The following is a 229,158-nucleotide window of genomic DNA, read 5'->3' as shown; positions in this document are numbered from 1 at the left end:
GGGTTCTGATGACCGAAGAGGAGTTCGGCCGCACAATCGGTCGCGTCGGCGGCTTTTTTGAGACAGACGCTGGCTTGGGGCGGCTTCAGACCGAAGCGTTCCAGATCCTTTTCCGCCACCCCGTAGCGTTTTTCGCTGCTCCGGCTGGGTAGGCTGAGCAGTTGCTCCATGTGGTAGGCGTCCGATGGCGCGTCCAACGGTCGGGTCATACGCCAATCGGCCTCTCCTTGGCGGGAGAATTCCAGGCGCTCGCCGGGGTGCTCCACGAGAATGTACCGGATCGCATCAGGGTCGATTTGCGCCAAGGGTGAGGAAGGTTGGGGCGCAAGGGGCCGCCCGAGCCAGTAAACCCAGCCCCCCAAAACGATGACCAGTGCCAGCAATATTCCGATCGACCACCAACGTTTGGACATGGTTCAAGCGCGTCTGCGTCGCCACCAAATGAACATTCCCCCGCCGAACAAAATCAGCGGCAGCACGATCATGAATCCGAACCCGATCAGCGCCAAGGCGGTGGAGGAAAGGGTCAGCCGGGTATCGGGCGCGGTCTTGGGGGGGATGTCGATGAAGCGATCGTTGTGGGTCAACCATTGGACGATGTTGAGCCCCAAGTCCAGATTGCCGCCGTTTCCGAGGTAGGTATTGGAGAGAAAATCCCCGTCTCCAATCACCACGATACGCTGATTCGTCGATTGCCGGGAATCGGAATCGCCGTCTTCCCCGTCGCCGGGCATGGGGCGGGTCAAAGTCACACCGAGAGGCAGCGGTCCTTCCTGTTCCCCCTGGTCGGGATCAAAGGTGATTTCGCCTTCCAAGGGGCCGGTTTCGTTCCAAGTTCGGGGTAGGGTCTGAAGGAAAACGCCGGCGCTGAATTGCCCCGAATCTTTCGTTTCCAAGGCCCTTGCTCTAGGAAACAGCGTGAGATTTTGGAAATTGCGGGTAATGGGTGTCAGCGGGTATTCGGCCACCAGGGCGAAGGTGGGGTCTTGAATGCCGAGGGCCCGGCCGCTCGGGTCCACTACGACCCCCGGCAGAAAAGTCACACCGAGGGTTTCCGCCAGTGACTCCAGTCCTTTCAGGTTGCCGGGTTCGGCAAACCAGAGAAGATTGCCGCCGTCGTCGACGAAACGCCGGATGGTTTCCACTTCCCCCGGAAGGTAAGGCACCTGCGGGCTGGCGATGATCAGCACCGAGGTGTTGGCCGGCAGATCCGGCTGTTTGGCCAGATTCCAGCCATGGACCTGGAAACCTTGGTTCTCCAAGGTGTGGCCGAATTGGCCCAAGTCGAAATTGGCATCCCTCAGCGGCGAACGCTCCCCATGCCCTTCCAGGAACAAAATGGCGAGTTCTTGGGATTTGGCCAAACGGGCGAGGGCGTTGGTCAAGGCCTGTTCGCTCAGATCGTGAACCTTTTCGGTGCGTTGGCCGTATTCGAGGGTCAATTCTCCGTCCATGGTAATCCCCAGTTCCCGTACTCGGTCCGGATGGAGATCGGGATTGACGAAGGTCAGCTCCAGATCGGCCTTATGGCGTTGATAAGGAATCACCAGTTCCTTGATCCGGCCGCGCAATTCGTTGTCCTCGTGCGCATAAGCGGTAATCGTCAGCGGGTCCTCCATGAGGACCAACACTTTTTGGCTGGATTCCGAAAGACTGTGGCGGCCTTCCGCGGTCCAATCCCAGCCGGTGGAGTAGCGCTCTGACAACCACGCCAATAGGCCCACCAAGACGAGGAACAGGAGGGTGAACAGAAAATTCTGCAGGCGAATCTGTTGGTGCAGCTTACGGTTTATCTTCATTATTTCTGAAGCCGGTCGTTGTCGAGACGTCGGATGCTGAGGACGACAAAGGCCAGCGCGGCCAGGAAAAAGTAAGCCAAGTCGGTGGTGTTGATTTGGCCTTTCAGTAAATTTTCATAGTGACGCAGCATGGACAAATAGCCGAGCACCGTGCCGCGGCTGGTGCCGATCGTGCCGCTCCAATCGATGATCCACAACAGGAGCAAGGCGCCGAAGCCGCCCACCGCCGCCACGATGGGATGATTGGCGAGCGCGGATAGATACAGGCCGATGGCGGTGAATGTGGCCAAGAGCAGACCCAGGGCGAGAACGCAGGCGGCCAGATTGCCCCAGTCGAGGGACGTGCCGGCGGCCAGCGAACACGGCATCAAGGTCATCATCAGTATCAAAAGGCCCATGAAACCGAGTATGCCCAAATACTTGCCCAGAATGATCTCGGTGATGGATACCGGTGCGCTGAACAGCAAGCTCAAAGTCCGGTTGCGCCGCTCCTCGCTGATCAGGCGCATGGTCATCAGCGGGGTAACCAGCAGCAGAATGATGCCGGCGTTGCCGTACAGAGGAACCACCACCATTTCGGTCAGGCCGGGGCCGCCTTCCATGGCCGCCAGCCGCGGTTGCACCATCTGGAAGTACTCCAACTGGGCCAGGAAAAGATAGCCCAACAGAAGCTGGACCACCGCCAGGACCGACCAGGCCAAGGGGGATAGGAACAGGCTGCGCAGTTCTCGGGCGGCAATGACCAGGATAATATTCATGATGGATGCGCCTCCTTCCCGGGATGCGTACGTTCGGAGCTCGGTTCGGGCGCCCATTCCGGCTTTCCTGCCGGTGCGCTCGGTTCCTGTTTGGCGATATCCATGAAGATTTGCTCGATGGAGCGTCGCACCGGGGACAACTCCAAAAGTCCCCACCCCTTTTTCACCACCAGCTCGGCGATCGCCTCGGCGGGGTTGGTCTCGTGGGCGGAGAAAACCTTATAGCGGTTATGTCGATCGGGTTCTTGAATCACGGATTGGACGGACTCCAAGGTCATCAGCAGGTCGATGTCGATGGGGGTTCGGGTTTCCAGAACCAGGCTGGAGGCGTACATATGGTGCTCCAGTTCCTCGGCGGTCGCGTTCAGGGCCAAGCGACCCTGGCGGATGATCAATACCCGGCTGCATACCGCTTGTACTTCGGGCAGGATATGGGTGGACAGCAAAACCGCGTGCTCCCGAGCCAGTTCCCGAATCAACTCGCGGATTTCCTGAATTTGGATGGGGTCCAGGCCGACGGTGGGTTCGTCCAGCACCACCACCGGCGGGGAATGAAGGATCGCCTGGGCGATGCCCACCCGTTGTTGAAATCCCTTGGAGAGATTGCCGATCAGGCGTCGACCCGATTCGGCCAGGCCGCATCTGGCTTTGGCTTCCTCCACGGCACGCCGCACCGCCTCGCCCTTGAGAGTGTGCAGGCGGGCGCAGTAGCTCAAGTATTCGTCTACGGTCAGTTCCCGGTACAGGGGCGGGATTTCCGGCAGATAGCCCAAATGGCGCTTGGCTTCCTTCGGTTGGTCCAACAGGTCGATCCCGTGGATGCGAACCTGTCCCGAGCTGGGCGCCAAATTCCCGCACAGCATCTGCATGGTGGTGGTCTTGCCGGCGCCGTTGGGGCCCAGAAAGCCCAGAATTTCCCCTTTTTGCAAGGTGAGGGACAAGTCGGCCACGGCACAGGTTTCACCGTAAAAGCGATACAAGTTCTCCGCTTCGATCAGCATAGGGTCAGTCGATTTGATCTATCAAGGCTTGAGTTTCCTGCTGCAGCCGGCGACGGTTGAGAAGGAATTTCCACCGTGCGCCGCCGCATTGACGCCACAGCACCGCAGAGCGGATGCCGGCGAGAAGCAGGGCACGAATCTTGTGCGCGTTGTCCGGATCGGTCAGGAACATGCGTTCCCCGGAAATAATAATCCGAGGGCCCAGCGGACTGATGTTTTGGTGATAGGTGTCGGCCAGGATTTCCAGCACCGATTCGTCCGTGATCGAGGGGGCCGTTTCGGCCTGCACGGCCGCCTTTTCCAGCCCGGCGCGAAGTTGCTTTTGGACATCGGGGCGCTTTTCCAGTTTGTTTTCCAGAAAAACCAACAAGGCGCTGTAGCGGGCGTGTTCCGGGTCGATGTGTTCGCGGCCGCCCATTTGCTGCTTCAGCTTGAGCAGTCCGTCCCGCAATCCGGTGATCCCTCCGTAAACGTCCTCCACCGTGTCGGCGTCGATTTTCAAGGTGCTGGCGATGCTGATTTCCATCGCTTCCCGGTCCGTCTGGCCGCGTTTGGCGATTTGCTGGACCAAATGCACGGCCTGGGCGAGACCGGCTAAGGCGATGGCTTGATTGCGGGTGGTTCGTAACATGGGCAATAAGATACCGGTTGCCGGCACGTCCGGCAAGTTGGAGAATGCTTCTGGGGCGCTACTTGAGTCGGTTTGTCATCACATACCTCGGCGTTTCGTGTTTGGGGGGGGGGCGTGGTTGTTTGCAAAGCCACTCAAAGTAGTGCGGGGTCCGGCGGCTTGACCGAAGGGCGTTCGCGACCCGGACGGTCGCGATTCGAGTCCCCAGGGACGGGTTCACGACGTCCCGGAGGGCGAGCCGCCGGACCCCGCTTCGGTCGGGGCCACTTTGTAAACAGTCTCTCTGAAGGGCTTATAAATGGCTATAAACTTCTTGCTCCCAGGCGATGCTTTCCAAATACGCCCGATTGATCGCGGTCAGGGTAAATCGGTTGGAGTGAATGTCTTGCAATTGCCACCTTTCGTAACGCAGCACGCACTGCAGTATTTCCCCCAAGCGTCCTTGTTGGCAAAGCCCGTCTTTCACTTCTTCGGACAGAGGCAAGGTGTTGACGATTTCCGTCAAAGGCGTGGCGAGCAAGGCGTCCAAGGTGGAAAAAAGGCCGACTAGAAAAGCCTGCTCGGCATCCTGGAGATCGGAGTCGATCGCCAAGAGCTCGCACATCCGGGCCCGAAGGAGAGCGGTCCGGAATAGCTCGCTGGGGCGCTTCTGCACGGCGTTGCCGAGACTGATCAGGGTGGTCCAGCGTCTGATTTGATTGACTCCGATCAAGATGACCGCTTGCTCGATGGAATCGATATGCCGAGGTAAAGCGAACCAGGCGGAATTGATGAAATTCAACAACTTGTAGCTTAAAGCCGAATCGCGACGAATGAGTTCGGCGATCCGATGGAGGTCGATATCGGGTTTGTGCAGTTCACCGACCAGTTGAAGAATCGTTTGCCGGGCCGCATCGAGCCGCTTTCTGGCGATCGTGTGAGGGCGATGCAAAAAGTAGCCTTGAAAATAATCCCCTCCTAGTCGGCGATAGCGTTCGAATTCCTGTTCGGTTTCGATCTTTTCCAGCAGGATTTTGGCCGGGTAGGGCTTGAGCCGATCCATCAATCGGATGTTCTCCGCCTCCGATCCCGCCCGGACATCGAGTTTGATGAAGTGCGCGATACGGACCAAGGGTTCCCACTCGGGGTCGAATACGAAATCGTCCAGGGCGATCAAATAGCCGGCGGCTGCCAAGCGATCCACCATGCTGACCAATTGCGGGGTGATCTTCGTGTGTTCCAGGATTTCGATCACCACCCTTTCCTTGGGAAGCCACTCGGCGGTTCCCGCCAGAAGATTGTCGGCGGTAAAGTTGATAAATGCGCGAGTCCCTCCGGTGAGCTTTTTCAGGCCGATCTCAAGAACGGCGTCGAGAATCAATTGCTGGGTGATGGCCGCTCCGTTGTCCAGGGAGGCTTGCGTATTATCCTCAGAACGAAAGAGTAATTCGTAGCCGTAGATATTCAGGTTTCGGTCGAATATTTGTTGGCGACCGATCAAGAAATTCGTCACTTCGAGAACTGTCCTTGCTTTGTCAAGTGGGCGGTGGATAAAGCCATTCTCAGGAAAGTATAGGTCGTTTCTGGCAGAATCGGCCGCCGAATCCCGAGTTGACCACAAATCGAGCAAGGGATGGGGGGAGGCGGGCCATTGCCGATCGAGCTGATGTTCGGAATCGTCCGCCTGTCAATCGTGACGTAAAGATGCCGGTCGAGTAAAATAGTCGGCTTATGTCGATCTGGAAGCCTTCCTGCCTGAATTTTTCATGACCAAATATATTTTTATCACCGGTGGCGTCGTATCTTCCTTGGGGAAGGGAATTGCCGCCTCTTCGTTGGCCGCGATTCTGGAAGCGCGAGGTCTCAAGGTGACGTTGACCAAGCTGGATCCCTATATCAATGTGGACCCGGGCACCATGAGCCCGTATCAGCATGGCGAGGTGTTCGTCACCGAGGACGGGGCTGAGACCGACCTCGATCTGGGGCACTACGAGCGTTTCGTGCGTACCACCATGACGCGCAAGAACAATTGGACCACCGGTCAGATCTACGAGACCGTGATCGGCAAGGAGCGGCGCGGCGATTATCTGGGCGCGACGGTGCAGGTGATTCCCCACATCACCGACGAAATCAAGCGGGTGATCCTCGAAAGCGCCGAAGGATACGACGTGGCGCTGATCGAAATCGGCGGTACCGTGGGGGATATCGAATCCTTGCCCTTTCTGGAGGCGATCCGCCAACTGGATGTGGAGTTGGGCCCGGAACGGGCCATCTTCATGCATCTGACTTTGGTGCCCTACATTTCCTCCGCCGGAGAGCTCAAAACCAAGCCGACCCAGCATTCGGTCAAGGAACTCCGAGCCATCGGGATTCAGCCGGACGTGCTCCTGTGCCGCTCGGAAAAAGGGCTGCCTCAATCGGAGCGGCGCAAGATCGCGCTGTTTACCAATGTGCCCGAAGCGGCGGTGATTTCGGCGGTGGACGCCGACTCCATCTATCGGATTCCGCTGTTGTTTCACGAACAAGGGCTGGATCGGATCGTGCTGGATAAGTTGCGCCTCGAGGCGCCGCCGGCCGATCTCTCCGAGTGGCAAAACGTCATCGACGCCCTGGAACATTCGGAGAATCGGACCACCGTCACCATCGTCGGCAAATACGTGGAGCATACCGATGCCTACAAGTCGCTTCACGAGGCGTTGGTTCATGCCGGTATCCATACCCGCACCAAGGTGGTGATCCGCTACGTGGATTCGGAGGATGTGGAGGCTCGCGGCACCACGTGTCTGGAGGGAACCGATGCCATTTTGGTGCCCGGCGGGTTCGGCCAACGGGGGATCGAAGGCAAGATCGCCACTGCCCGCTTCGCCCGGGAGCGCGGCATCCCCTATTTGGGAATATGCCTGGGCATGCAGGTGGCGGTGATCGATTTCGCCCGCCACGTGGCCGATCTCGAAGGCGCGCATAGCACCGAGTTCCAGGCGGAAAGTCCCCATCCGGTCATCGGCCTGATCACCGAGTGGCAAGATGTCACCGGTTCGATCGAACGCCGCACCGCCGCCGCCGATCTCGGCGGGACCATGCGTTTGGGCGCTCAGCCGTGCCGCTTGAAGCGGGATAGCTTGGCCTTCCAATCGTACGGCGAGGAGATCATCAACGAGCGGCATCGCCATCGTTACGAGTTCAACAATCATTACCGAGCCGTGCTGGAGCAAAACGGCCTTCGGATTTCGGGGTGGTCCATCGACGATCAGTTGGTGGAAATCGTCGAAATTCCGGAGCATCCCTGGTTTCTGGGGTGTCAGTTCCATCCCGAGTTTACTTCCACGCCGCGCCAGGGTCACCCCTTGTTCATCGGCTTTATCCGCGCGGCCCTGACGCACTAAAAGGCGTAGCAACATGACTAGCATTTCTTTGTGTGGTGTCGAGGCGGGTTTGCACCATCCGCTGTTTCTGATCGCAGGTCCCTGTGTCATCGAAAGCGAGCAATTGGCCCTGGACACCGCCGGGAGATTGAAGGAAATCACCGCCACGCTGGGGATACCTTTCATCTATAAATCTTCCTTCGACAAGGCCAACCGCTCTTCGGTGGAAAGTTTTCGCGGTCTGGGGCTGGAGCAAGGGCTCAAGATTCTGGCCAAGGTCAAGGAAACCGTCGGCGTGCCGGTGTTGACCGACGTCCACGAGTACACCCCCTTGGCGGAAGTGGCCTCCGTGGTGGATGTGCTGCAGACCCCGGCTTTCCTGTGCCGCCAGACCGATTTCATCCAGAACGTGGCGCGTCAGGGCCTGCCGGTCAATATCAAGAAAGGTCAGTTTCTGGCGCCCTGGGATATGCGTCATGTGGTGACCAAGGCCAAGGCGGCAGGCAATGACCGGATAATGGTCTGCGAGCGCGGCGTCAGCTTCGGCTACAACAACCTGGTGGTGGACATGCGCTCCTTGGCGGTGATGCGCGAGTCCGGCTGTCCGGTGGTGTTCGACGCCACCCATTCGGTTCAGTTGCCGGGAGGAAAAGGCCATGCTTCCGGCGGTCAACGCGAATTCGTTCCGGTGCTGGCCCGGGCGGCGGTCGCGGCGGGCATCGCCGGGGTGTTCATGGAGACCCATCCGGACCCGGACAAGGCGCTCAGCGACGGGCCCAACGCCTGGCCGCTGGCTCGAATCCAACCCTTGTTGGAGACCCTGATGGCGCTGGATCAGAGCGTGAAGGCGGGTCAATTCTTAGAGGATACCGTTTGAAGCGGTAAGCCTAGGTTTCGATGAGTTTTGTATCAATATTTATATTTGGGAGGAATTATGGCCAAAATCGTAGACATTCATGCGCGTGAAGTCCTGGATTCGCGCGGCAATCCTACCGTGGAAGCCGAAGTCAAACTGGCGTCCGGCATCGTCGGCCTCGCCAAGGTGCCCTCGGGTGCTTCCACCGGCGCGCGGGAGGCGGTGGAACTGCGCGACGGCGATTCCAAACGCTATCTCGGCAAGGGCGTGCTGAAGGCGGTCAACAACGTCAATACCGAAATCCGCGAGGCGTTGGTGGGCATGGACGCGGCCGACCAGCAAGCGCTGGACAATCGCATGATCGAACTGGACGGTACCGACAACAAGGGTCGCCTGGGCGCCAACGCGATCTTGGCAGTTTCCCTGGCCGCCGCCCATGCCGCCGCCCAGGAAGGAGGGGTGCCGCTTTACAGTTATTTCAAGGATTGCGACGCCTGGCGCCTGCCGGTACCGATGATGAACATCATCAACGGCGGCGCCCATGCCGATAACAACGTGGATTTCCAGGAATTCATGATCCTGCCGGTGGGCGCGCCCAACTTCAGCGAGGCGCTGCGCTACGGGGCCGAAGTGTTCCATCATTTGAAGACGGTGCTGAAAAACCGGGGCATGAACACCGCGGTGGGCGACGAAGGCGGATTCGCGCCGAATCTGTCCTCCAACGAAGAAGCCCTCAAGGTGATTCTGGAAGCCATCGAAAAAGCCGGCTACAAACCGGGGGAAGACATCGCGCTGGGATTGGATGTGGCCAGTTCCGAATTCTATCAAGACGGCAAGTATGTGCTGGCTTCCGAAAACCAAAGCTACGATTCTGAAGGTTTCGCCGCTTATTTGGCCGGCTGGGTGGACCGCTATCCGATCATCACCATCGAGGACGGCATGGCCGAAGATGATTGGCAAGGCTGGAAGATTTTGACCGACAAACTGGGCGGCCGCATCCAATTGGTGGGCGACGATCTGTTCGTCACCAATCCCGAGATCCTGAAGGAAGGGATCGACAAGGGAATCGCCAATTCCATTTTGATCAAGGTGAACCAGATCGGCACCTTGAGCGAGACCTTGGCGGCGGTGCGGATGGCGCACGATGCCGGCTATACCGCGGTGATTTCCCACCGCAGCGGCGAGACCGAGGATGTCACCATCGCCGATCTGGTGGTGGCCTGGGGAACCGGGCAGATTAAGACCGGTTCTTTGAGTCGCTCCGATCGAATCGCCAAATACAACCGCCTGCTTCAAATCGAGGAGCAGTTGGGCGATCAGGCGAGCTATCCCGGACGCGGTGCCTTTGCGCATTTGCAGTGAGATTTGTCATCGCCTTGCTGGGGCTTCTGCTTTTCGTCCTGCAATATCGTCTCTGGTTCGGCGACGGCGGGTTCATGGAACGTCGTCGCCTGCAGACCCAGGTGGCCGAGCTCAAACAGGAAGTGGCCGAGCGCCGGGAGCGGAATCAAGCCTTGGAGGCGGAGGTCAGGGATTTGAAGCATAATCTGGCGGCGGTGGAAGAACGGGCGCGTCGGGATTTGGGCATGATCGAACAAGGGGAAACCTTTGTCATGATGGTGACTCGAAGCGCGCCGGAGGAGAGTCGTCCATGACAAATCGTCTGCGATTTTGGGCGGTGGTGCCCGCGGCGGGTGTCGGCAAGCGCATGCGGGTCGGCGTGCCCAAACAGTATCTTTCCCTGGCGGGGAGATCGGTGCTCGAGCATACCCTGGCCAGTCTACTGGCGGTGGCGCGACTCGACCGGATTATGGTGGCATTGGCCCCGACCGATCCCTATTGGCCCGAGCTGGCGGTGGCGAGCGATTCCCGGATCGCTACCACGGCGGGAGGAAAGGAGCGCGCCGATTCGGTGTTGGCGGGCTTGCGGGCGTTGGCGGAGGTGGCCCACGATGAAGATTGGGTGCTGGTTCACGATGCCGCCCGTCCCTGTCTCAAACCCGAGGATGCGGAGCGATTGATCGAATCCTTGTGCGACGACCCGGTCGGCGGCATTCTGGCTTTGCCTTCGGTGGATACCCTCAAGGAGGTGGCGGACGGCCGGATCGGCGCCACCTTGGACCGGAGTCGGGTGTGGCGGGCGCTGACGCCGCAAATGTTTCGCTATCGGGTATTGCGCGACGCCTTGGAGAAAGCCCTGGCGGCCGAAGAGGCGGTGACCGACGAGTCCGCCGCGGTGGAATGGGCCGGACTTCGCCCTCGAATCGTGGAGGGCAGTCCGGACAATATCAAGATCACTCGGCCGGAGGATTTGCCTTTGGCGGAATTTTATTTGGAGCGAAGATGAGCGCGTTTCGCATCGGTCAAGGCTATGACGCCCACCGGTTCAAGCCCGGCGATCATGTGGTTTTAGGCGGCGTGAAGATCCCCTTCGAGCAAGGGATGGCGGCCCATTCCGACGGCGACGTGGCCCTCCATGCCTTGTGCGACGCATTGTTGGGGGCCGCTGGGCAGGGCGATATCGGGCGCCATTTTCCCGATTCCGATCCCGCCTTCAAGGGGATCGATAGCCGGGTGCTGCTGCGCCGGGTACGTTCGCTTTTGGATGAGTTGAATTGGGCGCCGGTCAATGTGGATCTCACCCTCGTCTGTCAGGCCCCTCGATTGGCCGCGCACATTCCCGCCATGCGGGACCATATCGCCGCCGATCTGGAGATTTCGCCGGACCAGGTCAACGTGAAAGCCACCACCACCGAAAAAATGGGCTTCGAGGGCCGGGGCGAAGGGATTTCCGCCTACGCGGTAGCTTTGCTCGAGCGGCCAAGGTGACTTGGCCGATTCCGGATTGGCCGCGCGTTTACGGCGGGCCGTATGGAAAAGGGATGTTGAAGCGCCAGCCGGAGGATTTCCAGGTGGAAGAAGTGCTCGGCTTCGAGCCTTCCGGTGATGGCGAACACGTATTTTTGTGGGTCGAAAAGCGCGAGCTCAATACGGAGCAGGCGGCCGGGATGTTGGCCCGCTTTGCGGATGTATCCCGTGGCCGCATCGGTTATGCCGGTCTCAAGGATCGCCACGGGTTGACGTGGCAATGGTTCAGCGTTCACCTGCCGGGCCGGCCGGATTTGCCGTGGCACGCATTGAACGGAGACACGATCCGGATACGCCAATGCACGCGCAATCGACGCAAACTCAAACGAGGCGCGCTTCGAGGAAATCGTTTCAGGCTCTGTCTGCGCGCTTTGAACGGGGATCGAGAGCGCATAGATTCGGTTCTGGCGAGGATCAAGGCCCAAGGCATGCCCAATTATTTCGGTCCCCAACGCTTCGGCCGCGAAGGGGGCAATCTGAGCCGGGCGGAAAATCTATTGACCGGTCAAAGCGTTGTTCGCAATCGTCATTTGCGCAGCTTGTATCTTTCCGTAGCCCGCTCTTTCTTGTTCAATCAAGTGCTTGCCGCCCGGATCGAGCAAAACAATTGGCATACGCCGCTGCCCGGAGACTGGCTGATGTTCGACGGCGGCGGTGCGGGTTTTTTGGCTGAATCGCCGGATGCCGACATTCGCTCACGGGTGGCCGCGTTGCAGCTGCACCCCACCGGTCCCTTGTGGGGGCGGGAAGGAGAGCGGGCGACCCTGGATGCCGGCGCGATTGAAAGTCGAGTCATCGAGGCGTGTCCGAAGCTGGCTCGAGGTTTGGAAAATGCGGGCGTCAAGGGAATGCGTCGACCGTTCCGGGTTCGCGTGGGAGAGTTGGATTGGACGTGGCGCGATTCGGATCTGGCGCTTGTTTTCGAACTTCCCTCCGGAGCCTATGCCACGAGTCTGGTGCGCGAGTTGATCGAAACCGAAAATTCAGGAGGTTGAGTTGGCGTGCGAGCATGCTTTTTGGTTGGCCCTGATCCAGGGTCTGACCGAGTTTCTTCCCATCTCCAGTTCGGCCCATCTGATTCTGGTGCCGGTGTTTTTGGATTGGGCGGACCAGGGCTTGGCGTTCGACGTGGCGGTTCACGTGGGGACTCTGCTGGCGGTGGTGACTTATTTTCGCCACGACTTGGGACGCATCCTGAAGGATTGGTTCAAATCCTTGTTTTTCGCTTCGGACACGCTTGAAGCGGCGGAACAACGCATGAACCCCAACGCGGTTTTGGGTTGGGGTGTCTTGATCGGCACCGTGCCGGTGGGGGTGGCGGGCCTTTTGGCCAAGGATTGGGTAGAGACCTTTCTCCGTTCCCCCTTGGTGATCGCTACGGCCACCGTTGTTTTCGGTCTCCTGCTGTGGTTGGCCCAGGCGCTGGCGCCCGAGCGCCGAGGACTCGATCGATTGACTTGGCGAGACGCCGTGGTGATCGGCCTGTTTCAGGCGGCGGCGCTGATTCCGGGCACTTCCCGCTCGGGCATCACCCTGACCGGCGGCTTGCTGCTGGGATTGGATCGCGTGGCGGCGGCACGCTTCTCCTTCCTGCTGTCCATTCCGGTGATTTTCCTGGCGGGCGGTTTGAAAACCCTCGATTTGATCCAGGGAGCCGAAGCCGTGGATTGGTACGTGCTGGGCTTGGGCGTGGCCGTGTCGGGATTGAGCGCTTATGGCTGCATCGGCTGGTTTTTGGGCTTATTGGAACGCGTCGGGATGCTTCCCTTCGTGTTATATCGCTTGGTACTCGGAGGTGTCTTGTTTTATTTCTTTTGGTTTTGAGCAAATAGCACGTACAGGGCGCCGGTGCCGCCGTGGCTGGGCTTGGCCGAACAGAAGGCGATCACCTGGGGGAATCCAGGCAGTGACTGGTTGAGGAAATTTTTTAAAACGGGTTGGAAATTGTCCGAACGCCAACCCTTGCCGTGAATGATCAGGGCGCAGCGGACCCGCCGCCAACGGCACTCGATCAGGAAATCCTCCAATAAAGCTCGGGCATGGGTGCGGGTTTGACCGTGCAGATCCAGCTCCGCTTGGGGCGGGAAATTGCCTTGGCGCAGTTTTTTGAGCAGACGCTGATCGTGACCCTGACGCAAGTAGCTGATCGTTTCGCCGAAGCCGACTTCTCCCACCTCGACCGTTTCCTCGGCGAGCCTTTGGACGGATCGGGCGATTCTTCGGCGCCGAGGAGCGGACGCTCGGCCCTGATCGGAGGATAGGGGCCGGATTCCGGCGACGGCGCGGCGGAACAAGTCCTTGTCTTTGTCGTCGATACTCATGATCCGATAATTTTGATGCCGAAACGCCCCAGAAGGTCTATAAGCTGAATCAAAGGCAATCCGATCAGCGCGTTGGGATCGTCGCCTTCAATCCGCCGGAATAGGCTGATGCCCAGTCCTTCGGCCTTGAATGCGCCGACGCAGTCGTAAGGCTGTTCGCGGCGGATATAGTCTTCGATCGCCTCCTTGGACAAGCTTCGAAAATGCACTTTGCACACGTCCGCGGCGCTCAGTTGGCGGCCGGTGCGGGCGTTCAGGAGGCTGACGCCGCTATAGAAACACATGCTCCGACCGGAGGCTGCCTCCAGTTGCGCTACCGCGGCTTCGTAACCGCCGGGCTTGGTCAATTTTCGCCCGCCCAGCAGCGCCACCTGATCCGAGCCGATGATCAGATGTTGCGGGAATGCTTCCGCCACCGCCTTTGCCTTGGCCGCCGCCAGGCGCATCGCCAGATGGTCCGGGGATTCGTTGAAAAAAGGGGTTTCGTCGATCTCCGGCGCCGCGGTGACGAACGGCAATTGCAGCTTTTCCAGCAAGCCGCGCCGGTAAGGGGAACCGGAGGCGAGAACGAGTGGGGGTGTCTCCATAGCCGCGATTACGAGTTGATGGTAAAAGAAAATCTCACATTATTTTGACAGGTTTTGCCAATAACCGATATTATTTCTCAATTATGCCGACGCATCTACCTGATTTGATCGATCCCCTCGTCTGCGCGGACCAGGGGTGGCGGTGCCGGGGAAAGTTGCCGTTGAGGTGCTTGAGCCGGCTGAGGGACATGATCTTGAATCTGGATGACGCGGTGGATGTGGATTTGAGTTTTGCCCGGGAAGGGCGCACGGCGGTCATCACCGGTCGGGTGTCCGCCGATCTGGAAGTGATTTGCCAGCGTTGTCTGGAACCTTTGTGGATCGAAGTTCGCAGCTCGGTCAATTTGGGGGTGGTGACTTCCATAGACGAAGGCGATCTGCTTCCGGAGCCTTACGAACCGTTGCTGTTGACGGAGGCCCGAATTCCGTTCGGGGACATCGTCGAGGACGAATTGATTCTGGCGATCCCTCCCATACCGCGGCATGCCGATTGTGAACCGGCCGCGTTTAAGACCGGTGACGCGACGGAAAAGGCATCCGAGCGTCGCAACCCGTTTGCGGAATTGGAAAAGTTGAAGACGGACAATTCTTGAGACATTAAGGAGCTATTCATCATGGCGGTACAACAAAACCGAAGAACTCGTGCTACGCGCGGTAAGCGTCGCGCCCACGATGCATTGAAGAAACCGACCCTTTCCCAGGATCCCTTGACCGGCGAAACCCACCGGCGTCACCATGTGAGCCCGGACGGTTACTACCGTGGTCAGCACGTAATCGAAGTCAAACAGGAAGAAGAATTCGAGGAAGAGTAAGTTTCTTTTCCGAGCTTAATTTCTTTCCAGACCAGAAAAACCCCATGTTTAACATAAGTGCAGGCTTGAATCATGCCTAGTCGGACACCCGTAGTCGCATTGGATGCGATGGGTGGTGATTACGGTCCGGAAGTCACGGTTCCAGCAGCATTGGACTGCCTCCAAGAATTTCCCGGTTTGCGGTTGATCTTGGTGGGACAGCAAGATGCGATCACGGAGGAGTTGCAACGCCACGATCACGCCGCCCGGGAGCGATTGGTGATTCGCCACGCCTCCCAGGTGGTCAGCATGGACGATTTGCCATCCAAGGCATTGCGCAACAAGCGCGATTCTTCCATGCGGGTCACCTTGAATCTGGTGCGCGACGGCGAGGCCGATGCGTGTGTCAGCGCCGGCAACACCGGCGCCCTAATGGCCACGGCGCGCTTCGTCCTCAAGACCATCCCGGGGATCGACCGGCCGGCGATCATCGTGTCTTTGCCTGCCCTACACGGTCATACCCATATCTTGGACATGGGGGCGAACGTGGGTTGCAGCGCCGAGCATCTATACCAATTTGCGGTGATGGGCCACGAATTGGTGCGCGCGCTGGAAAATGTGGAAGCCCCCAAGGTAGGGGTGCTCAACATCGGCGAGGAAGAAATCAAAGGCAACGAGCAGGTCAAACAGGCGGCCAAGCTGTTGAGCGATTCCTATCTGAATTTCATCGGCTATATCGAAGGCGACGATATCTTCATGGGAGATGTGGACATCGTGGTCACCGACGGATTCGTGGGGAATGTGGCGCTGAAAACGGTCGAGGGATTGGCGCGGCTTTTGGGCCAAACGCTCAAGGATGGATTCCGCAGCAATCTTTACACCAAAATAGTGGGGTTGATGGCCTTGCCGGTACTCAAATCCTTCAAGCGGCGCTTCGACCCGCGCCGTTATAATGGGGCGTCCTTGCTGGGGCTTCAAGGGATCGTGATCAAAAGCCACGGCAACGCCGATCGTTATGCTTTTGCCAATGCCATACGCATGGCGCTCCTGGAGATCGATAAAGCGGTGCCCCAGCGGATCGGGGAGCGGGTTTCCACTATTTTCGCGAATCACGGGGACGAATCCGCCGCCTCCAAATCGCCCTCGGTCCGGATAAGTAACGCATGAGCCGATATTATTCCCACATTGCCGGAACCGGCGGCTATTTGCCCGAATCGGTGCGCACCAATGACGATATCGCCCAAATAGTGGATACCTCCAACGCTTGGATTCTGGAGCGCACCGGGATTCGGGAACGGCGTATCGCGGCGCCGGAAGAGACCGCTTCGAGCATGGGGGAAATCGCGGCTCGTCAAGCGATCGAAGCGGCCGGCTGGGATCCGGAGGAAGTGGATTTGATCATCATGGCGACCAGTACGCCGGATCGAATTTTCCCCAGCGCCGCTTGCATGTTGCAGCAGCGGCTCGGCATTCGGAGCCAGTGTGGCGCATTCGACATCCAGGCGGCTTGTTCGGGGTTCGTCTATTCCCTCAGCATCGCCGACCAGTTTATCCGCGCCGGCACCTCCAGGCGGGTGCTGGTGGTGGGAAGCGAGATCAATTCCCGCTTGGTGGATTGGAGCGATCGCGCCACCTGTATTTTATTCGGCGACGGCGCCGGCGCCATCGCTTTGGAGCCTTCCAGCGAGCCGGGCATCCTCTCCACGCATATCCACGGCGACGGTCGCTATCAGGATCTGCTTTATTTGCCCAATCCGGATGCGGGCATCCACGGCGAGTTTCCTTACGTGAAAATGCAGGGTAACGAAGTCTTCAAGATCGCCGTCAATACCTTGGGGCGGATCGTCGACGAAACCCTGATGGCCAACGGCCTGGACAAGTCCCAGGTGGATTGGCTGGTTCCCCACCAGGCCAACATTCGCATCATTGCGGCGACGGCTCGCAAACTGGGGATGTCCATGGAGCGGGTGGTGGTCACCATCGAGAAGCAAGGCAATACTTCTTCCGCTTCCGTTCCGTTGGCGCTGCACGAAGCGATCCAGGACGGTCGCATTCGCCGCGGTCAAGTGCTTTTGATGGAAGCATTCGGGGGCGGCTTTACCTGGGGATCGGCATTGATACGGTATTAATCGATGGTTGAAGGTGATATGCATTCGAATCTGGTGTTCGTATTTCCCGGGCAGGGGTCGCAGTCCCTCGGGATGTTGGCGGAATTGGCGCAAACGTTCCCGCAGGTGGAGGCAACTTTCGCCGAAGCCTCCCGGGCGCTCGGCTGGGATTTGTGGCAATTGGTGCAGGAGGGGCCGGAGGATCGGCTCAACCAGACCGCCAATACCCAGCCGGCTCTGTTGGCGGCGGGGGTGGCCGTTTGGCGGGTTTGGTCCGAGCGCACATCGGTGCGGCCGGCATGGATGGCCGGGCACAGCTTGGGAGAATACACGGCTTTGGTTTGTGCCGGCGCCTTGGATTTCGCCGACGCGGTTCGTCTGGTGGCCGAACGCGGTCGTTTGATGCAAAGTGCGGTGCCGGAAGGAAAGGGCGCCATGGCGGCGGTTCTGGGGCTGGAGGATCACATCGTGGTGCGCTTATGCCGGGAACATGCCTCTGCGGGGGTGGTGTCGGCGGCCAACTTCAACGCCCCGGGGCAGGTGGTGATCGCCGGCGAAGCGGAGGCCGTGGCCGAGGTATGCGAGGCGGCTAAACAGGCCGGTGCCAAACGGGCGTTGAAGTTGGCGGTGAGTGTGCCTTCCCATTCTGACCTAATGCGCCCGGCCGCCGCCGAATTCTCGCGCTTATTGGAGCAGACGTCGGTGCAAATGCCCGAGGTGACCGTCGTCCACAACGTTGACGTGGGCACCCACGCCGCCCCCGAGGTGATTCGGGCGCTGCTCGCGGAACAATTGTATTCCCCCGTGCGCTGGAGCGACACGATCCGTTTTCTGCGCGATCAAGGGGTGCAGGAGTTCGTCGAATGCGGCCCGGGCAAGATATTGACCGGGCTCAATAAGCGCATTGTTCCGGAGTGCATCGCACTACCGGTTCACGATCCGAAAACATTGGCGAACGCATTGGAGGCATTGGAATGAAAGCGGAGAAAGTCGCCCTGGTCACCGGCGCCAGTCGGGGAATCGGCCGGGCCATCGCGATGCAGTTGGCTCACGAGGGGTGGACGGTCGTCGGGACCGCCACTTCGCAAAGCGGCGCCGACAACATCACTGCAGCCCTTGCGGAAAGCGGCGCTTCGGGCAGGGGAATGGTATTGGACGTAACCGACGCCGATCAAGTCCAGGCGGTGGTGGAGGCGACCGGCGAAGCATTCGGTCCGCCGGTGGCATTGGTCAATAACGCCGGCATTACCCGCGATAATTTGGTCATGCGGATGAAGGAGGAGGAGTGGCTGTCCATCCTCGATACCAACCTGACTGCTGTCTATCGGCTGTCCAAGGCTTGCCTGCGCGGCATGATGAAGGCGCGCTGGGGGCGGATCGTCAACATCGGTTCGGTGGTCGGAGCGACCGGCAATCCCGGCCAGGCCAATTATGCCGCCGCCAAGGCGGGCATGGCCGGATTCACCAAATCCCTGGCCAAGGAGGTCGGTTCCCGGGGCATTACGGCCAATCTGGTCGCGCCGGGGTTCATCGATACCGATATGACCCGAGAGCTGCCGGAAAAGCAGCGTGAGGCCCTGTTGCAAGCAATCGCCGTGGGGCGATTGGGAGATGCCGAGGAAATCGCCCACGCGGTGGTTTTCCTCTGCTCGGACAAAGCGGCTTATATTACGGGAGAAACCCTGCATGTGAACGGCGGCATGTATATGCCGTAAAAAGTTTGTGTTTGGGGAGGGCGGCCATTAAAATGCCCGCCCTGGTATAAAACATAACTTTACCGAGGTAATAAGAAAATCATGAGTGACGTGGCAGAACGCGTAAAGAAAATTGTGGCTGAGCAATTGGGCGTCAAGGAGGAGGTATCCAACGACGCTTCGTTCGTTGATGATTTGGGCGCCGATTCGCTGGATACCGTGGAATTGGTGATGGCCCTGGAGGAGGAATTCGACTGCGAAATCCCCGACGAAGAAGCCGAGAAAATCACCACCGTTCAGGAAGCGGTCGATTACATCGAAAGCAACCTGAACAAATGATTCCATCCCGCAGGGTCATCCATGCCTTGCGGGCTTTTGTTTTTTTGTATTTGGTCAGGTAAGCGAGTTGAACGAAAGACGGGTTGTCATCACCGGGTTGGGTATTGTCTGCCCTGTGGGAAACACGATTGCCGACGCATGGCGGAATATTCTCGCCGGTAACAACTGCGGAATCGGTCCGATCGAATACTTCGACGTGAGCGGGTTTTCCACCCGTTTCGGCGGGACGGTAAAGGACTTCGACATAACGGATTACATGACGGCCAAGGAGGCCAAAAAAATGGATCCTTTCATCCATTACGGCATCGCCGCCGCGTGTCAGGCGTTCGACGATGGGAACTTGGAAATCACCGAGGAAAGCGCCGAATGGATGGGCGTGGCGATCGGCGCCGGAATCGGCGGCATCACCGGCATCGAAAACGGTCACTCCGCATTTTTGCAGGGGGGGCCGCGGCGGATTTCCCCGTTCTTCGTCCCCGCCAATATCATCAACATGATTTCCGGCAATTTCTCCGTGATGAAGGGGCTTAAAGGGCCCAACTTCGCCGTCGTTTCCGCTTGCGCCACCTCCAACCATAACATCGGCGAGGCGGCCCGTATCATCCGCACCGGCGACGCCGATGTCATGATTGCGGGGGGAGCCGAATATCCCATTTCGCCCACGGGGCTCGGCGGTTTCGCCGCCGCCCGCGCGCTGTCGAGGCGCAACGACGATCCCCGGCGGGCGAGCCGTCCCTGGGACAAGGATCGGGATGGGTTCGTGCTGTCCGAGGGCGCCGGGGTGGTGGTGTTGGAATCCCTGGAGCATGCCCAAAAACGGGGGGCGCCCATTTACGCCGAATTGATCGGGTACGCGGCCAGCGCGGACGCCTATCACATGACCCAACCTCCGGAACAGGGGGACGGGGCGGCATTGTGCATGCGTCGTGCCTTGCGCTCGGCGAAGATCGATCCGCAGCAGGTGGATTACATCAACGCCCACGGGACCTCCACGCCGGCCGGGGATTTGGCCGAGACGCGGGCGGTCAAAAAGGTCTTCGGAGAAGCCGCCCATCGGATTCCGGTCAGTTCCACCAAGTCCATGACCGGCCATTTGCTGGGCGCCGCAGGCGGGATCGAAGCGATTTTCACCGCGCTGGCCATTCGCGATCGGGTGGTTCCTCCGACCATCAATCTGGACGAGCCGGATCCGGAATGCGATTTGGATTACGTTCCCCATACGGCTCGGGAAATGGATATCGATATCGCCATTTCCAACTCCTTCGGCTTCGGCGGCACCAATTCCACTTTGATCTTCAAACGGTTTAGCGACTGACCTCGCGCCGCATTGTGGGGCGCCGGCTATCTATGACCTCGTCTGTATGGATCAACGGTCGACCGCATCGTTGGGTGGATGCGGCCGATCGAGGATTTCAGTACGGAGACGGTCTGTTTGAGACCTTCCGAATTCACCGGGGCGTGCCCTTGTTCTGGCAGCGCCACATGGATCGTCTCCGCCGCGGATGCGAACGTTTGGACCTGCCTTTTCCCTCTTCCGAGTTGCTTCGCCGCGAAGCCGATACAGCTTGCATGGGGTTGCCCGAGGGCGTGTTAAAGTTTCAGTTGACCCGCGGCTCCGGCGGGCGCGGATATACGCCGCCGCAGGAAACGCAGCCGACTCGAGTATGGCGCCTCCACCCCCTGCCCGACGGGCTGGAAGAACTCCGGAAGCGGGGGGCCAGAGTGCGTTTGTGCCATACCCGCCTCGGCATCAATCCGGCGTTGGCCGGAATCAAACACTGCAATCGTCTGGAACAAGTCTTGGCGCGGAAGGAATGGAACGATCCTTCCGTCTACGAGGGATTGATGTGCGACGGCGAAGGTTTTCTGGTCGAAGGGACGCTAAGCAATGTTTTTTGGCGCCGCTCGGGCGTTCTCATTACCCCGCGGGTGGATCGTTGCGGGGTGGCCGGGGTGGTTCGGGCATGGGTGCTGGATCGAGCCCGGCAATGGAATGCGGCGGTGAAAGAAGTGCGGGCGCGGCCCGAGGTCTTGGCGGAGGCGGAGGAAGTCTTTTTGACTAACAGCGTCATCGGTGTCATTCCGGTGGTGGCGGGTGTAGATCGGCCGGTTCGGGGCAGTTGGCCGGTGGGATCGTTCACCGCTCGTCTGATGTCGGATTGGAAGCGGTGTCTGGTGCAAGAGGAAATCGTATGAAAACGCTTCTGGTGGGATTGATCGTGATCGTGGTGGCGGTGCTCGGCGCCGCCGGCTGGGGCGTGTCTGAATATCGCAGCGCTTTGAAAAAGCCGCTGGCCAATACCGAGACGGTCGTGTTCGAAATCCATAAAGGCGAATCGCTCAAATCGGTGGCGCAACGTTTCGAGGCCCAAGGGTTGCTGGAGGAAAAGTTGTGGTTATACCTCCTGGCTCTCCAGCAAGGGGTGTCGGGCGACATCAAAGCCGGAGAATACGAGATCCAACCGGGCACCACCCTCAAGGGATTGCTGGATCTGTTGGTTTCGGGCAAAGTCAAGCAGCACAAGCTCACCCTCATCGAAGGATGGACGGTCAAGGAAATGCTGACCGCTATGCGTTCCACGCCGGCGCTCCAAACGACTCTCGAGGGAATCGGCGAGGAAAATCTGCTGGCTGAATTGGGTTTGCCTCCGGGTCATCCGGAAGGACGTTTTTTTCCCGACACTTATTTTTTCGTTCGCGGGACCACCGATCGCAAGATATTGCGCCGGGCTTATCGGCGCATGGAGCAAGTGCTGGACGAAGAATGGGAGCGGCGGGCGCCCGAACTGCCCTTGAAAACCCCCACCGAAGCTTTGATCCTGGCCTCCATCGTGGAGAAAGAAACCGCGCTCCGCGACGAGCAGGCTAAAATTGCAGGCGTATTCATTCGCCGCCTGCAAAAAGCCATGTTGCTGCAATCCGACCCGACCATCATTTACGGCATGGGAGATGCTTTCGATGGAGATATCCGTTACCGGGACTTGCGCGCCGATACGCCCTACAATACTTATGTCCGGTCGGGTTTGCCGCCCACGCCCATTGCGCTGCCGGGACGCGATTCCATTCACGCCGTCCTCCACCCGGAAGACGGCGACGAACTCTATTTCGTGGCCAAAGGAGACGGCAGTCACGTGTTTTCCGCCACCTTGAAGGCCCATAACCGGGCGGTGGCCCGTTATCAAAAGCACCCATGAAACGGCGAGGCCGTTTCATCACTCTGGAAGGCGGGGAAGGCGTCGGCAAGACCACCAACCTGGACTCTATTCGTTCCTTTCTCGAAGGCGTCGGGATCGAGGTGGTGACGACCCGGGAACCGGGCGGGGTGCCCATCGGCGAGCGCTTGCGGGAACTGATTGTCACCGAAAAGAGTTTGCTTCCGGAAGCGGAGCTACTGCTTTTGTTCGCCGGCCGGGTGCATCACGTCCACGAGCTGATCTTGCCGGCCCTGGCCCAGGGCAAATGGGTGGTGAGCGATCGTTTCGTCGATGCCAGTTTCGCCTATCAGGGCGGGGGCCGGGGAATGCCCTGGCAGCGCATCGAGTACCTGGAGGAATGGCTGCTAAAAGAGTGCAAACCGGATTTGACCTTGCTTTTGGATGCGCCGGTGGAGGTGGGTCTCGAGCGTGCCCGGGCGCGGGGGGAAGTGAATCGATTCGAGGATGAGGCCCTGGCATTCATGCAGCGCGTGCGGCGCACCTATTTGTCCTTGGGCCAGCGATATCCGGATAGGATCAAGCGCATCGACGTTACCCAATCCCTTCCCCGGGTCCAACGGGAAATCATGCATTATCTGCAACCCTTGGTGGACGCGTGGCGGGAATAGATTCGATCAGTTCTCAAAATACCGAGCTTCCTTGGCAGACGGGGTGGTGGCGGGAGTTGGAATCCTATCGCGGCCAAGGCCGCTTGCCTCACGCTCTGTTGGTGAGCGGACCGGCTGGTGTGGGCAAGTATCATCTAGTGCGCCGCTTCGCCCGTCACCTTCTGTGTGAGCATCAATCCGCCTGCGGCGCTTGTGCCGCGTGTCGAAGGGTGGCGGCCGAGACCCACCCCGATTGGCTGGAAGTGGCGCCGGAGGCGGGCAAGGAACTCACCATCGACAAAATCCGCGATCTGATCGCCGCCTTGGCGCTGAAACCCCATTATCGTCCGGGCCGGACGGTGATTATCCAATTCAGCGACCGGATGAACGCGGCGGCCGCCAACGCTTTTCTCAAGACCCTCGAGGAACCGCCGCCGGACACGGTGATTTTTTTGCTCAGCGAATTTCCCTCGCGTCTGCCGGCGACGATCCGCAGTCGTTGTCAACAGTTGAAATTGGCGGCTCCGCCTTCGGCCTTATCCCGACCGTGGCTGGCATCGCAAGGGTTCGGCGAGGAAGCGGCCGAGTTGGCGTTGGCGCTCAACGGCGGTGCCCCGCTGGCGGCACTCGAGTGGCTGCAAGGCGAAGGGCCGGCCAAACGGCGCGAATTCCTGAAAACCTGGGTCCGCTTGCTCGAGAAGCAGGGGGATCCCGTGGTGCTGGCTCAGAAGTGGGGGGATGAATCGCTGGAACAGGTGGTGACCTGGTTGTTGGCGATCATCGCGGATTTGGTGCGGCTTTCCATGGCGTTGGGAGGGCGGTTGTCGAATCCCGATCAGCGGGATTTGTTGCAGGATCAGGCGAAGGGACTAAACTTAAAGCGACTGTTCAAATTCTGGCGCTATTTGTTGGAGGTGCGGGAAGCGCTCAATACCCACCTCAACAAGCAATTGCAGTTGGAAACGTTGTTTCTGGAAATCCCGGCACTCAAGGCATGACTCAATCGAAAGGCTCCGGAGAAGAGAACAAGGCGAAACAGGGGATTTTGTCCTTGACCATCAAGGATAAAAACGCGCTGTATGCCGCCTATATGCCGTTCGTCCGCAATGGCGGCTTGTTTATTCCCACCACCCGGAATTACGAGATCGGCGACGAGGTATTTATGCTCCTCAGTTTGCTGGACGAGCCTGAACGGATTCCGGTGGCGGGTCGGATCGTCTGGGTGACGCCGAAAGGCGCGGAAGGCTATCGCGCGGCGGGCGTGGGGGTGCAATTCAGCGTGGAGGATCAGGGAAAAACCCGGGACAAGATCGAAACCCATCTGGCCGGCATGTTGCAAACCGAGCGGCCGACGCATACCATGTGACGATTCTTGACTCCTGAAAAATTCTCTCATGTTGATCGATTCGCACTGTCATTTGGATCGGCTCGATTTGAAGCCGTACGATAAGGATTTCGACCGATTTATGGATCATGCCCGGGAGGAGAGGATCGCCCACATGCTGTGTCCGGGCATCAATCTGGAAACCTATCCCCGGGTACGGGCCTTGGCCGAGTCCTATCCGGACGAGATTTCCGCCGCCGTCGGCGTCCATCCCAACGACTGCAAGGGAATGGAAATTTCCACCGAACAGCTCTTGGCATACGGCCGGGAAGAACGGGTGGTGGCCATCGGCGAAACCGGCTTGGATTATTTCCGCAGCGAGGGCGAACTGGATTGGCAGCGGGCCCGTTTCCGGCAGCACATTCAGGTGGCCAAGGCCTTGGGTAAACCGCTGATCGTTCATAGCCGGGCGGCCAAGGAGGACACCTTAAAAATCTGGGCCGAGGAGGGGGCGGCGGAAATCGGCGGCGTGCTGCACTGCTTTGCCGAGGATTGGGACATGGCCCAGCGTGCTCTGGAGATGAATCTGTACATTTCCTTCTCCGGCATCGTGACCTTCAAAAATGCCCCCGAGATTCAAGAAGTGGCGGCCAAGGTTCCCGAGGACCGATTTCTGATCGAAACCGACTCGCCTTATCTGGCGCCGGTGCCTTTTCGCGGTAAACCCAATTATCCCATCTACGTTCGCCATGTGGCGGAGAAGGTGGCGGAACTGCGCGGCGTTTCTTTCGAACGGGTGGCGGAGGTCAGCGCCCGTAATTTCTACGATTTGTTCACCCTGGCGGCGGTCCCTGCTTAACCGTTGCCAGCGCTCGATCCAGTTCTTCGAGAGTATTGTAGAAATGGGGCGAGAAACGGATTCCTCCGCCCCTCATGGCGCAGACGATGCCTTCCTGGCGAAGGTGTCGAAAGAGAGATTCCAGATCCCCGCTCGGGGGTCGGAAAGTAATGATGCCGGCGTGGCGATCCGGCGGGGTCAGCAGCATCAACTCGTCATCCCCCTGGATCCGCTCGATGAGATATTCCGCACCCGCCAACACTTGCTGCTCCACCGATTCCATGCCGATTTCCAGCAAAAGCGAAAGGCTCGCCTCCAGGGCGTGAATGCCCAATTGGTTGGGGCTGCCGCATTCGAAACGGCGGGCGCTGCGGGCGATTTCCCAATCGGGCCGGTCGTAGTCGCCGGCGTGTTCCACCATGTGCCAGCCGTATTGGGTCAGATGCAAGCGGTCGCGCGCTGTCGGCGTGGTATAGAAAACCCCGATGCCCTCCGGACCCAGCAGCCACTTATGCCCGTCGGCCATAACGAAATCCGCCTGCCACGCCTGAACGTCGGCGCGTAATGCTCCCAGGCTTTGGATGGCGTCCACGCAGAACAGGGTGCCGTTTTGGCGGCAAAATTCGCCGATTCGCTTCAAATCCATGCGCCTGCCGCTGGCGTATTGCACCGAACTGACGGTGAGCAGACGGGTGCGACGGTCCACCAGGGAAAACAGCGCTTCCTCCGGGTTCGAGGCCCGGCTCAAATCCGCCTGGCGCAGAGTCACCTCCCGAGCGCGGAGCGATTCCCAGGGAATTCGATTAGAGGGGAATTCCTCGTTGCTGGTGACGACGTTGTCGCCGGCTTGCCAGTCCAGGCCGTAGGCGACGAAAGAAAGCGCCTCGGAGGTGTTTTTGACCAGGGCGATGTCGTCGGGGGAAGGGGCGTTCAACAGGGCCTGGAAATGCCGGCGCAGACGCCGTTCGGTTTCCTGCCATTGGGGGTAATGGGCGGCGCCGAAGCGGGCGTTTTCCTCGGCGAAACGCATTACGGCATCTTGGGTCCGGCGGGGCCAGGGCGCCACCGCGGCGTGGTTGAGGTAAATCAGGTCCGAACTCAGCGAAAATTCGGGATGGCTCATGTTTTCGCACCTCGGCCGGGACGGCGGTGGTTTTTGGTGCGCCAGGGGCGGGTGGCGAGGAAGAACGCCAGCACCAGGGTGAACAGCAGCCAATCGCGTCCGATCAAAATCAAGGCGGTCCAATCGTAATCCCCGTAAGGAACGCGTAAATCCTGATACAAATCGCCGATCAAAATGACCATCAGCACCAAGGGGACGAAGCCTTTGATCAAAATATCCCAGATCCCCCCCAATTGAACGCTGGAGATGCGGTTGATGTGGTCGCGCAGCATGGGCAGGTCGAACAGCCAGCCGATCACCAGGCATTCCAAGATGCCGACGGTGACCAAGCCGTAATGGGTGATGAAATGATCGACGATGTCCAGCCACAACATGCCGGCGCGGGTGGTGAACATCATCGAGCCGACAAAACCCAGGACGCAAACCCCCGTCACCAGGGGTTGGCGCCGGACTCCGAATTTGTCCACGATCGCCGATACGAAGGCTTCGGTGATCGACACCGAGGACGACAGGCCCGCCACCACCAGGCACAGGAAAAACACCGCCCCGAACAGATTGCCCCCCGGCATCATGCTGATCGCCTTGGGATAAGCCACGAACGCCAGGCCGATACTTTGGCTGATCACATCGGCCAGGGGTTTGTTTTCGGCGGTGGCCATGAAACCCAGGACCGAAAAGACGGCGATCCCGGCGAACAAGGAGAAGCCGCAGTTGATGCACGCGGTCAACAGGGCGCTGCCGGTGATATTGGCCTTATCCGGCAGGTAGCTGGCATAGGTGATCATGACCCCGAAGGCCAGACTGAGGGTGAAAAAGATCTGGCTGTAGGCGTCGATCCAGACTTTGGGGTTGGTGAGCTTGGAAAAATCCGGGGTGACATAGGCCTTGAGGCCGGTCCAGGCCCCTTCCAGGCTGAGGGACCAGAAAACCAGGACGGCGATTAAAACCATCAGAGTGGGCATCAAGATCTTGTTGGCCAATTCGATGCCTCGCTGCACTCCGCCGTAGACCACCCCCCAGTTGATGAACCAAATCACCGCCAAGCCCATTAGAACGGGGGTACGGATTTCCCCCAAATCGGCGGGGGAATCGGAGACGGCCAAAAATTTCTGAAAGAAGAATTGGTCGGGATCGGCGCCCCATTCCAGCCCGAAGGAGTAGAAGAAATAAGCCAGGCACCAGGCGATGATCACCGTGTAATAGAGTACGATTCCGAACATCACGAAACACACCGGCCACCAGCCGACCCATTCCCAGCGCCGGCTGATTTTGGCGTAGGCCAGGGGCGCCGAGCCGATGCGCTCGTGACCAATGGCGTATTCCAGGATGAGGAGAGGGATGCCGGCGGTCAGGAGGGCGGTCAAATAGGGGATCATGAACGCGCCGCCGCCGTGTTCGTAGGCAAGGTAGCTGAAACGCCAAATGTTTCCCAAGCCGATGGCGGAACCCACCGCGGCCATCAGAAACCCCACTTCACTTTTCCACTGTTCACGGGCCATATTGTTTTCCGTTATAAGCGCCGATGAAGGGAACTCTACGTGAAAATCCCGCGTCGGATCAAGCGCATGTTGTCCCCCCTTTCATTGACTTGATGAATGGGTGAGCGTAATTTTGAATTGTCCCAATCCGAATAGGTGACGACCATGTCCGAGTTTTTCGAGGCTTTCAACGCCTATGCCATGACCCATGCCGAAGTCATCAACCTCATGCATACCCTTTTCTGGGTCAAGTGGTGGATTTTACTCCTGATCGTCTTTTGGTTCTGCTACAAAATGCAGCAGCCGGTGGCGGAGAAAAAGCGGGAGGAGCGAAAAGAGGCGCGCAAACGGCGTTTCATCGCTTGAAATTCCCTTTATTCGTCCCTATGTATATAGACGGCCGGGGCCACGCCAGTGGCCCCTCGTCGTTTATCGGATGAACAGATTAGGGAACGGAAAAGCATGAACGAGACAGTCCAGTCCAAACAGACCGTCGGTTTTCAGACGGAAATCACTCAGCTGTTGAAGCTGATGATTCACTCCTTATACAGCAATAAGGAGATTTTTTTGCGCGAACTGATTTCCAACGCCGCCGATGCGGCCGAAAAGCTGCGCTTCCAAGCCTTGTCGGATGAGTCCTTGTTGGAAGGCGACTCCGAATTGAAAATTCGGGTCGATTACGATCCCGAAGCCCGCACGGTGACGGTGCGCGATAACGGGGTCGGGATGACCCGTCAGGAAGTGATGGAAAACATCGGCACCATCGCCCGCTCCGGAACCCGCCGTTTCTTCGAATCCCTGACCGGGGACGAAGCCAAGGACAGCCAATTGATCGGCCAATTCGGGGTGGGTTTTTATTCCAGCTTCATCGTCGCCGACCGGGTGACTTTGGAGACCCGCAAGGCGGGCGTGCCGGCGGAAGAGGGGGTGCGCTGGGAATCGGCGGGAGAAGGGGACTATACCATCGAATCCGTCACCCAACCCGAACGGGGGACGGCGGTGACCCTGCATCTGCGTCCGGACGAAGACGAGTTTCTCCAAGGGTTTAGATTGCAGGAGATCGTCAAGAAATTCTCCGATCACATCCCCCTGCCCATCGTGATGCGAAAAGAAGGACCGGAAGGCTCCAAGGAGGAAGCGGAAGAAGTGGTCAATCGGGCTTCGGCCTTGTGGACCCGATCCCGGGAAGACATTTCCGCCGAGGATTACGAGGCGTTCTACAAACACGTCGCCCACGACTTCGAAGCGCCATTGGCTTATCTGCATAGTCGGGTGGAGGGAACCACCGAATACACCTTGTTGTTGTATCTTCCCCGCCGAGCACCCTTCGATCTGTGGGATCGCGAGCCGCGCCACGGCGTGAAGCTGTATGTGCGCCGGGTATTCATCATGGAAGATCCCAAATTACTGCCCCGGTATCTGCGTTTCGTGCGCGGGGTGATCGATTCCGACAGCTTGCCTCTCAACGTATCCCGGGAAATCCTGCAGGAAAACCGCACCTTGGACCGGATTCGCGCCGGGGCGGTGAAGAAGGTCCTGGGGCAGTTGGAGGATCTGGCCAAGAACGATGCGGAAAAATACCAAACCTTCTGGGCGGCGTTCGGACCGGTGCTCAAGGAGGGGGTGATCGAAGATTCGAAGAACCGCGATCGGGTCGCCAAGCTGCTGCGTTTTGCTTCCACCGGGGACGATTCCGAGGGCCAGAATGTTTCCCTTCAGGATTATGTGGCGCGGATGCAGGAAGGCCAGGAGAAAATCTATTATCTGGTAGCCGATAGTTATCAAGCCGCCAAGAACAGCCCCCATTTGGAGATTCTCAAGCAGAAGGGCATCGAAGTGCTGCTGCTTTGGGACCCGGTGGACGAATGGCTGGTGGGACATTTGTCGGAGTTCGAGGGCACGCCGCTTCAGTCGGTGGCGCAAGGGGATTTGGACCTGGGCAAGCTGGCCGACGAGGGCGAAGACAAGGCTCACGAACTGGTGGAACAGGGGTTCGCCGACACCCTCGCCAAGATCAAGCAAGTCTTCGGCGACAAGGTGGCGGATGTGAAACTCAGCCGCCGATTGACCGATTCTCCCGCCTGCCTGGTGTTGGAGGACAACGCCCTCAGCCGGCGCATGGAAAGCATCCTCAAGGCGTCGGGACAGCCGGTTTTCTCCGCCAGCAAGCCGGTGTTCGAGCTCAACCCCAAACATCCCCTGGTCAAGCGATTGCAGGATGCGCCCGAGCAACAGCGTTTCGAGGATTTGGCTTGGCTCCTCTACGATCAGGCGGTGCTGGCCGAAGGCGGGCAGCTGGAGGACCCCGCTTCCTTCGTCGGCCGCTTCAACCGGTTGTTGCAAGATACCTTGACCGCCGCTAAGTGATTGCCGCGGGGGATCAAACCGAGCGATAATTCGAGCCGGGTCGTCAAGGCCCGGCCATTATAATTTGAACTCCATCGAGGAGGTGACTACGATGTTGAAACTGCAACCCAATGTGGGAAGCAAGGATCGTATGATCCGGATTATCGCCGGGGTAGCCATCGTTGCCGTAGGCCTGTACTTTAAAAGTTGGTGGGGGGCGATCGGGCTCCTTCCCATCGCCACGGCGGTGTTGCGTTGGTGTCCCGGCTATGCGCCGTTGCACATCAACACTTGTGAAGCCGAAGAATCCCAAGGCCCGGAAAAGTAGGCGACTGACGAAAAAGCGCTTTAGTATGTTTGTTGGAGGCCAAGGAGGGCCTGCCACTCAATGACTCAATGCATTTTACCTCTCATGGGATTGGCCTGGGTGGGGTACGATTAACTAAGAGCCACATAGGAACCCGAGATGCCAGACGATCTATCCAAACAAAAAAACGATGTGAGCGCTTCTCCCTTGCGTAAACTCTTGTGGATCCTCGCCATATTGATTCTATTGGCAGTCGCGGGCGTCATTTTGTGGCGTTCCTACCAGGCGCAACAGGCTTCCATCATGAGTGAGGAGGAAGCCCCTCAAACGTCCCCGGCGGAAACGACCGGGCCGATTCAACCCGGCGTTTCCGAACCCGTCTCTCCCTCCGAAGAAGCGGCTCGGGAGGGGCCTTCGGAAGAGTTCGTGCCCAGGGAAGACACCACGGTCGAATTGCCGCCTGCGCCGGAGTCCCAGGCCGAAAGCGACCCCTGGTTGCGGGAGCAGTTGCCGCTTGCCAACCCCTATCCCCTTTTCATGGACTGGCTGAATGAAACCTCCGATCTATTGCGCAAATGGGTGGTTTTGGTCAGCGAGGTCGCCCAAGGTCGGGTGCCGCGTAAACTCTTTCCGTTTTGGGCCCCGCAGACGCCGTTTGCGGTGCAAGAAACCGAGGAAGGCTACGTGATCGATCCGGCCGGTTACCACCGTTACGACGAACTCGCCCAAGCAGTGGACGGTTGGGACATCGATTTGGCCTGGCGCATGTACCAGCATCTCAAACCCCTGATCGATCAGGTCTATGCCCAGATCGGCCGGCCCGACACGAAATTCGACGATGTGCTGCTGTCGGCGATCGAGCATCTACTGCAGACGCCGCAACCGCGGGGAGAGATAGGCCTGGTCAAACCGGCGGTGATGTACAAATACGCCGATCCGAAGCTGGAGGCCTTGAGCGACGCCCAAAAACAATTGCTGCGGATGGGGCCGGTCAACGCCACCATGATCAAGCATAAGCTGGGGCTGGTGCGGGGAAAACTTCTGAAGAACGAGTGAGAAAATAATCCTCTGAGGAGACTCAATATGCTAGGCGGGCTTCTTGCGATTTTGGTGGCGATCTGGTTTTACCGCTCGGCGGATCGGGTCGGTCATCCGGAACCCTTTAAATGGGGCGCCATCGGAGCGGCCGTCTACTATGTGGCGATGTTCCTTTGGCGCTGGTTTGCCAATACCGGATTCATGGAGACGCTTCACCACAGCAGCGTGACGATGGGGATGCTCGTCCATTATGCCGGGGTCGCGATCGGTTTGCTGGCAGCTTGGTGGCTACGCAAGTACCATCTGCTGCGTCTTTGGAGCGAGGAAAAAACCGATTGATGCATTCCGCCCTTGACTATAAGCGTTGGTTTTTTACACTTGAGGTCGGTTAGACGTTGCCTCAATGCGGGAGGATTCTCGAGCAAGTCATACTGCGCCGAGACTGAACGCCGCAGGAATGCTTTATTTGTCCCGGGCGCAATGTTAAAGTAGCTATTTCCGAGTACGGTGCAGGGTAATTACTTCCTGTGAATAATAACCAAAGGAGATATCTAATGAAACACGAACTGCCGGCATTGCCCTATGCGATGGATGCCTTGGAACCTTACATTTCCAAGGAAACTTTGGAATACCATTACGGCAAGCACCACAACACCTATGTCACCAACCTGAATAATCTGGTTCCGGGGACGGAATTCGAAAACCTGTCCTTGGAAGACATCATCCGCAAGGCTTCCGGACCGATTTTCAATAACGCCGCTCAGGTTTGGAACCACACCTTCTATTGGAACGGCCTTTCGCCCAACGGCGGCGGAGCGCCTCAGGGGGCGATCGCCGATGCGATCAATCGGGATTTCGGTTCCTTCGACGCCTTCAAGGAAGCCTTTTCCAAAGCCGCGGCGACTCTGTTCGGTTCCGGTTGGGCGTGGCTGGTGAAAAACGCCGACGGCAAGCTGGAAATCGTCCAGGCCAGCAACGCCGGCAATCCCATGACCGACGGTAAAACTCCGCTTCTGACCTGCGACGTCTGGGAACACGCCTATTACATCGATTATCGCAACGCCCGGCCCAAATACGTGGAGAATTTCTGGAATTTGGTGAACTGGGAGTTTGCCAACCAGAATTTGGCCAGCTGATCCGTCCTACGGAATTTGGGTCAAACGAGACGCCTTCAAGGGAAACCTTGGAGGCGTTTTTATTCGATATAGGAGGAAAAACATATGCCCACAGTCTTGGTGACCGGCGCCAATCGCGGCATCGGATTGGAGTTCGTCCGCCAATATCTCCAAGCGGGCTGGCGGGTGCTGGCTTGCTGTCGACGGCCCCGGGAAGCCCGCGATCTGCAAGCCTTGACGAACCGCTTCGATGCGCTGTATATCCATCCACTGGATATAAGCGATTTCGAGCGGATCGATCAATTGGCGGCGGATTTGCGCGCCGAACCGATCGATCTTCTGATCAATAACGCCGGCATCTACGGCGATGAGCGCGGGCGGGGATTCGGCAAGCTGGATCATCGAAAATGGCAGGAAGTCTTTCGAGTCAACGTGCAAGGGACGGTGAAAATGTGCGAGGCCTTCTTGCCGCACGTGGTGGCAAGCGATCGAAAGTTGATGGTTGCATTGAGCAGCAAGATGGGAAGTATCGCCGACAATTCCAGCGGCGGATCGATTCTCTATCGTTCCAGCAAGGCGGCCCTGAATATGGCGATGAAAAGCATCAGCATCGATCTGCGTCCCCAAGGCGTCGGGGTGCTGATCTTCCATCCCGGCTGGGTGGAAACCGACATGGGCGGTCCCAATGCCCTGATCTCACCGGAAGAGAGCGTTCGAGGCATGAATCGGCAAATCGAGGGCTTCACCCTGGAAGATTCCGGCCGTTTTGTGGACTACAGCGGCAAAAACGTGCCTTGGTGAGTTGCAATCCGGTCGGAATTTTCTATGGTTAAAGGAGTAATTTGAAACGAAAGAGCGGCTTTGCCGTAGGAAATCACGATCGGGAGAGACAACCTATGAATTGGTTCCGGGGTGTTTTATTGAGCGTGGTGGTGGGGATCGGCGTCGGAAGCGCGATGGCGGAGGAAAACTACGGCGCCAAGGCGGGCCGTAAGCTGGGGATGGGCGCGGCCAATATCGTCACCTCTTGGTTGGAAGTCCCCAAGACGATGATCAATACCTACAACCAAACCAACTTTATATTCGGTATCACCGGCGGCTTTGCCAAAGGTTTGGTGAATACCGGCGGGCGGGCGATTACCGGCACCATCGATGTGTTGACGTTTTACGTTCCCACCAAGCCGGTGCCACAGCCTCCGATGGTTTGGGACAACTTCGACGCCGATACCAGCTACGGACCGGCATTCCGCCTCGATACCGACGACAAGGCGGAATAGCTTTGCCTGAAACGCAGGCGAGTGGCCAGATCCAGATCCAGCTGTAAGCGGCGCTGGATGGTCTTGGCCTTCGTCTTGTTCCCGTAAGGGCCAATCATGGCTCGTTCCCCCGCTTCGGTACGGATCAACCGGGCGGGAAGGGGCGGTCCTTGGTGTTTGAGCATGGCGACCAGCCGCCGGGCGTTCGACTCCGAAAATACCCCATCGACCACCAGATACCAACCCGGGTCCGCGGCGGGAGGTTGGTAATCGCCCCGCCAAGAGGACGGATGGGAAAGCCGCGGCGTCCGTTCCAGATAGGCTTGCCAAGCAAGGGATCGCCCGCCCACGGGCAGGGGAATCCCGTGGCTACCGGCGATGGCTCGATCGACTTTTTCCCAATCGACGGACACTTCGGAGGCCCGTTCGATCTCGCGCAGATCGCGGATCACTGCCTGTTTCAGGGCGTGCAAGCGTTTGCTGTCGCTTTGCAAGGGCGGGTAGACCTGGAGATAAATTTCGTCCCCCAGCCGGTCGATCAAGTAGGGTTGGTCCACGATGGCGACCGGGGTTCCCACCGGCACCTGCGGAAACAGGGCGGCGATATCCTCCGGGTAGAGGCGGATGCAGCCGTGGCTGACGCGCAACCCCACCCCATAAGGCTTGTTGGTTCCATGGATCAGGTAGCCGGGCATGCCCAGGCGCAGGGCATGACTGCCCAAGGGATTGTCGGGACCGGGCGGAACCACTCGGGGGAGGGGATCGCCTTTGCGGGCGTGCTCGCGGCGGATGGAGGCCGGCACGAACCAGCTCGGATCGGCTTTTTTCTGGACGATTCGCGTCTTGCCGCGCGGGGTTTCCCAGTCCTCGCGGCCGATTCCCACCGGATAGGACCAGACCGCCCCCCGAATCGTCGGGCGGAAAATAAAACAAGCGCATCGCCGGGAGATTCAGGACCATCCCTTCTCGCGGGGCGTCGGGCAGGATGAACGCCAAAGGCAATAGGATTTCTTCGCCGGCCGGCGGAAGCCACGGATCGATGCCCGGATTGGCATCGCGGATGGCCTGGAGTCCGATGCCGAAATGGCGGGCGATATCCGCCAGGGTGTCGCCTTCCCGGACCGAGATGTGGGCGATTCGGCCGATCGATCGGTCGTGTTGGGAAACATGGAAATGCTCGGTTTCCAGCGATTCCGGCGAAATTTCCCCGAATCGAGGCAGGAGGGACTGGCAGCCGCTCAGGCTCAACAGGAGCGCCAGCCAGACAAGAAAATATCGATTCATCGCGTGTCGAATCATAAATTATCCGTCAGCTTAACAAATCGACGGATCGGCTGGCGAGCCATGCGGAAATCGCATCCGCCTCTTCTTCCTCTAGGGTCCCGTTCAGTCAGCGAGACGTGCATGATAGCGTCTCAGATCGATGGAGGCGGGCAAGGGGACCTCGCTGAGCAGATATTCGGTCAAACAGCGGGTCGCCCAGGGCGCCAGGAGACTGCCCTTGGAACCGAATCCGTTGCACAGCAGCAAGCGGGAGTGGCGGGGATGGCGGCCGACGAAGGGTTGGTGATCCAAAGTATTGGGACGAATGCCGGCCCTCTGTACGATGACCTGCGCTTGAAGCGGCTTTCGAAACAAAGCGTTCAGACCGGCCAACAAACGTCTGCGCGCGCTTTCCGAAACGTCTTCGGTCAAGGGCTGCCAGCGGTAGGTGGCGCCGACGCGAAAACGTCCTTTGCCCAAAGGAAGCGTCCAGCAGCCGGCGTTAACCGGAAAAGGCGGCAAGGGCGTCCGGCTTTCCAGGGTGAGAATTTCCCCCTGGGAAGGCTGCCAGGGCAATGCGCCGAACCAGGGATTGTCAACGCCCCGCCAGCCCTCGCAGAAAATCACCCGATCCGCGTGCAGATCGTTCCATCGGATGCCGCTTTGGCTCATGGCGAGGGCGGCGTAGTCCATTCGTCGGCCCAGATAAGCGCCGCGTGCTTGCAGCCAATCCCGGAGTCGATCCAAAAGCACTTCCGTATCCAGATGAGCGGCTTCTTTGAGCCAGCAGCCGCCGTAATCGTCGGCCAGGTTCCAGCCGGCGGTTCCGGGGGGGATTTCCTCTCCCAAATAGGGTAGGTAGTCGGCTTCCCGGCGGCGCTTTCGGGCCTGGTCGCGTTCGGATTGGTTCCGATACAGACGGAGGATAGGGTGTTCATGCCAAACCCGACACGTCAGGTCTTGGGCCAAGTCCTTGTAACCGCCGCGCGCTTCGGGCAAGGCGGTATCGACGCCGACCGTTTTGACCCAACGCTTTCCGGTCACCGGCGTCACCAATCCCGCCGCCGTCCGGGAGGCGTTATTCCCGCCGCCGTCCACCACCAATACGGTCAATCCGGCGCGGATCAACCGCCAAGCCAGGAGGCTGCCGACCAAACCTTGGCCCAGGATCAAGACATCGTAAGTCACGGGCCGATTTCCATTCGCTCGAAAGCGATTGCGCTATTTCGATTCATCGTGCTGAATTCTGGTGCATGGATGGGGCGTAAAAAGGCCGGCCACCGGACCGGAAACCCGTCGAACGGTCGCTCGGGCCGATGGCACGGATATTGTTTTAAATTATTCACAAGCATAATGGTTTTCCGGGAGGAGATGAGCAGTGCCTTCGGGCTTTGTTATTCGACCAAAGGGGAAAGCTATGTTCGCGTTCATTCACAATCTGATCGTTCGGCAATTCAATCAGCTCGTTTTGAGCAGCTACCGCTGGCAACGCAGAAGATGTCTTTATCTGGGGGAAAAGGTGGTGCAGTGGCAAGATCCGTTGTCATTGCTCTGGTATTCCGAGAATACCGCTCTGCAGTTGGTCAAAGCGCGTGCGTTGGACGAATTTCCGAATAAATAGTTACCAACATCCGAATATCGCCAAGGCGATTGCCTCCTCGTGGCTTCCATCCAGCCCCTACTGAGAATGCTCCGGTCAATTATTGGATCGGAGCTTTTTTTTGCCCGGAGCACGGCGGCGACAAAGCCTAAAATATTCGAAACCTACGCCCGAAACGTTTGTCCCTGGTTTAAACTCTTTCAAGATTCGTGTGAGGGTCGGGGTGATCGCAAATGTCATTGTTTTTCTCTCCAGTTGGTAACGGTGTCGCAAAAGCGCCCTCTCCCTCTAGCGGAAGAAGGAAAGTTACTTGAGCCGCTTCCGGCCATTTTATCGACGAGACCCTCATGCACATCAGCATTTTCGACCTGTTTAAAATCGGCATCGGTCCTTCCAGTTCCCATACCGTGGGACCCATGCGGGCGGCATATCAGTTTGCCGGCTCGCTGTCGGAGGCCGGTCTAACCGGCCGCTTGGCTTCACTCACTATCGATTTGTACGGTTCCTTGGCCGATACCGGTCGGGGCCACGGGACCGACAAGGCGGTACTGCTGGGCCTGGAAGGGGAGATGCCCGAATCGGTGGATCCGGAAACCATCGACGGCCGGATCGCCGTCATTCGGAAAAAACGCCTGCTTCGGCTGCGCGGGGCGAAAGAAATTCCTTTCGACGATTCCAAGCAGCTGATTTTCCACCGCGGCAAACAATTGCCTTTTCATCCCAACGGCATGCGTTGTACGGCGTGGGATGCGGATGGCAGGGAAATTCGCGCCGAGGAATTTTATTCGGTCGGCGGCGGTTTCGTGGTGAACGAAAAAATGCTCGCCGAAGGGTTTCCGGACCGGGCAGGCGACCAGGCACCCTGTGCGTTCCGCAGCGCAAGAGATCTGCTGGAACTCTGCCGCACCCGTAACTGCGCTGTCAGCGATATCCTGTTGGCCCATGAAAAAACCTGGCGCAGTCAGGCGGAAATCGAAAACGGATTGCGCCATATCTGGTATACGATGCAGGAATGCGTCGAGAAAGGCTGCCGGCGGGACGGCATCTTGCCCGGCGGCATGAAGATCAAACGCCGGGCCCCGGCCATATACCGGCAACTGCAAAGCAGCGACGCCCAACTTGCTTCGGCCGCTCCCTTGGGAACGCTCGATTGGGTCAATTTGTTCGCCCTGGCGGTGAGCGAGGAAAACGCCGCCGGGGGGCGCGTGGTGACCGCGCCCACCAACGGCGCCGCCGGCATCATCCCGGCGGTGCTGCATTATTACACGCGTTTCTGCAGCGGGGCGAACGAGGCCGGGGTCATTCGCTTCCTCCTCACCGCGGCCGCCATCGCCATGCTGTATAAAATGAACGCCTCGATTTCCGGCGCCGAAGTCGGCTGCCAGGGCGAGGTGGGGGTGGCCAGTTCCATGGCCGCCGGGGCGCTGACCGAAGTGCTGGGCGGGTCGCCGGCGCAGGTGGAAAACGCGGCGGAAATCGGCATGGAGCACAACCTGGGATTGACCTGCGACCCCATCGGCGGCTTGGTTCAGGTGCCTTGCATCGAACGCAACGCCATGGGGGCGGTGAAAGCCATCAACGCCTCGCGCATCGCTTTGCGGGGAGATGGAAGCCATTTCGTCTCGCTCGACAAGGTGATCAAAACCATGCGTCAGACCGGCGCCGACATGAAATCCAAATACAAGGAAACCGCACGAGGCGGACTCGCGGTCAATGTAATCGAGTGTTGATGGAGGGCATTATTCCCCCTTCCGGACCGTTATCTTTGATATTTTCCACCTCGCAGGTTTTATCTGTGTTGAGTACAAATTTTGTTTGGTATATATGCATAAATTGCGCATTCCAAAATGAAGGGTGCGTGGGGTCGTCTTGCAAGTGATTGTATTTATTGAGAGCGGCAAGAAGGAATGTCTTGGCGTGTTTTTTGAAGACTCAACTGTGAGTGCAAGTTTTAACCCGTTGAGTCTTCAATATGAATACAAAAATGCCAAACAAACAGGCTTTGCTCATCTATCTGGTCATTGTGTTTCTGAATGCATTTGTGGATCTCGGCCACAAAATTCTGATTCAGAACACGATTTTCAAGGTTTACGAGGGGCAAACGCAGATCGTTCTGACGGCAGCCGTCAACGCTTTGATCCTGGTGCCGTTCGTGGCGTTGTTTTCGCCGTCGGGGTACTTGTCGGACAAATACCCCAAAAACCGCGTCTTACGCCAGAGCGCGTTGGTTGCGATCGGTCTTGTCGGCTTGATTACCGTGTTCTATTACCTCGGCTGGTTTTGGCCGGCATTCTCCATGACCTTCCTGCTGGCGGTCCAAAGCGCCGTTTACTCTCCGGCCAAATACGGTTACATCAAGGAACTGGTCGGCAAGCAGCACCTGGCCTCCGTGAACGGGTACGTTCAAGCGGTCACCATCACGGCCATTTTGACCGGCGTGTTGGTGTACTCGATTCCGTTCGAAAATCTTTTGGAAGGGGTCGAATCCTTCACTCGAACCAATGTCCTGAAACACATCGCCCCCCTGGGATGGAGCTTACTCGCCATTGCCGTCGTCGAGGCGCTTCTCGCTTACCGGCTACCCCAAAAACAACCCGTCGACGCAGCGCTTGCTTTCAATTTCCGGGACTATCTTTGTGGCCGCTACCTGCGTGGCAACCTGAAAACCTTGTTCGATCGCGAACAGGTCTTCCTGCCCGTTTTGGGCCTGGCGGTTTTTTGGGGGATCTCCCAGGTCGTTTTGGCCGCTTTTCCCGCCTTTGCCAAGGATGCACTGGCTATCACGAATGCCGCCGTCGTCCAGGGTTTGATGGCGTGCGCCGGCATCGGCATCATCATCGGTTCGGTCATTGCCGGGAAAAGTTCTCAAAGACACATCGAGACCGGTTTGATTCCCGTCGGCGCCCTCGGGGTGGTGGTGACGCTCTCACTGCTTCCCGTGCTGCATGATCCCCTGTGGCAGGCTTTGAATTTCGCCGTCTGGGGTATTTTCGGCGGTCTTTTGGTCATTCCGCTCAATGCGCTGATTCAATTCCATGCGCACTCCCATGATTCCGGCCGCATCCTGGCCGGCAACAATTTCATCCAAAACGTGGCGATGCTGGGGTTTCTCACCGCCTCGGCGATGTTGGTGACGGTCGGCGCCGGCAGCACCGGCCTGTTTGCCTCGCTGACGATCATTGCCTCGATCAGCGCGCTCTACACCCTTTGGAAGCTTCCGCAATCCTTGATTCGTATCGCGGTGACTTGCCTGATCCAACGGCGTTACCGGGTGGACGTGCTCGGGTTCGAGCATCTCCCGGAATCCGGCGGCGTGTTGATGCTCGGCAATCACATCAGTTGGATCGATTGGGCGCTCCTCCAAATCGTCAGTCCGCGCCCGATTCGATTCGTGATGATTCGAAGCATTTACGAAAAGTGGTATCTGAAATGGCTGTTCGACCGGTTCGGGGTGATTCCCATTTCCGATCGGGGTGCCAAATCCGCGCTTTCCCAAGTCACCGAACGGCTCAATCGAGGCGAAGTGGTCTGCCTGTTTCCGGAAGGCACCATCAGCCGGACCGGGCATCTCAATGCCTTTCAGCGCGGATTCGAAAAGGCCCTCGAAGGGACCGACGCCGTGGTCCTGCCTTTTTATTTGCATGGACTTTGGGGGAGCCGGTTTTCCCGGTCGAGCGATAAATTGAAACGGCAGCGGAGGGTCAATGGAAAATACGATGTGACGGTCGTGTTCGGTGAACCGTTACCGAAGACAGTTCGGGCCGAAGTCGTCAAGCAACGCATTCTGGCATTGTCCACCGATGCCTGGGAGATCTACACGGAAAAGCTGCCGCTCCTGCACGTCGCCTGGATGGAGACGGCCAAACGGGCCCTTTCGGAGATCGGCGTCGTCGATTCGACCGGAAAGCGTCTGACATCCAGCCGGCTTCTGATCTCCGTGCTGTGTGTTTCGAGACGGCTTAGAAAAACGCTTTCCGGCCGAATGATCGGCTTGTTGCTGCCGACCGGCGCGGCCGGAATTATTGCTAACCTTGCGGCGCTGATGGCCGGGAAAACCCCCGTCAACTTGAATTACACCGCCGGCAAAAAAGCGTTGAAGGAAGCCCTCGAACAGGCCGGCATCGAACGGGTGATCACCGCGAGATCGTTTTTGAAGCGCCTCGACAGGAAGGGATTCTCGTCGGAAGAACTCTTTCAAGACCTCGAAATATCCTATCTCGAGGACATCTTCGCCCGGATCGGAACCTTCCAATGGTTGACCACCTTCCTTCAGGTGCGGGCATTTCCGGCATGGGTGCTCAAATGGCTGCATGCGGCGCCGGTTTCGATCGATTCACCGGCGACGGTCCTGTTTTCCAGTGGCAGCGAGGGCAAACCCAAAGGTATCGTTTTGAGTCATCGCAATCTGATGGCGAATTTGAAGCAAACTTCCGATGTATTGAATACGGAGCACGGAGATGTCGTGATGAACGCCTTGCCGCTGTTTCACGCTTTCGGACTCACCGTGACGACGTTTATGCCGCTGGTCGAAGGCATGCCGGTGGTGTGCCACCCCGATCCCTCCGATACCGCTAAGATCGCCAAGCTGATCGCCGAACACCGGGCCACGATTTTTTGCACCACCCCCACCTTTTTGGGGCTTTTTGCCCGAAATCCCCGCATCCATCCCTTGATGCTCGAATCCTTGCGAATTGTGGTGAGCGGCGCCGAAAAATTGAATCCCGACACCGAGCAAGCCTTCCGGTTGAAATTCAACCGACCCGTTTTTGAAGGCTATGGCGCCACGGAAACCTCGCCGGTTGCCGCGGTCAATATTCCCGATCGCCTGGACGCCGCTTCCTGGAAAGCGCAAAAAGGCGCCAAATCCGGAACCGTCGGTTTGCCGCTTCCGGGAACGAGCCTCCAAATCGTGGACCCTGTGACCTTGAAAGCGTGTTCGATCGGGGAGGGCGGTCTGGTTTTGATTGCCGGCCCTCAAGTGATGCAAGGTTATCTGAACCAATCCGAAAAAACGCATGAAGCCTTGATCGAAATCGATGGGCGCCGTTGGTACCGAACCGGCGACAAAGGCCATTTGGATGAGGACGGATTTCTGACCATCGAAGATCGATACGCACGGTTCGCCAAAATCGGCGGGGAAATGGTCAGTCTCGGGGCGGTGGAACAAGCGGTTCGATCCGTACTGCACGATCCGGAAACGGATCTCGTGGCGGTGAACCGCCCGGATCCCAAAAAAGGCGAACGGGTGGTTTTGGCGGTCACCCGACCAATCTCGTTCGATGCGTTGAGAACCGGTTTGCTTGAATCGAAATGCAATCCATTGATGATCCCGTCGGAAGTGATCACGCTGGCAGCCATTCCCAAACTCGGAAGCGGCAAAACGGATTTCGGTGTCGTTAAACAATGGGTGGCGTCGTCCTGCCGTGACCACGCGCATTTTTCGTGCAATTTCGATGAACTCGACGTGCTCGGCCTTCCCCCCAAGATGTCATATCCCTCGTCGTAGCTTTGACACAGCTCGCTCTCACAGGCCGTGTCGCGAGAGTTTGTCGCAAGTTATCCACCGCCAAACTGCGCCAGTCGCTGGCGTCCCTTGTCGGTCAGTCGGTATTTCTGTTTGCTGCTGCACGGCTTGTCGGGGATGGTCATTTCAATCAGTCCGGAATCCAAAGCGGGGAGCAGATAGGCCTTGCGGAAATGCTCATCGTCTTTCAGCCCAAGCGCCTCTTTGAGCTATTGCCGCGTCATCATCGGTGAGCACGGTCAGCCGCCCGATGGCCTCGCTGATCGCGGCGACCCGGTTCAGGATCTCGGGGGTGATGGTGTAGGGCGGCTGGTAGACGCTCATAAGCTCACCATTCAATGAGCGTTGTCATTCGCACCCGGCGCATCCTCACCCTTCACGACCGGCTTGCCATCCTGCCATGTCACGGAGTACTGGCCCAACCGGCGCTTTTTCTCCAGCGTCTTGCCGACGGCCTGACGCAGCGTTTCCAACTGCCGCAGCCCTTCCGGAGATGGCGTGGTTTTTCGTTTGGTAGTCATTGTTTGGCCTCCTCAAGCAGAAGCTGATAGAAGTCGTCATGCAAGATATCGCGTTCACTGTCGCGCTGTTCGAAAACCAGCACCGGGCTTTCCCCGTTGTTCATGAAGCAGGTGCAGCTATCGACGCGATGGCTGAAATCGTTCAAAAGATGGCGCAGGCTGCGGGGAAAGCGCCGTTCGACATCCGCCACCGGGATGTTGTGCCCGCCGTGGGCGACCCGTTCGGCGACACGCAGTTTGGACATCTCGACGCTGGGCAGGGCTAGATAGATCAGTTCCACCCGCCAGCCATCGGCACGCAACCGCTCGACCAGCCGCAGATAGGTACGCCCGGCCAGGGTGGTTTCAAAGGCGAAATTCTCGTGGGCTGTAATGCGTTCCTCGATCTCGCGCAGAAAGAGACGGCTAGCGGCCAGCAACTCCCGCTCCGGGGCCAGCGGCGAGAGCCCGGCAGCGATCAGGTCGGCGTTGATGAAATGGGTGCAACCCGCAGCCTTCGGCAGGTACTCCAAGGCGAAGGTGGTTTTTCCCGCGCCGTTGGGCCCGGCGATGATCCAGCAGGTGGGGTTGGTATTGTCGTTTCGTTGCGCGCTCATGTCACCCCTCACAGATACTTTTTCATCACCGCCTCTTTGCGGGCGGGGGCGGTGTCGATGATGGCCTGTGCCTCGGTGATCTGTTTTTCCAGATCCTCGACCTTGGCGACGAATTTTTTCTGTTCGGCCAGGGAGGGAACCGGCACCTTGATGTTTTTCATCACGGTGGCGTTAATGTTGGACTGGTTGATCGACTTTGAAGCCTTGCCCTTGGCCTCAGCTTGATAGGCCGGAGAATTCATCATTTTGACGAGGAACAACGGCAGTATCTTGCTGGTGTCGGGCACCACGCGAACCAGGTAGGAGGCAAAACAGTAGTCGCCGTCCAGATCGAAGAGGCCGGTCTTGCCGACATGCTCGATGCTGTTGGTGCGGTTGAAAAGTAAATCGCCCTTGTTAAGCCGGTACTTGGCGAACTCCTCGGCGCTGATGTCGGCGCACTTCATCGCGCCGTTGTCCACCATCCGCCCCTGAATGATCTCGTTCATGCGGAAAATCTTGTAGCCGATACCGGCCTCGTTCATCTTCTCGTTCAGGCCGTATTGGATGTTGGTGCTCAGCTTGGCGATTTCGATGCGGGGGGCGGTGGAGGCGTAGATGGACTCAACAAGTAGTTCGATAGATTGTTGCGTGCTGGCGATCTTGGTTCTTGCAGATTGAACAGCTTTGTCAACCTTTGTGAAGTCGTCACAAATTTGCGATTGAACCTTGAGGGGCGGTACCGGGATTCTCAGGTCGGCATAGAACGATTCAGGGACTCGTCGGTGGCCGCTTGAACCAGTCATGTTTTTCTCGGCAACTTTCCTGACCTCCGCTCTATTCAAGTAGCCGAAAACATAGTCAGGAAGAACCTTTCCTTTATCCGCACGAATGACGTGAAACTCAGAGCTTCCCATCCCGATCTTATTGCTTAATCCTCTTGCAAGTGCGCATTTGCCGTTTTCCATGCAAGGGGTAATCTTTGCAATGATGATGTCGTCCTCGGCAAAGTAGGTGTAGCTGCCCTTCAATACTTCTCCAAGTTTTCTAGGGACCGCACCGGTGATAAAACCATCCTCGCTCACAGAGGCCATTTCAACGAAAGATATTTCTGTTGAGGCAGAAACACCTTTCAACTCACTCTTTCGCGGATTCAACACCGCAACCTGTCGGATTGGCATTTGCGGCCACTTTGTGACGGACGTGAGGCTGGCACGGACTACAAGCGAGAACTGTTTTTCGAATACTGTTTGGGAAAAATCCAGCATATCCACCAACCGTGCCGGGTTGGCCACCTCGCTCAATTCAGCCGGAATCGTCCCAAGTGTCCCATCGAAATTCGCGGCAATGTGGCCGCTGAGCTTGGCCGGGTTGGCGCGGGTAAAGCGCATCGGGTTGGCGTGGTCCGGGCCGTCGTACAGGGCGGTGATGTGGCGGCCAGCGGCGTCCTCGATGAGCTTGATGCCTTCATCCCCCTTGGCGCTGCTCCACTCGTAACCGAGAAACTGCTTGATCTCCTTGGTTCCGGACGGACTGCGAATGATCAGCACCGGGTTGCTCTGATCCGAGGCGAGGCAGAAGTGATAGAGCTTGTCGCGCTCGATGGACTGCACATAGGCCAGGTAGCGCTTGGCGATCTCCGCCGTCTGTTCGGCTTTGCTTAGGGCCTTGAATTTCTTCTGCTTGCGCAGGTTGACCAGCTCGGTGCTCCTGTCGAACTTGTCGTGATAGGGCTGGAAATGCTCCTGCGGCTTCCAGCTTCCCTCCGTCTCACCGCGCAGCAGGCTTTGGTAATCGGCCAGGGGCACATTGATATGGGCGCAATACTGCTCGATCAGGTGGCCGTCCTTGTAGATCGCCTGCTTGCGCTTGCTGGCGGCGCAGCCCTTGAACCATTCCTCCACCCGTTCGCGGTAGTGCTCGGCGGTGTCGGGCTGGGTCGGCTTGCGGCGCAGGAACAGGGTGACGGTGTTGGTGCCGGTCTTGCCGAAAGTGCCACTGCCGAATTCGGCGATGGCGACGATATCGAAATACTGCAACAGGATTTCGCGGGCGCGGATGTAGGTGGAGCCGCCGTTGGAGAGGATCGACGAGGGCAGGATGATGGCGGCCACGCCGTCGCTCTTCAGTAACTGCTTGGCCCGCTCGACAAAGAAGGTCTCGATGCTGTTGGCCGTCTCGGCGTCGTTGATGGTGTCGGTGAGCGAATAGGCCTTGCGCTCCTCCTCGGGCAGGGTTTCGAGAAAGCCGCGCACGCTGTAGGGCGGATTGGCGACGAGCAGGTCGAAATGGCCGTCGCGGATGTCGGGAAAGGCCTCGTGGCTGTTCACCAGGCCATCGCCGTAGCAGACCTGGATGCCCTGCTGGCCGTACATGAAGGCGGATACCTTGGCGACCTTGGAGAGCCGGTACTCCTTTTCGATGCCGACCATCGATTTGTGGTATTCGGCCGGGTTGGCCTGGGGCTTGTGCTGTTTGAGCAGGGGTTGAAGCTGCAAGGCCAGTTCGGTGAGGAAATGGCCCGCGCCGCAGGCGTAATCGATGGCCATGGGCGGCGTGGGGTTGTCGCGCACCAGGCTTTCCAGTGGCAGGCTCATCAGGACAAAGCGGCAGATGGGCATGGGGGTAAAAAATTGCCCCTCACTCTGCTTGATGCCTTGGTCGAGGAAGCCCTCGAACATGTCGCCGAGAAACTGGTTGTGGCCGTTGGGGTTGGTCAGGCGGATGTCCTGCCACATTTGCAGGAGTTTTAGCAGCACGTCGGCGTTCTGGTAAAAAAGCCGTTCGTTGTGGACGTCGATAAAGGAAAAGTCGTTGTTGGTGAAAAACTTCTGCTGAATGAACAGATTCCACACCGCCCGCTGGGTGGCGTCCGGATTCTGGCGGATGAAGCGCAGGGCGTTATTGACATCGTTCTGATTGATGTAGGTGATGTCCTCGCCGAGGAACTTGTCCATGCCCGACTGGTAGAGCTGCTGCAGGCGATCCATCAGATCGAAATGGCTGTCGTAGGCGACACCCTTCCAGTAAAACTTGAGGTCGTCGGGGTTCTCGATCTCGTCCACCAGCTTGCAGAGAAACAGGTTCACCAGCTTGTCGAAGGCGTTTTCCCGGCCCGATACGTTGTGCTGACGCAAAATGGTCGCGAACTCATGATATTTCTTCTGCTGATCCGAGGCGGAAATGGCGTGCAGATCAGCCAAGGAATACTTGTCCTTGCCGATCTGGTAGGGCTGGATGTTGTCCTCGAAGATCCCCTTGGTGGTGAAGTCGAGTTTGTAGGTATCGCGCCAGACCGCGAATCTCTCCTTGACGTCGGTGACGCTGCGGAAGGGTTTGAAGTGCGGATTGGCGACCAGATACTGGTCGTTGTCGCGGTGGGCGATGATATGGCTCTGGTAGCTCAGTTCGGCGTTTTCAAAATCCGAGGTGTAGAGGCAAAGAAACTGGGTCTCGCTGATCTGTTGTGCGTAACTGAAAAGCTGGTCGCCGTCCTGCAGGGTCTTGTTCCAGGCTTTTTTGAACTCGGCCCCGGCAGTTTTGCACTCGATGATGAGCAGCGGCTTGCCGAAATTGTCCTTGACCAGAATATCGGCGCGGCCGCCGCTGGCGCCGCGGCCCAGCTTCCATTTTGGCTCCAGCTCGATGTGTTCCGGTTTGTAGCCTTTGTCCAGCAGACGATGAACACACTCGAACACCACAAAGTTCTCATTCGCCGTAAAGTTGCAGGTCTGGCGTTCGTTCACGACCAGCCCGTCAGACTCCGGGTAATGGATGGTCTGCTTGGTGACATCGACACTTAAAGAGGTTGCGCCAATCGTCTTGCTGTAAATGGATTTATTCTTGGCAAAGCCGAGGAAGTCCAGCAGCGCGATGAAATTGTCCTGACTGATCATTCCTTGATTCCCCCTTTGCCGGTCCCGTGCGCCTTCATCCACTGATCGATCTCCTCCCGGTCGAAACGCCACTGGTTGCCGATCTTGGAAGCGGGAACCTCGCCGCGCTGGGCCATGCCGTAGAGCTTGGTCCTGCTCATCTTGATGTAGCCCGCCAGTTCATCAATGGTCAGCCATTTGTCGTATGTATCCATGACCTCACCGTTCGGAAGAGATTCGTAGTAAAAAATTGATAAAGAAAAATAACCCTGGCCATCTATAAAGACAAGAAGAAAACAGGAAATTTGACCAGTTGCGGGATTTTTCCGACACATCCCAACGCCACCCGGTAAGTAAGCCCTCAGAAAGCCAGCATAAAAAAATCAGCTGACGCCCGACACTGTGATTCGCGCCATCCATGGCGCTCACCCTGCGGGCGTCCTCAGGGACGTCCAAATCCGCTCTCCTGCGGACTTGTCTCCGTCTCTCCGGTAAGTAAGCGGGGAAGCAATCAAAATTCACAACGAGGAGCGACCGACCATAAGCATCAACGACCTGTTTGACGGAATCATGAAGAGTATCAACCACTTTCCGCCAACCCGACCAGAGAAACAATTTTCTCCCCCCTTCGAGTCGTCATGCCTCACACCTGTTTTGCCACATAAACGCCGTAGCTGTAGTAGTCACGGTATTTTTCATAAAGGGCAATTTCGTGCTGTTCCGCTTCGACGACAGCCTTGGCCTGATCGCTTCGGCCATGCCGCTGAAGGAACGCATCAAATCGGCTCTGTAGGGGGCGATAGTAATTCTCAAGCCAGCAATGCACCGGCAGGGCAAAGTAACCTTGTGGGCTATAGCCATGCCGCTCAAGGATTCCGATCTTTGCCGAAGCGAGATCGATTTCCGGGTACTCAATTTCCCAATGGGACTGGAGCTCCGCCGGTCTCGTGGCGCTGAGCCAGGTGATCTCGGAAACGATGAGTTTACCTCTAGGCTTCAGGAATCGGCTCCAGACGGATACCCCGGCCTCAAAACCCATGTTGTAGACGGCCCCTTCGGACCAGATCACGTCGAAATCACCTTCCTCAAATGGCAGGGCATCCATGGAGCAGTTCAGCGTGGTGATCCTGTCCGCCACGCCATGGTCGTTGGCTCTGGATTGAAGCTCGTCGAGGAATTCCGGCAAGAAGTCCACGGCGGTGATGTCGGCATCCAGCTCCTTGGCAAGGGTAATGGTCGATGCGCCGGTGCGCAGCCAATATCCGCGATCTTCAATGGGCGCGATCGGTCGAGTCCGGCCAGCTCCAGCGCCCGTTTTGTTTCAGCTTTTCCGCCGGGTCCTTGCCGTTCGGCAGGTCGGTGGAGGTCTATGAGTAGTTGGAAATCATCCATACCAGTTTTCTTTCTTGATCAATGCTTCTGTGCCATGGCAGGGGCAATAACGCCATCTCCACAAATTTCCACCGCATGCCCGCGATGGTACTTGTTCGAGATTTTTCATGCAGCATTCAAGACTTGCAACTCGACATGCAATCCCGCGGATGCCGCCATGTTCACTAGGGCATCAAGGCCAAAAAGCTGAATTTTTCCACGCATGAGATCCGAAACACGTGGTTGCGTGATCCCGAGTCGCCGGGCCGCTTCCGCCTGGGTCCAACCTTTTTGCTTTATGTGCTGCTTGAGCACGATCATCAGGCTCGACCGGAGCTTCATGCTTTCCGCTTCCGCCACCGTGTCTTCAAGAGCATCCCACACACTTTCAAACGTCTCGTTACTCACCGTCTCACCTCATTGATCAACTCTCGGTATCGCCTTTTCGCAAGATCGAGGTCTGCTTTACTGGTCTTCTGGGTTTTTTTCTGGAAGCAATGCAGAACATAGATGGCCTCCTCGAACTTGGCAATATAGATCACACGAAACGCACCCTCGGCATCCTGAATCCGAATTTCCCGAACACCCGGGCCTATCGTATTCATCGACTTCCAGTGGTCCGGATCAAGTCCTCGTTGCACTTGGTCGAGCTGGTGACCGGCTTCTTGTTTAGGCGCCGCTGGAAAACTTCGAAGATCTGAAAGGGCGCTTCCAAGAAAACTAAGTGGTTTGCGTTTCGGCATGCGGTTAATTATACAAAATTTTGTATATTTTTCGATAGGCGAAAATATGGCTGTCCAGTTTGTCCCCGTAGATCGCGACACCCCTTATTTGCTTCCACCGAGCATCCAGGACTATCTGCCGGAAGATCATCTGGCCCGATTTGTGATGGAGATGGTGGATCAAGTGGATCTGATCAAGTAGTGCCGATCTGGCGTTCTGCTGGCGATGGGCTCACGAACATAAAATAGCAGCTCGTCTTATTTTAGGTTCGTGCCGTTTCCTAAAACTACGGTCTCCATCGGTTTGATCTCGTATCCCATGGCCCTATAGCCGCGCTGGCGTTTGTCCCACATGCGGGCAAGCCGGGGTTGATCAGTCTCGGCATAGTCGTAGATGCGCACATCCTGCTTGTCGACGTGTTCCCGGTGTAGGCGTCCGGCGTATTGCTGCAAGGTTCCCTTCCAGGAGATCGGCATGGCCAGCACCAGCGTGTCGAGCGGCGGATGGTCGAAGCCTTCACCGATCAGGCGGCCGGTGGAGAACTGCCAATCGCTTGATGCCTCGATGGCGGAGACGCGGTCGACAATCTTGACGCTGCCGGGTTTCATGACTGCGCCTCGTTTTTCAGTGCCTTGAGCAGCGGCAGCAGTTCAGGCACGTCATCTTGGATGATGCTCCACAGGGTGTCGTCGTCGATGCCCAAGTAGCCGTGAATAAGGCGGTTGCGGGTGGCGATGATCATCCGCCAGGGGATTTCAGGATGGGCGGCGCGGACTTAGTCCGGGATATGGGTGGCGGCTTCACCGATCAGTTCCAGGTTGCGCAGGGCAGCGTCGTAGGTCAGGCCGCTGGCCACGAAACCGGCCTGATCGATGCCGTCAGTGTAGGCGAGTACCTTTCCGGCGAAGTCGATCATGTCGTCGAGGTAGAAGCGCCATTCGCGCTGGCTGGCATCAGACATTGACCCGCTCCTGTTCAATATAGGGGCGCAGTTCTGGCCGCAGGGCCTTTTCGGTGACCAGGTCGACCGGGCAACCGAGTAGGTCCTCCAGATAGAACTGCACTCCGAAATAACGCTTGGATGTGGCCGGACCGTCGAAGGCCACCAGCACATCGACATCGCTGCCGCTGGTCGCCGTGTCACGGGCGGTGGAGCCGAACAGGGCCAGCCGGGTCACGCCGAAACGGACCTGCAGCTCCGGCTTGCTGTGGCTCAACAGCTCAAGGGCTCGCTGTCTGTTCATCGTTCAACCTCCAAACGGTCCTATTCATTTTTTGAGCCTTTGCCCACCGGAAAGCGTGGGGCGCACAAGAGCCATTCAAAACTGTTCGGTAATATTACATCCGCTATGCGGCATGCAACTCAGGGTTCGAGGTATCTCCGACAGATTCAAAATCGTTCCGGTATGTGAATCCCATGGAAGCCAGCACGAAAAATTTAACCACTGCCGAGTCGTCATGCCTCACACCTTTTTTGCCACATAAACGCCGTAGCTGTAGTAGTCACGGTATTTTTCATAAAGGGCAATTTCGTGCTGTTCCGCTTCGACGACAGCCTTGGCCTGATCGCTTCGGCCATGCCGCTGAAGGAACGCATCAAATCGGCTCTGTAGGGGGCGATAGTAATTCTCAAGCCAGCAATGCACCGGCAGGGCAAAGTAACCTTGCGGGCTATAGCCATGCCGCTCAAGGATTCCGATCTTTGCCGAAGCGAGATCGATCTCCGGGTACTCAATTTCCCAATGGGACTGGAGCTCCGCCGGTCTCGTGGCGCGGAGCCAGGTGATCTCGGAAACGATGAGCTTTCCCCCGGGCTTCAGGAATCGGCTCCAGACGGATACCCCGGCCTCAAAACCCATGTTGTAGACGGCCCCTTCGGACCAGATCACGTCGAACTCACCTTCCTCAAATGGCAGGGCATCCATGGAGCAGTTCAGCGTGGTGATCCTGTCCGCCACGCCATGGTCGTTGGCTCTGGATTGAAGCTCGTCGAGGAATTCCGGCAAGAAGTCCACGGCGGTGATGTCGGCATCCAGCTCCTTGGCAAGGGTAATGGTCGATGCGCCGGTGCCGCAGCCAATATCCGCGATCTTCAATGGGCGCGATCGGTCGAGTCCGGCCAGTTCCAGCGCCTGTTTTGTTTCAGCTTTTCCGCCGGGTCCTTGCCGTTCGGCAGGTCGGTGGAGGTCTATGAGTAGTTGGAAATCATCCATACCAGTTTTCTTTCTTGATCAATGCTTCTGTGCCATGGCAGGGGCAATAACGCCATCTTCACAAATTTCCACCGCATGCCCGCGATGGTACTTGTTCGATTTTCATAGGCCCCGTTATTTGCTCTTGATGGCCTGAAAGGCCGAATCGTCAGCCAAATGCATATAGATGCGGCCTTTCAACTCGCCATTTTCAATGACCGCCCAACCTCGGCCGCAGACCGGATCGTTTTCATCCTGTCCAGACCAGGAGAACTCAAAACGTGAAGCATTGCCGTATTGCTCCACCCGGCCGTCGATATCTCCGGATACCAGCCCGAACTGAAACTGTCCGGTCCCTTCCGAGTCGATTCGGATGTAACCCGGCACCTCCATATCCACATAATCCTGGTCCCACACCTCCATCTCGGCGATGCGCCACTTTCCGGTAAACGGTTTCATCTGTTTCATATGATGTCTTTCAATGACCATTGTCATTCGCGCTCGGCGCATCCTCGCCCTTAACGACGGATTTGCCGTCTTGCCAGGTGACGGCGTATTGGCCGAGTCGCCGTCCCGGCGGCTTGTCCGGCCCGCTGCCGTCTTTCTTCACGAAGCTTTTGAATGCTCGTCCGAGACCAACGCCTGCCATTCGGTAATGGCCAAGACTCGACTGAAGAAATCGCTCGGGGTTACGATAATGAACAAGCCTTTCTCGTCGTAGAGCTTATACAGCTTGTCTCCCGGCTTGGCGTTTTTGATCTTGGCGTCTGATAGTTTGGCCATGTGGGGTAACTCCGATTCAATGGGGCATGTTGCCACGCGAAAATACCACAGAAGCGTGGTTGCTTTCACCGGATTTCGTCGGAATTGGTAGGAATGAAAAAGCCCGCAACGCGGCGGGATGTAAGGCTTTATCGGGTGTATTCGGAAGTGCTAATGGTGGAGGCGGGGGGAATTGAACCCCCGTCCGCGAATCCTCCGCCTCAGGCTCTACATGCTTGTCCGTTCTATTCATTTAACCGTTTGCTACCCGAACGGCGGGGAAAACAAACGGCGAGTCCGGTATAGGTTTTAACGGATCCGCGCCGGACGCGATTCACCGCGATCTTGTGAGATATGACACCTGAAATCCGGACGCACAAGCACGGCTCCGGTCAGATGGCACCCTACTGGGTTTTAAGCAGCGAGTGCGTAGTTGTCGTCGTTGGCAACTATAGAGTTTGCAGATGGTTTTACGAGGTATTCTGCACCTCGGCATGCACCTGTAGGTTTCGCGACCCGCGTCGAAGCCAGATCGCCCCCTCTGGTACGTTTATATAGACTTGCGTCTATCGGAAAAGTTCCAAGGTTTTCAGCCTTGAAGCGGTTTTTCATCCCTCCCGAAATTGACAGTTCATCATAGCAAATGATCGGATTTCGAATCAATTGATATAAGTGGCCCGAGCGTCTCGGGAACTGAATAAATCAGACAGTATCAGCCGGTCAGGGTTCCGTTTCGGTAATCGGCCAAAGCCTGTTCGGTTTCTTCGCGGGTATTCATCACGAATGGTCCGGATTGGACAACGGGTTCGCCCAAGGGCTTTCCCGCGAGCAGCAGGAAGCAAGCGCCGTTCGGTCCGGCCCGGACGTGAATTTCGTCGCCGTCGCTCAGGAGCCCCGCGGAATGCTCCGGTAACGATTGCTCGTCGTCGCCAATGGTGGTCTGTCCGTCGTAGAGATAAATGAAAGCGTTATAGCCGGGATTCACCGGGACTTCTAAGCCGGCCTCCGCCGGCAGGTGGACGTCGAGAAACAGGGGATCCGTGGTCAAGCCTTGAATGGGGCCGGAGACGCCTTGTTCACCGGGAATGAACGTGCCGGCGATCACCCGGACTTCGCCGCCGGATTCCAGCGCCACAGTGGGGATCTCGTGGGATGGAATATCGCGATAGCTCGCCGGTTTCATTTTTTCCGCGGCGGGTAGGTTGATCCAGAGCTGGAAACCGCGCATCCGGCCTTGTTTCTGCTGCGGCATTTCCGAGTGGACGATGCCGCGTCCGGCGGTCATCCATTGGACGTCGCCGGGACCCAAGTCGCCGCGATTGCCGACGCTGTCTTCATGGCGCATGTGGCCGTCGAGCATGTAGGTGACGGTTTCGAAACCGCGGTGGGGGTGGGGCGGGAAGCCGCGGATGTAGTCCTGCGGGTCGTCGGAGAAGAACTCGTCCAGCAATAGAAAAGGGTCGTGCCGCAGTTGGGAGCTGCCCAGGCTGCGTCGCAGTTTGACCCCGGCACCGTCGGAAGTGGCCCGGGAGGGAATTACCTTGGAAAGTCTGCGTGTACCCATAAGTCGACCCCCGTCAAGCGCGGTTCCGGTAAGCGTCCAGGCTCCAAGAGCCGGGGCCGTGGAGGGCCAGAATCAGGAATCCGCCCGCGATGGCGATATTCTTTTGAAACTGGATCATCTGCATCTTTTCTCCGAAATCGGCGTGGAACAGCAGCGCCGATAGCACGCTGAAGCCCGCCAAAACCAGGGCCGCGATACGGGTTTGCCAGCCGACGATGAGGGCGAGGGCGCCGCCCGCCTCGATCAGGATCACCAGCGGCAGAAACATGCCGGGCACCCCGACGGATTCCATGTAGGCTTGGGTGGCGGCGTAGCCGCCGATTTTGCCCAGGCCGGCGGTCAGGAAGATGACCGCCATGAAAATGCGGCCGATAAGATCGGTGGATTTATGGAGGGTTTCGTTCATGACGTGCTCCTTTGAAATTGTGCGGCGAGAGCGGTGATGAGTGCCGCTCCGCCAAGGATACCGAATGCAATGGCAAGATTGTCGAGTCGTTCCGGTGCCGTCAACAGCAACAGGCCCAGTCCAAGCATCATCAGTCCGGAAAAGAGCTTCAGCAGACGACCTTCCCGTTCGGAGAGCTTCCGAGTTCCCATGGTATGAACGAAGACCAGAACGATCAACAGTAGGGGAAGAATATAAATCAGGTTGTAGAAGACGAGCCAGAAAAAATGTTCGACACCGTTTTTCACTTGCAAGGTAAGCAGCCGGGTATAGACCATGGGAAAGCCCGCCGTGCACAGAAGCTCGTAGAAATTGGCGGCGACGGCCAGAATGACAGTGGCCCCTAACATGGCGGGTAGGTTGCCGGCGGAAAGGACTTCTCGGCCTCGGCGAAAGATGTCCGCCTTGCGCGATTCGGGAATGGATAAGGACAGTCCCTGCTGGAAGGCGAAAAAGTCCTTCACGTTGACGCTGCCGATGAAGACCGCTAGTACGCCTGCGGCCGCGGTGACCCAGGGCAACCCACCCATGATTCGGAACAGGGTCAGCCAGGCGGCCATGAAAGCGAAATACATGACTCCCGAGATCAGCACGAAGAGCCCGCCGATCAGGAGCATTCGGCGTCGGTCCCGAAGATGCACCAGCAGGGACAGCAGAAACAAGAGCACGAAGAACGCGCACGGATTGAACGCATCCAGGCCGGCGATTACCAGGGTGAGGACGGGCAGGGAGAGGGTGCCTGCATCCACCTCACCGATCCAAGGTAAATCCAAGCGGTTCTCCGCCTCCGTCGTGGCTGCATCCGGCCGTCCGGCGAGGGTGCGCTGTCGGCATTGGGTAAGCCGCTCGAGGAGCATGGCGCCGGTGGTTTCCGGTCTTCCCCACCCCGCGTGCATTTCTCCGCAGAAGATGAAAGCGGGGACGGACTGGGCCTTTCGGTTCAGGGCGGCGGCCATGGCCATATAACGCCGCATATACTCGGGGTGACCGGTGAGATTCATGTCGTGGAGGATCAGCCAGGAATTTTCCTTGGCCATTTTCACCACGTGAGGGCGTGCTTCCAGGCAGTGGGGGCAGTGGGAGGACCAAAAGAACCACAACTGCACCCGGGGATTGCCGTGGGCATCCGGAACGGTCCAAGGATAGGAGGGCTGGGCGACAGCAGGCGGAATCCAGAAGGAAAGCCAAGTGAGCAAGCCAATGAGCAGGGCGCGGGAGCATGGGTATATCCTGCCTGCTCGAAGTGTTTGCTCGGTCTGTTTATTTAACGCCGAAAGTGGTTCAATCACGATTGTGTGCCGAGGATGTGTGGATGTATGGGTATGGCTAATCGATTTTCCTTGAAGTTCAAAATACCGTCCTGGGTTTGAGCGTGTCTACTCCTGTCGATTCCGACCTGCTTGCCAGCTTGCGGCGCTCTCCGCTGCTGGCCGGATTGGCCACGGAAATCCTCCATCAGCTCGGCAGCCGCGCGCACCGCCGCCTACTGCAAGCCGGTGAAGTGCTGTTTCGCATCGGCGAGCACGGGGAAGAATTTTACCTGATCGTAAATGGGAAAATCCGCCTGCTTGGACCGAGGGAGCAGGGCGAACCGGTGGTCAACGAACTGGGAGCGGGGGATTGGTTCGGCGAGATGGCTTTGCTCACCGGAGAACCCCGTTCGGCCACCGCGGCGGCCGCCACGGAGGTTAATCTCCTAACCATTGCGCGATCCGATTTTTATCGGCTATTGCAGCAAGCCCCCACCGTCGCGCTGGGGATCAGCTATTATCTGAGCCACCGCCTCCGCATGCAGACGCTGTTTCAGCCTCGGCGAGCCCATCCCGGCGTGATTGCGGCGGTGAGCGGACATCCCAACCTCCAAGAGGCGCGGCTGGTCTTGAATCTGGCCGCCGCGCTGGCAAGCGTGGGCGCGATTCGGGTGGCCATCGTCGATGGGGCGGCGCTTCCGACCCTCCCATCTGTCCTACCCGCCGGCGGGTGTGAGGGGATATCGATTCTCGCCGATGATGACTTTGCCGATCTCGATGCGCTTCGAGCCAGCTACTCGCTGGTGATTCTCCGTCTTTCGGCCATCGACCCCCGGGCGGGAGATTGGCTCCGAAAGGCCGAGACGGTTTGGTCGCTGGACAGGGAGGGGGAAAAGTGGCTGGAAAAGATGAAAGCGAAAAAATGCTGGACCGCCATTTCATGCGATCCATCCATGGGGGGCGCCTCTCCGGGGCGAAGGTCGCATCTCGCAGATCGCATGACCGATACCGTGGTTCTGGAATCGGCGCTGCTGGATTCCGTGCCGATTCTCCAACTGGCTCCCCGAAGCCCCGCCGCCCGCACGCTCCGCCGTTTCGCCCGCCAAATCCTGGGGTGCCGGCTGGGTTTGGCCTTGAGCGCGGGCGGGGCCAAGGCCCTGGCCCATCTCGGCGCCTTGCGGTGTTTCGAGCGCGCCGGATTGGAATTCGATCTCATCGCCGGTACCAGCATGGGGGCCATTGTCGGTGGCCTGTATGCCCAGGGTCACGGAAACGACAAGCTCTTGACCGATTTTCGGCACCTGGCGCGGCATTCGCGGCGGCTTTTGCTCGATTACGGCATTCCGGCGACCGCTTTGCTGCGCGGCACGAAAAAGCGGGCGCTGATTCGCCAATATATCGGCGATGCGAATATCGAGCATTTGCCGATTCCGTTTTGGGCGGTGACCGCCGATTTGATGTCCGGGCGGGAGGTGGCGTTCGGAAGCGGGCGCCTCTGGCAGATACTGGATGCCACCAGCGCCGTCCCGGCGGTGTTTCCGCCGGTGAGAGTGGACGATCATTTGCTGGTGGACGGTTGGATCGTCAACCCGCTTCCCACCGATATTCTGCGGCGCGAGGGGGCGGACATCGTCGTGGCGGTGGCTACCTCCGCCAAGGTGGAGGCGATGCCGGATTTTTCACCCGTCGATCGGATGGGAGGATGGGCCGGCCAGTTCGAGCATCTGCGCCGACATTTGACGCCGTCGATCATCCGGATCGTCTTGCGTTCTCTGGATGTGGGGGCGCGCGAACGGACCCTCACCAACTTGGCTCTGGCGGACGCCAGCGTGCAGCCGCCGGTGGGCTCGTTCTCGGCCGCCGATTTCGGGCGGATGGACGAACTGGTGGAGCGGGGGGAGCGGGCCGCCGAGGAAGTCTTGCCGGCGATTCAGCAGATTCTTCGCGAACGTGGACAACCGTGAACGACCGCATGGGGGAGGAAAAAAATTGACGGAAGCGCATTCTAAATGGCCGCGAGCCGGGGACGGTTACGAGCCCTTGGGAACGGCGGAAATTCTGGGGCGAAATGGCGCTACCCTGCGCCTGAAAGTCGGCGCCACCACGGTGGAAATCGCGGCCCTGGCCGAGGATCTGTTTCGGGTGGGGGCATTCCCGCATGGCAAGTCCGTCGAATACGATTCGGAGGCGGTGGCCAAAACGGCGTGGGACCCTATCGAAGTATCCGTGGCCGAACAAGCCGGAAATCTCAGCCTATCGACTTCGAAGGCGACGGCCCGCATCTCCCTGAATCCGCTGCGGATTCGCTTCAGCGATCCGTCAGGACGGGTTTTCGCCGCCGACGACGAGAGGCTGGGGATGGGGTTTGCCGGGCGCGATGAGCCGGCCATCGGCTTATGCGCGCCGGAAGCTGTCGTTCGAGTGTACAAGCGGCGCGGGCGGGGCGAACGCTATTTCGGTTGCGGGGAGCGCACCGGAGGGCTGGAGAAGACCGGCTCGCGCCCGCTTTTCTGGAATATCGACCCGCCGGCCGGACACGCGCCTTCCTTCAATAATCTTTACGTGTCCATTCCCTTTGTGTTCTCCCTCCAAGAGGGGGCGGCCCACGGTCTGCTGTTCGATAATACCCACCGGGCGGTATTCGACTTGGCCAGGACGAATGCCGATCTCTCCTGCTTCGAGGCGACGGGCGGAAACCTGATCTATTACGTCTTTTGCGGCCCCACCCCTCGGGCGGTTCTGGCGCGCTATACCGAGCTCACCGGCCGCATCCCCATGCCGCCCTTGTGGGCGTTGGGCAACCAGCAATCTCGCTGGAGTTACCGCGACGAACCCCATGTACGCCGGGTGGCGCGGGAGTTCCGAGACCGGGATATTCCGTGCGACGTCATTCATCTGGACATCGACTACATGGACGGTTATCGGGTGTTCACCTGGGACCGGGACCGTTTTCCAAATCCCAAGACCCTGATTTCCGAGCTCCGCAAGGACGGTTTTCGAGTGGTCGCCATCGTCGATCCCGGGGTGAAGGTGGACGAGGACTATCCGGTTTATACGGAAGGTCGGGACAAGGATTTCTATTGCCAGACCTTCGAGGGCGAGGAATACCGCAACACGGTCTGGCCGGGTCTGTGCGCGTTTCCCGACTTTACCGGCCGGCGGGTCCGGGAATGGTGGGGCCGGCATCACGCGGCGCTCCTGGATGCGGGCGTTGCCGGCATCTGGTGTGACATGAACGAGCCGGCGTTGGGCATTCCGGAGCGGGCAACCATGCCGCCCGATGTGGTCCATCCCGGCGACGGCAAGCCACGCCTGCACCGTCAGGTCCACAACCTCTACGGCACCCTGATGGCCCGCGCCGCCCACGAGGGAATCCGGCGGCTGCGCCCCCAATCCCGTCCCTTCGTGCTCACCCGCTCGGGATATGCCGGGGTTCAGCGTCACGCTTTATTGTGGACCGGGGACAACTCTTCCTGGTGGGAACATTTGGCCATGGCCCTACCGCAGCTGCAAAACCTCGGTCTTTCCGGGGCGGCCTGGGCGGGAGTGGATATCGGCGGTTTCTACGACGACTGCAACGGCGAGCTACTGGCGCGTTTCACCGAATTCGGCGTGTTTCAGCCCTTTTGCCGCAATCATTCCGCCAAGGGAACGATTCCCCAGGAACCTTGGGCATTCGGGGAACCCTGCCAGTCGGTTTGCCGCAAGATGATCCAGCTCCGAATGCGGTTGATCCCCTATCTTTATACCCTTTTTGAGGAATGTCACCGGACCGGCGCCCCGATCCTGCGCCCCTTGCTCTTCGAATATCCGGACGACCCGACGAGCGATGCCATGGACGACCAATTCCTCCTCGGCAGCGCCTTGCTCGTCGCCCCCGTCACCCGCCCCGGGGTGGAATACCGCTACGTCTATCTGCCTGCGGGCACCTGGTTTCACTACTGGACCGGCGAACGCTTCGACGGTCCGGCCCATATACTCGCCCATGCCCCCCTGGGGCAGCCGGCGCTTTATGTCAAGGCCAACACACCGCTGCCCCTGGGGCCGTCGATGAGCCATACCGGTGAGCGGCCCATCGATCCGCTCACTTTGCTGATCTATCCGGCGGAAGGACGAGGCGAGTTCGCTCTTTATGAGGATGCGGGGGACGGTTTCGGTTACCGGAAGGGAGCGTATGCCCGTCGCTCGATCTCCTGCGAGACCGGCGACGGGGTAACCATTCGCCTGGGAGCGCGCGAAGGGACTTTCGTGCCCGAAAGACGTGAGATTCGCTTGGAACTGCCGGGAATGCCAAGCATCGGCGGTGTCAAAATAAACGGCGAGACGTTCGACCGCTACCGAAGTGATGGCGATCGACTCGTTCTCCGGTTATCCGAACAAGCAGGTGCCGCCACCGTCGAAGTGTGCTTCGGATCTGCTGGATGAGGAGCGCGGCATGGTTCGAATCGTTCGGCACGGTCCAGAGTTCGTGTCCCGAGTCTTACGATAATCCTTCTTGCTGTCGATCTGCCCCGTTTATCAATTCGCGCATGTGCTGAGTCAGGGCATCGACGATCCTTTCCGCGGCGTTATCCCCGCGGCCTTGTTGGGCGAGTCGGCGTGGATCGAGTACTTCGCCGAAGTGTATCGTCAGGGGGTGCAGGCGCGGGAGGTTTCGATCCGGCGGCCACGCTTCGTGGCTGCCGCGAATAGAGGCGACCATCACCGGGACGGGATAGCGTTCCAGCAGCATACCGATGCCCGGGCGGAACGGCTGCAGCTGACCACTCGGCGAGCGCTGGCCTTCGGGAAACAAGATCAGGCCGCGGTCGCGCGCGAGTACGGCGGCGGCGAGCGCCAGGCTGGCGCGTACGCCCTGTTTCGGATCGATGGGAATGATTTGCGCGACACGACTGCCGAAACGGGTCAAAGGATTGGTAAACGCCACCCCTGTCCAGCCGCCCCAATACAAAGCGTGTAAACGGGACCACGGCAATGCCGCCGCCACGGCGAAAGGATCCAGATAGCTGGCGTGGTTGCAGATCAGCACCAGCGGTCCTGATTCGGGCAGTCGTTGTCGATCGAACACCTGCAGCCGGAAGAGACCGTGCATGAGCCATCGGATGAGTGCATGCAAACCGATGGCCAGAGGGCGCAAGAGAAGGCCGCGTGGACGGAGCCAGCGACGGTGTGCCGCGTCGAGGGCTCGTTCAGGGGCTGCGAGCGGGTCGACCAACTGCTCGCGCCGGCCGGCGGCGTTCAACACTTCCCGCAGGAGATCGCGTACCGTCTCGATGCGGCCGATGGCTTCGTCATCCAGTTCGATCCCGGTGCGTTGGCCGATTTCCATGGTCAAGTTGAGCCATTCCAGCGAATCCACCCCCAACTCCAGCTGCAGGCGGGTATCGGGGGTGAGCCCCTGTTTGGGATAGCGTTCCGCCAACCATTGCCAGGTAGCGCGCGCAGCGGGCAGTTCGAGCAGATTGCGATCCTCGGCGGCCATTTCCTCGAGGGCGAGGGGGGCGGTTTCTGGCGGTTCGACGCCCGCCGCGCGCGCCTCTTGGAAGCGCTGCACGAGTTCGTCCCGCTTGATCTTTCCGAGTCGGGTGCGAGGCAGCGGTTTCCGCGTCAGCACGATATCGACGAGTCGCTGATAGGAGGGCCGTTTGGCGGCGATTTCGCCGATCGCCTCCCGAACTCGATGCTCCGGTTCGTCGGCGTTCGCCTTGGCGGGTAGCACGAGCGCCGCCAAACGGCCCTCGTGCTGGAGGATACCGATCTCCTCGACGGCTGGATGGGCCGCGTAGCGGGCTTCCAGATCGTCGGGCTGAATGTTCTCGCCCCCTTCGGTGACGATCAGCGTCGACAGTCGGCCGGTGATGTGCAGATAGCCGTCCTCGTCCAGCCAGCCCAGATCGCCGGTGCGAAACCAGCCGTCGGGGCTGAACGCTTCGCGGGTTTCCTCCGGCCGATTGCGATAGCCCGTGAATACATTCGGTCCGCGGACCTGGATTTCGCCTTCGTTGCCGGTGATCGCCTTGGCCGCGGCGGCCTTCCGATCGATGCGCAGCTCTATTCCCGGCACGGGTTGGCCGACGGCGCCGGGCCGAGTCCGGTTCGGCGGGGCGATGGTGAGTATTGGCGCGGTCTCGGTCAAACCGTAGCCGACCGCCACCTGCCATCCCAGGGATTCCAGGTTCCAGGCCAAATCCGGGTCGAGCGCGGCGCCGCCGGAAGCCAATACTCGCAGTTGGGTTCCCATTTGGCGGTGAAGGGGATACAGCAATTTTTTTCCGAGCCGCAGGCCGAAGTTTCGCCGAATGGTTCGGCTGAGCCGCAACAGTCCCTGAAAAGTCGCGCTGGCGATCCGGCCGGTGCCCGCGGCGCGGGCGGCGATGCCTTCGAACATGGCGGCATAGAGCCGCGGTACGCCGATGACGACGGTGACTTCGCCCTCGCGTATCGCGCGGACCAGCTGGGGACCGGTCAGCGCATAAGGCAGAATCAGGGTCAGGTTCAGCGAAATAGGCGTCAGCAAACCCACCACAAAGGGGTAGACATGATGCAGGGGCAGGGGCAGCAACACGCGGTCGTTCGCCAGCGCTATTCCGGCTTGGGCCAAAACGTCCAATTGGAATTCCAGATTGCGATGGCTGAGCGGCACCCCTTTGGGGAGACCGGTGGTGCCTGAGGTATAGAACAGCGCCGCCGGGTCGTCGGCGTGGTTTTCGGGCAGAGCGACTGCACCGCCGGCGAGCGCGCGCCAACTATTTCGATCCTCTGCGCCGGCATCCAGCAATACGATCCGGGCCTCCGGCGCGGCCGCGCCCACGCGTTCCCGATGCTCGGCGGTCGTGAATACCCAGCGCGCGCCGCTGTCCTTCAGCAGGTACCTCAGCGTATCGTCGGCGAGTTGGGTGTCCAGAGGCGTGACCACGCCGCCGGCGCGCAAGACGGCGAATGCGGCGACGATCCACTCCGGGCGGGTGGTGCCGAGCAACGCCACGGCTTCGCCCGGTTCGATACGTTCACGCAATCCGCGGGCGAGTGCCTGTATTTGCTCACCAACACGGCGATACGACCATTTTTCCGTCTCTGCCGCGGTGAATACCTGAACCAGCGCTTGATCGCCTCGCCTCTCAAGCGTATCGATCAGTGTATCGAACTTGGCGCGTGTCATATCCGACGGCTCCCCACATCACACCTTGGACGATCGGCGGGGGTGAAGGGAAAGAAAAAACTGTCCGGCGGTTGTCGCTTTTCCATTGATCGCCATATTAGCGACTATACCGCAAGGGACAATGAAATTTCGCAATTCAATCCAATCGATGCTTTCCGGTGGCATGGGTTTCCCACAGCAAACCGCTCCACTTCAGGGGTTGCACGAGTATGAGGGGGAGCACTGAAAAAGACAGACTCAACAACCATCCCTCCCTGCCCGGGGCATGCACCGACAGGATCTTGGCGAGGACGGGAACATAGGTGGCGGCGAGCAGTAGACCGATTCCGACCGCGATGGAAACCCACACAAAGCGGTTGCAAGTCACTTCGTTGAGAAAGGTGGGGGAGTCGGGACTGCGCATATTGAAGATATGCCATAACCGAGCGAAGCCGAAACAGAGAAAGCCGATGGTGACCGCCTGGCCTGCTTCGTAATGCAACATTTCAAGGGCGACGGCGAAGGCGCCCAGCACCGCAACCGCGATGAATGCCCCATAGCCGATAATGGCGACCCAATGACGGCGCAGCAATATGGGTTCGCCGGGGTCGCGCGGCGGTTTTCGCATGACGTCGATTTCGCCGGGACTCAGGCCTAGGGCGAGGGCCGGCAGAACGTCGCAGACGAAATTGATGTAGAGAATCTGCAGCGGCAGCATGGGAAGCGGCGCGGCGGCAAGCCCCGCGGCGGAGATGGCCATCACTTCTCCAAGGTTGCCCGACAGTAAATAGACGATGAAGCGGCGAATGTTCTGGAAAATGGTGCGACCGTGCTCGATGGCCGCGACGATGGTGGCGAAGGCGTCGTCTTTCAGCACCATGTCGGCGGCTTCGCGTGCCACTTCGGTGCCGCGCTTGCCCATGGCGATGCCGATATCCGCTTTCTTGAGTCCGGGAGCGTCGTTGACCCCGTCGCCGGTCATGGCCACCACCCAGCCGGTGTCCTGATAAAGACGGATGAGATCCAGTTTTTGCTCCGGACTGATGCGGGCGAATACCGAGCGTTTCAGGAGGGCATCGCGTTCGTCATCCACGAGCGAATCCAGGTTCTTGAGCTGAGCGGCTTCCACGGGCGCGTTTTTATCGCCGGCCAAACCGATTTCCGTGGCGATGGCGCGGGCGGTGGCGGCATGGTCCCCCGTGCCCATCACGACGCGGACACCCGCGGCCTGGCATTGGGAGATGGTGCTTTGGATTCCGGCGCGAGGCGGGTCGTAGAGACCGGCCAAGCCCAGTAGAGTGAGATCTTGGTAAGGCTCCGTCTGTTCGTCATCGACCGATTTTTGCGCCAGGGTTAAGATGCGCAGTCCTTCCGAAGCCAGCGTGTCACTGCGTTCATGCCAGCGCTCGCGGGCGCTGTCGTCGAGTTCCATTTCTCCCTCCGGCGTCAGTACCCGGGAACAGAGATCGATGACCGCCTCCGGCGCGCCTTTCACGGCCACTCGGTAGCCGCCGTCTTGGTGATGAAAGGTCGCCATCATCTTGATATCGGGATCGAAGCTTACCTCGCGCGCTTCGGGGGACTTCTCGAGCAGGTCTTCCCGGGTAATGTTTGCCTTGGCCGCCGCTTCCAGCAGGGCGACTTCGGTGGGGTCGCCCACCGGGGGATCTTCTTCCACGCTGGCGTTGTTGCACAAAGCCCCGATTTCCAATGCCGCTTGCAGTTCGGGCGTATGGGCGGGAGTAAGCCGCTTGCCGTCGAGGACGAATCCGGTGCCGTGGTTGTCCTCGACAGTCAACGTTCCGCGTGCCAATGCGAGATGGGCGACGGTCATATGGTTTTCGGTCAGGGTGCCGGTCTTGTCGGTAAAAATGAGATTCGCCGCGCCCAGGGTCTCCACGGCGGAGAGCCGCTTTACCACGGCATTGCGCCGCGCCATCCGTCGCATTCCCTGAGCCAAAGCCAGGGTGGCTACCACTGGCAGTCCTTCGGGCACGGCGGCGATGGCCAGGGCGAGGGCCGTTTCCAACATAACCAGCGGATTTTTATGCGCGATAAAACCGACGCCCATCACCGCCATCGCGATGACCAGGGTCAGCCAGATGAGTCCCCGACCCAGCGTATCCAGCCGCTTTTCCAGCGGGGTGACCGCCTGCTCGGCTTCCTCCACCAAGCGGGAGATATGCCCCAATTCCGTTTCCATGCCCGTGGCCACCGCCACGCCGCTCCCGGAACCCTGGGTTACGGCGGTGCCTTTGTAGGCCATATTGTTTCTTTCGCCCAGAGGAATCTCTCGTTCAGGCAGTGGGTCCATCTGCTTGTCGGTGGCGACGGATTCGCCGGTCAAGGCGGCTTCGTCGCATTGCAGCTCATTGGCCTCGAGTAGGCGCAGATCGGCGGCGACCATGTCTCCCGCTTCCAACAGCACGATATCGCCGGGTACCAGGGCGTCGGCCTCGATTTCCTGGATTCTCCCGCCGCGCCGTACCCGGGCCGTCATTTTGCCCATGCGCTGCAGGGCTTCCATGGCCCGGGTGGCTCGGAGCTCCATGCCGAATCCGATCAGCGTGTTGATGAGCACCGTCACCCCGATGGCTACCGCCTCGACGTTGTGACCGAAAACAGCCGCTGCGGCCGAAGCGCTTAAAAGCAACAGGACGACGATGCTCTTGAGCTGGTCGATAAGAATGCGCCAGGTCGGACGCACGGCGGTCTTGCGAAGACGGTTTGGACCGTAATGGCGGCGTCGACGGCGAGTTTCGGCAGGGGACAGCCCGGAATCTGCAGAGGTTTTCTGCTGTTCAAGGACTTCCTCGACTGACTGTTGATAGGGTTCAGTCATGTATCTGCGATAGCCTCGCGGTGATTTCGATTCACGCTATTCTGGTTTGCTGGAAGGAAGGCTATATTGACGCCGGTTTGTTTGAATGTCCACTCGGTTCCCATTGTTGACAATACCAGCGGTAACTCGATATTTTTCATGACTCACAAAAAACCCGCTATGAAAAAGCGGGTTGTATGTCTCTATTAAAGAGATCTGCGCCCTGATTTTATGGCATGTATAAATTGCTAGAATCTACGCGTATATTTAGACAAACGAAGTTTTAACCTCCCATTCGTTTGCGAAGTTCATCAATTTTCTTATGATGTTGTTCCCGAAAAGCGTCGCGCTCTTCCCTGGTTTTCATGCCGTCCAACTTTAACAAGTATTCGCAGCGCTCCTGCTCAGTCATAAATTGAGCGCCATAAATATGGGAATAGACGGGGATATAATCTTCGTCTTTCTTTTCCCCTTTAGTCAGTTCTTCAACCGGTTGAGAAAACACCTCCTCTTGCTGCATTGCTTCGGTTTTCATCTCCTGGGCGACTAGCGTGGAAGGTGAAACCAATACGAGAAAGACTGCTGTCAGAAAACTATATAATGTAGCTTTTAGCATAACGTCTCTCCTGTGTGGATGTATTTTTAGAATGACATCGTTACCCGCTGAATGCAAGATGATTTTTTTATTGCAAGATTTTTCTTATGAAGTGAATATTTAAAATTGAAAAATATCAATTTATTTCTTCCATATTTTTGAATTAAGTTGCTTGAAATTGATAAATAACAAAGCGTTTTATTGAGGGTTGAAGGAGGTTTTTCAGACCCAATTTTTTGTTTTTTGCAAAGAGTATTGATGTTTTTCATATCTTCGCCGCTTGGGACAGGCGGGCGGGTTTTTGCTTTGGTTTCGATTTACTATGTCCTGCCAGTGATTTATTGAGTCTCTTCTTTGGAGATTTGGTCGAGATCTCGGCCTGTTTTGACCGAAGCGGGCTCGGTGCTTGTAGGACGCCGCCTCGCATCGGCGTGTTCATCGTTCATCTTGATAATAAGCCAACGGGGTTTCTTTCCACCTTCGAGAAGCTTCAGCGCGTATCCGCCCTGAAGCTTCTCGCCTTCCAGCCAGACCTCGATCAGCCCGTTGTCTAAGGCTTTTTCCATGCTCTGATCGTGTGGGTCCCGGTTGGCTTTCAGGTTGCGATAGCTTCCGGTATTCCAGACCAGCACCGTGCCTGCGCCGTACTCGCCATCGGGAATAACCCCTTCGAAATCGATGTATTCCAGCGGATGATCTTCGGTTTGGATGGCGAGACGCTTTTCCCGAGGATCGGTGGAAAGACCCTTGGGGATCGCCCAAGAAACCAGGAGGCCGCCGAATTCTAAGCGGAAATCGTAGTGTAAACTGGAAGCGTCGTGCTTCTGGATGACGAAGCGGCGTTTCCCCTCCTGCGGTTGAATCATGCGTCCCGCCGGTTCCTTGGTTTTGCGGAAATCGCGCTTGCTTCGATACGTTTGGAGCTTGTCTTTCATGGCAGCGGTTGGGTGGAAGGTATGCCTGAAGGAGCGATCGCCTGAAAAAATTTAAAACCTGTTGGAAAAGGAGATCATTGATATTTTTCAATTCTTAGGTAAAGTACGAACAATGCAAGGGATCGAGGAAGCTGACGCATGGTTGGTAGCAGATGCCGTAAGCTGTGCCCGGTTGGTCTCTGAGACACGGCTTTCCCGGCTTCTCCTCACCTGAATGCGACGCGATGAGAAAAGAGGGATAGACCAGTGACGACATGCGCGCCACAACCCATCATCACGCCGAAAGGCAATGACCCCGTCGCCCACCAATCGGTCGGCTCTCCCGGTTTTAAAGGCCGAGAACGACCCTTAGCAGAGAGTCAAAAATAAGCCCATGGCTCAAAAGGAAAGAAAGCGTCGTTCGCTTGCTTCTGAATCTTCCCCATATGATGACGTCGACAAGAGGGATCTGGCGATGCTGCTGATGGATAAGTTGCTCGACTGTCAACCGGCGCCGGTAGTGGTCTTCGATCGGGAGGGGCACATTGTCCGGTTCAACAAGGCTTGTGAATCGGCAACGGGTTACGATTTTGGCGAGATGCGGGGTAGCCGAGTTTGGCTCGAGCTGATCCCACTCGAGGAACGGGAAGAGGTAACGGCGGTATTCGATGCCTTGCTAGCGGGAAAAGCGCCGCTCCGGCATGAAAATCATTGGCTTCACAAGGACGGCTCGAAGCGTCTGTTTAGCTGGAACAATACGGTGCTCAAGGATGCCTCGGGCGAGGTGAAATATATCATCGGCAGCGGCGTCGACATCACGGAACAGCGGAAAGCCGAACTGGATGCCCGCCGCCATCTGGAAGAGGCCTCGAGATTGCAGCGCCTGCAAACGGTCAGCGAACTGGCCAACCTATTCGCCCATGAAATCAATCAACCCTTGGGCACCATTGCCATGTTCGCCGAGGCTAGCCGTAAACTGCTCGACCATCGAGATTTAGATAAAGACAGGTTGGATGAAAATCTGCGCCAGATTGCCCAGCAAACCATGCGCGCGGGTGAGATCATCCGTCGCATGCGCAGGTTCGTGAACGGCAAAAAGATCGAAGCGGCGCCGTTGGCATTGAATCCGTTGCTGGAAAGCACTTGTTCCTTGATCAGACCGAAAGCGATGAGCTTGGGCATCCGTTTGAGCTTGGACCTTGACGATGAATTGCCAGAGGTCCTGGGGGTGGATATCTATCTCGAGCAGATCGCGCTCAATTTGCTGCGCAACGCCATCGAAGCCATCTATGAGGCGGGCATGGAGAACGGTCGTATCCGCATCCAAACGCGGCGCTGTGGGAATATGGCCCGGATCACGTTTTATGACAGTGGCCCGGGTGTCGGCACCGAGGTCGCCGAGCATTTATTCGAGCCCTTCTACAGCACCAAAAGTGAGGGCTTGGGCGTGGGCTTGAGCATTAGCCGCAGTTTGATCGAAGCCTCCGGCGGCAGCTTGTGGGCGGAATTCGGCTCTGACAAGGGGATTTTCCATTTAGAGGTACCGTTCGCGTCATGAGACCCATCGTATACATTGTCGACGACGATGCCGACTTGCGCAGCGCCCTCCGTCAATTGCTGGAATCGGTCGGCTTTCAGGTGAAAACCTATCCGGACGGTTCTTCCTTCCTAAAGGCATGCGGAGAAGGCTGTGCCGGATGCGTGGTGCTGGATATGGCCATGCCCGATATGAATGGCTACGAAGTGCAAGCGGCGCTCCAGAAACACGGCATGCGACTGCCGATTATCTTTCTGACCGGTTTCGGCGATATTCCCATGGCGGTCAAGTCCATCCAGGCCGGGGCGGTGGATTTCCTCGAGAAACCGGTGGATACCGCCGAGTTGCTTGAGCGGGTGCGGCAGGCCTTGGCGATCGACGAGGAGCGTCGCCAGACCGAAGCCCGCGCTTGCGATATCCGTCAGCGTTATGCCCGATTAAGCCCCAGAGAATGCGAAGTCATGGATCTGGTGCTCTCCGGCTTGTCGAACAAGGAAATCGCCCGTAAACTGGATCTCAGTCCCCGCACCGTGGAGGTCCACCGCACCCACGTGATGCATAAAATGGGCGCCGCCAATCTGGCCGAATTGGTGAGCATGGCCGCCCACTGCACCTCCTAATGCGCATGGTCTCGTGTAGGTGTATTCCTACGTGATTATGCTTAGTGTCCGCCCTAATTTTCTTTTTGATTCAAAATATTAGACTTGGTCTTCAGGATAGGTCGAATCCCGATCAATAACCCAAAGGAGGCCAAGATGCAACACCGCTGCTTTACTCGACTCAAGAACGCCTTGCCGGTGGAACTTTATCACGGCGATACGCATCTTGGGCGTTTCGCTACCCGCGATATTAGCCTCGATGGCATGTTTGTAGAAACGGGCGATCTGGATTTCTTCAAGAACGATGTCATCCAGGTAGACCTGATGTTATTTGGCGAGCGTTACCTCATGCGAGGCTTGGTGGTTCGCCGAGAGACCCACGGCATCGGCCTCGTATTGATAGACGTGAATCCCCGATACTATAAGGCGGTCACCCATATTCTCTCCGAAGATGGTCCGGGCGGAAGGGTTGAAGCCGGGCCCCCCGCCTGCGATCAAAAGTATGCTATGGGAAGAGCGGGGTGAATCTGCTCAACGGCTAATAAGGCCATCTATATAACCAACAGCGCAAGAGGAGGGGGGATGCCGAAACCACTGACTGAGAATCACCGCGACCTTGGGCATCCGGCTTATGGGCTTCCGGAAAGAGAGAAGAGCGACGACTTACGGTCGGCTTTTAGGTCTCCCATGGCGCCGAATGAAGGCAAGCGGAAAAGCTTTTCGGCCAAGGATGTCATTTATCACGAAAGCGAGCAGATAGATAGGGTTTACCTGATTCGTAGCGGCCTGGTCAAGCAGCTCAATTATCTTCCCAACGGCCGTGCTCGGATCGTGCGATTGCATCCCTCGGGGCACTGGCTGGGACTGGAGGGGTTGCTGGGGCAATCCTATCGGCATACCACCATTGCCGTCGACAAGGTGGAAGCCGAGTATTTTTCGATCCTTAGCCTGCGCCGACTTTTCCGTGACGATCCCGATACATTCAGTCAGCTGCTTTGCCAATGGCACCAGGATTTGGCTCAAGCCGATCGTTGGATCGCGGGGTTTTCCACCGGTGGCATCAAGGCCCGGCTAGCGCGCCTACTGGAATATCTCGCCGAGCTTGAATACGGTCAAAGCGCAGATAAGGTCTCACTGCTTTCGGTGCACGATATGGCCGAAATACTCGGAGTGACGTCGGAAAGCGTCAGCCGGATACTGGCGGGATTCAAGCGTTGCGACTTGCTGCAAAAGCAAGTCAGTCCCATTTATCAGCTTGATATCCAAATGCTGCATCAAGAGGCGCGAAAATAGCGTCCCCTTGTGCCGCGTCTCGATCCGGGATCGTGAAAAGGAGCGCTATGGTGTCCCTAATCGCGATCCGGATCAATGCTTGGGCCACAGGTCCCGAACTTCTGCGGGCAGCGCATGGCGCACGTCCGCTATTTCACCTTCACTGATGCGGTGATCGAGCATCATAAAGACGCTTCGTACGGCTTCCTCGGCGCTCAACTCGCCTTTCAGTCTGGGCATGGGTTGCAAGCCTTCGAGAAAAGCATCGAGGGACCGCTGTTTTTTGGGCGTTGCGCTCGGTTTCCACCCTTCGTAATAAAAACCGCGGATAAGCATGGGCAATTCGGCACCGAGTTGGACCGCTTCATCGGCGGGCAAGCGATCGCGCAATGCGTGGAGCACAACGCGTAGCACGGCATAAGCTTGGGATTCATTTTCCAGGGAGGCGACAAGCTTCAGCTCCTGGAGCCAACGGTGGGTGGTCTGGAGGGTTGAATCAAATGTCCGGATATGGGTGTCTGGCGTCGTCATGGGAATTATCCTCGTCGCTGTTTAGAGGGACTTAAATATGCGTTATCTGCTTTGATTCTCAACCTAAAAGGCGGAGAGGGTGTCAGGAGGTATTTTCAGAAAAACTGTTTACAAACCAATCGCGGGCGAGTCTCGCCACTTCCTCCAGTTTGCCCGGTTCCTCGAAAAGATGGGTCGCTCCGGGGACAATATCCAACTCGTGGGGGGCGATGAGACGGTTGGCGGCTTGTTTATTCATTTCAATGACCGCCGGGTCATTGCCTCCGACGATCAGCAAGGTCGGGCATCGGACCAAGGGAAGGGCCTCGGGGGCCAGATCGGGACGTCCCCCCCTCGATACCACGGCTTTTACTTTTTCCGGCCGGGCGGCCGCCGTATTCAGCGCCGCCGCCGCGCCGGTACTGGCACCGAACAGTCCCACCGGGAGATCCCCTAGGACCGGCTGTTTCAATAACCAATCGACGGCGTCGACCATTCGTTGACTCAGCAAGCCGATATCGAAGCGAAGCGCCCGGGTGCGTTGATCGATGACCTCTTCAGCGTCGGTCAAAAGGTCAAATAAGAGGGTTGCCAATCCCGCTTCGTTGAGTACACTGGCAACATAACGGTTACGCGCGCTGAAACGGCTGCTGCCACTGCCGTGGGCGAAAGCCACCACGCCCTTCGCGTGTTCGGGAACGGCCAGATTCCCTGCCAATTCGGTCTCGCCGGCCTGAACATATAATTCATGGGATTCGATAGTATTGGGGTGGGTCATGGTGCCCTCCTATTCCGAAGCTTTCGGGGTTCGGCTCTCCACACGGGAGAATGTCAACGGCATTTCAAAGCTGAAATTCACGCACATCGCCCGGGTTGAGCCGATGAATTTTGGTCCGGATGCCGATCTTGATCGGATGCTCGGAAGAGGGTTCGGTACTGATCCGAATACAGACCGGTGTCACGTATAACTTCAATACGTGCTGCCGATAGCGGATATTCAGGGTGAGGCTTTGCAGTCCCTCCGGCAGGCAGGGGTTCAACCACAACCTATCGCCGCGGGTTTCGATGCCGGTGAAGCAGCGCTGAATCAGATCCACCGTGCCCGCCATGGCCCCGGTATGAATGCCTTCGGCGGTGGTGCCGCCCTGGATGTCCGAGACATCGCTTTTTAGCGCCTCCAAAAACAGCGGCCAGCCGCCCGGGCGGTTGGAACGGGCCAGCACCCAGGAATGGACCACTCGGCTCAGGGTGGAACCGTGGGAAGTGCGTTGGATGTAATAGTCGATGTTGCGAGGAATGATCTCGGGTTCGAACGGATAGTCGAGATGGGCGAACAATTCGCCGAGTTCCTCGGAAGAAAACAAATAGAACAACATCAATACATCGGCCTGTTTGGAGACCTTGTACCGGTTGGGCGAGTCGCCCTCCGCCTCGAGAATCCGGTCCAGACGCTGGATATCGTCGTATTTCTCACGATAACCTTCCCAATCGAATTCCTCCAGTTTCTCGTAGCCTTCGAATTGGCTGATGATGTCATCGTCGTGGAAGGGGATATGCATCCTGCGGCTGACCTCCTCCCAATGGGAAAACTCTTCCGGGGACAATTCCAGCTGCCGGCACAGTTCAATGAAGCGCTGGCTCGGCAGCACATCGCGCAGTTCGAGGGCGCGCAATATCACCCAGACCGCCATGAGATTGGTATAGGCGTTGTTATTCAGACCCGGTTGTTCGGCATCCGGGTAGGCGTCGTGGTATTCGTCCGGCCCCATCACCCGAAGAATCTCATAGCGTTCTAGCGCATTGTTATAGGTCGCGATGCTGGCCCAAAAACGGGCGATCTCCAGGATCATTTCTGCGCCGTAAAAGGAGAGAAATTCCAGATCGCGAGTGACCTGATAATACTGCCAGACGTTGTAGGCGACGGCGGCGTTGATATGGCGTTGCAGGTGGGAATTGTCCGGTATCCAGTTGCCCGATTGCGGGTTCAAGTGCAGGCGTTGGCTTTCCTCGCGTCCGTTGCTGCCGCTTTGCCAGGGATACATGGCGCCGCGATGACCGGCGTCGCGCGCCGCCCGGCGGGCTTCGTTCAGACGGCGATAGCGGTAGCGCAGAAGGGCGCGGGTAATCTCCGGCATGCGCAGATTGAAGAGGGGAAAGACGAACAGTTCGTCCCAAAAAATGTGGCCTCGGTAGGCTTCGCCGTGGAGGCCTCGTGCCGGCACCCCCACGTCGAGGTCCATGATATGGGGAGAGGTGGTCTGAATGAGATGCAGGATATGTAGCCGGAGGATGCGTTCGGTGTGTTTTTCCTCCGCCGGGTCGTCGTGCTCGATATCCAGATCGAAGCGTCGCCACAATTGTTTCCAGAGCAGAATATGGCGGGCGGCCAGCGCGGCAAAGCGCGGCGCCTCGGCGACGGCTTTGCGTGCCTCGAGCCCCGCTTCGCTGATGGCGCGATCGCGGGAGGTGTAAAGGGAGACGGTTTTTTCGATTTGCAGAGTCTGTTGGGAATCGACTTCGACGGCATAGCGATGGGCGATGTAACATTCCGCCTGTTCCGTCTTGAGGGCGGGCTCGATGGGGTTGTCGCCCAGCCAAAAACGGGTGGTGGCCGCCTGGGCGATGCGGATATGGGACTGGTGGGTCTCCATTTCCAACGCCATGGTTGTGTCGGAAAGAGTTTCCGCGGCGAGGAAGGAGAGGTGGTGATTGTTGAGATCCTGGTAGCGCGCCACGCCGCCGTTCTCGACGCAGCCGTCCAGTGCGCTGCACACCTCGATCGTCCCACTCCAATCCTCGGCGTGGATCGTCGTTTCCAACGCGGCCAGGTGGCGATATTCAATGGAAATCAAGCGCCTCTGCTCAATGCGTGTATGCCGTCCTTCGGGGTCGCGGAAACGAATCGTCCGCTTCAAAATCGCTTGTTTCAGATCCAACTCCTGATAATAGGAGAGGATATCGACCGAATCGATATCGAACCAGTCGCCGTCTTCGATCCGGAAGGTGAGGGGTAGCCAATTGGGGGCATTGACCAGGCTTTCGTTTTCCACCGTTTCGCCTGCGATTTCGGTGCGCAGCCGATTGTAACAGCCCGCGATATAGGTGCCCGGGTAATGGAAATTGCTTGCCGCCGACTCCGGTGCCGCGCCGCGGGTGGCGAAGTAGCCGTTGCCGACCGTGCACAGCGCCTCGCGGATGCCCTCTTGGGCGGGCTCGAAGGATTCGTAGACGAGTTTCCAGCCGCTCATTATTTTCGCCTTTCGAGTTTGTCGCTCATTCGATTGAGAAATCGTTCCACCGCTTCGGGATTGTCGAGGCGATAGGCCGCTCGGGTGGACTGGTCTCGTTCCGCCACCAGAATTCCGACGCCTTCCGCTTCGATTTCGCGGAAGGCGTCCTCGTCGGTGACGTCGTCGCCGATATAGACGGGCATGAATTTTTTCGAATCCAAGTTCAGGGTTTGCATCAACCAGCGCAGCGCTTTTCCCTTGTTCCAATCGATATCCGGTTGCAGTTCCCGGATTTTCTTTCCCGTCGACAGGCGTAAATCGGGATGTTCGGCGTGGATTTGCTCGACCAGGCGCATGACGCTGGGGACGTCGTCCTTCCCTACCTGGCGATAATGGATGGCGATGGAGAATCGCTTGCGCTCCACGAGACAACCGGGAACGGACGCCAACGCCTTCTTAAGGGATTTCTCCGCCGCATCGAGGGAAGGCAGAAATTCGCCGCCCTGCTGATGGGAAGTGCGCCGGCCTCCAGGACCGGCAATGTCGAAGCCGTGGCTGCCCGCATACCAGAGGGATTCAATGCCGACCCGTTCCCTGACATCGCTGAGATCCCGCCCGCTGATGACGGCGACTTGGCATCGTTCGGCGAGTCGCTTGAGGGTGGCTCGCATGGAATCGTTGAGGACGGCGTCATCGGGGTGGGGGACGATCGGGGTCAACGTGCCGTCGTAATCGAGAAAAAACATCGGCGCCCGATCGTCACGGAGGATCTCCTCCATGCAATCGAACGCCGATGGCAGGCTGCTAACAGCGATCTTTTCCTCGGAAGCTTTTGGCGCATTGGATGCGACCTGCAGTTCGGCCAGATCATCGACCATCACATCCGCGCCGTGGTCGTACAAAGCCTTGCTCCGATCGCCCCGGTTCACGCCGACGACGCATCCGAAACCGGCGGCGTATCCCGCTTGCACGCCCGCTTCGGCGTCTTCTATTGCGACCGTGCGTTGGGGATCGGTGCCTAGCCTGCGGCAGGCTTCCCGGAACATATCCGGCGCGGGTTTGCCCGAAAGGCCCATCCGCTCAAGATCGGTGCCGTCGACCCGGGCGTCGAAGAGATCGGCGATCCCGGCGGCTTCCAGCACCGCCCGGCAGTTTCGGCTCGAAGACACCACCGCCGTTTTCATTCCGGCGCGGCGCACGGCGCGGATGAACGCAAGGCTCGATTCGTAGACTTCGACGCCGTCGGTGCGAAGCATTTCCCGAAACAGCCGATTCTTGCGGTTGCCCAGTCCGCAGATGGTTTCCTGGTCGGAGCTATCCTCGGGGTCTCCGTAAGGTATGTCGATACCGCGAGATTCGAGGAAGCTGCGAACCCCCTCGTAACGGGGCTTGCCGTCCACGTAGGGGCGGTAGTCGGTTTCGATATCGAAGGGTTTGAACGATGGAGTTCGGCTTGCCAGATAGTCATCGAACATAGTCTTCCACGCCTTGGCGTGAACCTTGGCGGTCCGGGTGACGACGCCGTCGAGATCGAATACGACGGCGTCGAAGCAGTCCGGTGAAAACGACTTGTCGATGAATTCGCGCATGCCGGAAAGTTTTGGACGTATTTATCCCTTGACCACATGCTCGAACATACTCGTCAAACGAGCCGATGACATTGAGAAAAATCAAACAATAAGACGAGAACGATCACCCGCTATATTTTATTTTTACTTGAAGTGCGCAACATACATGGCCGCTGAAAAGTTTTCCTGACTCTGGAGTCATGTCGGTGCGTTTGACAAATTTTAATTTCCAACGGCCGACCTTATGGTAATTGTGTTCAATGGATTTAGGGGCGGTTTCCGGTCCGAAGCGCATTGACGCTTATTTTTCTATCGTCGAAGAGGTGCGATTATGAATATTAGTATCAACTTAACTCACGTGGAACCCATTCTGGCTTTGGTCGCAGGGATTTTGATTTTGGTTATGCCGCGTGCGCTCAATTTTATCGTGGCTATTTATCTGATTCTTATCGGAATATTGGGATTGGTTTCTTAAATTGAAGGCTGTCGGTGTAATAGGGAGAGAAACATGAAAAATCTACTTTTAATGATGTTGGCCTGTATCGGGATGATAATGGGTTGTGCAAGTGCTGCGAAAGAAAAAGAAATATATTCCGATACCTGGATAAAATCCAAGATTGTGACTTCTTATGCCTTGAACGAGCATTTGAATCCATTTCCGATACAGGTGGAGGTAAACGATCGGACCGTTACTTTAACCGGTACGGTGGAGAACGATGTCGAGCGGGAGCTGGCGGAATTGATCGCCGAGGGGGTTGAAGGGGTCAAAGAAGTGAATAATCAATTGAAAATCGATCGAGAATTCCAACCCGCGGAGGAAGAGGGATCATTCAAACGCTATGTGGAGGACGCGACCATTACCGCCAAGGTAAAATCCAGGCTGCTCATGAATAAGCACACCCAGGGTCTGGCCATCAATGTGACCACTAAAAATGGCGTCGTCATCCTTGAAGGACAAGTGGGTGCTGAAATAGAAGCCGAAATGGCCCGTCAAATCGCCCTGAATACCAAGGGTGTGGTGGAGGTGGAAAACCATCTCAAGGTCGTCGAAGAAACGATGTCCTATTAGCGATTGCGTTCAGCGGCAGGAAGCATCAGGACGATTCCTCCTGATGCTTGCCGGCAAACTGACGACGCTTTTCGGCCCATTCGATCAATCGGTGCGTAATTTTTTGATTGAGCGAATTTTCGGGGAAGTTTCCCGCCTCGTCGCGTATGCCCGCTTCGAGTCCGGTGAGTATTTCCATACAGTCGTCGATATGGTTCACGGAATAAATTTGGAACTGGCCGTCGGCGACGGCGTCGATGACCGGTTGGCGCAGCATGAGATGTTTGACGTTGGCGGAAGGAATGATTACCCCCTCGCCGCCGGTCAATCCGCGTGCCCGGCAGAGTTCGAAAAAGCCCTCGATTTTCTGATTGACGCCGCCGATGGCCTGAATGCGTCCATGTTGGTTCACCGAACCGGTAATCGCCATCGACTGCTTGATCGGTAGCCGGGCGAGGCCCGAGAGAAGCACGCAGAGTTCGGCGGCCGATGCGCTGTCCCCTTCGATGGGACCGTAGGATTGCTCGAACACCAGACTGGCCGACAGCGACAGTGGGCGATCCGTGACGTAATGGGAGGCCAGAAAATTCGACAGAATGAGCACGCCCTTGGAGTGGATGGGCCCGCCCAATTCTACTTCACGTTCGATATCGATGACTTTGCCCGATCCGATGGACAGGCGAGCGGTAATGCGGGTGGGGCGGCCGAAGAGATGGTCGCCCAATTGAATCGCCGCCAGACCGTTGATTTGACCGATCACCCCGCTTTCGGTGTCGATCAAGAGGGTGCCCCTCAGGGTTTCCCGCAGAATTTGATCGTTAATCCGATTCATCCGGCGTTGTTGGCCCTCGATGGCGCTATGCACCGCTTCGGCGTCGATGATCTCATGCCCGTTGCGGCCCGCCCAATAGTGGGCTTCGCGGACGATGTCGGCCATCCGTCGCACTTGGGCGGAGAGTCTTTCGGCATCGCCTGCGTGACGCGAACTTTCCTCGATGATACGGGCCACGGCATCCCTATCCAAGGGCTTGAGTTTTTCCCGGCGCGCGATGGTGGCGATTAGCCGGGCAAGATCCTGAACATTGTCCTCGCTGCGTTCCATATCGTCCTCGAAATCCGCCGCCACCTTGAAAAGCTCCGGAAATTCGGGGTCGAGTTGCTGCAACAGGTAATAGAGCAGACGGTCTCCGATAATGACGACTTTGACGTTCAAGGGAATCGGCTCGGGCTCGAGGGACACCGTGCTTACCAGGCTGTATTCCTGGGCCAGGGATTTGACATCGATTTCTCGTGACTTGAGAGCCCGTTTCAGGGCGTCCCAGGCGAACGGCTGGAGCAGGATTTTGCGCGCATCGATGACCAGATAACCGCCGTTGGCGCGATGCAGGGCGCCGGCGCGGATCAGGGTGAAATCCGTGGTCAAGGTTCCCATCTGGGCGATGTGCTCGATTTGTCCGATCAGATAAGGGTAGGTGGGATGGTCTTCGAAGATGACCGGTGCGCCTTCGGCGTTATCGCGGTCGACCAGAAGATTGACCGCATAGCGTTGAGTGATGGCGGATTCCCGATCTCCCCTCTGTCCCATGGCGGACAACGCCGCCAGAGATTTTTTCTTTTCGGAAGCAGCGGGGGTGAATAGTTCCACATGCTCGGCGATATCGTGCTGGAGTGCTTTGAGAAATTCGACCACCTTGAGAAATTCGGCATATTTCTCCAGCAGCTCCTCAATCAATCCGCCCACGGCGAACCGCGCCACTTCGCGATCGAGCCTGCGAATCTTTTCCCGGACCTTGCGTACCCGGCGGGGGATGGACTGGAGCATCTTGCGCAGCTCTTGGCTGAGCTTGTCGGTGTCCTGCTGCAGCTTCGCCTGTTCTTCTTCGGAAAGCTTTCTATATTCTTCCGGGGTGATGGGTTTGCCTTCTCGTTTGGGGACGAATTGAAAGCCGGTGGCGGTTTGTATGATTTCGAGGCCGACTTCATGCGCGTGTTTCTGGACTTCCTGGAACGCGTTTTCTTGTTCCTTGGTCGCTTGATGTTCTATCGCCTGCCGTCGGTTTTGGTAGTCCTCCCTTTCGAAGGCAGTGGGGATCGTTGACCGGGCTTCCTCGATGAGTTGCCGCATGTCTTCCTGAAGCTGGCGTCCCATGCCCGCTGGCAATTCGATCGCCTTGGGTTTGCGGGGTTCGTCGAAGTTGTTGACATAGCACCAATCCGAGGGTATCGGTCGTCTGCCGGCTTTTTCCTGGAGGCATTGGCGGATGAAACTGTGGCGGCCGGTGCCCGGCGGGCCGAGAACGAACAAGTTGAATCCTTGCAGCTCCAAGTCGGTGCCGAGCTCGATGGCTTCGACCGCGCGGGCCTGTCCGAGCATACGGTTCAGATCTTCCAGTTCGGCGGTCGTTTCAAAGGCGAATGCTTTGATAACGCAGCGCCGGTACAGTTTGTCCGCAGACAGGGGCGGGTTGGATTGCGTCATGATCTCCCTCTCAGAAGCTTGGTCGACGGGCATAGTTCGATACTGTAGTGGTGCGTCGAGGGCAGAGCATTGAGATATTTCAATAACACCCTCGGATCAGCGGTTTTGACAACGGGGACAAAACCAAGCGGTCCGTCCCGCGGCCTTCATTTTGCGGACAAGGGTATTGCCTTAGTACAGGACAAAATCTGTAACCTACTGATAGTATGGGGATCATTTGATGATTTTCACCCTATCCTTGATATGAATGATTCCGTTTCTGCGCTTCGGGCCGTATTGGCTGAGCATCTCCCCTGGCATGGTGCCCGCTTGAACTTTCTGGCTCAGTTTCTGTTGGCCTTGTTCCAGGTACGCAGCGTCAATCTGGCCGAATTGGCCACGGCTTTCCGTGGCAAGGCGCAAGTGGCTTCGCACTATAAGCGTTTGCAGCGGTTCTTTCGGGGCTTTACGATCAACTATGACGTGCTGGCGCGGCTGCTGGTGCATTTGTTTGCGGTGGGTGAAGGGCCGTGGTATCTGACCTTGGATCGTACCAATTGGAAATTGGGTAAGATCGAAATCAATTTTCTGGTGTTGGGCATTGCCCAGAAGGGGATGGCCTTGCCGGTGCTGTGGACGGTGTTGGGCAAAGCGGGCAATTCTCATACCGACCAGCGCATCGAATTGATGCAACGCTTTCTGGCGAACTTTGGTAAAACCCGCATCCGGGCGCTGTTGGCCGATCGAGAGTTTGTCGGTCAAAAATGGTTTACCTGGCTTCAGACCCAGGGCATTCCCTTTCATATTCGGATCAAGGAAAACACCCGAATTCCCAACACCTGGAATCGCGCCACCCCAGCCTGGCTGTTCTTTAGATCGCTTAGGCCCGGACAGATGCGTCACTTGGAAGGGCGTCGACCGGTCTGGGACTGCTTTATTCATATATCGGCTTTGCGGCTGGCCGATAACGAACTTTTGATCGTGGCAACTCACGGTGCGCCCCAGAGCGAGGCGTTCACCGCCTATGGGCAGCGTTGGGAAATCGAAACCCTGTTCGGCGCCTTGAAGTCCCGCGGCTTCAATTTGGAGGACACCCATCTGACTCATCCCGACCGCCTCAGCAAACTGCTGGCGCTTTTGGCGCTCGCCTTTGCTTGGAGTTGGCGTACCGGTGAGGTACTGACTGAACAAAAGCCCATTGAGGTAAAAAAACGCTCCAGCGACCGGTCAAGTCCGTCTTCCGACATGGCCTCGATTTCATCCGCAATCTCCTCTTCAACCTCTTCGATCGATGGACGGATTTTCTATGGCTATTGAAGTTTTTTGTCCCGTACTGAGGGGTATTGCAATGGGGGCAGCGGCCGTCGGGTCGGCGTTGGGGCAGAAGAAAATCGGAGGGCATCTGATTCGGGTCGGCGCCCGCCTCGATGGCGGAATTCAGCACCCGCCGCAGCCTTTGGTAAAGTTGTTGCAGCTTGTCCTCATCCAGATCCCGGACGGCGGTTTTCGGATGGATGCCCGCCTGAAAAAGAATCTCATCGGAGTAGATGTTGCCGATTCCCGCGATACTCTGTTGATCCATGAGCCAGGATTTGACGCCACCCCGACGTTTCGCCGCCCGTTCGAGAAATGTGTTTTCGGTGACGGTTAGCGCATCCGGTCCCAGGGACTGATTTTCAATCAGCGTTTGGGGAGAATCCACGTATCCGATCATACCCAGCTTGCGCGGGGCGATATAAGCCAGGCGAAAGCCATTGTCAAAGACGATCAAGAACCGAGTGTACTCGGGCGTGTCTTCCGGGGGTTGGAAATACTTGAGCTTTCCGGTCATGCCGAAGTGCAGGACCAGCCAGCCGCCTGGGTCCAGGTCGACGAACAAATATTTGCCATGGCGTCGGGTGGATTCGAAGGTTTTGCCCTTGAGGGCCCGCCCCAGACCTTGAGGGGAAGTGTCCCGCAGCAGCTCGGGGCTGTCCACGTGGATATGGTCGATGCGTTGGTGCAGCGCGGTGGCATCGAGATAGCGCTTATAAACCTCGACGTCGGGCAGCTCGGGCATTTCAGGTTCTGGACAACAGCTTTGTCAGCTGTTTGAGGGGGAGGGTGTTGATGACATCCTTCGCCTCCAGCCATCCCCGTCGGGCCTGATCCACGCCGAACCGCATGAATTCCAGATTGGCCGTGCTGTGCGCATCCGAGGAGATCACCACCCGGAGATGCATTTCCTTGGCCATCTTGCAGGCGTCGTCGGTCAAATCCAAACGCTGAGGTTGGGCGTTGACCTCGAGAAAGCAGCCGCGCTCCCGGGCTCCCTCCATGATTTTCTCCAGGTCGATGGGATAGGGTTCACGCTCGTTGATGAGGCGTCCTGTGGGATGGGCGAAAATATTGAAGTAGGGATTGTCCATGGCGCGCAGAATGCGCTCGGTCTGCTTTTGGCGCGACAGATTGAATTGGTAATGGACGGAACAGACGGTGAAATCCAATTCCTTGAGGACGGCGTCGGGCAGATCCAAGGAGCCGTCCTCGAGTATGTCGCACTCGATCGACTTGAGCACGATCAAACCATCGAACTTTTCGTTCAATCGATCGATGGCTTCGATCTGTTCCCGCAGGCGTTTTTCGTTCAGGCCGTGGGCCATGGTGACGCGTTGGGAGTGATCGGTGATGGAAAGGTAATCGTAACCGAGTTCTACGGCGGCCTGGACCATCTGTTCCAGGGTATTGTGGCCGTCGGTGGCCTGGGTGTGGCAATGCAGGTCTCCGCGGATATCATCCAGCGCGATCAAATCGGGCAGTTCGTCTTTTTCCGCGGCCGCCACTTCCCCCCGGTCTTCCCTGAGTTCCGGCGGGATATAGGGCAGTCCGACCTTTTCATAGACGGCTTCTTCGGTTTTGCCGGCGATGCGCTTGTCGTCCTCGAAGACACCGTATTCATTGATTTTGTAGCCTCTTTCCACGCCCCGCTTGCGTACCGCGATGTTGTGCGCCTTGGAACCGGTGAAATAGTGCAGAGCCGCGCCGTAACTCACCTTGGGCACGACCCGAAGATCCACGGAAATGCCGGAGTGCAGGCGGACCGTGGAGCGGGTCTCCCCCTTGGAGAGCACTTCATCGACTTGGTCGTAAGCGGCGAAATCGTCCATGACTTTCGTTCCCCGCTTGGCGGTGACCAAGATATCCAGGTCGCCGACGGTTTCCTTGCGTCTGCGGTAACTGCCCGCCACGACGACAGCCTCGATTCCTTTGCTTTGCTTTAGGTATTTCACCAACGGTTCGACGATTTGCTCGGCGTCTTTCAACAGGGTCCGGTGCTGCGCGCCGGTATATCGTTTTACCCGCTCCCGAATCATCTCCTCGGTCTTTTGGCCGAATCCCTTGATTTCCCGAATCTTGCCGTTTTGGGCGGCGCGCTTGAGATCCTCGAGGTCGCTGATCCGGAGTTCCTCGTACAAAGTCTTGACCCGCTTCGGCCCCAATCCTTGGATTTTCATCAGGTCGCTGAGGGTGGCAGGGGTGCGCGCTTCGACCGTTTCCAGCAAGGGCAGCTTGCCGGTATCCACCAGGGTCTTGATCTTCTTGGCCAGGTCTTCGCCGATTTCGGGGAGTTGGGTCAGGTCTTCGCCCCGCTCGATCAGGTCGGCCATGGATTTGCCGTATCCGCGCACGACGCGGGCGGCGTTGCGGTACGCCCGTACCCGGAAAGGGTTCGCGCCTTCTACCTCCAGGAGGTCGGCGAGCCGGTCGAAGGTATCGGCGATTTCGGCATTAGGGATGGGCATGGGGAAACCGAGCGCTTCATAGCACCGGATTGTCCTCGCAGCGCATGGTCTGGGTATAGGAGGCGGGTACTTCCAGCTGGCTTGCGGCATCGCGGACGGCGGTGCGCAGTCCTTCCTCCAGCACCGGATGGTAGTAAGGCATATTCAATAGATCGGTCACCGTCATCTTCATGGCGATCGCCCAGGCGAGGAGATGGGCGAAATGCTCGCCACCGGGGGAGAACATTTCGGCACCCAGGACCCGGCCGTCGTGATGGGCGGCATAAACCTTGAGCAGACCGTGGGCGGCATTCATGAGGCGTGCGCGCCCCTGATGCTCGAAACTGACTTTCCCGGTCACAAAATCGGTCCCTTGTTCCTTCAGCTCGCGGAAAGTAGCGCCGACCAGGGCGATGGTCGGCGAGGTGAAAGTGATCGCCATCGGGGCACGTCGGTGGAAACAGTCGGGGCTGTCCTGGAGCGCGTTATAGCCGGCGATGCGGCCTTCGTCCGAAGCCTCGTGCAGCACGGGCCGCCTGCCGTTGACATCGCCCGCCAGGAAAATGGGTAAATTGGAGATTTGCAGCGTTTCAGGATTGAATTGGGGAAGGCCGCGATCGTCGAGAGGAATCTCCAGATTTTCCAGGCCGAGATCGGAGACGGTCGGTTGTCTGCCCATGGCCGCCAATACCCGATTGACCTTCACCTCTCGGTCGCCGGCTTGAACGACTATTCTATCCCCTTCCGCCTCTTTGAGGTTTGCGGTTCCGATCCAGAGATTCATGGCGTTGGAAAAATACTCGATCGCATAATCTTGTATTTCCGGATCGGTGAGGCCACCGAGATTTCGGTGCGCATCGACGGCGGTGATTTCCACGCCCAGTCGTTGCATGGCCTGGGCCAGCTCGATACCGACCGGGCCCAAACCGATGACGGCAAGCCTGGGCGGCAGGTCCGGAAGGTCGAAGAAACGGTCGGTGTCCAAGAGGTAGGCGTCGAACCGCCGCCAGGACTCGGGAATGAACGGTTTCGATCCGGTGGCGATGACGATCCGATCGGCCGTCAAGCGATCGCCTTCCAAATCCAGGGTATGCGGGTCGAGAAAGCGCGCGCGTTTGGTGATGAGGTGGCTATCCCGCCAGTCCTCCATGCCCTGAATGACGCTGGCGGTGTAAAAATCCCGCAGTTCGCGGACATGGCTCATCACCTCGGGCAGATCGATCGGGGCGACAGGACCGACGTTCAGCCCTCGAGGCGCCCGGCTCACCTGGTGATAGACGTTCGCCGCGTGGATAAAGCTCTTGGAAGGCATGCATCCCACCCGGGCGCAAGTGGTTCCCAGGGGACCGGGATCGATGACCACATAACGATCGGTGTGCCGGGCCACTTCGCGCCGGGCGGTAAGACCGGCGGTTCCGGCGCCTAAGATGGCGACGTCAACTTTTTGTACATGTGTCATGGGGGAGGTTTTTACCTAATACAGCTTGAATTATCGGCAACGGTAGTCGAAGCAGCAGGGTTAACGCAACCGGATTTCCTATTGCCGGCGAAATTCGCCCACCGTCTAATCGAGCTCGAACGAGATCTTTGCGTTGATCCGATATTGAGTGATTCGGTTATTTTCCACTTTAGCTTCCATTTCCTTGATATAGATGGATTTGACGTTATGCAGCGTCTCAGCGGCTTTAGCCAGAGCAACTTGAGCCGCGTCTTCCCAGCTTTTCTCGGATTGGGCGAGGACTTCGATAACTTTTAAAGTGGCCATGGCTTTTCTCCTCTATAAAATTGTGCAATCTCAGTTTTCTGATCGCCATTTCGGAATATAAAAATACCCCTTTTGGCGGTATTTGAATCTATATCATTGAATAGTAAATGGAGTAGGTCATTGACAAATTTCAATAAACCATCATCAAGGCATTGGCGTTCCGTCATCTTGCGCAAACCTTGCACGGTTTCTTGAACTGAGATGCCGTCGGCGGGTGAATTTTGCTCCCAACTTTCTCGCACTCGCAACACCGGTCACAAGAATTTTTTATTTATTGACAAATGTCAATGTTTAAATAAAAAATCCGCCCCATAGTAATTTTATAAAGCAATCGTAAAATCGAAACAATAACCGAAGTGGGGAACAATTATGGATATTGAAGTTGGTGGCCTGCTCGGCCTTGTTCTATTGATTCTAGATGTTTGGGCTATCATCAAAGTTATTCAAAGCTCGGCAGATATAGGCATCAAAGTTTTATGGGTGGTTGTTATCCTGGTGCTGCCCGTGATTGGTTTAGTGCTTTGGTTCTTTCTGGGACCGAAAGGATAATCAAAACATTTGCCTATTATGGTCGAAATCATGGATGAAAAAGCACCAACAAATGCATGTTTAGAACAAAACATAGGAGATAGATATGAACTGGGAACAAATTAAAGGCAACTGGAATCAGTTTAAAGGTGAAGCCAAAAAAAACTGGGCTGATTTGACTGATGATGACTTGGATAGAATTGAGGGTGAGCGGGACAAGTTTATCGGAGTGCTCCAAGAACGTTATGGAATAGCAAAGGATGAAGCGGAAAAGCAAGTAGATAGCTTTTTCAGTAAATTATGAATCTGATCAAGGTGGGGAGTGCGCGCCACATTCATCCAACATGCTTAGAAATTCATCCTCGTCGATAAGCGTAATCCCCAGCTTTTTCGCCTCTTCGAGCTTGCCGCCCGGATTCTTGCCCACGACGAGGAAATCGGTTTCTCCGCTGACGCTGGAAGTGGCGCGGGCGCCCAAGGCCTCGACCTGTTCTTGAGCCTCGTCGCGGGTGAAGTGCTTCAGCGATCCGGTAAATACGAAGGTCCTTCCTTTCAGAGGTTGTCGTCTACGGGGCATGGGGCGTACTTCGACTCCGGCCTCGCGCATTCGCTCGATGACGTCGAGATTGCGGCGGTCGCCGAAGAATTCCGCCGTCGCCTCGGCGATTTCCTCACCGATTCCCTCAATCCGTTCGATTTTCCGCTGTCCGGCCTCGGTCAATGTAGCCAGGCTGCGGAATCGCTCCGCGAGCAACCGGGCCATGCGTTGGCCCACATGCGGAATACCGAGTCCGTACAAAAAGCGGTCGAGCCGGGGTTGCTTCGCGTTTTGGATGGCTTCGTAAAGTTGTCGGGCCGAGCGCTCGGCAAATCCTTCCAAGGATTCGATGTCGTCCACGGTGAGGGCATAGAGGTCGGCGAGATCGTGGACGAATTCTCGCTTGACCAATTGTGCCGCCGTCTTTTCTCCCAGATGTTCGATGTCCATCGCGTCGCGGGTGGCGTAATGTTGAATGCGGGCGGCCAACTGCGCCGGACAGCTCAGTCCGCCCGTACACAGATAGTAGGCGCCTTCGCGCACGATTTGCGAGTCGCATACCGGACAACGTTTGGGCATGGTGAACGGGGACGAGCGTTTTTTGCCGGGCTGCTTGATGCGTTCATTGACCTCGGGGATGACGTCACCGGCCCGAATGATGCGAACGCGATCGCCCACCCGGATATCCTTACGCCGGATTTCATCCGCGTTATGCAGGGTCGCTCGACTCACCGTCACGCCGCTCACATCTACCGGCTGAAGCAGGGCGACCGGGGTGAGAATGCCGGTGCGCCCGACCTGGACCACGATGTCTTCGACGGTGGTGACCTCTTCGCGCGGTTCGAATTTCCAGGCGATCGCCCAACGGGGATTACGCTCGCGAGTACCCAGCGCTTCGCGCAGCCGGTGATCGTCGATTTTGATCACGATACCGTCGATTTCATAGTCGAGTTCGTCGCGTTGCGCGGCGAGTTTTTGGTGATACTCTTGAATTTCTTTGAGTGAAGAGGCGGTCGTGTTCAGGGGCGCTGTCTTGAGGTCCCAGTCGGACAAGCGCTGCAGGGTTTCCCGGTGGGTTGGCGGCAAGTCGCCGTCGGTGGTCAGGATCTCGTAGAAAAAGATAGCCAGCGGCTTGTCCGCGACCTGGCGCGATTCGAATTGCCGCATCAGGCCGGCGGCCGCGTTGCGGGGATTGGCGAACGGTTCTTCGCCGTGTTCCACGCGTTGGCGGTTCAAGGCCACGAACCCGGGCTTGGGCATGAATACTTCCCCCCGCACGGCAAGCGATCCGGGGGCGTGTTTCCTGTCTTGCAACGCCAGGGGCAAAGTATGAATGGTCTTCAGGTTATGAGAGATATCTTCGCCTACCTCGCCGTTGCCGCGGGTGGCGCCATATTGGAAGCGGCCGCGCTCGTAGACCACCTCCACCGAGAGTCCGTCGAACTTAGGTTCCAGGCAGCAACGGACAGTTTCCTGTCGAGCTTTGCTGCGCGCGGTTTCCAGAAACGATTCGATATCGGACCGGTCCAGGGTGGCCTGAAGGCTGAGCATGGCGGCGGTATGGCGCACTTTTTTCAGCTTGTCGACCGGTTCGGCGCCGACGCGAGCGGTGGGGGAATCGGGAGTTTTCAGATCGGGAAAAGCGGTTTCCAGATCCATCAGGCGTTGAAACAAGCGGTCGTAGACGGCGTCGGATATCTCGGGCCGGTTCTTCACATAGTAGAGATGGTCGTGGTAATGGATGCCCTCCCGCAGGGCTTCGATCTCCTCTGCCGCCGCTTTTTTGTCCAACTGATCGATGCCCTTGAAGTCGGTAGAGGGATGCTGTTTGAAGTCCATGGGTTATTTCCGCTCTGCCGTGATCGCCTTGAAGCCCGAGACCACGTCGAGCAGTTCGGCGGTGATCGTGTTTTGACGGGCGCGGCGGAAGCGTATGGTGACTTCCTCCAACCGATCGTCCAGGTTGCGTTGTGCCGATTGCATGGCCGCCAGCCGGCTGGCGTGTTCGCTGGCTTGAGATTCGGCGCAGGCGCGGAAGACGGAAACGAACAGATACTGATGGAGCAGGCGGCTGAGCAGCCGGTCGCGGTCCATGGTGAAAATAGGCAGACTGCGTGCGGGCCAGGTTTCTTCCCGAAGATGGTGGAAGCGGCGGAGATTCAGAGGCAGCAAAGCGACCCCGGTGGGATGATAACCGCCGCCGCCGGCGTGGCGGTTGTAGAACAGGTAGACGTAATCCACCCCGGCTTGTTCGCGCCATTCATCGATCTTGAGGAGAATTTGTTGCACCGTTGCGGTGATCTGGGAAGCCGAACCGGGAACCAAGAAATCTTCTTCGATGGTTTCCCCCTCGGCTTCCAAGCTGGCCGCGACCCGTCCGCCCGCGGCCAGTACCAGGCGGTTCCTCGCTTTTGCGGGGGCAGAGGCCATTCGCTGCACGGCGTAGCTTGCGATTTCCTCATTGAAGCGCCCGCACAAACCATGATCGGAGCCGAACACGATGGCGGCGAGACGGTGGGGTTCGCCGGCGCGGCGGGAAGAAAAGGCGGGAGGATATGGCCTATCTTTCAACACCACGAACAATCCCCGCTCCACGGTTCGGTAGTAGCCGGCAAGGGCGCCCACCGCTTGCTCGTACTGACGGATGCTTGCCGCCGATAAGGCCTTCATGGTCTTGACGATGGTGCGCAGCTCGTCGAGGCTGTCCAATTGCTTGTGAAGTTGTTCCAGAGATTCCATCAGATTGCTACTTACAGTCTGTTTCAAAACTCGACATACCGTGCAAGCCTACGAAGCACGATATCCCCTTAATCCCCTTTTCGTTCGGAAACGGCTCAAGTAACCTCCCTTTGTATGTTTTGTGTTGCTGGACAGTGGTTGTTTGAGTAGGTTTATGTCTGGCCCGGTGCGGCAGTTCGAAACTCCCTTGGGACACCAAGCCCGTGGGAGAGCGATGAGCGTCGCACCGGTTTTCATGGATACCCCGGACGGTTGCTTGGGCAGATAAGCCCGTATTTTTGCAAGGTTGGGAATCATGAACGAAATGAATGCAGAACAGTTTGTTGGTATTGACGTGTCGAAAGCGACGCTGGATGGGGCGGTCGAGCCTCAAGGTCAGGTATGGCAGGTGGCCTACGATGCCAAGGGGATCGATCAGCTGGTTTTGCAGTTGCAAGAGATCGGGCCGACCTTGATCGTCATCGAGGCCACCGGCGGTTTGGAAACCCAGATTGCGTCTGCCTTGGCGGGTAAGGAATTGCCGGTGGCGGTGGTCAATCCGCGCCAGGTGCGCGACTTTGCCAAGGCCAGTGGCCGGCTGGCCAAGACCGATCGGGTGGATGCCGGGGTGCTGGCGGCGTTTGCCCGGGCCATCCGTCCCCAGGCGCGTCCGCTCAAGGATGCGGACACCCGCGCGTTGGACGATCTGGTGGACCGGCGGCGGCAGTTGATCGGCATCCGGGTTCAAGAGGTCCTCCGATTGAAGGGAGCCACGACGAAACCGCTGCAAACCAGTCTGAAAAAGCATATCGCCTGGCTGGACAAGCAGATTGACCAGAACGACCGGGACCTGACCCGGCGGTTGCGCGAGTCGGACGCCTGGCGGGCCAAGGACGATCTGCTCAAGAGCATTCCCGGCGTCGGTTCGGTGACCATTGTCACGTTGCTGGCAAAATGCCCGGAGCTGGGCACCCTCAACCGGCGCGAGATTGCCGCGCTGGTCGGCGTGGCGCCGATGGCCAACGACAGTGGCCAGTATCGCGGCAAGCGCTTCATCTGGGGTGGTCGCTCCGAGGTTCGCGCCGTGCTATACATGGCCACGATCTCGGCGATACGCTGTAATGCGGTCATCCGCGCCTTTGCAGAACGCCTCAAAAACGCCGGCAAACCGCCCAAGGTCGTCATCGTCGCCTGCATGAGGAAGTTGCTCACCATCATGAATGCCATGTTGAAAAATAATACCCCTTGGCAGTCACAAAACACTTGACTTTAAACACGGTTGCTCTCCCGTTGGCGAGGATGCTGCAACAGCATGAGTCCCTTCTCCCTCCTGGAGGGAGAAGGTTGGGAAGAGGGTGGATCTGATTGAAATGAAAGACATTTTTATTTAAACCACACTCACCCCATCCCTCTCCCGCCAGCGGGAGAGGGGGCTTCGCGACACCTTCGCCTTCCCTGACCCTCGCACGAGTTTGAAACGGACTCTTAGCCATGGGGCTGGCTACGGATTTCGTCGATGACTTCGCTGGCGATATTCAGGACTTCTTGCCACTGCGAATCATCCAGTTTTTGGCCCGATTCCATGCGCTCGCAGAGCTGGGGCAATCGGTCGAGCACGCGTTTCTGGATCGCCGCCTCGACATCGCTCGCTTGCGCCAGCGGCAGGTCGTCGAACAGGCCGGCGTTGACCGCTTTGAGCGCGGCCATCTGTTCGCTGGCGCGCAAGGGATGGTGCTCGTTTTGCTTTAGAATCTCGCGAACCCGGCGGCCGTGCTCGATGGTGGCCCGGGTATCCTCGTCCAAGCGAGTGGCGAAGCGGGCGAAGGTTTCCAGTTCCTCGAATTGGGAGTAGGACAGCCTGAGATCTCCGGCCACGCTCCGGAAAGCCGGGTATTGGGTTTTCCCTCCCACCCGGGACACCGACTTGCCCACGTCGATGGCGGGCAGCAAGCCCTTGTGAAACAGGGTCGGCGAGAGGTATATCTGCCCGTCGGTGATGGAAATCAGGTTGGTGGGGATATACGCCGAGATGTCCTGGGCCTGGGTTTCGATGATGGGCAGCGCGGTCAGCGAACCGCCGCCGTGCTCCCGGCGCAGATGGGTGGCGCGCTCGAGTAGGCGGGAATGGATATAGAAGATATCTCCCGGATAGGCTTCCCGGCCCGGCGGGCGTTGCAAAAGCAGCGACAGTTCGCGGTAGGCCCGCGCATGGCGGGTGAGATCGTCGTAGACGATGAGCGCATCGCGACCTTGTTCCATGAAATATTCGGCCATGGTGGTGGCGGCATAGGGAGTGATGAAGCGAAGCCCCGGCGGGTCTGCGTCCGACGCCACCACTACGATGGTGTTTTGGATGGCGTTCTCCTTGCGCAGGGTGTCCACCACTCGGGCCACGGCGGTCCCGCGCTGCCCCACGGCGCAGTAGATACACACCACGTCCTTGTCGCGCTGATTGATGATGGTATCCATGGCCACCGAGGTTTTTCCGGTCTGGCGGTCCCCCACGATCAGTTCGCGCTGACCGCGGCCGATGGGAATCAAGGCGTCGATGGTTTTGATCCCGGTTTCCAGGGGCACGGTGACCGGCGCGCGCTCGATGATGCCGGGGGCGGGGCGCTCGATCGGCCATCTTTCTTCGATGGGGAGTGGCCGGCCGCGATCGAGGACACGTCCGGTGGCATCGATCACGCGACCGAGCAATCCTTCGCCGACGGGCGCGTCCGCTTCGCGGCCGGTGGGATAGGCCTCGATGCCGGCGGTCAGGTTTTCATTGTCGCCCAGTAGCATGACGCCGACTTCATCCGGTTCCAGGTTGATGGCGATGCCGAGCAGGCCGCCTTGAAACCGTACCAATTCTTCCGAGGTGATTCCCGGGAGCCCGTTCACCCGGGCGATGCCGCCGCCCACCTGGAGCAAAACCCCGGTCTCGCGGAGGCGCAAGGATGGCGGGGCGCTTTCGGTCGCCGAGTACAAGGCGGTCAGGGTGTCGTCGAGCAGTTCGTTCAGCAACGGATCACTCTCCCTTGTTTGGGGGTTCGTGGGACTTAACCAGTGCTTCGATACGGCCTTCCAGATCATCCAAGTACTGGTCGAGATTCCAGCCTAGCTGCTGGCCTCCGCGGCTGAGTTTAATGCCGCACATCAGATCGCCGGACCGTGCGAATCGTACCTCGATATCGTCGTCGAAGGTGGCATTCAGCGCATTCGTCAACCGCTGGCGCAAGTCGGGATCGAGCTCGAAGGAGCTGACGATTTGCGCCGGCTCGGAAGTTTCGGTCAGTGCCTTGCGCGCGGCTTCATCCAGTGAATTGAGGCGTTCCAGGAAGGCGAGTACGATTTGCTTTTCCAGTTCGGCATTGGCGAGATCGCCCAATGCCTTGCGTGCGATGGCTTGAATCGCTTTAGTTCCTTCATGGCGCAGCTTGTCCAAAAACGCCTTTTTCTCATGCAGGACCTGACGCTGCCAATCGGCACGGGTTTCGGCCACTTCTTGCCGGATTCGATCGAGCATCTGTTTTTTTTGTTGTTCGGCTTCCTCCTTGGCCTTGGCTAAGGTTTGTTCCCGTTCATCTTCCAATTCCCGGATTTTTTCCTCGAATCGCTTCGCCGATGCGTCGGCTTGACGTTCCCGTTCCCGGGCTTCGATCAATTGGTCGGTGATGCGCTGTTCGCGGCGGTCCATGGCGCGGATGATCGGTTGGTACAAAAAGTGTTTCAACAGCCAGACCAGGATCAGGAAGTTGACGATTTGCGCCGAAACCGTGATCCAGTCGATGTCCATGGATGAGTCTCCCCTGATTGAAATGGGTTGATGGGATTGGCGGTGGTTTTAGCTTGAACCGTCCGTTTCCGGTTGCCGATCGTTTTGTTCGGCTTGCCGATGGGCCGAGGTGGCGGATGCGATATAGACCATGGCCAGAACGGCGAAAATATAGGCTTGAATCATCCCGGTCAGCAACCCCAGTAGCTGCATGACGATGGGGAAAAAGTAGGGGGCGATGCTGAGCAGGATGGCGGCGATCACCGTTCCACTCATGATGTTGCCGTAGAGACGCACCGCCAGGGCCAGGGTGCGCGAAAATTCGCCGATGATATTGAAAGGCAGCATGATCCAGGTGGGTTTGACGTATTGTTTCAAGTAAGTCCCCAGTCCTTCGGAGAAGATGCCGTAAATGGGCACGGCGACGAATACGCAAATGGCCAGGGCGGTCGTCGTGGACAGGGAGCCGGTGGGCGCCATGTAGCCGGGAACGACGTTGAGCAAATTGGCCATGGCGATGTAGAGAAACAGGGTCCCCACGAATGGCAGGTATTTGCCCGGATCCTGCTGACTGATATCGCGAACATGATCGCGGATACCGGTCACCAGAACCTCCAGCAGATTTTGCCAGCGCGACAGCCGAGTTCCCGTGGACAAGCGGCGCGTCACCAACCATGAAATGAGGGTCAGCAGGGCCATGACCCCCCAGGTGTATGCGATGGTGGCATTGAGGGAAAACAAGCCCCATTGCCAGAAGACGATATTGTCGGGACTGATGGTCATGGGAGGTTCTCTTCAACGTTGTTGGGCAAATCGTTCAGATCTTTTCCTGATCGGTTTGAGGCCAGCGTTGCAGAAGACGATACAGGATCAAGGGGGCAATAATACAGGTCGATAGGCTGACGAACACTATGCCGGCGTAGATTTCTTGCGGCAGGGCCCAATTTCCCAGCCGCTGGGCTTGATGGATGACGATCATGGTGATTTCCGCGCGCGGGATCATGCTGATGCCGATTAGGACGGCACCGGTCGCGCCGCTGGTGATCAAGGCGGGTGTTCCCGCCCCGATGAATTTCCCGGCCGCCGCCGCAAGTAGCAATATTAAGCCCAGTCCCGTTCCTGCGACAATTTGCCCGGGGTTGACCCCCAAGCCGATATTGATGAAAAAAAATGGGGTGACGAAAGCATAAATATCGATGAATGATTTTTCTGTTTGGATGGCCTTCGGGTCGCGGCTAAAGACCAGTCCCGCAAACAGAGCGCCGATGGCCAGGGAAAATCCCAGCCAATTGGCCAAGGCGGCGATCACGAAACCTACGCCGATCACGGTGAGCATGCGTTGCGGCTTCGGCTCCCGGTGTGCAGTGAAGTGGGTCAACCAGGGTTCCACATAGCGCGAGAACAAGTAGCAGCCGGCGATGAACAGGACGAATTTGGCGGCGAAGCTGGCACCGGTCGCTGCCAACGTCGATACGACCCCGGTTTTGGCATCGTGTAGCGTCGGAATCAAGACAAACAACAAGGCCATCAATGCCACCGCCGAAATATCATCGAGCTCGGCCACATCCACCAACAGCCGACCGTTGTCGGAGTCGATCGCGTAACGGCTCTGCCAGGCGGCCACCGAAACGCCGACGCTGGTAGCGGTAAGTGCGGTCGCTATGATCAAGGACGGAATGAGCGCAAACTCGAGCAGATAATAGCTGGTCACAAATCCGAGCAGAGCGGAACCGCTCACGTCACCGAGCCAGATCTTCATGGCTTGGGGTAATTTGCGCGCTAATGCTCCTGGATGGCTCTGTAACCCCACTCGGAACAAGAGAGCGACGACGCCGATATCGGCAAGGAATTGGACGGCGTTACGGGTGGGTGGGTCCAGTATTCCCCACCGGCTATCAATGAATCTTAACAACAGGCCCAGCAATAAATAGCCTACCAATGCGGGAATTCTAAGGCGGGTGAAACCCGCCTCGATCAGCCCCGAGGCGATCACCGTCAGCCCGAGCAGCAAGGTCCAAATCGTGTGCGTGCTGATTTCCTCCGTCACGCCAGCGCCACTGTCTTTTTGCCCCGTACGGAAACATAAGGACTTTTATTCATGCATCCTCTCCTGAAGCTCGAAGAAACCCCGTAAAGTCCCCGCCTCGAGCCGGGCCAAGGCCGAGCGCACTTTGCGCTCGTGCTCATTAAGCGCCAGGAAGCGTTCCTCGACCAAGGTCTGCAATTGTCTCAAGTCGCTGCCTCTGACGCCATTGAAGGTGGAGACGAATACTTCCCGACCGCGCTTCACCAATACGCCTTCGTCCACCGCGGCGAAGTTTTCTTCCCCCTCCTTGAAGCAAAAACACAGCACCCCCGGTACCAGGGCGGTGACGAAATCGATATGGCGGGGGAGAAGACAGAAGAAACCGTTTTCAGCCTCGGCGACGATCTTGCCCACTTCTTCGTCCACCAAGACTTCCGTCGGCAACAATATCTGCAGGCGTATGGTTTGATGCTCCGCCCCCTTCGGGCGCACGGCGTGCGTCCTCCCCGGCTGTCCTGCCGGGGAGTCAGGATGGCCGCTAGCGTGATCGGTCATGATTTCGAGGCACCGGCTTTATCCACTTCATCCACCGAACCGATCATATAGAGAGCCTGTTCGCTCACTTCGGCGAATTCACCATCCAGAATCCGTTCGCATCCTTCAATGTTCTTCTCCAGGGGAACCAATTTTCCTTTTTTCCCGGTGAATTGTTCGGTGGTAAAGAAAGGTTGAGTCAGGAAACGTTCCAGCCGGCGCGCTTTGCTGACGGTGGCCCGGTCTTTCCGGGACAGCTCCTCGATGCCCAGCATGGAGATGATGTCTTTGAGTTCCTCGTATTGAGCCAGGGTGCTGCGGACCGCTTGGGCGACCTGGTAATGGCGCTTGCCCACCATCCCGGGAGTGAGCATTTTGGAATCGGTCTGCAAAGGGTCCACCGCCGGGTACAAGCCTTGACTGGCACGCTTTCGGGAAAGAACGATGGAAGCCGTAAGATGGGCGAAGATATGGGTGGCCGCGGGATCGGTCAGATCGTCGGCGGGGACATAGACCGCCTGCACCGAAGTGATGCTTCCGCTGTGGGAACTGCAGATGCGTTCCTCCAGTGCGGCGAGTTCGCTTGCCAAGGTGGGCTGGTAGCCTACCCGGGAAGGGATGCGCCCCATCAATCCGGAGACTTCGGTCCCCGATTGAACGAATCGAAAGACGTTGTCGATGAGCAATAGCACGTCCCGTTTTTCCACGTCGCGGAAATACTCGGCGACCGTCAGCGCCGCGTGCCCGACGCGAAAACGCGCGCCGGGGGGCTCGTTCATCTGGCCGTAGATCAATACCGCCTTTTCCAGTACCCCCGATTCCTGCATGGCGCTGTACATTTCCTCGGCCTCGCGCATCCGCTCGCCAATGCCGCAGAATAGACTGACGCCTTCGTAGCGTTTGGCCATATTATTGATCATTTCATTGATCAAAACGGTCTTGCCCACCCCCGCGCCGCCGAACATACCCGATTTGCCGCCCCGTTCCAAAGGCGCCAAGAGATCGATGGCCTTGATCCCGGTTTCGAACACCTCGGTGCCGGTGGTGCGGTCGGCCAGGGGCAGCAGCGGCCGGTGGATGGGCCAACGCTCGTCGGTTTCGATGGGACCTTGGCCGTCGACGCTTTCCCCGAATACATTCAGCATTCGGCCCAGCAAAGTCTTGCCCACCGGCATTTCCAACATCGATCCCGTATCCCGTACCGGCATCTTCCTCCCCAAGCGGCGGGTGGAATTCAGGGCGATGCAGCGGACGGTGGTGGTGTCCAGGTGGGTTTGAACCTCGAGCACGACGCGATCGCCGGGGCCGGTGCGCAACTGATGATTGCGGGGCGGCAGGGGTGAGGGGAAGCGCACGTCCACCACATTGCCGCGCACGGCGACGATTTCTCCGGTCGGTTTTTCCGTCTCACGAGGGATGCCATTCATAGGGGGACGATTGCTCATCTTGATTGAATCTTGCCTGCTTGATCTCGATTGTAAGGGGCAGCCGCTCAGGGTGTCTACGTCCGATAATATGCCGTTGTCATCGCCCTGAGGGGGCTCCATGAAATTGAAATTTTTCAATGTCTTGGACGATTAGAGAACTTAGAGTTAAGAATTGCGAAACGAGTCAGGTTTCAATTCAACGTAATTTGCGAGGAGAGAGAATTGAGACCCGGAGCCGGGTATCGGGTTGCTCGCGCTTTGAGTCCGGAATACCTCAGCTAAGTGGCGGAGCACAGCATGAAAGAACAGCGCAAATCGGAAAAAATCGTGGCCTTTGTGATGGCCGGCGGCGCGGGCAAACGGCTCCGACCATTGACGAACGAACGCTGCAAGCCGGCGGTACCTTTCGGAGGACGCTACCGCATGGTGGATTTCGTTCTCAGCAATCTGGTCAACTCCGGCATTCACTCCATCTACCTTTTGGTGCAATACAAGCCGCAAGGTTTGATAGAACACGTGCGCAAGGCCTGGACCATCTCGCCCTTGTTGCCGGACCAGTTCGTTACGGTGGTGCCGCCCCAGATGGAGGATGGGAAAATTTGGTTTAAAGGAACCGCCGATGCTGTCTACCAAAGCATCAATTTGATGCGCATTCATCGCCCCGACCTGGTTGCGGTGTTCGGGGCCGACCATATTTATCGAATGGATGTGCGCCAGATGGTGCGATTTCACCGCCAATGCCAAGCGGACGTCACAGTGGCGGCATGTCCCGTCCCCATAGAAGAGACGGCCAGTTTCGGTATCCTGGAAGTGGACGACGAGGCTCGAGTGCGCGGTTTCGAGGAAAAGCCGGATCGGGGTAAACCGATGCCCTCGGATGCCACCAGCGCGTATGCCTCCATGGGAAATTACCTGTTCAATACCGAGGTATTGATAAATGCGCTGGAGGAAGCGCACCAACGCGGGGAGACGGATTTCGGCCATCATGTGCTGCCACGCTTGCTGCAGACTCATCGTCTGTATGCCTATGATTTCGCCGACAATTACATCCCCGGCATTCGAGCTTATGAAGAAGTGGGATATTGGCGGGATGTGGGCACCCTGGATGCCTATTTCGAGGCGCATGAAGACTTGCTGGGTCGGGAGCCGCGTTTCCAACCCTTCAACCCCCAATGGCCGATTTTTTCCAGTCATTACCAAGGACCCGTCGCCCAGGTGTTCAACAGCAGCATCGACAACAGTCAGATCGGCGCCGCCGCCTTGGTGGACAATGCCACCATACGCAACAGCATCGTCCGGCGCGAGGCGGTGATCGAACCCGATGTGGTATTGGAGGATTGCATTATCATGGATTACGTGCGTATCTGCCGAGGCGCCCGCTTGCGCCGGGTCATCGTCGACCGGCACAATACCATTCAGGCGGGTTCGGAGATCGGTTATGATCACGCAGCGGATAGAAAACTTTATGAGGTCACCCCGGGCGGGGTGGTGGTGGTGCCCAAGGGAAGCCCGAATTATTTCGCGCGCAATTGCCGCGGCCGGGGGTTGGGGTACGGCGAGTAAATCGTCTTTCCCGGTATTTGTAGGGGCGGTTTTATTATCGTGTTATTTGGCTTCTGCCGCGGCGAAAGAAACCGCACCGGGCGATCAAGATTCAGCCCCGGAAATCGGGGTTTTGCTTTCCTCGAAGCGAGCGGTTTCCCGCCACACCCTGACCACGCCCACCCGCGCCATCGAATATCAAGCCACCGCGGCATCGCTCACCATTCATGACGAAAAAGGCGAGGCGAGCGGCCGGATTTTTTATATCGCGTATACCGCCGACGATTCCGAATCGGCTCGCCGACCGCTGACTTTCGTATTCAACGGAGGGCCGGGAGCGGCGTCGGCCTATCTCCACCTGGGCGCCTTGGGGCCGCAGCGAGTCGTCTTCAATGACGATGGAACGGTGCCGCCCCGGACGCCGCGGCTAGAAGACAATCCCCTGAGTTGGTTGGCGTTCACCGATTTGGTGTTCGTCGATCCCATCGGGACGGGCTACAGCCGGATGATTCCCGCCGAAGCAAAGAAGGCAAGAGCCCGGAAAGACAAATCGGCCAAGGACAAGGCCCATGGCGAGTCGCCCTGGGGTGTGGCGGAAGACGCGCGTTTCCTGGCGCAATTCATCCGTCTGTATCTGACCCGGGAGGAGCGCTGGTTGTCTCCCGTCTATCTGGCCGGCGAGAGCTACGGCGGTTTCCGGGTGGCGCGCTTGGCGAAGTTGCTGCAAAGCGAATTCGGAATCGAGCCCGGGGGCTTGGTGATGATTTCCCCCGCCTTGGAGTTCGGATTGTTGTGGGGCGGAGAGCACGGTTTGCTCTCCTGGGCCGCCTTGTTGCCCACCTATGCCGCGGTGGCGGCGTTTCACGAACGCGGCGACGATCTTCCCGGGACGGGCAAGGATCTTCGAACCCGGCTGGCAACAGTGGAGGATTTTGCTCTGTCCGGGCTGTTGACGGGGCTTGTGCGCGAGAATGCCGCGGAATCGGATCTGTGGAAGCGTCTGGCCGGTTATACCGGGCTGGATCGAGAAACCGTGCGGCGCTTTCGGGGACGCATCCCTCCGGAACGCCTGGCCAAGACCCTGTTGGCCGATCGCCGACGCTTGGTCAGTCTCTACGACGGATCGATCACCCTGATCGATCCGGATCCGGCAGCTTCCGTCTTGAGGGCAAGGGACCCCTATTTGACCCGAATCAACGCGCTGCTCACCCCCACCTTCAATAGCTACATCCAAGACGGATTGGGGTTCAAAACGGATCTGCGCTACCGCTTGCTCAACGAGGAAGTGTTCGAATCCTGGAATTGGCGCTCGGGATTTCACGGCCAACAGGGATACGCCGGCGTGATCGAGCAATTGAGAACCGTGATGAGCCTGAATCCCGCATTGCGCCTATGGATCGTGCATGGTGTCTACGACCTGGTGACCCCTTATTTCGGCTCCGTCATCGCCGTCAATCAGATGGGCTTGGACCCGGCGGTTCGGGAAAACGTCCGGATCGATGTCTACCAAGGGGGCCACATGCTCTATTTCCGCCGCGATTCGCGGGAAAAAATGTATCAGGACGCCCAGCGATTTTACAGGGACTCGGATCAATCGCCTTAATCTTCTCAATTAGATCCACCCTCATCCTAACCTTCTCCCGCCAGCGGGAGAAGGGACGCTTCTTGAGTCATTCCGAGTTCAAAGGTGTGGGGTAAGGCTTGCGGGGATGTTGGCGACCCGGATGGTCGCCATCAAGCCCCCAAGGAAGGGTCCACGGCGTTCCCCGCAAGCCTTGCACCACGCCAATACCCATGCCTATAAGAATCGTTTTAATGTTCCCGTTTTCAGTGTAAAGTGGCATAAAGCAATCCGCGGGAGGTGTGCCGATGGGCGGGGTGCAGATCTTCTGGGACCCGGGCGGGTTCGAACTGGATAGCCTGGGGCGGAATAAATTGACTCGCATCACCGACGGGGACACGCCCTTCGTCGAGCTGTCGATCCGGATGCTCAGTATCGACACCCCGGAAGTGCATTATCCGGGCAATGCCAACCCGGCACGCCACGATGAAAATCTTCGGCAATTGGCCGACTGGCTCCAGGCGGGCAAGGCACCCGTCGAAGACGATTTGGCTGCCTATCTCCACCCCAAACTGAAAACGGGCGAGGCGGGTACGCTTCAACGCCAGCAAGGAGAAGCCGCCACCCGGGCTTTTCAGGCATTGCTCGAGCAAAAGTTGGCAAAACCCAACGGCCGCAAGCGTTCCCTGTTCCTGCGCGCGGCGGACGAACCCTTTGACCGCTACGGTCGGCTTTTGGCCTATATCGCGCCGTCCTACAGCACCGAGGAACGTTTGCAAATGACCTTGCTGGAGCGAGCCACCTTCAACCTGCTGTTGGTGGCCGAAGGATGGGCGGCGCCGTTTCTCATCTATCCCAGCCTGCCTCAATACCGCGATCTGGTGCTGTTCTGTCAACAGGCCCAAACCGCTTACGAAGAACAGCGCGGCATCTGGCTCGATCCGAACACACTGGCCGGCTATGAATTCCGCATGGCCTACAAGCTTTGGAAAGTCACCCGCGATTTGGAGCGCGGCCGGCGCCTCGGCTCCAGCGAGCGCAACGCCTGGATCGACCGTTACTGCGCCGATCTGACGACTCGCGAAGTCTTCGAACCCCAACGCTATCACCGTATTCCACCGTATCACCGCCTATTCCTTTGGCCGTTCGATGTCAAGGAGGCGGTGGGACGATTAAATCTGCTTCCCGGACCGGATTGAAGGAGGTCGTGATGCCCGAGTCATTGTTGATGCAACCAGCCCCGGTGGAATTCATCCCCGAGGACCGGGGTCGAGAACCCGAAGCCGGTACGGCCCTCTGTCTGTCGGGCGGCGGTTACCGGGCGATGCTGTTTCACGTGGGCGTGTTGTGGCGTTTGAACGAACTGGGGTATCTGCCTAAATTGGACCGCATTTCCAGTGTCTCCGGCGGCTCCATCACCGCCGCTCGCCTGGGACTCAAATGGTCGAATTTGGGATTCGATGCCAACGGCGTCGGTCAGGCCTTCGAGGCGGAAATCGTCACCCCCGTTCGAGCCTTGGCCCGCCAGACCTTGGATGTGAAGTCCGTGTTGACCGGACTGGTCTGGTTCGACACCATCGGCGAGCGCGTGGCCAAGGCCTACCACAAAAATCTCTACGGCGAAGCCACCCTGCAGGATTTGCCCGACACCCCGCGCTTCGTGATCAACGCCACCAATCTCCAGTCCGGCGCCCTGTGGCGGTTTTCCAAACCCTACATGGCCGACTGGCGGGTGGGGATGATCCGGCATCCAACCCTGCCTTTGGCCGATGCGGTGGCCGCTTCCTCGGCCTTCCCGCCGGTGTTGTCCCCTTATCGGCTGAAGCTCGATCCCCCGTCCTTCGAGGCCGGTTCCGGCGCCGATCTACAGCGCGAACCCTACACCCGTCGGGCCATTCTGAGCGACGGCGGGGTGTACGACAATCTGGGCTTGGAGACCGCCTACAAACGCTACGATACGATCCTGGTCAGCAATGCCGGCAAGAAGATGGCTCCCGAACCCCGCCCGGCGATCGACTGGGTGCAACAAAGCATCCGGGTCAGCAGCGTTATCAACAATCAGGTTCGGTCCCTTCGTAAACGCAGCTTGATCGAATCCTACAAGAACAAGTCCCGCAAAGGCGCCTATTGGAGTATCCGCGCCGACATCGGCGACTATCCGGCCCCCCATGCCTTGGTGTGCCCGCTTGATCGAACCGAGGAACTGGCCAATATTCCCACCCGCCTCAAGGCCATGCCGGAGGGACTTCAAGCGCGTCTGATCAATTGGGGGTACGCCGTCACCGATGCCGCCTTAAGAACTTTTGTGGATAAGACCCTGCCGCCCCCGGCGGGGTTTCCCTATCCGGGTGGGGTTTGAATGGCGGATTGCGCGGTTGGGCCGGAATACCTAACCCAAGCTTTCGATCGAGGGATGAATTTGCTCCATAACGGCGGCCACGGCCGCGGCGCGAGTGGCGACCCCCAATTTTTCGAAAATGTGTTCCAAGTGTTTGTTCACGGTGCGGTGACTGATGCCCAGGATCTGACCGACTTCGCGATTGGTTTTGCTGCGTGCGACCCACATCAAAATCTCGGCTTCGCGAACGGTCAGTCCGTATCCTTTTTGCAGGGAGCCGAGTTGCCAATCCATGCTGCGTTGTTGCAGCAAGAGTAAATATTCCTGCTGGTTCGGACGAAAATCGCCATTTGCGATCCAGCGATGATCGCCCCGCTGGAAATTAAAAGATTCTCGATCCGCCTCTTTGGCCTTTTCAAGCTGTCGAAGCATCCATTCGGCAAGCGGTTCGGGGAGTTGCGCGGCGGCCGGATGCCACTCCGTATTTGATGTCTCGGAGAGTTTTTCCAACCAATCCACGGCCGCCGGAGTAATCCAGGTGATCCGGCAGTCGGCATCGACCGCAACGGCGGCGAATCCGCCTTGTGAAAGCGCCGCTTCCGCTTTGCGAATAAGCTTGGCTTGGGCCAATTGAGCGGCTACCCGGGCCAACACTTCCTGGTGGCGGACGGGTTTGACCAGATAGTCCACCGCCCCTTCGCCGAATCCTCGCAGCAGATCGTCCAGTTCGCTCAAGGCGGTCATGAAAAGGATGGGAAGGGTTTTGGTCGCAGGATTGGATTTGAGCCGCCGGCAGGTTTCGAAACCGTCCATCCCGGGCATGACCACGTCCAGAAGGAGCAGGTCGGGGGAGACGAGGCGCAGTTGCTCCAGCGCCTGGCTCCCATCGGTGGCGACCAGTACCCGGTAACCCGCGTCTTCCAGGGCGTCGGATAAATAGGCCAGATTGGCGGGGGCGTCGTCCACAATCATGACGGTTTCCGCGCTTTCCCGATCATATGGATTCATGGGGTTTCCTCGAGTAGCTGCTTGATATCGCCCAAGCGGAATTCTTTGATTAGGGACCGCAGGTGGCGGGCGAAAGGAAGATGGCGCTCGTCCGCTTCCACCAATCTGTCCAGTTGCCCCGACAATCCCTTGAGATCGCCGATCCGGGCGCAGGCGATCAAAGCATCCAGGTTTTTCGAATCCGGTCGAAGCCAGGGCGCCTCGGCGGGCGGGGGCGATTGTTCGGGCGGGTGAAATGCGCCAGAAGGATGCGAAGCCGGGGATGGCGGCGCATCAAGGACCCAGTCGAGCCCCTGGTGCAGTTTGAGTTTATGCAGAAGTTCGGTCATTCTAATAGGTTTGGCCAAAAAATCGTCGGCTCCGGCGACTCCGGCCTGATGCCGATCTCCGTGGTAAGCGTTGGCGCTGACTATGACGATGGGGGTTTTGCAGCCGTCAGCCCGCAATTGATGGACGGTATGGAAACCATTTATGCCCGGCATCGCGATGTCGAGCAGAATCAGATCGAATGCTTCTTTCTGGACTCGGACGAGGCATGCTTCTCCGCTGCCGGCTTCCCGCAGCACGAATCCCAACGGTTCCAACACCGACTTCAGCAGTTCGCGATGCTCCGCTTGATCGTCCACCACCAGGATTTTTCGTCGGGCTCCGTGGTAGCCGACGATTTCGTCCTCGGGGATCGCGACGTCGGCGATTCGGAGTTTGGGCAAAAAGAGCCGAATCGAAAATGTGGAACCCCGGCCTTGCGTGCTTTCCACGCTCAGCTCGCCGCCCATGATATGGGTGAGAATCTTGCTCAGAGTGAGACCGAGACCGCTGCCGGGGGCGGCGTTGCTGCGGCCGTTGCTCAGCCGTTGAAAAGGAAGAAAGATGGTTTCCAATTGATCCCCGGGAATCCCCGGTCCGGTATCGATCACTTGGAAGCGGGCGATTTCTCCGCTGTAGCCGATCCGCAGCAGGATTTCTCCTCGATGGGTGAATTTCACCGCGTTGCCCAAGAGGTTGATCAAGATCTGCTGCACGCGCTTTTCGTCGCCGCGGACTCGGGCGGGCAGGGGATCGACGATCTGGCAGCGGAAGGCGAGTCCCTTGGCTTCCGCCTGGGGCCGGAACATGCGGACCAGTTGCTCGACGAATGCGGGAAAATCCATGGGTGTGGGTTTGAGCTCGAACTTGCGCGCTTCGATGCGAGCGATATCCAGGATGTCTTCGATCAGGGTGGCGAGGTGCTCACCGCTTCGCAGCATGATGTTGACGGCATCCCGGCGATGGGACGGAATCGAGGGATCCTTGCGAAGGATTTGGGCGTAGCCGAGAATGCTGTTCAAGGGAGTGCGTATCTCGTGGCTCATATCGCTCAGAAACCGGCTCTTGGCTTGATTCGCCCGGTCGGCGGCTTGCATGGCCTGCTGCAGCTTTCGGTCGGTGACGCGGTGTTCTTCGATTTCCTTCAGCAGAAGCCGGGTCTGTTTGCCGGATTCCTCCTGAGCCGTGCGGCGACTCTCGTTGTTGAGCACGAGCCACCACGCGGCAAGCCCCAGGAACACCAGCAGCGCCGAATAGACCTTGAGAAAATTGCCGTAAAGTGTGCCGGCGACTCGAGGGAATGGCGCCGCCGCAAGCAGGTCCTGGTAATAGATGACGCCGATGAAGATCCCGGTGAGGACGGCGAGAATGACGTAGACCAGGGCGAATTGAACCAGGCGCAGCTTGAAGTGGCGGGATAAGCGTCCGGGCAACCAGCGGCCGGCGATCCCCATGAGTTGATCGGCGAGCCGCGCGCCCGGCTTGCAGGCGTCGAGACAGCGCGCCTCCAGGGTGCAGCAGAGGGAACAAATGGTGCCCCGATAGGCGGGACAGTAGGCCTTGTCTTCCGGTTCGAAGGCATTGCCGCAGATCGAGCAGCGGGCATCCAAGTCGGCGGCGTCGACCGGCGGGCGGCTTGCCGTGAATGCCTGGGGGCGCGTCCCATAGGCGATGAAGGGCGGCAGGACGAAAGCGGCGGCGAGCGCGATCAAGGCGGAAAACGCCTGCGCCAAATTACCGAACACGCCCAAATAGGCGGCGATGGACAAAACCGATGCCACCAGGGTGGAAATCACGCCCACCGGGTTCAAATCGGGCAGATGCGCCCGCTTGAATTCCGCGTGGGGCGGGCTCAGCCCGAGGGGTTTGTTGATCGTCAGATCGGCCGCCAGCACACCGATCCAGGCGATGGCGACGTTGGAGAACAAACCCAGAACCCGCTCCAGGGCGTTGAATACGCCGAGTTCCATGAGGAGGAGAGCGATCGCCACGTTGAACACCAGCCAGACCACGCGCCCGGGATGGCAATGGGTCAGGCGCGAAAACAAATTGGACCAGGCCAGGGAGCCGGCATAAGCGTTGGTCACGTTGATTTTAATCTGGGAGACCATCACCAGCAGGATGGTCGCGGCGAGCATCCAATCGGGATCGTGGAAAACGTACCGGTAGGCGGTCAAATACATTTGGGTCGGTTCGTGGGCATGCTCGGGAGCGATGCCATGCCCGATGGCGATATAGGCCAGCAGCGCTCCGCCGAACTGGCGGGCCATTCCCAGGAAGATCCAACCCGGTCCCGCCATGATGACTGCCGTCCACCAGCGCTTCCGGTTGCGGCGGTTTTTTTCCGGCAGGAATCTCAAGAAATCCACCTGCTCGCCGATTTGGGCCACCATCGCCAGCGCCACGGTGGTGCCCGTTCCGAATTGAATCCAATCGAATCCGCTCTCCCTGCCGTTCGTTCCCGAAAAACTGGTCAATCCCGTCCATGCCTGCGGCTCGCGAAATAGGATGGCCACGTAAGGGGTCGCCAACAGGAGGAGCCAAACGGGCTGGGTCCATAGTTGAAGTCGATTGATGTTGGTGATGCCGTAGGTGACCAGGGGAATGACGATGATCGCGCTGATCACGTGCGCCGCCGCCAGGGGAATGCCGAAATAGAGCTCCAGGGCCAGCGACATGATCGAGGCTTCGAGCGCGAACAAGGTAAAGGTGAAGGAGGCGTAAATGAGGGAAGTGAAAGTCGACCCGATGTAGCCGAATCCGGCCCCGCGGGTCAGGAGATCCATGTCGATATTGTAGCGGGCCGCGTAGTAGCTCACCGGAAAGGCGGTGAGAAAAATGATCGCCCCGGCGGCCAGAATGGCCCAGCAGGCATTGGTGAATCCGTAGTTGAGGGTCAGGAAGCCGCCGATGGCTTCCAGCATGAGGAAAGCGATGGAGCCGAAAGCGGTGTTGGCGACCCGAAATTCGGACCACTTGCGAAAGGATTTCGGCGCGTAGCGAAGCGCGTAGTCCTCCAGCGTTTCATTGGTGACCCAGGCGTTGTAGTCGCGGCGCTCCTTCAGAATGGTTTGACGGCCTAGCTCTTCCAATCTCGATCGTTTGTGTTGTTGTTTTGGAAGATATAAGCAATAAGTGCACCAACCATTTTCCCTTCGCCGGGGAAAGGCGACAGAGTGCGTTCGGGCAGGGTCTCCCTTATTTGGTGCAAAGTGCCCCTAAACGGAGCTTTCTAAAATGGAAGCGCTGCCGCCCTGATTCTTATTTGCGTTCGTAGCCGAAATCAAGGATCACCGGGCTGCCTTGATTGTGGATGATGATCCGCTTGCGTTCCGTTGATTCGGTGGTGGGGGGCGATCGATGGCGAGAAGCATCGGTTGCCGGCGCCCTTGCCGGGGAGGAATCCTTCGCCGGAGGCGTGTTCGAGACGGACGCCGCAGGTGCCGGTTTGGACGGTTCCGATTTAGACGGTTTCGATTCCGGCACGGATTCGATCCGAATTTCGGGCACCCATTGTGGCTCCTCGCCTCCGGCTCGGGGCAATCGCTCCTTGCGGGCATTCAGATGTTCGAGCAGATTGAAACAGACCGTGGCGATGTGGTCGGCATAGATCGCCAATTGCTCCCTTGAGCCGCTGTCGGCTTGGCCGGGGTCGGTATGAGCCACGAAATCCATGAACAGAGAAGCGCTTTCGTCCGGCCGATCGGTGGCGCGCAAGCTGCAGGTGACCGGGAGAACATTCGCTTTTTGAAATGCCAGCGCCCGTGGGTTCGAATCGCCGAAGCTGAGGGAAAAACCGGCCGGCGTGGCCTTTTTTTCCATGCGGCCGATGCGTGCCTCCAAAACGTGACTGGCTGCTTTTTCCCCTTCGGTGGGATCGTCCACTTCGACCGCAAATCCCGATGCGGCGAGTTTGCGGCTGACCGCCTTTTCCAGTATTTGCCGATCCGGCGCCTCGAGCCGAGTGGGGCTGTTCGGGGCGAGCCGGAAGACGATGCCTTGGATCGCGTCGGCGCGGGGCAGTGTCCCTCGGTGTTGGGGTCCCGTAGCGCAGCCGGCCGTCGTCAGCACGAATATCAGCCAAAAGAATTTTCGCATCCGCTCCTGTCCTGACAAGTGTTGTGTGATTAGGTTCTGCTGACTTATGGGATGTTCCCGACGCTCTCCCGGCAACTATCTACACAAGCCACCGGTTTCGCTTCGTCTTCCGGAAAGCACTGTAATGCCCCACGCGGTGCGGCTCCATACGTCATTTGACTTATTGTGACCCGGCTCTCCCGGCAAGTTTAATGATCGCCAAGCTCACGCCGGGTTGGCGGTCGCGAATGCCGGCTCGGTCTGAGAAAGCACAGCCGATTTTCATCTTCACCGAGGTCTTTCAGCATGAGCCGACATTTCAAAACAAGGGTCGATCGCCGCCGATGTACCACTGCGGTTGCCGCTGTGGCGGTGGCGACATTGGGTTATACGTCCACTTCTCAAGGGGGGGCGACCTTCAAGATCGACGATACCAAATGGATCAGCGTAGGCGCCGGGCTGCGCACCAGCTTCACCGCCACGGAAGACGCTTCGCCCAATCGCAGCGAATGGTCCAACGACTTCAACATCGACAACATCCGGCTTTACGTCAACGGTCAAATCCATAAGTACTTCAAGTTCGAATTCAACACCGACTGCCAGACGTGCAACGACGGCGGGGAGGTGCGCTTGCTCGATGCGATCGGCAAATTCGAATTCCATCCCATGTTCAATATCTGGATGGGCCGCATGCTGGTACCCGCCGAACGGCGGGAAATGAACGGTCCCTTCTTCAGCGCCGTGTACAACATTTTCGGTGCGGGAACGCCGTTCGAGCCCGCCGACTTCAATCTCACCATCAAATCCGACGGCACCTCCGCCGGTTCTTTCGGCCGCGACGACGGGGGGACCATCTGGGGGGCGTTCTTCGACGGTCGTCTTCAATACGCGGCGGGCTTCTTCCGAGGCCTTCGGGGAGGTGCCAACGGCGACGACAACATTTTGTTCGCCCAGCGGGTCGCCTACAACTTCTGGGACGTGGAGAAGAATCCGGGCTACTACACCTCCGGCACCTACTACGGCCATGGGGGCGACATCCTGACCCTCGCGGTTTCCAACCAATATCAGAACGACGGCGCCGGCATTTCCAGCGACCCGGGGGACTTCCGCGGCACCTCGGTGGACGTGCTGATGGAGAAGGTGCTCCCCAACGAAGGGGTGCTGACTTTCAACGGCGAGTACAAAAACTACAACATCGACGGCTTCGGCGTCGAATCGCGCATGGCGGTCAAGCGCGGCGACGTCGACGGTTTTGCCATGTTCGAGGGCAACGCCTACGACGCGAGCCTCATGTATCTGTTCCCGGACCAGGCCTGGATCGGTCAATTCCAGCCCTATGGGCGGCATGTCTGGGTGTCGCCCGACAACAGCCCTAACCGGGATATGTGGGAGGCCGGCGTCAATTACGTGATCGACGGCCACAACGCCCGGGTGACCTTGCTTTGGGAATACGGGGATCTGCTCACCAAGGGCCTGGATTACACCCCGACGGCCAGCGGGCAGTCCATCCACGCCGTGAAATTGGGCCTGCAATTGCAAATTTGATTTCGATTCAACCTGCAAGCGAAAGAGGAAATCCTATGAAGACCTTAAGTAAATATTTGTTGCCGAGTTGGTTGGTTTTTGGCCTGTCCTGGGCATTGATGGCTTCCGGACCCGCAGCGGTCGCCGGAGAAACGATTAAAGTGGGGATCCTTCACTCCCTGTCGGGAACCATGGCGATTTCCGAGACCACCCTCAAAGATGCGATGTTGATGCTGATCGAGGAACAGAACAAAAAAGGCGGGGTTCTGGGCAAGAAGATCGAACCGGTGGTGGTGGACCCCGCCTCCAACTGGCCCCTGTTCGCCGAGAAGGCGCGCGAGTTGATCGAAAAGGAAAAAGTGGCGGCGATCTTCGGCTGCTGGACCTCGGTCTCGCGCAAGTCGGTGCTGCCGGTGGTGGAAGAACTCGAGGTGCCGCTGTTCTATCCGGTCCAGTACGAGGGCGAGGAGTCCTCCCGGTACGTCTTCTATACCGGCGCCGCCCCCAATCAGCAGGCGATTCCCGCGGTGGACTATCTGATGAACGAACTCGGGGTGAAACGCTGGGTCCTGGAAGGCACCGATTACGTCTATCCTCGCACCACCAATAAAATCCTGGCGGCCTATCTCAAATCCAAAGGCGTCAAGGCGGATGACATCATCGTCAATTACACGCCGTTCGGGTTCTCCGATTGGCAGTCCGAAGTGGCCCGGATCAAGCAATTCGGCGCTGCGGGCAAGAAAACCGCGGTGGTTTCCACCATCAACGGCGACGCCAATGTGCCGTTCTACAAGGAACTCGCCAACCAGGGCATGTCCGCCGAGGATATTCCGGTGGTGGCGTTTTCCGTGGGCGAGGAAGAACTGTCGGGCATCGATACCAAGCCCCTGCTGGGCCATATGGCGGCCTGGAATTACTTCATGAGCGTGGACACGCCGGCCAACGAGGAATTCATTTCCCAATGGCATCGCTTCGTCAAGAATGAAAAACGGGTGACCAACGATCCCATGGAGGCCCATTACATCGGCTTCAACATGTGGGTGAAAGCGGTGGAAAAGGCCGGTACCGCCGATCCCGAGGCGGTGGTCGATTCGATGGTCGGCGTGGTCGCGCCCAATCTGTCCGGCGGTTACGCGGCGATGATGCCCAACCACCACATCACTAAGCCCGTGTTGATCGGAGAGATTCAAGACAACGGCCAGTTCGCGGTGGTTTGGCAAACCCCCGCCGAAGTGCCCGGGGACGCCTGGTCCGATTATCTCTCCGACAGCAAGGATTTGATCTCCGATTGGCGCGCTCCGCTGGGGTGCGGTAATTACAACGTGAAATCGGGCCAGTGCTCGGGCCAGAACTATTAGTAGGGGCAGGCCCCTGTGCCTGCCCACGTTCAGGGCAACCACGGAGGGTTGCCCCTACGGACGGGATGGTTTACCGCAAACGGCGCATCCTCGTCGGACAGCGGATCGGTTGCCCCTACGGGCGAGGGATGGTTTGCCCCCCATCACGCATATAGGGGCGGGCCCTTCCCTTGTGCCTGCCCCGTTCAGGAAAAGCGAAGGGGTTACACCGACAGATTAACCGGGAAAATCCATGCAGACAGTCAATTTCCATCATCATCCTTGGCATCGTTCGTTCCCAATCGGCTTGGGATGGGTGCTCATGCTGGCGATTCTGACCGCGCAAGCGGCGGACCCGACGTCCGGACAGGCAACCCTGGGAAAGGTGCTCGAAGGGCTCACCGTGAGAAGCTTCAGCCAGAAGAAGGCGGCGGTCAAGAACCTCGCCGCGGTCGACCATCCCCGCGTGCTTCCGGTCATGAAGGCCCTGCTCGAAGGGGACCTGTATTACCGCAAGATCGGCCGGCAGGTATTGATTTTGCGGTCCCGGGACGCGGAATACGCGATTTATGACGCCGTCACCGGCGAATCCCTCGGCAGCGGGGACAAAAAAGGTCTGTCCAAGATCATCATCAACAACCAGATGCGTGTGATTCTTCGCGATGCGATCGCCCGGCTGAGTCTCGCCAGCGAAAACGCCGGCGTCCGCCTGGCGGCGGTGGAGGAAATGTTCGATCGCCTTTCCCCCGGGGATGCCAAGCTGCTCAGGGACATGCGGGAAACCGAAAGGCATCCCGAAGTGCTCGAGGCGATCGACACCGGCCTGGCCCTGGAGGCTTTGGACAGCGGCGACGAGAATCGGCGCCTGGCGGCGGTGGATACCTTATCCCGCAGCGTCAATCGAACCGTGCGCAACCGCTTGAAGCAGTTGCTCGAGTCGAACCTCGACGGGTCTCCCCGCGAGGCCAGCGCGAAAGTACGTGCCGCCGCCCGGAAAGCCCTGGCGGCCATCAATCAGCGCCTGGAAATGTACGCCATGGTGCAGACCGGTTTTTTCGGTTTGAGCCTGGGATCGGTGCTGCTGTTGTCGGCCATCGGCCTGGCCATCACCTTCGGGGTCATGGGGGTGATCAACATGGCCCACGGTGAAATGATGATGCTGGGCGCGTATACGACTTATCTGGTCCAGCAGTTGATGCCCGGCTGGATCGACGCTTCGGTGATCGTCGCCATTCCGGCCGCTTTCGTGGTATCCGGATTGATGGGAATCGCCGTCGAACGGGGCGTCATCCGCTACCTCTACGGACGGCCCCTGGAGACGCTGCTCGCTACCTTCGGCATCAGCCTGCTGCTGCAGCAGCTGGTGCGCACCTTGATTTCGGCGCAAAACGTGGCGGTCGAAAACCCCGCCTGGATGAGCGGGGCGTGGGAAGTCAACGCGGCGCTTTTCCTGACCTACAACCGGCTCTACATCCTCGCCTTTTCTCTGTTGGTCTTCGCGGCGCTGTTCTTGATTCTCAGGCAAACCGATTTCGGCCTCCAAATACGCGCCGTGTCACAAAACCGCGCCATGGCCCGCGCCATCGGCATTCGCAGCAACTGGGTGGACGCCGCCACCTTCGGTCTCGGATCGGGGATCGCCGGGGTGGCGGGCGTGGCCTTGAGTCAATTGACCAATGTGGGTCCCAATCTGGGCCAGTCCTACATCATCGATTCCTTCATGGTGGTGGTGTTCGGCGGGGTGGGAAACCTCTGGGGAACCCTGGTCGGCGCGTTGGGACTGGGGCTGGTCAACAAGCTGCTGGAGCCTTGGGCGGGGGCGGTGATGGCCAAGATCCTGGTGCTCGTGTTCATCATTCTGTTCATGCAAAAGCATCCGCGCGGTTTATTTCCTCAACGTGGACGTTCGGCGGAGGATTGAGTCATGCAGGGATTCGACGTGCTTAGAGACTGTTTACAAACTCGCTTTCCCATATTGGAGGAGAAGCCGGGGGATTGCCTGAAGGGCGTTCGCGACCGGGATGGTCGCGATTCGAGCCCCCAGGGAAGGGTTCAAGGCGTCCCTGAAGGCAATCCCCCGGCTTCTCCTACTAGGGCGTCAAGGGGTGTTTGGAAACAGCCTCTTATTCACCGTTTCGCCGCCGATCGCGGTGGCTTGATTATGCTGGCGGTGCTCGCCCTGATGACGGTGGCGGTGCCGGTATTGAATCTGATCGTGCCCGAGGGGTCGGGCCTGCATCTGTCCACCTACACGGTGACCTTGTTGGGCAAGTATCTGTGCTACGCCTTGCTCGCCCTGGCGCTGGATCTGGTCTGGGGTGCGGTGGGCATCTTGAGTCTGGGGCACGGCGCCTTCTTCGCCCTGGGCGGCTACGCCATGGGCATGTACCTGATGCGCCAGATCGGTTCGCGCGGTGTCTACGGAAATCCGATACTGCCCGATTTCATGGTGTTCCTGAATTGGAAGGAATTGCCGTGGTATTGGTACGGCTTCGACCATTTCTGGTTTGCCATCGTGATGGTGATGCTGGTTCCGGGATTGCTCGCCTTTTGCTTCGGCTGGTTCGCCTTTCGTTCGCGGGTCACCGGGGTCTATCTCTCGATTATTACCCAGGCCATGACCTACGCCTTGATGCTGGCTTTCTACCGGAATGAAATGGGCTTCGGAGGAAACAACGGCCTCACCGACTTTAAGGATATTCTGGGATTCAGTCTTCAGGAAGATGCGACCCGCGTCGGTCTGTTTCTGGCGAGCGCCGTCGCCCTGGCGGGGGGATATGTGCTGACGCGCTGGGTGGTCACCACCAAGCTCGGCCGGGTGGTGGTGGCGATTCGGGACAGCGAGGACCGGGCGCGGTTTTTGGGTTACCGGGTCGAGCATTACAAACTGTGGATGTTCGTCCTCTCGGCGATGTTGGCCGGAATCGCCGGCGCGCTGTACGTTCCCCAGGTGGGGATCATCAACCCCAACGAGTTCTCGCCCCTCAACTCCATCGAACTGGTGATCTGGGTTGCCGTGGGCGGTCGGGGGACTCTCTACGGCGCCGCCTTCGGCGCGTTTCTGGTCAACTACGCCAAGACCTACCTGACCGCGGCGTTGCCCGAAATATGGCTGTTCGCCCTGGGGGCGCTGTTCGTGGTCGTCACCTTGTATCTTCCACGCGGCCTGGTGGGATTGATCGAACGGAATCGAGCGGCGAGGGAAACCTCATGAACAGTGCGATGCAGGATTTTTTTCGGCGCGATCGCGTCTTCGACTTCGTCGCTGTACGCAGTCATCCGGTCATTCCGGGGGAGATCGATACCAGTCACGGCCCGATATTGTATCTGGATGACGTGACCGTGAGCTTCGACGGTTTCAAGGCGCTGGATGGATTGAGCCTGTACGTGGACGACGGCGAGCTGCGCTGCATCATCGGCCCCAACGGGGCGGGCAAGACCACCATGATGGACGTGATGACGGGCAAGACCCGGCCGGTGTCCGGTTCGGCCTATTTCGGCCAAACCCTGGATCTGAGCCGGATGAGCGAACCGGAAATCGCCGCGGCGGGCATCGGGCGCAAGTTTCAAAAGCCTTCCGTCTTTCCCGAGCATACGGTCTGGGAAAACCTGCACCTTTCTCTCAAGACCGACAAGCGGGTGTGGCCCACTCTGCTGGCACGCCTGACCGCTGCCCAGCGGGACCGCATCCATGAAGTGCTCGAGACGGTGGGATTGGAGGACGCGAGGGATCGCTTCGCGGGCGCGCTTTCCCACGGCCAGAAACAGTGGTTGGAGATCGGCATGCTGCTGGCGCAGAATCCGCGGGTACTTTTGCTCGACGAACCGGTGGCGGGGATGACCCAGCAGGAAATCGAGCGGACGGCGGATCTGCTGAACTCGCTGGCGGGCGCGCATTCGGTGATCGTGGTGGAGCACGACATGGAATTCGTGCGCGCCATCGCCCGGCGGGTGACCGTCCTGCACGAGGGCAGGGTACTCGCCGAGGGCCGAATGGATCAGGTGCAGGCCGATCCGAGAGTGATCGAGGTTTACTTGGGAGAATGACATGCTGCGCGTAGAAGGATTGGAGCAATACTACGGCCAAAGCCATACTCTGTGGAATATCGGCCTCGAGGTGCCCGATGGAAAGTGTGTCTGCCTGCTGGGCCGCAACGGCGTGGGCAAGACCACTTTGCTCAAGTGCATCATGGGCCTGTTGCCTTCGGCTTCGGGGCGGATCGATTTTGCGGGGGAAGAAATCGCCGGCGCACCCGCCGAATGGCGCGCCCGCCTCGGAATCGGTTATGTCCCCCAGGGGCGCGAGATTTTTCCCCGCCTCACGGTGGAGGAAAACCTGCGCTTGGGTCTGCTTGCCCGCCGGGACGGCGTGCGCAAGTTGCCGGAGCGGATCTTCGAGCTCTTTCCGGTGCTCAAGCAGATGCGGCGCCGGTGCGGCGGCGACCTTTCCGGCGGGCAGCAGCAGCAATTGGCGATCGGCCGTGCCCTGGCCGTCGGCCCCAAACTGCTCATTCTGGACGAGCCCACCGAGGGGATTCAGCCCAACATCGTGCACGAGATCGGCGACATTATTCTTAGGCTCAACCGAGAGGAACGGTTGACGGTTCTGTTGGTGGAGCAGAAACTGCATTTCGTGCGGCGGGTGGCCGACCGATTCCATGTGATGAACAAGGGACGGATCACCGCCGCGGGGGCTATGGAGGAATTGTCGGAGGAGTTGGTACGGGAGTACTTGACGGTGTGAGTATAAAACTCAAGCAGAGTCCCTTCTCCCGCTGGCGGGAGAAGGCAAGGATGAGGGTGGTTCAAATTCAAGGAATATTCCTGATTGATTCCACCCTCACCCCGACCCGCCAGCGGGAGAGCAACCGTGTTTAAAGTCAAGTGTTTTGTGGCTGCCAAGGGGTATTATTTTTCAACATGGCATTCATGATGGTGAGCAACTTCCTCATGCAGGCGACGATGACGACCTTGGGCGGTTTGCCGGCGTTTTTGAGGCGTTCTGCAAAGGCGCGGATGACCGCATTACAGCGTATCGCCGAGATCGTGGCCATGTATAGCACGGCGCGAACCTCGGAGCGACCGCCCCAGATGAAGCGCTTGCCGCGATACTGGCCACTGTCGTTGGCCATCGGCGCCACGCCGACCAGCGCGGCAATCTCGCGCCGGTTGAGGGTGCCCAGCTCCGGGCATTTTGCCAGCAACGTGACAATGGTCACCGAACCGACGCCGGGAATGCTCTTGAGCAGATCGTCCTTGGCCCGCCAGGCGTCCGACTCGCGCAACCGCCGGGTCAGGTCCCGGTCGTTCTGGTCAATCTGCTTGTCCAGCCAGGCGATATGCTTTTTCAGACTGGTTTGCAGCGGTTTCGTCGTGGCTCCCTTCAATCGGAGGACCTCTTGAACCCGGATGCCGATCAACTGCCGCCGCCGGTCCACCAGATCGTCCAACGCGCGGGTGTCCGCATCCTTGAGCGGACGCGCCTGGGGACGGATGGCCCGGGCAAACGCCGCCAGCACCCCGGCATCCACCCGATCGGTCTTGGCCAGCCGGCCACTGGCCTTGGCAAAGTCGCGCACCTGGCGCGGATTGACCACTGCCACCGGCAATTCCTTACCCGCCAAGGCAGACGCAATCTGGGTTTCCAAACCGCCGGTGGCCTCGATGACGATCAAGGTCGGCCCGATCTCTTGCAACTGCAAAACCAGCTGATCGATCCCCTTGGCATCGTAGGCCACCTGCCATACCTGACCTTGAGGCTCGACCGCCCCATCCAGCGTCGCTTTCGACACGTCAATACCAACAAACTGTTCTGCATTCATTTCGTTCATGATTCCCAACCTTGCAAAAATACGGGCTTATCTGCCCAAGCAACCGTCCGGGGTATCCATGAAAACCGGTGCGACGCTCATCGCTCTCCCACGGGCTTGGTGTCCCAAGGGAGTTTCGAACTGCCGCACCGGGCCAGACATAAACCTACTCAAACAACCACTGTCCAGCAACACAAAACATACAAGGGAGGTATTGGTCGATTGCTTTGAACTTGGAATAGGAGGGTTTGCGATGAACTTTCGAGTTTGGGAGATGATAGGCGTATTGCTCATGGCATGCACCCTGGCCCCCGGCGCGGCCTTGGCGCATACCGGGATCGGGCCGACGGGCGGATTCACCGCCGGTCTGGTGCACCCGTTCGCCGGCATAGACCATCTTTTGGTTTTATTGGCGGTCGGCTGGTGGGCCGCGATGATGGGCGGATACGCGCGATGGTTATTGCCATTGAACTTCGTCTCGGCCATGGCGCTGGGAGCCGCCGTTCAGCAATGGGGGATGGTTTGGTCCGAGGCCGAGGTGCTGGTTTCCCTGTCGGTGGTGATGATGGGGGGAGTGCTGTTGCGCAATTGGCGTGCGGCGATGGTGCCCGCGATGATGGGGGTAACGGCATTCGCCCTGTTTCACGGCTATGTGCATGCCGCGGAGATGGGGCATGAAACGGGTGCGATTGCCTACGCCAGCGGATTTTTGACCGCCACCGCGATGCTGCAGACGGCGGGGTTCGGATTGGGACGCTGGACTTGCCGCTACCGCTGGCCGCGTTTGACCTTCGGAATGTTGTGCGCCGGCGTCGGGACGTATCTTTTGACCGGAGTTTAATTCCGGTGATAGCGCTGGCGAACTCGGTAGGGGAAGGTTGGTCGGCCGGCCTCCGGCTGGGTTTCGAGAAGCGCCCGGAGCGCACCGTCCTGGCCGCTCGGCGAAGACATGGCCCGCTTCTGGTACAGCGGCCGTTTTATCCCGAGGGCGGCGTTTGCCATGCCTATCTGCTCCACCCGCCGGGTGGGGTGGTGGCGGGCGACCGCTTGGCGATCGAAATCGAAGTGGGAGCGGACGCGCAAGTGTTGGCCACCACGCCCGCCGCGGGAAAGTTCTACCGCAGCGAGGGAGCGACGGCGCATCAAACGGTGAGTCTGTCGGTGAATTCCGGGGCCGTATTGGAATGGCTGCCCCAGGAAAATATTTTCTATGAGGGCTCCTGTGTGGCGACGGAGACCTGGGTGAATCTTTCCGCCGGGGCCGGATTCATCGGCTGGGAAGGCTTTTGCCTGGGCCGTCCGGCGGCCGGTGAAGGGTTCGAGCGGGGGCGAGTGGGTTTGGGGTGTGCGCTCCGATTGGAAGGCGAGCCGCTGCTCGTCGAGCGGTTCGAATTGAATCGTGAAGCACTGGCGGCGATTTGGGGCCTAAGGGGGAATCCGTGTGGGGCGGCCCTTTACGCCTATCCCGCCACGCAGGATTTAGTGGAGAGGGTTCGGGGCCTCGTCGGCGACAAGGACGGATTCGGCGCGACCCTGGTGGACGGCGTCCTGGTTTGCCGCGGTTGGGGGCGGCGAATGGCCCCCTTGCGACACCTGTTCATGGAGATTTGGAGCGAGATCCGGCCCGATATCGTCGGACGACCCGCGTGTCCACCTCGGATTTGGGCTACGTGAGCCGGTTTGATGTCGAAGCTGCAGAAGTTGAAAAGGAGAGTCGGGGGGAACGCTCCGGGACCGATCGCAGCAAGGATGCTGCGATCGAGCGTACAGGGAGGTATTTACCGCGTGTCCCGGAGCGTTCCCCCCGACCCGTACTCCCCGCCTCCTGATTTCGTCCCTGATGTGAAGCAAGGAGATTGGTATGCAACTGACACCCAGAGAAAAAGATAAGCTATTGCTTTTCACCGCCGCCTTGTTGGCCGAACGGCGCAAGGCCAAGGGGTTGAAGCTCAATCAGCCGGAAGCGGTGGCCTATATCAGCGCCGCGCTGCTGGAAGGCGCCCGGGAGGGTCGCCGCGTGGCGGAACTGATGGACTACGGGCGGACCCTGCTGGATCGAAACGACGTTATGGACGGCGTGGCGGAAATGATCCCGGAGGTTCAGGTGGAAGCCACGTTTCCGGACGGCACCAAGCTGGTCACGGTGCACAATCCGATCGTTTGAGGGAGGAAATGGCATGATACCGGGGGAAATTTTGGTGGCCGATGGGGATATCGAGCTTAACGAAGGTCGGGAAGTCCTTGTCCTGACGGTCGAAAATACCGGGGATCGCCCGGTTCAGGTGGGTTCCCATTACCACTTTTACGAAGCCAATTCGGGGCTCCGCTTCGACCGCGCCCGCGCCCGCGGGTTTCGCCTGGACCTGCCGGCGGGCACCGCGGTGCGCTTCGAGCCCGGGCAGTCGCGCGAGGTGCGCCTGGTGCCCTTCGGCGGCCACCGGCGGGTTTACGGCTTTCAGCAGCAGATCATGGGGGATCTATGACTCGGATCAATCGACAAGCCTATGCGGAAATGTACGGACCGACGGTGGGAGACCGGGTGCGCTTGGCCGACACCGAACTTTTCATCGAAGTCGAGGAGGATCGCACGCTTTACGGCGACGAGGTGAAGTTCGGCGGCGGCAAGGTGATCCGCGACGGCATGGGGCAAAGCCAGGCGGGATCGGATAGGGCGGTGGACACGGTGATCACCAATGCGCTGATCGCCGATCACTGGGGCATCGTCAAGGCCGACGTGGGGATCAAGCACGGTCGCATCGCCGCCATCGGCAAGGCGGGCAATCCGGATACCCAGACCGGGGTGACGGTGGTCATCGGACCGGGCACCGAGGTGATCGCCGGGGAGGGGCAGATCCTCACCGCCGGCGGTATCGATTCCCATATTCACTTCGTCTGCCCGCAGCTGGCGGAGGAAGCCCTGATGTCCGGCGTCACCACCCTACTCGGCGGCGGCACCGGACCCGCTACCGGAACCAACGCCACCACTTGCACGCCGGGGCCTTGGAATATCGGGCGCATGCTCCAGGCCGCCGACGGTCTGCCCGTGAATATCGGGCTGTTGGGCAAGGGCAACGCCAGCCTTCCGCACGCTTTGGAAGAACAGGTTCGGGCCGGCGCCATGGGTCTCAAGCTGCACGAGGATTGGGGAACCACCCCGGCCGCCATCGATTGTTGTCTGGAGGTTGCCGACCGCTTCGATGTGCAGGTGGCGATCCACACCGATACCCTCAACGAATCGGGTTTCGTCGAGAATACCTTGGCGGCGTTCAAAGGGCGGACCATTCATACCTATCACACCGAAGGGGCGGGCGGCGGTCATGCGCCGGACATCATCCGGGCCTGCGGCGAGCCCAACGTGTTGCCGTCCTCCACCAATCCGACCCGTCCCTTTACCGCCAATACGGTGGACGAGCATTTGGATATGCTGATGGTCTGCCATCATTTGGATCCGGGGATCGCCGAGGACGTGGCCTTCGCCGAATCGCGGATTCGACCGGAAACCATCGCCGCCGAGGATATCCTTCATGATTTGGGGGCCTTTTCCATGATCGCCTCCGATTCCCAAGCCATGGGTCGGGTGGGGGAAGTCATCCTGCGGAGCTGGCAGACCGCCCACAAGATGAAGATGCAGCGGGGCAGTCTCCCGGAGGACCCGGCCCGTCACGACAATTTCCGCGTGAAGCGTTATCTCGCCAAATACACCATCAATCCGGCCATCGCGCACGGCATCGCGCACGAGGTGGGATCGGTGGAGGTGGGCAAATTGGCGGACCTGGTGCTGTGGAAGCCGGCCTTCTTCGGCGTCAAGCCCGGTTTGATCGTCAAAGGCGGAATGATCGCGGCGGCGCCCATGGGCGATCCCAACGCTTCCATTCCCACCCCCCAGCCGGTTCACTACCGCTATATGTTCGGCGCCTTCGGCGGCGCCTTGGCGGCCACCGCCATGACGTTTCTTTCCCGCGCCGGAATCGAATCGGCGGTGGCGGAACGATGCGGTTTGCGGAAGATGATCGGCGTCTCATCGGGCAATCGAGAGATCGGCAAGGCCGACATGATTCACAACGATTATCTGCCCCATATCGAGGTGGACCCCCAAACCTATGTGGTGCGGGCGGACGGAGATGTGCTCGCGTGCGATCCCGCCGAGACGCTGCCCCTGGCGCAGCGGTATTTTTTGTTTTGATCGGGGTGACATCAATTGGAAAAAAATACCAAAATCATGTTGAAAGTATCGGGATTTGCCTCGCCGGGGTCGGTGCCCGGCGATACGATCACCTTGAGCTATCAAATGCGCCAGAAAAGTCGCCTCTTGGTGAGGACCGAGGGCGGGTTCGAGGCGGGAATCTTCCTTCCCCGCGGGACGGTGCTCCGGGATGGGGATCTGCTCGCCGCGGAAGACGGCCGGACCATCCGCATCCGGGCCGCGCTCGAACCGGTTTCGGTGGCCCGGACCGAAGACCCGTGGTTGTTCGCAAGAGCGTGTTATCACTTGGGCAACCGGCATGTGGCGCTTCAAATCGGAGCGGGGGAATTACGCTATCTCGCCGATCATGTCCTGGACGATTTGGTCCGCGGATTGGGTTTGCCGGTGGAATTGATGCGGCTAACTTTCGAGCCCGAGGGCGGGGCGTATCCTACCCATTCCCATGCTCACTGATCTGGCTTTGGTGAGGCTGTTACAGCTGGCCAGTCCCGCCCTGCCCATCGGCCTCTACAGTTATTCCCAGGGCATGGAACGGGCGGTGGAGGACGGTTGGATCCGCAACCGGGGACAGGCCGGCGAGTGGATCGGCGGGCTGCTGGCGCAAAGCCAGGCGCGGATCGATGCACCGCTGCTGATTCGTCTCCACCGGGCATGGGTGGACGGCGATGACGCGGCATTGGCGCGATGGAGCAAGCAACTTCAATCATTCCGGGAAACGGCGGAACTCAGGGCGGAGGACCGCCAGGGCGGCCAGGCTTTGGCCAGGCTCTTGACCGGGCTAGAAGTGAGCCGGGCGCAGCCGTGGATCGTTCGACCCGATGCGACCCTCGCCACCTCCTTCAGCCTGGCGGCGGCGAATTGGGACATTCCCGAGCTTGAAACGGCCATCGGCTATTTATGGAGCTGGCTGGAAAATCAGGTGCTGTGCGCCGTCAAGCTGGTACCGCTGGGGCAGGCGGACGGCCAGCGGCTGCTCACCGAATTGGGGGAAGGGATTCCCGAACTGGCGAAACGCGCCCTCGAACTGGACGACGAGGAAATCGGCGGGAACGCCTTCGGTTTGGCTCTCTCCAGCAGTCGGCACGAGGTTCAGTATTCGCGTCTCTTTCGGTCTTGAAAATTGAATGCTATGCAGGTGAACGATGACAGAACGAGAGATTTTGAGAGTGGGCATCGGGGGACCGGTGGGCTCGGGCAAGACCGCGCTGGTGGATGCTCTGTGCAAGGTCATGCGCGACCGTTACCGGATCGCCGTCGTGACCAACGATATTTACACCCGCGAGGATCAGGAATTTTTGATTCGCAGCCAAGCGCTTCCGGAGGAACGGATCGTGGGAGTGGAAACGGGGGGATGCCCCCACACCGCGATTCGGGAAGATGCTTCCATGAACCTCGCGGCAGTGGAGGATTTGTGCCGGCGATTTCCGGATCTGGACTGTGTCCTGGTGGAAAGCGGCGGCGATAACCTGAGCGCCACCTTCAGCCCGGAATTGGCCGATCTTACGATTTATGTGATCGACGTGGCCGCCGGGGACAAGATTCCGCGCAAAGGCGGTCCCGGCATTACCCGTTCCGATCTGCTGGTGATCAACAAGACCGATCTCGCTCCTCACGTCGGGGCATCGCTCGAGGTGATGGAGCGCGACGCCGGCAAGATGCGGGGAGATCGGCCGTTCGTTTTCACCAACCTGAAGAATTGCGAAGGGCTGTCGGAGGTGGTGGCATTTATCGCCCAGCAGGGAATGTTGGGACGCTGAACGGGAAGTCTCGTGATGGAATCCGAGGGTACCGGGCCCCGGATTCCTACATCTGTTAGTTGCCGCTATCTTCCAGCCATGACACCGCAGGCATCAGTTTCAACCAGCCCCGCGGACCATGATTGCGGGGATAGCTGTAGATGGCTTGACCATAGGCGGGATTGACATATTCCACGTTGAACGCCACGGTGGCATCGGGTCCTTGCCTCGGGTAGCTGAAAATCGCTTGGCCGTAGCCCTGGTTCACGTAGACGATCTTCGGAGACACCGCCGGCACTTCCATGTTTTCGGGGTTGCTATAACTGTGGATTGCATTGTTGGAAGCTTGATTCACGTAGATCATTGCATTCTGCCCCACCAAAACCGACGGATCGCTGGGGGAGGGCACTTCAGCTACGGCCGTTCCGCCAACCAACGCCCCTATCACTATGGGAGCTAACCAGCGTTGCTTGAACATCGATTTTATTGTAAACATGGCACACCTCTTCTCGATCATGGTATTCGCGTTTTTTATAATGGTTCACTTATATAGACAAGCCGATCGAGCAAGAGGTTTCTCTTCGAGCGTATTTTTGTCGTCGTGAATCACGATGCACATCAATCTGGCAATACGATTTTTTCTGACGACTGCTCAAGCGCCAAATTGCCTCCTTGAGCAGTACCATGTGGACTATCCGTTCCAATATTACAAGTGCATCAACCACTAAGCGTTTCATGTTCATGGCATGCACCGAATTTGAACAGCCTAACGTGAAAATATCAGCCGCAGCCGTGGTGGACGTCCCGGCCTTCCGGTTTTGGCTTGTGGTGATTACAGGTCTTCAGGCTTAAGGCCGGCCTGTTTTGCTATGCGCGCCATCATCCGTGGCCCGATCTCTTCGCTATCGTGGAAGGCGAAAACGACGTCTTGCCAACCTGGTCGTTCCAATGTTCGATGTGAACCTGATTGCCGCTTTACCTTCCAACCAGTACGCATCAAAGCCGCTGCCTTACACGCTGACCAATGACTCACGCGGCAATCAAGTCGGGTATGTCTTCGCCATGCTCCAAACGCTCCGCTAGTACCCGCAAGGCCAAGGCTTCGGCTTTGGCGATCGCTTCGGCCCGATCCGATCCATAGGTCAGGACGCCGGGGAGTTCGAGAACTTCTGCGATATAGCGTCCATCTTCTTCGCGTTCTACTTCAACGGTGAGCATGGTAATGGATCGGTCCGGTTTCGTCGGTTATGTACTGGTGGGACATTTTCATTGTCGTGTCCCGGATGATTCCCTAATAGGCCGTCGGTGTGGTTTACTGATGGCCGTGGAAGACTTTCCTGGCCCCCAGGTTCGATGCCAGTTCATCGAGGGCAACAAAACCGTGCCGGTGACAAGACGGGGCTTCGTGGGTCACCAGGACATGGGCCCGGTTAAGCTTGAGCCTATCGAATTCGCAAGGGAAAATCGTGACCCGGTGCTTCCGTGGCATCCCACCACGCCAGCGATTGCCTTTTCCCATCGACCGGAACCATTCTTTTTTTTTGTCGGCCAGCCATGGGTGTCGGAGTTGTCCTTTGGAAACCAGATCTTGCCGCGGAACACGCCGCCAAGTCCGGCAATCCGGATGTTGCCGATTTGGACTACGCGGCCGTGAATATTGCGCTCGGCTAAACCGGATCCGAAAACACGGTCGTACCATTCATCCCGGTCGCCATCATGGTTGACTGGGATCCAGTAGACTTCGGTCACATCCAGAATTGGCGCCAAAACCTCATCCAGCGGCCGGTCCGGGGTCATGTCGCCCAAAAGGATCACGGCATCGGGCCGATGGGTTTGGACGCAATCGATAATTGGCTGGAACCGGCCATGAGGATCGCCGACGAAGAAAATCATGTCGAGTTTGCGGCGAGTTTAGCGCTGACCAATCGGTTGAGGCTCACACCTTGTTCGGCGGCTTGGATCGCCAAGGCTCGATGGACTTCCGGCGGGATACGAACGCGAAATTCGCCGCTGTAGCGCTTGTCCGCCAATGGAACGGGCAGGGTTTCGCCGGCGTCTTCCATGTCGGAAAGCACCTCGGAGACCAACTTGCGAATCCCCCGAAGGGCTTTCTCCGGGGTTTTCGCCAGCCACGACAGCGAAGGGAATTCCGCGCACAAGCCCACGTATTCACCATCCTCGGTGGACCAGGTGACGCGGTATGTATAGTGGTCAGTCTGCATTGCGCAGGCCCTCCAATTTTTGGATTGCCAAAAGCACTTGGCGTACTTGATAGGGTTTGGCACGGCCCTTGTCATTCTGAATGTTAATCCTGGGATCACCGGGCCAGGGCGTTTTGAAGAATGCGTGACTGGTGCCGTGTTGCCGTGGCTTCCCAAAATAGTGCTCGCATACCTTCATGAGGTCCGCGAACCTGACATTGGCCGGTTCGCGTTGCATTCGGTCGAGAATTTTCTTGACGGAAGCCATGGCAATAATGGTATCAATAGTGACACCTTTTGCAAGCCGAATATCCCTTTTGAATCGAGCTATTTCAGGATTTTGTCGATTAAAGGCAGGATTCCCAGAGAACTCCCGATGATACGCGCAAGCTTCGTGAATATTCGGGGTCAGAGTAACATTTATCTGTTATCACTGCCTTGTTGACTCGTAGAATATTTTCAACGATAAACTTCCCTTCGGTGGCCGACTTTCAGAATGAGTACCAACAGCCTGTTATCTTCAATGCGGTAGATGATCCGGTAATCTCCAACGCGCACCCGGTAAAGCTGATCCTCGCCTTTCAGTTTCGTTACCCCTGGCGGCCTTTTGTACTCAGTCGATTGATGGTTTTGGCGAGTCGTTGCCGGATATTCGCCGGGAGTTTGTCGAATTGCTTTTTTGCCGAAGCTGCAAGCTCGATCTCATAGGCCATGCTCAGCCTTGATCGATTCCCAGGAGACGGTTTCTTCTTCTCCTTGTTCGATCCGCTTCAAGACGGCTTTTGCTTCGACCGCATCCTCCAAATCTTCCAGCCGTTCCATCAACTCCCGGTATTCATCCAGAGGAAGGACCACGGAGACGCGGTTGCCGGTTTCGTCGGTGATGTACTGGTGGTGCATTTTCATAATCCGTTTCCGGGAAAAATGCGAATGAGCGTACCAAGGGCGTACCAAAGCGGGAATTTCGGGTTCGACACCCCTTAACTTATTCTCTCAATGCATTGACTTAACTGGAGCTGGCGAAGGGATTCGAACCCCCGACCGACGGATTACAAATTACCTGGCATTTAGTCCTAATTAGTTTATCCTGATGCATAGATGTCCACAAATCGTTTTAAATTCAAATACTTGTTGTCCATTGTTGTTCATTTGGGTTTGCCAATATATACTTGCAGCTACGGGAAAAACGGCAACCGAGCGGCAACAAAGAAATGGCTCTCACGGATTCTGCGATTCGAAACACCAAGTCGGGCGAACGTGATATTTGGCTGACCGAAAAATCTCGACGGGGCGAAGCCCGGCTTACTCTGAGAATCACTTCTGGTGGTGCCAAAATATTTTATTTGCGCTACACGAATTCTAGCGGAAAGCGGGAACTGATTCGCCTCGGTCACTACGATCGAGAAGGCAAAAAAGGATTGACTCTGAAGGCAGCCGGGGAGCAGGCCGCCACCCTCAAGCTTTTATACCAACAGGGAATAAAAGACCTAAAAAAGCACATTGAGCAAGAAGAACGCCGTCGACAGGAAGAAGAGGAACGCAAACACACCGGCACTTTCGAATCGCTGTTGGACGCTTATGAAGAAAATCTGGAGGGCAGGGTATCCAAATCTGACGTAAGCAATATCATTAGAAACCACGTTAGAGAAGCGTTTCCTGATTTATGTAAACGCCCGGCATCCCAGATCACCCCGGGCGATATCCGTGAGATCCTGGCCCGACTAATCGAACAAGGGAAGGGGAGAACCGCCTCGAAGCTGAGATCGTTTCTCCTGGCCGCTTTCAATCAAGCGATTCGGTCTAAATTCGATCCGACCACGTCAATTCAAAGCACCGGATTCCTGATCGAATCCAACCCGGTTGCCGCCACACCGGCACTTAGCCAGTTTAATCGAGCGCGGGACCGGACACTCACTTGGAAGGAGCTGGTTTTCTATCATGGGGTCCTACTTGAAAATCGAGGAAGCGCCCTGCATGAAGGCCTGCTTGTTGCCTTGTACTTGGGTGGCCAACGGATTTCACAGCTATTCCGATTGCGCCCCGAAAATATCGATCTTGGTAGTAGCGTGCTTACTCTTTATGACCCGAAGGGTCGGCGTCATCAAGCCCGCCCCCATGTGCTTCCGGTCACTGATCCGGTCCGCGCCATCCTGGAGCGGCGGCTTCAATTGAATGATGAATGGATTTTCTCCTCACATGGAAAAAAACCGGTTCATCCAGATAGCGGGACCAAATTGGTTTCTCAGATAAGCGGTGGCCGTTATTCAATGGGGGACATCCGTCGAACCTGCGAAACCTTTCTGGGTGACACTCAAATCATGAGGGACCTTGCCGCCAGCAAGGATTTGCGGGCCCAGATACAGAGCCATGGACTCAATGGCATTCAGGACAGGCATTACGACCGCAACTTGTATCTCCATGACAAACGCCGAGTCTTGGAAGCATGGGCAAAGCGACTTCAAGGAAGCGGTGGCGGTCATGAGTGATTGGGATCCCTATAATGAAATCGACCGGAGAACATACGAAAATGCGTATGTGCTGAGGGTGTACACGCTGCGGAAATTCGGGCGGTGCTTTTACCCATGCCCAATTTCCGAGGCGGCTGTTGAAGCTGTCGAGAAATTCAACGTGCTCGAACTTGGGAGCGTAGTCGAGGCCGGCCGGGCCGCCGGCCTGGTTGCCGAAACACTCGCGAATGATCACCCGGATCTCGCCCTGATGTGGGCAAAATTTGCGCTCGACGCTGGCGACATCTCATGCCTGCGAGAAGTTACCAAGATCGCTCGAAAAGGCGGGGTCGAATTCCTGAACATTGGGGAAGTGGATGCATTTATGACAGGAAATTTCAAATGCCTGATCAGAGACATTGAGATCCCGCCGATGCCGGCCAACGAAGAGGATCCGACCCCAAGAATCACCGTCGCCGCCGTTCCGGACGACGATGACGATTATGACATTAGGCGGTTCGCAGACCTGTGGAAGTACCCGACCCCTCTATCAGTTGTCCCGGACCTTTATAAAGTCGCCAGTCATTTAGATGAAACGTTTCCCTGGTTCAGATCGACAACAGATTCAATCTTGAACGACCTCGCTTCCAGAGCTTGGGGAAACGGTATCGTCAAATTGCCCCCGATCTTGTTGTTTGGGCCGCCAGGAATTGGGAAATCGCTGTATGCCACCGAACTCGCAGATGCGTTTGGGGTGCCTTCAGTCCTTTTCCCCGCTGCCGGCAAATGCGATGACCGCGGGTTGATAGGCAGCGCTCGCGGCTGGGGTAGCGCGACTCCGGGGCTCGTGCTCGAAACCATTAATACCTATAAAGTCGCGAACCCTGTTCTCATTGTCGATGAGCTCGACAAAGCTGGGGGCAGTGACCACAACGGTGGCATGCATAGATCTTTGCTTCAGCTTCTTGAGCCGTCGACTGCTTGCAGGTACTACGACGATTACCTGAAAGCGTCATGCGATTTCAGTTATGTCTCGTGGGTGTTTACCTGCAACGAATACAAATTGATTCCGACTCCGCTGCTTTCCCGTCTTCGTGTATTTCATCTCCAGGGACCCAAGAAGGAAAGCGATTATCGAGCAATCATCAGGTTAGCGGCGGAAAAATTTGCAAAACGGCGTGGTATTACCGCAGAAAGCATGCCCCAGCTTTCTGAACCTGACTTCGACTTGCTTTTTCGTTATGCGAAATCACCAAGGCTTCTAGCCCGGGCGACTGAGACGATGCTTTCCACCATGATTGCGAAGCCGGCCGGCAAACTCCACTAACCACCAAGGGAGAAAATGATGAACACGAAAGAAATCAAAGAGCAATGGCTTGATTGCCATAATAATCTGACCCGACCGGCCAGTCACCTTGATTTTTTGTTCCGGGCCCAAAGAGCATTGATTGAATCTGGCGCCGACAAAAAACGGGAGGAACGATTCAAAAGTGATATCCACGCCGCAATTGGGCTGGCTGAAGACATGATTGAGAAGGTTGAAGAAGCTGTCGATGATTACATGTGTCTCATGGAAGAAATCAAGGATGATCGAAGCACCGCATTTTTGGCATCGAGGGGCCTGTCGGCTTTGAGAGGGATTCGTGAGTGCCATTGCAAGATCAGTGGTTTGCTATGTGAAGCCCTGGCTTTGGACGATTTTCTGGCTCACAAACTCAAGGCTCTAAAGATCATCGACCAAATGATCGGGCATTGGCCCCAGGCGAGGTCACATATCGATCATATCGAATCGATCAAAGATCTTGCGTTCCAGTCCCTGGCCCGGTCCGGTCAGTCGGATGGCAATGGTCCATTTCCTGGAATTGATGATGATGGATTTGTGCCGGCCTGAAGCGACGAGAGAAGTGAACTGGAGGTATGAAAAAGATCAGAGACCGTATCCGTCAGGCAATCGATGAAAGCGGCGACAAGGTTTTTTTGCGACGCGAGTTCGATCGATTTGGAAGCCGGTCAGGAGTGAATGCCACGTTGCGGAAAATGATAGACGAAGGCGAGCTGGTCCGGGTCGGGTACGGTCTCTACGTGCCGGCAGAGATGGGTGAACGAGGCGCCTATCCTAAGTTTTTTATCGAGGATTTTGCACCCCGAGCGCTCGAAAAATTGGGGGTCGAATTCCGCCTAGGTCGGGCGTGGAGACGTTATAACAGCGGCGAGTCAACCCAAGTCCCCGTCAGGCTTATTTTGGACGTTGGAAGGAGACGAATTACACGGAGAATTGGATTCAAGAATTCCGTGCTCTTGTATGAATATGATGGTCGCTGAATACGGGGTTATAAGGAATTTTCATCAATGCCCCTTATAACCGACGAGTTACCGCGCTTTATAGATGTCGAGGCATCGAGCTTGGGGCCACAGTCATATCCCATCCAGGTCGCCTGGTCCTCCCAAGATGGCGAAATCGAAAGCTGGCTGATTAACCCAAAACAGATCCGTCACTGGGACGACTGGGACTGGAATGCCCAGCAAGTTCATCAGATCCCGCAATTAATGCTCCACGAATTCGGGCGTGAACCGCGGTGGGTTGCCGAAAGGATGAACCAATTTTTTTATTGCGCAAATCGGCGGGTGTCGGGCCTCATGATGAATGGGGTCCTGATGTCGAATGGCTATCCACCGATCAGTATCCCGGCGTCTCGAAAGCAGGAATTCAACGCGGTCATGATCGATTTTTACGATACCTTGAAAGCCGAAAAGGTCATTCGGTTTTTGCTGGATTGCCTTTTGTCTTGAATCGTTTCCACCATCTGCCGCCCATCGAGATCGACTACGTTTGCCAGGCCGACGCCGCGGACTTCAATTCCGCCGTCAATTTTTGCATTGTAATCTTGGTGATGATGCCTGTGAAAAATTTTTTTAACGCCCATTTCCCGGGCCAACTCGTCAATGGCAAGGAAACCATGCCGGTGGCTTGTCGGAGCTTCGTGCGTGACCAGCACATCTGCCCGCAGCCGGTGTAGACGCTCGAAATCGTTTGGAAAAATGGAAGCCCGATGCTTAAGTGGCAACCCACCCCGCCAACGATTGCCCTTGCCCATATCTTGGAAAAATTCCTGCCTTGACCGCCATCGAGGGGGCTTGTCCGGCATCCAGATCTTGCCTCTAGGCGAATTGGATGATGAATTTTTGAATGCTTGGAAACGATTCGGACAGATGCTTGAGCATCTGATGCCGGTTTTGGTTTGTTGGAGGGCTTTTTCTCTGCACGGTGTTTCAGAGTCAGTGTCGGTCTTTTGTGGGTCATTTCGATTTCTCCTTTGATTTCAACAACAAACAATCCCGACGGCGGCTTTGACACCAAGCCGCATCGACCGGCCCCGGGGCCCGGATTTCCACGCCGCCGGCTGGGGCGGGCTTGATTGCAAATTGGGTTGGGTTTAGAAGCCCGGTTGTTGCGAGGCCCAACAAGCAAAATACGGCGCCAGCAAGGATCGCTAACAGGACGATGCCCCCCGCACTGGCAAAAGAAATCATCTTGTGGGATCTGATCATCGATCGAGTCATTTCCCTGCCGGCTTCCCGGGCAGCGGATTTAATGTGTGACGGAATCAAAACCACCTCGGCTTTGATTAGCCCAGCCGCTCGATTGGATTCATCCGCCGACTGAATTCCCCTGGCGATTGCGGACATGACATCCCAGCTGGGATCTTCTGGGGCCACCCGTTCCCGGGCACCCCATTCCGATAACAGCTCCCTGATTTTTGGATCGAGGCCGGAGAGGGCTTGATCCCTTTTGTTACTCATTCCAGAACCTCACCATCAAAGAAAAACCTTCCAATTTCATTCGCCTCCTTGAGCCATTTCCATAGGATAATTCGTTCGACGATCTGCAAATCATCCGATTCCGCAATCACCGACAACGGTCCAGGGATGCTCCTCATCTTGCTTGCAACACGCTCCAGCAGGGGCGGCAGGGTTGATTCATGGCCTTCCCATGCATTGTCTTCGCGCCGCCAGGCAAACCGACTCGGGGTCCCCAAATGCGCATTGAGTACCGCCAGCCGGTGGCTTGTTGGATAGGTAATCGACACCAGGCCGGATTCCTGGGAGCGCTGCGCGGCACGGGCGCTTTCAACACCTGGACCGACTGCAAAAGTCACGCCGATTTCAATGCCCATGGCCTCGGCGGCCGGGGCGATCAAATCGGGCGCTAGGGGATCCAATGTCTCGCCCGCGGCGGAAGGCAAGTTGACCACCACCACTTGGGCAGCGTGTGCGGTTACACGATCGAACAAGTGACTCACCGCGTCCTGGGCCGCCATCGGGTCAGGGCGGTTCAGTGGAATCGCTTCTCCCCTCACGTGACCACGATACCGGTCTGCAACATCACGGATTCCGGGGTCACCTTCAACAACAAGTACTTGGTCGGCACCAAATTTATTGATTGCGGAGTCGATTAGTACCGAGGCAATCAGCGATTTGCCGACTCCACCCTTTTCCCCGTGACTGAAAATGATTTTGGTTTTTTGAGTCATTTGGTTTCTCCTTTTGGTTAAGGTTGAATTAAAAACTGAAGTACTCTTTATCACTATCACCCTGGATCGGATTCTCTTTTGCTGGGGACGGTGGCGATTTAGGTGCTTGCGTTGATGCCGATGATTCCTGAATTCCTCCAGGTCGACGGCTTAAATCAGATTTTCGGAGGCCGGGGCGATCCGATTTCTTGAGGCGGTGGCGGTGGCGGTGGTAGGCAGTCTTTAGTGCATGACGGCCGATCCCCACCGCATCAGCGATTTGTCCCCATGTCCAACCGTTTTCCTTTGCTTGCTCAATCTCGGATCGATGAGCCCGAACGAATGCCGTGGCCGTCCTGCTCGTCTCAAGCAATTCATTCGGGAATTGCTTCTTCATTGGTTACTCCATTTAGATTGATCACGGCATCAGGCTACCTGATGCATGCAGGCAATAGACGGCGAAAAAAAGGGTCGGAATCGTGTTTATTCGTAATTATTCGCGTCGAAATGGATGCTAATTAGATTCAGCTTGCTTCCATTTGAGTCGATAGGGAGCAGGTTGAATGAGGTTTGGATACTTTATGTATATAGATAGGATGCAGAACGCATACATTTCGGAGCCAAAAAAGCGTAGATAGACGCCCATCCCCGCCTTCCCTGGCGGGTCTGGTCTATTCCCACACAACCGCTCCCAGGGAGCCTGTTGTGTTTCCCGATCCTGATGTGCGGTTTCCCGGGGGCCCAATTTCGGTTTCTTGATAGTGTGACAGTCACTTTTTCCGGGTAGGGGTAACTCATTGACCCCATAAATTGACGGGAACCCAATCCGTTGGTATAAACTCCAACATGCAGGCCGAACTACTATTCCGCAAGCGCCAATTACTGTCGGAGACGACCTTTGTTGAAATCGTGATTTGGCGTGTACCCGAGCCGGTACGTGGCAGCTGCCATCACTTCAAATATCGCTTAGCGCTTGTATCGGAAGGACTTTGCCGGATTCGTTACGACAACGAAGCAGGCAAAGGTGACCATAAACATATTGAGGATCGAGAGGTTCCGTATTGCTTCATTGATCTGGAAGCGTTGCAGGTGGATTTTTGGACGGATGTTGAAGCGTGGAGGGCATCAAAATGAGGACGGTAACATTCGGTGTTTCCTCGTTGGAGGAGACCAGGCGTCAGACGGCCGCGGCCTTTCGAGGCGAGCGCCAGGGTGAGTTCATTTCCTTCGAGTCGGTTGAACTGCTATGGAAGGTGCTCACCGTAAAGCGGTGGGAAATCATTCAAGCCATGGCCGGACGTGGGGAAATGACGATTCGGGAGATTGCACGACGGGTCGGCCGGGACGTGAAGTCCGTGCATGGCGACGTGCATGCCTTGCTCAATGCCGGTGTGCTGGAGCGTACCGAATCCGGTCGAGTGATTTTTCCCTACGATGCCGTGCATGTTGATTTCACGGTGACCCGGGTTGCTTGATTTAGTGACAGTCACATAAACCCCCTGAGTTTCCCGAGTTGTTTCCAAGCAGCTTTGTCTAGCGGGCCACCCCTCCATCGCTTGCTGGTCAGGACGTGGAGGCATACGGATTCGGTCCATTCCTCACTCTCAACCTCGATGACCGTCGCATCTAATCGGATCCGGCGTTCACTTTGTCTTTCTGCCGCGCTCATTGGCCCTGTTCGCTTCAATGCTTTTCTTCCCATCCTTTCCCCTTCACCATCTCTAAAATAAAGTGACAGTCACATTATTTCCAATAACCAGATAGGTGTCAACTTAACTGACGGCGGATACGAATAAACCGCAATTGACCGCGTTTACTACGCCCCCACCTTCACGCAAACTTCATCAAAATCGAAGGCAAATCAATGATTTGTTTTCGACTAATGATCTCAATTAAGCATCTGAAATCCGAGGGCGGCGCCCAGCGGGTAGCTCAGTATGCGGAACACAAGAAGAACAAAGCGGGTAACAAGGTCGGCTACTACTCCGATGGCGGCGGCGCCCCGAGTTTTTGGCGCGGTGCGGCGGCGAAGAGCATGGGTCTTTCTGGCTCGGTCAATCGGTCTGATTTGGTGCGGGTTCTTGAGGGCAAGCCTTTTGGACTCGACAAAACCCGCAACAGGAAGCTGGGGGTAGACTTAACTTTTTCCGCCCCGAAATCCGTTTCGATCCTTGCTTTCCATCCCGATACATCACCTGAAGCAAAACAAGAGATTTTCAACCTACATGATGATGCGGTGCGGGCTGGGTTGGATTACATCCAACAAGAAGTTGTCGTCGCCCGACGCGGGAAAGGAAGTCGCATACAAGAAAAAACCGGCAACTTGCTCGCCGGGGTCTATCGACACGAAGACGCAAGATCGGTCGATGGTGTCGTCGATCCACAAATCCATTCGCATTCTATTCTAATCAATGCGACCCAGAGGGCAGACGGCAAGTGGGGCGCGGTCGAGCTTGATTTTGGTCGGCATGCGGCAAGGATGCACCTGGCTGATCACATCTATAAATCAACGCTTGCCAGCGGACTTAGATCGCTAGGTTACGACCTCCGGCAAACCGAAAATGGTTTTGAAATTGCGTCAATCACAGACCAACAAATCGAGCAATTTAGTGGTCGGCGCCGGCAGATTGATGAGGGCATGAAGGAAGAATTTGGTGTTAACCGAGATGAATCGACCGCCAATCAGCGCGCGGCGGCAAACCTGGCAAGCCGGGGCGGCAAGGGCCAGCTTGCGGGCGGCGTCCAGGTCCAGGAATGGAAACAGCGTATCTTGGATGCCGGCGTTGTTGTCAGGCGGTCTTCATCATCCACTAAACCAATATCCAGCAAAAAGGCGGCGGCGGAGGCGATTAGGCAAGCGGTCGAACATTTGAGCGAGCGCAGCAGCGTTTTCAGCCACGATGATTTGATAAAGGAAGCCTTCGAATTCGCCGGACCTGGTGGCGTGGATTATGAGAATCTTTTGCGGGCGATCGATGGAAATGATGACCTGATTCATGCCGGCGACGATCAATACACGACCTGGCAAGCAATCGAAATCGAAACCGAAATCCTTGCCCGGGCCCTGACGGGGAGAGAAAAAGCGTTAGCGCTAACGGATTCATTGGGGGCGGAAGAATTTATCGCTCAGCGTGAAAATGAACAGGGATATGAATACAGCGCGGGTCAGCGTCAGGCGGTCCAGGCTGCCCTGACGATTCCGGACCGGTACATTGGCATCGTCGGCGCCGCCGGCGCCGGCAAAAGCACCGCCCTGGCCGGCGTGACGCAAGCGTTCCAACAGGATGGTTATGAAGTTGTTGGTTTGGCGCCATCGTCCTCAGCCACCAGCGAGCTTAAAGGCGTGGGGACGAATGACACCCGGACGCTTGCTTCATATCTGACACGATCCAAGCAAGCGGGCCAACATCAAAAACAAAAGCGGCCGCGGCTTGTCTTGTTAGATGAAGCCGGCATGGTCAGCGCACGCGACATGCGACGGCTGATGCGGGCTGTAGACCAAAGTGGTGACCGGGTGATCCTGATTGGTGATCCTCGGCAGCTTTCGAGCGTCGAAGCGGGTTCGCCATTTGACCAATTATTAAAAAGTAACAGCATCAAACACGCAAAAATAGACGAGATTCAGCGCCAGCATGATCCCCGACTCCGAGAAATCGCTCAACGATTTGCCAAAGGCGACGCCGCCGGCGCGGTCAAACGGGCCCGGCCATATATGAAGGAGGTCAAAATCAATTCGCCGGCGCCCGGCGAAAAGGTGACCGTCACGGAAAGGCAGGCCGCAATTGCCCGGGCCGCGGCTGATGACTGGCTTGCAAGGGCTCCTGAAGATCGGGAGCGGACGCTGATTGTGAGCGGGACAAACCGGGTAAGGCAGGAAATCAACAACCGGATCCGGGAAGCTCTCAAAGAATCTGGTGAGATTGATGGAGGCGGGATTAGTGTCAACGCATTGGACCGATTCGACATGACGCGGGCCAGGCGGTTGAATCTAAATTCATGGCGACCAGAAATGTTACTCAAAATCCGGGAAGGTCGGGAGGACATATTATATAAGGTCAAGGAGGTCGATTCAGCGGCCGGGCTACTTGAGATCGAAGCGACCGGTGGGGACGGAAAATCGAAAAAGATTCCGGTTTCCAAGGTGGGGGAAGCCCGGGTTTATAGTCGGCGCGAGATAAATCTGGCGGCTGGGGATCGGATTGTTTTTCGCGAAAACGACAAGGAGAAAGGAATAAAAAATGGAATGGGCGGGAAAGTTGATAGAATCGAAGACGGTTCCGCAATTGTCAAAATCTCGGGAGAGGAAAAGGAAATAAAAATAGATGCTGGCTCACATATCGCGATTGATTACGGCTGGGCAACCACGATTCATTCAAGCCAAGGCCAAACCTTTGATAATGTGATCGTTGCTGGCGAAGGGAATAGGGTTGCAACGGCTCAAAGCGCTTATGTTGCGACTTCCAGAGAGAGGCATTCGCTTACTATTTACACGGATGATTCCGATAAATTATCGCAAAGATGGAAAACATGGGCGGAACGCCAAACCGCTTTGCAATCATCTAGTGGCGATTCGAATTTAAAAGAAAAATTTGAGTTCAAAAAGTTGGTTAATTCGATTTACAAAAAGATAGAAAAGCAAATTCTTGAATCGGAAACTATTCCGAAGGCAATCAAAAAAATCAAATCTGATAACAGGATTGGGTTATAATATAATAGTCAAGGCACTTAATTAAGTGAGGTGATCGAGATGACAAATGCAAGTTCAGTGGGAATGGTCAAAAACTTTGAAAAACTAACAGCATCTAATCTCGACTTTCCCCATTTGAGGGGTTGTATAAGGGCCGGGAGATAACCACCTATGAAGAATCATCTTCGACCAAAAAGAGGTTCTTCAGATGGGCGGATTACCTCCCGACGTCTTGTCGATTATAAAGGTGTTTGCACCGCTGTTCAGCAAAAGGGTATGGCAACGGGCGCAAGTGTTACTGATAGGTGCGATCCTCACGCCTGGTCGACGCACGGTGGCGGCAGTGCTTCGGGTGATGGGGCTCGGCGAGGAGCGACGGTTCAAGAACTACCATCGGGTGCTCAGCCGGGCGCGGTGGTCTGGGCTGGCCAGCAGTCGCCTGTTGTTGGGGCTGTTAATCCAGGCGTTTGCCTGGCAGGGACCCTTGGTGATGGGATTGGATGACACGATTGAGCGACGGTGGGGGCGCAAGATTGGTGCTCGGGGGATCTACCGGGACCCGGTCCGCTCCAGCCGGGGGCATTTTGTGAAAGCCAGCGGCCTGCGCTGGTTGAGCCTGATGCTGTTGGTGCCGATCCCTTGGGCCCATCGGGTTTGGGCGCTTCCTTTTCTGACCTCGCTATGCCCCTCGGAGCGCTACTATCGGCGCTATCGGCGTGCGCATCGATCCTTGACCGAGCGGGCCCGGCAGCTCTTGCGGATGGTCCGGCGCTGGTTGCCCACCCGCTCGATCGTGGTGGTCGCCGATCAGAGCTTTGCGGCCTTGGATCTTTTGGCGGCCGTCACTGGGGACCGGTTCAGTGTCGTGACCCGGCTGCGGTTGGATGCGGCGTTGTACGAACCGGCCCCGCCGCCGCGACCGGGCCGCTCTGGACGACCGCGCAAAAAGGGGAAACGGCTCTCCACGCTGGCGCAAGTGGCCGCCGACCCGGCGACCCGTTGGCAACGCTTGACCGTTGCGCGGTGGTATGGCGAATCCGACCGCCCGGTGGAAATCGCCTCGGGCACGGCGGTGTGGTACCACGCGGGCAAACCGCCCGTACCGCTCCGTTGGGTGCTGATCCGCGATCCGCTCCAGCGCTTCCAGGCCCAAGCGCTGTTGTGCACGGATCCGAAGGCCGCGCCGACAGAGATCGTCCAGTGGTTTATCCGCCGTTGGCAGGTCGAGGTCACCTTCGAAGAAACCCGTGCCCACTTGGGACTGGAAACGCAGCGCCAATGGTCAAGGCGGGCGATCGCCCGGACCACGCCCATCCTGCTCGGCTTGTTCTCCCTGGTCACCCTCATGGCCGATCGGCTGGTCGCCAACCAGGCGATGCCGGTGCGTACCGCTGCCTGGTATCGCAAAACTCACCCGACCTTTATCGATGCGTTGGCCTTGGTACGCCGTCACCTGTGGAGTGCACACCTTTTTTCCAGGTCGCCGCCAGCCACCGACGTGGAAAAAAATCCCAACCCATTACTGACCCGCTGTATCGAGATAATGTGCTATGCCGCATAATGGGGAAAGTCGAGCTAATGATCGAGAAATAAAGCGCACTCCGGTGAGCGAAGAAAGATTTTTAGAGCATGTTAAAGTTTGGCAAGCCGGTGTAAAAAATAATTTCAAAACCTTGGATGTTGATATTGGCGGGTTTACTGTTGATGTGATAAACACTACACCTGAACAATGGCCACGAAAATTGAAGGACTTAGCAAAAGAGGCAGCTGAATACGGAATTGGACTTGACCACTTAACGATTGTGCGTCATGCCATGCGCAAAGCAGATAATAATCAGTCGAGTAATCAAGATCAAGTCGCCAAAAATACAGATAACCACCAACAAGAAGAACTGGGAGGTTTTCCTGGTATTAACATAAATTTACCGAGCATTAAAATACCTGGATTTCAAACTTTCCCAAGAAAAAAGAAAGCGATTTCAGGGCTTGAAAAAGTGGCAACCGAGATTGAAAATGGTAAAGAAATAGATAACAAGAAAATGGCTCGGATTGGAATGAATGCAGCATCTTCAATTCTGTCAATAAAATCAGAGAAAGAGGCTGAGAAAGCATTACAGAAGCTAAGTCAAATCAGAGAAAGAATGAATAAATTGAATTCAGAATCGGCTGGCCGTCTAGCAAAAATAGCTGAAGCCATTTCTCAATCCTTGGCTAAGCTGTTTTCAGTTCTTCGGCCCGGTGCTACTGGTGGTGCTAATGCTAGTTTGGGATAATATTTTCCGCTTAGCATTTTCTACTATTTGAAGAACTTTTTCCTCGCCAATTTCTTCAATAATATTGTCCAGGATTGTGGTGGCAGCTTTTAGCTGCCTTTCTTTTTCTTCTAGTTCTTTAACCTTGTTTTTCAGCAAATAATTTTCAAACCATAATTCAGTGTTTTTGATTTTTAAATCGTTTTGCTCGATTGCTAACTCGCGCTGAGATTGGCGTTCAGCTTGGCGTTGCTGCCGTTCTTTCTCTATTTGACGCCGGCGTTGTCGCTCTTCAAGAGCGATCAGTTTCTCTTCTTCTCTCTCTGCAATCGAATCTGCAATCGCATCAGCAGCACCAAGAGCTAATCCCAATCCAAATCCACCAAAAGCCTTCATTTTTTCACCTCTATTTCTTGGCGAGTTCTTTCAAAACTTCTTTCCATTTTTTCATTTCTTCTTCCATTATTTTTTTGAAATCAGGGTTCATTATCATCGACCGATTCTACAGCTTGTTTCAAATATTTCAAATCCGTTTCCTCAATTCTCAATACCGAAATCTGCTTGGTCATGCCAAGATCCAGCAGCGTGTTACGTTCGATGATTCGCTTCCAAACCCTGGGAGGAAGTATCAGCGCGAAAACCGGTTGGGCTTCCTCCGCCATCTCATGAATGTCGTCACGCCGCATTTTGGCGATGACCTGCATTTCGGATTTGGAAATACCGAACAGGGTGGAAACGCCCTCGGGATCGATGTCGACTTCGTCCCGTATCATTAGGAGAACCTCCAGGCAGATTCTTCTGAATTGCCTCATGAGTCTTGGTTCGGGAGATTCGGGCGTCTCTTCCATAAGCGGGACGTCTTGTCGAAATGATGGAGGCGTTTCCGACTGAGCAAGCCCTCGGAGCGATTGTCGCTCGAGATTATGGCTCCACGTCCTGGGAGGAATTTTCAACGCGAAAATGGGGGTGGTGCTTTTCGCCATCTTGCGAATATCGGCTCGATTTAACTGGGTGACGATTTCCATGACGAAGTCGGGAAATCCAAATAATTTGGATGCGAGGTCGGGGTTGGTTTTCGCGAGGTCGCGGGCCAAAAACAGGATCTCAAGGTTCATCCGATTTATTTTTCTCAAGAGATGCTCCTTGATGGGTATCTTTGACAGGTAGATGTTTGTGATGCCTCCAAAAGCGCTCATTGAATGCGATTACTCCAATTTTTTGTTTAAAAAATGGCCGCCCGAAGGCGGCTCCAAGTGGACGAGGTAATCACTCGACTCGATGCACTTCCTTCAATACCCAGTGCATAGCCGGATCCTCCAGATTGTTCCAAGGTTCCAACACCGCCCGATAGACCCCATCGATTTCCTCGGCATCGACCCGGTCAAATGTGACCTTTTCCGTTGCGGGATCATACACATTCCCCGGCAACGGAAGGCCTTTCGAGAGCCCAGCTTGCCCCAGTTTCCACGCCATGCGCCCGTCCGGATGCGGTACTGGAACCAACCGGGCCCAGTAAGATGTCCCGCCGACATTGATTGAACTGATGGCGATCGTGTTTCCGGTTTCCAGGCGAGTGACCGGGACATCGAATTCCATGTCCTCCGGGAACGGTGCGTGCCAGGGAAAGCCATTCGGCGATTCCAGTTCAGCAAAATCGGTCCCCTTATCATCCGTGAAGGCGCCGGTATTGTCGGCTGGCGTCGTCGGGTCGTCCACGAAGACTTTAACAATTTTGGTTTCCGTTCCGCCATCAAAGCGATCACATTCAATCCTGGCGACGACCGGCTTCTCGGCCACGAAGTCCCGGCGGCCGAAGGCGGAGCGCTCGATACCGGTGACCGATTCGGAGGAATCGAATTCAATAAAACGGTCGAAATCAACCTCGAATTTCTTGGTGCCGAAATTGCCTTGACAAGATTCTAGAACGACCTCATCTTCGGGTAATACCCATTCGATCCGGATCGTTTCGCCGGGAACGTAGAAAGGTTTGTTGGCGGAGAAGTCGGATTGTTTTATTTTAATAAAAAAACCCGTTGGAACGCGAAAATTAATCGCGTTGTTAGTACAAATTATTTCAATTTCTTTGCTAGTGTCAGTGATTATGTCAATACTCCCAGTTACACTATCGATTTTGAATTCTTCGTCTTCTTGACCCATTCCACCTTCCGTGATTGGGGAAATCGTGGAAAATGGAGGATTGTCAATCACACCAACGCATGAATCAACGGAAGTACGGGTGGTATCGACTTCCCAGGATACTTGAACCGTCTCCATCGGATTGTATTCCCCAAGCATTCCGATGTCTGGGGACAGATAAGTATCAACGAGAGGATTAGGCCCCGGTGGGGCCGGCTGAACTGTAAAGGATGCCGAATCCGAGACGGTTTGGCCGGCGGGATTTTCACAACTTACAGTTACCGTTCCCGGGCCGGATTCACTTAGTTCTGGAGAAATAAATACCCCGGACGAAGGTAAGTTTTCCTCGACCCCGCCCGGAAACTCAACGCGACAGGATTCCACTCCCTGGCTTTCCCACTGAACAAAAATGGTGGCGCCAACGGTTAGAAATTCATCATCTCCCGGAGAAATAAGATTTACCCCAGGTGTTGCAAAAACAACCCCAGGAAAAAACATCAATAGCAATAAACGCTTTTTCATAAATACCTCATATACAAATTATGAATTAGAAAATCTTCATTACTGGTGTTTTTTGACCTTTGGGGCTTGCGCATTGAATCCAGCCGTCGGAATCGCCTTCGTTCGGACGAGGAATTGTGATATTTCCGTTATCATCGTTATGGTTCTTGTCATACCCAAAATCATCCCAAATTCGGCAGGTCGACCCCGGCACAGAAGCCGTCCACCGAATCCTCCGGAAGCGATTACCCCCGGCCCCGAACACGCTAGTGGCCACATTAATTGTCAACTTCGGCTCCGGCACCGGTTCCACGGTGACCGAAGTGGAACCCGAATCCGATTTGTACCCAGATTTGCGGCAGGTGGCACTCATATTCAGGGGAGTTCGGCGATTAACGTTCGGCGCCCTGAAGGATTTTCTTTTGCTCCCGGAAACCGTGCCCACGTTTCCGGTTCCGCTCATGGCCCCGCTCAGTTGATAGGTGCAAGATGCCGCCACGGGGGAGACATTCACGGTCGCCGTTATAAAATCCCCCGACCGGACCGGTGAGGGTGACGCGGAGACCGACACATTCAACGCCGGCTCCGGGGTGATGTTGACCCGATGCGAATCCGATCCAGATTTCCCGTTGGCCGTGCAATCAACCCTGTAGGTCACCGATGTTGGAGAGGTCACATTCGGCGCCATCTGACCAAAGCCCCGGGAGCCGTTCACAGTTCCAAGGCTTCCGGAACCGCTGATGGCACCCGAAGCCGAATAGGAGCAACTGGCGGCGGGATCGACGCTCAATCCGAGCGTGAACGAGGCCCCCGGCTTGACTGAATCATTGCCCTCGAGGTCGACCAAAGGCGGATCAACTGGATCCGAAGGCTTGCTATCGGGCTCACACCGGTTCCTCGGGAACGCGATGACCACATGGGTGCCAGGTGGGCAGCTGCCTGAACTTGATGATTGCTTTCTAACGAACTCGGTTTGCTTGCTTGCAAACGCATTGTCGAACCCGGCTTTATGACATTCGATTTCGAATACATAAGGGCCTTCTACCCCAACAGGGAAAAAACTGGAAACCGCCCGATTTCCCGATCCCGGAAGATTGGATTTCCATGCCAAGGTGAAACGGTTAGGCCGCCCGCTGTGTGGCCGGCGAGCCCACAGGTCACACGAATCGGCTTGCAGGTTTGTGCTCCACGAGACCTGGCCGGACATGTTGGTGATGACACTGGGCACATTCAGCGTGACATTGAATTCAGGAGGCGGTGGCGGATCATTCACTCGAATGGTCACCGAATCCCGGGCGGAGCCGCCGAGGCCGGAGCATCGGAGGACATAGGTCGTATTGGCATTCGGGGTGACCCGCCGGGAACCGTTGAAAGGAACCTGATCCCCGTTTAGTAGGCATCGAAGCGCGGATGATGAGTTCCAGTGGATTCGTGTGCTTTGGCCGCGGATCAGCGAGGTTCGGTCCGCCTGGATGGAAACGGTCACGGAATCCGGTTGGCTGGCGCCTTGGCCGACTGTATAGCTGGCAGGATTAAGCTCGCCGTCATCCCCGTAGCACTCCAACCGATAGGTTTTGGTTTCCCCCGACTCGTCATCGAGCAGATCCGTCACTGTGATGGTGCCTTGATAACCTGGAATGCTCTCATCGAAATGGAAGGTCGCACCGGGGATGCCCTGGCACCTTGGCGACCGCTCCCCGAGCCAAGTTAGGCGGGTCCGGTACCGGGGATCGTAATCGGCACAATATTGGACCGTTCGCGTGTTGCCGTTCGCGTCGGTAACTTGCTCGTTTTGAAAATCGACGCAGACGTTATCAATGCCCAGGGTCGTGCCGGTCAGGCGGACATTTGGATCCGCGAAGGTCGACCGGCCGGGGACGAAAGTGGAGTCTTGGTACCCAAGGCCGCCAAAATTGAAATCGCGGTCGGTGTCGGTCTGGGTTTCTGGGAGATCTTCCGGATCGATAACCCGATTCGGGTCTACTGGATTTCCCTCGGAATCGACCGGGCCGGCAGGAGCGCTGGAAAGCGGATTGTCGCCGCCTTGGTTCGTCAGCTTTACCGGGTCGTAGATGAACTTGGTTTGCGGATCCTGGCCAGGCTCCGAGCCCGGATCGGTGGCGCTGAAGCCGGCTTGGTCGGCGGCCTGGGCGGTGGCGATTGGTATGAGAAAAGTTAACAAATATACAAGTAGCATCAAAAAACCAAGCCAGCCAATTAAATTATTTGAGTATTCAATTTTTTTAAGCTTAAACATAAGGCTCTCAACCGTTTAATTTATTAAATCTTGAGAGCAAGTTTGCATGCATGTACACAAATCTGTGCAAAAAAAAACGGTGCAAAATCGTTTTATTCAAAAAAAAGGGCGCCGGAGCGCCCTTCCAATTCGCCATGTTGTCTAGAAAGTCGCTTTCATCAGCGACACAATCATGTTACCAGCGAATATCGAGATCGACGTGAGGAAATAAAAGCGTGAAATCGTGTTTATTCAAAAACTCGGGCGTCCGGATGCGTCCCATAAGATTTGGCCGCTTGTGTTTGTTGTTAGATTTCGGGGGTTGGGGGACGTGTTTACGGATAAACGCGATTTTGGGGCTTTTACTAAAAATTGCATTTTGGTGGATTGTCATAACCTGTTCCAGTCACTAACAAACTGGAACGGATTGCAATCATGAGGAAACATAATTTTTTGACTGAAAAGAGGCTTTTTAGAATTGGAGATATTATCGGTGACAAAAAGAAAGGCATTGAACCAATCATACCTGTTTGTCGCTCAACTTTTTATAACTGGATCAGGCAGGGTAAATTTCCGGGGCCAGTAAAAATTGGGAGAGTGAGTGTTTGGCGGGGTGAAGATATTGAGCGGTTTATCAAGGAAGGAGGGGTTTGAAATGGATATTGAATCAAGAATTGAACCAGGGCATGAATTCATTAAAACAGACGGATCAATTAGCATTATTGATGCGATAAATGAAGATTTACCTGAATTGGATTTTGTGATTCCCGGTTTGCTTGCGGGTAGTCTAGGTTTAATTGTTTCTCCCGGCGGCGTCGGAAAATCAAATCTTGCTTTGCAACTTTGCGCATCTGTTGCAACAGGTATTGATTTTTGTGAAATATCAGAAAAGGAAGATTGGATTTACGGAAGCGGTAAAGCATCTTATATAACTGCCGAAGATCCTGTTGTGGTAATTTTGCATCGAATCAAGCAATTTGCCAAAAAACTTGATATCGGAACTATTGAAAAATTAGATGAAAACTTATCAATTTATTCGATCAAAAAACACTTTTTAATTCAAAACGGAGAAATAAGTGAGCATTGGGTCAATCAAGTGCATAAAATGGTGCAAGGAAAGCGACTGATAATTCTAGATACAATGAGAAGGTTTCACCTGGAAAGTGAAACCGATGATTCAATGATGATGTTATTTTTGTCTGTGATTGAAGGTTTAGCTGAAGAAACAGGTTGCACAGTATTGATTTGCCACCACATGAATAAAAGCTCACTACAAAATGGTGGCGGAGGATCACAAACGGCGGCTCGAGGACATTCGGTGTTGACTGACAATGTTAGATATCAAATAAATTTAAATGACATGAGTGTGAATGAAGCAAAAGAGATGGGAATAGACAAGACTGAGAGACTTGATTTTGTGAAACTGGAAGGAAGCAAAATCAATTACGGTAAAAAAGGAAATGAGTGTTGGTTTCGGCGGGGGCTGCACGGAGTTTTAAGTCCTGCGAATTCCGAAATACTGGATCTAAAGGAAGCTGCTAACATGGAAAAGGAGAGAAATAGGAAAACCAAAAAAGGAGGGAGTCCGCATATTTCAATGATTGAAGGAAACAGCAAAAAAGAGGAGGTGCCGGAATGGTTGAAAGGAATAGTTTGAATATTTTGAAGGAGGCTTTATTGCCTACGACAACGGTGCATCAGCACCGTTGTAGAATATTTCAAGCGTCAAAGCGACCGACAAACCAGATAAAGGAAATTAAAACTAGCTGGGGAAAAGTGAAGGTAAAAGGAAGGCTGGGGCAAGTGCATGCCACGCTGATTGAGACGATCATGAATAATGCGATTAACAAGAAAGAAGTGGATGGTTGTATTTATCTGTTAATTGATTTCTATACCATTCGGAGGAAATTGACAGATAAGAAAAATCATTACAGCTATGAAACGATTCATAAATTGCTTGATGATATCATGACCACACTGCTTGATGTGACTATACCAAATAGAAGAATCAGTAGAGTCAAGGGGCATCTGATCGATGAAGTATGTGAATCAAACAAATTGAAGTTTAACCCGTTCGGCGGAGAAAGAAAACTGTGGGTTGTGAAAATAGGAAGAGTAGGGAGAGCTTTTTTGCGAGATGACATTCCTCTTTACTATGATGTGGAATCGATCAACCAGACGAAACATGGAATATCGCAGGCGGTGGCGAGGCATGTCTTGTCTCATTCCAAAACGCCTGCAGGCGGCTGGCGAATTGACACGCTGATCATAGCAGCATCCGGTGATCTGTCTGCAAGGGAGATGAGGAAAGCGAGATGGCAAATTAGATCCGATGCCAAAGAACTTCGTGAAATAGGGATTGAGGTTGATGATGATCGTATTAAACGGATTTAGAGCATTATCAGGCGTTCCGTTAAAGCCCGGCAGGCGTTCCGTAAAAGCCCGGCCGAGTTGTCCATTTTCGTTCACCTGTGTCCAAGCGTTCCGTTAAAGCCCGATCCTTCAGGAATATATTTCAGTAAGAATATATTCAGGAGCCCTCGACAAGGGGGGGGGCTTCTCAAAAGCCCCCCCCTTGTCGAGGGCTTGTGGTGGGTTTGGACTTTCCAAAAGCCAGGGGCGCGAGCCCCTGGCCTTGATGTGGGGTGGTGAACCACGCGCGCGCGCCTAAGGGGCGATGGAGATGGGCATATCACAAGCCTGACCTGCGCCAAGGTCCGGGCCGTGAGGCCCGGACTTTTGGAGAGTCTAAAGTCTTGGCGCTTTTTTTGGAGGTGAGATGAAATGCGTAAATCAATTGCTGAGATTCAATCAAATTTTTTGACGGAGTTTTGCCGTTTGGCAAAGGTGGACCAACTGGATTTTGGCCTCGCAAAAAATCCAGCCGACCCACCAGAACAATGGAAATTTGTGCAAAGGCCGTATCGACACTTATTTCTTGACGATGCTCTGAGATTCTTGCCGCACTTGCGCGCGCGGTCGGTGCGTGGGGCGGATGTGTATTTCCGCCCGCACGCTAATGATCCCGCCTCGGTGATTTTTTTGGATGATTTGCCGCGTAAAGTGGCGGCGGCAGTTTCGCTCAAATACCAGGCGTGGGTGATCGAGACAAGCCACAACAGCTGTCATGCCTGGATACTGACAGACAAGCCTCTCGATCAGCATGAGCGGTACAAGGAGCAAAAAAAGATAATACAAATGGGGGTGGGTGATCCGGGAAGCGTGTCCGGCGAGCACTTCGGCCGGATGCCCGGTTTTAAAAGCCACAAGCGGAGGTGCTGGGTGAATTTGATCAGCTCTCCAAATCCAAATTTGCCACGCTATCAACCCGCTAACACAAGGGCAGGACAACCAACCGAAGGAAAATCCAACCCCCATCATCTCCATCGCCGCAAGGGGCGGGGGCGTGGTTCATCAATCAGGGATGAATCCGCCTCTGAATGGGGTTATGTGATGGGTCAACTGGAAAATGGTGTCACGCCTGAGCAAGTGCTTCAAAATCTCGTCGAGCATTGCCGCCCGCGGCGCGGCCATGATGCGGAACGCTATGCTCGACGAACAATTAGTGCTGCATTGAAAAAACTTGGCAGATCAAAATTAAATCTTTAAACATCGGCGGGACATGCTTAACCACGGCCCCCCCCTGGGGCGATGGAGATGGGTGTGCTGCAAGCCCAGGCCGCCCCCTTCTTTCCTACCGCCCCGTTACACCTTGATCAAGCCAAGCCTAAGCTCTAGAGCCCCAATCCCACCCCAAATCAAATCAGCTAGCCAGGATGGATTGATTCTCATCTCTCCACGCCCCAGGAGTGGGGGCGCGTGGTTTATTGACTTTAGCGGTGGGGGGGGCAGTAAACGCACTTTAGATATATTCATTGGAATCTAATCATAGTCAATTGTTAATGATATAAGGGCTAAACAGGCTAAACGGGCTAAACCCCGCACCAGCCGCCAGATTCAGCCGGGCTAACGCCGGGCTAACAGGGGCTAAAATGTTTCGATCATTCAATGTAGTACTTCCAACGGCGCGGGCGGCCCGACGAAGGCAATGATTGGAACGACAAACTTCAGCAACAAGTGAGCCGCTTTCGCAAGCTCTCCCGTCCCGGTCCGTGACGATCTTCAAGGTCCGGGTCGAGCTTCCTTGGCAATCCTCACGCGTCCCACCGGCTCTTCCGCCGGCTTCACCTTGATCTCGATGTCGTATCCGAGCCGGTTAAGACAATCCATCAGCTTGCGTTCGGACAGGTTGGTGAAGTCGCCGCGCAACAAGGCCGATACCTTTGGTTGCGGAATGCCCATGCGGTGGCCAGCTTCATCTTGCGTAAGACCAAGCTTGCGCACGGCCCTGGTGATCTCGATCACCAGGGCGGACTTGATCTTGAGCTTTTCGGCGTTTGGCAGGCCAAGGTCGGCAAAGACGTTGCCGGAACCCGTTTCGACCTCGATGCCTTCAACGATGCGTTTTGTCATCTCTTATTTCCTTAGCGATCGCCGCGGCTACTTTTAGCCGTGCGCGAATAATCTCGATGTCCCCTTTCGGCGTGGCGATCCGGTTCTTGCTCTTCTTTTGGAAGCAATGCAGGACGAACACGGCTTCTTCAAACTTGACAGTGTAGACTGCACGGTACGTTCCGCCCGCATCGTCCTTGATCACTTCCAAGACACCGGCGCCGCCGAAGCCTTTTAGGACCTTCGCTGCATCGTGCTGATCGCTGTGCTGAGCGAAGTCTAAAGCGTGACCGAAGAACTTTCGCGCATTGATTGGAAGCGCCATCAGGTCTTTCTTGCTGCTCCCGATCCAGATGAGCGGTTTTTCTTGGTCGGCCATGCGGAAACTATACCTGAACAGGTATAAATGAGGCAAGGAGCGAAAGCTTCAGCGCAAAACGTTAACCCTATCACACTTTGAAAATTTTCTTGGGAATACCCAAAATCTCCTTTCTCAAATCCCAAACGGCAACGTAACGGCAACAAAAAAGCCGGCTTACGTTGCCGGTTTCCTATAACCACTTGATTTAACTGGAGCTGGCGAAGGGATTCGAACCCCCGACCGACGGATTACAAATCCGTTGCTCTACCGACTGAGCTACGCCAGCTATTGGCCGTAAATTCTAGCCGGCTTTGATTTTAGCTGGCAAATTTTTTTCTCCTGGGGCATGATGCACGCCGTTTGATTCGGAAAAATGCGAGGGAACATGCCGCCGGTTCGAGAACCTGTCAAGCTCCCGGAAGCAGGGGAGAAAGCTCATTCAACTTCGAATGCGTTCAATCGTCTGGAAGTATGGTTCGAGAACGGTCTTTGGGGCAGCCGATTGGTGGTTTTGGTGGCGGTTCTGGCCAGTTTGGCGACCGCATTTGCGGTATTTTATCTGGCCACACTGGATGCCTGGTTCTTGATCCGCGATTTGGGGCATTATGCGGACCCGGATTTGGGCGATACGGTGCGCAAGGAGATACGCGCCGTGGCGATCGCTCATGTGGTGGAGGTGATCGACGGGTATCTTCTGGCCACCGTGTTGTTGATTTTTTCCCTGGGACTCTACGAACTGTTCATTAGCGCCCTGGATAAGGCGCGCACGAGTGAAGCGTTCGCCAAAGTTCTGATTATCAATAATCTGGACGATCTGAAAAGCCGCCTGGGAAAGGTGATTTTGATGATTTTGATCGTCCGTTTCTTCGAACGCGGAATTCAAATGGAATTTGCAACGCCTGCCGATCTATTGGCGTTTGCGGGAGGCATCGCCTTGGTGGGATTGGCGCTGTTTCTCTCCCATTCCGGTATCTATCACCTGGGTTCCAAGGAGGATCACGGCGGGGATTGAACCGCCTGCTTTAGGCCAGTGGATGCTGGTCGGTCGGAAACCTCACGGAGTGAGGAGGGGTATCGCCGATGTATACCCGCGTCCCCACCGCAATCCGCTCGAATAATTCGATCACGTCCGCGTTGCGCATGCGGATGCAACCGCACGACCCCGGTTTTCCGTCGATGAGATGATCGGGGCTGCCGTGAAGATAGATATAGCGGCGGAAGGTGTCTTGCTTGCCCAAGCGGTTAAAACCGATTTCCAGACCGCTTAGCCACAAAATCCGACTCAAAATCCAGTCCCGCTTTGGATGTTGGCGGGCCAGCTCGGCGTCGTAGATTTCACCGCTCGGGCGCCGTCCCACCAATACCGCCCGTGGCGGCAATCGTGCGCCGACTTTGGCGCGGATGGCATGCCATCCGCGCGGGGTGCAGCCGCTTCCCTCCAGTTCACCGGGACCGTTGCGGGCGGTGGAAATGGGATATTCACGGATAATTATACCGTTATCTATTTGATATAGCCGTTGCGCCGGCAGGCTGATCCACAAATAGGTATTCATTTCTCCAATAGGGCCATGGATTCCACGTGAGCGGTATGGGGAAACATGTCCATGACGCCGGCCCGTTTGAGCCGATAGCCGTGGTGATGAATCAGATGCCCCAGATCCCGGGCCAAAGTGGCGGGATTGCAGGAGACGTAGACGATTCGTTCAGGTGCCCAGCAGGGTATATGGTCCATGACTTCCAAGGCGCCGGTCCGCGCGGGGTCCAACAACAGCTTGTCGTAACGCGCTTGGGCCCAAGGGAGGCCGGCGAGATCCCGGGTCAGGTCGTGACAATGGAATTCGACGTTGGCGATGCCGTTATGCCGGGCATTCTCCCGGCCTCGGATCACCGCTTGGGGATTGCCTTCCACGCCGACCACCTTTCCTCCGCGGCGGGCCAGGGGAAGGGTAAAGTTGCCCAGGCCGCAAAAAAGATCGAGTACGGTCTCGCCGGGACGGGGGGCGAGCACTTCGAGCACCCGTTCGATCATGCTCCGATTGATGTCGGCGTTGACTTGGGTGAAATCCAAGGGCCCGAACCGAAGATCGACCGCTTCCGGCAGGCGATACCGAAGCAGAGGAGGCGCTTCGGGGATCAGGGGGATGATCGAATCGGGACCTGCCGGTTGCGAATACAGGTCGAATTCATACCGACGGCCGAACGCCCTCAGCCGTTCCAAATCTTCCGGCAGTAAGTCTTGCAGCACCCGCAGGACCAGGGCGCAGCGCTCGTCGCCCATGGCCACTTCGATTTGAGGGATTTGGTCCCGGATGCTCAGATTGGAAATCAAATCCGAGAGAGGGGCCAGCCGTCCCCCCACGTGGGGGTGCAGGACTAGACAGTGATCGATATCGGCCACCAGGCTGCTGCCCCGTTCCCTGAATCCCACCAGGACCCGCCCTTTCTTGCGCACGTAGCGGACCCCGAGGCGGGCCTTGCGCCGATAGCCCCGGACCGGTCCGGTGAGCGGGGGCCAGAGCGCTTCCGGCTCGATTTTGCCGATACGGCGGAACTGTTCGAGCAATAAATCCTGCTTGATGCGGATCTGCGCGTCGGAGTCCACGTGCTGCAGACTGCAACCGCCACAAGTGCCGAAGAAAGCGCAGGGGGGAGAGACGCGGTCGGGAGACGGGGTGAAAACCTCCACCACCCGGCCGCAGCCATGGTCGCGGCGCAGCGCGGTATATTGAAAAGCGATTTTTTCTCCGGGGAGGGCTGAGTCGATAAAGACCGCCTTGCCGTCCACGTAGGCGATGCCGCGTCCGTCGTGGGTGAGGTTTTCCACTTCGGCCGTGACCGGTTCCCGGGGTAAAGCTTTGCGGCGTCGTCGAGCCATCTTATTTCTTGTTCCAGCTGCCGTTGGCGGCTTGAATCCACCAGCCCGGCTGGGCGTTGGCGATCCAGCGTTTGGCGAAGGTTGCCTGGATATCGTTGGCCCATTCCGGATGGCCGTTGGCGCGGGCGATGGCTTGATAGAGCGCTTGTCGGTCGCGGTTCTCGGCGGCTACGATTTGTTCCACGCCGGCCCGCTCTCTGAGCGGAATCCGGCTTTTGTTCACCACCGCCACCAGGCCGTTGTTGGCGTAACCCACCCAACCTTGGTTCAGGTAGGATTTGAGCTTGGAGAAACGCCGTTCCATGGACGCCCGGAGGGCGCGGATTTCGGGGCTGTCGATGCTCAGGTCGGCGGCGGCGTGTGCCGAGGATATCCCCAGGGACATCAAGTCTCGGAACGCTGTGCGCAAGGATCGCCAACCCAGATTGGACTGGGGTTCAGTGCCGTCCGGCGCGCTTTTTTGAATGTCGCGGATGATTTGGTCGGCGGCTTTTTCCGCCGCGGCGGCGGGAAAATAGATGTTGACGGTGACGCACGAGGCGATGGTCATCAAAAGCAGCAGAGGAAAGAGAGAAATGGGTTTTTTCATGGCTCAATGACGGGTGATTCCAGTTGTTTGATTTGAGTGATACGGGCCAGCCGGGTGATCAGAGTCGGCCAGTCGATGCGCCGATTATAGCCGATGACGTCGATGCGCGGCAGGCCGCCGCCTTTTACGATGTAGTATCCGTCGGGTGCCGGGGCCGCGCCGGAAAGCTCGCAGACCTGGTTTTTTAAGCGGCATCCCAAGCCCATGCGATCGTAACCGAATTCCTCGAAAAAGCGAAAGAAAGTTCGGGACAAAGCCCCCGTAGCGCCGCCGCCGCCCAGATCGGTCAAATTTTTCACCGCCTTTTGGCTGATCCGGTGGCGGGACGGATCGTCCGGCGGGGTGCCGAACCAGGCGTCGAAAGATATCGGCCGCCAGTTTTCCAGGTAAAGCTGCCGAATATGACCTTCCAATCGGCCGGTGATGCGGCCGAAGGCGAAATGGCCGGTCACTTGTTCCAGATCCAAATTATGGAAGCGAATATCGGCCCGGAGCCGGGGGAGGACACCGAACAGATCGGTGATCACCAGGTGTTCGATGACAATGGTGCCGTCGAATACCTTCACCGTCAGGCGGCCGTCCAGTTGGAGGGTCCGGCTGCGATGATCGTAGGTGACATTGGGAATGGTGCCGGACAAGGTGCCGGTCAGGGGCGGCCACCCCAGGACGCGGGTCAGGACTTCCAGGGAGATTTGGTCCAGGTGGCCGCGAAACCGGACGCGGGGCGTGGCGGAAAGATCGAACACTTCCAAAAGGTCGATGAAGAAATGGCCGTCCAGAACGGGCACTTCGGCCGGCAAAAGGAGGCGAAAATCGTCATCGGTGAATTGAAAAAAAACTTCCGTCTCGCCGATAGGGAGCGCATAGAGATGGGCCGCGTGCCAATTCAAGCGGGAGATTGGCGAAGGCGAGTCGGCATTTTTCGGATGCCCTTGCCAGGCCAGGTTCATGTTGAGTCGATTGACGCCCAGACGACGGTCTCGGTCGGTCAGGATGACGTCTTCCAGATAGAGGTGCGCCTGATCGGGATCTTGTCGTCTTCTGATCACTACCCCTTGGGCGGTGCCTTCGGTAATTTCGAGCCCCTCCCAGTTGCCGCCGGCAAGGAATGGCTGGGCATAGAGCCGAAACAGGGCGGGCAGCTTGCCTCGAAAGGAAGCGGACAGGGTCGACAAATTCCCGTGTTCGATTCGAGCCTGCTCGGCGGTCACCGTCAGCACATCTTGCTGGACCAGACCGAAATCTTTCAGTTCCAATTCGGTGGTCCGGTCGTTCCAGGCATAGCGGGTCCGCAACCGGACCGGATGTTGCTTGAACGGCACATAAACCGGCAGATACAAACCTTCTCCGGCGGGAATTTCGAGGTTCAGGTCGCCGAGCCATCGATTGCCGCTCGGTGGATGGCGAAGGGGTTTGTCGCCCTGAAATTGTAAGGTGACTGCAAGTCCTTCGGCGACGCGCGTGTAGTCCGGATCGTTGAAGGTCAGCCCTGTCCCCTTAAGATTCAAATTCACCTGATCGATGGCGGGAGAGCCAGCGGCGTTGAGATGGCCGGCGAGATGGCCTTCCAGCCGGGAAAGCCAGGCAAGCGCACCGGAAAACAAAGGCTTGATCCAGTCGGTTGCCAGGGGTTGCCGATCGATCTGGAACTCGGCTTGCCAATCGTTGCCGCGATAATCCCCCGTCAGGCGCCAGCGGCCACCAGCGAAGCGAATGGGAGCCAGCGTCATTCCGCCGACGTCGGAACCCATGCGGGCGCTGAAATTAGCTTTCAGGGGTTGGCCGAGGCGCGGCAGATGCAATGCCAGGTTTCCCTGACGGCATTCCAGGGCCCGCGTAGTCAATCGACCGTTCGGGCAAGCCAGGGTGAGTCGATCGATTTGCCAGGGAGGGGCGGCCAGGCTCAGGCGGTCGAAAGCCAGCCGATAGCCTTCTGTAGGGGTGAGATTGGCCGATGCGTTTTCCAACTTGAGCGGGCCGTAGCGCAGGTGATCGACCGCCAGATGCAATACCGGCGAAGCCAAGGAGACGCCGGCCAGCAATAATGCCGTCAGGCCGATTCGTTTCCGCCAAACGCCCACGTCCGCTGCAAGCGCGGATGATCAAGCCGGAAACACACCGGTGGATAAATACCGATCGCCGCGATCGCAGACGATGGTCACGATCACCGCATTCTCCACTTCCGCGCTCAATCTCAAGGCGGCGGCCACCGCGCCGCCGGAGGAAATGCCACAGAAAATCCCTTCCTCGGCGGCGAGTCGGCGGGTGGTCTCTTCGGCTTCCTGCTGGGTCACATCCAATTGGCGGTCCACTCGGGAAGGCTCGTAGATTTTGGGCAGATATTCCGGGGGCCAGCGGCGAATGCCGGGGATCTTGGCGCCTTCGACCGGCTGGACGCCGACGATTTGAATGGCCGGTTTTTTTTCCTTGAAGAATTTGGAGACGCCCATGATGGTGCCGGTAGTGCCCATGGAACTGACGAAATGGGTAATCGTGCCTTTGGTGTCGCGCCAAATTTCCGGGCCGGTGCCTTCGTAATGGGCCTGGGGGTTGTCCGGATTGGCGAATTGATTGAGCACCTTGCCTTCGCCACGCTCACCCATGGCGTCGGCAAGGTCCCGGGCCTCTTCCATGCCCCCTTCGGGGGAGACCAAGAGGATTTCGGCCCCGAAAGCTTTCATCACCGCGCGTCGTTCCACGCTCATGTTTTCGGGCATGATCAGAGTCATACGATAGCCCTTGATCGTCGCCACCATGGCCAACGCGATGCCGGTATTACCGCTGGTGGCCTCGATCAAGCGGTCGCCGGGCTTGATCTCGCCGCGCTCCTGGGCGTGTTGGATCATGCTCAGGGCGGGACGGTCCTTGACCGAACCGGCCGGGTTGTTGCCTTCCAGCTTGGCCAGAATCACGTTGCGGGTATCGCCGGGCAGGCGCTGAAGATGGACCAGGGGAGTGTTCCCGACGCAAGCTTCGATGGTGGGGAAAGGGGTGGGATCGATTGTATGGGTCATAATGCAAGCATGATTGGATCTTCAGATTGCCGTCGATTATAGCATCGGCGCTATTGCTAGCGTGCTTATGCCCGGAAGTGACCTCCTTTATGGCTTAGAGTCTGTTTCAAAACTCATGTGAGGATCAGGGTGATCGCAAATGCCATTATCTTTCTTTCCCGTTGGCGAAAGTGTCGCAACAGCGCCCTCTCCCGCTGGCGGGAGAGGGTTGGGGTGAGGGTGGTTTAAATCAAAAATGTCTTTTATTTCAATTAGATCCACCCTCTTCCCAACCTTCTCCCTCCAGGAGGGAGAAGGGACTCATGCTGTTTCGACATCCTCGCCAGCGGGAGAAAGGACGTCACTTCCGATTCCGGAGCGTTCTCACCGGCTTACAAGGGCATGTTCGAAATCGGTATGACTTAGCAACGTTTCCGGTTTGGAAGAAGCGTATAATACCCAACTTCAATCCTATGTTTTCGTTTACGCCAATTGAGAACCGAGTCCATGTCGTCCATAGAACTCCTTTCCCCCGCCGGTACCCTCAAACACCTCCATTACGCTTTTGCTTACGGCGCCGATGCCGTGTATGCAGGCCTTCCCCGCTATAGCCTGCGGGTGCGAAACAACGAGTTCGACCTGAATCATTTGCAGGTCGGTATCGAGACGGCCCACGCCCGGGGCAAGAAGTTTTATTTGGCGGCCAACGTGCTGCCCCATAACAGCAAGCTCAAAACCTTCCTCAAGGATTTCGAATCGATTATCCCCATGGGGCCGGATGCCTTGATCATGGCCGATCCCGGATTGATTTTGCTGATTCGGGAAAAGTGGCCCGAAATGCCCATTCATCTCTCGGTGCAGGCCAATACCATGAACCACGCCGCGGTCCGTTTTTGGCAGCAGCTGGGGATCGAACGGGTGATTCTGTCGCGGGAGTTGTCCCTGACCGAAATCGCCGAAATCCGTCAGGCGTGTCCCGACATGGAATTGGAAGTGTTCGTCCACGGCGCTTTGTGCATCGCCTATTCCGGGCGCTGTCTTTTGTCCGGGTACTTCAATCACCGCGATCCCAATCAAGGGACGTGCACCAACGCCTGCCGCTGGGAGTACAAAGTCCAGCCGGCCCAGGCGGGCGGGGTGGAACGACATCCGGCCGGCGAGGAGGACTATTTGCTGGAGGATCCTGCTCGCCCCGGCGAATCGATGCCGATCCAGGAGGACGAACACGGGACTTACATCATGAACTCCAAGGATCTCCGGGCGGTGGAGCACGTTCAGCGGTTGGTGGAACTCGGCATCGACTGTCTCAAGATCGAAGGACGGACCAAGTCCCATTACTATGTGGCCCGGACCGCCCAAGTGTATCGGCGGGCGATCGACGATGCCCTGGCCGGACGGCCGTTCGATCCCCGCTTGGTGGGCGTGTTGGAAAACCTGGCCAACCGCGGCTACACGGACGGTTTCTATAAGCGCCATCACAGCCACGAATACCAGAATTATCTGCAAGGCGCCTCGCGCAGCCACCGCCAGCAGTTCGTGGGCGAAGTGGAACATTGCGATCCGGAGCATGGCATGGTCCAAATCCTGATCAAGAACAAACTGCGCCGAGGCGACCGGATCGAATGGGTTTCCCCCCGGGGAAACCGGGATCAAGTCGTGGATTATTTGGAAGACCTGAACGGCAACCCCCTGGACGAGGCGCCCGGCGGAGGGTGGCGGGTCAGGGTGCCGGCGACGGACGCCGGCGAGTACGATTTGGTGGCGCGTTATCTATGACCGGTCGCCGTTGCCGTAGCCGCCGCCGCCGGGGGTCTCGATGACCAGCACATCGTCGGCATCGACCTGAATCCGGGCACAGCCGGCGAGCTTTTCGGTTTTTCCGTCGGCACGGAGGATAAGATTGCGTCCCAATGCGCCGGGACCGCCGCCCGCCATCCCGAAGGGCGGGTAGCGCCGGTGACTGGAAAGCAGGGCGCAGGTCATCGGTTCCAGGAAGCGGATTGCCCGCCGGATACCGTTTCCTCCCCGGTGATGGCCCTTTCCCCCGCTGTCTCGGCGAATGGAGAAGCTTTCCACCCGCACCGGAAAGCGGGATTCCAGGATTTCCGGATCGGTGAGGCGGGAGTTGGTCATGTGGGTGTGGACCGCATCGGCGCCGTCGAAATCGGGTCCCGCCCCGCCTCCGCCGCACAAAGTTTCATAGTATTGATGGCGGGCGTTGCCGAAGGTGAAATTGTTCATGGTGCCTTGGGAGGCGGCCATGACTTTCAGGGCGCTGTAAAGCGTATCCACGATGTATTGAGACGTTTCCACATTGCCGGCGACCACCGCGGCGGGATAGCTCGGGTTGAGAAAACAACCCTTGGGGAGGAAGATTTCCAAGGGGGCCAGGCAGCCGGCATTGAGGGGGATGTCGTCGGCGACCAGCGTGCGGAAAACATACAACACCGCCGCTTTGCACACCGCTTCCGGGGCGTTGAAATTATCCGTCTGCTGGGGGGAGGTGCCGGTGAAATCGATTCGGGCGCGCTGTTGGGACCGGTCCACGCAGATGTTGACCACGATTTCCGCCCCCGTATCCAGCCGGTAGCGGAAGCGCCCTTGCTTGGGAAGGGTGGTTAAGACCTTGCGCACCGCTTCGCCGGCGCTGAGCTGAATATGGTTCATATAGGCCTGGACAGTGGTCAGCCCCCAATCATCGATCATCTTCCGCAATCCTTGCACGCCGCGCTCGTTGGCGGCGATCTGGGCCTGAAGGTCGGCCAGGTTCCGATCGGGGTTGCGCGCCGGCCAGGGACCGGAAGCAAGCCAGCGGCGGATTGCCTCCTCCAAAAAACGGCCGTGATCGACGATCTTGAAGCCTGCGCTCCAGAGCCCTTCATCTTCGATTTTCCGGCTGTCGGAGGGCATGGAACCGGGGGTTTTTCCGCCCACATCGCCGTGGTGACCGCGAGAAGCCACCAAAAACAGCAGGGTCTGTCCCGTTCGCTCGAATACCGGTGTGACCACGGTGATATCCGGCAGATGGGTCCCGCCATGGTAGGGGGAGTTGGTCAGCCAAACCTCGCCGGGGCGCAAGGATTCCCGCTTCAACAGCGACTGGACGCATTCTCCCATGGAGCCCAGATGGACGGGAATGTGGGGGGCGTTGGCCACCAGATGGCCGTGGGGATCGAACAGGGCGCAGGAAAAGTCCAGGCGTTCCTTGATGTTGACCGAATGGGCGGTGTTCTGGAGGGTATAGCCCATTTGTTCGGCCACTGCCATGAATTGCTTGTTGAAGATTTCCAGGCGTACCGGATCGGCTTGGGCCTCGTCAATCATACCTTCGATCAACTTGTCTTGCGCCGGAACTTGATTCTCGTCGCGGTGGTGGAGGATCAGCTGATTGCGCTCGTTGATCTCCCCTTCCCAACCGGGTTCGATGACGGTGGTGGCGGTCGGTTCGATCATCAAGGACGGACCGGGAATGATCTGTCCGGGTCTCAAGTCGTGGCGCCGATATAGGGGTGCCCGATGCCAATCGCCGCCGCTGTAAAGATCGCGGAAAGTGGTGGGGCGGGGCGGTTCGGCGGATGGCGGAACGATCGGGTCGACCGTCTTTTCGCTGCGGCCGATCGCTTCTATCGTTAAAAACTCGGCGATCAAGGGTTTTTCCGAATAGACGAAACCGAAGCGCTTCCGGTGCTTCGTCTCGAAAGCCCGGGTCATGCCGGTGGGGTCGGAAAAGGGAATCGCCAAGGTGGTGTCGTTGCCGGCGTAACGCAGATGGAGGCGGCGCGAGATTTCGATTCGATCGGCAGGAATGCCTTGGCTCGTCAAGTCGGTCCGGCCCTTTTTCTCCAGTTCGGCAAAGTGTGTTTCGAGGGAAGCGGCATCGGCATCGGCCAAGGGCACGCCTAGAGTATGTTGATAGATGCGGCGGAAGTCGGCCAGGCCCATGCCGTAAGCGGACAATACGCCGGCGAAGGGATGCAGGAATACCCGCCGGATGCCGAGTTTTTCCGCCACTTTGCAGGCGTGCTGGCCGCCGGCGGCGCCGAAGCAGCTCAGGGCGTAACGGGCCAAATCATGACCGCGCTGAACCGAGATGCGCTTGATGGCATCGGCCATGTTTTCCACCGCGACCTCCAGGAAGCCTTCGGCGACCGATTCGGGTGGGCGATCGTCTCCGGTGACGGCGTGAATTTCCCGGGCCAGCTCGGCAAAGGCCGCTGCGGTGGCATTTCGATCCAGGGGCTGGTCCCCGGTCGGGCCGAACACGGCGGGGAAAAAATCCGCTTGGATCTTGCCCACCATCAGGTTGGCGTCGGTGACGGTGAGAGGCCCGCCTCTCCGATAGCAGGAAGGTCCCGGCTCGGCGCCGGCCGATTGCGGCCCCACCCGGTAGCGTTGACCGTCGAAATGCAGTACGGAGCCGCCCCCGGCGGCGACCGTGTGAATATGCAGTTGAGGGGTCTGCAGGCGCACCCCCGCGATTTCGGTCTCGTGCGTGCGTTCCAGTTCTCCGCCGTAGTGGGCCACATCGGTGGAGGTGCCCCCCATATCGAAAGTAATGATGCGCTCGAAACCGGCCTGGCGGCAGAGGGTTGCGGCGGCGATCAAACCGCCGGCGGGCCCCGATACGATACTGTCCTTGCCTTGAAAGCGATGGGCTTTCACCAGCCCCCCTTGAGACTGCATCAGCCAAAGTTGCACCGGCCCCTCGAATCCGGCGGCGATGTGTTCGGTATAGCGGTGCAGCGGGGGTGACAAGTAGGCATCCAGCACCGTGGTGTCGCCGCGTGCCACCAACCGAATCAACGGGCTGACCGTGTGGGAGACGGAAATCTGGGGAAAACCGATTTCCCTGGCCAGGGCGGCCAGCGCATCTTCGTGGGAGGGATTGCGATAGGCGTGCATGAGCACGATGGCCAAGGCGCGAATACCGTCGTCGAAGGCGGCTTTCAGGGCGCGGCGGGCGGCATCCAGATCCAGCGTGGTCAGCACATCGCCTCGGGCATCGATCCGTTCCCGGACCTCGATGACCCGTTCATAGAGGGCTTCGGGTTTGCGAATCTCGAGATCGAAGATATCGGGGCGATTCTGGTAGGCGATGGCAAGCGCATCGCCGAATCCCTCGGTGATGACCAGGGCGGTGCGTTCACCGGTGCGCTCCAAAAGCGCATTGGTGCCGACGGTTGTGCCCATACGGATTTCTTCGATGGGTTCTACCGGGATCGGAAGATCGGCGGGGAGTTCCAGAAGATCGCGGATGCCTTGCAATACCGCATCCGAATAGCGCTGCGGATTGCTCGATAAAAGCTTATGGGTAATGAGCGTCCCGTCGGGGCGTTTGGCGACGATGTCGGTGAAGGTGCCTCCGCGGTCGATCCAGAACCGCCAGCGATTGGTTGTTTTCATTTATACCGTTATCTTTATTTAACAATCAAAATTAAACAATATATCCCCGGCAAATATCGACCCATTCCTAATCCGTACAATCCGGTTCCACAAAACACCATTTGACCGTAGGGACCGTTTCCTTGATTTTTTGCTCCAGGCAATTGATGCTTCGCACTCCGGAACGCATGGGTAAATCGGGTTGAAGGCGAATTTTCGCGGCAACCATGATATCCGGGCCGAACTGTATGGTGATCAAGTTGAATAATTGCACGATGTTGGGATCATCGCGGATCACTTGATCGATCACTTGAACCATTTCCGGTTCCGCCGAACGGCCCACGATGAGTTTTTTGATGTGCCAGGCCACGAACAGGGAAACCAGTACCAGGACCGCGCCGATGGCAATGGAGCCGGAGGCGTCATAGATCGGATTGCCGGTGACGGTGGCCGCTCCCAAGCCGAGAAATGCCAAGGTCAATCCCAATAGGGCGGCGGTGTCTTCTCCCAGAATCACCACCAGTTCGGCATTGCGGGTGTCTTTGAGCCACTCCCATAGCGGTTTTTCTTCTCGCAATCGATCGATTTCCCGCAGGCAGCCTCGCAGGCTGAGAGATTCCAGGATGACCCCCAAAGCCAATACCAAAAGCCCGATCCAGGGCTGATGCAACCCTTCATGGGTCTCTAATTTGTGCCATCCTTCGTAGATGGAGAACAAGCCCCCCATGCTGAATAAGAGGAGCGCCACGATGAAGCTCCAGAAATAGCTGAGTTTTCCGTAACCGAGGGGATGCTCCGAATCCGGCGGGCGCTGCGACTGCCGGAGACCCAGATAAAGCAGCGCCTGGTTGCCGCAGTCGGCGAGGGAGTGGATGGCTTCGGCGAGCATACTGCCGGAACCGGTAAAAAAGGCCGCCCAACTTTTGGCCAGGAATATTCCCAAATTCGCCAGGAATGCATATAAAATCGCCCGCAGGCTGTGATTGGATTCGTTCATATCAGACCATTTGGTTTGAATTTTTTGTATTTTTCGAAAGCTACGAAAATTCTTGAGTAATCAGTTAATTTTTTGCTTTTTTCGGGTTTATTGACCTAAAATCGAACCTATGTTTCAAAGGGGGTGGAAGGGTCTTCGATCCACCGCCGCGTGCATGGAAATTGACCGAGTAGGATCTCTCTCATTATGCAGGCAAGTGAAATCTACGTACAAAATCTGGAAAAACACCTCTCCGAGGAAAACCCCCTATTGGTGGATGTGGCGAGGAATTTCCAAACCATCGATAAGGTGGCCCACGATTTGGGGTTCATCAAACCGGATCAATCCACGGCTCGGCAGATACCCTGGTGGCCGCTGATTTCCGTTCTGGGCTTGTTCTCCGCCGGCAAGTCCACCTTCATCAACGATTTTTTGGGCCGCAAGATTCAACTCTCCGGTGTCCAGGCGGTGGACGATAAATTTACCGTTTTGTCCTACAGTCATGATCCGGAAGTGAAAACCTTACCCGGCTTGGCATTGGACGTCGATCCCAGATTCCCCTTCTATCAGATCAGCCATGACATCGAGGATGCCATGGCGGGGGAAGGTAAGCGGATCAATGCCTATCTTCAGCTCAAAACGTGCAACAGCGAAAATCTCAAGGGCAAGATTCTGATCGACTCTCCGGGTTTCGATGCCGATACCCGCCGCGCCACGACCTTGCGCATCACCAAGCATATCATCGATATTTCCGATCTGGTGTTGATCTTTTTCGATGCCCGCCGGCCGGAACCGGGCGCGATGCGGGATACCTTGGAGTACTTGGTCAAGACCACCGCCGACCGGTATGATTCGGAAAAATTCATCTACGTACTCAACCAGATCGACGTCACCGCCCGGGAAGACAGTCTGGCGGAAGTGGTGGCGGCCTGGAAAAGCGCGATGACCGAGAAGGGATTGAACGTCACTCAGTTCTACACGATTTTCTCGCCGGAAGTCGAGCTGAAGGCGGGTAACGAATATGTGCAAAAGCGCCTGGAAGCGAGGCGGGAACGGGATTTGGCCGATATTCATCGGCGCATGCAAGAGGTGGAAGTCAAACGTGCCTACCGCATTTTGAACACACTGGATACCACCACCAAGGAGCTCAAGGATCAGGCGATTCCGGAGCTACTCAAAGCTCTTTCGGGTTGGCGGGCCTGGACTTTGCGGCTGGATATGCTGCTTTTGGCGGCGTTGATCGGCGGGGCGGTCTTCGCCGGGATCATCACCGGGTTCTGGCTTTCTCCTCTCATCGATGCGGTTGCCGCCTTTGCCGCCTTGGGCATTCTGGCAATCTTCCACATGATTTTTTCAGGCATCTTCAAATCCGCCTATCGGCGTCGACTGTCCAAGCGCCAGAAAAGCATGAAGCTGCGCTTCAACCTGGTGCGCGGATTCAATAAGTGCGCTAATTGGCGTACCTTCGCCACCGGTAAGATCAAAGGATGGAGCGAAAGCATCGGTAAGCAGCTGGACGAAATCGAAAATCACGCCGATGTGATGATCCAGCGTCTCAACGATCAATTGACCAATCCCTCCGGTAAGGAAACCGAAAGGGAAAAAGTCAGGGAGATGGTGACCGAGGTGGATCCGAGCAAAGGCTATGATGCGGAGACCGTGAGTTAGTCCGTTCGAATGCAAGTACCAGTGAAAAAATGCCGGGGAAGGTCCCCGGCATTTTTTATAGGTGAAAGGATTGATTCAGTTTTTTCGGTACCGATGAATTTCGAAGGCGGACGTAATGGGGTAATCCTTCGCTATAAGGGGGATATTCCTCCCCCTCGATTAACGGCAGGAGATAGCGCCGGCAGGTATCGGTGATGCCATAACCGTCATCGCCGATGAACGCTTGGGGCATTTTCTTTTCCACGTTGGCGACTTGATCCAGGGGTGCGCTGCCGATTTCCCAACGATAAGGATCGTCGGAAACCCGAACGATCGTCGGCATGAGCGAGTTGCTACCTTGCAAGACCATTTCCACCGCCATTCGGCCTAACGCATAAGCTTGTTCCACGTCGATTCGGGAGGGAATGTGGCGGGCCGAACGTTGAAGGTAATCCGCCACCGCCCAGTGGCAACGGTAATGCAATTCCTGATAGATCATCCGCGCCACCAGAGGCGCGACACCGCCCAGTTGGGTATGGCCGAACGCGTCGGTATAACCGGCGTCGGCCAGGAATTTGCCGTCGGGATTTTTGACGCCTTCCGAGACCACCACCGAGCAATAACCGTGGCGCGCTACCGCCGCCTCGACTTTGCCCAAGAAGCGCGTTGGGTCGAATGGCACTTCCGGAAACAGGATTACCACGGGGATAGAGCAATCTTTCCTGGAGGCCAATCCGCCGGCGGCGGCGATCCAGCCGGCATGCCTACCCATCACTTCGAATACGAATACCTTGGTGGAGGTGGCGCACATGGAAGCTACGTCCAGACTGGCTTCCAAAGTGGACAGGGCGACGTATTTCGCAGCCGAGCCGAATCCCGGGCAGTTGTCGGTGACAGGCAGATCGTTGTCCACCGTTTTGGGAATATGGATCGCCTGGATGGGAAATCCTTGCGTTTCAGACAATTGGGCGATTTTGTGGCAGGTGTCGGCGGAATCGCCGCCGCCGTTGTAAAAAAAGTAACCGATATCGTGGGCACGGAATACTTCCATCAGGCGTTCGTATTCGGCCCGGTTTTCCTCGATCCCCTTGAGCTTGTGGCGGCACGACCCGAACGCCGCGCCCGGCGTATGGCGTAAAGCGGCGATGGCGTCCTCCGATTCCCGCGAGGTGTCGATCAGATCTTCGGTCAGGGCGCCGACGATGCCGTTTCTGCCGGCATAAACCTTGCCGATCCGGTCGGGGTGTCGGCGCGCGGTTTCGATCACCCCGCAGGCGGAGGCGTTGATCACGGCGGTGACGCCGCCGGACTGAGCGTAGAAAGCGTTTTTTGCGGCCATCGGTTTCTCCTTTATACAGCGTTCATGATGAGCGCCGGAGCGTCCTCTCCGGCACATCCTGCGAATGTCGACACGTCTAAGAAGAGACTAAACACCTTGCCGCGAACTGGGTCAAGAGGAGGCTAGGGGGAGGGGGCACGCCAGGCCCCCATTTGGTACCGTTGCTGTGGCTGAAATTTACTTTTGTAGGCCATCTGGGGACAGGTTTCGATCCAATAACCCAGATATAAATATTCCAGCGCCAGGCGTTTGATGGCCTCGATTTCCCACAACACGGCATAGGTTCCCAATCCCCGTCTGGACAATTCCGGATCGAAGAAGGTGTAGACCGCAGACAAGCCATCGTCCAGAAGATCGACCACGGCTACCATCACCAGGTTGCCTTGCCGTCGGAATTCGTAGAACAGGGTTTCGCACCAATGACAGGTAAGAAATGCCATGTAATCGTCCGGGGTGGCATCCGCCATGCTGCCGTCCGGATGACGGGCTTTCAGGTAACGTTGATAGAGATGATAGTGATCCGGGTGAAATTCGGGGGCTCTGGCGATCACTTCCAGATCCTGATTACGCTTGAAACAACGTCTTTGGCTACGGTTGGGGCGGAATTGACGAGCCGGGATTCGAACCGGAACGCACGCGCTGCAGCCGGGGCAGCGGGGGCGGTAGACCAAGTCCCCGCTGCGCCGGAAGCCTTCCCCCACCAACCGGTTGTAGGTGGGCATGGACAAGGGAATATCCGGCGGCAGGAAAATCATCTGGGCGGTTTTCCCGGGCAGGTACGCACACGGGTGAGGGGCGCTCAGATACAGTTCCAGCGCGTTTAATTCCGCCAAGCTGTTTCTGCGCACGGCGTCGGGCATAAATCGTCAAGTAGGCGGACGAACCTGCGCCGGGGAATCTCCTCGGCGCCCAGGCTGACCAAATGGTTGGTTCGTACCTGGCAGTCGATCAAACCGTAACCCCAGCTCTGCAATAATTTCACCAGAGTAACGAAAGCCACTTTGGAAGCATCCGTTCGGCGGTGGAACATGGATTCTCCATAGAATACCTTCCCGATGGCGACGCCGTATAGACCGCCGACCAGTTGTTCCTGGTACCAGCTCTCGACGGAGTGCGCGTAGCCTTGTTGGTAAAGGCGTATATACGCGTATTTCATCTCCGGTATGATCCAGGTTCCCTTTTCCCGTTTTCGCGGGGCGGCGCAAGCATCGACCACATGGGAAAACGCTCGATCGAGGGTGACTGTATAGTCTTTTTTCTTCAAAGTCTTGCGCAGACTTCGGCTGACTTTCAGTCGCTCGGGAAACAATACCAGGCGGGGGTCGGGCGACCACCAGAGGATGGGTTCGCCGTGGTTGTACCAGGGGAATATGCCATGCCGGTAAGCGTTGAGAAGCCGATTCGACGAAAGATCCCCACCGACGGCCAGGAGACCGTCGGGTTCGGTGAGCGCTTGATCCACCGGCGGGAACGAGGCCGGATCGGCGGGGTCGAGCAGGGTCAACATGCCCTAATGGATCTCGCTATGCTTCCAGGAATCTTTCCGCGTCCAGCGCCGCCATGCAGCCGGTGCCGGCGGAGGTGACCGCCTGGCGGTAGACCGGATCGGCCACGTCGCCGGCGGCGAAAACCCCGGGCACGCTGGTGGCGGTGGCGTTTCCCTGGTTGTCGCCGTTGCCCTTGACCTTGATGTAGCCATGGTCCAATTCCAATTGGCCTTCGAAAATCTTGGTGTTGGGGGTATGCCCGATGGCGATGAAGATCCCGGATACCTGAATTTCCTTGTCGGACTCGTCGTGGACATTTTTGATGCGGACCCCGTTGGCCCCTTGATCGTCCCCCAGAATCTCATTCACGACGTGATCCCATTCGATGCTGATTTTGCCTTCGTCGACCCGTTTCATTAGGCGATCGACCAGAATTTTTTCCGCCCGCAGCTTGTTCCGCCGATGAATCAAGGTGACGTGGGAGCAAATGTTGGAGAGATAGATTGCTTCCTCCACCGCGGTGTTGCCGCCGCCGACCACCACCACCGGCTGTTCCTTGTAAAAGAAACCGTCGCAGGTGGCGCACGCGGAGACACCGCGGCCCTTGTATTTTTCTTCCGAATCCAATCCCAGATACCTGGCCGAAGAGCCGGTGGCGACGATCAACGCATCGCAGGTGTAGGAACCGGCGTCGCCGTTCAGAGTGAAGGGGCGTTGGGAGAGGTCGACGGCATTAATGTGATCGAAGACGATCTCCGTATTGAAGTTTTCCCCGTGGCGGCGCATACGTTCCATCAGCTCGGGTCCCTGAACCCCTTCCGGGTCGCCGGGCCAGTTTTCCACGTCGGTGGTGGTCATCAACTGACCTCCTTGTTCGATACCGGTGATCAGGACCGGGCTGAGATTGGCGCGGGCGGCATAGACGGCGGCAGTATAACCGGCCGGTCCGGATCCAAGAATCAGCAAGCGGCAGTGCTTAGGGTCGGTCATGAATGGGTTTCCTCCGATAGTGGGATTGAAGAGATCGAGTGCTATGCTAATAGTATCGCGTTCCATCCAGCTTAGGTAAAGCCGGGTTGCCATTCCCGCCGGTTTCATCAACAATGGTTGATTTCATTAGCCTGCATAAGTAATTCGCTTTGTCCCAGACTAAAAAAGCTTTCTTAGACCAGACCATGGAGCGGGTCGTTCACGGCCTCCGCGAGATAGGATTATTTTGCTATTTGGCCCTGAGCCTGTATCTGTTCTTGTCCCTGTCGACTTTCGATTTGGAGGATCCCGGTTGGCGGCATAGCGGTACCGGTCGTCCTCTGGCCAATGCCGGCGGTTTGGTGGGGGCTTGGCTGGCGGATTTCGGGCTCTCGCTGCTGGGGATGATGGCGTTCTTGATCCCCGTGATGATCGTCTGGCATGCCGTTTTGGTGTATTGGAATCGAGTGACAATCAATTGGGGCGTCCTGGCCTTGCGCTGGGCCGGCTTTTTCGTCACCGCGATGGCCGGGTCCGGCTTGGCCTATATCCATTTTATTCGAGCGCCGTTGGATCTCCCCGAGACCCCCGGCGGGATCGTGGGCGCCGAGATCGGGGAATGGCTGTTGGGGCGTTTCGGCGTGCTGGGTGCGACCTTGGCGCTATTGGTGGTGTTTTTGGCCGGCGTGACATTGTTCACGGGCATGTCCTGGCTCAGCCTGATGGAAACCATCGGCAAGTATGTGCTGGAGGGGTGGGGTTTCGTCGTCTCGAAGGGCTGGCAATGGGTCCGGGAGCGAAGGACCTCAGCACCCGAAAAGAGGGCACCGGCCGGGGAAAAAGAGGCGCCGCAACCGCGAGTGGAACGAAAAGTTAGGCGTGCCCCCAAAGTGGCCTTGCCGGAGGAGCCGGAGGAACCTTTGCCGGAGGTAGCGCCTGAACCCGAACCGAAGCCTAAAACGGCGGTCCCCGAGCCTGCCGAAGCGAAGATTCCAAAACCGAATATTCCCGAGCCGGAGCCCGAACCCAAACCGGCTTCGGAAGAACCGGCCGTCAAACCCGTGATCCGCAAGCGGGCGGATACGAAGAAGACACCGGAACGGTCCTCGACTCGACCGGAGAATGTCGTAACGGTGCTGCCGCCGCTGGAGCTTCTGGATGAAGGCGATCCGCACGGCCAAGGCTATTCCGAGGAGGAGTTGGCCTCCATGTCCCGTCACGTGGAGTCGGTGTTGGCGGATTTCGGCGTTCCGGTGGAGGTGAAAGAGGTGCATCCGGGGCCGGTGATCACGCGGTTCGAAATCAAGCCCGGCCCCGGCATCAAGGGTAGCCGGATCAGCAATCTGGCCACCGATTTGGCGCGCTCCCTGTCGGTCCCCAGTGTACGGGTGGTGGAGGTGATTCCGGGCAAATCCAATGTGGGGCTGGAGATCCCCAACTTGCAGCGCGAGACGGTTTATCTGCGCGAAATCCTCACCAGTCGCGAGTATCAACAGGCCAAGTCTTCCGTGACCCTGGTCTTGGGCAAGGATATCTCCGGCCGTCCGGTGGTGGCGGACCTGGCCAAGATGCCTCATCTGCTGGTGGCCGGGACCACCGGATCGGGCAAGTCGGTGGCGATCAATGCCATGATCTTGAGCATGGTGTACAAAGCCGGGCCGGAACAGGTCCGGATGATCATGATCGATCCCAAAATGTTGGAGCTGTCGGTCTACGAGGGCATTCCCCACCTTTTGAGCCCGGTGGTTACCGATATGAAAGAGGCGGCATCGGCGCTGCGTTGGTGCGTGGCGGAGATGGACCGCCGCTACCGCTTGATGTCCGCCTTGAAAGTTCGCAACTTGGCCGGCTACAACCGCAAGGTGCAGGAGGCCATCGAACAGGGCGAACCGATCAAGGATCCCTTCTTCCGCGCCAGCGACATGGAGGAGGGGGGCAGTTGGCCGATTCTGGAGCCCTTGCCGGTGATCGTGGTAGTGATCGACGAGCTGGCGGACATGATGATGATCGTGGGCAAGAAGGTGGAGGAGCTGATCGCCCGCCTGGCCCAGAAAGCTCGGGCCGCGGGGGTGCATTTGATCCTTGCCACCCAGCGTCCGTCGGTGGACGTGTTGACCGGCCTGATCAAAGCCAATGTGCCGACCCGGATCGCGTTTCAGGTATCCTCCAAGGTGGATTCGCGCACCATTCTCGATCAGGGCGGCGCGGAAAGCCTGCTCGGCAGCGGCGACATGCTATACCTGCCGCCGGGCACCGGATTTCCGCAGCGGGCCCATGGCGCTTTCGTGGACGACCACGAGGTATTGGAGGTGGTGGACTATCTGAAGCAAACCGGCCGGCCCCAATACATCGAAGAAATCACCCGTTTCCAGGACGAAAGCGAATCCGGCGGGGGAGGGGAACCGGACGGCGAAACCGACGCTCTATACGACGACGCGGTCCGCTTCGTGACCGAGACCCGACGGGTATCCATCTCCAGCGTGCAACGCAAATTCAAGATCGGCTACAACCGCGCCGCACGCATCGTCGAGGATATGGAAAGCGCGGGCGTGGTCAGCGAAGCCGAGGGAAATGGTTCACGAACGGTTTTGGCCCCCCCGCCGGTGGAGGATTGAATGGCTTTTTTTCGAACGGTTTTGCCCATCGATGGGCGGTTTTGGTTCGCGCTGTGGGCTTGCTGGTCCCTGGCCGCGGTAGGCGCGCCTTCGGCGGCGGGGGAATTGGAGCGCTTTTTGGCCTCGGTGACCACGTTGTCCGCGGATTTCGAGCAACAGGTGATCGACGAGCGCGGTCAGGTGACCCAATCCAACCGGGGACGTTTTTATCTGAAACGCCCCGGCAAGTTTCGCTGGACTTACGAAACCCCCTACCGGCAGGAGGTGGTGGCCGATGGGGTGAAAGTCTGGTTTTACGATCCGGATCTGGAGCAGGTGACGGTCAAAACCATTGGCGCCGCCTTGGGGTCGGCACCGGCTTTGTTGCTGAGCGGAGAACTGGATTTGGAACAGCGCTTTATCGTCTCCGAGCAGGGGCGACGTGGTGAAACCGCGTGGGTCGAGCTGCGCCCCAAGGACGAGGCCGATGTCTTTCGGCGACTTCGAGTGGAGCTGCGTCAAGGGGTGCTGAGTTCGATGGAACTGGCGGATAATTTCGGCCAACTCACCCGGATTCAGTTTGAAGATGTGCGTCTCAACCCGCCTCTGCAAGACAAGCTGTTCCGATTTTCTCCGCCCCCCGGCGTGGATGTGTTCGAAGGCTGATGGCGACTGATATGTTCCGACCCCTGGCCGACCGTTTGCGGCCTCGTCGTTTGGCGGACTTCGTCGGCCAACGTCATTTGCTGGCCCCCGGACGGCCGCTGTTCGAAGCGGTGGACAACGGCCGCCTCCATTCCATGATTTTATGGGGGCCGCCGGGCACCGGGAAGACGACCTTGGCGCGCATGATCGCGGAAGTGGCGAATGCTGAATTTATACCGTTATCTGCGGTTCTATCCAACATCAAAGAAATACGATCCGCCATTGAAGCGGCGAAAGATTTGCTCGCTCAAGAGCGACGAACCATTTTGTTCGTGGACGAAGTCCACCGTTTCAATAAATCTCAACAGGACGCGTTTCTCCCTCACATCGAGGAGGGGACGATTTATTTCATCGGCGCGACCACCGAAAATCCTTCCTTCGCGCTCAATAACGCCTTGTTGTCCCGGGCTCGGGTTTACGTCCTCAAAACGCTCCAAACGGAAGATTTGCAGCAACTGATCGAGCGCGCTTTGGAGACGCCGGAAGGATTTGGCGAGCTTACGGTTGAAATACCGGAAAATATTCGCCGCTGGTTTATCGATGCGGCTGACGGAGACGCCCGGCGCTTGCTGAATTTTTTGGAGATCGCCGTGGACTTGGCCCGTGACGATAAGAATCGGGCGGTGATCTCGGAAGAGTTGGCCAAAGATATGCTGGCCGGAGGTAGCGTGCGCCGCTTCGACAAGCAAGGAGATGCCTTCTACGACCAGATTTCGGCCTTGCACAAGTCGATTCGAGGCAGCGCCCCGGATGCCTCCTTGTATTGGCTGTGCCGAATGCTCGACGGCGGTTGCGATCCGCTTTACATCGCCCGCCGTTTGGTGCGGATCGCTTCCGAGGACATCGGCAACGCCGATCCCCGCGCCCTTCAATTATCCCTGGACGCCTGGGAATCCCAGGAGCGCCTGGGAAGTCCGGAAGGCGAGTTGGCTTTGGCGCAAGCGGCAGCATATATGGCATGCGCTCCCAAGAGCAATGCCGTTTATCGGGCTTTTCAGGCGGCGCAGCGCGATGCCGCCGCCACCGGCAGCGTAGAGGTTCCGATCCATCTCCGTAACGCGCCCACCAAACTGATGCGCGAACTGGGTTACGGCAAGTGCTATCGCTATGCGCACGACGAACCGGAAGGCTATGCCGCAGGTGAAAATTACTTTCCGGATGGTCTAAATCCGAAACCCTACTATCATCCGGTCGGCCGGGGGCTGGAGATTAAAATCGCCGAAAAGCTCAAGCGCTTGAAAGCCCTGGACGATGCCCAAAAAACGGGAAAATCCTAGTCCGTTGACATGAGCGAGAAACCGCGCATGGGTATAAGGGTTTGCTACAATAGATTCATTTCATCATCGTCGAACGGGATAACCGTCTCTTGATCTGGATTGATTACGCCATCCTAACGGTGATTTGCGTTTCGGCGCTTATAGGGTTGATGCGCGGATTCGTTCAGGAGTGTTTCTCTCTGATCGGTTGGGTGGCGGCCCTGTGGGTGGGGCTGCATTATTATGCAGCGCTGGCCGGGCGCTTGGAGGAGCTGTCTATTCCAGCGTCCGCACGGGCGATCGTGGCCTTCGCGGCATTATTCATTGCTACCTTGATCTTAGGCAAGGTGTTGGGTTATCTCCTCGGCACGCTGATCGATCGTTCCTTCCTCAGCGGCCTCAACCGAATGGGCGGTGTTTTATTCGGCGGCGCACGGGGCTTGCTGGTGGTTTTGATCCTGGTTTTATGGGCGAGTACCTACCAACTGGATCGAGAACCATGGTGGCGGGATTCCCGTCTTTTACCTCCCCTTGAGCGCTGGGCCGCCGTCTTTGGCCATTTCCAGCCTCAGGATTATTTGCATTTGGTGCACACTCGCTGATTTTATTGGGTTAGAAAATATGTGCGGAATTGTCGGTATCGTCTCCCATTCTCCCGTCAACCAGGAATTGTATGAAGCCCTGACCGTTCTTCAACATCGCGGCCAGGATGCCGCCGGGATCGTCACTTACGAGGGGGGGCGATTTTATCTACGAAAGGATCGGGGCTTGGTCCGGGATGTGTTTCAGAGCGAGCACATGCTGAATCTTCCGGGAACCATGGGGATCGGCCACGTGCGTTATCCCACTGCCGGCTGCACCAGCCCCGCCGAGGCGCAACCGTTCTACGTCAATTCCCCCTACGGGATCGTCTTGGGGCATAACGGGAATCTCACCAACGCCGACCAACTCAAGCAAGAGATTTTTCTCCAGGATCAGCGCCATATCAATACCGACTCCGACTCGGAGATTCTGCTCAACGTGTTCGCCCATGAACTGCAGCGCCAAGGCAAACTGCGTCTGGACGTGAACGACGTGTTCGATGCGGTTTCCGAAGTCCACCGACGCTGCCGGGGTGCCTATGCGGTGGCGGCGATGATCACCGGTTTCGGGATTCTGGGATTTCGCGACCCTTACGGCATCCGGCCGGCGGTGATCGGTCGGCGTGAATCCGCCCAGGGCCTTGAATACATGATCGCCTCCGAAAGCGTCGCCTTGGATGTGTTGGGCTTCGAGGTGGTGCGCGATATCGAGCCCGGCGAGGCGGTATTCATCGAAAAAAACGGCCGTTTGCACAGTCGTCAGTGCGCCAAGACGACCTCTCATGTCCCGTGCATGTTCGAGTTCGTCTATTTCGCCCGGCCCGATTCGATGATCGATAAGATTTCCATCCACAAAGCCAGGCTCCGGATGGGGGAGAAGCTGGCGGACAAAATTCTGCGGCAGCGTCCCGACCACGATATCGATGTGGTCATTCCCATCCCCGATACCAGCCGCACTTCCGCGATGGAATTGGCCAGTCGTCTGGGGGTCAAGTATCGGGAAGGATTCATCAAGAATCGCTACGTGGGCCGTACCTTCATCATGCCCGGGCAACAGCTGCGGCAGAAATCGGTGCGGCGTAAACTCAATCCGATCGATTTGGAGTTCAAGGGCAAAAACGTGCTCCTGGTGGACGATTCCATCGTCCGCGGCACCACCTCCCAGCAGATCATTCAGATGGCCCGGGATGCCGGCGCCAAACAAGTTTATTTCGCTTCCGCCTCGCCTCCGGTGCGCCATCCCTACGTGTATGGCATCGACATGCCCGCCGCCCACGAATTGATCGCTCACGGGCGCAGCGAAGCGGAGGTGGAGTCCCTCCTGGGCGCGGATTGGTTGATCTATCAGGATCTGGGGGATCTCGCCAAGGCCGTGCGACGCGGTAACCCCAAGATCGAGCGCTTCGAGACCAGTTGCTTCAGCGGCGAATATGTGACTGGCGACATAACCCAGGAATACTTGGAAAAGTTGAGCCGTCACCGGTCCGATGCCAATCGAACCGAAAACTCCCGGATCTACACCAACGTGATCGATTTACCCAACTCAGTCTAGGAAAGAGCGGTCATGAGCGAGTCTAAAATTACAGATTGGAATCAATACGGGATCCAGACCCAAAGCATCCGCGCCGGCCAGCATCGGACGCCGGAGAACGAGCACTCCGACCCCATTTTCGTCACTTCCAGCTATGTCTTCGACAGCGCCCATCAAGCCCAGGCCCGCTTTGCCGGCGAACAACCCGGGAATATCTATTCCCGCTTCACCAACCCCACCGTTCGCACCTTCGAGGAGCGCCTTGCGGCCATGGAGGGAGGCGAGCGCTGTTTGGGGATCGCCTCCGGCATGGCCGCCATCATGAGTTTCTGCATGGGCGTACTGAAAGCGGGCGATCATGTGGTGTGCTCCCGGTCGGTGTTCGGCAACACCATGGGGCTGTTCAAGAATTTTATGGCCAAATTCGGCGTGGAAACCTCGTTTGTGGCGCTCACCGATTTGAACGCTTGGGAAGCGGCGATTCGCCCCCAAACTCGCTTCCTGTTCCTGGAAACGCCTTCCAATCCCCTGACCGAACTCGTCGATATTGAGGCGCTTGCGGACTTGGCCCACGGCAAGGATTGCCTTTTGGTGGTGGACAACTGCTTCTGCACCCCCGCTCTGCAAAAGCCCATCGATCTGGGGGCCGACGTGGTGGTGCATTCGGCCACCAAATATCTGGACGGGCAGGGGCGCTGCGTCGGCGGGGCCCTGGTAGGACCGGAAAATCTGTTGCAGCAGGAAATTTTTCCCTTTCTCCGCACCGGCGGGGCGGCGATGAGTCCGTTCAACGCCTGGGTGTTTTTGGCCGGGTTGGAAACCTTGGCCATTCGTATGCGGGCCCATTGCGACAACGCTCTGAAGTTGGCCCGCTGGCTGGAGGATCACCCCCGGATCGAGCGGGTCTATTATCCGGGCTTGGCTTCCCATCCTCAATATGAGCTGGCTCAACGCCAGCAATCCGGAGCCGGCGGGATCGTGAGCTTCGACGTCCGCGGAGGGCGGGAGGCGGCCTGGAAGCTAATCGACCATACCCGATTGCTTTCCATTACCGCTAATCTGGGAGATGTGAAGACCACCATTACCCATCCGGCAACCACCACTCATGGCCGTCTGTCCCCCGAGGATCGGCAACGGGCCGGGATTTCCGAGGGGCTGGTCAGGGTATCGGTGGGGCTGGAAGACATCCAAGACATCATTGCCGACCTGGAGCGCGGTTTATGAACGTAACCATTTACGGATCCGGATATGTGGGATTGGTGACCGGCGCCTGTCTCGCGGAAGTGGGTAACGACGTCCTTTGCATGGACATCGACGAGGAAAAAGTGACGCGCCTCAACCGGGGCGAGGTCCCCATTTACGAGCCGGGACTGGATCAGATCATCGCTCGTAACCGCGAAGCGGGTCGTTTGACCTTTACCACCGATCCGAGGGAGGCGGTGGCGCACGGATTGTTTCAATTTATCGCCGTGGGAACGCCGCCCGACGAGGATGGTTCCGCCGATCTCCAATATGTGCTGGCAGTGGCGAGGACCATTGCCGAACATATGGACGAATACCGCATTGTGGTAAACAAATCCACCGTTCCGGTGGGTACCGCCGATCGGGTCCGGGAAGCAATGACCGCCATTCTCGCTTCCGGAGGACGGGAAGTGGAGTTCGACGTGGTTTCCAACCCCGAGTTTCTCAAGGAAGGGGCGGCCGTCACCGATTTCATGAAACCGGATCGAATCATCGTCGGAACCGACAATCCTCGCACCGCCGAACTCTTGAAAGCCCTCTACGCTCCCTTCAATCGCAATCACGACCGCCTCATCGCCATGGATATCCGTTCGGCGGAATTGACCAAATACGCCGCCAACGCCATGCTGGCCACCAAAATCAGTTTCATGAACGAACTGGCCAATCTGGCGGAACGCTTGGGAGCCGACATCGAGCATATTCGACTCGGGATCGGTTCCGACCCCAGAATCGGCTACCATTTCATTTATCCGGGGTGCGGCTACGGGGGATCGTGTTTTCCCAAGGACGTCAAGGCCTTGGAGCGCACCGCGCGGGATATCGACTATCCGGCCGAGTTGCTGCAGGCCGTGGATCGGGTGAACGAGCGCCAGAAGCAGCGCTTGTTCGAGAAAATCCATGGGTTTTATCACGGCGACCTGAAAGGCAAAACCATCGCTCTTTGGGGACTGGCGTTCAAACCCAAAACCGACGACATGCGCGAGGCGCCCAGCCGGGCATTGATGGAGTCGTTATGGGAAGCGGGGGCGAAGGTTCAGGCCTACGACCCGGTAGCCATGGAAGAAACCCGCCGGATTTATGGGCCCCAGGTGGGGACGCATCCGGAGGCGCTCCTGCGACTGGTGGAAGATCCCATGGCGGCGCTGCAAGACGCCGACGGTTTGGCGCTGGTGACCGAATGGAACGAATTCCGCAGCCCCGATTTCATCGGCATGAAACAAGCGTTGCGCCAGGCGGTGATTTTCGACGGCCGCAACATCTATGACCCGGGGCTTCTGCGTCGTCAGGGCTTCGAATATTTCGCCATCGGCCGGCCCTGAAGCAGCGCTTCCACGTGAGCCGCCACGCTGGCGGCCAGGGCTTCCAAATGATAGCCGCCTTCCAGGCTGGAGACGAGGGGAGCATCGTATTCCGTGAGTCGGGATGTGATCCAACCGAAATCGTCCGCTTCCAGTTCCAGGGAGGCGAGGGGGTCCAGACGGTGGGCGTCGAAGCCGGCAGAGACCAGGATAAGCTGAGGTCGGAAAGTTTCCAGCGCCGGCAGGATGTTTTTTTCCGCCGCCGTTCGAAAACCTTTGCCGTCGGTCCCCGGCGGCAGAGGGACGTTGATCAAATTCCCGACGCCGGTTTCATCGGCGCGACCGGTGCCCGGATAGAGAGGAAATTGATGGGTGGAAGCATACAGCACCTTGGGTTCTCTTTGGAAGGCGGCCTGGGTGCCGTTGCCGTGGTGGACATCGAAGTCGACAATCGCGATGCGATTCAGCTGAAAGGTTTCCAGGGCATGACGCGCGCCGATGGCAACGTTATTGAACAGACAGAATCCCATGGCGCGATCGGCTTCGGCATGGTGTCCGGGAGGGCGGACCGCGCAGAAGGCGTGATCCGCTTGTCCGCCCAGCACCGCGTCCACCCCGGCACAGACGGCGCCGGCGGCGCGTAAGGCGGCCTCCCAGGAACCGGGCGAGACCGGCGTATCCGGATCCAGGTAGGCAAGCCCCCGCTGAGGAATGGCGGCTCTGATTCGCTCGATGTAGGTTTCCTGGTGGACTCGGGTAAGTTGGTGCCGATCGGCTGCCGGCATGGTCGGCCAGGACAAATCCTGAAATCGCGGTTCATGGAGCGTTTCATGGATAATTTCGAGGCGGGCTCGGCATTCGGGGTGACCGGGTCCGGTATCGTGTTCGAGACAGGCAGGGTGGGTATAAATTTGCGTGGTCATGACGACCCCCAAACGGATCAATTCACGCCATGAATAACATTTTCGATTTGGCCGAACAATGCCTGATCACGTCGGATTTGGAAAGCAAGCTCGAGATCACCCGTAAGGCTCGAGATCTCCGTCAGGCGGATGGATTGACATTCAGCGACTCAAAACCGCCGCTTCCGATCGAGCAGGTAAGATGGCCGCCATGCCTGCAATTCGTCCCGCCCAAAGATTTACCGCGCCGCAGCCTGAATGCGAAAACCGGCCGGATCGCGCTTCTGCATGCGGTCGCCCATATCGAATTCAGTGCCATTCTGCTGCACTGGGACGGCTTGTACCGGTTTCGCGGATTGCCCACGGAGTACTACCACGATTGGCTCCGGGTGACGCTGGAGGAATTGGGGCATTTCGAAATGCTGCGCCGACGGCTTTCCGAATTGGGCAGTGATTACGGAGAACTGCCGGTGCATGACGGCTTGTGGCGGGTCGCAGACGACACCGCCCACGATGTGCTCGCGCGCTTGGCCTTGGTGCCGCGTTGCATGGAAGCGCGCGGCTTGGATGTCACCCCGGGAATGATCGAAAGATTGAAACAGGCGGGTGATGGGGACAGCGTAAAGATCTTGCGGAAAATCCTCGCCGATGAAGTGGGGCACGTGGCGTTGGGGTCCAAGTGGTTTCACCGGATATGCAGGGATCGGAAACTCTCTCCCGAGCCGATCTATTTCGATTTGTTGGAGCAGTATTTCCAGGGTGGATTGAGGGGGCCGTTCAACCGTAAACTTCGTTTGCAGGCTGGATTCAGCCAGGAAGAAATGGACCGCCTCCAGGCACAAAATAAGCAATAGGAGAAAAGATGACGATACCCCTGACCCCGGTCGTTTTATCAGGCGGATCAGGCACGCGCCTGTGGCCTCTCTCCAGAGAGGCTTATCCCAAGCAGTTCTTGGCGCTCACCAGCGATCGCAGTCTGTTGCAGGAAACCGTTTTACGGGTACAGGCATTGGCCGAAGTCGCCCCCGGTATTTCGCCTTCTTCGCCTTTGGTGGTTTGCAATGAAGTCCATCGCTTTTTGGTGGCCGAGCAATTGCGCCAGTTGCAACGGGAGCAATCGACGATTGTGCTCGAACCGAGCGGTCGCAATACGGCGCCGGCGTTGACCGCGGCCGCTTTGCTGGCGGTGCGGGAAGTAGGGGATCCGGTTTTGGCGGTGATGCCGTCCGATCATGTGATCAAAAACCGCGAGGAATTTTGCGCCACTTTAGCCGAAGCGGTTGCCCTGGCGGCGGAGGGGGCCATCGCCACTTTCGGGATCGTACCCACCCGCCCCGAGACCGGTTTCGGTTACTTGCGCGCCGGTCGAAACGTCCAAGGCCGAACCCGAGCTTTGGAAGCTTTCGTGGAAAAGCCGGATTTGAATACCGCCCAAGCCTATCTCGCCTCGGGCGACTATAGCTGGAACAGCGGGATTTTCATTCTGCGCGCGTCGGTGTGGTTGGATGCCATCGAGCAATTCCGCCCCGATATTTTTACCGCCTGTAAAGCAACCGTCGATCGGGGTAGCCGGGATGCGGATTTTTTCCGTCTCGATCCAACGTCCTTCGAGGATTGTCCCGCCGATTCCATCGATTACGCCGTCATGGAGAAAATTGTCGGTCAGACGCCTAATCGAACGGTGGTTCTGCCGTTGGACGCCGACTGGTCGGATCTGGGGGCATGGCCGGCGTTGTGGGAAGTGACCCCGGGGGATGAAAACAACAATATTACCCACGGTGACGTTTTTCTCAAAGCAGCGAAAAATTGTCTGATCCACGCCGAAGACCGCTTCGTGGCCGCCTTGGGGGTGGAGGATCTTATCATCGCCGAGACCGCGGACGCGCTTCTGGTAGCGCACAAGGGCATGGGGCAACAGGTCAAGGTTGTGGCCCAATATTTGAAGGATCAGGGGCGTCCCGAATACTTGCAGCATCTCAAGATTCATCGCCCGTGGGGTGCGATCGAATCCATCGGCACCGGGGAGCGCTATCAAGTCAATCGCCTGACTGTTCGCCCCGGGGCTTTCGTGACGACGCAGCTGCATCATCACCGGGCGGAACATTGGGTGGTGGTGAAGGGGACCGCGCGGATTACTCGGGACGAGGAAACTTTTCTGCTGACCGAGAACCAATCCACTTACATTCCGGTCGGGGTCAAGCACCGCCTGGAGAATCCCGGCAGGATCCCCTTGGAGCTGATCGAAGTGCAATCCGGCGCCTATTTGGGCGAGGACGATATTCAAAGGTTCCCGGAATCAAAAAACCAGGATGGATAGAAATATCCATTCGCAGCATGGATGCTGCGATCGGTTTTCATCGAGAGCCGGTAAAACCGCCGGGATCATTTGCATTTGGCCGTTATCTCCCGGTCCCGTATAATTGATGAATTTTTACCCGACAGAATAACCATGGCTTTATACTGCGGTATCGTCGGCCTGCCCAACGTAGGCAAGTCGACCTTGTTCAATGCCTTGACCCGCGCTGAAATCGCGGCGGAAAACTATCCCTTCTGTACCATCGACCCCAATGTGGGGATCGTTCCGGTTCCGGATCCCCGACTTGTCAAATTGGCCGAGATCGTCAATCCCCAACGGACGCTTCCCACCACCATCGAGTTCGTGGACATCGCCGGTCTGGTAGCGGGGGCGTCGAAAGGAGAAGGGCTCGGCAATCAGTTCTTGGGCCATATCCGGGAAACCGACGCCATCGCCCATGTGGTGCGCTGCTTCGAGGATGGAGACGTCACCCACGTAGCCGGTTCGGTGGACCCGATTCGCGACATCGAGGTCATCAACACCGAACTGATGCTCGCCGATATGGATACCGTGGAGAAAGCCAGGGTTCGGGCGCAGCGCGCGTCCAAATCGGGCGACAAGGAGGCCTTGGCGCAAAAGGCCTTGCTGGGGAAAATCGCGGTCTGTCTGGACGAAGGCCGACCGGTGCGGGTTCTCGAATTGGACGAGGATGAGAGGACCCGGTTGCGGCAACTGCATCTGCTGACCGCCAAGCCCACGCTTTATGTCGCCAATGTCCAGGAAGGCGGCTTTGAAAATAATCCTTTGTTGGATAAAGTCCGGGAATACGCGGAAGCGGAAGGCGCGCAAGTAGTGGCGGTTTGCGCCGCTCTGGAGGCGGAAATCGCTCAATTGGAGGACGAAGACCGGTCGGCATTTCTGGAAGAACTGGGGCTCGATGAGCCGGGGCTCGATCGGGTGGTGCGGGCCGCTTATCGTTTATTGAACCTGCAGACTTTTTTTACCGCCGGCGTCAAGGAGGTCCGGGCTTGGACCGTGCGCATCGGGGCTACCGCACCCCAGGCGGCCGGCGTTATTCACAGCGATTTCGAGAAGGGCTTCATCCGCGCTGAAGTGGTCTCCTACGAGGACTTCATTCGCTATAAAGGAGAACAGGGAGCCAAGGAGGCGGGTAAATGGCGCTTGGAAGGGAAGGACTATGTCGTCCAGGACGGGGATGTCATTCACTTCCGTTTTAACGTCTAGGATAAGAAAAGCCCTGCCGAGGCAGGGCTTTCCAACTTCGAAAATCTCGGGAAAGAAATTATTATCGATTTCTTGCAGCTGCTTCTTCCTGTCTGATCTCTTCCCAAGCTTCATATTGGACCGTGGAGGTTTCCCGCTTCTTGAACAGAATCACACCAACCACCACAGCAGCGATCAGGACGCCGATGATCAGCCAGAAATTATCTTTTTCCTGCTTTTCTTCGTTTGCCATTTCTCCTACCTCTCTAAGTCAATTGTTATAGTAAATCCCCAAGTATTGGGGTGACACGGATCGGTTACAATCTGTGTCCGTCGAAAAATTCGACGGTGTCAATTGTAATCACGTTTTTCAGGTATTGTCTACATTGGATTGGGTAATTTTCGATATTCGGACGATATGATGACTGAGTGCGTCATTCTTGGCGGCGGTATCAGCGGCTTGTTGTGCGCGCGCGAGCTGGCGATTTCCGGCTGGCGAGTGAGCGTGCTCGAACGCGCTGAGATCGGCCGAGAGGCCTCGTGGGCGGGGGGCGGAATTCTCTCTCCCTTATATCCCTGGCGCCAACCGGAACCCATTGAGCGCTTGTCTCGATGGAGTCAACAGTATTATCCGGCGCTTTCCGAGTCCTTAGCTCGGGCTAGCGGCATCGATCCACAGTGGCAGCGATGCGGGATGCTCTGGCTGAATTTGGAAAACTTCGATGCGGCCGCGCAATGGTGCCGCAGGCTCGGGATCGACTGGGACAGCCCGGATTCGAGCGGGATTGAGCAGATACAACCGGGGCTTCGGCGGGTGGCCGGCGGCCAACCGCTCTGGGTTCCCGGGATCGCGCAAATACGCAACCCCCGGATGCTGAAAGCGCTGACGCTGGATTTGCGTCAGCGTGGCGTCGCATTGAAAGACAAGACCCCCGTGACCGGGCTTCGCCTCAGCGGCGGCCGGGTCGTGGCGGTCCAGACGCCCGGAGAGGAAATCCGATCCGATGTCTTTGTGGTGACAGCCGGTGCTTGGTCTTCCCAGTGGCTGATGGGCGATCTCTGGCAGCCGGAAGTCCGACCGGTCAAGGGCCAAATGCTGCTGATCAAGGCCCCACCCAAACTTCTTTCCACGATGGTGCAGCAGGGCCAACATTATCTGATTCCGCGCATTGACGGGCGCATACTTTCAGGGAGCACGGTGGAGGAAGCAGGTTTCGATAAACGTCCGACCGAGACCGCTTATCAGTCTTTGTACCGGTTCGCTGTGGAGACGCTTCCGGCGCTGGAAGCTTGTCCGGTGGTGCTTCAATGGGCCGGACTTCGTCCGGCCGCGCCGGATGGAATTCCGTATATCGGGCGACACCCCCAGTTGGCCAACTTGTATTACAACTGCGGCCATTTCCGCAACGGCGTGGTCATGGGACCTGCGGCGTCCCGATTATTGGCGGATTTGGTGCTGGATAGAACGCCGATTCTGGATCCGGCGGCTTTTCTACCCGAAAACCGTCCGTAGCAAAGACCGCAAAGCCCGGATGTCAAACTTCGCATAATGTATATTATGTTAAATTAGCAATTTATTCGAGATATCGATGCCCCCGGATCGACGGCAAAAACGCTTCGGCTTCGATCTTCACGTCCGCCCGGGATTTCCGGGGTTTGCGGCTGCCGGGATAAGCGGCCGAATACGTGGGCAGCCTCTCCCCCGGATCCAAGGGAATCAATACCGCCAAAGCCGCGCTGATCATTTTTCGAGTCACCTCTTTGTCTCTCCCGGTGCCTTTCACCCAGCACACGTTCGCTTTGATGTGCGGTTTCAGATCCTGGACGATGGCGATCGGCTCATCCTTGGGGTGTGCCGCCAATGCCTCCAGTTGTCGCTGAAATCCGAGCGTCGGATTATCCCCGGTCAAAGCGATCAGTTTGCGGTAGGCTTCTTGGCGGGAAATCTTTTTGATCGATCGGGTCATCCCCCAGGTGAAGCGCACCGAATCCGGTTTCTTCAGCAGGATCGGCAGATGGCGATAGATCTGCTTGAAATGTATCCTGGCGTAGCCCTGCTGCTTCATGATGCGGTGAGCGGTTTCCCGGTCCTTACGATTGACTTCGAGGACGGCGCGCTTGAAACTTTCTCTAGTCTCGTTGAGGTCCGCGGCCAAATGCAGTAACTTGGGCGATGCGCCCACGATCCCCGGACAAATCTCCGTTTCTCGACCATCCCGATCGTCCGGATATTCCAGTTGCTCCAGAACCGCCGCGAGCCGCTGCCGGGCTTCTCCGTCGGAATATTCGTTTTTTTCCAGATCAAATATCCAGGCCGCCGCCGCTTCCCGATCCAACTGGATCAGGAAGCGGTTGAGAGACGACTTGAGCCGGTCGAATTGTCGGCACAGGGTGATTTCGTTGGAATCAAGCATGGGTTCGAGTTTATTAATTTTATTTTTATTTTAACGGTATAAGCTTCTCACAACCATATTCTTTGTGTATGATTTGTAAACAGTGGATTACTCGATAAGTGGGACGATATGTTTACGACACCACAAGGAATGGAAGTTACCTGCACCAATTGCGGCTTCGGTTCCGCCTGCCTTCCCCGGGGTTTGACCCAAGGTGAGATCGAGCAATTGGAACACATCGTGCAGCGGCGCAAGGTGCTGCATAAAGGCGATGTCCTGTTTCGAAGCGGGGACCCCTTCCGCGGTCTGATCGCCATCAAATCGGGAATGGCCAAGCTGACCTATCAGGACGATCAAAGTCAGGAACACATTCTCGCCCTCCTTTTACCCGGTGAGATTCTGGGCTTCGACGCCCTTTCCCATAACGCCTATCATTGTTCCGCTCAGGCCCTGGACACCCTCAGCTATTGCGCCTTGCCGGCCAGGCAAATCAGCCCCATCTGCACCAAGATTCCCACCCTGTTCCACGAAATGCTGCGACACGCCAGCGATGTGATCGGAATTCAGCGCAAGCAGATGGTGTTCATCAAAAAACCCGCCGATCAACGGCTTGCGGGTTTTCTCCTGGATCTTTCCCGGCGTTACGAAGCCCGGGGGTTTTCCGGGGAGACCTTTTCCATGGGATTGACCCGCAAGGAAATCGGCAATTACCTGGATCTCGCCTTGGCCACCGTCAGCCGCACCCTCAAGCGGTTCGAAAAGACCGGCTGGATCGAGCTGCAAGGCAAATGGGTGCGCATCTTCGATCGGCCCGCATTGGAGTGTCTGCTGGCGGAGGGGTGATATCAGTGCTTGATCCCGATGCCGCGGCGGAGAAGGAACCACGCCACGCTTCCCAATAGGACGATGAAGCCGCCCACGATCAGAAACGCCATCCGGACATCCACGTCGGCGGCGCCCAGAAATCCGTAGCGAAAGGCGTTCACCATGTAGAGAATCGGATTGCCCAGGGACAGCGTGCTCCAAGGTTCCGGCAACAGATGGATGGAATAGAAGACGCCGCCCAGATAGACCAGCGGAGTCAGGATGAAATTGGGAATGATGGAGATGTCGTCGAAGCTGTTGGCGAAGGTGGCGTTGATCAATCCCGCCAGGGAAAATAGCAAGGAAGTCAGAAACGCCACGGCGATTGCCAAGCCGGGATGGGCCAGGTGGAGGTCGGTGAACAGAACCGCGACGCCGAGCACCATGGCGCCGATCGCCATTCCCCGAGCCATCCCGCCGGTCACATAGCCGGCCATGATGACGCCCGTCGGCATCGGGGAGATGAGCATTTCCTCGATGTGGCGCTGAAACTTGGCCGAGAAAAAGGAAGAGACCACGTTGGCGTAGGAGTGATTGATCACCGCCATCAGGACGATGCCGGGAACGATGTAATCGATGTAGCTCACGCCGTTCATGGGACCGATCCGAGGCCCCATCAGGGCCCCGAAAATCAGGAAATACAGCGCCGTGGTCACCAGGGGCGGCAATAGGGTCTGCGGCCAGATCCGCATAAAACGGTGGATTTCCTTTCCCGCCAGGGTGCGATAGGCGATCCAGTTCCGCCCCATCAGGCCGCCTCCCTCGGAATTCGGCCCGCCTGAACCCGCTCGAAGAACAGCTTTTCCAGCCGCCCTTCCTGGGGGCGGAGACCGATGACATCGATCCCGGAGGCGGTCAATCCCTCGAACAAGGGATTCAATCCCATCGCCCGAGGCACTTCCACCGACCAGGTCCGGTTATCCACCCGCTGGAGACGGAAGCCGCTGATTTCGGGGAGATGGGCCACCGGATAGCGCAAATCCAAATAAAAGGTATTGAAGTCCAGCTTGTCCAGGAGCGCTTCCATGGAGGTGGACTCGATGATCCGGCCGTGATCGATAATCGCCACGTTGCGACACAACTGTTCGGCCTCTTCCAGATAATGGGTGGTCAGGATAATCGTGGTGCCTTCCCGGTTGAGCCGTCTCAGGAAAGTCCACATGGAGCGGCGGATCTCGATGTCCACCCCGGCGGTGGGTTCGTCCAGAATCAGTAATCGAGGCGAATGGATCAACGCCCGGGCGATCATCAGGCGTCGCTTCATCCCTCCGGAGAGACGCCGGGACACCTGGTTGCGCCGATCCCACAGGTCCAGTTGTTCGAGCACCGTCTTCAAGCGTTCTTTGGCTCGGCGTCTCGGCACGCCGTAGTAACCGGCCTGATTCAAGACGATCTGCCCGACCTTTTCGAACTGATTGAAATTGATTTCCTGGGGCACCAGGCCGATGCAGCGTCGGGCGGCCCGCCAATCCCGGTCCAAGTCATGCCCGCAAATGCTGACCTTGCCGGAAGATTTGTTGATCAAGGAGGTAATGATGCCGATGGTGGTGGATTTGCCGGCGCCATTGGGTCCCAGAAGCGCGAAAAAATCGCCCTCCTCCACTGTCAGGTCGATGCCGCGCAAGGCTTCCAGCCCATTGTCGTAAACCTTCCGTACGTTTTGGAGTCTCAGTGCCGTCATGGAAATGCTGGGCGTCTCGTGCCGGGTGGAAGAAATCCGTATATTGTAGCAGAATAGCGCCATCCCCTTTCCAGGGGAGGCCTTGAAACTCAGGATGCCTCAACAGAACGATATTTCATTTCGCAGGCACCAGGGTAAGCCGGGAGAATATTTGGAACTTATCTCCCGACCAACGCGAGCGTCTTGCACCTTTGACAATCGAATCTTCAACTTCACGGATGTAAAGGACATGATGAAAGTGAACTTACGCTCTATTTGGATAGGCGGCCTTTTGGCCGTTTCGCTGGCGGCGAATCCGATTCGGGCCGATATTTTTCCCTGGCTCAAGGGCGATTCGGAGCGCCAAGCACAGTCGACACTTCCCCAAAAAAACGGCGTGCCCACCCTGGCGCCCATGCTCCAGGGCATTCTGCCGGCGGTGGTGAATATCTCCGCTTCCGGCAGAGTCGTCATTCAGGACAACCCCTTATTGAACGATCCCTTCTTCCGTTATTTCTTTCGGGACATGCCTTCGGTCCCCCGCGAGCGTCGGACCCAGAGCGTCGGTTCCGGCGTGATCGTGGACGGCGACAAGGGCTATATTCTGACCAATCATCACGTGATCAAGAATGCCGATACCATTTACGTTCTCCTCAAGGATAAACGGCGCTTGAAAGCCGAGTTGGTGGGCTCGGACCCGGACACCGACATCGCCGTTCTCAAGGTGAAGCCCGACCATTTGTTTTCCGTGCCCATGGGAAACTCGGACCAATTGGCGGTGGGCGATTTCGTAGTGGCGATCGGCAACCCTTTCGGTCTCGGTCAAACCGTGACCTCCGGCATCGTCAGCGCCCTCGGGCGCACCGGCCTGGGAATCGAAGGGTATGAAAACTTCATTCAAACCGATGCTTCCATCAATCCGGGCAATTCCGGCGGGGCCTTGATCGATCTGCACGGCGATTTGGTGGGCATCAACACCGCCATCGTCGCCCCTACCGGGGGCAACGTGGGGATCGGCTTCGCCATTCCCATCAACATGGCGCGGGAAGTGATGGAGCAAATCGTCGAACACGGCGAGGTCAAACGCGGCATTCTCGGCGTTCAGGTGCAGGACTTGACCCGGGAATTGGTCAAAGCCATGGCGATCGATAGTACCGAAGGCGCTCTGATTGCCGGCGTGGTTCGAGGCAGTGCGGCGGATCAGGCCGGGATCCAGGCCGGGGACGTCATCGTCAGTCTGGACGGCCGCAAGGTCAAGGATTCCGCTTCCCTGCGCAATATGGTGGGGTTGAAGCGGGTCGGCGAAAAAGCCAAGATCGGTTTGATCCGGGACGGAGAGCGGAAGACTGTCACCGCCACCATCGGCAAACCCGATTATCAAGCCGGTGTGGAGAACGGAGAAATCCCGCTTTTGGAAGGCGCGCAGTTTGCCGAGATTCCTCGACAGCACCCCCTCTATGGTCGGCTACAAGGCGCCATGGTGGCCGCGGTGGACCCGGGCAGCCCGGCCTGGAATGCGGGCTTGCGCGAAGGGGACGTAATCCTCTCGGTCAACCGCAAACGCATCCAGTCGGCGGAGCAGTTTCTTCAAATCGCAAGCCAATCCCCTGATCGACTGCTGTTGAGAGTGCAGCGCGGCAATATGTCGCTCTTCCTCGTGTTGGAAAGTTAGCCGAGTCGTAATTTCTCTGTCAGTATCGCCCGCAGCGTTCGTTGCGGGCTTTTTCGGCGCGCTTCAAACGCTGCCTGATTTTCTTTTTCTGTGAACTTGTTCTGCTTTCCCAAATTGGGGTTGGACTAGTTTTCTAGTGTCTTTTGATTTTTAATTTAGAGAGGGCCGCTTGATGTCTCAATTCATGAATAAAACAAGAATAAAAGCATCTCTGATAAGCTTTTCGATACTTTTCTCCAGTTCCCTTTTCGCCGCTCCTGATTCACCCGGGCGCGAAGGTCGGCTTTTGATCAAGCCCCGTGCGGGATTGCCGGAGTCCCGTTTAGCCCAATTGCTGGAAAAACACGGCGGCAAAATCCGGGGACGCATTCAAGGTATCGGCGTTCGCATCATCGATGTTCCCCCGCAAGCCGAGGAGGCTCTTGCCAAGGTGCTGGCGAAAAATCCTCAAATCAAATTCGCCGAAAAAGATTTCCTCGTAGAACCGATCGGGACCATTCCCAATGATCCCCAGTACGATAACGCTTGGCACCTTCCCAAGATCAGCGCGCCAAGTGCTTGGGACTGGAGTCATGGGGATGGTGTGACGGTGGCCGTTCTCGACACCGGCGTGGATATCAGTCATTCCGATCTGGCGGGAGAAGTCGTCTCCGGGTGGAATGCGGTCAGCCAAAACACGGACATCGCCGATGTTCACGGACATGGAACGGCGGTGGCCGGCACGGTAGCAGCGGCTACGGACAACGCCAATGGGGTCTCCTCGGTCGCTTGGAACGCCAACATTATGCCGGTTCGGATCACCAATCGAAGCGACGGCTGGGCCTATTGGAGCGATATCGCCAACGGCTTGATTTGGGCGGCCGATCACGGCGCCAAGGTGGCCAATATCAGCTATGGGGTCAGCAACAGTTCGACCGTTTCCAGCGCGGCCCAGCATATGATCAGCCAAGGGGGAGTCGTCGTCGTAGCCGCCGGTAACGACGGCTCCGATCCCGGATACAGCGACAACCCCTATCTGATTTCCGTGTCGGCTACCGATGGCGGCGACAACAAAGCCAGTTGGTCCAACTATGGGGATTTCATCGACATCAGTGCGCCCGGGGTGTCGATTTTGACCACCAATCGAGGCGGAGGCTACGGTAAATGGAGCGGCACTTCCTTTGCCAGCCCGGTCACCGCAGGCGTGTCGGCGCTGATCATGGCGGCCAATCCCAACTTGACGCCAGACGAAGTGGAAGCGATCCTCGAACAGACGGCTTTCGATCCGGTCACCGGTCAGGACTGGCATGCTTACTACGGCTTCGGCCGGGTGGATGCGTTTGCCGCGGTATCTGCGGCTTATGAGGAGCCGGCACCCGGCGATACCCAAGCGCCTGCGGTCTCGATTTTCTCTCCCGATGCCGGGGCCACCGTCAGTGATTTGGTGGCGGTGGAAGTCAGCGCCAGCGACGACCACGGCGTGACCGAAGTAACTCTCTACGCCAACGGTCAATTGGTGGGCACCGACACCACGGCGCCCTATCAATTCAGCTGGGACAGCACGCAGGAACAGGACGGCGGCGCGACGTTGACCGCCTATGCCTACGACGCCGCGGGCAACGAAGGCATTTCCGCCGACGTTCAGGTCACGGTGGAAAACACGGTTGCCGATACCATCGCTCCGAGCGTTTCCATCACCACGCCTTCGGCCGGATCGGTGGTGAGCGGGTTGGTGAGCGTCGAAGCCGGCGCCAGCGACGACCACGGCGTGACCGAAGTAACCCTCTATGCCAACGGTCAATTGGTGGGGACCGACACCACGGCGCCCTATCAATTCAGCTGGGACAGCACGCAGGAACAGGACGGCGGCGCGACGCTGACCGCCTATGCCTACGACGCCGCGGGCAACGAAGGCATCTCCGCCGACGTTCAGGTCACGGTGGAGAATAGCCCGGCTACCGACGATGCCGATACCATCGCACCCACGGTGAAAATCCTGAGCCCCTCCGATGGGAGTACGGTACGGCATAAGGTGCAGATTTGGGTTAGCGCTCAAGACGATGTCAGTCTGGCAAGCATCCAGCTGTCTATCGATGGACAACAGGTTTCCTCGAGTGCGTCGAGAAACCTGGTTTACGAATGGAACACCCGCCCGGAATCCGACGGTGGCCATACCATCGAAGCGGTGGCCGAAGATGCCTCCGGTAATGTATCTCGACAAACCATTCAGGTGACGGTGAAGAACAGCAATGGACGTTGGAAATAGCTAGAAATGATCTGAAGTATCTCTGTCCAAATAAAAAAACGCCGACATCATGTCGGCGTTTTTTTATGCAAAGAAGTGTAAAATTTACTGACGTTTCCCGCGCCGCATCCATCCCATGCCGATCAGGCCGGCGGCCAGAAGCGCCAAGGGGGCGGGTTCCGGGATGCCGCCGGGGGGGCCGCCGCCGTTACCGCCATTACCAGGTTGTCCTTCGATTTTTAGACTGCCGTTGCCATCAGTCCCTACCCGCTGCATACGCAGAATATCGTTTGATATGCTAGATAGCTCAAACGGAGTTGGATCATCAATAGTGAGAATTAATTTGGCAACATCTGGAAAGACGTTGTTCAAATCGGTTCCGGGGTCGGCCGAATTATAGATGCCTCCAGTAATTCCGGTGGTCGTGGTAAAAGACAAGTCAACTACTGTGTTGCCTGGCGTTATATTATTATCCACATTGAGATCCACCTGCCAGTCAGTGCTTATATCATTATTGTCACCGTCAACAAGCGTAAACGAAGTGAAGCTGTTGATATCGGCAGTAATATCGAACACTACGCCCGTGATCACCGAACTATTTTCATAGCTACCTGAACCAACAACGTCGGAGACGGTTGTGTTATCGAACGTAATTGAAAGCTGATCAGAACTCAATGATCCATCCGAGTTGCTGTCGACAAAGGTCAGGATCCCACCGTTTGTTCCGCAATTAGATACGCCACAACCAGTAGTCGCTGTATATGCTCGGGTAATTGAGGTGGCGTGAGCATTTCCGAATACAAAGGCTCCAAGCAGCAGAGTTCCAATCAATGTAGGCCTGATGGCAGTGTATGCTTGTTGATTCTTCACGCTTTTTCTCCTGTAACTGCAATAGATTTAAGGGTGCTTTTTAAGCCTACTAACATTAAAGCAATAATCCGGCCAATTGATTTTAAATTATAAAATTCAACAACTTGAAATATTGTGAAGAATGTTTGCATGGCCGCATTTATGTTTGTGTAAAAAACACTTTACACTTTCTGAAGAGTTTGGTGCTAAGAGGTGTGAGTCGCAAGCTCAAGAGCAACCGGGTTTGCTAAAATAGCAGACCGGTTAGATTCATCAACGACACACTCATGAACCTCCCCATCAAACGCCGCCATCCACGGGACGGTCTGGTCCAACGTCTGGGCAAGCTGATCGTCGGCCGGTTTCACCGGGTTTATTATCAGCTGGCCGAGTCGGTTGCCGGTTCCCACAAGCGCGATTTTCTGGTGACCCGGGTGGAGGACGCCCGCGACGGCTTGGAAGCGACCAAGGATCAATTTCAGACCGCTTTGGATAAATTCACCGATCTGGTTCAGATCGAGGAAGGCAATATCGCGGTGTTCTACAAGGAATTGAAGCGGGAGTTCGATCACTGCGAGCAAAAGGCCCAGTCGGTCCATAACCACATCGACACGATCGAAAATCTGGCCCTGGCCTTGTTCGACGAGTGGGAGCTGGAATTAGAGCAATACACCAACCGGACCTTGCGGGGCAAAAGCCGCCAGAAGCTCAAACTGACCCAGCGCCATTACAAGCAATTGATCCGCGCGATGCGGAAGGCCGAAAGCAGGATCGATCCGGTCTTGAACGCCTTCCGGGATCAGGTGTTGTACTTGAAGCATAACCTCAACGCCCAAGCCATCGCCGCCTTGCAGCACGAATTGATCAGCGTCAGCGTCGACATCGCCTCGATGATCCAGGTGATGGAACGTTCCATTCAGCAGGCCGACCAGTTCATGCATACTTTGGACCACCGGCCCGCCTTGACCGCGGAGCGCTGATGCCCTCTCCCCTGTCGCTGTTGGATTTCGTCCATTTGCTCCATCAACGCCAGCAAGATCTGTTGGCCCGCCTGCCCGAGACCAGTCCCGTTGCGCTGGAATTGCAACGAATCGGCTCTTCCCTTTCCCTAGCCCGGGCGGCTTTGGAAAAGCAGGCATTGATCGAACGCCAAGCCGATTTGCCTCTGCAAATCGCGGTTGTGGGGCCCACCCAGGCCGGCAAGAGCAGCGTGGTCAATTGGATATTGAAGCAGGAGGCGGCAGGCGTCAGCCCTTTGGCGGGCTATACGATTCATCCCCAAGCCTTTCTGCACGATCTCCAAGATCCCGCCGCGCCCTGGGTGGACGAATACTTCAAAGGTTATAGAAGACTCGACATAACGGATTTGCCGAAGGACCGCTACGATTGTTTCGGTACCCGACGGGTGGAAACATCTTCCGCCTTGCCTTCCTGTATCGTCTGGGATACCCCCGACTTCGACTCCCTCCGTGCCCGGCAATATCTGGAGGGCGTGTTGCGGACCGCGGCGCTGGCCGACGTGTCGATCTTGGTGGTGAGCAAGGATAAATACGCCGACCAGTCGGTATGGGATCTCTTGACCCTGATCGAGCCGCTGGCGCAACCCACCTTGGTCTGTCTCAACAAACTGCGCCCATCCAATCGCGAAACGCTGCTCAAATCGTGGCAGGAAAAATGGGATCAAGTCCGCCAGGATGGCTCGCCCCCCGTGGTCACCCTGGCCTATTACGAACATCTCGAAGATCTGCAAGGGGCCTCGGATAAGCTTCATGAAACCCTCGCCTCCCCTCTGCGCCGAGCATTGAAGGCGCGTCGCCGTCAGGGGCAACGGACGCGCGCATTGATGCGCCGCCATTGGCCAGCGTGGACCCGGCCGGTTCGGGCGGAACTGGCGGCGGAACAATCCTGGCAGGAGATGATCAACGGGGCCTTGGGACAGGCCTTGGAGATCTATCGCCACGATTACCTGGATCATCCCCTGGCCTACGAAACCTTTCAGCGAGCCCTGGCGGAACTGCTGACCCTGCTGGAGATTCCGGGATTGGCGCGGCCCATGATGCTCTTCCGCAAGGCGGTTACCTGGCCGGTGAAGGCATTGTTCTCACGCCGTCCGGGACGTAGCGGCGAGAATATTCAGGAACTGCTTATCCTCCGCCGCAGTGTGGAACACGCCTTGCTGCAACTCCAGGCGGCCTTGAGAGAACAAACCCATAGCGACGGCTTGATGGAACATTGGTGGCAGGAAGTATCGCGTCATTATCAAGCGGCTCAACCCGCCTTGAACACCCTTTTCGAAGAAGAAGCCTCGGCGTATTACCGAGCTTTCCAGCCCCAGGTGGAAGCTGCCGCCCAAAGTCTCTACCAGCGTCTCAAGGAAATGCCCGCCACCCTCAACAGCCTGCGCGCCGCCCGGGCCACCGCCGATGCCGCGGGATTGGCGCTGCTGTTTCAGACCGGCGGGATCGGTCCCCACGATTTCGTGCTCGCCCCGGCGGTGCTTTCCATGACCTCCTTGATGGCCGAAAGTGCGCTGGGTAAATATATGGATCGCGTCTCGGCGGATCTCAAGCGCACCCAACTGGAGGCGGTCAAACGTTTGCTCCAAAATCGATTGCGCCGGGAAATCGCTTCGGTAGCGGAACAAGTGGATCCGGCCATTCGTTTCCGAATCCCTGAGGAGACCTTGGCGCAGGTGGAAGCGCAACTCAAGGAAAAATCCTATGGACTTAAGCTGTTTTGATCGGCCCGATATTCGATCGATGCAGCGCGAGCCAAGATCGAGCGGGAATGTTCCGCGGCCGTTCGCAGCAGGGAGGCTGCGATACGAGCGTACAAGGAGGTATTCACAGCGTGTCGCGGAACATTCCCGCTCGATCTTGGCTCGTTACCAGTGTCAAAAGTCATTAAAGATTCGAACCCATGCAGAATAGCCCCGAAGCAGTGGAACAACGCATCCAGGAATGGGCCGGCCGGCTGATCGAGCAAGGCTGGATTTCCCCCGCGGCGGCCGATTCCCTGACCCATTTGTCGAACCCCACCGCCGCCGATTTGTTCGATGATTCAGAGATCGCCAGAGCGGATTCGGCACGCCCCTTGGTGACCGCTTTTTTCGGCGGCACGGGAGTCGGCAAGAGCACCCTGCTCAACCGGCTCGCCGGTGAGGCGATCGCGACCACCGGGATCGAACGCCCCACTTCCCGCGAAGTCACTTTTTATTTGCATGAGGCCGTTCCCCTCGAACGGATGCCCCCGGAATTACCCCTGGACCGGGTTCGCGTTTCCCGCCATTCCAATGCCAACCGGCGGGAAGTGGTCTGGATCGACATGCCGGATATCGACAGCATCGAGCGAGCCAACCGCGAATTGGTGCTCGATCTATTGCCCTACATCGATGTTTTGATCTATGTGGTCAGCCCGGAGCGCTACCGGGACGATGCCGGTTGGCGTCTGCTGCTGGAGCAAAGCCAGGGCCACGCCTTCTTGTTCGTGATGAACCATTGGGACGAAGGCTGGGAAGAGCAGATCGAAGATTTCAGCGGCCAGCTCCGATCGGCGGGCTTCAACGACCCCATTGTCCTGCGTTGCGACAGCCGCCCCGATTTCGACCGGCGCAAACCCGACGACTTCGGGAAAATGGAAGAAATCCTTACTGCCCTGGTCCGGGCGCACGGCGTTGAACAGTTGACGAACCGGAATGAGCAACTGCGGCTGCAGCGCGTAAGCGATCGCGCGCACGCCTTGTTGGAGAGGCTCGGAGAAACCAAGACTTTGGATCGCTTGCAGGATCGCTGGCGGAAAATCTGGAAACATACCCTGGAAGATCTTAGACCGGGGTTGGAATGGCCCATGCAGGCCCTTGCCAGGGAGGTGATCGGTCCCGGTCGGATCGATCGAAAAGGCAAGAAAAGGAAGAAAACCGACCAATCCGCCGGAGAGTTGAAAAGCGACGTATCGGAGACGCTGCTTTGGGATGCCTGGATCCAGACCCGTCTCCTCGATGCCTTGGAGCGCTTGATCCTGGAAGCGGAAGATTTGGGATTGCCGGGCCCACCGCTGCGCCAAGCCCTCTCCTCCTGCCGCGACGAGCTCCAGGAGATTCTGATCGATAGCGTGCAAACCTCCCTGCGCCGATCCTTGTCCACCCCGGGCCACTGGCTCCAGCGGAGCGGACTCCGTCTGTTCGGAGTGCTTCGTTATTTATTGCCCCTGGCCGCCAGCGGCTTGGTGGGGTATCAACTGGTTCTTCGCTACTATGAAGGATGGATGGGGGAAAGTTCGTATTTGGGTGTGAATTTCGCCGTGCATAGTCTCTTGTTGATCGGTTTGGCTTGGCTGATTCCCTATTTGCTCCACCGCTTGCTCACCCCTTCCCTGGAAAAAACCGCTCTCCGAGGCATTCGGCAAGGCATCGCCCAAGGTTTCGAAAGGGCTTCCAAACGGGTGGAACAAGATTTACAGTCCTTGAAAGAAAAGCAACGCGACCTGGCCGGCGAGGGCACGCGATTGATCCAGGCGCTTGAGGAAAAAAAAGAAAGGGATTACGAGATGGAATCGCCGCCTCGGTCGGAGGAAGTGAAAGCCTTATTTAGCCGAATGCTGGTGGCCGGCTAACGTTTATTCTTTTTGACATGCCGCATCATCCGGTGCCGTTTTCGGATCTGGCGTTCGGTCAATTTGTTGAAGCGTCCGGCGAAAGGATTGTCCCCGGATCGGAACTCCAGGCGAATGGGCGTGCCTTTAATTTTCAACCGCTTCCGGAAAATATGGTTGAGATAGCGCTTGTATTCGGCAGGGAGGTTGTCGGTCTGATTGCCGTGGATCACGATCACGGGAGGATTTTTCCCGCCCTGATGGGCGAACTTGAGTTTGATTCGGCGACCTTTTACCAGGGGCGGCGGATGGCGTTCGGTGGCCTCCTGCAGAATGCGGGTCAGAAGCGCCGTGGATAATTCCGCCCGGACCTGTTCGAAAAGGATCGGCATCCGATCGAATAGTTCTCCCACGCCGGTGCCGTGCAAAGCGGAGAGGGGCATCTTTTCGGCGAAATCCAAAAATTGCAGTTTGGTATCCAGCTGAGTTCTAAGCCGGCGCTTGTAATCGGTGTCCAATCCGTCCCATTTGTTGAGTCCGATCACCAAAGCTTTGCCGGCTTCCAGCACGTAACCCAACAGGCGGGCGTCTTGATCGGTCACGCCCTCCCGCGCGTCGATCAGGAAGATCACCAAGTGCCCCTGCTCGATGGTTTGCATCGCCTTGATGATGCTGAATTTTTCCACCGCCTCGTCCACCCGGGAACGGCGCCGGATGCCGGCGGTGTCGAACAAAGTATAGCGGCGTCCGTCGCGCTCAAACGGCACCGCGACGGTGTCCCTCGTGGTGCCGGGTAAATCGGCCACCACCACCCGTTCCTCCCCCAGGAGGCGGTTAATCAGGGTCGACTTGCCCACATTGGGACGCCCGACCACCACGATTCGGATGCTTTCATCGGCCGCTTCCAAGGCTTCCGGAATTACCGAAGGGGCGGGGAGCTGTTCCTCGAGTCGCGCCAGTAATTTGGCCAAACCGCGGTTGTGTGCGGCGGAGGTCAAAATCGGATCGCGGAATCCCAAACCCGAAAATTCGGCCGCCGCGATGGCGGGATCTTCCCCGTCGATTTTGTTGATCGTCAGCAATACCGGTTTGCCCAAGCGACGCAATTGGTCGGCCACCTCTTCGTCGGCCGCGGTCAATCCCTCCCGGGCGTCGACCACGAATAACACCAGGTCCGCCTCTTCCAAGGCTTGGGTAACCTGGCGCAGTATCGCTTGGTCCACCGACTCGGCATTCGTCATGATGCCGCCGGTATCGACCACCAGAAAATCCCGTTCGCCGCGTTGACAGCGTCCATAGCGTCGATCCCGGGTGAGTCCCGGGTAATCGGCCACCAATGCATCCCGACTGCGGGTCAACTGATTGAACAAGGTGGATTTCCCAACGTTGGGACGGCCCACCAGGGCGACGACGGGAATGGGGGGCATTTGCAAATCAGTGTTCAACTTTCAATACGGCCACATCGCCGCCTGAACTATAAACAATCAACACGTCTCCGATCACCACCGGCGGCGTACGAATGGGGCTGCGGAAAACCCGTTCCCGTCCCACCTGACGACCGTCCTCCTGGGCCAGAAAGTGGACGTAGCCTTTGTAATCCCCCACCGCCAGCCACTCGCCGTAAGGGACTGGCGCGGTCAACCGGCGGTGGTGAAAAGCGGCCTGTTTCCAGTAGGTCCGGCCGGTGGTTTCGTCGAGTCCCCAGACATCGCTGTCGGTATCGGTGACGAATAGGTAACGCCAGGTGATGGTCGGCGAGGCGGAGGCGATAATCTCCTCGTTGCGCCAGATCACTTCCCCGTCCAGCAGGGTGGCGGCGATCACGCCGCCATGATAGGCGGTCACGTAGACCATGCCGTCGCGAATCACGGGCGTGGCGTCGATGTCCACCACCCGCTCCAGCTCCGACATTCCGCTGGGGACGGCCACTTGTTTCTCCCAGTCGACCTTGCCGTCGGACAGGCGCATCATGGCCATGCGGCCGTTGGCAAATCCGACCAAAACCTTGTCTTCCAGGATTTCCGGGGCGCCCAGACCGCGCAGGGAAAGGGGCGATACCTGCTGGTCCGTGCTCCATAGCCGCTCGCCCGAATCGATATCCAAGGCAAATACCGCACCGTCCACCGTATGCACCGCCACTTCCTTTCGACCCGCTCGCGGTGGCGCCAGAACCTCGCTGGACACTTGGCCGGTCCATAGGCGTTCTCCGGAGTCCTGGTCCAAGGCAACCACTTGAGCTTCAATGGTTCCGAGGAGGACCTTCCCCATCCCCAGCGCAGGCCCCGCCGACAGCGCCAAGCCGGTATCCACTTGCCAGATTTCGTCTCCGGTTTGGAGGTTAAACGCCGTCACGCGCCCTTCGTGGTCGGCGACATAAAGCCGATCGCCCTTCCCGGCCACGCCCAAAGACAGCCATTGTCCGCCGTCTCCCGCGCCGGCGTCCTCGTCCCATACGGTTTCGATTTCGATTTCCGGCTCGATCTTCTCCAATGGCTTGGGGGGTTCGGTAGTATCCCCTCCCCCCATGACCATGTCGATGGTTCCGGAAACGGTATTGCTGAAGGCGGCTCCCATGGACTGACAACCGCTCAGGGACAAAGCCAAAACGCCCAGGAGCACAAGGGATGGGCCGACCCCCCACCCAACCCTCCCCCCAACGGGGGGAGGGCAAGGGAGGGGGGGAGACTGGCGGATGGGTCGGATCATGGTTGCGTCAGTTCCCCCGATGCTTCCGGTCCCAGGTCGTTCAGCTTCATCCGCAAATAGGGATGATCTCGCCCCAGGGCAATGGCCTTCTGATAGGCTTCGCGAGCCTCCTGGCGTTTCCCCCAGGCGTAATACAAATCACCTTTGGTTTCTTCGTAGTGACCGGCAAAGTTCCCGGGATCTCCGACTTTCGCGGAATCCAGCAGGCTTAAACCCGCCTCGGGTTTTTCCATGGCCAGCAAAATCCGACCCAATCGAAGCCTGGCAAGGTGCTGTAAATCGACGTCCTTGGAACCCTTCAAAACCGACTCCAACCAGGGCTTGGCCTCTTCGGGCCAGCCTTGATCGACCCAGGCTTTAGCTTGTAGCAAGCGCGCGTAATCCGCGTAGGCGGTTCGTTCGAAATCTCCGGTCAGGCGTTTACTCAGTCCCTCGGCCAAATCGAATTTTCCGTTTTGGACCGCGTCGACCAGTTGCGCATAAAGCTCCGAAGCCTGTTCGGCTTGAGCTTGCTGATGGTTTTGCCAGGCATTCCAGCCGAAGATACCGGCCAATCCCAAGACAATCCCCCCGATGACGGAGGCACCGTTTTCTTTCCACCAGCGTTTGAGCGCCTCGACCTGTTCTTCTTCTTCCAGATGGGTAGCCATACCTCTCCTCGTTATGAGAAAAATCGTTGTTGGATAAAATCGAACAATTGCTCCTGGGAGACCGTGCTTTGCTCCGCCAAAGTCCTCAGAGGTTTGATGCCGACGCGTAGGGGCGACCCGCCGGTCGCCCCTACCTCTTCTTCCCCCAAAATCAGCGCATACAAGGCGCCGCTTTTATCCGCCTTCTTGAATTGGCTTTTGAAACTGCCGCCGCCGCAATGCACGGTTAGGCGAAGATCCGGGAATCGATCGCGCAAGCGTTCGGACAAAATCAACCCCGCACGCTCGGCTTCGGCGCCGACCCGGATCAGATAAATCTGGGGCGTCTCCACGGCGTCGGCCAAGGGAGAATCGGCCAGCAAGGCGAGCAGTCGTTCCATCCCCAAGGCAAAGCCCACCGCGGGCGTGGCCGGGCCGCCCAATTGCTCCACCAGCGTGTCGTAGCGGCCGCCGGCGCAGACGGTTCCTTGGGCGCCCAGTTCGGTGGTGACCCATTCGAAGACGGTCAGGCAATAATAATCCAAGCCTCTCACCAAGCGAGGATTGAGGACGTAAGGGACGCTCGCCGCCTCCAACAGCGCGGTCAGTCCGCGAAAATGGGCGCGCGATTGTTCGCCCAAATAATCGAGCAGCCGGGGCGCCCCTTCGATCAGCGCCTGCATGTCGGGGTGCTTGCTGTCCAGAATCCGTAACGGATTGGCGGTCAATCGCCGCCGGCTGTCTTCGTCCAACGCATGCTCGTGGGCACGGAAGTAAGCCACCAACGCTTCCCGGTAAATCCGGCGCTCGGCCAGGGTGCCGAGGCAATTGAGCTGCAATTCCACCTTGTTTTCCAGTCCCAGCCGCTTGAACCAGCGCCAGTTGAGCAAGATCAATTCGGCGTCCACGTCGGGCCCCGAATGTCCCAGGGCCTCCACGCCGAGTTGATGAAACTGGCGGTAGCGGCCTTTCTGGGGACGTTCGTGGCGGAACATGGGGCCCAGATACCACAGCCGTAAATTTTGCCCTCGCAGCAGTCCGTGCTCGATCAATGCGCGGACGCAGCCGGCCGTTCCTTCCGGGCGCAGGGTGAGCGATTCGCCGCTTTTGTCCTCGAAGGTATACATCTCCTTCTCGACGATATCGGTTACCTCGCCGATGGAGCGCTTGAAAAGTTCGGTTTTCTCCACACTGGGCAGACGAATTTCCTGATAGCCGTAGCTTTGGAGTCCTTGGACTAAGATCGCTTCCGCCGCGCGCCATAAATGGGTCTCGTCAAATAAAATGTCGTGCATGCCCCGCACGGCTTGCAGTTTTCCCCGGGGCGATTTTCGGTTCTGTTTCGCAGCTTTGGAAGTAGTACTCATTCCTTTTCCGTTGGGTCGGGTTTCGCGTTTTGACTGGTGGAATGATCCATGTCTTTTTTCTGGAGAGAGAAGGTATCCAGACGCTCGCGATAGGCTTGGGCCGCCTGGCGGTCCCCCAGGGCGGATTCGATTCGATAGCCCAGGCGCAGCGTCTCCTGGGTGGGCGGGGCGACCGCCTCGTAGCGTTGCAGAAAACCCCGCGCCGATAAATACTGCCCCTGGAGGGTTTGAAGCTTGGTCATCGACTTGAGGGTGGGCGCGGCATTCGGGTTGAGGTCGAGCGCCTCGCGCAAATACCTTTCCGCCTCTTTCGGGCGCCCTGCGGCCAGCGCGCACTCGCCGGCGTTGGTCAAGGGTTTCCAGCGTTCGCTGTAAAGTTTGTCCGAGCCCGCCTTGGCGAGCAGCTCGAGGCCTTGCTCGTAGCGTCCCTGGCGACAGAGGAACCGCCCGTAATTATTGACGATCGCCGAATCCTCGGGCATCAACTCCGCTGCATGGCGGTAATGTTTTTCGGCTTCGTCCAGCATATCCAGTCGTTCGTATACGATGGCCAAGGTGCCGTGGGCGGAGGCGTTTTCGGGATCGAACTTCAGGCTTTTGCGAAGATCCATCACCGCGACTTTCACCTCGCCCTCGGACAAATAGGCAGCCCCCTTTTCCGCGTAGATTTGCGACAGCTTTTGCCGCTGGGAATGCTCGTCCCGGGACGACGGACTGCCGGCGCAGGCTGCCACAAGCAATGCGCTTCCTGCCGCCAGGAAAAGTCGGATCATTTCACCGCCTCCACCGGCAGCGCCTGCACGGAATGCCGGGGGCGGGGTCTGGATTTGGCTTGTACCTTGCCGACCAATTGCCCGCAAGCGGCGTCGATATCCTCGCCCCGGGTGCGGCGTACCGTGGTGAGGAATCCGGCCTCGACCAAAATCGCTTGAAAACGTTCGATCGCTTGCGGGGTGGAGCGCCGATACGGGGTGCCGGCAAAACGGTTGAACGGAATCAAATTGATCTTGGAGGGAATCCGGCTCAACCGTTTCACCAAGCGCCTGGCGTCGGCCGCCGAGTCGTTGACGCCATCCAGCATGACGTATTCCCAGGTGATTTTGCGGCCGCGTTGTTTATCCGACTGGATAAAACGCTGACAGGCGGCGAGTAGCTCCGCGAGGGGGTATTTGCGATTGATCGGCACGAGTTCGTCGCGCAGTTCGTCGGTGGTGGCATGGAGGGAAATGGCCAGGCTGGCGGCGGAGGCTTCGGCCAGGCGATCGATGGCCGGCGCCAAGCCGGCCGTGCTCACCGTCACCCGGCGCTTGGCCAAGCCATAGGCCAGATCATCCATCATCAGATCCATGGCGTCGACCACCGCATCGAAATTGAGCAGCGGTTCGCCCATCCCCATCAAAACCACATTGGTGATGCGCCCTTCACCCAATGCGCGGTAGGCATGCCAAAGCTGGCCGATAATCTCGGAAGCCTTGAGATTCCGGCTAAAGCCCTGGCGGGCGGTGGCGCAAAAAGCGCAATTGAGGGCACAGCCCACCTGGGAGGAAACGCAAAGGGTGCCGCGCTTCTCCTCGGGGATGAACACCGTTTCGATGCGGTTGCCGTCTTCGAGCGCCATGAGCCATTTGACCGTCCCGTCCCGGGATGCCTGGGAACGGGCCACTTCCGGCAGGACCAGCTTGCACCGTTCCCGCAGCTGGGCGCGCAAGGTCTTGCTCAGATCGGTCATCGCATCGAACTCGGTGGTTCCGTGCCCGTGAATCCATTTCAGGACCTGGCGGGCACGAAACGGCTTTTCCCCCAGTTGGACAAAAAAAGCCTCCAAGGCCTGACGATTCAGGCCAAGCAGGTCGATAGGCGCCGTATCTTTCGGGCTTGAATTCAAATCAAGCGAAACGGGGGAAGATTTCATTTTCATTGAAGAAATAAGCAATTTCCCTGGCAGCGTTTTCCGGGCTGTCGGAACCGTGCACCGCATTGGCTTCGATGCCGCTGCCGAAATCGGCCCGAATGGTGCCGGAGGCGGCTTGTTTGGGGTCGGTGGCCCCCATGATTTCGCGATTCATGGCGACAGCGTTTTCGCCTTCCAGAACCTGAACCAGGACGGGGCCGGAAATCATATATTCGACCAATTCGCCGAAGAAAGGTTTGTCCTTGTGGACTTCATAAAATCCTTCGGCTTGTTCGCGGGTCATGTGAAGCATTTTCGCCCCGGCGATCGCCAGGCCGGCCTTTTCGAAGCGGGCCAGGATTTCACCGATTGCATTCTTGGCCACCGCATCTGGTTTGATAATGGACAAAGTGCGCTCTATCGCCATACATTCCTCATTAAGTTGGTTGGATAAATAGAATATTTTAACCGAAAAGCGGGAAAATTATTGCTTTGATCGTTTCTTCGAACGCGGGTTTCAATCCATTTACCCTATCAGACGTCGTATAATGATTGGTTTTTTAACAAGCAGATAAAAAAATATGGCCATAAAAAATCGCCTTCATCGCAGTGAGCTTGCCGTTCCCGGCAGCAATCCCAGAATGTTGGCCAAGGCCCCCGACGCGGGTGCCGATGTCGTATTTCTCGATCTGGAGGATGCGGTGGCTCCCGACGACAAGGAAGAGGCTCGCCACAACGTAATCGAGGCGCTCCGTTCCCTGGACTGGTCCAAATGCTCGGTATCGGTCCGCATCAACGGGCTGGATACGCACTACTGCTACCGCGACTTGGTTGAGGTGGTGGAACAGGTAGGCGATAAACTCGATACGATTCTGATTCCCAAGGTCAACGGGCCGGAAGATATTTATTTCGTGGCCACCCTGCTGGATCAAATCGAGCAGGCGAAAGGTTGGCAGCCGATCAATTTGCACGCCTTGATTGAAACCGCCGCCGGCATGGACAACGTCAAGGAAATTTCCCGGGCCTGTCCGGAGAGGCTTGAAGCATTGGTATTCGGAGTGGCGGATTACGCCGCCTCCATCCAGGCCCGGACCACCAATATCGGAGGTGCCAACCCCGATTACGCGATGCTCACCGATGCTTCCTCCAGCGATCGACGCGAGAGCCATTGGGGGGATCAGTGGCATTTCGCCATTGCTCGAATGGTGGTCGCCTGCAGAGCGAACGGGCTGCGCCCGATCGACGGCCCGTTCGGAGACTTCAGCGATCCCGACGGTTATCTGGCCGCCGCCCGTCGCGCCGCCGCGCTCGGATGCGAAGGCAAATGGGCGATTCATCCCTCCCAGATTTCCCTGGCCAATCAGGTTTTCACTCCCTCCGACGAGGAGGTCGAGCGCGCCCGCAGAATACTCGCCGCCATGGAAGAGGCCGCGCGCGAAGGCAAAGGCGCCGTGTCCCTGGACGGTCGCCTGATCGATGCCGCCTCCATCCGGATGGCGCAAAACCTGACGGCTAAAATCGAACAGATCAACGCCCGTTCCCGCTGAACGGGTGTTTCACCCTACGAGGAGAGTGACACGGTGAATATTCATGAATATCAAGCCAAGGAATTATTGAGATCCTACGGCGTTCCGGTGCCCAACGGAAACGTCGCTTATTCGGACAGCCAAGCCCAAGCGGTGGCGGAACAAATCGGCGGCGATAAATGGGTGGTGAAAGCCCAGATTCACGCCGGCGGCCGGGGCAAGGCCGGCGGTGTCAAGGTGGCCGATTCCGTCGAGGACGTCCGCCGCATCACCGACGAGATGATCGGTACGACGCTGGTCACCCACCAGACCGGTCCCCAGGGGCGAGTGGTACGGCGGGTGTTGGTGGAGGAAGCCAGTGACATTCGCAAGGAATTTTATTTCGGCTTTGTGATCGATCGAGCCAGCCAACGCATCACCATCGTCGCCTCTTCCGAAGGCGGCGTCGAAATCGAGGAAGTCGCCCGCCAATCGCCGGACAAAATCGTCAAGGAAACCATCGACCCGGCGATCGGTCTGCTGGACTTTCAATGCCGCAAAGTCGCCGCCGCGATCGGTCTCCGGGAAAAAAGCTGCATGTCGCAGGCGGTTCGGATCATGAAGCGCATTTACCGTTGTTTTCGCGACAACGACGCCCTGCAGGCGGAAATCAATCCCTTGGGCCTGGTGGGCAAAGATCATCATTTGATGTGCCTGGACGCCAAGTTCAATTTCGATACCAACGCCCTTTATCGGCGTCCGGATATCAACGAATTGCGGGATCTCGACGAAGAAGACCCCAAGGAAGTGGAAGCTTCCGGCCACGGCCTCAATTATATCGCCCTGGATGGCAACATCGGCTGCATCGTCAACGGTGCCGGTCTCGCCATGGCCACCATGGACGCCATTTCCCTTCACGGCGGACGGCCGGCCAATTTCCTGGACGTGGGCGGCGGCGCTTCGCCGGAAAAAGTGACCAACGCCTGCCGAATCGTCATGGAAGATCCCAACGTCAAGGCTTTGTTGGTGAACATCTTCGCCGGCATTAACCGCTGCGATTGGATCGCCACCGGATTGATCCAGGCGTATCAGACTTTGAATATCGAGTTGCCGATGGTCGTTCGTCTGGCCGGCACCAATGTGGAGGAAGGACGTAAGATCCTCACCGAGTCCGGCCTGCCCTTCGTTCAGGCCGACCATCTCGACGACGCCGCCGCCAAAGCCGTTACCACCGTCAACAGGGAGAACGCATGAGTATTTTTGTCAATCGAGGATCAAAAGTCATCTTCCAAGGCTTCACCGGCCAGCACGCCACCTTCCACGCCCAGGAAGCGATCAAGAACGGCACCCGGGTGGTGGGCGGCGTCACCCCGGGTAAAGGAGGAACCACCCATTTGGGCTTGCCGGTTTTCGACACGGTCGCCGAAGCGGTGCGGGAAACCGGCGCCGACGTCGCGGGCGTTTTCGTTCCGCCGGCCTTTGCCGCCGATGCCATCATGGAATCCATTGAAGCGGGCATCAAGTTAGCGGTGGTGATCGCCGACGGTATCCCGGTCCAAGACATGGTGCGGGTGCAGCGTTATCGGGTCGGACGCGACTGCCTGGTGATCGGTCCCAACACCCCGGGATTGATCACGCCGGGAGAATGCAAGGTGGGCATTATGCCGGCCCACATTTATCAACCGGGGCGGATCGGCGTCGTGTCCCGTTCCGGGACTCTCAACTACGAAGCGGTCGAGCAAATGACCGGTCTCGGTCTGGGGCAATCCACTTCGGTGGGGATCGGCGGAGACCCGGTTAACGGCACCGACTTCGTCACCGTGCTCAAGGCATTCGAACAGGATCCGGACACCGATGCCGTGGTCATGATCGGAGAAATCGGGGGACCTCAGGAAGTGGCCGCCGCCCGCTGGGCCAAAGCGCACATGAAAAAGCCATTGATTGGTTTCGTGGCCGGTCTCTCCGCGCCTCCGGGAAGGCGGATGGGGCATGCGGGGGCGATTATTTCCGACGAGGAAGATACCGCCAAAGCCAAAATGGATGCGATGGAAGCGCTGGGCTTATACGTGGCGCGCAACCCGGCACACATCGGTGAAACGGTATTGCGGGCGCTCCAGGAAAACGGCATCCGATAATCCAACTATCCCCGCCGGTTACATAGGGTGGGTGGAGGCATTGCCGAAACCCACCGCGCTACCTTCCCCTGGCAAGGGATTGACGGGTTTCGGCATCCTCCCGATCATCAATCCTAGCCATGGTGGGCTGCCCGTGATTCGCTCCGCTACGCCGTAACTGCTCGGCAAACTGGTCCGCTTGGTTGCGGTGAAAACAGTTCAGTTCGACATGCGTGGGCAGCCAATCGAGAAAGGCTGCATCGACAATCCCGCTCTGTTTCAGAGTCTCTGGATCGGTGCCGGCGGAATGCTCGGACTTCACTAATATCAACCGTTCGGCATGGAGTTTTCCCGCCAGCCAAGCGGCCAGGGTATCGGAAGTAACCGTCCAGTCCGACGGCACTTCGGCCCGGTCCAATTCACTCAATTCGGGCAGCCAAACGACCGCCTCGCCTTGTCGGAGCAATCCGTCGATTTGCCCGGTCCGGGCGGATTTCAAGCAAGGCTCCAAGCCTTGGAAAACGAGTCCGTATTGGTGCATGGCCAGCAATGCCATGTGGTGTGCGATTCGATCGTCGAATTCCCAATGTTTTTGAGCCAGCCGGACTTGATCGGCGAAACGTCCGCCTCCCGGGACGATCACCACCCTCCCCCGCCCAACTCGGGCTGAATGCCTAAGCCATTCTCGGAGAGTCGGGTGCTCACCCAAGCTCCCCCCGATTTTAACCACCCACATGATCGGCGGAAGTAATGCCGAAGCGGGATAACACCTGAATCAAAGCCGACGCTTTATCGAAGCTCTCCTGATATTCCCGTTTTGCGTCGGAATCCGCCACGATACCGCCCCCGGCCCAGAAATGGATACTCCGATCGGCATGCACCAAGGTTCGAATGGCGATATTGGTATCCATGTTGCCGTCGAAGCCGATATACCCGATGGCGCCGCAGTAGATCCCGCGCCGAATTGACTCCAACTCTTCAATGATCTCCATGGCGCGTATTTTGGGCGCGCCGGTGATGGAGCCCCCGGGGAAGCAACCGCGCAACAGGTCCAGGCTATGGCAATCTTCCTTCAACTCTCCCACCACCGTGCTGACCAAATGATGGACGGTGGCGAAGCTTTCCACTTGGAACAGTTCAGGAACTTTGACCGAACCCAGTTGGCAGGTCTTGCTTAAATCATTGCGCAGCAAATCGACGATCATTAGGTTTTCGGCCCGATCCTTGGCGCTTTCGGTCAAGGCGCCGATCTGGAAAAGGTTTTCCTCCGGTGACAATCGCCGGGCGCGCGTTCCCTTGATCGGCTTGGTCTCGACCTTGCCCTCTCGAACCCGCAAAAAACGCTCCGGGGAGGAACTGAGAATGCCGAGTTGAGGGAGGCGCAAAAAACTTCCGAACGGCGCCGGGTTTTCCCGTCGTAAGTCTTGATAAACCCGCCAAGGATCGCCGGCCGCTTTCGCCTCGAAGCGCTGGGCAAAGTTGACCTGATAGCAGTCGCCTTCCTGGATATAGTGTTGAATCTTGGCGAATGCGTGCGCGTAAGCATCCCAGCTAAGATTGGAACGGATCGGGGATTGCAGGCAAAAACCGGTTCTGCTGATTCGAGGAAAGGGATGGCGCAAGCTTTGTTGCAATTCCGGCCATATTTTGCGCGTGGCGGGCGTGGAGCGGGCGACCAGATAGGTTTGTCTTTCCCGGTGGTCCACCACCACGGCCCAATCGTAAATCCCGACCGCCATTTCAGGGATATTACCCGGATCCAGGGTGGTTTGAGGAAGGTTCTCCAAGCGCCTGGCCAGGTCATAAGAGAAATAACCCAAAGCTCCGCCGCAGAACGGTAAGTCAGGCATTCCCTCGGCAGGTTCCCCCAGAATCTCCCGGAGCAACTTGAAAGGATCCTCTGGCGACAGTCGGATACCGTCGGAGTTACGGATTTCGGTAAGATTGCCCCGAGTGACCAGGGTGGCCGACGGGCGAGCCGCTAGGATGTCATATCGACCCTGCTCGATTCGAGGGCGACCGCTATCCAGAAATATAGCCCAAGGCTCCTGAGCCCATTGGGCAAACAGCTCGCTACTATCTTCCAGGTAAGGCAGTTCGGATATTAGATAGGGCGAATCCATGAAGACTCGATTTGAACGCAGCTTTGTTACAAAAATCTTAACAAGAATCGGCTGCTACAGCTATGTTTGTAAGCGGCTTTCGAGTAAACAGGCAATTGCAGCGGCGGGAGCACAATCGGCCGCGGAAAGCCCGGCCCCAAGATTGAGATCCTGTTTGAAATACGTGTTGAAGTCCCGATATTCCAATCCTAGTCTTTTTGCCATCTCTTCGACTAAAAAGCGCCCTACTCCCGCACCCACCAGAATCGGTCGATTGGATGGGTCCCGTGAAAGGTGGTATAAGCAGGCGCGGACAAGGCGTTGCAGTTGGATTTCATGGAGATATCGGGAGAGCTCTTCCCAAGCCTCGATTGGGGCATCGTCCCGGTCAAGGCCGATCATTCGGGCAAGGCGCTGCATGCTGGCGGCTTTTGTTTTGGGCTTCCCGTCGGCGGTTTCGGCGTGATCCGCTTTTTCCGGCAGTAAATTAAGAATTCGATAAACGTCTCCAATGGTGGCGAAATGCTCTGCCATTAAAGGCACCCTTTCTCCCTGAAAAGGCACCTGCTCGGACAAAGCCATCAAAGGTGTTCTGACAACACCCATGTATATCAGTTCATCGTAGCGCTGACGGGTGAAATCGTCATGCCCTCTTGCAACGGGATGATGATTTCGGACAGATAAGATGTCACACGTCGTACTGCCGATGTCGATTAGCAAAGCGTTTTTTTCCAGTTGGGCCAGATAGGAAACGCTGATCTGCCAATTTTTGGAGGCTATTTTTTTATGATTTTTTGAATTGAAATTAGATAACGGTATAAATACCCCGTCTTGAAACACGAAGCAACGCTGCAGACCGATCTTCTTGGAAAAGCGTTCCAACAGCGTTTGCACGCCGATGGAACGATCATCGAAGAGATCGACCATTTCGCCGGTCATGGTCACCCCATGCACACAATCGATGGGCAAGTTGGTTTTCACCTTATCGATGGCATGGTCCAAAGACATCAACCCTTGCCAAAGCGGACAAGCCACTTGCCAGATGGCCCGGCTGCGTCCCTCGCTTACCAATGCTGCTTTCAAATGCGCGCCGCCCACATCCCAGCCCACCACATGATTCATGCTTTCACCGATACGGTTTTTCCGACGATTTTCGATCGCCTACGAGCTATTTCCGCTAACGTCATGTCCCCCTGGCCCAAGGCGACGATCCATTCCCCTATGGGTTCTCCCAAGGCTTTTGAGGCACCGGCATAAGACAACGTCAGACGGGGGTTGATTTCCAACACCCAAGCGTGCTTTTTTGAGACCACCACATCCACTCCCGCATAACCCCACAAATTCGGCACGGCGGCGGCGATTCGATCGCACAACTTCTGCCAATAACCCTGGGAATCTTGAAAAGCGTTGACCTCGCATCCGAGTAAACGAAACGCCCCTCCTTCGTTTTGGAACCGTTGCCGATTACCGCTGAGGAACACCCCGCTTCCCTCGGCGAAAATAGCGCTTATGCTTAAAGGCGCGCCCTCCAGGAAGGGTTGCAGCAGCCAGTCTCGGGGAAAGCGGTTCAATTGGGACAATTCGCTTATCAAATGCATGCCCTCGCACCCTACCCCATAGCGGGGTTTAACCACCCACGGAGGGGCCACCTGACCGGTAAATTCCCCCAAGGTCCAAGTAGGAACGGATTCCACGCCGGCCTTGTCGAGCAAATCTAAGGTTCGCAACTTATCCGCGGTCAAATCAATCGCTTGAGGATGAGATCCGAGTAATAGTTTGTTTCTCTCTAACACCTGGCGGCTCAAATGGGCTAATATCTGGCCGGTTTCCGGCGCCGTGACCCAGACGACATCCGACCAATCCAAGGCGGCTCGCCAAGTTGTTTCAAAATCCCCGTCGACGGTCCAAATTTTTGCCGTCGGATCATCACCTGTCAGGATGGAAGGGAGCGGTAAACGCCGATCGTACATCACGCCGAGGGGCATTCCGGTCAGGTCTTCGATCTGCGCGGTCAGCATGATTTCCCCCTCCCGCGTCAGTTCGGGAGAAGACAAGTACCCCTCTCCCATACCGCCACCGGTAAGATATTCAAATAAGAGGATATTCATGGAGTTGGAAACGATGGAGCTGATTCCGGTGCTAGATATTCGTAGCGGTGAGGCGGTCATGGCGAGACACGGCCAACGTCGGCATTACCGTCCTCTGAGAACGCCGTTGTGTTCCGACAGCAATCCGCTCTCGGTGGTATCGGCTTTTCTGGATTTGCATCCTTTTGAAATTCTGTATCTTGCGGATTTGGATGCTTTATTAAAAACGGGAGATAACGGTATAATTATTTCGCGCATCCGGCAACGATTTCCCCGTCTTCACCTTTGGGTCGATCGCGGATGGCCGCCGCTTCGACCGACTCCGACCATTACGCCAGTCATCGGAAGCGAATCGCTCGGCGCGGATTGGAAAACCGCAATTGCTCCCTGGGCCGCATATTCCTGGATTTTGTCTTTGGATTTCGGAACAACGGGCTTATACGGTCCTCGCGATTTATTGCAAGAAGCGGCCTACTGGCCTTCCTCGGTGATCGTGATGACCTTGGACCGGGTCGGCAGCCGCTCCGGACCGGACTGGCGGCGGCTAGAGGATTTCAGGCAACAGCATCCCGCCAAATCCTGGATCGCCGCGGGAGGGATTCGCGATCCGCTGGATCTGGCCCGCCTAAAATCACTCGGCATTGGCAGGGCGCTGATAGCCAGCGCCCTGCACGACGGCTCTATTCGTCCTGAAACCCCTAACTGAATAGCTATCGTTTCAGGCGCAACGATTAATCGTGAGCCGCAAAAGGATGATGGACGGTTCTTGCCTTTTCCACCACTTCGCCCGGCGACGGTTCGCTCGCTACCGCACGCTGGATGGATTCCTTGGTAGCTTCGTAGTTGTAGTCCTGAATCTTGGCATCGTCCTCGGCCAGCCAATGGATAAACACGCCAACACAAATGAAGAGATCATCGGCTTCTTCCAAAGGAATCGTTCCATCCTCGACACATTCGGTCACCGCCATGGCCACGCCCCGTTGGGCCGGACCGAACATCTGAGTCGCCTGCTTGCCGTTCTTGATCGTCACTTTGTTGAACATGACGGTCGCCGGTTTGCACATCAGGTTGGGAGCCACCACCGCCAACAGGGCACTATGACCTGCCTTGTTATTGGTCAGGCAACTGGCGAAAGCGGTTTCTGCGGCACTGCCGCGGGGGCCGATGAGCAGGTCGATATGCGCCACTTCGTTGCCTTCGCCCTTCAGGGACTCTCCAATCAGCATTTTATTGACTTTTATCATTCCTATTGTTTCCTCTTTGGTTGACGATGAAAATAGAGAAAAGATTTTCTGGATTAACGACATTTTGCTCTCCCCAATCGAGCATTAAGGAACCCAGTTCCCACCTGCTCCAACCATCCTTGAACGACTCAAGGATGTTAGTTTTTCCAAGCGCACGGCCAATAAGGTCGCAACCATCAAATCGGCCGTTGTGCCGGGATTGATGCCTGCCGCCTTGAACTCCTCGTCGATCTTTCCGATCTCCGCTAGAACCCTCTCAGGGTCGGCAGATTGTGATAATTTCCGTTCCAAATAGGCCATCCTGGTCGTAATGATCCCTGTATAACGCCGGCCGAATTTGCGCTCAACATGGCTATCGGGAATGCGGCGCAACAAAGCCGCAAACACCGCCACCGTGGCCAAGCGTTCACTCCCCCATCGATAAACTGCATCATGATAACCGGGAATCGCCAATTCATAAATATCCCGATAGGCAAAAGTATAGTTAAAGGCGATTCGGTCATAATCTTTGGCCAATTCCATCGCCTCCAATAAGGTCACCGAGGGCGGGCAATGAACGTCTTCTCGACCGACTTTACCCAAGCCGCCCGGTTCGGCAAGGCGAATCGCCCGGTATACCCAATCGGCGTCCGTCCGGCTTGTAGCCGCGATGACAGCGCGCAATCGCTCCCTTAGACCACCTTCGGAAAGCGATTGAACCGCCTCTATCAGGGGAGCTGCCAGAAGCACGATTCCCAAGTTGGTGTTGCACCCGACCGCCTCGCGGGTAGCTTCTACGGCTCGATAGACTTTTTCTCCTAAGGAAAGAGTGGAATCGCAGATAGGGAGGGCGCTGATCCGGGCGCTGCGATAAAAATCCTCCGGGGTCATGTCGTGGCCGGAAGCATATACACTGACGTTGCCCGGTTTGAATGCCTCCACATCCAAGGCGCAGGCTTCCAAGTAGGCGTCTTCCAAGTCGGCCCGAGAAATCGTCATCCGGTTCGGCGCAAGGGTTGGCAATGGGTTAAAAAATCCTCCACTAAAAGTCGTGTCATATCCAAACCGGCCACACTCTGCAATCCCTTCCAAGCCGGAATGGCGTTTACCTCCAACACCCAATAGCGGTCCTCGGCATCGCGGATGATATCGACCCCGGCGTAATCGAGACGCAATGCTTGCGCCGAATCCTCTGCCAGTTTCATCAGTGGCTTATCCAACCGGGCCAATTCGGGGCGGCCTCCTTGCGCCACGTTGGTACGCCAATCCATCCCCCGTCTGACCATCCCTGCGACCGCCTTTCCGGCAATCACGAAGACCCGCCAATCCCAAGCGGGACTCTGACCGACGTAGCGCTGCAGATAATAGACATCGCCGGCGGGCTGGAGGGCCTCCAGGGAATCCAAATCGGTGTGGCGTTCCACGCCGTCTCCCTGGGAACCGAACAAGGGTTTGCTCACCATCCAATACCCGCGGAGCAGTTCCGCTCGAACAATGGCTCGGGCTTCGGCAGGATCCGAAGTGATCCAGGCGGGTGGCGTCGGAATGCCGCTCCGAGCCAACAAGACACTGGTCATCCCTTTATCCACGCTCTGTTCGATCGCCCGCGGCGGATTGTAGACCTTGATCCCGTCCAATTCGAAGCCGTGCAACAGATCCAAGCGGAGAATGAGTTGTTCCAGCGAGCCGCCGTTGATTCCGCGTACGAAGACCCCCGACGGAGGCTCGGTCTCGAACCCCGGAAACACCACCGACGGACGCCCTGGCAAGGTCTCCAATCGTCCCTGACTCAAAGCGAGGCATACCGCTTCACAGCCCCGCTCGAACAGCGCTTCCCGAAGCCGCGCCCCGTGCCAGCCGGGATCGTCGGTAATAATGGCGTAGCGCGGCTTCATGCCCCGAACGAACGGGCCAAAAGGTCTTCGTCCAATTCACCGCAACGGAAGCTACGGCCGGAATCGACCGCGGTGACGATCACATTGGCGGGACTGAACAGCATGGGGTCGATCTTAAAAAAATCGTAGTCGTATTCCTTGAAGACCTGGGCGAACGGCTTGCCGTAATCGCGCGAAGTGGAGCTGGGTAGATTGCGCGCCAAATTCTCGGCCTCCTCGTCCGGCCCCTTGACGAACAATTGCACCTGACCCGCGAACAGAATGGCATCGTTGGTCCGGCCCATGGCGGTCATGAAATCGGGGGCCGGCGGCGGAACCGGTGCGCTGCCCGATCCGTCGACGATGTTTTTCAGCGGAAAATGCAATTCATGCGCCTTATGCATGGCCACCTCGAGCACCCGCGCCACCACCTGCAGACCGCCGGCGAGACTGGAGGTGGGAGTTAAAATCACCGTCAGCCCCTCCGGCATCACGCCGCAGTCGGCGGCGACCCGATCGAGCAATTCCAGCGGTGGTTGTTTGTCCACTTCCATCACCAGCACCGTGGTGTCCGCTTGATCCTGATAATCGAGCTCCTTGAACAAGGGCTCCTTCACACATAAGGCCCGCGCCGGTCCGGAACCCAAGGCATAGAAGGCGTCCTTGCCTTTTCCGTGGGAGAGGCTCCAACCGGCGTACTGGCTGCCCAGGCAAGACAGCACCGGATCGGTGGCATGGACGTTGACCCGCAGGGGCCACCCCGGCGTCACGGCGGTATGCGCCAAGGTCACGCTCCCCAGTCCTCCCATGCAAATCTCGGCGATCCGCCTTCCCGCCTCCAAACCGCCGTCGACCTCGATGCCAGCGTCCACCAGGGTGACGCCGTTACCCAGACGGGATATCTTCAGCCGCAATTTATTGGCGTCCCTCACCAAGGCTTCCACCAAGGGGCGAGTATTGTCGTTGATACGGACCTGCGCTATCTCTGTCATTCCTGTGTTACCTCTCCACACTCTCATCCAAATGATCCAGCAATCGCTGCTTCACCCATAATTCCCGCGCTTTCAGGCGCGCTTCCACCGCCGTCACCGAACCGCCGGAAGCGGTCACGCTGCAAACCGGCGTCCCCGGGGCCATTTCCGTTCCGGCCGGTGGCAAATCGGCACACCAACTTGGCCAACGGCAGGGCGCCAACCTAAACCGGCGCTGCGCAAACACGATTCGAAATCCGCTCACCGGCACCGGCCTAAAACCCACCGCCGGCTTGCCTTGACAGACTTGGATCTGAGCCGTCATCAATCCCGCCGGCCAAGCCGTATCCCACAAACCCAGGGCCGCGCCGGGGCGGGGGTTGAGCTCCAGTACCCGGGGAGATTCCCCTTCCAACATAAAATCCAGCCCCCCGATGCCGCGCAAATCCAACGCGGCGCTGAGCCTGCGCGCATATGCCAGAGTCGTCGCCTCCGCCTCGGCGGGCAAGACAGCCCGGTTAATCGCCCCCGCGAACAGGAACGGATTGCCCGCATTATAATCCGCCTGATAAAGCCTGTTAAACCCGTACCACCACACCCGCCCTTTTCCGGCGAGAAACACCAAGGAATAGACTGGCCCCTCCAGGCGGCGTTGGCAATACCCTTCGACCCGCCGTTCTCCTTGCCAGACGCTCACACCGCGTCCGCCTTCCCCGCCTCGCTTAACCAACCAATTCGGATATCGATCGGAGCCATTCGATTCCAAGGTCGGCGGTAACCAATGAATTTCCGGATAGGGAATCGCCAAGCGATCGAGCAAGGGAAAAAACTGGCGAGGCCGGGTACAGATCCGTGCCACTTCGGGCCGATTTCCGTAAAGGGGACACCGCCGGGCAATCTTTTCGATCTGATCTGTCAAGGCATCGCAACCGCTTCCGTAAATCCACCCCTCGGGGCGATGGTCGGCCAACGCGGTTTCCACCACGCGCTCCAGGGATTCCGGCTCAATACGACCGTTTTTGGAGGGCAACCGATACCACGCATGACTGGCGGCGCGGGTATCCAGATCGGCGAAAAGATCCACGGAGATCGGTAACCCACCCCCACGCCGAACCGACTGAGCCATCATCCGGGTAGACTGGCCGATGACCAAAAAAACCCCGTTCAACCGGACAAGGCTTCGACCGTGGTTGCTATGTCACCAGAGGAACGTTTCGAATCTGGGCGCAAAATCTCCGCGCCGCGGTTACGCGATCGGACCACTTGGAAACGCAACCCGTTCCATCCGGCAAAGTGCTTTTCCAGGGCCGCCTTAACCTGCTCGGCCGTTTCAGGCCCGGGCAATAAACAAAAGCCGGTCGGCCCCCATGAACTTTGCCCCACACCCCTCCAACCTTGGCGTTCCAGCCATTCGAGTACGGCGGACACATCGCGGCTGGCATGGCGTCCCCCCTGGGCGGGAGAAAAATAATCCCCGTTGGCCCTTTGCACGGCGGCGAGTGTCTCGCAGAAATCGTCGTAGCGATTTTCCGCCAATGCCGGCAAGCCTTGGAGCACAATCTGATAGCATAAGTCGGCCGCCGTTCGACGGGAAAAAGGCGGCAACTCACGAAAGGCTTGCACTTCTCGCTGGCCGGACAAGCCTTGGAAACGCTCGTCGAAGATCAAAAGCCAACGCCAGTTTTCCGGTACCGTCAAGCGCGTCAGCAGCGGTGGCGTCAAGGTATCCTCAGCGCTGCCCCCGTCCAGGATGAATCCGCCGCCTTCGAAGGCGGCGATGCCGATCCCGGAGCGTGTTCCGCGATCCGCCCTCCAGGCTATCCGACGCAAGTCCACGCGGCTTCCCCAGAAACGCGCCAAAGCGCTACCCACTGCCAAAGCGAGCTGGGTTCCGGAGCCCAGCCCCGCATGCGGGGGAATCTGGGAGGTCATGCGAATATGCACCCGGTCCGGCAAATTCAACTGTTTGCACAAAAGCCGGGCCACATCGGCGACCCTAGCTGCCCCCGGTCCGGTCACCGAAAAGCTCGGCGCCGGCAGCACTTCAACCTCGGTGGCGATCGACTCCAAAGTCACACCGATACTGCCGAAGCGCCGCCCCAAGTGGCTGCCCAGATCGAGAAACCCCAAGTGCAAACGTGCCGGAGCCCGTACTTTGACCCCATTATTTTCGAGCGAGGATTTTCGAATACCGGACGTGTCCCAGTCAGGCACTGACATGCCGTTTCAATGTTCTATAAACGTAAAAGGGTACCATAGGTGCCAAGTCGCCCGCCATGCCTCCAGGAGATTCTCCCGAGCCCGAGCGAGGCAAGACGGCATGGGTGTCAAGCATAAGAACCAGCCCTCTTGTGTTCGTAAATCCCGAGCAAGGCGGGGATGACCAAGAGCACCAGCGCAGTCGCGAACAAAAGGCCGAAAGCGATGGACACCGCCATCGGAATCAAGAATTTGGCCTGCAGAGAAGTCTCGAACAACAGCGGGAGCAAGCCGGCGATGGTGGTCAGAGAGGTCAAGAGCACCGCGCGCAGGCGTTGACACGCCGCCTCCTCCAGCGCCGCTCCCAGCCCCCATCCTTGCGCGCGCAGATCCCGATAAAAGCTCACCAAAATGATGGAATCGTTGACCACGATACCGGACAGACCGAAAATCCCGAACAGTGAGAGGATGGTTAGATCCAACCCCATAACCCAATGACCAAAAATCGCGCCCACCAATCCGAAAGGAATCGCCACCATGACCACCAGTGGCCAGCCGTAAGATCCGAAAACCCACGCCAAAATGAGATAGATCAGCACCAACCCCATCAGACCGCCTTTTTTCATGTCGGCCAGGGTCTCGGCTCGATCTTCCGCCCGTCCCGAGGATTGATAATCGATTCCGTAGCGGCGGGCCAATTGCGGCAGCACCGAGTCATCCAGCGTTTCCATCACCAAGTCGGGCTTGTTGACGCGGGTATCGATCTCCGCCGACACCTCCACCGCCAACCTTCCCGAAGCATGCCGCAAAACCTCGAAGCCTTGCCGGGTATCCGCCCGGGCGACGGTGTGCAGGGGTACCCGCTCGCCGCCGGGCAGACGCACTTGAAACGTATTCAATACATCCAGATGTGACCGTTCCGCCTCGGCCAAACGGACCCGAACTTCCACCTCGTCGGCGCCGTCTTGAAATATCTGCACCAGGCGACCGGAAAAAGCGGTACGCAACTGCCTGCCGATCTCGGCCGGCGTCAGCCCCAACATTTCCCCCACCGGGGTAAGCCGATAAATCCATTGCTCGCGCCCGTAAGGCAAATCACTGGTCACATCGCTGAGCCCGGGAACCGCCTCGAGCGCTTGCACCAGATCCGAAGCCGCCTGCTTGAGCCGATCGGCGTTGTCGCCGGTCATGCGCACGCTCACATCCCGCCCCGGAGGCCCCACTTGTCGCGCTGAAATCGACAAATTATCCAGTCCGGGCGCCTCGGCAATGCGGGCGCGCCATGCTTCGATCAACTCCCAGCTTCGCACCGAACGGGTCTCCGAAGGCATCAACTCCACCACCATCGCCCCCAAATGATCCCCCTGCTTCTGAAGGGCCCCGGCAGTACTCAAGGTCTGTCCGTGCAACTGCAATGCCGTCCGTACCAGGGGACGGTCCGGGGAAAGCTCGGTTTCGGCTTCGTGGAGAGCCGCCTCCAGGTTCGCCAGATAATGATCGAGTCGTTCTTTGACGGTGCCGGGAACAAATGCCACCGTCGCCTGGAGCATATCCGCCTCGGGGGCGGTAAAAAAAACGAATTGGACTCTTTTTCCCGCCACCAATCCCAAGGACGCGATTAACAGGGCAACGGCACAAGCGAGGGTCAGTCCCCGATGATTCAAGGCGGCTCGCGCCAACGGTCGAAAATAGGTTTCGCGAAAAACCCGAAAACCTTGGTCCAGACGGCGGCGCCATTCCCCTTCCCGCTTTCCGTGGATTCTTTCGAAGGCATAGCGCAAGTGGGCCGGCAAGACCCAGAAGCTTTCCAACAAGGACGCGCCGATGACGGAGACCACCACCAGTGGTATGGCGAATAAAATTTTCCCGGTGGGCCCGCCCACCAACATCAGGGGCAGGAACGCCGCCACCGTGGTCAGGGAAGAAGCCATCACCGGCGCAAGCATCCTTTTGCCCCCGCTTTCCGCGGCGTCCAAGGGAGAATCCCCCGATTGATAATGGGTCAAGGCATTTTCTCCCACCACGATGGCATCGTCCACGATGATCCCCAAAGCCATGATCAGGCCGAACAGACTGATCATGTTGATGCTGCCGCCGGCGGCATACAGGATCAACAAAGTGGCCATGAAAGAGACCGGAATCCCCAAGGCCACCCAAAAGGCCACCCGGCCGGTAAGAAACAGGTAAAGGATCAACACCACCAGCACCAGACCGCCGGCGCCGTTCTTAAGAAGCAGATTGATGCGCTCCCGAATCAGGTGCCAGGTTTCGTCATAGACATGAAAGCGGACGGTGGCCGGCAAATTGGGTTTTGTCTCCGCCAACCAGGCGGCGAAAGCCTGCGCGGATTTCAGCGAATCGCCGTGCTCGGCGCGGCGGACCCGAAGCTCCACCGCCGGCTGACCGCGGAACGACAAATGGGTGCTGTTGGGGCGCGGCTGCCGCCGAATACTGGCCACCGATCCCAGCTCGACCCGCTCGGTTCCGGAAGTCACCGGAATTCGGGCGAACTCGGATGGCGCGCGGCGTTGCTCGGTGACTCGCAAAACCTTCAAGGTTTCCCGGTCTCCCAAATGCCCCGCCGGGATGTCGCGGCTGAACGAGTCAACTCTTTCGGCAACTTGATCGAGACTCAGTCCCAGCGCATTGAGGGTGGGATCGGAGAATTCAATGGCAATCTCTTCTTTCGGCAATCCGACGATATCGACTTTGTCGATGCCGCGCCCCATCAGTTCGCGTTCGAAGCGATGCGCCAGGGGACGTAATTCCTTCAAGCGCGCGCCATACAGAATGAGACGCGCCACCGGCTCGTAGCGGGCCGCCTGGGTGACCGTCGGGTCTTCCGCCCCGCGCGGCAGATTGCGAAATTCGTCCACCCGCTGCTTGACTTGGTTGAGGGCGAGCAGGATCTCGGTGCCTTCCTCGAACTCCAAGGTGATGCTGCTGACGCCCTCGGCGGAAGTGGACGTCATCTGACGCAAGTCGTCCACCGACTTCAAGGCCTGTTCCAGGGGCGTCGTCAAGCCGTCCTCCACATCTTCGGCGCTCGCCCCGGGCCAACTGACACTGACGCGAACGATGTCCAAGGTGAAATTGGGAAAAAATTGGACATTGAGCTTGTCCAATGCGTACATGCCTCCCAGGAGCATCATGACCATGAAAAGATTGGCCGCCACCGCATGGCGGACAAAAAACCGAATCCAACCCCGTCCCATCACTCCCCCTCCGGCAAGGCGACCACTTGGGGCTTGACCGGCAGGCCGGTGGCAACGTTGGGTAAATGAGTGGTTAAAATCAAATCCCCGGCGTCGATCGCCGGACTTTGCACCAACAGCCAGGTCCGTCCGCCGGGAAGCCGATAATCTCCCAGACGGGTCACTTGGACCGCTTCGAGCTTTCCGGATTCGATGCGGTAAATGCGATCGGAACCGTAGAGCGCGGAATACGGTACCGCGACGGCGTGTGGGCGGGGAGGCAAATTCAGGTGCACCGTCGCCGGCAAGCCGGGTCGGAGCTTTTCTTCTTTCCCTTCCAACTCAAACAGCGCGTCAACCCCCCCGGCCTCGGCTTCCCCCGCCAATCGCCGAAGATTCAAATCAAACCGAGTCCCCAGACTCTCGCCCCAAGCGGGAAGCAAATCACGCCGGTTCAGGGCCTTGAAGACCTCGGTTTGGTGAGGCGCCGGAATCTTCGCCCGCACCTCCAATTGTTCCCGGGGATAGACACTGATCAGCTCCTGGTTCGCCTGAACGTAGTCGCCTGGCGCCACCGGCAGGTCGGCCACCACTCCCGGGAACAGCGCGCTCACTTGGCTGCGCTCCAGCGCCACTTCCGTCATCGTCAACGCCGCCTTGGCGCGCATCAGACGGGCCTCGACTTGAGCCAGGCGGGCGGCGTGTTGTTCGACTTCCAGGCGCCGTGCGGTCACCGCCAATGCCTGGCGCTCCAAATCCATCCGCGCCTGATCCAAGGTCGCCTGTGCGGCGAGATTACGCCGCCGCAGCTTTTCCATCCGCGCCACCGCCGCTCGGTTCAAGTCCAGCAAAGCCGTTTCATGCTCGAGGGCCTCTTGGTTGCCGGCGTGAGTCTGCCGCTCCAAGCGCAATTGGGCCGCCAATTCATCCACGTCCGCCTGCGCCTGGACCACCTTGGATTGAAAATCGCGCGAATCCAGGCGCACCAACAACTGCCCGGCCTCGACCGCCTCCCCCTCCTTGACCGGCACTTCGACCACCCGACTGCTTCCCGGCGCCGCGGCACGCATTGATCGGGACGTTTGGACTTCGCCATAGAGGGTCAAAACAGGGCGTAGCTTTCGGGGGTGAACGGCAATCGCCCGCACCAGCCAAACCTTGGGTCGGATCGGCGGCGCTTCCTGCCGCGGACGGGTTAAAATCAGCACGGCGAAAGCCAAAACCCCCAGCAAAACCACACCCCAAGGCCAATAACGACGAGCAGGTAATTTCATGAAGGATTAAAAGCAATCGGATCGGTTGACGGAAAATCCGGCGTTATTCCGGTCGAACACGCGGGTGGGAAACGTAATCATAATCGAATTATTATATTAGCTTGATTCATGCCAAGCGAGCTCGACATCAGATGACTCTTATCATTGACCGGATTGGAGCAAGATGAACAAGACGCCAACTCGGCCGGCAGCCGGACACACTATCTATTCTCCGCGTATACTTCGTGTCTACGATTGGTTCGTTCTCGGGCTATCCAATCGCTTGATTTGGAAGTGTCCGACTCGACGACTGGCGAGGCATTACGACAGACACGTCACGGGCAATCATCTGGATGTGGGGATCGGCACGGGCTATTTCCTGGATAAATGCCGGTTTCCAACGCCCTCACCGCGCGTCGCGCTGATGGATCTTAATCGGAATTCGCTGGATTTCACTTCGCGCAGAATCGCCAGATACACGCCCGAAATCTACCGTTGCGACCTATTGGAGCCCATTTCCATGGAAATGGGCAAATTCGACTCGGTCGGCGTCAACTATCTTCTTCACTGCCTGCCGGGGTCGATCGGAGACAAAGCGATCATCTTCGATCACCTGAAGCCCCTCATGAATCCCCATGCAGTGATTTTCGGCGCCACTCTGCTGCAAGGAAGCGTTCAGCGAAATTGGGCCGCCAAACGGCTGATGGCCGTCTACAACCACAAGGGGATCTTCTCCAACCGACACGATGACCTCGATGGGCTGAAACAAGCATTAAGTCGACGGTTTAAAGATGTTTCCATCGAAATCGCCGGATGTGCCGCGCTTTTTTCCGGCCGGGTTTGAACGGCCAGCGGTTGATTTCCTATCTAAAATATTCAAGAATCTCAACGTAAAATTAAGCATTCCATGTTATGAAAAATAATCAAAAATCGATCCTACTCAGACTCTTGCTTGCGCTCTTTTGGATGTCGGCCCTGTCCGCGTGTTCGACCTTGACCGCCCATAAGGAAAATCGCTTGAAGGGGCACCCCTTCGCAGGAACCACCAACAACCTGTCTAGCTGGTATTGCGAATCTTCCGACTTGATGCAAGAAACCCAAAATCTGAGCGGCCGGACGGCGGTTCGAGCATTTATTTTCCCGGTATTCTTTTTGAGCAACACATCCGATCTGATCTTTTCCGCCACTTCCGACGCATTCATCCTCCCCTATTCGCTCTTCACGGACCCGGAAAAAGAACGAAGCGAAATCAGCGATTGTTCCAGCGGCGTCTGGACGCTCCATTACTGATTCTCTCCGGCGGGCGATACGGCATTCTACTTCATTTACCGATATTCGCTGAATCGTCCGCTGCCCCTCCCATTTCTCGGTGATCCCGCCATTCGAAGCACGGAATCCGGGACGACCGGGGAACTAAACACCGAAAGAATCAAGCCTACTGACCTACCGCTGATTGAAAATTATCAATGCAACCGAGCATTGCTGCATGTAAAAAATACCTTGCAGACATGCCAACCAAGCGGGGAGGTAAGAATGAAAGCCGTCTTGACATCAATTGCAGCAATTGCGATCGCTTTAAGCATAAGCGCCTGTGGAAAACAGGAAGAAGAGAAATCCAAAGCTGAAGAGCCCAAATTACCCGCCACGCCCCATCAAGAAGAATCCCTCCAAACAACTCCGGAATCGGTCACCGAATCGAAAGCGCCCATGGAGGGGGGAGAGACTAAGGAGGGCGCGCCGGTCAGTCCGCTTCAAGAGGAGGTCGAGGAAGATATGCAAAAAGAGCAACCGATGCCCCAAGAAGAATAAAGGCTGGATAGATCAAGCTTTCCATCGAAGCAAGCGCACATCGGTTTCAAAAAATTCGGGGTCGGAGTCTTCTGTGTGAAATGCCGCAATTCTGCGGCATTTCACGTATTGGCACTCTACAAAACAACAGGTCTTCGATACGGCCCAAGAGTGGTCGATGGCGCATCCTATTGAATACCGATATTGTTGACCAGATTGGCCAAGGCGCCGAATGTTCGGCCCGCCTCTTCGAACATTGCCTCCAACAAGAAAGCCCTTGGTGGTTTTGCCCCTGCCCGATTGGTGGATTTCAACCACCTCATCGATTGAAAAACAGAAAAACATATTAATTTCAAATAGATAAAAATCGGCACGTCGCTTGCTTTTCTGTAATCGGTTATCTCGATTCGAGCAGGAGAATGCTAAGCATGAATGCGACTGCCGCTTCCTTTCAATTTCCCAGGGCCGGATTGGCCGGCCTCAAGGATAACTGGCGAGCCGACCTGCTCGCCGGATTCCAAATTTTTTTAATCGCCCTGCCCCTTTGCCTGGGGATTGCAATGGCCTCCCAATTTCCGCCCATGGCCGGTATTATCGCCGCCATGGTGGGAGGGCTGTTGATATCGAGAATCAACGGGTCCTACGTCACCATCTCGGGACCCGCCGCCGGCCTCATCGTGGTGACTTTGGGGGCGGTCGATACCCTGGGCGGCGGCGACCCGGTAGCCGCGTACCATCGCACCCTGGCGGTTATCGTATGCGCCGGCATGTTGCAGGCCGTGATTTGTTTTTTACGAATAGGGCGCCTGATGGCGCTGGTACCGGCGTCGGTGGTCGAAGGCATGTTGGCGGCGATCGGCGTCATCATCATGGCCAAACAGTTCTACGTCATGATTGGCGTGAAGCCGGAAGGGGAGTTATTGGAGAGCATCGCCGCCATTCCCGGCAGTCTTCTGAAAATGAACCCCGAAATCGCCGCCATCGGTCTGTCCGGGCTTGCGCTGCTGATTTTATGGGAAATCATCCGGCCCCGCGTCAAGCTCATGGAATGGATTCCCGCACCCATCGTGGTGGTCTCGCTGGGGTTGGTCATGGGGGCGCTGTTCGATCTGGATCATCACCACAAATATTCCTGGCATTCCACTTTTTACGAGGTGGGTCCGGAATCCCTGCTGCCGGTACCGCAAAGTTTCTGGGACGGCTTCGCTTTCCCCGATTTCTCCATGATCGGAACCGGCGCGTTCTGGATCGCGGTGATCAGTGTCTGCCTGGTGTCCACCCTGGAAACCCTTCTGTCGGCGGCGGCGATCGATAAACTCGACCCTTACCAGCGCCAATCCGATCTGAACAAGGATGGCGCAGCGTTAGGAATAGGTTCGTCCATCTCCGGTGCCATCGGCGGTCTGCCCATGATCTCGGAGATCGTTCGTAGCAGCGCCAACATTCGTTTCGGCGCCCGGACCGGCTGGGCCAACTTTTTTCACGCCGCGTTTTTACTGGTTTTCGTCGCATTATTTCCGAGCTTGATCCACGAAATTCCCAAGGCCGCGCTGGGAGCGCTGCTGGTATTCACCGGATACAAACTTGCGTCTCCCCGGCAATTTTTGAGTGTTTGGGAAATCGGCAAAGAGCAACTGTTTCTGTTCGTCTTCACCATTTTCGCCGTGCTCGCCACCGATCTTCTGATCGGCGTGGGGCTGGGCGTCGTCGCCAAAATCGTACTTCACGTTCTGCGCGGGGTGAATTTCAAGCAGCTGTTCAAGATCGCCTATCACATCGATCAACCCGACGCCCATACCTATCACGTACGTATCGACGGGGCGGCGATTTTTTCCAACTTCCTGGCGCTCAAATCCGCCCTGACCAATCTTCCTCAGCAAAAAAACATCGTTTTCGATCTGTCCCGAACCGAATTCATCGATCATACGGTGATGGACTTCATCCACGAATTCTGCCGGGACTATGAAAAACACGGATGTACCTGTATAATCAATGGCTTGGAAAGTCACGAAACGGCATCCGACCATCCTCTCGCCGCACGTCGCCGTCGATCTCTGAATCACCTCGGGGCGCTATTTCTCTCCAGCGTTTTGAACAAAACAACCAAATCGAATGCCGGGTCCAGGGAACGGAGGTGATATACCGGCTCCTGACCAAGCAGCCGGCCACCCTCGCCGCATCCGTCACTCGTAAACAACGGAGGATAATGAATGCAGCCATTCCTTGAAATCCAACAGGGGCACGACCGTGTTGCAGTCCCTTTGAAAGGTGCCGAACGGGACCGGACCGGAGATAAGGGGTGAATCAAGAACCGTTCACCCCTTCGGTCCATCCAGGTCGGGGACGGATCGTCCAGAGCATCGGGGCGGCCGCAAGTTATCTTCGCGCCCATTTGTCGATCGCCATCGGCCTGGGATTGGGAATTGCGCTGACCGCGGGCTATGTCGTCATCGCGGGCACGCAGTCCGCGTTACCATTCAGCTTGCTGGCGGTGGGCCTCTCTCTCGCCTCGGGATTCGCCGGTCTCGGGGCAGACCGCAATCCCCGCCTTTTACGGCAGGTCAGCTTCGCACTTCTGGGATTCTCGGGCTTGATGGGCCTGGGGGGCGGGCTAACCGCTCTCATCGCCACGGTTTCTCAAGACCTGGCCTTGCCGTTGGGACTCCCTTTTCTGGCCTGGCACCTGCATCTGGATGCCTTGTCCGGATTTTTTCTATGCGTGGTCAGCGTGGTGCTGGTGGCGATCGCCTTGTTCGGTCCCCACTATGTGCGGGAATACGAACACGGCCGCCATCCCCTCTCGGTGCTCGCGCTCGCCACCGGCCTATTCGTGGCGGGAATGCAGTTGGTATTGCTCGCTGCCGACGCCTTCTTCTTCATGATCGCCTGGGAACTGATGTCGGTGGCGAGCTATTTTCTGGTGGCCTATACCCACGAAAAAGCCGAAAATCGGCGCGCGGCGTTCATTTACCTGTTGATGGCCGAAATCGGCGCCTTGTTCATCATCCTCGCCTACGGTGTGCTGGTGGGTTTCGGCGACGGCTTCACCTTCGCCCAAATGAAAGCGGCGCCGTTGACGCCCCTGTGGGCCTCGATCGCCTTCACCCTGGGACTGATCGGGTTCGGCATGAAAGCCGGCATCGTCCCGCTTCACGCCTGGCTGCCCGAAGCCCATCCGGTCGCGCCTTCCCATATTTCAGCGTTGATGAGCGGGGTGATGCTGAAGGTGGCGGTCTACGGTTTTATCCGCTTCACCTTCGACCTGGTCGGGGAACTTCAATGGGAGTGGGGACTGGCGGCGCTCGTCCTCGGCAGCGCTTCGGCGGTGCTGGGGGTGTTGTACGCCCTGATGCAGCACAACCTCAAGCGCTTGCTCGCCTATCACTCGGTGGAGAACATCGGCATCATCTTCATGGGCTTGGGACTGGCCATCCTGTTCTACAGCAACGGACATCCGACCCTGGGCGCCATCGCTCTGATCGCCGCCCTGTATCACACCCTCAACCACGCTCTCTTCAAGAGCCTTTTATTCCTGGGGGCGGGGGCGATCCTGCAGCAGTCCCACGAATCCGACCTCGAGCGGATGGGCGGGCTAATCCATCGCATGCCGATCACCGCAGGCTTGTTTCTGATCGGTTGCCTCAGTATCTCGGCACTGCCGCCCTTCAACGGCTTCGTGTCGGAATGGCTGACCTATCAGGCCGCGCTGCAGGTCTCGGCTCTGGAAAGCGGCGTGCTCCGCAGCTTCATCCCGGTCACCGCGGCCATGCTCGCCCTGACGGGGGGACTGGCGGCGGCCTGCTTCGTCAAGGTGTTCGGGGTCGTTTTTTTGGGCCAACCGCGCAGCCATCACGCAGGGCGCGCGCGCGAAGTTCAATCCACCGCTTCCCTGCTCGGCATCGGCTGGCTGGCGGGACTGTGTTTGGTATTCGGCGTGTTGCCCACTCCGCTGGTCGGTCTGCTGGAGAATCTGGCGATCGAACTGACCGGGGCCGGCCTGCCGAAAACCGCCGGCCGCGGCTGGCTGTGGCTGTCACCGGTGGCGCCGGAACAGGCTTCCTATGCCGCCCTTTGGGTGCTTCTGGCGATCGGCATCGCGTGGATGCTCACTTATCGCTGGTTGCGTCCGCGCGCGTCCGTGCGCCGCGCCTACCCCTGGGATTGCGGTTTCGGAGAGCTTACCCCGCGCATGGAATATACTGCCAGCGCCTTCGCCATGCCCCTCAGACGCATCTTCGCCGACGCTTTCGTGGTGAATGAGGCAGTCGAAAAAAACGCCCCGGACCCCGAGGCCGGAAATGTCAGGCGTATTCGCTATCGTCTCCACGTGAGCGATCGACTGTGGCTGATTTTCTATGCCCCGGTTGCCCGGGCGGTCACGGGAGCGGTTCGACAGGTGGGAAGAATCCAGACCGGCAACATTCGCGTCTATCTGGGTTATTCCTTTTTCACTTTGATTCTTCTGTTATGGGTAATCAGCTGATGGCTTGGTTGTTGAACTTGGTTCAAGTATTACTGTTCGTAGCCGCCGCTCCCTTGCTTTCGGGTTGGATCAAGAAACTGAAATGCTGGTCCCAGAACCGCCGGGCGCCTTCGCTGCTGCAACCCTATCGGGATCTGGCCAAGCTGCTGCGCAAGGAAACCGTGGCCGCCGAGGGGGCGTCTTGGGTTTTTTATCTGGCGCCTTACCTCATTTTCGCCGTCGCGGTGCTCGCCGCCACCATCGTCCCGCTGATGGCGGTCCACCTGCCGACCTCGGCCATGGCCGACGTGATCGTGCTGGTGGGATTCTTCGCTCTGGCCCGTTTCTTCCAGGCCCTTGCCGGACTCGATATCGGCACCGCCTTCGGCGGCATGGGGGCTTCACGGGAGATGACCATCGCCTCGCTCGCCGAACCGGCCATGTTGATGGCGGTGTTCACCCTGGCGGTCTCCATGTCCACCACCAATTTGTCGGCGGCGATCGAATCCCTGCTGCATCAACCTTTAATGGTCCGACCTTCATTCCTGTTCGCCGGATTGGGACTCGCGCTGGTCACCGTCGCCGAAACCGGACGGATTCCGGTGGACAACCCCGCCACCCACCTGGAACTGACCATGATCCATGAGGCGATGATTTTGGAATACAGCGGCCGCCATCTGGCCTTGATCGAATGGGCGGCCCAGATCCGGTTGATGATCTACGCGGTTTTGCTGGCAAACATCTTCATTCCCCAGGGATTGGCCGAAACCTTCGCTCTTCCCGAACTGGGCCGGGGGGCTTTGATTATCACCCTTAAACTAGCCGCACTCGCCGTGATATTGGTCCTGGCGGAAGCCGCTTTGGCCAAGATGCGTCTGTTTCGGGCGCCCCTGTTTTTGGGATTCGCTTACCTGCTCGCTTTGCTCGGCATGCTCACCCACGTGATTTTGGAGGTCGGTTGATGGAAGAAGCGTTGAATCCGATATACGACCAAACGGTGTTTCTCCTGGCGGCGTTGGTGCTGTTCACCTCGTTTGTCATGCTGGCCCAAACCCGTCTGGTGAACCTGGTCAAATTGTTCGCGCTCCAGGGCGGGCTGCTCGCGGCAACGACGGCCCTGGTGGGATTTGTGCATGCCACCCCGCACCTGTTCATTTCGGCCGGGCTGACCCTGGTTTTGAAAGCGGCGCTGATTCCGTTCATGCTCCACTGGTTCATTGTGCGATTGGGCCTCCATCGCCAGGAAGACCGGGTCATCCGTCCCTTGGGGCTTCTGTTGGGCGCAGCCTCGCTCATGGTGTTCAGTTACTACATTATCCTGCCGGCGATCCATCTGTCGGAACTGAGTACCCGCAATATCATCGCCACCAGCACCGCCTCGTTCCTGTTGGGCATGTTGCTGATGATTTCCCACCGCCAGGCGATCAGTCACGTCATCGGATTCATGGCGATGGAAAACGCCCTGTTCTTCCTGGCGGTGGTGTCCACCTACGGCATGCCGCTGGTGGTGGAATTGGGGATCGCTTTCGACGTCATGGTGGGGGCGGTCATTTTCGGGGTGTTTTTCTTCCAGATCCGCGAAAGCATCGACTCTCTGGACGTGGACCGGCTCAACCGCCTGAGCCATCTGTATGAAGGCGAGGAAGAAAAATGATTGCAATGATTGCATTGTACGGGCTTCTTTTGATTCCTCTGGGGGGGGTATTCGGCTTGGCGTGGCTGGGTGACCGCCCCATGGCGGCGCGTATCAACAATCTCCTCAACACCGCCACCTTCGTCGTCTCGCTGATTCTGGCGGCGGCCGTCCTCCGTATGGGCACCTTCCTGTCGGCGGACCGTTGGTGGATGGTGGATTCCTTCAGCGTTTATCTGATCGTCCTCACCGCCCTGGTGGGACTGACCACCGGAATCTTCTCCGCCCCCTACATGGAACATGAACGCGAAATCGGTCGCTTGACCCATCGGCGACTCAGGCTCTATTACGCCATGTATCAGGCTTTCATGCTCGCCATGTACCTGATTCTGGTCACCAACAACATGGGCATCTTGTGGGTGGCGATGGAAGGCGCGACCCTGGCCACGGTACTCCTGGTCAGCCTTTACCGGACGCCGGAATCGGTGGAAGCGGCATGGAAATACTTCATTCTCTGCGGCGTCGGCATCGCCCAGGCCCTGTTTGGAACCATTTTGCTTTACTTCGCCGCTTCCCAGGTGTTGGGCATCGGCGGCAAGGCGCTCACCTGGACCACCCTCTATACCCACGCCGCCGAGCTCGATCCGACGGTGATGAAGATCGCCTTCGTGTTTTTACTGGTGGGATACGGCACCAAGGTGGGTCTGGTGCCCATGCATAGCTGGCTGCCGGACGCCCACTCGGAAGGCCCCACGCCCATGTCGGCCATTCTGTCGGGGTTGCTGCTCAACGATGCCCTGTATGCGATCGTGCGCAGCAAGATGATCGTCGATCAAGCCTTGTCCGATAATCTCGCAGGGTTTCTGATGATGGGTTTCGGGCTGATCTCCTTTCTGGTGGCGGCGCTGTTTCTCCACCGCCAGCGGGACATCAAACGCCTGTTCAGTTATTCCTCCATCGAGCATATGGGCATGATGACCTTCGCCTTCGGCATCGGCACACCCCTGGCCACCTTCGCCGCGCTGATGCACATGACCACCCATTCCCTGACCAAATCGTCGATCTTCGTCACCGTCGGTCACGCCTCGCATATCGCCGGCACGCAGTTCATACCCAAAATCCGCGGCCTGCTCGCCACCCAGCCGGCGGTGGGTTGGGGACTGCTCATCGGAACCCTGGCGATTGCCGGTTTTCCGCCATTCGGGGTGTTCGTGAGTGAATTCCTGGTGCTGGTGGCCACCATGAAATCCTTCCCGTGGCTGACCCTGCCGGTTTTGGCCGGCATCGGGATCGCCTTCGCCGGCCTGTTCAAGCATCTGCATCCGATGGTATACGGGGCAAGGCCGGAAAACCAGCAACCGGTCCGGGCGAACATGCTACCGGTCTTCATTCATCTGACCCTGGTTTTGTGGTTGGGACTGGCCATTCCCGACGTCCTGGCGAACTGGTTCGATCATGCGGCTCAACTGATCAGCGGAGATATCCCCCGATGACACAAAAGGAACACTCCCTGCCGGATTTTCTCTCCACCCTGGAAAACGAAGGGATTGCTTTGAAAAGGGGAAGCCCCCTGCCCCCTGCGGAAATCCTCGCCGTTCCTGCGGCCGACTGGGGCCGGTGCGCGCTTGCGGCTAAAGCCCGCGGCTTGCGCTGGAGCACCGGGTGGGGGGAAGACCTAACCGAGTGCCTGCGCATCAATGCCCTGCTGGAGCTGAACGGACGCTATCTGCTGCTAAGAACCGAGGTGCCGGCGGAAAAGCCGGAACTGCCCTCCCAGGCCCCCCATTATCCCGCCGCCGACCGCAGCGAGCGCCACAGCCGGGATCTACTCGGCGTCCGCTTCACCGATCATCCCGATGCGCGCCGCTGGACCCGCCACCAAGCGTGGGCGGAACACGTCCATCCGCTGCGCAAGGATTATCCCGCTTCCGGCGATCGGCTTGCCGATCCGGATAGCGGGCGGCAAGAGACGCCGCCGGACAAGGATTATCCTTTTATCCAGGCCAAGGGCGCCGGCGTCTATGAAATTCCGGTGGGACCAATCCATGCCGGCATCATCGAACCCGGCCATTTCCGCTTCCAGGCGGTGGGCGAGACCGTCCTCAACCTCGAGGAACGTTTCGGCTACGTCCACAAGGGCATCGAGAAAATCGCCGAAAGCCGCGACGCGGCAGGATTGGTCAAACTGGCCGGGCGGGTCTCCGGCGACACCACCGTGGGCCACGCCTTCGCCGCGGCCATGGCGTGCGAGCGGGCCTCGGGGATCGAGATCCCGCCGCGCGCGGCCTTCCTGCGCGCGATCCTCGCCGAGCGCGAGCGGATCGGCAATCATCTCGGGGACCTGGGAGCGATCTGCAACGACGTGGGATTCGCGTTCGCCCACTATCAGTTCGGCCGGCTGCGCGAGAATTGGCTCAGGGACAACCGGGCCGTATTCGGTCACCGCCTGCTGATGGACCGGATCGTGCCGGGCGGGGTGAATATCGATCTCGATCCCGCCCAAGTTCAACCGTTTGACGCCGCGCTGACCCAACTGGGACGAGAACTGGATGAGCTATTGACGATCGTCGATCGCAACGCTTCCCTTGGCGACCGCCTATACACCACCGGCGTCCTGTCGGCCGCAGTTGCCGCCGATCTCGGTTGCCTGGGATACGTGGGC

Annotated in this window: 216 protein-coding genes, 1 tRNA gene, 1 other RNA gene and 3 pseudogenes (2 of these 221 running past the window's edge); 110 read left to right on the top strand and 111 right to left on the bottom strand. The window is 57.6% G+C overall.

Annotation, left to right across the window (positions count from 1 at the left end; translation table 11 throughout):
* The 6 genes from H035_RS0109730 to H035_RS0109705 form a co-directional block, all read right to left on the bottom strand.
* Positions 1-413, bottom strand: the 5' end (the start) of a protein-coding gene (locus H035_RS0109730) for a DUF4340 domain-containing protein (RefSeq protein ID WP_022948790.1). 475 nt of this gene lie to the left of the window's left edge; 413 of the gene's 888 nt are visible here — the first part of the coding sequence; its start codon is at positions 411-413; the stop codon falls past the left edge of the window.
* A 3-nt stretch (positions 414-416) separates the two neighbouring features.
* Positions 417-1,799 (bottom strand): GldG family protein, encoded by a 1,383-nt coding sequence (locus H035_RS0109725; RefSeq protein WP_022948789.1) that lies wholly within the window; start codon positions 1,797-1,799, stop codon positions 417-419.
* Positions 1,799-2,557 (bottom strand): ABC transporter permease, encoded by a 759-nt coding sequence (locus tag H035_RS0109720; protein ID WP_022948788.1) that lies wholly within the window; start codon positions 2,555-2,557, stop codon positions 1,799-1,801. The genes H035_RS0109725 and H035_RS0109720 overlap by 1 nt, the downstream gene beginning before the upstream one ends.
* Positions 2,554-3,558, bottom strand: coding sequence for an ABC transporter ATP-binding protein (locus H035_RS0109715; RefSeq protein WP_022948787.1), 1,005 nt, complete (start codon positions 3,556-3,558; stop codon positions 2,554-2,556). Before H035_RS0109715 ends, H035_RS0109720 begins: the two co-directional genes overlap by 4 nt.
* 4 nt (positions 3,559-3,562) lie before the next feature.
* Complete coding sequence (hflD, locus tag H035_RS0109710; RefSeq protein WP_022948786.1) at positions 3,563-4,189, bottom strand: high frequency lysogenization protein HflD; 627 nt, start codon at positions 4,187-4,189, stop codon at positions 3,563-3,565.
* Positions 4,190-4,481: 292 nt separating this feature from the next.
* Positions 4,482-5,681: an EAL and HDOD domain-containing protein gene (locus H035_RS0109705; RefSeq protein WP_022948785.1), complete on the bottom strand. Its 1,200-nt coding sequence runs from the start codon at positions 5,679-5,681 to the stop codon at positions 4,482-4,484.
* A gap of 253 nt (positions 5,682-5,934) precedes the next feature.
* Here H035_RS0109705 and H035_RS0109700 point away from each other — a divergent pair, with 253 nt between their 5' ends.
* From H035_RS0109700 to H035_RS0109665, 8 genes are read left to right on the top strand one after another with little or no spacing between them, the layout of a single operon-like run.
* On the top strand, positions 5,935-7,551 hold the full coding sequence (locus tag H035_RS0109700) for a CTP synthase (RefSeq protein WP_022948784.1): 1,617 nt from the start codon (positions 5,935-5,937) through the stop codon (positions 7,549-7,551).
* A gap of 13 nt (positions 7,552-7,564) precedes the next feature.
* Positions 7,565-8,407 carry a 3-deoxy-8-phosphooctulonate synthase gene (gene kdsA / locus H035_RS0109695; protein WP_022948783.1) on the top strand — a complete coding sequence of 281 codons (843 nt, stop codon included), beginning with the start codon at positions 7,565-7,567 and terminating at the stop codon, positions 8,405-8,407.
* 57 nt (positions 8,408-8,464) lie between these two features.
* Positions 8,465-9,748, top strand: coding sequence for a phosphopyruvate hydratase (gene eno / locus H035_RS0109690; RefSeq protein ID WP_022948782.1), 1,284 nt, complete (start codon positions 8,465-8,467; stop codon positions 9,746-9,748).
* A complete protein-coding gene (gene ftsB, locus H035_RS0109685; protein WP_022948781.1) occupies positions 9,745-10,041 on the top strand; it encodes a cell division protein FtsB in 297 nt (98 codons plus the stop codon). The genes eno and ftsB overlap by 4 nt, the downstream gene beginning before the upstream one ends.
* Entirely contained in the window at positions 10,038-10,733 is a 696-nt protein-coding gene (gene ispD, locus H035_RS0109680; RefSeq protein WP_022948780.1) for a 2-C-methyl-D-erythritol 4-phosphate cytidylyltransferase, read from the top strand. Before ftsB ends, ispD begins: the two co-directional genes overlap by 4 nt.
* The gene (ispF, locus tag H035_RS0109675; RefSeq protein WP_022948779.1) at positions 10,730-11,215 is read left to right on the top strand and encodes a 2-C-methyl-D-erythritol 2,4-cyclodiphosphate synthase; all 486 of its coding nucleotides are present in this window, start codon (positions 10,730-10,732) and stop codon (positions 11,213-11,215) included. Before ispD ends, ispF begins: the two co-directional genes overlap by 4 nt.
* Positions 11,212-12,249: a tRNA pseudouridine(13) synthase TruD gene (truD, locus tag H035_RS0109670; protein WP_022948778.1), complete on the top strand. Its 1,038-nt coding sequence runs from the start codon at positions 11,212-11,214 to the stop codon at positions 12,247-12,249. The genes ispF and truD overlap by 4 nt, the downstream gene beginning before the upstream one ends.
* A 1-nt stretch (position 12,250) precedes the next feature.
* Positions 12,251-13,078 (top strand): undecaprenyl-diphosphate phosphatase, encoded by an 828-nt coding sequence (locus H035_RS0109665; protein ID WP_022948777.1) that lies wholly within the window; start codon positions 12,251-12,253, stop codon positions 13,076-13,078.
* Here the strand turns inward: H035_RS0109665 and H035_RS0109660 are convergent.
* Both H035_RS0109660 and H035_RS0109655 read right to left on the bottom strand, forming a co-directional pair.
* Positions 13,060-13,575 (bottom strand): Smr/MutS family protein, encoded by a 516-nt coding sequence (locus H035_RS0109660; protein WP_022948776.1) that lies wholly within the window; start codon positions 13,573-13,575, stop codon positions 13,060-13,062. The genes H035_RS0109665 and H035_RS0109660 overlap by 19 nt on opposite strands.
* Positions 13,572-14,162: a Maf family protein gene (locus H035_RS0109655; protein ID WP_022948775.1), complete on the bottom strand. Its 591-nt coding sequence runs from the start codon at positions 14,160-14,162 to the stop codon at positions 13,572-13,574. Before H035_RS0109655 ends, H035_RS0109660 begins: the two co-directional genes overlap by 4 nt.
* 83 nt (positions 14,163-14,245) lie before the next feature.
* Between H035_RS0109655 and H035_RS0109650 the strand changes: the two genes are divergently transcribed.
* The 14 genes from H035_RS0109650 (at position 14,246) to H035_RS0109585 (ending at position 25,079) form a co-directional block, all read left to right on the top strand.
* Positions 14,246-14,755 (top strand): YceD family protein, encoded by a 510-nt coding sequence (locus tag H035_RS0109650; RefSeq protein ID WP_022948774.1) that lies wholly within the window; start codon positions 14,246-14,248, stop codon positions 14,753-14,755.
* 21 nt (positions 14,756-14,776) lie between these two features.
* Complete coding sequence (gene rpmF, locus H035_RS0109645; RefSeq protein ID WP_022948773.1) at positions 14,777-14,974, top strand: 50S ribosomal protein L32; 198 nt, start codon at positions 14,777-14,779, stop codon at positions 14,972-14,974.
* Between the two features lie 72 nt (positions 14,975-15,046).
* Complete coding sequence (gene plsX, locus H035_RS19070; protein ID WP_022948772.1) at positions 15,047-16,120, top strand: phosphate acyltransferase PlsX; 1,074 nt, start codon at positions 15,047-15,049, stop codon at positions 16,118-16,120.
* Complete coding sequence (locus H035_RS0109635) at positions 16,117-17,082, top strand: beta-ketoacyl-ACP synthase III (protein ID WP_022948771.1); 966 nt, start codon at positions 16,117-16,119, stop codon at positions 17,080-17,082. The genes plsX and H035_RS0109635 overlap by 4 nt, the downstream gene beginning before the upstream one ends.
* An 18-nt stretch (positions 17,083-17,100) precedes the next feature.
* The gene (gene fabD / locus H035_RS0109630) at positions 17,101-18,039 is read left to right on the top strand and encodes an ACP S-malonyltransferase (RefSeq protein ID WP_022948770.1); all 939 of its coding nucleotides are present in this window, start codon (positions 17,101-17,103) and stop codon (positions 18,037-18,039) included.
* Positions 18,036-18,776 (top strand): 3-oxoacyl-ACP reductase FabG, encoded by a 741-nt coding sequence (fabG, locus tag H035_RS0109625; RefSeq protein ID WP_022948769.1) that lies wholly within the window; start codon positions 18,036-18,038, stop codon positions 18,774-18,776. The genes fabD and fabG overlap by 4 nt, the downstream gene beginning before the upstream one ends.
* A gap of 81 nt (positions 18,777-18,857) precedes the next feature.
* A complete protein-coding gene (gene acpP / locus H035_RS0109620) occupies positions 18,858-19,094 on the top strand; it encodes an acyl carrier protein (RefSeq protein WP_022948768.1) in 237 nt (78 codons plus the stop codon).
* Positions 19,095-19,161: 67 nt separating this feature from the next.
* Positions 19,162-20,409, top strand: coding sequence for a beta-ketoacyl-ACP synthase II (gene fabF, locus H035_RS0109615; RefSeq protein ID WP_026596467.1), 1,248 nt, complete (start codon positions 19,162-19,164; stop codon positions 20,407-20,409).
* A 32-nt stretch (positions 20,410-20,441) separates the two neighbouring features.
* Positions 20,442-21,290 carry an aminodeoxychorismate lyase gene (gene pabC / locus H035_RS0109610; protein ID WP_022948766.1) on the top strand — a complete coding sequence of 283 codons (849 nt, stop codon included), beginning with the start codon at positions 20,442-20,444 and terminating at the stop codon, positions 21,288-21,290.
* Positions 21,287-22,288 (top strand): endolytic transglycosylase MltG, encoded by a 1,002-nt coding sequence (gene mltG / locus H035_RS0109605; RefSeq protein WP_022948765.1) that lies wholly within the window; start codon positions 21,287-21,289, stop codon positions 22,286-22,288. The genes pabC and mltG overlap by 4 nt, the downstream gene beginning before the upstream one ends.
* A complete protein-coding gene (gene tmk / locus H035_RS0109600; protein ID WP_022948764.1) occupies positions 22,285-22,917 on the top strand; it encodes a dTMP kinase in 633 nt (210 codons plus the stop codon). The genes mltG and tmk overlap by 4 nt, the downstream gene beginning before the upstream one ends.
* On the top strand, positions 22,905-23,894 hold the full coding sequence (gene holB / locus H035_RS0109595) for a DNA polymerase III subunit delta' (RefSeq protein ID WP_022948763.1): 990 nt from the start codon (positions 22,905-22,907) through the stop codon (positions 23,892-23,894). Before tmk ends, holB begins: the two co-directional genes overlap by 13 nt.
* The gene (locus H035_RS0109590) at positions 23,891-24,262 is read left to right on the top strand and encodes a PilZ domain-containing protein (protein WP_022948762.1); all 372 of its coding nucleotides are present in this window, start codon (positions 23,891-23,893) and stop codon (positions 24,260-24,262) included. Before holB ends, H035_RS0109590 begins: the two co-directional genes overlap by 4 nt.
* Positions 24,263-24,290: 28 nt before the next feature.
* Entirely contained in the window at positions 24,291-25,079 is a 789-nt protein-coding gene (locus H035_RS0109585; RefSeq protein WP_022948761.1) for a TatD family hydrolase, read from the top strand.
* Here the strand turns inward: H035_RS0109585 and H035_RS0109580 are convergent.
* Positions 25,054-26,181: an aminotransferase class V-fold PLP-dependent enzyme gene (locus H035_RS0109580; RefSeq protein WP_022948760.1), complete on the bottom strand. Its 1,128-nt coding sequence runs from the start codon at positions 26,179-26,181 to the stop codon at positions 25,054-25,056. The two genes, H035_RS0109585 and H035_RS0109580, sit on opposite strands and share 26 nt — an antisense overlap.
* Complete coding sequence (locus H035_RS0109575; RefSeq protein WP_022948759.1) at positions 26,178-27,680, bottom strand: sodium-dependent transporter; 1,503 nt, start codon at positions 27,678-27,680, stop codon at positions 26,178-26,180. The genes H035_RS0109580 and H035_RS0109575 overlap by 4 nt, the downstream gene beginning before the upstream one ends.
* Positions 27,681-27,824: 144 nt before the next feature.
* On the opposite strand from H035_RS0109575, the gene H035_RS0109565 reads away from it, so the two are divergent.
* The 8 genes from H035_RS0109565 (at position 27,825) to H035_RS19060 (ending at position 33,742) form a co-directional block, all read left to right on the top strand.
* Positions 27,825-28,025, top strand: coding sequence for a hypothetical protein (locus tag H035_RS0109565; RefSeq protein ID WP_022948757.1), 201 nt, complete (start codon positions 27,825-27,827; stop codon positions 28,023-28,025).
* Between the two features lie 96 nt (positions 28,026-28,121).
* Positions 28,122-30,026 (top strand): molecular chaperone HtpG, encoded by a 1,905-nt coding sequence (gene htpG, locus H035_RS0109560; RefSeq protein WP_022948756.1) that lies wholly within the window; start codon positions 28,122-28,124, stop codon positions 30,024-30,026.
* Positions 30,027-30,117: 91 nt separating this feature from the next.
* Positions 30,118-30,333, top strand: a complete 216-nt coding sequence (locus H035_RS0109555; RefSeq protein ID WP_022948755.1) for a YgaP family membrane protein — start codon at positions 30,118-30,120, stop codon at positions 30,331-30,333.
* 138 nt (positions 30,334-30,471) lie between these two features.
* Positions 30,472-31,368 carry a DUF3014 domain-containing protein gene (locus tag H035_RS19065; RefSeq protein WP_022948754.1) on the top strand — a complete coding sequence of 299 codons (897 nt, stop codon included), beginning with the start codon at positions 30,472-30,474 and terminating at the stop codon, positions 31,366-31,368.
* A 27-nt stretch (positions 31,369-31,395) separates the two neighbouring features.
* The gene (locus H035_RS0109545) at positions 31,396-31,689 is read left to right on the top strand and encodes a hypothetical protein (protein ID WP_022948753.1); all 294 of its coding nucleotides are present in this window, start codon (positions 31,396-31,398) and stop codon (positions 31,687-31,689) included.
* Between the two features lie 215 nt (positions 31,690-31,904).
* Positions 31,905-32,486 (top strand): superoxide dismutase, encoded by a 582-nt coding sequence (locus H035_RS0109540; protein WP_022948752.1) that lies wholly within the window; start codon positions 31,905-31,907, stop codon positions 32,484-32,486.
* Positions 32,487-32,570: 84 nt separating this feature from the next.
* Positions 32,571-33,266 (top strand): SDR family oxidoreductase, encoded by a 696-nt coding sequence (locus H035_RS0109535; protein WP_022948751.1) that lies wholly within the window; start codon positions 32,571-32,573, stop codon positions 33,264-33,266.
* 95 nt (positions 33,267-33,361) lie between these two features.
* Positions 33,362-33,742: an exosortase system-associated protein, TIGR04073 family gene (locus H035_RS19060; protein ID WP_022948750.1), complete on the top strand. Its 381-nt coding sequence runs from the start codon at positions 33,362-33,364 to the stop codon at positions 33,740-33,742.
* Here the strand turns inward: H035_RS19060 and H035_RS22200 are convergent.
* A complete protein-coding gene (locus tag H035_RS22200; protein WP_051149768.1) occupies positions 33,697-34,605 on the bottom strand; it encodes a L,D-transpeptidase family protein in 909 nt (302 codons plus the stop codon). The two genes, H035_RS19060 and H035_RS22200, sit on opposite strands and share 46 nt — an antisense overlap.
* A gap of 502 nt (positions 34,606-35,107) precedes the next feature.
* Positions 35,108-36,172, bottom strand: coding sequence for an NAD(P)/FAD-dependent oxidoreductase (locus tag H035_RS0109520; protein ID WP_022948749.1), 1,065 nt, complete (start codon positions 36,170-36,172; stop codon positions 35,108-35,110).
* Positions 36,173-36,401: 229 nt separating this feature from the next.
* On the opposite strand from H035_RS0109520, the gene H035_RS0109510 reads away from it, so the two are divergent.
* From H035_RS0109510 to H035_RS19050, 3 genes are all read left to right on the top strand, one after another.
* The gene (locus tag H035_RS0109510) at positions 36,402-36,605 is read left to right on the top strand and encodes a hypothetical protein (protein WP_022948747.1); all 204 of its coding nucleotides are present in this window, start codon (positions 36,402-36,404) and stop codon (positions 36,603-36,605) included.
* A 326-nt stretch (positions 36,606-36,931) separates the two neighbouring features.
* A complete protein-coding gene (locus H035_RS0109505) occupies positions 36,932-38,314 on the top strand; it encodes an L-serine ammonia-lyase (RefSeq protein ID WP_022948746.1) in 1,383 nt (460 codons plus the stop codon).
* Positions 38,315-38,568: 254 nt separating this feature from the next.
* Positions 38,569-42,090, top strand: coding sequence for an acyl-[ACP]--phospholipid O-acyltransferase (locus tag H035_RS19050; protein ID WP_022948745.1), 3,522 nt, complete (start codon positions 38,569-38,571; stop codon positions 42,088-42,090).
* Positions 42,091-42,140: 50 nt separating this feature from the next.
* Here H035_RS19050 and H035_RS22755 read toward each other — a convergent pair whose 3' ends face one another.
* The 9 genes from H035_RS22755 to H035_RS0109460 form a co-directional block, all read right to left on the bottom strand.
* Positions 42,141-42,266 (bottom strand): Fic family protein, encoded by a 126-nt coding sequence (locus tag H035_RS22755; protein WP_407635336.1) that lies wholly within the window; start codon positions 42,264-42,266, stop codon positions 42,141-42,143.
* Between the two features lie 19 nt (positions 42,267-42,285).
* The gene (locus H035_RS22190) at positions 42,286-42,432 is read right to left on the bottom strand and encodes a hypothetical protein (RefSeq protein WP_200861539.1); all 147 of its coding nucleotides are present in this window, start codon (positions 42,430-42,432) and stop codon (positions 42,286-42,288) included.
* 11 nt (positions 42,433-42,443) lie between these two features.
* The gene (locus H035_RS0109490; RefSeq protein WP_022948743.1) at positions 42,444-42,629 is read right to left on the bottom strand and encodes a hypothetical protein; all 186 of its coding nucleotides are present in this window, start codon (positions 42,627-42,629) and stop codon (positions 42,444-42,446) included.
* Complete coding sequence (locus H035_RS22465) at positions 42,626-43,225, bottom strand: AAA family ATPase (RefSeq protein WP_022948742.1); 600 nt, start codon at positions 43,223-43,225, stop codon at positions 42,626-42,628. Before H035_RS22465 ends, H035_RS0109490 begins: the two co-directional genes overlap by 4 nt.
* Before the next feature lie 8 nt (positions 43,226-43,233).
* Positions 43,234-47,100, bottom strand: a complete 3,867-nt coding sequence (locus H035_RS0109480; RefSeq protein ID WP_022948741.1) for an N-6 DNA methylase — start codon at positions 47,098-47,100, stop codon at positions 43,234-43,236.
* A complete protein-coding gene (locus H035_RS0109475) occupies positions 47,097-47,294 on the bottom strand; it encodes a helix-turn-helix domain-containing protein (RefSeq protein WP_022948740.1) in 198 nt (65 codons plus the stop codon). Before H035_RS0109475 ends, H035_RS0109480 begins: the two co-directional genes overlap by 4 nt.
* Before the next feature lie 428 nt (positions 47,295-47,722).
* Positions 47,723-48,334, bottom strand: coding sequence for a class I SAM-dependent methyltransferase (locus H035_RS19045; RefSeq protein ID WP_268741931.1), 612 nt, complete (start codon positions 48,332-48,334; stop codon positions 47,723-47,725).
* Positions 48,335-48,576: 242 nt separating this feature from the next.
* The gene (locus H035_RS0109465) at positions 48,577-48,858 is read right to left on the bottom strand and encodes a helix-turn-helix domain-containing protein (protein WP_022948739.1); all 282 of its coding nucleotides are present in this window, start codon (positions 48,856-48,858) and stop codon (positions 48,577-48,579) included.
* Positions 48,855-49,193 (bottom strand): type II toxin-antitoxin system RelE/ParE family toxin, encoded by a 339-nt coding sequence (locus H035_RS0109460; protein ID WP_026596462.1) that lies wholly within the window; start codon positions 49,191-49,193, stop codon positions 48,855-48,857. The genes H035_RS0109465 and H035_RS0109460 overlap by 4 nt, the downstream gene beginning before the upstream one ends.
* A gap of 46 nt (positions 49,194-49,239) precedes the next feature.
* Here H035_RS0109460 and H035_RS22595 point away from each other — a divergent pair, with 46 nt between their 5' ends.
* Positions 49,240-49,374: a hypothetical protein gene (locus H035_RS22595; RefSeq protein ID WP_022948737.1), complete on the top strand. Its 135-nt coding sequence runs from the start codon at positions 49,240-49,242 to the stop codon at positions 49,372-49,374.
* Between the two features lie 56 nt (positions 49,375-49,430).
* On the opposite strand, the gene H035_RS0109450 is transcribed toward H035_RS22595, so the two are convergent.
* From H035_RS0109450 to H035_RS19035, 10 genes and pseudogenes are all read right to left on the bottom strand, one after another.
* Positions 49,431-49,781, bottom strand: coding sequence for a hypothetical protein (locus H035_RS0109450; RefSeq protein ID WP_022948736.1), 351 nt, complete (start codon positions 49,779-49,781; stop codon positions 49,431-49,433).
* Positions 49,778-50,089, bottom strand: a pseudogene (locus tag H035_RS19040) (HepT-like ribonuclease domain-containing protein). Before H035_RS19040 ends, H035_RS0109450 begins: the two are co-directional and overlap by 4 nt.
* A 37-nt stretch (positions 50,090-50,126) precedes the next feature.
* Entirely contained in the window at positions 50,127-50,417 is a 291-nt protein-coding gene (locus tag H035_RS0109440; protein ID WP_022948735.1) for a nucleotidyltransferase family protein, read from the bottom strand.
* A gap of 219 nt (positions 50,418-50,636) precedes the next feature.
* A complete protein-coding gene (locus H035_RS0109435; RefSeq protein WP_022948734.1) occupies positions 50,637-51,386 on the bottom strand; it encodes a class I SAM-dependent methyltransferase in 750 nt (249 codons plus the stop codon).
* A 114-nt stretch (positions 51,387-51,500) separates the two neighbouring features.
* Positions 51,501-51,833, bottom strand: a complete 333-nt coding sequence (locus H035_RS0109430) for a hypothetical protein (protein ID WP_022948733.1) — start codon at positions 51,831-51,833, stop codon at positions 51,501-51,503.
* Between the two features lie 138 nt (positions 51,834-51,971).
* Complete coding sequence (locus H035_RS22180; RefSeq protein WP_022948732.1) at positions 51,972-52,148, bottom strand: Arm DNA-binding domain-containing protein; 177 nt, start codon at positions 52,146-52,148, stop codon at positions 51,972-51,974.
* Between the two features lie 154 nt (positions 52,149-52,302).
* Positions 52,303-52,667, bottom strand: a transfer-messenger RNA (tmRNA) gene (gene ssrA / locus H035_RS21335).
* 172 nt (positions 52,668-52,839) lie between these two features.
* Positions 52,840-53,691: a pirin family protein gene (locus H035_RS0109420; RefSeq protein ID WP_022948731.1), complete on the bottom strand. Its 852-nt coding sequence runs from the start codon at positions 53,689-53,691 to the stop codon at positions 52,840-52,842.
* A 13-nt stretch (positions 53,692-53,704) separates the two neighbouring features.
* Entirely contained in the window at positions 53,705-54,097 is a 393-nt protein-coding gene (locus H035_RS0109415; RefSeq protein WP_022948730.1) for a DoxX family protein, read from the bottom strand.
* Positions 54,094-55,332: a TlpA family protein disulfide reductase gene (locus H035_RS19035; protein WP_022948729.1), complete on the bottom strand. Its 1,239-nt coding sequence runs from the start codon at positions 55,330-55,332 to the stop codon at positions 54,094-54,096. The genes H035_RS0109415 and H035_RS19035 overlap by 4 nt, the downstream gene beginning before the upstream one ends.
* Positions 55,333-55,508: 176 nt before the next feature.
* Between H035_RS19035 and H035_RS0109405 the strand changes: the two genes are divergently transcribed.
* Positions 55,509-57,350: a patatin-like phospholipase family protein gene (locus tag H035_RS0109405; RefSeq protein WP_152486007.1), complete on the top strand. Its 1,842-nt coding sequence runs from the start codon at positions 55,509-55,511 to the stop codon at positions 57,348-57,350.
* Positions 57,351-57,375: 25 nt separating this feature from the next.
* Positions 57,376-59,811 (top strand): glycoside hydrolase family 31 protein, encoded by a 2,436-nt coding sequence (locus H035_RS0109400; protein ID WP_026596460.1) that lies wholly within the window; start codon positions 57,376-57,378, stop codon positions 59,809-59,811.
* Between the two features lie 55 nt (positions 59,812-59,866).
* Here H035_RS0109400 and H035_RS19030 read toward each other — a convergent pair whose 3' ends face one another.
* The 4 genes from H035_RS19030 to H035_RS0109380 form a co-directional block, all read right to left on the bottom strand.
* Positions 59,867-62,545, bottom strand: a complete 2,679-nt coding sequence (locus H035_RS19030; protein WP_022948726.1) for an AMP-binding protein — start codon at positions 62,543-62,545, stop codon at positions 59,867-59,869.
* Between the two features lie 136 nt (positions 62,546-62,681).
* Positions 62,682-65,366, bottom strand: a complete 2,685-nt coding sequence (locus H035_RS19025) for a cation-translocating P-type ATPase (RefSeq protein WP_022948725.1) — start codon at positions 65,364-65,366, stop codon at positions 62,682-62,684.
* Between the two features lie 262 nt (positions 65,367-65,628).
* On the bottom strand, positions 65,629-65,961 hold the full coding sequence (locus H035_RS0109385) for a hypothetical protein (protein ID WP_022948724.1): 333 nt from the start codon (positions 65,959-65,961) through the stop codon (positions 65,629-65,631).
* 317 nt (positions 65,962-66,278) lie between these two features.
* Positions 66,279-66,875 carry a DNA polymerase ligase N-terminal domain-containing protein gene (locus tag H035_RS0109380; protein ID WP_022948723.1) on the bottom strand — a complete coding sequence of 199 codons (597 nt, stop codon included), beginning with the start codon at positions 66,873-66,875 and terminating at the stop codon, positions 66,279-66,281.
* Positions 66,876-67,329: 454 nt separating this feature from the next.
* Between H035_RS0109380 and H035_RS0109375 the strand changes: the two genes are divergently transcribed.
* The 4 genes from H035_RS0109375 (at position 67,330) to H035_RS19020 (ending at position 70,283) form a co-directional block, all read left to right on the top strand.
* Complete coding sequence (locus tag H035_RS0109375; protein ID WP_022948722.1) at positions 67,330-68,412, top strand: two-component system sensor histidine kinase NtrB; 1,083 nt, start codon at positions 67,330-67,332, stop codon at positions 68,410-68,412.
* The gene (locus H035_RS0109370; RefSeq protein WP_022948721.1) at positions 68,409-69,011 is read left to right on the top strand and encodes a response regulator transcription factor; all 603 of its coding nucleotides are present in this window, start codon (positions 68,409-68,411) and stop codon (positions 69,009-69,011) included. Before H035_RS0109375 ends, H035_RS0109370 begins: the two co-directional genes overlap by 4 nt.
* Positions 69,012-69,146: 135 nt before the next feature.
* On the top strand, positions 69,147-69,515 hold the full coding sequence (locus H035_RS0109365; RefSeq protein ID WP_022948720.1) for a PilZ domain-containing protein: 369 nt from the start codon (positions 69,147-69,149) through the stop codon (positions 69,513-69,515).
* Between the two features lie 162 nt (positions 69,516-69,677).
* Positions 69,678-70,283: a Crp/Fnr family transcriptional regulator gene (locus H035_RS19020; protein ID WP_022948719.1), complete on the top strand. Its 606-nt coding sequence runs from the start codon at positions 69,678-69,680 to the stop codon at positions 70,281-70,283.
* A gap of 72 nt (positions 70,284-70,355) precedes the next feature.
* On the opposite strand, the gene H035_RS0109355 is transcribed toward H035_RS19020, so the two are convergent.
* The 4 genes from H035_RS0109355 to otsB all read right to left on the bottom strand — a co-directional run bounded on the left by H035_RS0109355 (position 70,356) and on the right by otsB (position 75,591).
* Complete coding sequence (locus H035_RS0109355) at positions 70,356-70,793, bottom strand: DUF2267 domain-containing protein (RefSeq protein ID WP_022948718.1); 438 nt, start codon at positions 70,791-70,793, stop codon at positions 70,356-70,358.
* Between the two features lie 82 nt (positions 70,794-70,875).
* Positions 70,876-71,550 carry a dienelactone hydrolase family protein gene (locus tag H035_RS0109350; RefSeq protein WP_022948717.1) on the bottom strand — a complete coding sequence of 225 codons (675 nt, stop codon included), beginning with the start codon at positions 71,548-71,550 and terminating at the stop codon, positions 70,876-70,878.
* Between the two features lie 64 nt (positions 71,551-71,614).
* Positions 71,615-74,020, bottom strand: a complete 2,406-nt coding sequence (locus tag H035_RS0109345; RefSeq protein WP_026596459.1) for a glycoside hydrolase family 65 protein — start codon at positions 74,018-74,020, stop codon at positions 71,615-71,617.
* Positions 74,020-75,591, bottom strand: coding sequence for a trehalose-phosphatase (gene otsB / locus H035_RS0109340; RefSeq protein ID WP_051149767.1), 1,572 nt, complete (start codon positions 75,589-75,591; stop codon positions 74,020-74,022). Before otsB ends, H035_RS0109345 begins: the two co-directional genes overlap by 1 nt.
* Positions 75,592-75,901: 310 nt before the next feature.
* Here otsB and H035_RS21330 point away from each other — a divergent pair, with 310 nt between their 5' ends.
* Together H035_RS21330 and H035_RS19015 are read left to right on the top strand one after the other, a co-directional pair.
* Positions 75,902-76,045, top strand: coding sequence for a DUF3096 domain-containing protein (locus H035_RS21330; RefSeq protein WP_022948716.1), 144 nt, complete (start codon positions 75,902-75,904; stop codon positions 76,043-76,045).
* A 33-nt stretch (positions 76,046-76,078) separates the two neighbouring features.
* A complete protein-coding gene (locus H035_RS19015; protein WP_051149766.1) occupies positions 76,079-76,639 on the top strand; it encodes a BON domain-containing protein in 561 nt (186 codons plus the stop codon).
* Between the two features lie 25 nt (positions 76,640-76,664).
* Here the strand turns inward: H035_RS19015 and H035_RS0109325 are convergent, their stop codons facing one another.
* Together H035_RS0109325 and H035_RS22750 are read right to left on the bottom strand one after the other, a co-directional pair.
* Positions 76,665-79,097 (bottom strand): Lon protease family protein, encoded by a 2,433-nt coding sequence (locus H035_RS0109325; protein WP_022948715.1) that lies wholly within the window; start codon positions 79,095-79,097, stop codon positions 76,665-76,667.
* 96 nt (positions 79,098-79,193) lie between these two features.
* Positions 79,194-79,256, bottom strand: a pseudogene (locus H035_RS22750) (zinc finger domain-containing protein); the annotation flags it as partial.
* Positions 79,257-79,340: 84 nt separating this feature from the next.
* Here H035_RS22750 and H035_RS22460 point away from each other — a divergent pair.
* Positions 79,341-80,393: an IS4 family transposase gene (locus tag H035_RS22460; protein WP_084684842.1), complete on the top strand. Its 1,053-nt coding sequence runs from the start codon at positions 79,341-79,343 to the stop codon at positions 80,391-80,393.
* 154 nt (positions 80,394-80,547) lie between these two features.
* Here H035_RS22460 and H035_RS22745 read toward each other — a convergent pair.
* From H035_RS22745 to H035_RS0109295, 4 genes and pseudogenes are all read right to left on the bottom strand, one after another.
* Positions 80,548-81,135 (bottom strand): annotated as a pseudogene (locus H035_RS22745) (Fpg/Nei family DNA glycosylase); the annotation flags it as partial.
* Position 81,136: 1 nt separating this feature from the next.
* Complete coding sequence (polX, locus tag H035_RS0109305; RefSeq protein ID WP_022948712.1) at positions 81,137-82,858, bottom strand: DNA polymerase/3'-5' exonuclease PolX; 1,722 nt, start codon at positions 82,856-82,858, stop codon at positions 81,137-81,139.
* Positions 82,859-82,874: 16 nt separating this feature from the next.
* Entirely contained in the window at positions 82,875-84,296 is a 1,422-nt protein-coding gene (locus tag H035_RS19005; RefSeq protein ID WP_022948711.1) for a dihydrolipoyl dehydrogenase, read from the bottom strand.
* A 105-nt stretch (positions 84,297-84,401) separates the two neighbouring features.
* Complete coding sequence (locus tag H035_RS0109295; RefSeq protein ID WP_022948710.1) at positions 84,402-84,602, bottom strand: dodecin family protein; 201 nt, start codon at positions 84,600-84,602, stop codon at positions 84,402-84,404.
* 369 nt (positions 84,603-84,971) lie between these two features.
* On the opposite strand from H035_RS0109295, the gene H035_RS0109290 reads away from it, so the two are divergent.
* A complete protein-coding gene (locus tag H035_RS0109290; RefSeq protein ID WP_022948709.1) occupies positions 84,972-85,151 on the top strand; it encodes a PLDc N-terminal domain-containing protein in 180 nt (59 codons plus the stop codon).
* An 85-nt stretch (positions 85,152-85,236) separates the two neighbouring features.
* Complete coding sequence (locus tag H035_RS0109285) at positions 85,237-85,434, top strand: CsbD family protein (RefSeq protein ID WP_022948708.1); 198 nt, start codon at positions 85,237-85,239, stop codon at positions 85,432-85,434.
* A gap of 6 nt (positions 85,435-85,440) precedes the next feature.
* On the opposite strand, the gene ligA is transcribed toward H035_RS0109285, so the two are convergent.
* Positions 85,441-87,507, bottom strand: a complete 2,067-nt coding sequence (gene ligA, locus H035_RS0109280) for an NAD-dependent DNA ligase LigA (protein WP_022948707.1) — start codon at positions 87,505-87,507, stop codon at positions 85,441-85,443.
* A 3-nt stretch (positions 87,508-87,510) separates the two neighbouring features.
* Complete coding sequence (locus tag H035_RS0109275) at positions 87,511-88,434, bottom strand: F0F1 ATP synthase subunit gamma (RefSeq protein ID WP_200861538.1); 924 nt, start codon at positions 88,432-88,434, stop codon at positions 87,511-87,513.
* A 277-nt stretch (positions 88,435-88,711) separates the two neighbouring features.
* On the opposite strand from H035_RS0109275, the gene H035_RS0109270 reads away from it, so the two are divergent.
* Positions 88,712-89,653: an IS110 family RNA-guided transposase gene (locus H035_RS0109270; protein ID WP_026596457.1), complete on the top strand. Its 942-nt coding sequence runs from the start codon at positions 88,712-88,714 to the stop codon at positions 89,651-89,653.
* A gap of 218 nt (positions 89,654-89,871) precedes the next feature.
* Here the strand turns inward: H035_RS0109270 and H035_RS0109265 are convergent, their stop codons facing one another.
* The 6 genes from H035_RS0109265 to atpD are packed head-to-tail and all read right to left on the bottom strand — an operon-like array spanning position 89,872 to position 96,151.
* On the bottom strand, positions 89,872-91,395 hold the full coding sequence (locus H035_RS0109265; protein ID WP_022948705.1) for an alternate F1F0 ATPase, F1 subunit alpha: 1,524 nt from the start codon (positions 91,393-91,395) through the stop codon (positions 89,872-89,874).
* Positions 91,396-91,399: 4 nt separating this feature from the next.
* Positions 91,400-92,167 (bottom strand): F0F1 ATP synthase subunit B family protein, encoded by a 768-nt coding sequence (locus tag H035_RS19000; RefSeq protein ID WP_022948704.1) that lies wholly within the window; start codon positions 92,165-92,167, stop codon positions 91,400-91,402.
* Positions 92,168-92,215: 48 nt separating this feature from the next.
* The gene (locus H035_RS0109255) at positions 92,216-92,929 is read right to left on the bottom strand and encodes a F0F1 ATP synthase subunit A (RefSeq protein ID WP_022948703.1); all 714 of its coding nucleotides are present in this window, start codon (positions 92,927-92,929) and stop codon (positions 92,216-92,218) included.
* Positions 92,930-92,963: 34 nt separating this feature from the next.
* A complete protein-coding gene (locus tag H035_RS0109250) occupies positions 92,964-94,193 on the bottom strand; it encodes a cation:proton antiporter (RefSeq protein ID WP_022948702.1) in 1,230 nt (409 codons plus the stop codon).
* Positions 94,194-94,238: 45 nt separating this feature from the next.
* A complete protein-coding gene (locus H035_RS0109245) occupies positions 94,239-94,727 on the bottom strand; it encodes a F0F1 ATP synthase subunit epsilon (RefSeq protein ID WP_235044566.1) in 489 nt (162 codons plus the stop codon).
* Positions 94,724-96,151 (bottom strand): F0F1 ATP synthase subunit beta, encoded by a 1,428-nt coding sequence (atpD, locus tag H035_RS0109240; protein WP_456152365.1) that lies wholly within the window; start codon positions 96,149-96,151, stop codon positions 94,724-94,726. Before atpD ends, H035_RS0109245 begins: the two co-directional genes overlap by 4 nt.
* A gap of 279 nt (positions 96,152-96,430) precedes the next feature.
* On the opposite strand from atpD, the gene H035_RS0109235 reads away from it, so the two are divergent.
* From H035_RS0109235 to H035_RS0109220, 4 genes are all read left to right on the top strand, one after another.
* A complete protein-coding gene (locus tag H035_RS0109235) occupies positions 96,431-97,696 on the top strand; it encodes a glucose-1-phosphate adenylyltransferase (protein ID WP_022948699.1) in 1,266 nt (421 codons plus the stop codon).
* 112 nt (positions 97,697-97,808) lie between these two features.
* Complete coding sequence (locus H035_RS0109230) at positions 97,809-99,278, top strand: S10 family peptidase (RefSeq protein WP_161624018.1); 1,470 nt, start codon at positions 97,809-97,811, stop codon at positions 99,276-99,278.
* Between the two features lie 266 nt (positions 99,279-99,544).
* The gene (locus tag H035_RS0109225; protein ID WP_022948697.1) at positions 99,545-100,435 is read left to right on the top strand and encodes a thermonuclease family protein; all 891 of its coding nucleotides are present in this window, start codon (positions 99,545-99,547) and stop codon (positions 100,433-100,435) included.
* An 11-nt stretch (positions 100,436-100,446) separates the two neighbouring features.
* The gene (locus H035_RS0109220) at positions 100,447-101,595 is read left to right on the top strand and encodes a patatin-like phospholipase family protein (RefSeq protein WP_022948696.1); all 1,149 of its coding nucleotides are present in this window, start codon (positions 100,447-100,449) and stop codon (positions 101,593-101,595) included.
* 30 nt (positions 101,596-101,625) lie between these two features.
* On the opposite strand, the gene H035_RS0109215 is transcribed toward H035_RS0109220, so the two are convergent.
* The 3 genes from H035_RS0109215 to H035_RS0109205 form a co-directional block, all read right to left on the bottom strand.
* Positions 101,626-102,582, bottom strand: coding sequence for a response regulator transcription factor (locus H035_RS0109215; RefSeq protein ID WP_022948695.1), 957 nt, complete (start codon positions 102,580-102,582; stop codon positions 101,626-101,628).
* Positions 102,579-105,980 carry a response regulator gene (locus H035_RS0109210; protein WP_022948694.1) on the bottom strand — a complete coding sequence of 1,134 codons (3,402 nt, stop codon included), beginning with the start codon at positions 105,978-105,980 and terminating at the stop codon, positions 102,579-102,581. Before H035_RS0109210 ends, H035_RS0109215 begins: the two co-directional genes overlap by 4 nt.
* A 169-nt stretch (positions 105,981-106,149) precedes the next feature.
* Entirely contained in the window at positions 106,150-106,986 is an 837-nt protein-coding gene (locus tag H035_RS0109205) for a hypothetical protein (RefSeq protein ID WP_022948693.1), read from the bottom strand.
* Between the two features lie 285 nt (positions 106,987-107,271).
* Between H035_RS0109205 and H035_RS0109200 the strand changes: the two genes are divergently transcribed.
* The 6 genes from H035_RS0109200 to urtE all read left to right on the top strand — a co-directional run bounded on the left by H035_RS0109200 (position 107,272) and on the right by urtE (position 114,570).
* Positions 107,272-108,510 carry a hypothetical protein gene (locus H035_RS0109200; protein WP_022948692.1) on the top strand — a complete coding sequence of 413 codons (1,239 nt, stop codon included), beginning with the start codon at positions 107,272-107,274 and terminating at the stop codon, positions 108,508-108,510.
* A 35-nt stretch (positions 108,511-108,545) separates the two neighbouring features.
* Positions 108,546-109,847, top strand: a complete 1,302-nt coding sequence (gene urtA / locus H035_RS0109195) for an urea ABC transporter substrate-binding protein (RefSeq protein WP_022948691.1) — start codon at positions 108,546-108,548, stop codon at positions 109,845-109,847.
* Positions 109,848-110,079: 232 nt separating this feature from the next.
* Positions 110,080-111,747: an urea ABC transporter permease subunit UrtB gene (gene urtB, locus H035_RS0109190; RefSeq protein ID WP_022948690.1), complete on the top strand. Its 1,668-nt coding sequence runs from the start codon at positions 110,080-110,082 to the stop codon at positions 111,745-111,747.
* 261 nt (positions 111,748-112,008) lie between these two features.
* The gene (gene urtC / locus H035_RS0109185; protein WP_456152368.1) at positions 112,009-113,040 is read left to right on the top strand and encodes an urea ABC transporter permease subunit UrtC; all 1,032 of its coding nucleotides are present in this window, start codon (positions 112,009-112,011) and stop codon (positions 113,038-113,040) included.
* Entirely contained in the window at positions 113,037-113,873 is an 837-nt protein-coding gene (urtD, locus tag H035_RS0109180) for an urea ABC transporter ATP-binding protein UrtD (protein ID WP_022948688.1), read from the top strand. The genes urtC and urtD overlap by 4 nt, the downstream gene beginning before the upstream one ends.
* Position 113,874: 1 nt before the next feature.
* Complete coding sequence (urtE, locus tag H035_RS0109175) at positions 113,875-114,570, top strand: urea ABC transporter ATP-binding subunit UrtE (protein WP_022948687.1); 696 nt, start codon at positions 113,875-113,877, stop codon at positions 114,568-114,570.
* 136 nt (positions 114,571-114,706) lie between these two features.
* Here the strand turns inward: urtE and H035_RS0109165 are convergent, their stop codons facing one another.
* Complete coding sequence (locus H035_RS0109165) at positions 114,707-115,648, bottom strand: IS110 family RNA-guided transposase (protein ID WP_026596449.1); 942 nt, start codon at positions 115,646-115,648, stop codon at positions 114,707-114,709.
* 241 nt (positions 115,649-115,889) lie between these two features.
* Between H035_RS0109165 and H035_RS0109160 the strand changes: the two genes are divergently transcribed.
* From H035_RS0109160 to ureG, 8 genes are all read left to right on the top strand, one after another.
* Positions 115,890-116,477, top strand: coding sequence for a HupE/UreJ family protein (locus H035_RS0109160; protein WP_022948686.1), 588 nt, complete (start codon positions 115,890-115,892; stop codon positions 116,475-116,477).
* A 5-nt stretch (positions 116,478-116,482) separates the two neighbouring features.
* The gene (locus H035_RS0109155; protein WP_022948685.1) at positions 116,483-117,310 is read left to right on the top strand and encodes an urease accessory protein UreD; all 828 of its coding nucleotides are present in this window, start codon (positions 116,483-116,485) and stop codon (positions 117,308-117,310) included.
* Positions 117,311-117,497: 187 nt separating this feature from the next.
* Entirely contained in the window at positions 117,498-117,800 is a 303-nt protein-coding gene (gene ureA / locus H035_RS0109150) for an urease subunit gamma (RefSeq protein WP_022948684.1), read from the top strand.
* 13 nt (positions 117,801-117,813) lie between these two features.
* Positions 117,814-118,119: an urease subunit beta gene (locus tag H035_RS0109145; RefSeq protein WP_022948683.1), complete on the top strand. Its 306-nt coding sequence runs from the start codon at positions 117,814-117,816 to the stop codon at positions 118,117-118,119.
* Positions 118,116-119,819: an urease subunit alpha gene (gene ureC, locus H035_RS0109140; protein WP_022948682.1), complete on the top strand. Its 1,704-nt coding sequence runs from the start codon at positions 118,116-118,118 to the stop codon at positions 119,817-119,819. Before H035_RS0109145 ends, ureC begins: the two co-directional genes overlap by 4 nt.
* 36 nt (positions 119,820-119,855) lie before the next feature.
* Positions 119,856-120,293, top strand: a complete 438-nt coding sequence (gene ureE, locus H035_RS0109135) for an urease accessory protein UreE (RefSeq protein WP_026596446.1) — start codon at positions 119,856-119,858, stop codon at positions 120,291-120,293.
* Positions 120,283-120,957: an urease accessory protein UreF gene (locus H035_RS0109130; protein WP_022948680.1), complete on the top strand. Its 675-nt coding sequence runs from the start codon at positions 120,283-120,285 to the stop codon at positions 120,955-120,957. The genes ureE and H035_RS0109130 overlap by 11 nt, the downstream gene beginning before the upstream one ends.
* A 25-nt stretch (positions 120,958-120,982) precedes the next feature.
* The gene (ureG, locus tag H035_RS0109125) at positions 120,983-121,597 is read left to right on the top strand and encodes an urease accessory protein UreG (protein WP_022948679.1); all 615 of its coding nucleotides are present in this window, start codon (positions 120,983-120,985) and stop codon (positions 121,595-121,597) included.
* 55 nt (positions 121,598-121,652) lie between these two features.
* Here the strand turns inward: ureG and H035_RS18995 are convergent, their stop codons facing one another.
* The 7 genes from H035_RS18995 to H035_RS0109090 all read right to left on the bottom strand — a co-directional run bounded on the left by H035_RS18995 (position 121,653) and on the right by H035_RS0109090 (position 124,683).
* Complete coding sequence (locus H035_RS18995) at positions 121,653-122,072, bottom strand: hypothetical protein (RefSeq protein WP_152486006.1); 420 nt, start codon at positions 122,070-122,072, stop codon at positions 121,653-121,655.
* Positions 122,073-122,408: 336 nt separating this feature from the next.
* On the bottom strand, positions 122,409-122,573 hold the full coding sequence (locus tag H035_RS21315) for a type II toxin-antitoxin system HicA family toxin (protein WP_152486005.1): 165 nt from the start codon (positions 122,571-122,573) through the stop codon (positions 122,409-122,411).
* 32 nt (positions 122,574-122,605) lie between these two features.
* The gene (locus tag H035_RS0109115; protein WP_022948677.1) at positions 122,606-122,794 is read right to left on the bottom strand and encodes a type II toxin-antitoxin system HicB family antitoxin; all 189 of its coding nucleotides are present in this window, start codon (positions 122,792-122,794) and stop codon (positions 122,606-122,608) included.
* 192 nt (positions 122,795-122,986) lie between these two features.
* Positions 122,987-123,469, bottom strand: a complete 483-nt coding sequence (locus H035_RS18990; protein ID WP_051149765.1) for a metallophosphoesterase family protein — start codon at positions 123,467-123,469, stop codon at positions 122,987-122,989.
* Positions 123,466-123,798 carry a type II toxin-antitoxin system HicB family antitoxin gene (locus H035_RS0109105; protein ID WP_022948676.1) on the bottom strand — a complete coding sequence of 111 codons (333 nt, stop codon included), beginning with the start codon at positions 123,796-123,798 and terminating at the stop codon, positions 123,466-123,468. Before H035_RS0109105 ends, H035_RS18990 begins: the two co-directional genes overlap by 4 nt.
* 438 nt (positions 123,799-124,236) lie before the next feature.
* The gene (locus H035_RS22450) at positions 124,237-124,335 is read right to left on the bottom strand and encodes a type II toxin-antitoxin system RelE family toxin (protein WP_235044565.1); all 99 of its coding nucleotides are present in this window, start codon (positions 124,333-124,335) and stop codon (positions 124,237-124,239) included.
* A gap of 144 nt (positions 124,336-124,479) precedes the next feature.
* Positions 124,480-124,683, bottom strand: a complete 204-nt coding sequence (locus tag H035_RS0109090; RefSeq protein WP_235044564.1) for a hypothetical protein — start codon at positions 124,681-124,683, stop codon at positions 124,480-124,482.
* A gap of 305 nt (positions 124,684-124,988) precedes the next feature.
* Here H035_RS0109090 and H035_RS0109085 point away from each other — a divergent pair, with 305 nt between their 5' ends.
* Genes H035_RS0109085 through H035_RS0109070 form a run of 4 tightly spaced genes read left to right on the top strand, consistent with a single transcriptional unit; the run spans position 124,989 to position 128,546 of the window.
* On the top strand, positions 124,989-126,263 hold the full coding sequence (locus tag H035_RS0109085) for a tyrosine-type recombinase/integrase (protein ID WP_022948672.1): 1,275 nt from the start codon (positions 124,989-124,991) through the stop codon (positions 126,261-126,263).
* Complete coding sequence (locus H035_RS20790) at positions 126,256-127,551, top strand: AAA family ATPase (protein WP_022948671.1); 1,296 nt, start codon at positions 126,256-126,258, stop codon at positions 127,549-127,551. The genes H035_RS0109085 and H035_RS20790 overlap by 8 nt, the downstream gene beginning before the upstream one ends.
* 15 nt (positions 127,552-127,566) lie before the next feature.
* Complete coding sequence (locus H035_RS0109075) at positions 127,567-128,115, top strand: hypothetical protein (protein ID WP_152486003.1); 549 nt, start codon at positions 127,567-127,569, stop codon at positions 128,113-128,115.
* A gap of 26 nt (positions 128,116-128,141) precedes the next feature.
* The gene (locus H035_RS0109070; RefSeq protein ID WP_022948669.1) at positions 128,142-128,546 is read left to right on the top strand and encodes a hypothetical protein; all 405 of its coding nucleotides are present in this window, start codon (positions 128,142-128,144) and stop codon (positions 128,544-128,546) included.
* A 407-nt stretch (positions 128,547-128,953) separates the two neighbouring features.
* On the opposite strand, the gene H035_RS21805 is transcribed toward H035_RS0109070, so the two are convergent.
* The 4 genes from H035_RS21805 to H035_RS21800 form a co-directional block, all read right to left on the bottom strand.
* Positions 128,954-129,370, bottom strand: a complete 417-nt coding sequence (locus H035_RS21805; RefSeq protein WP_152486002.1) for a metallophosphoesterase family protein — start codon at positions 129,368-129,370, stop codon at positions 128,954-128,956.
* A gap of 151 nt (positions 129,371-129,521) precedes the next feature.
* Complete coding sequence (locus H035_RS0109055; RefSeq protein ID WP_022948666.1) at positions 129,522-130,025, bottom strand: hypothetical protein; 504 nt, start codon at positions 130,023-130,025, stop codon at positions 129,522-129,524.
* Positions 130,022-130,756, bottom strand: coding sequence for a hypothetical protein (locus H035_RS0109050; RefSeq protein WP_022948665.1), 735 nt, complete (start codon positions 130,754-130,756; stop codon positions 130,022-130,024). The genes H035_RS0109055 and H035_RS0109050 overlap by 4 nt, the downstream gene beginning before the upstream one ends.
* Before the next feature lie 28 nt (positions 130,757-130,784).
* Positions 130,785-131,132: a hypothetical protein gene (locus H035_RS21800; protein ID WP_152486001.1), complete on the bottom strand. Its 348-nt coding sequence runs from the start codon at positions 131,130-131,132 to the stop codon at positions 130,785-130,787.
* Between the two features lie 449 nt (positions 131,133-131,581).
* On the opposite strand from H035_RS21800, the gene H035_RS0109045 reads away from it, so the two are divergent.
* The 5 genes from H035_RS0109045 (at position 131,582) to H035_RS21795 (ending at position 137,695) form a co-directional block, all read left to right on the top strand.
* Positions 131,582-131,869, top strand: coding sequence for a toxin-antitoxin system TumE family protein (locus H035_RS0109045; RefSeq protein ID WP_026596443.1), 288 nt, complete (start codon positions 131,582-131,584; stop codon positions 131,867-131,869).
* Entirely contained in the window at positions 131,866-132,210 is a 345-nt protein-coding gene (locus H035_RS0109040) for an HVO_A0114 family putative DNA-binding protein (RefSeq protein ID WP_026596442.1), read from the top strand. Before H035_RS0109045 ends, H035_RS0109040 begins: the two co-directional genes overlap by 4 nt.
* A gap of 389 nt (positions 132,211-132,599) precedes the next feature.
* Complete coding sequence (gene mobF / locus H035_RS18980) at positions 132,600-135,443, top strand: MobF family relaxase (RefSeq protein ID WP_022948662.1); 2,844 nt, start codon at positions 132,600-132,602, stop codon at positions 135,441-135,443.
* Positions 135,444-135,630: 187 nt separating this feature from the next.
* Positions 135,631-136,983, top strand: a complete 1,353-nt coding sequence (locus H035_RS0109025) for an IS701 family transposase (RefSeq protein WP_026596441.1) — start codon at positions 135,631-135,633, stop codon at positions 136,981-136,983.
* 43 nt (positions 136,984-137,026) lie between these two features.
* Positions 137,027-137,695, top strand: a complete 669-nt coding sequence (locus H035_RS21795) for a hypothetical protein (RefSeq protein ID WP_152486000.1) — start codon at positions 137,027-137,029, stop codon at positions 137,693-137,695.
* Here the strand turns inward: H035_RS21795 and H035_RS0109015 are convergent.
* The 4 genes from H035_RS0109015 to H035_RS21785 form a co-directional block, all read right to left on the bottom strand.
* Entirely contained in the window at positions 137,645-138,070 is a 426-nt protein-coding gene (locus H035_RS0109015; RefSeq protein WP_022948659.1) for a hypothetical protein, read from the bottom strand. The two genes, H035_RS21795 and H035_RS0109015, sit on opposite strands and share 51 nt — an antisense overlap.
* Before the next feature lie 80 nt (positions 138,071-138,150).
* A complete protein-coding gene (locus tag H035_RS22445; protein WP_235044563.1) occupies positions 138,151-138,447 on the bottom strand; it encodes a hypothetical protein in 297 nt (98 codons plus the stop codon).
* Between the two features lie 493 nt (positions 138,448-138,940).
* Positions 138,941-140,332 (bottom strand): hypothetical protein, encoded by a 1,392-nt coding sequence (locus H035_RS21790; protein ID WP_152485999.1) that lies wholly within the window; start codon positions 140,330-140,332, stop codon positions 138,941-138,943.
* A gap of 25 nt (positions 140,333-140,357) precedes the next feature.
* Positions 140,358-142,568: a hypothetical protein gene (locus H035_RS21785; protein ID WP_152485998.1), complete on the bottom strand. Its 2,211-nt coding sequence runs from the start codon at positions 142,566-142,568 to the stop codon at positions 140,358-140,360.
* Positions 142,569-142,982: 414 nt separating this feature from the next.
* Between H035_RS21785 and H035_RS21305 the strand changes: the two genes are divergently transcribed.
* The 4 genes from H035_RS21305 to H035_RS21300 all read left to right on the top strand — a co-directional run bounded on the left by H035_RS21305 (position 142,983) and on the right by H035_RS21300 (position 146,156).
* Positions 142,983-143,201, top strand: coding sequence for a helix-turn-helix transcriptional regulator (locus H035_RS21305; protein ID WP_084684865.1), 219 nt, complete (start codon positions 142,983-142,985; stop codon positions 143,199-143,201).
* 1 nt (position 143,202) lies between these two features.
* Complete coding sequence (locus tag H035_RS18975; RefSeq protein ID WP_022948653.1) at positions 143,203-144,204, top strand: helicase RepA family protein; 1,002 nt, start codon at positions 143,203-143,205, stop codon at positions 144,202-144,204.
* Positions 144,183-144,941 carry a hypothetical protein gene (locus H035_RS0108965; protein WP_022948652.1) on the top strand — a complete coding sequence of 253 codons (759 nt, stop codon included), beginning with the start codon at positions 144,183-144,185 and terminating at the stop codon, positions 144,939-144,941. The genes H035_RS18975 and H035_RS0108965 overlap by 22 nt, the downstream gene beginning before the upstream one ends.
* A gap of 390 nt (positions 144,942-145,331) precedes the next feature.
* On the top strand, positions 145,332-146,156 hold the full coding sequence (locus H035_RS21300) for a DNA-primase RepB domain-containing protein (protein WP_084684864.1): 825 nt from the start codon (positions 145,332-145,334) through the stop codon (positions 146,154-146,156).
* Positions 146,157-146,669: 513 nt separating this feature from the next.
* Here the strand turns inward: H035_RS21300 and H035_RS0108950 are convergent.
* The 3 genes from H035_RS0108950 to H035_RS0108940 all read right to left on the bottom strand — a co-directional run bounded on the left by H035_RS0108950 (position 146,670) and on the right by H035_RS0108940 (position 147,646).
* Complete coding sequence (locus tag H035_RS0108950; RefSeq protein WP_022948648.1) at positions 146,670-147,020, bottom strand: helix-turn-helix domain-containing protein; 351 nt, start codon at positions 147,018-147,020, stop codon at positions 146,670-146,672.
* Positions 147,001-147,378 carry a type II toxin-antitoxin system RelE/ParE family toxin gene (locus H035_RS0108945; protein WP_022948647.1) on the bottom strand — a complete coding sequence of 126 codons (378 nt, stop codon included), beginning with the start codon at positions 147,376-147,378 and terminating at the stop codon, positions 147,001-147,003. The genes H035_RS0108950 and H035_RS0108945 overlap by 20 nt, the downstream gene beginning before the upstream one ends.
* A gap of 192 nt (positions 147,379-147,570) precedes the next feature.
* A tRNA-Thr gene (locus tag H035_RS0108940) sits at positions 147,571-147,646 on the bottom strand.
* Positions 147,647-147,745: 99 nt separating this feature from the next.
* On the opposite strand from H035_RS0108940, the gene H035_RS0108935 reads away from it, so the two are divergent.
* Entirely contained in the window at positions 147,746-148,372 is a 627-nt protein-coding gene (locus tag H035_RS0108935; RefSeq protein WP_022948646.1) for a YqhA family protein, read from the top strand.
* A 10-nt stretch (positions 148,373-148,382) separates the two neighbouring features.
* Here the strand turns inward: H035_RS0108935 and H035_RS18970 are convergent, their stop codons facing one another.
* The 5 genes from H035_RS18970 to cysM are packed head-to-tail and all read right to left on the bottom strand — an operon-like array spanning position 148,383 to position 153,838.
* Positions 148,383-148,913, bottom strand: a complete 531-nt coding sequence (locus H035_RS18970; protein WP_022948645.1) for a L,D-transpeptidase — start codon at positions 148,911-148,913, stop codon at positions 148,383-148,385.
* Positions 148,910-150,235 (bottom strand): 23S rRNA (uracil(1939)-C(5))-methyltransferase RlmD, encoded by a 1,326-nt coding sequence (rlmD, locus tag H035_RS0108925; RefSeq protein WP_022948644.1) that lies wholly within the window; start codon positions 150,233-150,235, stop codon positions 148,910-148,912. Before rlmD ends, H035_RS18970 begins: the two co-directional genes overlap by 4 nt.
* Position 150,236: 1 nt before the next feature.
* Positions 150,237-150,824, bottom strand: a complete 588-nt coding sequence (locus H035_RS0108920; RefSeq protein ID WP_022948643.1) for a YdbL family protein — start codon at positions 150,822-150,824, stop codon at positions 150,237-150,239.
* On the bottom strand, positions 150,821-152,905 hold the full coding sequence (locus tag H035_RS18965) for a hypothetical protein (RefSeq protein WP_022948642.1): 2,085 nt from the start codon (positions 152,903-152,905) through the stop codon (positions 150,821-150,823). Before H035_RS18965 ends, H035_RS0108920 begins: the two co-directional genes overlap by 4 nt.
* A 21-nt stretch (positions 152,906-152,926) precedes the next feature.
* Positions 152,927-153,838, bottom strand: a complete 912-nt coding sequence (cysM, locus tag H035_RS0108910; RefSeq protein ID WP_022948641.1) for a cysteine synthase CysM — start codon at positions 153,836-153,838, stop codon at positions 152,927-152,929.
* A 486-nt stretch (positions 153,839-154,324) separates the two neighbouring features.
* On the opposite strand from cysM, the gene trhP reads away from it, so the two are divergent.
* A complete protein-coding gene (trhP, locus tag H035_RS0108905) occupies positions 154,325-155,593 on the top strand; it encodes a prephenate-dependent tRNA uridine(34) hydroxylase TrhP (RefSeq protein ID WP_022948640.1) in 1,269 nt (422 codons plus the stop codon).
* Here the strand turns inward: trhP and H035_RS0108900 are convergent.
* Positions 155,588-159,220: a hydantoinase B/oxoprolinase family protein gene (locus tag H035_RS0108900; protein WP_022948639.1), complete on the bottom strand. Its 3,633-nt coding sequence runs from the start codon at positions 159,218-159,220 to the stop codon at positions 155,588-155,590. The genes trhP and H035_RS0108900 overlap by 6 nt on opposite strands.
* A gap of 67 nt (positions 159,221-159,287) precedes the next feature.
* Entirely contained in the window at positions 159,288-160,196 is a 909-nt protein-coding gene (locus H035_RS0108895) for a cation diffusion facilitator family transporter (protein ID WP_022948638.1), read from the bottom strand.
* A gap of 186 nt (positions 160,197-160,382) precedes the next feature.
* Here H035_RS0108895 and H035_RS18960 point away from each other — a divergent pair, with 186 nt between their 5' ends.
* The gene (locus tag H035_RS18960) at positions 160,383-161,843 is read left to right on the top strand and encodes a dynamin family protein (RefSeq protein ID WP_022948637.1); all 1,461 of its coding nucleotides are present in this window, start codon (positions 160,383-160,385) and stop codon (positions 161,841-161,843) included.
* Positions 161,844-161,898: 55 nt separating this feature from the next.
* Here the strand turns inward: H035_RS18960 and H035_RS0108885 are convergent, their stop codons facing one another.
* The 4 genes from H035_RS0108885 to trxB form a co-directional block, all read right to left on the bottom strand.
* Positions 161,899-163,161: a 6-phosphofructokinase gene (locus H035_RS0108885; protein WP_022948636.1), complete on the bottom strand. Its 1,263-nt coding sequence runs from the start codon at positions 163,159-163,161 to the stop codon at positions 161,899-161,901.
* A gap of 122 nt (positions 163,162-163,283) precedes the next feature.
* Entirely contained in the window at positions 163,284-163,994 is a 711-nt protein-coding gene (locus H035_RS0108880; protein ID WP_026596436.1) for an arginyltransferase, read from the bottom strand.
* Entirely contained in the window at positions 163,982-164,668 is a 687-nt protein-coding gene (gene aat / locus H035_RS0108875; RefSeq protein ID WP_022948634.1) for a leucyl/phenylalanyl-tRNA--protein transferase, read from the bottom strand. Before aat ends, H035_RS0108880 begins: the two co-directional genes overlap by 13 nt.
* 16 nt (positions 164,669-164,684) lie before the next feature.
* A complete protein-coding gene (trxB, locus tag H035_RS0108870; protein WP_022948633.1) occupies positions 164,685-165,638 on the bottom strand; it encodes a thioredoxin-disulfide reductase in 954 nt (317 codons plus the stop codon).
* A 185-nt stretch (positions 165,639-165,823) separates the two neighbouring features.
* On the opposite strand from trxB, the gene H035_RS18955 reads away from it, so the two are divergent.
* From H035_RS18955 to H035_RS0108835, 7 genes are all read left to right on the top strand, one after another.
* On the top strand, positions 165,824-168,232 hold the full coding sequence (locus H035_RS18955; protein WP_022948632.1) for a DNA translocase FtsK: 2,409 nt from the start codon (positions 165,824-165,826) through the stop codon (positions 168,230-168,232).
* Positions 168,233-168,877, top strand: coding sequence for an outer membrane lipoprotein chaperone LolA (lolA, locus tag H035_RS0108860; RefSeq protein ID WP_022948631.1), 645 nt, complete (start codon positions 168,233-168,235; stop codon positions 168,875-168,877).
* Positions 168,877-170,193, top strand: a complete 1,317-nt coding sequence (locus H035_RS0108855; protein ID WP_026596434.1) for a replication-associated recombination protein A — start codon at positions 168,877-168,879, stop codon at positions 170,191-170,193. Before lolA ends, H035_RS0108855 begins: the two co-directional genes overlap by 1 nt.
* A gap of 89 nt (positions 170,194-170,282) precedes the next feature.
* Positions 170,283-170,774 (top strand): CvpA family protein, encoded by a 492-nt coding sequence (locus H035_RS18950; RefSeq protein ID WP_022948629.1) that lies wholly within the window; start codon positions 170,283-170,285, stop codon positions 170,772-170,774.
* A 19-nt stretch (positions 170,775-170,793) separates the two neighbouring features.
* Positions 170,794-172,305 (top strand): amidophosphoribosyltransferase, encoded by a 1,512-nt coding sequence (purF, locus tag H035_RS0108845; RefSeq protein WP_022948628.1) that lies wholly within the window; start codon positions 170,794-170,796, stop codon positions 172,303-172,305.
* A 12-nt stretch (positions 172,306-172,317) separates the two neighbouring features.
* Positions 172,318-173,508, top strand: coding sequence for an O-succinylhomoserine sulfhydrylase (locus H035_RS0108840; RefSeq protein WP_022948627.1), 1,191 nt, complete (start codon positions 172,318-172,320; stop codon positions 173,506-173,508).
* Positions 173,505-174,845, top strand: coding sequence for a UDP-glucose dehydrogenase family protein (locus tag H035_RS0108835; RefSeq protein ID WP_022948626.1), 1,341 nt, complete (start codon positions 173,505-173,507; stop codon positions 174,843-174,845). Before H035_RS0108840 ends, H035_RS0108835 begins: the two co-directional genes overlap by 4 nt.
* Here H035_RS0108835 and H035_RS0108830 read toward each other — a convergent pair.
* Positions 174,809-175,747, bottom strand: a complete 939-nt coding sequence (locus H035_RS0108830) for a histone deacetylase family protein (RefSeq protein ID WP_026596432.1) — start codon at positions 175,745-175,747, stop codon at positions 174,809-174,811. The genes H035_RS0108835 and H035_RS0108830 overlap by 37 nt on opposite strands.
* 29 nt (positions 175,748-175,776) lie before the next feature.
* Here H035_RS0108830 and H035_RS0108825 point away from each other — a divergent pair, with 29 nt between their 5' ends.
* From H035_RS0108825 to ychF, 3 genes are all read left to right on the top strand, one after another.
* Entirely contained in the window at positions 175,777-176,580 is an 804-nt protein-coding gene (locus H035_RS0108825; protein ID WP_022948624.1) for a ferritin-like domain-containing protein, read from the top strand.
* Positions 176,581-176,588: 8 nt separating this feature from the next.
* Positions 176,589-178,043, top strand: a complete 1,455-nt coding sequence (locus tag H035_RS0108820) for a mannose-1-phosphate guanylyltransferase/mannose-6-phosphate isomerase (RefSeq protein ID WP_022948623.1) — start codon at positions 176,589-176,591, stop codon at positions 178,041-178,043.
* Positions 178,044-178,175: 132 nt separating this feature from the next.
* Entirely contained in the window at positions 178,176-179,267 is a 1,092-nt protein-coding gene (ychF, locus tag H035_RS0108815; protein WP_022948622.1) for a redox-regulated ATPase YchF, read from the top strand.
* A 61-nt stretch (positions 179,268-179,328) separates the two neighbouring features.
* On the opposite strand, the gene H035_RS21780 is transcribed toward ychF, so the two are convergent.
* Entirely contained in the window at positions 179,329-179,499 is a 171-nt protein-coding gene (locus tag H035_RS21780) for an LPXTG cell wall anchor domain-containing protein (protein WP_022948621.1), read from the bottom strand.
* Between the two features lie 165 nt (positions 179,500-179,664).
* Here H035_RS21780 and thiO point away from each other — a divergent pair, with 165 nt between their 5' ends.
* Positions 179,665-180,759 carry a glycine oxidase ThiO gene (thiO, locus tag H035_RS0108805; protein ID WP_022948620.1) on the top strand — a complete coding sequence of 365 codons (1,095 nt, stop codon included), beginning with the start codon at positions 179,665-179,667 and terminating at the stop codon, positions 180,757-180,759.
* 61 nt (positions 180,760-180,820) lie between these two features.
* On the opposite strand, the gene H035_RS0108800 is transcribed toward thiO, so the two are convergent.
* Complete coding sequence (locus tag H035_RS0108800; protein ID WP_022948619.1) at positions 180,821-181,660, bottom strand: DNA replication terminus site-binding protein; 840 nt, start codon at positions 181,658-181,660, stop codon at positions 180,821-180,823.
* A gap of 129 nt (positions 181,661-181,789) precedes the next feature.
* Between H035_RS0108800 and H035_RS0108795 the strand changes: the two genes are divergently transcribed.
* Entirely contained in the window at positions 181,790-182,482 is a 693-nt protein-coding gene (locus tag H035_RS0108795) for a helix-turn-helix domain-containing protein (RefSeq protein WP_022948618.1), read from the top strand.
* A gap of 2 nt (positions 182,483-182,484) precedes the next feature.
* Here H035_RS0108795 and H035_RS0108790 read toward each other — a convergent pair whose 3' ends face one another.
* Both H035_RS0108790 and H035_RS0108785 read right to left on the bottom strand, forming a co-directional pair.
* Positions 182,485-183,252 carry an ABC transporter permease gene (locus H035_RS0108790; RefSeq protein WP_022948617.1) on the bottom strand — a complete coding sequence of 256 codons (768 nt, stop codon included), beginning with the start codon at positions 183,250-183,252 and terminating at the stop codon, positions 182,485-182,487.
* Positions 183,252-184,184 carry an ABC transporter ATP-binding protein gene (locus H035_RS0108785; RefSeq protein ID WP_026596428.1) on the bottom strand — a complete coding sequence of 311 codons (933 nt, stop codon included), beginning with the start codon at positions 184,182-184,184 and terminating at the stop codon, positions 183,252-183,254. The genes H035_RS0108790 and H035_RS0108785 overlap by 1 nt, the downstream gene beginning before the upstream one ends.
* A 229-nt stretch (positions 184,185-184,413) precedes the next feature.
* Between H035_RS0108785 and H035_RS0108780 the strand changes: the two genes are divergently transcribed.
* On the top strand, positions 184,414-185,835 hold the full coding sequence (locus H035_RS0108780; RefSeq protein WP_022948615.1) for a DegQ family serine endoprotease: 1,422 nt from the start codon (positions 184,414-184,416) through the stop codon (positions 185,833-185,835).
* A 286-nt stretch (positions 185,836-186,121) separates the two neighbouring features.
* Complete coding sequence (locus H035_RS0108775; protein ID WP_200861537.1) at positions 186,122-188,080, top strand: Ig-like domain-containing protein; 1,959 nt, start codon at positions 186,122-186,124, stop codon at positions 188,078-188,080.
* An 84-nt stretch (positions 188,081-188,164) separates the two neighbouring features.
* Here H035_RS0108775 and H035_RS21775 read toward each other — a convergent pair whose 3' ends face one another.
* Positions 188,165-188,929: a PEP-CTERM sorting domain-containing protein gene (locus H035_RS21775; RefSeq protein WP_152485997.1), complete on the bottom strand. Its 765-nt coding sequence runs from the start codon at positions 188,927-188,929 to the stop codon at positions 188,165-188,167.
* Positions 188,930-189,195: 266 nt separating this feature from the next.
* Between H035_RS21775 and H035_RS0108765 the strand changes: the two genes are divergently transcribed.
* The 3 genes from H035_RS0108765 (at position 189,196) to H035_RS18945 (ending at position 193,519) form a co-directional block, all read left to right on the top strand.
* Positions 189,196-189,888 (top strand): DUF2959 domain-containing protein, encoded by a 693-nt coding sequence (locus H035_RS0108765; protein ID WP_022948612.1) that lies wholly within the window; start codon positions 189,196-189,198, stop codon positions 189,886-189,888.
* Positions 189,888-191,648 (top strand): GTPase, encoded by a 1,761-nt coding sequence (locus H035_RS0108760; protein WP_022948611.1) that lies wholly within the window; start codon positions 189,888-189,890, stop codon positions 191,646-191,648. Before H035_RS0108765 ends, H035_RS0108760 begins: the two co-directional genes overlap by 1 nt.
* Positions 191,649-191,827: 179 nt before the next feature.
* The gene (locus H035_RS18945; protein ID WP_022948610.1) at positions 191,828-193,519 is read left to right on the top strand and encodes a GTPase; all 1,692 of its coding nucleotides are present in this window, start codon (positions 191,828-191,830) and stop codon (positions 193,517-193,519) included.
* On the opposite strand, the gene der is transcribed toward H035_RS18945, so the two are convergent.
* From der to ndk, 7 genes are read right to left on the bottom strand one after another with little or no spacing between them, the layout of a single operon-like run.
* Complete coding sequence (der, locus tag H035_RS0108750) at positions 193,516-194,925, bottom strand: ribosome biogenesis GTPase Der (protein ID WP_022948609.1); 1,410 nt, start codon at positions 194,923-194,925, stop codon at positions 193,516-193,518. The genes H035_RS18945 and der overlap by 4 nt on opposite strands.
* Before the next feature lie 7 nt (positions 194,926-194,932).
* Positions 194,933-196,204 (bottom strand): outer membrane protein assembly factor BamB, encoded by a 1,272-nt coding sequence (gene bamB / locus H035_RS0108745; RefSeq protein ID WP_022948608.1) that lies wholly within the window; start codon positions 196,202-196,204, stop codon positions 194,933-194,935.
* Complete coding sequence (locus H035_RS0108740) at positions 196,201-196,854, bottom strand: YfgM family protein (RefSeq protein ID WP_022948607.1); 654 nt, start codon at positions 196,852-196,854, stop codon at positions 196,201-196,203. The genes bamB and H035_RS0108740 overlap by 4 nt, the downstream gene beginning before the upstream one ends.
* 11 nt (positions 196,855-196,865) lie before the next feature.
* Complete coding sequence (hisS, locus tag H035_RS0108735) at positions 196,866-198,200, bottom strand: histidine--tRNA ligase (RefSeq protein ID WP_022948606.1); 1,335 nt, start codon at positions 198,198-198,200, stop codon at positions 196,866-196,868.
* Positions 198,197-198,973: a type IV pilus biogenesis/stability protein PilW gene (gene pilW / locus H035_RS18940; RefSeq protein WP_022948605.1), complete on the bottom strand. Its 777-nt coding sequence runs from the start codon at positions 198,971-198,973 to the stop codon at positions 198,197-198,199. Before pilW ends, hisS begins: the two co-directional genes overlap by 4 nt.
* Complete coding sequence (rlmN, locus tag H035_RS0108725; RefSeq protein WP_026596421.1) at positions 198,970-200,085, bottom strand: 23S rRNA (adenine(2503)-C(2))-methyltransferase RlmN; 1,116 nt, start codon at positions 200,083-200,085, stop codon at positions 198,970-198,972. The genes pilW and rlmN overlap by 4 nt, the downstream gene beginning before the upstream one ends.
* A 1-nt stretch (position 200,086) precedes the next feature.
* The gene (gene ndk / locus H035_RS0108720; RefSeq protein WP_022948603.1) at positions 200,087-200,518 is read right to left on the bottom strand and encodes a nucleoside-diphosphate kinase; all 432 of its coding nucleotides are present in this window, start codon (positions 200,516-200,518) and stop codon (positions 200,087-200,089) included.
* A gap of 154 nt (positions 200,519-200,672) precedes the next feature.
* Between ndk and H035_RS0108715 the strand changes: the two genes are divergently transcribed.
* From H035_RS0108715 to sucD, 3 genes are read left to right on the top strand one after another with little or no spacing between them, the layout of a single operon-like run.
* Entirely contained in the window at positions 200,673-201,638 is a 966-nt protein-coding gene (locus tag H035_RS0108715; protein WP_022948602.1) for an HpcH/HpaI aldolase/citrate lyase family protein, read from the top strand.
* 33 nt (positions 201,639-201,671) lie between these two features.
* Positions 201,672-202,850: an ADP-forming succinate--CoA ligase subunit beta gene (gene sucC / locus H035_RS0108710; protein WP_022948601.1), complete on the top strand. Its 1,179-nt coding sequence runs from the start codon at positions 201,672-201,674 to the stop codon at positions 202,848-202,850.
* Complete coding sequence (gene sucD, locus H035_RS0108705; protein ID WP_022948600.1) at positions 202,847-203,731, top strand: succinate--CoA ligase subunit alpha; 885 nt, start codon at positions 202,847-202,849, stop codon at positions 203,729-203,731. Before sucC ends, sucD begins: the two co-directional genes overlap by 4 nt.
* 58 nt (positions 203,732-203,789) lie before the next feature.
* Here the strand turns inward: sucD and H035_RS18935 are convergent, their stop codons facing one another.
* Genes H035_RS18935 through H035_RS18930 form a run of 4 tightly spaced genes read right to left on the bottom strand, consistent with a single transcriptional unit; the run spans position 203,790 to position 207,881 of the window.
* Positions 203,790-204,446: an amino acid kinase family protein gene (locus H035_RS18935; RefSeq protein ID WP_022948599.1), complete on the bottom strand. Its 657-nt coding sequence runs from the start codon at positions 204,444-204,446 to the stop codon at positions 203,790-203,792.
* The gene (gene pabB / locus H035_RS0108695) at positions 204,433-205,833 is read right to left on the bottom strand and encodes an aminodeoxychorismate synthase component I (RefSeq protein ID WP_022948598.1); all 1,401 of its coding nucleotides are present in this window, start codon (positions 205,831-205,833) and stop codon (positions 204,433-204,435) included. Before pabB ends, H035_RS18935 begins: the two co-directional genes overlap by 14 nt.
* 60 nt (positions 205,834-205,893) lie before the next feature.
* Positions 205,894-206,910: a hydantoinase/oxoprolinase family protein gene (locus H035_RS0108690; protein ID WP_161624016.1), complete on the bottom strand. Its 1,017-nt coding sequence runs from the start codon at positions 206,908-206,910 to the stop codon at positions 205,894-205,896.
* A gap of 20 nt (positions 206,911-206,930) precedes the next feature.
* The gene (locus tag H035_RS18930) at positions 206,931-207,881 is read right to left on the bottom strand and encodes an ATP-grasp domain-containing protein (protein ID WP_161624015.1); all 951 of its coding nucleotides are present in this window, start codon (positions 207,879-207,881) and stop codon (positions 206,931-206,933) included.
* Between the two features lie 37 nt (positions 207,882-207,918).
* Between H035_RS18930 and H035_RS0108680 the strand changes: the two genes are divergently transcribed.
* Complete coding sequence (locus H035_RS0108680; protein WP_022948595.1) at positions 207,919-208,605, top strand: HisA/HisF-related TIM barrel protein; 687 nt, start codon at positions 207,919-207,921, stop codon at positions 208,603-208,605.
* Positions 208,606-208,630: 25 nt separating this feature from the next.
* Here the strand turns inward: H035_RS0108680 and fae are convergent, their stop codons facing one another.
* The 8 genes from fae to H035_RS0108640 form a co-directional block, all read right to left on the bottom strand.
* Positions 208,631-209,143, bottom strand: coding sequence for a formaldehyde-activating enzyme (gene fae, locus H035_RS0108675; protein WP_022948594.1), 513 nt, complete (start codon positions 209,141-209,143; stop codon positions 208,631-208,633).
* 84 nt (positions 209,144-209,227) lie between these two features.
* Complete coding sequence (locus tag H035_RS18925) at positions 209,228-210,121, bottom strand: triphosphoribosyl-dephospho-CoA synthase (RefSeq protein ID WP_022948593.1); 894 nt, start codon at positions 210,119-210,121, stop codon at positions 209,228-209,230.
* A complete protein-coding gene (locus tag H035_RS0108665) occupies positions 210,118-211,017 on the bottom strand; it encodes an ATP-grasp domain-containing protein (protein WP_022948592.1) in 900 nt (299 codons plus the stop codon). Before H035_RS0108665 ends, H035_RS18925 begins: the two co-directional genes overlap by 4 nt.
* Positions 211,014-211,988, bottom strand: a complete 975-nt coding sequence (mch, locus tag H035_RS0108660; protein ID WP_022948591.1) for a methenyltetrahydromethanopterin cyclohydrolase — start codon at positions 211,986-211,988, stop codon at positions 211,014-211,016. The genes H035_RS0108665 and mch overlap by 4 nt, the downstream gene beginning before the upstream one ends.
* Before the next feature lie 7 nt (positions 211,989-211,995).
* On the bottom strand, positions 211,996-213,051 hold the full coding sequence (locus H035_RS0108655) for an ATP-grasp domain-containing protein (protein ID WP_161624014.1): 1,056 nt from the start codon (positions 213,049-213,051) through the stop codon (positions 211,996-211,998).
* A gap of 80 nt (positions 213,052-213,131) precedes the next feature.
* Positions 213,132-214,187 carry a beta-ribofuranosylaminobenzene 5'-phosphate synthase family protein gene (locus H035_RS18920; protein ID WP_022948589.1) on the bottom strand — a complete coding sequence of 352 codons (1,056 nt, stop codon included), beginning with the start codon at positions 214,185-214,187 and terminating at the stop codon, positions 213,132-213,134.
* A 107-nt stretch (positions 214,188-214,294) separates the two neighbouring features.
* Positions 214,295-217,381 carry an efflux RND transporter permease subunit gene (locus H035_RS18915; RefSeq protein WP_022948588.1) on the bottom strand — a complete coding sequence of 1,029 codons (3,087 nt, stop codon included), beginning with the start codon at positions 217,379-217,381 and terminating at the stop codon, positions 214,295-214,297.
* Entirely contained in the window at positions 217,381-218,634 is a 1,254-nt protein-coding gene (locus H035_RS0108640) for an efflux RND transporter periplasmic adaptor subunit (protein ID WP_026596419.1), read from the bottom strand. Before H035_RS0108640 ends, H035_RS18915 begins: the two co-directional genes overlap by 1 nt.
* A gap of 163 nt (positions 218,635-218,797) precedes the next feature.
* On the opposite strand from H035_RS0108640, the gene H035_RS0108635 reads away from it, so the two are divergent.
* The 9 genes from H035_RS0108635 to H035_RS0108585 form a co-directional block, all read left to right on the top strand.
* Positions 218,798-219,457, top strand: a complete 660-nt coding sequence (locus H035_RS0108635; RefSeq protein WP_022948586.1) for a class I SAM-dependent methyltransferase — start codon at positions 218,798-218,800, stop codon at positions 219,455-219,457.
* Positions 219,458-219,525: 68 nt separating this feature from the next.
* The gene (locus H035_RS0108630; protein WP_022948585.1) at positions 219,526-219,903 is read left to right on the top strand and encodes a YceK/YidQ family lipoprotein; all 378 of its coding nucleotides are present in this window, start codon (positions 219,526-219,528) and stop codon (positions 219,901-219,903) included.
* Positions 219,904-220,146: 243 nt separating this feature from the next.
* Complete coding sequence (locus H035_RS0108625) at positions 220,147-220,422, top strand: hypothetical protein (protein WP_022948584.1); 276 nt, start codon at positions 220,147-220,149, stop codon at positions 220,420-220,422.
* 407 nt (positions 220,423-220,829) lie between these two features.
* Positions 220,830-222,539, top strand: coding sequence for a SulP family inorganic anion transporter (locus H035_RS18910; RefSeq protein WP_022948583.1), 1,710 nt, complete (start codon positions 220,830-220,832; stop codon positions 222,537-222,539).
* 161 nt (positions 222,540-222,700) lie between these two features.
* The gene (gene hyfB / locus H035_RS0108605; RefSeq protein WP_022948581.1) at positions 222,701-224,884 is read left to right on the top strand and encodes a hydrogenase 4 subunit B; all 2,184 of its coding nucleotides are present in this window, start codon (positions 222,701-222,703) and stop codon (positions 224,882-224,884) included.
* Positions 224,869-225,825: a respiratory chain complex I subunit 1 family protein gene (locus H035_RS0108600; RefSeq protein ID WP_022948580.1), complete on the top strand. Its 957-nt coding sequence runs from the start codon at positions 224,869-224,871 to the stop codon at positions 225,823-225,825. Before hyfB ends, H035_RS0108600 begins: the two co-directional genes overlap by 16 nt.
* Positions 225,825-226,517 carry a formate hydrogenlyase gene (locus H035_RS0108595; RefSeq protein WP_022948579.1) on the top strand — a complete coding sequence of 231 codons (693 nt, stop codon included), beginning with the start codon at positions 225,825-225,827 and terminating at the stop codon, positions 226,515-226,517. Before H035_RS0108600 ends, H035_RS0108595 begins: the two co-directional genes overlap by 1 nt.
* On the top strand, positions 226,514-227,989 hold the full coding sequence (locus H035_RS0108590) for a hydrogenase 4 subunit F (RefSeq protein ID WP_022948578.1): 1,476 nt from the start codon (positions 226,514-226,516) through the stop codon (positions 227,987-227,989). The genes H035_RS0108595 and H035_RS0108590 overlap by 4 nt, the downstream gene beginning before the upstream one ends.
* Positions 227,986-229,158, top strand: partial view of a hydrogenase large subunit gene (locus tag H035_RS0108585; protein WP_022948577.1) — the 5' portion only. Its footprint extends 432 nt past the window's final position; the window shows 1,173 of its 1,605 coding nt (coding positions 1-1,173); the start codon lies at positions 227,986-227,988; the stop codon falls past the right edge of the window. The genes H035_RS0108590 and H035_RS0108585 overlap by 4 nt, the downstream gene beginning before the upstream one ends.

It is taken from the genome of Methylohalobius crimeensis 10Ki (assembly GCF_000421465.1).
GTDB lineage: Bacteria > Pseudomonadota > Gammaproteobacteria > Methylococcales > Methylothermaceae > Methylohalobius > Methylohalobius crimeensis.
Note: the sequence above shows the minus strand (reverse complement) of the source record. Positions and strands in the feature narration are given on the sequence as shown.

Bases quoted from the DNA above. Each gene is read 5' to 3' on its own strand.
- H035_RS0109725 (WP_022948789.1), bottom strand. From the start codon at position 1,799: ATGAAGATAAACCGTAAGCTGCACCAACAGATTCGCCTGCAGAATTTT.
- H035_RS0109720 (WP_022948788.1), bottom strand. From the start codon at position 2,557: ATGAATATTATCCTGGTCATTGCCGCCCGAGAACTGCGCAGCCTGTTC.
- H035_RS0109715 (WP_022948787.1), bottom strand. From the start codon at position 3,558: ATGCTGATCGAAGCGGAGAACTTGTATCGCTTTTACGGTGAAACCTGT.
- hflD (WP_022948786.1), bottom strand. From the start codon at position 4,189: ATGTTACGAACCACCCGCAATCAAGCCATCGCCTTAGCCGGTCTCGCC.
- H035_RS0109700 (WP_022948784.1), top strand. From the start codon at position 5,935: ATGACCAAATATATTTTTATCACCGGTGGCGTCGTATCTTCCTTGGGG.
- kdsA (WP_022948783.1), top strand. From the start codon at position 7,565: ATGACTAGCATTTCTTTGTGTGGTGTCGAGGCGGGTTTGCACCATCCG.
- eno (WP_022948782.1), top strand. From the start codon at position 8,465: ATGGCCAAAATCGTAGACATTCATGCGCGTGAAGTCCTGGATTCGCGC.
- ispD (WP_022948780.1), top strand. From the start codon at position 10,038: ATGACAAATCGTCTGCGATTTTGGGCGGTGGTGCCCGCGGCGGGTGTC.
- ispF (WP_022948779.1), top strand. From the start codon at position 10,730: ATGAGCGCGTTTCGCATCGGTCAAGGCTATGACGCCCACCGGTTCAAG.
- H035_RS0109660 (WP_022948776.1), bottom strand. From the start codon at position 13,575: ATGAGTATCGACGACAAAGACAAGGACTTGTTCCGCCGCGCCGTCGCC.
- H035_RS0109655 (WP_022948775.1), bottom strand. From the start codon at position 14,162: ATGGAGACACCCCCACTCGTTCTCGCCTCCGGTTCCCCTTACCGGCGC.
- H035_RS0109650 (WP_022948774.1), top strand. From the start codon at position 14,246: ATGCCGACGCATCTACCTGATTTGATCGATCCCCTCGTCTGCGCGGAC.
- rpmF (WP_022948773.1), top strand. From the start codon at position 14,777: ATGGCGGTACAACAAAACCGAAGAACTCGTGCTACGCGCGGTAAGCGT.
- plsX (WP_022948772.1), top strand. From the start codon at position 15,047: ATGCCTAGTCGGACACCCGTAGTCGCATTGGATGCGATGGGTGGTGAT.
- H035_RS0109635 (WP_022948771.1), top strand. From the start codon at position 16,117: ATGAGCCGATATTATTCCCACATTGCCGGAACCGGCGGCTATTTGCCC.
- fabD (WP_022948770.1), top strand. From the start codon at position 17,101: ATGCATTCGAATCTGGTGTTCGTATTTCCCGGGCAGGGGTCGCAGTCC.
- fabG (WP_022948769.1), top strand. From the start codon at position 18,036: ATGAAAGCGGAGAAAGTCGCCCTGGTCACCGGCGCCAGTCGGGGAATC.
- acpP (WP_022948768.1), top strand. From the start codon at position 18,858: ATGAGTGACGTGGCAGAACGCGTAAAGAAAATTGTGGCTGAGCAATTG.
- pabC (WP_022948766.1), top strand. From the start codon at position 20,442: ATGACCTCGTCTGTATGGATCAACGGTCGACCGCATCGTTGGGTGGAT.
- mltG (WP_022948765.1), top strand. From the start codon at position 21,287: ATGAAAACGCTTCTGGTGGGATTGATCGTGATCGTGGTGGCGGTGCTC.
- tmk (WP_022948764.1), top strand. From the start codon at position 22,285: ATGAAACGGCGAGGCCGTTTCATCACTCTGGAAGGCGGGGAAGGCGTC.
- H035_RS0109590 (WP_022948762.1), top strand. From the start codon at position 23,891: ATGACTCAATCGAAAGGCTCCGGAGAAGAGAACAAGGCGAAACAGGGG.
- H035_RS0109585 (WP_022948761.1), top strand. From the start codon at position 24,291: ATGTTGATCGATTCGCACTGTCATTTGGATCGGCTCGATTTGAAGCCG.
- H035_RS0109580 (WP_022948760.1), bottom strand. From the start codon at position 26,181: ATGAGCCATCCCGAATTTTCGCTGAGTTCGGACCTGATTTACCTCAAC.
- H035_RS0109575 (WP_022948759.1), bottom strand. From the start codon at position 27,680: ATGGCCCGTGAACAGTGGAAAAGTGAAGTGGGGTTTCTGATGGCCGCG.
- H035_RS0109565 (WP_022948757.1), top strand. From the start codon at position 27,825: ATGTCCGAGTTTTTCGAGGCTTTCAACGCCTATGCCATGACCCATGCC.
- htpG (WP_022948756.1), top strand. From the start codon at position 28,122: ATGAACGAGACAGTCCAGTCCAAACAGACCGTCGGTTTTCAGACGGAA.
- H035_RS0109555 (WP_022948755.1), top strand. From the start codon at position 30,118: ATGTTGAAACTGCAACCCAATGTGGGAAGCAAGGATCGTATGATCCGG.
- H035_RS19065 (WP_022948754.1), top strand. From the start codon at position 30,472: ATGCCAGACGATCTATCCAAACAAAAAAACGATGTGAGCGCTTCTCCC.
- H035_RS0109545 (WP_022948753.1), top strand. From the start codon at position 31,396: ATGCTAGGCGGGCTTCTTGCGATTTTGGTGGCGATCTGGTTTTACCGC.
- H035_RS0109540 (WP_022948752.1), top strand. From the start codon at position 31,905: ATGAAACACGAACTGCCGGCATTGCCCTATGCGATGGATGCCTTGGAA.
- H035_RS0109535 (WP_022948751.1), top strand. From the start codon at position 32,571: ATGCCCACAGTCTTGGTGACCGGCGCCAATCGCGGCATCGGATTGGAG.
- H035_RS19060 (WP_022948750.1), top strand. From the start codon at position 33,362: ATGAATTGGTTCCGGGGTGTTTTATTGAGCGTGGTGGTGGGGATCGGC.
- H035_RS0109510 (WP_022948747.1), top strand. From the start codon at position 36,402: ATGTTCGCGTTCATTCACAATCTGATCGTTCGGCAATTCAATCAGCTC.
- H035_RS0109505 (WP_022948746.1), top strand. From the start codon at position 36,932: ATGCACATCAGCATTTTCGACCTGTTTAAAATCGGCATCGGTCCTTCC.
- H035_RS19050 (WP_022948745.1), top strand. From the start codon at position 38,569: ATGCCAAACAAACAGGCTTTGCTCATCTATCTGGTCATTGTGTTTCTG.
- H035_RS22190 (WP_200861539.1), bottom strand. From the start codon at position 42,432: ATGAGCGTCTACCAGCCGCCCTACACCATCACCCCCGAGATCCTGAAC.
- H035_RS0109490 (WP_022948743.1), bottom strand. From the start codon at position 42,629: ATGACTACCAAACGAAAAACCACGCCATCTCCGGAAGGGCTGCGGCAG.
- H035_RS22465 (WP_022948742.1), bottom strand. From the start codon at position 43,225: ATGAGCGCGCAACGAAACGACAATACCAACCCCACCTGCTGGATCATC.
- H035_RS0109480 (WP_022948741.1), bottom strand. From the start codon at position 47,100: ATGATCAGTCAGGACAATTTCATCGCGCTGCTGGACTTCCTCGGCTTT.
- H035_RS0109475 (WP_022948740.1), bottom strand. From the start codon at position 47,294: ATGGATACATACGACAAATGGCTGACCATTGATGAACTGGCGGGCTAC.
- H035_RS0109460 (WP_026596462.1), bottom strand. From the start codon at position 49,193: ATGCCGAAACGCAAACCACTTAGTTTTCTTGGAAGCGCCCTTTCAGAT.
- H035_RS22595 (WP_022948737.1), top strand. From the start codon at position 49,240: ATGGCTGTCCAGTTTGTCCCCGTAGATCGCGACACCCCTTATTTGCTT.
- H035_RS0109450 (WP_022948736.1), bottom strand. From the start codon at position 49,781: ATGAAACCCGGCAGCGTCAAGATTGTCGACCGCGTCTCCGCCATCGAG.
- H035_RS0109440 (WP_022948735.1), bottom strand. From the start codon at position 50,417: ATGAACAGACAGCGAGCCCTTGAGCTGTTGAGCCACAGCAAGCCGGAG.
- H035_RS0109435 (WP_022948734.1), bottom strand. From the start codon at position 51,386: ATGGATGATTTCCAACTACTCATAGACCTCCACCGACCTGCCGAACGG.
- H035_RS0109430 (WP_022948733.1), bottom strand. From the start codon at position 51,833: ATGAAACAGATGAAACCGTTTACCGGAAAGTGGCGCATCGCCGAGATG.
- H035_RS22180 (WP_022948732.1), bottom strand. From the start codon at position 52,148: ATGGCCAAACTATCAGACGCCAAGATCAAAAACGCCAAGCCGGGAGAC.
- H035_RS0109420 (WP_022948731.1), bottom strand. From the start codon at position 53,691: ATGGGTACACGCAGACTTTCCAAGGTAATTCCCTCCCGGGCCACTTCC.
- H035_RS0109415 (WP_022948730.1), bottom strand. From the start codon at position 54,097: ATGAACGAAACCCTCCATAAATCCACCGATCTTATCGGCCGCATTTTC.
- H035_RS19030 (WP_022948726.1), bottom strand. From the start codon at position 62,545: ATGACACGCGCCAAGTTCGATACACTGATCGATACGCTTGAGAGGCGA.
- H035_RS19025 (WP_022948725.1), bottom strand. From the start codon at position 65,366: ATGACTGAACCCTATCAACAGTCAGTCGAGGAAGTCCTTGAACAGCAG.
- H035_RS0109385 (WP_022948724.1), bottom strand. From the start codon at position 65,961: ATGCTAAAAGCTACATTATATAGTTTTCTGACAGCAGTCTTTCTCGTA.
- H035_RS0109380 (WP_022948723.1), bottom strand. From the start codon at position 66,875: ATGAAAGACAAGCTCCAAACGTATCGAAGCAAGCGCGATTTCCGCAAA.
- H035_RS0109375 (WP_022948722.1), top strand. From the start codon at position 67,330: ATGCTGCTGATGGATAAGTTGCTCGACTGTCAACCGGCGCCGGTAGTG.
- H035_RS0109370 (WP_022948721.1), top strand. From the start codon at position 68,409: ATGAGACCCATCGTATACATTGTCGACGACGATGCCGACTTGCGCAGC.
- H035_RS0109365 (WP_022948720.1), top strand. From the start codon at position 69,147: ATGCAACACCGCTGCTTTACTCGACTCAAGAACGCCTTGCCGGTGGAA.
- H035_RS19020 (WP_022948719.1), top strand. From the start codon at position 69,678: ATGGCGCCGAATGAAGGCAAGCGGAAAAGCTTTTCGGCCAAGGATGTC.
- H035_RS0109355 (WP_022948718.1), bottom strand. From the start codon at position 70,793: ATGACGACGCCAGACACCCATATCCGGACATTTGATTCAACCCTCCAG.
- H035_RS0109350 (WP_022948717.1), bottom strand. From the start codon at position 71,550: ATGACCCACCCCAATACTATCGAATCCCATGAATTATATGTTCAGGCC.
- H035_RS0109345 (WP_026596459.1), bottom strand. From the start codon at position 74,020: ATGAGCGGCTGGAAACTCGTCTACGAATCCTTCGAGCCCGCCCAAGAG.
- otsB (WP_051149767.1), bottom strand. From the start codon at position 75,591: ATGCGCGAATTCATCGACAAGTCGTTTTCACCGGACTGCTTCGACGCC.
- H035_RS21330 (WP_022948716.1), top strand. From the start codon at position 75,902: ATGAATATTAGTATCAACTTAACTCACGTGGAACCCATTCTGGCTTTG.
- H035_RS19015 (WP_051149766.1), top strand. From the start codon at position 76,079: ATGAAAAATCTACTTTTAATGATGTTGGCCTGTATCGGGATGATAATG.
- H035_RS0109325 (WP_022948715.1), bottom strand. From the start codon at position 79,097: ATGACGCAATCCAACCCGCCCCTGTCTGCGGACAAACTGTACCGGCGC.
- H035_RS22460 (WP_084684842.1), top strand. From the start codon at position 79,341: ATGAATGATTCCGTTTCTGCGCTTCGGGCCGTATTGGCTGAGCATCTC.
- polX (WP_022948712.1), bottom strand. From the start codon at position 82,858: ATGCCCATCCCTAATGCCGAAATCGCCGATACCTTCGACCGGCTCGCC.
- H035_RS19005 (WP_022948711.1), bottom strand. From the start codon at position 84,296: ATGACACATGTACAAAAAGTTGACGTCGCCATCTTAGGCGCCGGAACC.
- H035_RS0109295 (WP_022948710.1), bottom strand. From the start codon at position 84,602: ATGGCCACTTTAAAAGTTATCGAAGTCCTCGCCCAATCCGAGAAAAGC.
- H035_RS0109290 (WP_022948709.1), top strand. From the start codon at position 84,972: ATGGATATTGAAGTTGGTGGCCTGCTCGGCCTTGTTCTATTGATTCTA.
- H035_RS0109285 (WP_022948708.1), top strand. From the start codon at position 85,237: ATGAACTGGGAACAAATTAAAGGCAACTGGAATCAGTTTAAAGGTGAA.
- ligA (WP_022948707.1), bottom strand. From the start codon at position 87,507: ATGGACTTCAAACAGCATCCCTCTACCGACTTCAAGGGCATCGATCAG.
- H035_RS0109270 (WP_026596457.1), top strand. From the start codon at position 88,712: ATGAATGCAGAACAGTTTGTTGGTATTGACGTGTCGAAAGCGACGCTG.
- H035_RS19000 (WP_022948704.1), bottom strand. From the start codon at position 92,167: ATGGACATCGACTGGATCACGGTTTCGGCGCAAATCGTCAACTTCCTG.
- H035_RS0109255 (WP_022948703.1), bottom strand. From the start codon at position 92,929: ATGACCATCAGTCCCGACAATATCGTCTTCTGGCAATGGGGCTTGTTT.
- H035_RS0109245 (WP_235044566.1), bottom strand. From the start codon at position 94,727: ATGACCGATCACGCTAGCGGCCATCCTGACTCCCCGGCAGGACAGCCG.
- atpD (WP_456152365.1), bottom strand. From the start codon at position 96,151: ATGAGCAATCGTCCCCCTATGAATGGCATCCCTCGTGAGACGGAAAAA.
- H035_RS0109235 (WP_022948699.1), top strand. From the start codon at position 96,431: ATGAAAGAACAGCGCAAATCGGAAAAAATCGTGGCCTTTGTGATGGCC.
- H035_RS0109225 (WP_022948697.1), top strand. From the start codon at position 99,545: ATGGGCGGGGTGCAGATCTTCTGGGACCCGGGCGGGTTCGAACTGGAT.
- H035_RS0109220 (WP_022948696.1), top strand. From the start codon at position 100,447: ATGCCCGAGTCATTGTTGATGCAACCAGCCCCGGTGGAATTCATCCCC.
- H035_RS0109215 (WP_022948695.1), bottom strand. From the start codon at position 102,582: ATGAATCCATATGATCGGGAAAGCGCGGAAACCGTCATGATTGTGGAC.
- H035_RS0109205 (WP_022948693.1), bottom strand. From the start codon at position 106,986: ATGCGAAAATTCTTTTGGCTGATATTCGTGCTGACGACGGCCGGCTGC.
- H035_RS0109200 (WP_022948692.1), top strand. From the start codon at position 107,272: ATGAGCCGACATTTCAAAACAAGGGTCGATCGCCGCCGATGTACCACT.
- urtA (WP_022948691.1), top strand. From the start codon at position 108,546: ATGAAGACCTTAAGTAAATATTTGTTGCCGAGTTGGTTGGTTTTTGGC.
- urtB (WP_022948690.1), top strand. From the start codon at position 110,080: ATGCAGACAGTCAATTTCCATCATCATCCTTGGCATCGTTCGTTCCCA.
- urtC (WP_456152368.1), top strand. From the start codon at position 112,009: ATGACGGTGGCGGTGCCGGTATTGAATCTGATCGTGCCCGAGGGGTCG.
- urtD (WP_022948688.1), top strand. From the start codon at position 113,037: ATGAACAGTGCGATGCAGGATTTTTTTCGGCGCGATCGCGTCTTCGAC.
- urtE (WP_022948687.1), top strand. From the start codon at position 113,875: ATGCTGCGCGTAGAAGGATTGGAGCAATACTACGGCCAAAGCCATACT.
- H035_RS0109165 (WP_026596449.1), bottom strand. From the start codon at position 115,648: ATGAATGCAGAACAGTTTGTTGGTATTGACGTGTCGAAAGCGACGCTG.
- H035_RS0109160 (WP_022948686.1), top strand. From the start codon at position 115,890: ATGAACTTTCGAGTTTGGGAGATGATAGGCGTATTGCTCATGGCATGC.
- ureA (WP_022948684.1), top strand. From the start codon at position 117,498: ATGCAACTGACACCCAGAGAAAAAGATAAGCTATTGCTTTTCACCGCC.
- H035_RS0109145 (WP_022948683.1), top strand. From the start codon at position 117,814: ATGATACCGGGGGAAATTTTGGTGGCCGATGGGGATATCGAGCTTAAC.
- ureC (WP_022948682.1), top strand. From the start codon at position 118,116: ATGACTCGGATCAATCGACAAGCCTATGCGGAAATGTACGGACCGACG.
- ureE (WP_026596446.1), top strand. From the start codon at position 119,856: ATGTTGAAAGTATCGGGATTTGCCTCGCCGGGGTCGGTGCCCGGCGAT.
- H035_RS0109130 (WP_022948680.1), top strand. From the start codon at position 120,283: ATGCTCACTGATCTGGCTTTGGTGAGGCTGTTACAGCTGGCCAGTCCC.
- ureG (WP_022948679.1), top strand. From the start codon at position 120,983: ATGACAGAACGAGAGATTTTGAGAGTGGGCATCGGGGGACCGGTGGGC.
- H035_RS18995 (WP_152486006.1), bottom strand. From the start codon at position 122,072: ATGTTTACAATAAAATCGATGTTCAAGCAACGCTGGTTAGCTCCCATA.
- H035_RS21315 (WP_152486005.1), bottom strand. From the start codon at position 122,573: ATGCGTACTGGTTGGAAGGTAAAGCGGCAATCAGGTTCACATCGAACA.
- H035_RS0109115 (WP_022948677.1), bottom strand. From the start codon at position 122,794: ATGCTCACCGTTGAAGTAGAACGCGAAGAAGATGGACGCTATATCGCA.
- H035_RS18990 (WP_051149765.1), bottom strand. From the start codon at position 123,469: ATGATTTTCTTCGTCGGCGATCCTCATGGCCGGTTCCAGCCAATTATC.
- H035_RS0109105 (WP_022948676.1), bottom strand. From the start codon at position 123,798: ATGCAGACTGACCACTATACATACCGCGTCACCTGGTCCACCGAGGAT.
- H035_RS0109090 (WP_235044564.1), bottom strand. From the start codon at position 124,683: ATGAAAATGCACCACCAGTACATCACCGACGAAACCGGCAACCGCGTC.
- H035_RS0109085 (WP_022948672.1), top strand. From the start codon at position 124,989: ATGGCTCTCACGGATTCTGCGATTCGAAACACCAAGTCGGGCGAACGT.
- H035_RS20790 (WP_022948671.1), top strand. From the start codon at position 126,256: ATGAGTGATTGGGATCCCTATAATGAAATCGACCGGAGAACATACGAA.
- H035_RS0109075 (WP_152486003.1), top strand. From the start codon at position 127,567: ATGATGAACACGAAAGAAATCAAAGAGCAATGGCTTGATTGCCATAAT.
- H035_RS0109070 (WP_022948669.1), top strand. From the start codon at position 128,142: ATGAAAAAGATCAGAGACCGTATCCGTCAGGCAATCGATGAAAGCGGC.
- H035_RS21805 (WP_152486002.1), bottom strand. From the start codon at position 129,370: ATGCCGGACAAGCCCCCTCGATGGCGGTCAAGGCAGGAATTTTTCCAA.
- H035_RS0109055 (WP_022948666.1), bottom strand. From the start codon at position 130,025: ATGAGTAACAAAAGGGATCAAGCCCTCTCCGGCCTCGATCCAAAAATC.
- H035_RS0109050 (WP_022948665.1), bottom strand. From the start codon at position 130,756: ATGACTCAAAAAACCAAAATCATTTTCAGTCACGGGGAAAAGGGTGGA.
- H035_RS21800 (WP_152486001.1), bottom strand. From the start codon at position 131,132: ATGAAGAAGCAATTCCCGAATGAATTGCTTGAGACGAGCAGGACGGCC.
- H035_RS0109045 (WP_026596443.1), top strand. From the start codon at position 131,582: ATGCAGGCCGAACTACTATTCCGCAAGCGCCAATTACTGTCGGAGACG.
- H035_RS0109040 (WP_026596442.1), top strand. From the start codon at position 131,866: ATGAGGACGGTAACATTCGGTGTTTCCTCGTTGGAGGAGACCAGGCGT.
- mobF (WP_022948662.1), top strand. From the start codon at position 132,600: ATGATTTGTTTTCGACTAATGATCTCAATTAAGCATCTGAAATCCGAG.
- H035_RS0109025 (WP_026596441.1), top strand. From the start codon at position 135,631: ATGGGCGGATTACCTCCCGACGTCTTGTCGATTATAAAGGTGTTTGCA.
- H035_RS0109015 (WP_022948659.1), bottom strand. From the start codon at position 138,070: ATGAAGGCTTTTGGTGGATTTGGATTGGGATTAGCTCTTGGTGCTGCT.
- H035_RS22445 (WP_235044563.1), bottom strand. From the start codon at position 138,447: ATGATACGGGACGAAGTCGACATCGATCCCGAGGGCGTTTCCACCCTG.
- H035_RS21790 (WP_152485999.1), bottom strand. From the start codon at position 140,332: ATGAAAAAGCGTTTATTGCTATTGATGTTTTTTCCTGGGGTTGTTTTT.
- H035_RS21785 (WP_152485998.1), bottom strand. From the start codon at position 142,568: ATGTTTAAGCTTAAAAAAATTGAATACTCAAATAATTTAATTGGCTGG.
- H035_RS21305 (WP_084684865.1), top strand. From the start codon at position 142,983: ATGAGGAAACATAATTTTTTGACTGAAAAGAGGCTTTTTAGAATTGGA.
- H035_RS18975 (WP_022948653.1), top strand. From the start codon at position 143,203: ATGGATATTGAATCAAGAATTGAACCAGGGCATGAATTCATTAAAACA.
- H035_RS0108965 (WP_022948652.1), top strand. From the start codon at position 144,183: ATGGTTGAAAGGAATAGTTTGAATATTTTGAAGGAGGCTTTATTGCCT.
- H035_RS21300 (WP_084684864.1), top strand. From the start codon at position 145,332: ATGCGTAAATCAATTGCTGAGATTCAATCAAATTTTTTGACGGAGTTT.
- H035_RS0108950 (WP_022948648.1), bottom strand. From the start codon at position 147,020: ATGACAAAACGCATCGTTGAAGGCATCGAGGTCGAAACGGGTTCCGGC.
- H035_RS0108945 (WP_022948647.1), bottom strand. From the start codon at position 147,378: ATGGCCGACCAAGAAAAACCGCTCATCTGGATCGGGAGCAGCAAGAAA.
- H035_RS0108935 (WP_022948646.1), top strand. From the start codon at position 147,746: ATGCCGCCGGTTCGAGAACCTGTCAAGCTCCCGGAAGCAGGGGAGAAA.
- H035_RS18970 (WP_022948645.1), bottom strand. From the start codon at position 148,913: ATGAATACCTATTTGTGGATCAGCCTGCCGGCGCAACGGCTATATCAA.
- rlmD (WP_022948644.1), bottom strand. From the start codon at position 150,235: ATGGCTCGACGACGCCGCAAAGCTTTACCCCGGGAACCGGTCACGGCC.
- H035_RS0108920 (WP_022948643.1), bottom strand. From the start codon at position 150,824: ATGAAAAAACCCATTTCTCTCTTTCCTCTGCTGCTTTTGATGACCATC.
- cysM (WP_022948641.1), bottom strand. From the start codon at position 153,838: ATGACCCATACAATCGATCCCACCCCTTTCCCCACCATCGAAGCTTGC.
- trhP (WP_022948640.1), top strand. From the start codon at position 154,325: ATGTCGTCCATAGAACTCCTTTCCCCCGCCGGTACCCTCAAACACCTC.
- H035_RS0108900 (WP_022948639.1), bottom strand. From the start codon at position 159,220: ATGAAAACAACCAATCGCTGGCGGTTCTGGATCGACCGCGGAGGCACC.
- H035_RS0108895 (WP_022948638.1), bottom strand. From the start codon at position 160,196: ATGAACGAATCCAATCACAGCCTGCGGGCGATTTTATATGCATTCCTG.
- H035_RS18960 (WP_022948637.1), top strand. From the start codon at position 160,383: ATGCAGGCAAGTGAAATCTACGTACAAAATCTGGAAAAACACCTCTCC.
- H035_RS0108885 (WP_022948636.1), bottom strand. From the start codon at position 163,161: ATGGCCGCAAAAAACGCTTTCTACGCTCAGTCCGGCGGCGTCACCGCC.
- aat (WP_022948634.1), bottom strand. From the start codon at position 164,668: ATGTTGACCCTGCTCGACCCCGCCGATCCGGCCTCGTTCCCGCCGGTG.
- trxB (WP_022948633.1), bottom strand. From the start codon at position 165,638: ATGACCGACCCTAAGCACTGCCGCTTGCTGATTCTTGGATCCGGACCG.
- H035_RS18955 (WP_022948632.1), top strand. From the start codon at position 165,824: ATGGAGCGGGTCGTTCACGGCCTCCGCGAGATAGGATTATTTTGCTAT.
- lolA (WP_022948631.1), top strand. From the start codon at position 168,233: ATGGCTTTTTTTCGAACGGTTTTGCCCATCGATGGGCGGTTTTGGTTC.
- H035_RS0108855 (WP_026596434.1), top strand. From the start codon at position 168,877: ATGGCGACTGATATGTTCCGACCCCTGGCCGACCGTTTGCGGCCTCGT.
- purF (WP_022948628.1), top strand. From the start codon at position 170,794: ATGTGCGGAATTGTCGGTATCGTCTCCCATTCTCCCGTCAACCAGGAA.
- H035_RS0108840 (WP_022948627.1), top strand. From the start codon at position 172,318: ATGAGCGAGTCTAAAATTACAGATTGGAATCAATACGGGATCCAGACC.
- H035_RS0108835 (WP_022948626.1), top strand. From the start codon at position 173,505: ATGAACGTAACCATTTACGGATCCGGATATGTGGGATTGGTGACCGGC.
- H035_RS0108830 (WP_026596432.1), bottom strand. From the start codon at position 175,747: ATGACCACGCAAATTTATACCCACCCTGCCTGTCTCGAACACGATACC.
- H035_RS0108825 (WP_022948624.1), top strand. From the start codon at position 175,777: ATGAATAACATTTTCGATTTGGCCGAACAATGCCTGATCACGTCGGAT.
- H035_RS0108820 (WP_022948623.1), top strand. From the start codon at position 176,589: ATGACGATACCCCTGACCCCGGTCGTTTTATCAGGCGGATCAGGCACG.
- ychF (WP_022948622.1), top strand. From the start codon at position 178,176: ATGGCTTTATACTGCGGTATCGTCGGCCTGCCCAACGTAGGCAAGTCG.
- H035_RS21780 (WP_022948621.1), bottom strand. From the start codon at position 179,499: ATGGCAAACGAAGAAAAGCAGGAAAAAGATAATTTCTGGCTGATCATC.
- thiO (WP_022948620.1), top strand. From the start codon at position 179,665: ATGATGACTGAGTGCGTCATTCTTGGCGGCGGTATCAGCGGCTTGTTG.
- H035_RS0108800 (WP_022948619.1), bottom strand. From the start codon at position 181,660: ATGCTTGATTCCAACGAAATCACCCTGTGCCGACAATTCGACCGGCTC.
- H035_RS0108795 (WP_022948618.1), top strand. From the start codon at position 181,790: ATGGAAGTTACCTGCACCAATTGCGGCTTCGGTTCCGCCTGCCTTCCC.
- H035_RS0108790 (WP_022948617.1), bottom strand. From the start codon at position 183,252: ATGGGGCGGAACTGGATCGCCTATCGCACCCTGGCGGGAAAGGAAATC.
- H035_RS0108785 (WP_026596428.1), bottom strand. From the start codon at position 184,184: ATGACGGCACTGAGACTCCAAAACGTACGGAAGGTTTACGACAATGGG.
- H035_RS0108780 (WP_022948615.1), top strand. From the start codon at position 184,414: ATGATGAAAGTGAACTTACGCTCTATTTGGATAGGCGGCCTTTTGGCC.
- H035_RS0108765 (WP_022948612.1), top strand. From the start codon at position 189,196: ATGAACCTCCCCATCAAACGCCGCCATCCACGGGACGGTCTGGTCCAA.
- H035_RS0108760 (WP_022948611.1), top strand. From the start codon at position 189,888: ATGCCCTCTCCCCTGTCGCTGTTGGATTTCGTCCATTTGCTCCATCAA.
- H035_RS18945 (WP_022948610.1), top strand. From the start codon at position 191,828: ATGCAGAATAGCCCCGAAGCAGTGGAACAACGCATCCAGGAATGGGCC.
- der (WP_022948609.1), bottom strand. From the start codon at position 194,925: ATGCCCCCCATTCCCGTCGTCGCCCTGGTGGGCCGTCCCAACGTTGGG.
- bamB (WP_022948608.1), bottom strand. From the start codon at position 196,204: ATGATCCGACCCATCCGCCAGTCTCCCCCCCTCCCTTGCCCTCCCCCC.
- H035_RS0108740 (WP_022948607.1), bottom strand. From the start codon at position 196,854: ATGGCTACCCATCTGGAAGAAGAAGAACAGGTCGAGGCGCTCAAACGC.
- hisS (WP_022948606.1), bottom strand. From the start codon at position 198,200: ATGAGTACTACTTCCAAAGCTGCGAAACAGAACCGAAAATCGCCCCGG.
- pilW (WP_022948605.1), bottom strand. From the start codon at position 198,973: ATGATCCGACTTTTCCTGGCGGCAGGAAGCGCATTGCTTGTGGCAGCC.
- ndk (WP_022948603.1), bottom strand. From the start codon at position 200,518: ATGGCGATAGAGCGCACTTTGTCCATTATCAAACCAGATGCGGTGGCC.
- H035_RS0108715 (WP_022948602.1), top strand. From the start codon at position 200,673: ATGGCCATAAAAAATCGCCTTCATCGCAGTGAGCTTGCCGTTCCCGGC.
- sucD (WP_022948600.1), top strand. From the start codon at position 202,847: ATGAGTATTTTTGTCAATCGAGGATCAAAAGTCATCTTCCAAGGCTTC.
- H035_RS18935 (WP_022948599.1), bottom strand. From the start codon at position 204,446: ATGTGGGTGGTTAAAATCGGGGGGAGCTTGGGTGAGCACCCGACTCTC.
- pabB (WP_022948598.1), bottom strand. From the start codon at position 205,833: ATGGATTCGCCCTATCTAATATCCGAACTGCCTTACCTGGAAGATAGT.
- H035_RS18930 (WP_161624015.1), bottom strand. From the start codon at position 207,881: ATGGGAGAGGGGTACTTGTCTTCTCCCGAACTGACGCGGGAGGGGGAA.
- H035_RS0108680 (WP_022948595.1), top strand. From the start codon at position 207,919: ATGGAGTTGGAAACGATGGAGCTGATTCCGGTGCTAGATATTCGTAGC.
- fae (WP_022948594.1), bottom strand. From the start codon at position 209,143: ATGATAAAAGTCAATAAAATGCTGATTGGAGAGTCCCTGAAGGGCGAA.
- H035_RS18925 (WP_022948593.1), bottom strand. From the start codon at position 210,121: ATGACGATTTCTCGGGCCGACTTGGAAGACGCCTACTTGGAAGCCTGC.
- H035_RS0108665 (WP_022948592.1), bottom strand. From the start codon at position 211,017: ATGAAGCCGCGCTACGCCATTATTACCGACGATCCCGGCTGGCACGGG.
- mch (WP_022948591.1), bottom strand. From the start codon at position 211,988: ATGACAGAGATAGCGCAGGTCCGTATCAACGACAATACTCGCCCCTTG.
- H035_RS18920 (WP_022948589.1), bottom strand. From the start codon at position 214,187: ATGTCAGTGCCTGACTGGGACACGTCCGGTATTCGAAAATCCTCGCTC.
- H035_RS18915 (WP_022948588.1), bottom strand. From the start codon at position 217,381: ATGGGACGGGGTTGGATTCGGTTTTTTGTCCGCCATGCGGTGGCGGCC.
- H035_RS0108640 (WP_026596419.1), bottom strand. From the start codon at position 218,634: ATGAAATTACCTGCTCGTCGTTATTGGCCTTGGGGTGTGGTTTTGCTG.
- H035_RS0108635 (WP_022948586.1), top strand. From the start codon at position 218,798: ATGAACAAGACGCCAACTCGGCCGGCAGCCGGACACACTATCTATTCT.
- H035_RS0108630 (WP_022948585.1), top strand. From the start codon at position 219,526: ATGAAAAATAATCAAAAATCGATCCTACTCAGACTCTTGCTTGCGCTC.
- H035_RS0108625 (WP_022948584.1), top strand. From the start codon at position 220,147: ATGAAAGCCGTCTTGACATCAATTGCAGCAATTGCGATCGCTTTAAGC.
- H035_RS18910 (WP_022948583.1), top strand. From the start codon at position 220,830: ATGAATGCGACTGCCGCTTCCTTTCAATTTCCCAGGGCCGGATTGGCC.
- H035_RS0108600 (WP_022948580.1), top strand. From the start codon at position 224,869: ATGGGTAATCAGCTGATGGCTTGGTTGTTGAACTTGGTTCAAGTATTA.
- H035_RS0108595 (WP_022948579.1), top strand. From the start codon at position 225,825: ATGGAAGAAGCGTTGAATCCGATATACGACCAAACGGTGTTTCTCCTG.
- H035_RS0108590 (WP_022948578.1), top strand. From the start codon at position 226,514: ATGATTGCAATGATTGCATTGTACGGGCTTCTTTTGATTCCTCTGGGG.